Raw genomic sequence first — 230686 nt, forward strand, 5'->3', positions numbered from 1 at the left:
ATCATCAGAAGCTGCCAATAAGATCACTAATTCAATAGTTCATATGGAAGAATTAACGGCAAATGCATCTGATGAATGTAAACAAATGCTGGTAAATTCAAAAAATAACTTAGATATTGCTACTGGATCAAAAAGTGAATTGAATTATTTGATGTCGGAAATCGCTGATACGATAACTACTATTGTAGATATTCAGCAAGAACTTCATTCTTTAGAATCTTACTTACCCGTACAAAAAGAATCCTCAGAACAACTTGTGGCACTATCACAGCAAACATTAGCAAGCACAGAAGAAATGCTTACTAGTAATAAATTACAGAATGAACAAACAAATAGTACACTTAATACAGGAATGAATCTCATACAATTGTCTACATCGTTAACCAAAATAATAAATCAATTTAAATTTGAAAGTGACAATAATAAGTAATCGTTAATATATACCACTAAAAAGTATTATGGAATAGCCTAGTTAGGATATAATAGTAAATGGTATTTTTTAAGAGCATTCTTTGCGAAACCGTTGTATTCTTAACTGTAATCTAATATACTGTATTAGAGACAACACGAAGGAGGAAATTCAGTAACATGAGTACTATATGGGTAGTATTAATTGCAATCGCAGCATTGGTTGCAGGTGTTGCTCTAGGATTTTTTATTGCTAGAAAATATATGATGAGCTATCTTAAAAAGAATCCACCAATTAATGAGCAAATGCTTCGTACTTTAATGATGCAAATGGGTCAAAAGCCATCACAGAAGAAAATCAATCAAATGATGCGTGCCATGAATAACCAATCTGGTAAAGAATAAATTCACTTACCGTGTAAGTGAATGATTACATAGAGTTCATTTGGTAATATGTGATCAAGACTCGCAGAAAGCCACTTTTAATAAGTGGTTTTTTTATTTTGTTTGAGAAAAATGGAAGATATAGCATGTCTTAGTAAAAAATGAATAAAATGTATAGATATTGTCATAATATCTTCTTTTATTTAATAATACATCTGTTAAAATAGAAATTGACTTGTTAGGGGGCAGTTAGCTTATGTCAGAAATTAATATTTTTCTTGCCTTTAGTGCAGGATTTCTATCGTTTATATCGCCTTGTGTGTTACCGCTTTATCCAATTTTTCTTTCATATATCACTGGTATGAGTATGAATGAAATTACAGATGACAATAAACGAATGGATAAAAAAGCAATACTACATACACTTTGTTTTCTAATCGGATTTTCTAGTATTTTCATTATGATTGGTTTTACCACAACGTTTATTTCTGAGTTTTTAATGACCTATCAGGCAACAATCAGACAAGTTGGGGCTATATTAATAATATTTTTTGGCCTTGTCATTGTCGGAGTATTGAATTTTGAATTTCTGATGAAAGATCGAAAAATTCATTTTAAAAATCGTCCCGCAGGATATATTGGATCTCTATTAATAGGGATGGCTTTTTCATTGGGATGGACTCCATGTACTGGACCAATATTAGCAATTGTCTTGTCACTAGCAGCTACACAACCGGATATTGGTATGATTATGATGATAAGTTACATATTAGGTTTTTCTATTCCATTCTTCGTACTCGCATTTTTCATTGGAAAATTAACCTGGTTTAAAAAACATAGTCAGTTGTTAGTAAAAATAGGTGGCTGGGTGATGATTTTGATGGGAATCGCATTATTTTTTGATTGGATGACGAAGCTAACTTCTTATCTAGCATCCTTATTTGGTTTTTCGGGTTTCTAATTATACTATATAATGTATAATAGACTGTAGAATAATTCATAGTAATCATTTTAGTTCAGCTTAGGGAAAGAGTGATACCATGTATTGGGCAATAGCAAGTACTGTCGTATTTGCTTTCATGGCAATTACGATGATTTTCGTAAGAATGCGTGCGTCAAAAAAACCTGCAACAGCAAAAAAAATCATCTTACCTCCGATTTTTATGAGTACTGGGGCCTTAATGTTTGTACTACCCATCTTTCATATTTCTTGGTTGCAGGTGTTAGAAGCACTCGCAGTAGGTATGATATTTTCGATATTTTTAATTAAAACATCACGACTTGAAATAATTGGTGAAGATATTTATGTGAAACCGTCTAAAGTCTTTCCTTTTATTTTAATAGGTTTATTAGTGATAAGACTAACGAGTAAAATTATTATAGGTAGTACGATTTCTGTAGGAGAAACTACAGGGATGTTCTTCTTGTTAGCACTTGGAATGATAGGAACCTGGAGACTTGCAATGCTATATCAATATTTGCAGCTTAATAAAAAACAATGTGCTTAAGTAATACTTCATAGCACATTGTTTTTTATTTTTGGTATTTTTGTTCCCAATCGACTTCATAATTATCTTTTGATTGTTGGAAAAGTGGTTCATATGGAGTAGTGTCAATGTTTTTTTGTTTTAATTTTTTTCTTAAAAATTTATGATCACGTTTTGGTGTTGCAATAATATATCCTTCGATTACAGTAGAACGTTGAATAATATTTTCTTGTTTATTGATTGAAAGTTCCCCTATTTTACTGGCAATTCTTTGTCTAGCTACATCTCTAAAAAGCTCAGGTACTGGAGAAACAAGTTCTTCCAAAAAACTTTTTTCTTCATCATTCCATTTATGTCTTGTCTCTTCTAAATAATGTTCTTCCCAGTCCATAATAGACCTTCCGTCTTCTTTAGGAAGGCGTTTTAAAAACTTGCGGAACATAAAGTAACCACCTATAGCCATTAGGCTAATTAGCAAAAATCCCCATAAAACTAAAATAATAGACATCATAAAAATGCACCCTGTTCTCAAATAAAAAAACTTATGAATATTGTTTAATATTATAATAATTAATTTATTTTTTAATGTTTTTGTAGTAACATAAACTTAATCATTGGATAAAATTGTCTATGGTTTCATTATAATGTCAATTTATCTTAATAACAAGTATCATATTTCAATCGTCATAATCATACATATTATGTAAAAGGTAATTCTGGAAGGAGCACAGTTATGAAAAATAAAAAAGATAACTATGTAACAGAGCGGAACTCGAAAACTCCTGAAAGTCTTAAAAATATACAGCATGCGACAGACTTGCCTGACGAAATTATAAATTGGATAGATAAGAAAAGTGATGGAATCTTTGTTTTATTAGATATAGTAGGAGAAATTTTATATATCACAGAATCTATTAAACGAATTTTAGGTTTTTCTCCATCAAAAGTTGTAGGATTGAATTGGGATGAGATGGTTTCCAGTAAAGATGTAGAACTTGCTAGAAGAAAAGCGGAGCTAACTGATAAAACATTGAGAAAATTCAATCTAAATGTTCTTAATAACGATGGAAATTATGTTCCGTTAACTTGTGAATTCGAATATTATCGAACTGTTGATAAACAAATTTATGTATTAGTTTATTTGAAAGACCTTACAGTAAAAAAGGAATTAGAAGATATGATGGTTCGTTCAGAAAAAATGAATGTAGCAGGCCAATTAGCTGCAGGCATTGCGCATGAAATTAGAAATCCACTAACATCATTAAAGGGTTTTTTACAATTACTTCAAGCAGGGGTCAACCATAAAGAAGAATACTTCAAGATAATGATAGAAGAAATAGAAAAGATAGAATCGATAACCTCGGAATTATTATTTATTTCGAAACCACTAACAGATAACCGCACGGATGAGATTATAAGTGATATGATTAATGACGTTATTATGTTATTAAGTCCACAAGCAAAACAAAAAAACATCAGAATTGTTAAGTTAGGTGTATGTAACCAAACTATTGTTTGCGATCGTTCGCAAATTAAACAAGTACTCATTAATTTAGTAAAAAATGCAATTGAAGCCATGGACAACGGTGGGGAAATAATCATAACCAGTGAAGACGTAGAGGATAATGTTATTGTATCGGTTATTGATGAGGGTATTGGTATTCCTGAAGGGATACTGCACAAACTAGGAGAACCATTTTTCACTACAAAACAAACTGGTACAGGCTTAGGCTTATTAATCACAAAGCAAATCTTAGAAGCACATAACGCTAATTTCGAAGTATCTAATAACCATGATAAAGGAAGTACTTTTAAACTGGTATTCTGATAAATTATGATATTCTTAATTATACTAATATAAGATTTTGTTATAGGGTTACATAACTAATTCGAATATAGTTTTCAAGGTTTTATAATTGTTTTATTGTTAAAATTCCTATATTATAAGTATGTAAGGTTGACTAACTTATAATATGTGTTTGATTAAAAAAAGTAATACCTCATTAAATTTAAATTATTTTTAATGAGGCTGAACAAATGAAAGGGGTAACATATATGACTGACAACAATGCGTTTAACGCAAAGAAGCAGTTCGAATTAAACGGTAAAAAGTATAACTATTATCGTTTAAGAAACTTAGAAGAGGCTGGTAAGGGCAAGTTAGATCGTTTACCATTTTCTGTTCGTGTTCTTTTAGAATCATTGCTTCGTCAACATGATGGGCATCAAATTAAGGACGAACACGTAGAGTCTTTAGCGAACTGGGGAACAAAAAAGGCAAACGGGGCAGATGTTCCTTTTAAACCCTCACGTGTAATATTGCAAGATTTCACAGGTGTTCCAGCAGTGGTAGACCTTGCTTCTTTACGTAAAGCAATGGTAGATCTTGGTGGTGAGCCAAACAAAATCAATCCGGAAGTTCCAGTAGATCTAGTTATTGACCACTCGGTGCAAGTAGACCAATACGGAACTCAAAATGCATTAAAAGCAAATATGGATCTTGAGTTTGAGCGTAATGCAGAGCGTTATGAATTTCTTAACTGGGCACAAAAAGCATTTAATAACTACCGTGCAGTTCCACCTGCAACAGGTATTGTCCACCAGGTTAACTTAGAGTATATCGCTAACGTTGTGCATGCTTTAGAAACGGAAGATGGTACGTATGATGCATTTCCAGATACTTTAGTTGGTACCGATTCGCACACAACAATGATCAATGGTCTTGGTATTCTTGGTTGGGGTGTAGGTGGTATCGAAGCGGAAGCTGGCATGCTAGGGCAACCTTCTTACTTCCCAGCACCAGAGGTTATTGGTGTTAAATTTACAGGGACATTCCCTAACGGTACAACTGCTACAGACCTTGCTTTAAAAGTAACTCAAGTATTACGTGAGCAAAATGTAGTTGGTAAATTTGTGGAATACTTCGGACCTGGGTTAAAGGATATGCCACTTGCAGATCGTGCGACTATTTCTAACATGGCTCCAGAATATGGTGCAACTTGTGGTTTCTTCCCAATCGACCAAGAATCATTAGATTATTTGAAGCTTACTGGCCGTGACGATGAGCTAATCGCACTTGTCGAAAAGTATTGTAAAGAAAATGATTTATGGTATGATGCAGATCAAAAAGACCCTGAGTATACAAAAGTCATTGAAATTGACCTTTCTGATCTTGAACCAAATCTTTCTGGACCAAAACGTCCACAAGATTTGATTGCATTATCTGATATGAAAAAAGAATTTAATAAAGCGATTACTGCTCCAGAAGGTAATCAAGGCTTCGGCATGGAAAAATCTGAGTTCGACAAAGAAGTTACTGTAAATCATCCAAATGGTAAAGAATCTGTAATGAAAACAGGAGCACTTGCTATTGCTGCGATTACTTCTTGTACAAATACTTCTAATCCTTATGTAATGTTAGGTGCGGGATTAGTTGCGAAAAAAGCCGTAGAAAAAGGTCTAGAAGTGCCGGAATATGTAAAAACTTCGTTGGCGCCTGGTTCGAAAGTCGTTACGCGCTATCTTGAAGATGCTGGATTACAAAACTACCTAGACCAACTAGGATTTAACTTAGTAGGTTACGGTTGTACAACTTGTATCGGTAATTCTGGTCCATTACGAGAAGAAATTGAGCAAGCTATTATGGATAGTGATTTAATTGCTTCTTCTGTACTATCTGGTAACCGTAACTTTGAGGGGCGTATTCACCCACTTGTAAAAGCAAACTATTTAGCATCACCACCATTAGTGGTTGCATATGCTCTTGCTGGAACAGTGGATATCGATTTATCGAAAGAACCTCTTGCAAAAGACAAAGATGGTAATGATGTCTACATGAATGATATCTGGCCAACGTTAACTGAAATTAAAGAAGAGGTCCAAAAAGTAGTTACGCCAGAAATTTTCCGTAAAGAATATGAAGATGTATTCACTTCTAACGATAAGTGGAATGAGATTGATACAACGGATGAACCATTATTCGAATGGGATGATGATTCTACGTATATTCAAAATCCTCCATTCTTTGAAGGATTATCTGCGGAAGCTGGTAAAGTGGAGGCTTTAAATAATTTACGTGCTGTTGGATTATTTGGAGATTCTGTAACAACTGACCATATTTCTCCTGCTGGTGCAATTGCAAAAGATATGCCTGCAGGTAAGTTCTTGCAAGATAAAGGTGTATCTCCAAGAAACTTTAACTCCTATGGTTCTCGTCGTGGTAACCATGAGATTATGATGAGAGGTACATTTGCAAATATCCGTATTCGTAACCTTTTAGCTCCTGGTACAGAAGGTGGTTATACTACTTACTGGCCAACTGGAGAGATTATGCCAATTTATGATGCTGCGATGAAGTATCAAGAAGATGGTACAGGACTTGTAGTAATTGGTGGAAAAGACTACGGTATGGGATCATCTCGTGACTGGGCAGCAAAAGGTACAAATCTATTAGGTATTAAAACGGTTATAGCGGAAAGTTTCGAACGTATTCACCGTTCAAATCTAGTAATGATGGGCGTACTACCATTACAATTTGATAAAGGTGATAGTGCGAAGAAATTAGGTCTAACTGGTAAAGAATCATTTGATGTACAAATCGATGAGTCCGTAAAACCAGGTGATCTTGTGGAAGTAACTGCGACAGATGAAGATGGAAAAGTAACGAAATTTAACGCAGTTGCTCGTTTCGATAGTGACGTAGAAATTGATTACTACCGTCACGGTGGTATCTTAAGAATGGTACTTCGTGATAAAGTTCAAGTATAACTGAATAAATACTAAAAAGGAGTCCTAGCATTGATATGCGGGGCTCTTTTTTTATGTCGTAAGGAAGTATGTGGAAACAGTTGTGACCTTTCTAAACAAGGAAGCATTCCCTACATTTTCTAATTGCAAGTTTTTGTTCTATGAATATGTTATTTTTCACTGTATTGTTAATAAAATTTGTCTATTTTTTAAACTGCTATGTAATTGCTTTACAAAGCGTAATAACCAACTTACGATAGAAATAGAAGGAAATTAAGGTGGAGGCGGCAAACTTGTTTAAGAAAATTTTTGGATTTATGCTTCTATTAGTATTAGTAGGGTTATTACTTGGTAATATTATTCAAAGTAATTACGAGGATAACCATTCCGATACCGATTATCATGTAACGGGTGATGATAATATGGAGGGTGGTTCTATTGCACCAGTGGATAGTGTCGGTCTTGAGCCGGGAGATAAAGCTCCTGATTTCGAGTTAGAAACATTAGAAGGGGAATCATTTCGTTTATCAGATTATCAGGGGAAAAAGGTAATCCTTAATTTTTGGTATACATGGTGCCCACCGTGCAAAGAAGAGATGCCAGAAATGCAAGAGTTTTATGATGATTATAAGGAAGAAGTCGAAATAGTAACGGTAAACATGACAGAATATGAAAAAACTCAACAAAACGTTCAAGATTTTATTGATGAGTATGATTTTACTTTTACGGTTCCATTAGATAAGAATTCAGAGGTGTCTGATTTATATACCATATACGCAGCACCGTCTACATACTTTATCGGGACGGATGGTATCGTTCAACAAGAAAGAAAAATTGGACCAATGGATTATGAATTTATGCAAGAAATGGTTGAGGGCATAAATTGACAATATGATTATAATTGTTTGAATAATTGGTAATACTTCACAAAAAGGAGGTATTGCCATGTCTTTAAAGAAGAAACTGAATTTTGAAGAATTGGTAGCAGAAAATAGAAAGCAAATATTAGCTGATCGTTTAATAATGGAGAAAATTGAGCAATCAATGGATCAACGAATGGAGCAATCCATCAAGAAGGTCCAAGATCAATAAAAGGAGGGCTTCCGACATAATTATTGTTGGAGCCTTTTTATTTTTAGATTATACAGATAGACTATCACCGAACAATAATATTTATTTGTAATTAATTATAATTTTTAATAAAAATCGGTAATAGTAACAATGAAATCCTCGAGTATAATTATTTCATCTTCGAAACCCGTTGTGATAGGATAATAACAGAATGAATAGGGGGAAGTGCATTGTTAACAGTAAAAACACCAATAGAAGTACGTTATCAGGAAACCGATCAAATGGGAGTCGTATATCATGCAAACTATTTGGTTTGGTTTGAAATAGGAAGAACCAAGTATATAGAAGCGATAGGGTTAAAATACAATGATATGGAAAAACACGGGGTGGTTTCACCTGTTATTGATGCAAATATATCTTTTAAAAGACCAATTCGCTATGCAGAAGAAACTCATGTTGAAACGTGGTTAGAATCTTATGATGGGATTCGAACAGTTTATGGATATAAAATCATTAATGAACAAGGGAAAGTAGCTGTAGAAGGTACAACTACACATACAATTGTTAATAAAGAAACGTTCCGACCATTATCCGTTCGTAGGACTTTCCCAGAATGGCATAAAGCATATCAAGAACAGTTAGAAGGGGAATAGTTAATGGCATTTGGCTTAAAAAAAGAAGAATTACAAAGTTGGAAAGAAAATGTCCGGTCTGGAAAAATTGATTTTCTAACACATTATTGGTTAGATGATCGTTTCCCCGGATGTAATACCGTGACAAAAGTAGGTTGCAGTGATCTAAACAAGCTAAAAGCATGGGGAAGACAGTATGGTCTACAAGATAACTGGATCGATATGAATGAAGAATATCCTCATTATGACTTGTTTGGAGATTATCAAATTAAAATTCTGAAAGAAGAAGAACAATGGACTCAAATCCAGAGGTTTAAATTAGAAAAGTAGTCGAGTCATATTGAAAGGTTGAGATACAATAAAAAGGAACGATAATTAGAATAAGCGTCAGAAATATTCGGAGACCACTGGGGAGGCTCGCCGCTGGATAAAGCGGAGATATTTCTGACGCGTTTCTAAAAACCAAATCATAGTTATCTTTTTTCACTACTACAATTAGAATCAAGGTGTTCTTATAAATTAGGCTTCTGAATACTCTATTTTCGGTTCTCCGTGTTTAGTATCAAAGGAAACGGATAGATCACTATCTTCAAAATACCATGCATCCGTTTCTTCAACAAAGAATTGAATATCATCCACTGTTGTAGATGCATGTGCATGGATAGGAGATTCTTCTTTAACACCTAATGAGAAACCAGAAATTCGTCCGCCGACACCCCCGTACCTAACAAAAAATCGCAAGGAGGACTCTTTTGTTAAATTTAATTCTTCTTTGTACCAACTTGCTGCTTCTTCCGTTACATTAATCTTCATTTCGAATAACTCCTTTTTCTAGATGTTTTTCATTGTTGATATTTTTTACTTTATCTGGAACAACATCTACGCCACCAGGGTGAAAAGGATGGCATTTGCTAATTCTTTTTATAGTTAATATACCACCTTTGAACGCACCAAAACGTTTAATTGCTTCTAATCCATACTCAGAACAAGTTGGATAAAAACGACAACTAGAAGGAGTGAAGGGGCTAATAGCGCTTCGATAAAATTTTATTAGTCCGATAAAAATAAATTTCATGAAATAATCTCCTTTATTCGGAGCTTTTATCGTATGTTATTGATGCAATTGCGTCATGCATATGAATGGATTCTTCGTTACGACAAGAAACGTGAAATTTACTCACAAATGGCATTTCATATAAATCTGCTGCAATGAGACGAACCATATCTTCAACAAAACGTGGATTTTCATATGCTTGTTCTGTTACCATTTTTTCATCGGTCCTTTTAAGCACAGGATGGAGTCTTGCACTTGCATTACTTTCTGCAGCTTCTAATAATGCCAATTTCCAATCAATTTTAGCTTCGTCAAAATCTTCTACTAAAGTAGCTTCTAGCGTAACATTACCTCTTTGGTTATGCGCGCTATATTCACTAATTTCCTTTGAACATGGACATAATGTTGTAATCCAAGCTGATAAAGAAACGTCTATACTGAATCCAGAATTACTATCATAGGTCACGGATAATTTTGCATCTGCGTGATTCATACCAGCGGATTGGGATTCTGGACCTTTACGTTCAAAAAACCATGGGAAGCTAACTTCTATAGTTGCGTCTTTCTGTTCTAATTTCCCAGAAAGCTCTTTTGTGAATCGTTTTAATTCTGATATAGAAACATTCATCCCACTAGAACTATATTCTTGAAGTAACTCCATGAAACGACTCATATTCGTACCCTTGGACATTGTAGGAATACTAGATGAAAATTCAAATGTACCAATACTTGTTTGTTCTTTTGGTGCTAAATCACTGTGAATAATAACAGGATATTTAACATTTGAAATTCCAACTGCATCTAATTTAAATAAAAAGTCTCTTTTGGTATTTTGTAGATCTGCCATTTTATTTTTTTCAATTGGTTTCGTTCTTTCTTTTGGTGGCACAGAACCGAATAATTTATGTCGTTCTTCCTTAGGCGGAAGTTGTTTTTTCGGCATTGATTTCATTTGTTGCATGGTGAAACACCCTTTCCTAGCAAAGAAGTGCTGTTTTTATCGTATGAAGTCAAACATATTGACTAGGGTTTAGTATACTGAATAGAAAACAATTATTCAATTTATCGGTCTTCTATTGCTTTTTACATCCAGCTAATTTTAGGCTCCGTACCGTTCTTAATTCGCTTAATATTTTCTCGATGTCGGTAACAGACGATAGCTGATAATAGGAATACTACGATAGAAAGTCCTAAATCCTGGTAAAAGATAGTAATAAGTAGAGACACTAGTCCTGTGATAATAGAAGAAAGTGATACATACTTCGATATATATAAGGTTAGTAAAAATGTAGTGACCATAATTACAAATAATAAAGGATACATTCCAAGAATCATTCCTCCAGAAGTAGCTACGGCTTTACCACCTCTAAATTTGGCAAAGATAGGATACATATGCCCAACTACCGCTAATAGACCAATTGCTAATACATATACATTGGCATCAAATAGTTGTGGCAAAACTGTTGCAAGGGTACCTTTTAATATGTCTGCCAATGTAACAATTGACCCGGCCTTTGTCCCTAAAATTCGGAAGGTATTCGTTGCACCTAAATTGCCACTTCCATGTTCGCGAATATCTATGTTATAGCCCACTTTTCCAACAATTAATGCGGATGGAATAGAGCCTAATAAATATGCAACTAGTCCAAAGATAACATAATCCATTCCTTTTCCTACTTTCTTCAATCAAAGTTAATTTGCAAACGCTCTACCGCTATTTTAGCACGAACTACTAAGATTAAGAACAATAAAATTAAAATAAATAGTGGATTACAGTGTTTATATTAATTTTAATGGGGGAATATCTAATCGAAGGAGGAAAGAGATGATTACTTTTAAAGATATAAAGAAAACATATCCAGATGGAACAACTGCTGTACGTAATTTTAATTTAGAGATTAAACAAGGGGAACTTGTTACTTTAATTGGACCAAGTGGTTGCGGTAAAACAACTACCATGAAAATGATTAATCGACTAATCGATCCTACGGAAGGTTACATATACATAAATGATAAGCCAGTGTCGGATTATTCAATTCATGAACTACGTTGGAATATTGGCTATGTATTACAACAAATTGCATTATTCCCACATATGACAGTTCGAGAAAATGTAGCCATAGTACCGGAATTAAGAAAATGGAAAAGTAAGGATATTGATGAACGAATTGATGAATTATTAGCAATGGTAGGTATGGAACCTTCCACATTCAGAGATAGGTATCCAAGTGAACTGTCTGGCGGACAACAACAACGTATTGGTGTTATCAGAGCGCTTGCTGCCGATCCAGAGATTATTCTGATGGACGAGCCATTTAGTGCCCTAGATCCAATTAGTAGAGAACAGTTACAAGAGGATATACTAAAATTACAAAAAGAAATCAAAAAAACGATTGTTTTTGTTACGCATGATATAGATGAAGCTATAAAACTTGCGGATCGTATTTGTTTAATGAAGGACGGAGAAATTGTTCAAGTTGGCACTCCGCAACAATTGATGAATTCACATGAAGATTCGTTTGTTCAGGAATTTATGGGAGATTATCAGTCTCCATGGAAAATAAATGTAAAAGAACTTGTGTCACAAGACTCTAAATACAGAATGATATCCGCTCCAACAAACGACTACTCTGAAGTGTTGGGTTTTAAAGCCCTGATAAATGAAGATTCTATTTTTCAAGGTATTATCCAAAATGGAATGGTACTAGAGGAAACGATTACCATTCCAGAAAATGCGACGATAGAAGAAGCATCTGCATTAATGCAAAGTCAAGATCAAACGAGATTTCCTGTACTTGATGAGAATGAAAAACTAATCGGCACTATTGGTACTCAAGAGATTGTTCACTATTTTTATGAACAAGATAAAGGTCGGGGAGGAATTCCATCATGAATGCGTTTATTGAGGTATTCCAGAATCGACAAGATATGTTTTATCAAGCTGTTTGGCAACATTTACAAATATCCTTATTGTCTTTAGCAATTGCAATTATACTTGCGGTTCCTATAGGAATTATATTAACCAGATATAAACGGTTAGCAGAACCAATTATTGGTGTGTCTGCGATTTTACAAACTATTCCGAGCCTTGCTGTATTAGCGTTTTTAATTCCTTTTTACGGTATTGGTACTACCCCAGCAATTATAGCATTAGTACTTTACGGTCTATTACCGATATTAAGAAATACGTACACGGGAATTGTTGAAGTCGACCCTGCACTACGTGAGGCTGCTAGAGGAATGGGAATGAATACAGTAAAGCGCCTGCTGAAGGTCGAACTACCATTAGCAATGCCAGTAATAATGGCAGGAATACGAACGTCAATGGTATTAATTGTTGGTACAACGACCATTGCAGCTTTAATAGGTGCTGGAGGACTTGGAGATTTAATTTTACTAGGGCTTGATCGAGGTGGAGATATTCCGTTAGTACTATTAGGAGCAATCCCTGCAGCCTTATTAGCAATTATTTTGGATGTCATATTGCGATTGTTTGAGAAACTATCAAAGAAATACGGAATACAGGCATTTTTGGTTATGCTTGCAGGAGTATTAATTATTTCAGTAGCTCCTTTCATCCTACAACAAGAAAGAGAACCTGATATAGTAATAGGCGGAAAGTTAGGTGCGGAGCCGGAAATTCTGATGAATATGTATAAATTACTAATAGAAGAAGAGACAAACCTTCAAGTTGGATTAGAACCGAACTTAGGGAAGACTCCGATGGTATTTAATGCCTTACAAGAGGGTAGTATTGATATATATCCTGAATTTACAGGAACAGTAATTGTTTCTCTATTAGATGAACAAGCGGAATCGAATGATTCCCAAGCAGTATATGAACAAGCAAGAGATAGTATAAAGGAAGAATTCAACCTAGAATTACTAGAACCAATGGAATTTAATAATACGTATGCAGTTGCAGTTACTCAGGAATTAGCTGAACAGTATGATTTACAAACGATTGGCGACTTAGAAGCATATCAAGATAATTTGACAGCAGGCTTTACACTGGAGTTTAATGATCGATATGATGGATATGTAGGTATGCAAGAAGTATACGATATTAACTTCTCTGATGTTAAAACAATGGACCCAGGTTTAAGACAAGGTGCAATAGAAAGTGGAGAAGTAGATGTGATAGATGCTTATGCTACCGATAGTTATATGGTAGAATTAGAATTAGTTACACTAGAAGATCCCGAGAATCTATTTCCGCCGTATCAAGGTGCGCCGCTGATGAGAGAGGATACATTGGAACAATATCCAGAATTAGAAGCTATCTTAAATCAACTAAGTGGAAAAATCACTGATCAAGAGATGAGAGAAATGAATTATTTAGTTGATTACGAAGATGCTGCGGCAGAAGCTGTAGCGAGAGATTATCTAGTAAAAGAAGGCTTATTATCTGAATAGGAGGAGGAATAGTCATGGCTTGGCAAAATCCATCCAATGAAAAATTAAGCAATATTTTACAGACTGCAGAAACGATTGCGGTAGTAGGGTTGTCCAATAATCAAGATAAGACAGCATATCAAATTTCACAGCGAATGCAACAACTAGGGTATAAAATTATTCCAATAAACCCAACTGTTGATGAAGTGTTAGGCGAAAAAGCTTATCCGACTTTAGCTGAAGTTCCAGAGAAAATTGATATTATTAATGTCTTTCGGAGACCGGAACATTTGCCAGATGTAGCTAAGGATGCGGTAAACACAGACTGTCGGATGTTTTGGTCACAACAAGGAATCGTAAATGAAGATGCTTATCATTTTCTGAAAGATCATGGATTCGAGGTTGTGATGGATCTTTGTATAAAGGTTGTCCATTCTGTTTTGGTTAAGTAAAATAATTCGTTAAAAGACTGCTTTCCGTTCTAGTTAAAATTTCTAGTAACGGTGAGCAGTTTTCTGTTCAATGATAATTTTACTTATTGTTTTAAAATGTTATGTGATATGGTTATTCATGCATGAATTTGCCAATTATAGTATACTAAGTAGCATCGTTTACGGTAATATTAATGTAAAAGTAAAATTACATCGAGAGATATTTACAAAAAAGAACAGTTGTTCTATGATGATTGTTAAGGTAAGTTGGGGAAGGAGAAGATGGCACGTGACGAGTGATTATCAATATTCAGACAGCTCCATACAAGTATTAGAGGGGTTAGATGCTGTTCGTAAAAGGCCAGGTATGTATATTGGAAGTACAGATATACGAGGACTTCATCACTTAGTGTATGAGATAGTAGATAATGCAGTAGATGAAGCACTTGCTGGTTATGGTAAAGAAATTCAAGTAACTATACATAAAGATGAAAGTGTATCAGTAAAAGATAGTGGGCGAGGAATGCCTACAGGGATGCACCAAACCGGGAAGCCAACTACGGAAGTAATCTTCACAGTACTGCACGCTGGTGGCAAGTTTGGACAAGGAAGTTATAAAACAAGTGGAGGACTTCATGGTGTTGGTGCTTCTGTCGTAAATGCATTATCTGAGTGGTTAGAAGTTACCACATTTCGTGATGGTTTCCAATATCAACAACGTTTTGAAAATGGTGGGAGACCGGTAACTACATTAGAAAAAAAAGGTCCTACTCGAAAAAAAGGATCAGTTATTCGCTTTAAGCCAGATCCAACTATTTTCTCAACAATTGTTTACAATTATGAAACGATATCTGAACGACTACGTGAATCTGCCTTTTTATTAAAAGGTCTTAAAATAGAATTGATTGATGAAAGACATGATAAGCATGATGTATATGAGTATCCAGAAGGGCTAAAGTCTTTCGTAGATTATCTGAATGAAGAAAAAGATGCTTTACACTCCATTGTCTTTATGGAAGGTGAACAACAAGAAATTGAAGTAGAGTTTGCTTTTCAATTTAATGATGGTTTTGCAGAAAATATGCTGTCATTTGTTAACCATGTGCGTACTCGAGATGGAGGAACGCATGAATCGGGAGCACGTACAGCAATTACTCGTACGGTTAATGATTATGCGAGAAGGCAAGGTCTATTAAAAGAAAAAGAGAAAAATCTAGAAGGTACAGATATACGAGAAGGATTAACAGGAGTTGTATCTGTTCGAGTTCCAGAAGATAAACTTCAATTTGAAGGGCAAACAAAAGGAAAGCTCGGTACAACTGAAGCGAGATCAGCTGTAGATTCTGTCATCTCGGAACATCTAAATTATTTCTTAGAAGAAAATCCCGATATCTCTGGAATGCTAATTAAAAAGTCAATAAAGGCAAAAGAAGCTAGAGAAGCAGCCAGAAAAGCAAGAGAAGAAGCAAGGACAGGAAAAAAACGGAAACGTAAAGATGCTTTACTAAGTGGAAAGCTTACGCCAGCACAATCCAGAAACCCGGAAAAAAATGAATTATACCTAGTGGAGGGGGATTCTGCTGGAGGATCAGCCAAACAAGGAAGAGATCGTAAATTTCAAGCAGTATTACCACTAAGAGGTAAAGTAATCAATACAGAAAAAGCAAAATTACAAGATGTATTTAAGAATGAAGAAATTTCAACAATTATCCATACGATTGGCGCTGGTGTTGGTGGCGATTTTAATCTTGATGATGTTCAATATGACAAAATAATCATCATGACTGATGCTGATACAGATGGGGCGCACATTCAAGTGTTATTACTTACCTTCTTTTATCGTTATATGCGTCCACTAGTAGAAGCAGGAAAAATCTTTATTGCATTACCTCCTTTATTTAAAGTATCAAAAGGAAAAGGCAAGCAAGAAAAGCTTCGTTATGCATGGGATGAACAAGAATTAAAAGTTGCTATTCAAGAATTAAAACAAGGTTATACAATTCAACGTTATAAAGGTCTCGGTGAGATGAATGCGGACCAATTATGGGAAACTACGATGAATCCAAGTTCTAGAACGCTCATTCGTGTATCCATTGATGACATTGCACGTGCAGAACGTAGGGTAACTACTTTAATGGGTGATAAAGTCGAGCCCCGCAGAAAGTGGATCGAAGGACATGTGAAATTTGGCCTTGAAGAGGATGCAACTATACTTGAGAACGAAAATATTCACACAGAAGAGTAAAGTGACTAATAGATGTTGTTCTTTTAGGTCCTTTTGAACACGCAATTATAGGGGGGATTCAATTTGTCACAAACAGAAAAATATCTCGATCTACCTCTAGAAGAAGTAATCGGAGATCGATTTGGTAGATATAGTAAATACATTATTCAAGACCGTGCCCTTCCCGATGCAAGGGATGGCTTGAAACCTGTACAACGACGTATTTTATATGCAATGCACATGGAGAGAAATACTCATGATAAGCACTTTCGTAAATCAGCTAAGACTGTAGGTACCGTAATTGGTAATTATCATCCGCATGGTGATTCTTCCGTTTACGATGCGATGGTTCGATTAAGTCAAGACTGGAAAGTAAGAAATGGACTTATTGAAATGCACGGAAATAATGGGAGTATAGATGGTGACCCACCTGCAGCTATGCGTTACACTGAAGCACGTTTATCCAGTATTTCTGCAGAGCTTTTACGAGATATTGACAAACAAACAGTTGATTATATACCTAACTTTGATGAAACAACAGATGAACCAGTTGTATTACCCGCAAAATTCCCAAATTTACTTGTGAATGGATCTACGGGTATTTCAGCAGGTTATGCTACGGACATCCCACCTCATAATCTTGAGGAAGTGATGGACGCGGTAATTTTGAAAATTGATAAACCAGAAGCTTCGATAGATGATTTAATGAAGTTGATGAAAGGACCAGACTTTCCTACTGGTGGTATAATTCAAGGAGTAGAAGGTATTCGCAAAGCATATGAAACAGGAAGAGGAAAAATTATTGTTCGAGGAAAAGCCGTGGTTGAAACTATGAAAGGCGGCCGAGAGCAAATTGTTGTCACCGAAGTACCTTTTGAAGTAAATAAGGCAACAATGGTTAAGAAAATGGATGAATTACGTATTGATCGTAAAGTAGAAGGAATTGCTGAAGTACGTGATGAGACTGATCGAACTGGGTTAAGAGTGGTAATTGAACTCAAAAAAGATGCCAATAGTGAAGGTGTACTAAACTATTTATATAAAAATACGGATTTGCAAATCACGTATCACTTTAACATGGTCGCGATTCAAGATAAAACACCAAAACTATTATCTTTACCTTCGTTACTTGACGCTTATATTGCACATCAAAAAGAAGTTGTAACAAGGCAGATCACCTATGATCTAAACAAAGCAAATGCACGCGCGCATATCGTAGAAGGGTTAATTAAAGCCATCTCCATACTTGATGAATTGATCGCTACCATTCGTGCATCAAAAGATAAAGGTGATGCGAAAGCACAGATTAAAGCGAAATACGGCTTTACAGAAGAACAAGCAGAAGCAATCGTTATGCTCCAATTATATCGCTTGACGAATACAGATATCGTGGAATTAGAAAAAGAAGCAGCTGAATTAAAAGAAAAAATTAAAGAGTACGAGTCGATTTTAAGCAGTGACAAGAAGCTTTTCCAAACAATCAAAAAAGAGTTACGACAGATTAAAAAGAAATTTGCAGATCCTCGTAGAACAGTCATCGAAGAGAAAATTGAGGAACTAAAAATAAATATTGAAGTAACTGTCGCTAGTGAGGATGTACTTGTTTCAGTCACGCGGGACGGTTATCTAAAAAGGACTAGCTTACGTTCTTATGCTGCTTCAAATGAGGAAGAGTTACCAGTAAAGGACGATGATTACCCTATATCATTACTGGAAGTAAATACAACGGACAATTTATTATTATTTACAAATAAAGGTAAATATATTTTATGTCCTGTTCATGAATTACCAGATATTCGTTGGAAGGATATGGGACAGCATATTTCTAATATCGTTCCGTTGGATAAAGAAGAATACCTCATTCAGTGTATGCCAGTTCGTGATTTTAAATCAGCCGAAGGATATCTGATCTTCTTTACGAAAAACGGTATGGTTAAACGAAGTGAATTCCAGTTATACGATGCCCAGCGGAGGTCAAAAGCATTAATTGCTCTTAATCTCAAAGGGGACGATGAAGTTGTTCATGTTAGCCATACAAATGGAAATATGGATGTTTTTATCGCTACGTATAAAGGGTACGGATTATGGTACCATGAGTCGGAAATCTCTGTGGTCGGTCAACGAGCTGCTGGAGTTAAATCAGTTTCGTTAAAAGACGATGATGAAGTAGTAAATGGACAAGTATTCGACGATCTATCAGAACCATCTTTAGCATTAATTACACAACGCGGATCTTGCAAACGGATGAAATTGAAAGATTTTGAAAAAACTACCCGTGCAAAACGTGGGGTAATAATGCTTCGTGAGTTAAAAAACAAAGCTCATCGTGTAAAAGGCTTTTTCGCTTTACAAGACCATGATGGACAACAAATTTGTTTCCAGACAGCAAATGGAAATACCCATGAAATTGTACCACTAACATTAAAGGCAACAGATCGATATAACAATGGATCATTTGTTATTGACACGGATCATGAAGGTGAAGTCATCCATGTTTGGAAGCAAGCAAATTATGAAAAACCGTTCGATGAATAATTAAATAACTACAAATTTTAGGCAAATGTAGGAAATCTACATTTGCCTATTTCATTCCTTTTGATAAAATAGAAAGTATAATCGAATGTATGATAATTCATAACCATTTGATTTTTATGACTGAGTAACATATGTTGCTTGAAAAAAGGGAGGATGTACATGAACTTTGAGCTTACGAAAGAGCAGATTATGATTCGAAAGATGGTTCGTGATTTTGCAGAAACCGTGATCCAACCAAGAGCTATCGAAATTGATACGAAAGCTGAATTTCCAGAAGATATTTTTAAACAAATGGGAGAGCTAGGATTACTTGGTCTCCCCTTTCCAGAAGAGTACGGTGGATCAGGCGGAGATACAGTATCATATGCACTTGCGGTAGAAGAGATTGGTCGTATTTGTGGAAGCACAGGACTCAGTTATGCTGCAGCAGTATCCTTAGGTGCTAGTCCAATTTATTATTTTGGAACAGAACAACAGAAATTGGATTTTTTGAAACCGCTTGCATCAGGTGAAGGACTTGGAGCGTTTGGATTAACTGAACCAAATGCCGGATCTGACTCTGGTGGTACAAAAACAACAGCTAAAGTGGATGGTGATGACTATATCATCAATGGTGAAAAATGTTTTATTACAAATGCCAGTTATGCAAAATTCATCACTGTTACTGCAGTAACTGAAATAAATAAGGATGGTCGAAATCGAATATCGGCAATCTTGGTACCAACAGATACACCGGGGTTAACTATTACAAGTAATTACGACAAAATGGGGGTTAGAGGATCTGATACAGCAGAAATCGTACTAAATGATGTACGTGTACCACGCAGTAATTTATTGGGTACAGAGCATAAAGGACATCCTCAATTTCTTCAAACGCTAGATGGAGGAAGAATTTCGATAGCAGCATTAGGGGTTGGTATTGCTCAGGCTGCATTAGATAAAGCTTTAGCATATGCAAAAGAGCGTAAGCAATTTGGAAAATCTATATCTAACTTTCAAGCGATTCAGTTTAAATTAGCAGATATGGCTATGGAAGTAGAACTGGCTCGTAATATGGTATTAAAGGCAGCTTGGTTGAAGGATGAAGGAAAGAATTTCTCTAAAGAAGCTGCGTATGCTAAGCTTTTTGCTACAGAAACGGCTACTCGCTCGGCTAATCAAGCAATTCAGATTCATGGTGGTTACGGATATATGCGTGAATATGAAGTAGAAAGATACTTACGTGATGCAAAATTGCTAGAGATTGGCGAAGGAACATCAGAGATTCAAAGGCTTGTAATTGCTAGACAGTTAGGATGTTAATGTGAGGAGGATTCTATGATTAAGAGAATGTTGATTGCTAATCGAGGTGAAATTGCTCGGAGAATCATTCGTACATGTAGACAATTAAATATTGAAACAATTGCCATATACTCAGATGCCGATAAAGATGCTTTATTTGTAAAAGAAGCAGACGAATCTTATTTAGTTGGTGGAAATCGAGTACAGGAAAGTTATTTGAATGTAGATAAAATCTTTGAAATAGCGAAACAGGCAAACATAGATGCTATTCACCCTGGTTATGGATTCCTTAGCGAGAATGCTAGTTTTGCTAATCGTTGCTTGAAAGAAAAGATTACGTTTATAGGACCATCTCCTGAAATAATTGAACTAATGGGGGACAAAATAGCAGCTAGAAGAACGATGAAACAGGCAGGTGTACCCATTGTTCCGGGTACAGAAGAAGCGATTTCTTCGGTTGAAGAAGCTGTGAAGTATGCATCTGAGATTGGTTATCCTATTATGCTTAAAGCAGCTGCTGGAGGCGGCGGTATCGGAATGCAAATTGTTCATAACGATGATGAATTAGTGAAAGCATTTGATAGCAATTCAAAAAGAGCAGCTAATTTTTTTGGTAACGGTTCCATGTTTTTAGAGAAAAAAATAGAAGAAACAAGACATATTGAATTTCAAGTTTTGGCTGACCATCATGGGAATGTTGTTCATTTATTCGAAAGAGAGTGTTCCATTCAGAGAAGGAATCAAAAAGTAATAGAAGAAGCTCCATCTCCATTCGTATCAGATAGATTGCGCAAAGATATGGGAGAAGCATCCATTCGAGCAACAAAACAAATAAACTATACGAATGCTGGAACGATTGAATTTCTTGTTGATAAGGAAGAAAACTACTACTTTTTAGAAATGAATACACGTATACAAGTGGAACACCCCATAACAGAGGAAACCACAGGTATCGATATTGTTGAACATCAAATTAAAATAGCACAAGGGGAATCACTGCAAATAACACAAAATGACATACGACAAACTGGTCATGCTATTGAAGCTAGAATCTATGCAGAAGACCCGATAACATTTTTCCCTTCACCCGGTAAAATTACTCAATTCTCTTTACCAAAAGGAGAGTGTATTCGAAATGAATGTGCAGTTAAAGAAGGAGATCAAGTCACACCATTTTACGATCCAATGATAGCAAAGCTCATTGTTACGGGCGATACAAGGTCTGAAGCGATTGCTAATTTAAAAGTTGCGATGAATCAATTTATAGTAGAAGGAATTAAGACAAATATCACAATGATAAAAGAAATTATCGATTACCCCGCTTATGTGAATGGGGATACGACGACAACATTTATCCAAGATTATTATCAAAAATAAGGAGGAATTATCAATGGAAGTAAAAGCAAGTATGGCAGGAAATGTATGGAAGATTACGGTAGAACAAGGAAATAAAGTAGAGTCTGGACAGGATATCGTTATTCTAGAATCAATGAAAATGGAAATTCCTATTGCTGTTGAATCTGCGGGCACATTGAAGCAATGGAAAGTAAACGAAGGAGATTTTGTAAACGAAGGTGACGTTCTAGCAATCATAGAGTAATCGTTATTAGGAGGATTCGATGGACTATTTAAACTATGAAATAGTGGAGAAGTATACTGGAATCATAACTTTACAGCGTCTTCAAGCGGCAAATGCGTTATCTGAAAGTCTCTTAAATGAATTAAATCAACTACTCGATGAAATCCAACAAAATGACACTATTCGTTGTGTGATTGTAACAGGCGCAGGAACAAAGGCTTTTTGTGCTGGTGCAGACTTAAAAGAGCGAAAAGGTATGAGTGATGATCAAGTGATTCACGCCGTTAAACAAATCGGTGAGACGATTAATCGAATAGAGAAGTTACAAGTACCAGTAATTGCTGCTATAAATGGGGTTGCTCTCGGTGGTGGGTTAGAACTAGCGTTAGCATGCGACATTCGGATAGCCGTGAATAATACTAAGTTAGGATTAACAGAAACATCTTTAGCAATTATACCCGGAGCCGGAGGAACACAACGATTACCAAGGACAATTGGTGTCGGTCATGCTAAAAGACTTATATACTCTGCTGTTCCAGTAAATACCGAAGAAGCTTTACGTCTTCATTTGATTGAGCGATCGGTCAGCCAAGAGGAATTATTAGATGAAGCTGTTCAATTAGCAAAAAGAATTGCATCTAATGGACCGCTTGCTGTGCAGTTAGCAAAGGGTGTTATCAACAATGGATTAGATACAACCTTAGAAAATGGATTAGAAATAGAACATTTATCTTACCAGAAAGTAATACCTACTCATGATAGGCGAGAAGGTCTTCAAGCTTTTGCAGAAAAGAGAAAACCAGATTACCAAGGTAGATAACAGTAAAGGGAGGAGCGAGTCTATGGATTATATTCAGGAATTACAACAACGAATAGAAAAAATAGAAAAAGGCGGAAAGCAAAAGTATCATGACAGTAACACGGATAAAGGTAAACTATTTGCTCGAAAACGAATCGAACTTTTATTCGATCAAGATATTAATGTAGAAGATGCGTTATTTGCCAATCATTCAGCAGAGGATTTACCTGCTGATGGAGTGATTACTGCTATAGGAAAAATTAATGGTCAGACTGTATGTGTGATGGCAAATGACTCGACTGTAAAAGCAGGGTCTTGGGGTAAACGCACAGTGGAAAAAATATTGCGTATTCAGGAAACGGCAGAGAAAATGGAAGTTCCGATCCTTTATCTAGTAGATTCAGCTGGTGCTAGAATTACCGATCAGGTAGAAATGTTCCCAGGCCGAAGAGGAGCAGGGCGTATCTTCTATAATCAAATAAAACTTTCCGGTAGAGTACCACAAATTTGTTTATTGTTTGGTCCTTCTGCTGCAGGAGGGGCATACATTCCTGCTTTTTGTGATATTGTCGTGATGGTAGATGGCAATGCTTCTATGTATTTAGGGTCACCGCGGATGGCGGAAAAAGTAATAGGCGAAAAAGTTACATTGGAAGAAATGGGCGGAGCTAATATGCATTGTTCTGTTTCTGGTGTTGGCGATGTACTAGTCGAATCTGAGGAAGAGGCTATTGCTTTTGCAAGAACGTATTTAGATTATTTTCCTGCAAATTTCCGTCAAAAACCATTGCCGAAAGAAGCAAGATTACCTAAACAGCAAGATAAAACTATTGAAGAAATAATACCAACGAACCAGAATGCTGCATTTGATATGTATGAACTCATTAATCGAACGATTGATGAAGATAGCTTTTGTGAAATCAAGAAAAAGTTTGCACCAGAATTAATAACTGGTCTTGCAAGATTAAATGGAAAGAGTGTAGGTATTATCGCTAATCAACCAAGGGTAAAAGGCGGAGTTCTTTTTACTGATTCAGCGGATAAAGCAGCAAAATTCATTCAACTTTGTGATGCATTTGAAATACCTTTACTATTTTTGACAGATGTTCCAGGATTTATGATTGGTACAGGTGTAGAAAAGCAAGGAATTATTCGGCATGGTGCAAAAATGTTATTTGCAATGAGTGAAGTTACCGTTCCAAAAATATCGGTAATCGTTCGGAAAGCATATGGTGCGGGTCTTTATGCAATGTCGGGACCAGCATTTGAACCAGACTGTTGCCTCGCATTTCCTAACGCACAAATCGCAGTTATGGGGCCTGAAGCTGCAGTTAATGCTGTAGAAGCAAATAAAATTGCTAAATTACCGGAAGAAGAAAGAGCTGCATTTATTAAACAAAAACAAGATGAATATAAGGAAAATATTGATGTGTATCGACTGGCTTCTGAGATGGTAATTGATGATATTATCAATCCAAATGAACTGCGCCAGGAATTAATACAACGCTTCAGTATTTACGAAAATAAAAAAATGACATTCACAGAAAGAAAACATGGTGTTTATCCTGTTTAATCAATATGGTATATACGTATCCCGAATGAAGTAGTTTACATTCGGGATATTTTTTTATAAGGAGATAGAATGTTTGTTGTATTAATTTGCATTACAAACGTAGGCTATGTAGCTAAGTTGAAAAATAATCTTTTCCAACTGCGTCATCGATTGCATTACTATCATATTCTGGTTATTACTAAAACCCAAACAGTAATTTATGGCTAGACCTATAATTAACTATAATATTATTATGTAAACTAATAGCATTTCGATTTTTGGTGGCGTATGTTCTTATAATTACGTATAATAGGGGTAAATTGTGGGCAGGGAAAAGGAAGGGAAGTCAGTCATGGTCGTTCAACATCAACATACGATTAATCAAAATCAAATTATTGCACTATATGAAAAAATGCGTGAATATGGTGATGTTATTCATGCAAATCGAATGCTAGACGTATTAGAAAAATACCAAAACCAAGAGTTAATTATCGCATTAGTGGGGCACTTTTCAGCTGGAAAGTCATCGATGATTAATCATTTAATGGGCTCAGAATTACTAGCGAATAGTCCAATACCAACAAGTGCAAACATAGTTAAAATCACGTCTGGCCAAGGGGTTGCCAACGTTTATTTCCATAATGGTGATAAGAGAGTGTATAGAGAACCATATGATTTACAGGAAATTAAGAAATATTCAACAGACAAACAACAAATTAGTAGGATTGATATCAGTACGAGCACAACCATCTTACCTGAAGGAACAGCGATATTGGATACCCCGGGAATCGATGCTGCAGATGATGCGGATCGGATGCTTACAGAATCTGCATTACACTTAGCGGATTATATGCTGTATATAACGGATTATAACCATGTCCAATCAGAAGTTAATTTACAATTTTTACAAACAATGGAGGATAAACAGCTTCCCTATGTTGTGATTGTTAATCAAATCGACAAACATGACGATGAAGAATTAACATTTGACGAATTCCAACAAAAAATCAAACAAACATTTGATCAATGGAATTTACATCCTTCGAAGGTTTTCTACACATCTCTTAAAGAACCACAAGCAAACTATAACCAATGGAATGAGCTATACTCATTTGTTTATCAGATGCTTACTAATAAAAGTGACTATCTTAATACATCAACTAGCATGATGCATATATTAGAAGATCATAAATCTTATGTACAAACTAACATCGATAAGAAGTTGGATTTATTTGATGCGGATACTGACTGGTCGGAAAAAGAAGAAAAATGGAATGAATTGTCGGATCGTATGCAACAACTTACACATCAAGGAACCGAATTAAAAGAGTCTTTTAAAAGGGAACTTCAACAAACTTTAAAGAATGCTTATTTAATGCCTGCTGAACTTAGAGAAAAAGCAAAATTGTATCTGGAATCGCAGCAAACTGGTTTTAAAGTTGGTGGTATATTTAAATCTCAGAAAAAGACAGAGGAAGCCAAACAAGAACGCAAGCGACAATTCCTAGATGGGATAAACGAAACCATCCAAACAGCTTTAAAATGGAGAATACGTGATAAATGGTATGAAGAGGTAAATAATCAACAATTACCTAGTAGTCTTCGAGAGCAGATTCTTCCTTATTTAGAAATACAATTAGGTGAAGAAGACTTAACTAAATCTATACGCAAAGGTGCAGAAGTAAATGGTGATTTTGTATTAATTTACACGAATGATTTGGTAGAGCAGGTAAAAGGTCAATTTAGGCGTCAAATGAGCGCCATGCTTGATGAGGCATCTAAACAATTACAGGAATTTAATACCCAAGAAATTTCTAACTTGGAAATGGAGTTAAATCAGTTAAATCAGATAAAAGAAACAGCAGAAAATAAAGCATTAATTATCCAAGAGAAAAATGATTATCTTCACCTGTTAGAAGATACGTTAATGGATCCTAATCCTTCTGATGAAACATTGCAAGAAATGCAAAACCAAATTCAAGAGCGTAAACCAAATGGGATGTATAACGAAGAAGACACTCCTGAGCAAATGACGGATAATACATCAGAAATACAAAATATTGATGAGTATGTGGAACAAAATAGTGTTCAGCTTTCTCAAATTAATACACGGACATTACAAAGGTCGATGATTGAAGCAAGTTCAATTTTGGATCTGTCAGGTTTTGAAAGTTACCAACATGATTTAAATAAACGTGAATCTAGCTTAAAAAACCGTTCTTATACGATCGCATTATTCGGTGCGTTTAGTGCGGGAAAATCATCATTTGCAAATGCGTTAATTGGTGAAGAAGTTTTACCTGTGTCACCTAATCCTACTACAGCAGCTGTAAATCGAATTCGTCCTGTACAAGAGCCTTATGAGCATGGTCAAGTAGTTGTATCAGTTAAAAGTGAGGCTGCGATGATAGAAGACATACAGCGAATAACGAAAGCCTACCGTCCTCCAGAAGGGACTCTGGAAGAGCTTATGGAGTGGGTGGACAAAAAAGCAATTACGAAAGACGAAAATCTTCAGCGCATGTATCGTTCTTATTTAGCGGCAATCGAAAGTGGTTACCAGCAAATGAAAGATTATCTTGGTAGTGAGAAGATGATCACTTTACAGGAGTTTTCATCTTTTGTAACAGAGGAATCGAAAGCATGTTTTATTAAAGAAATGGATCTTTATTACGATTGTGGAATTACGCAACAAGGAATAACTTTAGTGGATACTCCTGGTGCCGATTCCATAAATGCTCGCCATACAAATGTATCATTTGAATACATAAAGCATGCAGATGCGATTCTTTATGTTACGTATTATAACCATGCTTTATCGCGAGCAGACAAAGATTTTCTGATGCAGTTAGGTAGGGTGAAGGATGTCTTTGAATTAGATAAGATGTTTTTCATTGTGAATGCTAGTGATCTAGCTGTCGATCAAACAGAACTTGCATTAGTGACGAATTATGTAGAAGAACAACTACTTCAATTAGGAATTCGTCACCCACGTTTATATCCTGTTTCGAGCAAATTGTCATTAAAGGAAAAAAGAGCGAAAGAACCGTTAAATGATGAAATGATGAAGTTAGAGGAGTCGTTTTATAGTTTTATTCATAATGACCTTACTTCATTAACAAAACAGGCTGCTGTGAGAGATTTAGAAAGAGCTTACCATGCTTTAACAGAATATATTCGATCATTACAAATGGATGCGTCTGGTAAAGAGCAGCGTAAAAAAGATATAAATGATATTAAAAATGAAACAATTCAATATGTCTCAACGTTTAAAGATGATTCGTATATTACTCGAATGAAGCAGAAATTAGAAAAACAAACTTTTTATGTCGCCCAACGTTTTGGGATACGATTCCATGATTTATTTAAAGAAATTTATAACCCGACAACCATTACGGAATCCGGTTCTGCAGGGAGGGATCAACTTTTTAGTCAATTTGATGAGTTGTCCATCTATATTGGTCAAGAATTAAAACAAGAATTACAAGCAATCTCCCTACGGCTGGAGCATTTAATTCATGAATGTATGAAGGAGATTCATGATGAAATTACTTCTTTTGCTTTCCGTAATGATGGTATTTTCGAATTAGCTAGCTTAGATCTACCGGAGTTGCGTACACCCGATCATTATCCATCTATAAAGTTAGAAAAGGATGCAAGTTTGAAGAAAGTAATTTCTAACTATAAAGATACGAGGAGCTTCTTTGTTAAAAATCAAAAAGAGACGATAAAAGATCAAATGTATGCTATAATTGAACCTTCTGTAAAAGATTATGTAGATGAAGGAAATAGACTTTTATATAAAGATTACAAAGAGCAATGGACAACAAAATTTAATCAACTGAAAAGTCAGTGGCAATCGGAAATTGAAGAAATTGCAGAACAATATATTAATCGTATGTTTGTTTCAGTTGATATGGAAATGATTATAGAGCGTTCTAAGCAGCTCGAAAAGTTATTGCTTGAATTAAAAGGGAAGGATTGATCGTACATGGCTTCAAATAAAGTGTTGCTTGTAGACGGTATGGCATTATTGTTTAGAGGATTTTTTGCAACGTCATTCCGCGGTAATTTTATGTATACATCAAAAGGAGTTCCTACGAATGGTGTGTATCAGTTCTTACGTTATCTAATGGATTCCGTACAGAAATTTGAGCCAACACATGTAATCTGTTGTTGGGATATGGGGAGCAAAACTTTCCGAACAGAGTTATTTGCAGGCTATAAAGCAAATCGTGATGAACCACCGAAAGAGTTGATACCACAATTTGATTTAGTAAAAGAAGTAGTAGAAGCCTTTAATATGCCGAATATCGGCTTAGAAAACTTTGAAGCAGATGATTGTATTGGAACTTTAGCACATGCGTATAGTTTGGAGAATGAAGTTACTGTACTAACTGGTGATCAAGACCTTTTGCAATTAGTAAAAGAGAATATTCGAATTGCTATTATGCGTAAAGGTCAAGGAAATTACGAGGTGTTCGACCAAGATAACTTTTACGAGAAAAAAGGTTTATCACCAAAACAAATTATAGATTTAAAAGGATTGATGGGAGATTCTTCGGATAACTATCCAGGAGTGAAAGGGATAGGAGAAAAAACAGCAATTAAACTGCTACAAGAATATGAAACCATTGATGACTTGCTAAACAATATAGAAAAATTACCAAAAGGTGTACAAGCTAAAATAAATGCTAATTTAGATATGCTTCATCTTTCTAGATCGTTGGCAGAAATTAAATGTGATGTCCCTATCAGTTGTTCGTTAGATACATCTGAATGGAATGTAAATCTTGAAACTGCAACAAATAAATTGAATGAGTTAGAATTTAAAAATATCGATCGTTGGTTTGCAACTTCTTAACATATTCTAAAACAGATTTACCTTAAAAAGACTGTACCTTTCTACTTGGTGCAGTCTTTTTTTGTTGGGGATCGTGGGGGTATCCTATATACGGTGTAGGGGTATAAACGATACCCCTGATACGCTTTGGATTTTATACAAGAGATTGTAAAGAAACTGTACAATCTCTGTTCTTTATAACGATCTTCAGTGGAGTGAGACTGCGACCACATAATGAAAGTTTTGCTAAAATTGACTATTCAAGTCTATAATAAACTTATTGGATACAAGTAAAGAGGAGGAGCTACATTGTATTTTCGGTCAAAAAGAGATAAATGGTTAACGATTATATTGTGGACAGTGGTATTACTAGGAGTTATTGCTCCTCTATTAAATGGTCAATGGTTCGCTTCTTTGTTAATGATTATAATTGGACTTTTTCTACTGTGGTTTTGGTTCCGTACAGGCTATCGAATTGACAATGATAAAATACTTATTTATTATGGTCCCGTTAAGCAAACTGTAAAAATCAAAGATATAGAAGTTATTTTTAAGACAAAATTTCCGTTGACTTCTCCAGCTCTTTCATTTGATCGAATGCAAATTAAGAGTGGAAAGTATGATATTGTTACGATCTCACCTGAAGAGAAAGAATCATTCTTACAGCAGTTAATGGATATCAATCCTGACATATCTATTGATAAGCGATTATTAGAAAGTATTGAAAGAAAGTAGGGATATCACATGCGTGTAGTCAATGATGTAACTGAATTAATTGGTCAAACACCAATGGTTAAGTTAAATCGTCTCCAACCAGAAAATGCAGCTGACATATATGTAAAGTTAGAGATGTTTAATCCGAGCGGTAGTGTAAAAGACCGAGCTGCATCCCATATGATACGTGTAGCAGAAGAACAAGGGTTAATAAAACAAGGAGCCACTATTATAGAACCTACAAGTGGAAATACAGGCATCGGTTTGGCAATGGCGGCATCTGCTAAAGGATATAAAGCAATTATGATTATGCCGGATAATAGTACGATGGAACGTCGAAATATATTAAAGGCGTATGGAGCAGAAGTCGTACTTACGCCAAGTGAGGAAAAAATGCCTGGATCCATACGTAAAGCGCTAGAACTTCAAAAATCCATTCCTAACAGTTTTATACCTCAACAATTTGAAAATGTAGCTAACCCAGATGTTCATCGTATTAGCACTGCTTTAGAAATCTTGGAACAGATGGATAATCAATTAGATGCGTTTGTCTGTACTGCAGGAACTGGTGGTACGGTAACAGGTACAGGAGAAACATTAAAGGAAAAGTTACCACATGTGCATGTGGCGGTTGTGGAACCAGAAGGATCACCCGTCTTATCAGGAGGAAAGCCGGGACCGCATAAACTCGTTGGCACAAGTCCGGGATTCGTACCTGATATTTTAAATACGGATGTATACGATGAAATCATTCAAATTAAAGATGAACAAGCTGTCACTTTATTAAAAGACCTTGCTCAAAAAGAAGGGATTTTTCTTGGTCCATCTGGAGCAGCTGCTGTATATGCGGCAATGGAAGTAGCGAAGAAGCTTGGCCCAAACAAAAAGCTTGTATGTATAGCACCAGATACAGGAGAACGTTATCTATCCATGGATATGTTTGATGAAAAGTAAAATAAAACTTTTACCGTAATAGTGAGAAAGGTCATGAACAAATGATCTTTCTCACTATTTTTCTATTTGAATGGAGAACGAAGGTTTAGTCGCGAGTGATTATTCTTTCAAAGTCATCCGAAGTGAAATATAGGTGTTAGATTTCATTATTCCGGGTAAAAACTATATTAAACACACCAGTGTAAAACAAAATAGAGGAGAAAAGGATATGCTTGTAAAATTATTACCACCTTCGATCAGTAAGTATTTGCAAATGTCCAAGCCGGAACGACAATATGAACTTCGTTTAACACTATGGCGGACACCGTTGCTTTATATTATTGCAACATTCTTATTTGCAGCTATAACGTTGTATCTTGATGTCGGTATAGGAATAGCCCAATATATGCCTGTTTTTTTTAAGGCGGAATTTGAAACTACGCGTCTACTTATTAGCTCCTTAATTGGAGGCGTCTTAACATTAAGTGCTTTTACATTGAACTCTTTACTAGTTGTCCTTACTACGTTTAGTGGACAATTCTCACCAAGATTATTGCAGAATTTTGTGAAAGACAAACATACACAACATATTCTTGGAGTGTTTAATGGTAGTTTTGTCTATGTTTTAATTATGTTTTTATTTATTAGCAGCAGACCAGTAGATTATTTTAGTGCCGTACCATTTGTAACAGTTGTAATTGCCTTCTTCACAGCCATTGTCTTTATTTATTTTATAAATCATGCAACATCATGGATGCAGGTTCACAATATTACCGATATGATGAAGGATGTTTCTGAAGGAATAATAGACAGTGCTTTTTCGCAAGAACTAGAAGAAATACGAAGAGATCAACCAGGAGATTTATTAGATAAAAATAATACGCAAAATAAAACGGTAATGTCACCAAAGTCTGGTTATATTCAATTAATTTTATTTAAGGAGCTAATTAAAGAGGCAAAAAAAGATAATATAGTTATTGAAATGGAAGTGCGAGTGGGCAGTTTTGTTTTAAATGGAAATAAACTATTTACCTATTGGGGTCCGGGTGCGGATAAAGTGGATGAATCGAAGTATATCCAATTTATCCGAATTGGACATAAGGAAACAGAGATTCAGGATTTAAAATTTGGATTAAATAAACTTGGAGAAATCGCAATAAAAGCGATGGGGAATGATGATCCTAAAACTGCATCCAATACCATTTTTCAAGTGACAGATTTGTTATTGACCTTAGAAGAGAAGATGACGTTTTCTCCCTATTTAGTTGACGAGAATAATCAGGTTCGTCTGATCTTAGAGGTGGATAATTTTGAATATCACTTATATCAAGGTATAGGTGTTATAAGGCACTATGCTCAGAAGAATTATCCAATTATCACTGATATAATTGCTGCACTCACCAGGTTGGCAGGATCAGTTTCTGAAAAACACCATGATGTCATTTGGGAATTTGCTAGTAATACGCTTGATCATATTTACACCGAGTTTATTTTTGATATTGATCGCAAATTATTACTAAGAAACCTGCACAAGCTCGCTGAAATAACAGGCAATATCGAACACTACAAATATATTGAACAACATTTTAAAGGGAATGCACAGTAGAGGTTATGTGTATAAGAATTCATGAGAAAGGAATAGTAATTTTAAGTACAAGCCTACAAAGGAGTGATTAAATTGAGTCAGGAAAATGTAAAACATCAAATCGAGCAAATATTAGAGAATAATTTTGTAGGAACGATGGCAACGGTAAAGAAGCAAATGCCTCATTCAAGGTATATGACTTTCTTTCATGAAAACGTAACACTTTACACACCAACAAATAAAGAAACTGATAAAGCAGAAGACATTGAAGCCAATCCTTATACTCATATTATTTTGGGTTATGATGGTGAAGGGTTTGGTGACAAATATGTAGAATATGAAGGAAAGGTTTCGTTTAATGATTCGCAAGAACTTAAAAATAAACTTTGGAATGATCGCATGAAGTTGTATTTTGACGGACCGAATGACCCGAACCTTACTATTTTAGAAATAAAACCTTTGCATATTCGTTTAATGAATAAAAATGGAGAAAGTCCACAAGAATTAAATTTTAATTAACCAATTGAGGCTGAGACAAAACAAAAATTTTGATCAAAAGACGGATGAAAACTAGAATAAGCGGAAGAAATATACGGAGACTCATGGAAAATTACAAAATTGATTTTCTGCGTGCGATGTAATGCTGTTGAGGTCTTCCTTGTCCAAAGAGGGATCCCGGCCTAGGCGAGACCTCGATGCATAATCATCCAGGAGGCTCACCGGCAACCTATGAAAAGTACAGTATATTTCTGAAGCGGATTTTTGAATTTTTTCTTTTGATTAAATACTTTTGTCTCAGCTTCTTTGAATGGTCAATGTAGTCAGATTTAATCATTTTTCCTACTTATATAATATTAGTAATAATTATACGTAATCTTCGTTCGTTTATCTCTTCCATCCATACCATTTACATGAAGTAGAAATAAGACTAACAATGCTACGAAAAAAGTGAAGCATGCTACAGATAAGAATAATCCCGTTCTAGACCAATCCATTAACCAGCCAAACAATAAAGGTCCAAGGGCAACACCGATATATCTTACAGAACCGTATAGTGAAGTAATAAATCCTCGCTTTTCTTTACCAACTGCACCAGCAATCATTGTATTGACACAAGGCAAGACTAGGCCAGCTCCTATACTGCTAAAGCATAGTGCAAAAATAAACCATACTAAGGGTTCTATCCATATGAGTGATAAATAGGAGAGCGTCATAAGTAAAAAACCAAATACTGCTAATCGTTTCATTTTCACGAAATTCTTACCGATTCTACTACCGGTTCTATACGATGTTGCTACTAAAATAAGGAGTGGAATAGCTAAAATAAGTCCTTTCCATACACCAATAATATGATTTTCCGTTTCTAATTTGTCAGATAAATAAAAAAGAATTCCAAAAATGGTTAATAAACACGTACCACCAGCCAAATAGACAGTGAATAACCATCGTCCTTCTTGTTTAAACACTAAAAACAGTCCTTTAACGTATTGATAAAAGGGAGGTGGAGTTTGTCTATTTCTTCTTTCTTTTATAAAAAAGAAAACTAGTATTGCACAGAGAAAACTAATCACAGGAAATGTAAAAAATACAAAATACCATGTAATAAGTGCAAAGGCAGCACCAATAATAGGTGATAATACCTTTCCAAGTTCATTAGAAGCTTCATAAATTCCTAACATTTTGCTCTGCTCGCTACCTTTAAAAAGATCTCCGATTAGTGCCATAGCAATCGGAAATGTCCCCGCAGCTCCTATACCTTGAATAATTCTACCGATTAATAACCATATAAATGCAGATGAAAAAAACGCAGCTCCAATTCCGGCTAACAATCCACCAGCACCAAAAATAACTAAGGAAGGTACGATAATCGCCTTTCGAGAAAAGCGATCAGATAGATAACCTGCTACAGGAATACAAATAGCGGCTGCTATAGAAAAAAGAGTGATGGTTAAGCTAACTTGGATATTACTTATACCTAATGCTTCTTTCATTTCAGGAAGAATTGGAATTAATGTTGAATTACCGAGAGTGGTAATAAAAGGTATAGAACCAAGTGATAGGATCGCAGTACTTGTATGATTCTTTCCCATGCTATGTGTACCCCTTTATTTTATATTAATTGGTGGTATTGCGAGCCATCCTTTTTGTTTCATTACATGAAGTATTTTTTGTTCATATTCTAACCGTTGATTAATACATTCCATAAATAAATCGCGAATATCTTCTCTCAAAGCAACTGCAATAATATTATTAGCGGCAAGCCTTCCTGACAACAACTCATTTTGAACAAGTAACGCTAGCTCATTGTCATTGAATTTTGCTCCGGCTGGGATATCATGTTGATCTACATTTGGACGATCAGGAGGTGAAGGAGGTAATCGGATACCTGCTTCTTTTAAAATACCTTCGATTTGTTCACTTTCTTGAGTGAAACAACTTTCTAATAAATCTTCTACTAATATCCGGAAGTCATGGTCGACACTATGGTTTATAAAAACTTGCAGTGTCACTAAGGATGTTTTTACTTGATATAAGTAACTCCATAAATGATATACTTCACCTGAATGGAATGGTTCATCTTTTTCTTTAAAACGATGCATAACCATATGAATTCTCCTTTTGACATAATAAGTACAATATAGGTTTTCCTTTTTATACGAACTTATGCTTAATAAATGAAACGATTTCGCACGACTAGTGATTTTTCGCATAAGTTATACTAAAAAGAAATCTAGATAATTTTATGATTTTATTTGAGTATAGTAATGTAGCTTATTTGTCAGGTTATGTCTATGTTTACCTAAATAATAATTGTCCGATGTAATTTTACATTATAAAAAATGTTTGTCTTTCATGATGGTTCCTGCTATAATACACGTACCAAGTGAATCATATTCATAGGTTTTGGATAGAGGTGCGGAGACCATCAGTATATACGCGGAAGGGAAATGAGCCCTAGTGAAGCGTATGGAAAGGGGAATCTGCCGAAGCGAGTGAAATACTCATTCATTAACTCGTTGGTGCTGCTATTGAACAAATAACAGTGCTGTCATATAGGAGACTATATGGAGGGCTATCGAGCTGGGAACTTATATGTTCAGCAGCAACGGGCTTCCGTTGGTGCTTTTTAATTTGGCCCAACCCTCTTAAAGCAAGTTTGTTCAAATTATAAAAAGGGTGTGTTTACATGAATTTTGGAAAAGTATTAACAGCGATGGTGACGCCTTTCGATAAACATGAAGAAATCGATTTTCAAGCATTGGATCATTTAATTGACCATCTAATTAATAATGGGTCAGATGGTTTGGTAGTAGCTGGTACCACAGGTGAATCTCCAACGTTAACACATGAAGAGAGAATAAAATTATTCGAATATGTCGTGAAAAAAGTAAATGGAGCAGTACCCGTAATTGCCGGAACGGGCTCTAATTATACGAAAGCATCGATTGAATTGACAAAAGAAGTAGCAAAAACAGGTGTTGATGGAGTAATGCTTGTTGCACCATATTATAATAAACCGTCACAGGATAGCATGTATGAACATTTTAAGGTAATTGCAGAAAGCACAGAATTACCAGTAATGCTTTATAATGTTCCAGGACGCACAGGTGTTGATATGGATGTATCTACTGTTGTACGTTTATCTCAAATAGATAATATTGTGTCCATCAAAGATGCAAGCGGGAATTTAGAAAAAATGACAAATATTATTCGCCTTACAGATGATAATTTTTCTGTGTATAGTGGGGAAGACAGCTTAACTTTACCAGCACTAGCTATCGGTGCTGATGGCATCGTTTCTGTATCCTCTCATATTATTGGGAATGATATGCAAGAAATGATTCAACGTTTTGAACAAGGTCAAGTAGCAGAAGCAGCTAATATACATCAGCGAGTACTACCTGTCATGCAAGAAATGTTTGCAAATCCAAGTCCTGTTCCAGTTAAAACAGCACTGAATCTTCAATCTGTGCCTGTGGGAAAGGTTCGATTACCATTAATCGAGCTAACCGATGAACAGTTGCAAAATTTACAGTCCGTATTATCGGATTTCGAACATTCTAAAATGATATAATATAAAAATTAAGAAGTCCATGAACATTATATTTTGTGTTTATGGGCTTTTTTTTATTACCTATTGACGGTTTCCGTCACAATAATTTATCCAGAATTGTTTTCCCGGAGAATGCACAGGAAATCCATTCGGATGCGTTTGGTGATAACGCCCTCACTGAATTAGTTTTCGAAGGGGGGCCGACCATATACATAGACATGCATTTAACATTGGTGCAAAGGATATGGCGCATGTGACCTTGAAAGCTGTAGATACCGACAACTTGCGCGGGCTTTTGGGTCACCATGCTTAATACATCGATAGTTACCGAGCTTTATTTGATGAAAACTCTAAATAAGAAGGGTACAATATGCCTTAATGAAACATAAGCTGTTTTATTTTTCACGAAAATGTGGTATGATATATATAGATAATCATATAATAAAAAACGACCACAGTTACCGCTGTGGCCGCTAGATACCCATCCTTATGATAGGGGATTGGCGTTATCTAATTCTGAATAGAAAAAAATAGCCCTTACCCATTTGTCGAATAGGGGGCTATTTTTTTATGTTAAAAATAGCGACAACGACTGCAATTAGCGCTACGACCATCGTAGAAAACGAAATTATAAGCGTAAGTGCTTCGAATGTTGTCATGAAACCACCCCCTCTCGGGGATAACTCCAACCACCCTATCCTTTATCATAGATGATAAATCGAATGAATATCTGTCTCTATTATACCATAAATATCCAACAAATTCCTCCGAGATATTTAAAGAACCCTTATACATCAAGGTTTTCTTTGCTTCAAACCATCACTTTAGAAATACGGTTTATCCCAAATACAAAAAAATTGAATAAATGATTGATGAAAATCCTGTTTTTTTCTCTTTCTTATATAGCAATTCAATAATAAGAAAGGAGTATAAAACGCATGATGAGGAACTTCAAGGTCCACGACCACGCATACACAAATGTGGCGCTCATGAAATTTTCATGAGATGTACGGATGGATTAACGGCGCAGGTGATTTTACGATACGCAATGGTATCGCGGTAAAGCTATTTTGGATAATCCAACTATTTATATTTATCTTTTGCTGGAATCCTATTGTTCCAACCCTTCTTCACAATTCTTTTTTCAAAACCAATGTGTAACTCAAAAAAACAACTGTACAACACAGGGAATGAGAATATAAAGGTATTAAAGAAACTAGTTAATTAGTCATCTTTACTTGAATGATAAGATATACTAGTTTTATAAATACATAACTAGGGGGAGTGTAATGGAAGCAAACGTTATTGTTGTTGGGGCAGGGATTGCAGGTCTAGTTGCAACGGTAGAGATAGCGCAATCTGGAAAGAAAGTGATTCTGATTGATCAGGAGCCAGAATCATCTCTTGGAGGACAAGCCTGGTGGTCATTTGGGGGCTTGTTTTTAGTAGATTCTAAAGAACAACGAAGACTTAACATAAAAGATTCTTATGAACTCGCATGGAATGATTGGAAATCTACTGCAGGCTTTGATCGTAAAGACGATGATTGGGGGAGGAAATGGGCAGAGGCATACGTTCAATTTGCTGCTTCCGAAAAAAGAGAGTGGTTACGTAGTTATGGAATACGTTTCTTTCCTGTTGTCGGTTGGGCAGAAAGAGGTGGTAGTCTAGCTTCTGGACATGGAAATTCAGTACCTCGATTTCATATTGTATGGGGAACAGGTCCAGGTATTGTAACTCCATTCGTAGAACGTATGCAATCTTATGTAAAACAAGGGTTAGTCACTTACCTACCACGTCATCGTGCGGAGCACCTACTCGTTCAAAATGAAACCGTTTACGGTGTTGAGGGCTCCATTTTAAAAGGTTCTACAGCAAAGCGAGGAGAGGCTAGTAACAGAATTGTAGTAGATAGCTTTTCATTCAAAGCAGAAAATGTGGTGGTTACATCTGGAGGAATTGGAGCAAACCATGAACTAATACGAAAAAATTGGCCGGAGCGGCTAGGAAAGCCACCAAAAAATATGTTGAGCGGAGTTCCTGAGCATGTAGATGGAAAAATGTTAGAAGTAGCGGAACATGCTGGAGCGAGAATTGTTCATCGTGATCGTATGTGGCATTATACAGAAGGTATTAAGAATTGGAATTCGGTCTGGGAAAACCATGGAATTCGTATTTTACCAGGTCCATCGTCGATTTGGTTAGATGCAGAAGGAAATCGATTCCATGCACCAAACTATCCAGGATTTGATACATTAAGCACGTTAGAAGCCATACAAAATACAGGATACGATTATTCATGGTTTATATTAACACAAAAGATTATTGAGAAAGAATTTGCCTTGTCTGGCTCAGAGCAAAATCCAGACTTAACCAACAAACGAATAAGTGAAGTTTTAAAAAGAGCACAATCGGGTGCTCCAGAACCAGTTCAAAAATTCTTAAATCATGGAGAAGATTTTGTAACGGCTTCTAATCTAGAAGACCTCGTTGAAAAAATGAATCAACTGACGGAAAGTCCGTTATTAAAAGTAGAGCATGTAACATCTCAAATCGAAGCAAGAGATCTTCAATTAGCTAATAAATTCACCAAAGATTTACAGTTAGCTGCTATGTACAATTCTCGTAAATTCCTAGGTGATAAATTAATCCGTACTGCAAAACCACATCCGATATTAAAAGCTGAAAATGGTCCATTAATTGGTGTAAAACTGCATATACTTAGCCGAAAAACGCTTGGAGGAATACAGACGGATTTATCTGGAAGAGTATTTAATCAACAAAACGTTCTCATCAAAGGATTATATGCTGCAGGTGAAGTTGCGGGTTTTGGTGGTGGTGGAATGCATGGTTATAGGGCATTAGAAGGAACGTTTGTTGGCGGGTGCTTATTTAGTGGAAGAACCGTAGGAAGGTCTATTGCAAGAGGAGAGTGAATAAGAAAAATTCATTTACTTCTATTTGAAAAATGTGTACTATCAGAATAAATCGTCTTTATTTTGACTAGGTCTCGTTCATAAAAAAATCTTCACGTTAGAATGTAAGAATGGATGCTATTGACTAGATTAATATCGCTAACCGTCAGTGGAGTGTATTAATCGAAGTACTAAAAGTGGAAGGTGGCCAACATGGATTGGAAAGCAATCATTAAAAATGTACCATTAGATGCCAAACCTCAATTATTATTAGATCAAAATGCGCTTGAATCAAATATAGCTAACATTGCAAAACAAGCAAACGATAAAAAAATTCGTTTAGCTACCAAGTCAATTCGCTCGATCCCTGTTTTACACAAAATCCTATCATCCAGTTCAACATTTAAAGGACTAATGTGTTTTACCGCTTCAGAAGCTTTATTTTTAGTTAAACAAGGGTTTGATGATATTTTAATCGGATATCCAACATTCGACAAGAAATCTCTCCAAGAAATCGCAACGTTAAATCTTCAAGGGAAAACAATCACATGTATGGTAGATAGTAAAGAACATATTGAATTATTAGCAACAATTCAAAAGGAAAATGACGGTCAATTTTACACTTGTATTGAAATGGATATGAGTAATGATTGGGCGGGATTTCATTTTGGTGTACGACGATCTCCATTAAAGTCATCGAAAGAAGTAGTTCAACTCGCAAAATTTATTGATGCTCAAGATGGTATATTTCTAAAAGGATTAATGGGATATGAGGCACAAATTGCTGGTGTTACAGACAGTAACTCAGAAGAGAAAATGAAAAGTAACGTTGTTAAGCAGTTAAAGAAAAAATCAATTCCTACAATAGCTAAGCGTAGAGAACAGGTGTACAAATTACTGCAGAAAAATAATATACAAATTGAATTTTTTAATGGTGGTGGAACAGGAAGTCTACAAACAACTTCACAGGAAAAAGCTGTAACCGAAGTAACAGTAGGTTCAGGTTTTTATGCACCATTATTATTTGATCACTATCGCGATTTCCAATATGAACCCGCATTATTTTTCTCGCTTCCTGTTGTTAGAAGACCGAAGAAGCATATTTATACATGTTTAGGTGGTGGCTATATAGCATCTGGTAGCATTGGAGAAGATAGGCAACCGCAACCGGTGTATCCATCTGATTCTACATTGATTTCTTTGGAAGGAGCAGGAGAGGTACAAACACCTATCCAAACAAAAGCTAACTTATCAATTGGTAATGCAGTTATTTTTCGAGCTGCAAAGGCAGGGGAAATATGTGAACGTTTTTCTGAAATATTAGTAATTGATAACGGCAAGTGGGTACAGACATACCCAACTTATCGTGGGGGAGGAGAATGTTTTTTATGAAACACTTCCAAAATTTCAAGTGGCATAATTGGTCTTCTACCTCCAACTGCTCACCAGAACGGATGTATTATCCTCGTTCTATCGAAGATGTAATTGAAATTGTAAAAGCAGCAACAGAAAATCAACAGAAAATACGAGTAGTTGGTGCAGGTCATTCTTTTACAAATTTAGTAATGACTGAAGATTGGCTTGTATCTCTAGACTATCTATCTGGTGTTAAGGAAGTCGATCATAAAAATCATACTGTAACTGTCTACGGAGGAACTCGGCTTTATGATTTAAGTAAAGCGCTAGAAAAGCTTGGATACGCCCAGGAAAACTTAGGAGATATCAATGTACAAAGTATCGCAGGAGCAATTTCTACGGGAACGCATGGCACAGGAATTCAGTTCGGGAGCATTTCTACACAGGTGAAGGAAATAACCTTTGTAACAGCTGGTGGTAACCTTCTGAGACTTAATGAGGAGAATAACGTAGAAGAATTCAAAGCAAGTCTAATTTCATTAGGAATGTTCGGTATAATTATTGAAGCGAAAATCCGCGTTGTACCTAGCCCTGTCTATCGTTACATCAGTAACCATGTTTATTACCCGACTCTATTAAACAATTTAGAAACGTATATCCAAGATAACCAGCATTTTGAATTTTTTATGTTTCCTTATGCCGATCAAGTCCAAACAAAAACAATGAATCCTACAAACACATCTCCAAAAAGCATAAAACGACATCAGTGGAATAACCTCATCGTGGAAAATTATATGTATCAAGCAGTATCTCATCTTTGTCTATTATACCCCAGTTTAACTAGGTCAGTAAGTCGTCTCTCTGCAAAACTTGTCAGTAAATCTACTATCGATGCGAAGAGTTATCAATTATTTGCTACTCCTCGTAAAGTTCGGTTCTTAGAAATGGAATATGGAATACCGATAGAGTACTTTCATGATGCTATCCAAGAAATACGAGAGACAATCGTGAAAAATCAGTATAAGGTTCATTTTCCGATAGAGTGTCGTACGGTAAAACAGGATGATATATGGCTAAGTCCATCATACAAGAGAGACTCTGCCTTTATCGCTTTTCATGTATACAAAGGAATGGAATATCAGACTTACTTTCGTGACATGGAAGCAATCATGAAGAAATATAACGGACGGCCCCATTGGGGGAAATTGCATCAACAGAAAGCAAAAGATTTGTGCGAAATGTATCCGAAATGGGATCAATTTATCCAATTAAGGCAGCAACTTGATCCGGAGAGAATGTTCGTTAATCGCTATTTAGATGAGCTCTTCTATACGGAAGAAAAAGTAAAAGTATAAGTAAATAGATGAACAATGGCAAAAGAGATCGGATTTGAGGAGGAATATTAATGCGTTTATTTAAAGGAATTGGCGATGTAGTTTTACATGTAAATGATTTACAGCAATCTGCTGAATGGTATGCGAAGATTTTAGGAAAGCCTAAGCCAAAAGTAAATACTTCTCACCCCGTGCATTGGTTTGAATCTGGAGGTCGAGGGATGTTATTAGATGATAATCGAAATAATCCCGATTATGTAAGACCTTCGTTTATGTTATTGACAGAAGATATTGATAAAGCTTATGGATGGATTAAAGAAAATGATGGTATCATCGAAAGAGAGATTGCTAGAGATGATATGGTTTCCTTTTTTGTCTTCTCTGATATGGATAAAAATATGGTTATGGTCTGTGAACAACACCAATAATTAACGAAAGTAAAGGTGAGAGAAAACGATGGTGAAAACGATTCTATTTGATTTCGATGGAACAATTGCAAATACACTCCCATTGTGTTTTGAGGCATTCAGAACCGTGTTTAAGGAGTTCGATCAGGTTATTTTGACTAACGATGAAATAAAAGAGATGTTTGGTCCATCTGAAACAGAAATAATTCAATTAAATGTTAAGCATCCAGATAAATTGCAAGCGATTGAACGATTTTATGAAGTATATGAAACATTACATCCGTCATACGTAAAACCAATGGAGGATCTTCATAATTTATTAGATGAACTAGATGGAAATGGTATTAATCTTGGTATTGTTACTGGTAAAGCCAAAAGGAGTTTAGACATATCCTTGCAACAATTGAATATACGATCAAATTTTGCTGTAGTCATAACCGGAGATGACGTAACTAATCCAAAACCGCATGGAGAAGGTGTGATTCTAGCAATGCAAGAATTAAGTGTTACCCCAGAAGAAGTGTTATTTGTTGGAGACAGTGAGGCAGATATATTAGCTGGGAAAGAAGCTAATGTAACAACAGTCGGAGTTCATTGGAGTGAAGAAGTTCAATCTGCTGATTTTAATACGAAACCAGATTATTATCTTACAAGCATTGAGCAGTTTTATGTGGAATTATTACCATAATCCACATAATTAGAAGAAAAAAACCTCTATCAACTTATAAAAGTATGTAGAGGTTTTTTTGATTTTTGAAACTTTATTAATAGTGTTACGTATGAAAGATTGTAGGAAATGTTAGGAGGTATCATTTTGACAAAAGCAGCAATGGAACTAAAGAATCTTTCGAAACAAATTAAGAATAAAGAAATTATCAAAGGGTTGAATTTCTCCATTGAAAGAGGAGAGGTCTTTGGATTCGTAGGACCCAACGGAGCGGGTAAAACGACAACCATACGTATGATGGTTGGTTTGATGAGTATTTCAGAAGGAGAAGTATTGATTCAAGGGAAATCCATACAATCGGATTATAAGGAGGCTATAAAAGAAGTTGGCGCAATTGTAGAAAATCCTGAGATGTATCCATTTCTATCTGGATGGAAGAACCTAAAACAATTTGCTCGGATGATGCCAGACGTAACGGATGAGCGAATAAAAGAAGTGATCCAATTAGTAGGTTTAGAAAAGGCAATTCACGAGAAAGCAGGACGTTATTCTTTAGGTATGCGTCAACGCTTAGGCATCGCACAGGCTTTATTGCATCGACCATCTATTTTAATTTTAGATGAACCTACCAATGGATTAGATCCAGCGGGCATTAGAGAAATAAGACAATACATACGTGCACTTGCTGAAAAAGAAAATGTAGCGGTTATTGTATCTAGTCATCTATTAACTGAAATAGAATTAATGTGTGATCGAATTGGTATTATTAAAAATGGAGAACTAATTGCAGTTGAATCTGTACGAAATGAGTCGAATGAAGAAAATAGTAAACAAGTGATACAAATCACTACAGATAGCCCTGATAAAGCGCAAGAAATTCTTTCCGGTAAAGATTCATTATCACTTCATAAAGAAACAGACTCTATTACAGTTAATTGTGAACGGGATGAAATCCCATCTATTTTAAAGGAACTACTTAATCAAGGAGTACTTGTCTATGAAGTACAACAAGTAAAAGGGTCTCTCGAGGATAAATTCTTTGAACTGATTGGAGAGAATGTCATTGAGTAATTTTATTAATCTAGTGAAAAACGAACAAATCAAACTCTATCATTTAAAATCTACATGGGTAATGTATATTCTCCTTACGATATTTGTTGTCGGAGGAGCATTAATTAGTAAAATTTTTGGTCAAGAAGGTGTAGTTAGCTCGGATTATCAACCAACGTTACACGAATATTATATGAATACACTAGGAGAAGTGCCAGCATATGATGCTTGGGCCTATATGTATGAAAATATGTTTCTTATATCCGTTATAAGCTTATTTACAATCATTATTGCGTCGAGTATTATATCGAACGAGTTTAAATGGGGAACGATTAAACTCTTATTAATACGCCCTAGTACACGTGCGAAAATCTTATTATCTAAGTATGTTTCTGTATTCTTATTTGCTATTACGATTATGGCATTTATGATAATTTCTTCATTTATCATAGGTTTAATTTTGTTTGGAATAAATGGGGCAAATCCTGCTTTAATTGTCGAATCTGGGATGAGTTTCACAGAAACTACCTACTTATCCCAAATACAAAAGGAAATGGTATTAGGTAGTGCTTCGTTTATTCTCATAACTACTTTAGCATTTACGATATCTACTTTGTTCCGAAGTAGTGCAATGGCAATCGGGATCTCAATCTTTTTACTTCTTTCGAATCAAATGATCGCATTCTTTTTAAGCCAATATGATTGGGCGAAATATATTCTCTTCTTAAATATGGATTTAGACCAGTATACCGCAAATGGTACTCCGTATATTGAAGGAATGACGTTAGGCTTTTCGATCACGATGTTAATTATTTACTATATTATTTTTATAGCTATTTCATGGTTTTCATTTACGAAAAGAGATGTTGCAGGGAATTAAACGTTTCTTGCCATGTTGATAGAACAATAACATATTTATAGCAACCACAGAATAATAGTTCAACATTCAAGTTCAATATGTTGAACTATTATTTTTACAATAAATAAGGGGTAGATAAAGGATTTTTAAAATAAAATGTGGTTTTAATCAAAATTTGTTCCCCAAACGGGCACTTAGGACATAGGCAGAAACAGTAGTCATTTAAAGAAATATAAATGGTTTCAAGAGTTGTTAAACGATAAAGAGTATAAACAACTGATTGTTCACGACAAAGATGTACGTGAGGCCATTGGAAAGTTTGATAGTAAGAAAATTGATAATAAGCTTTTCCAAAATAGGTACCGAATAAAGCTACAAAATATTTTACAAAAAAAGTCAAATAATCTTGCCTAGTTTGGATGGTATAGTGCAGCAAACGGATGCAATTTTGGAATAAAGAAGGAGCTCAATTTGCCATTTAGAGCCAGATTGTTGAAGAACATGACCTTTTGTTTTGGTAGAACCTTATCCAGAGAAAACCATAGAAAGTAAAAAGGTATTATAAAAAAATCAAGGGGGGCTAAGTTATCGTGAAGGTTTTCCCCCCACATTTACGTCATTTTTTATACTGGAATTGATACTCATAAGTTGTGAAAATGAAAATAATATAGACCAAAATTAAAAAGAAAAATAATAGTTATTCAGTTCAAGATGGAAACAACGAAGTTCCTTTTCTAAACAGATGAAGGGCAACACTTTCAAATCATATTCCTCTTTGATGAGGTACTTAACTATACTAATCGCGCACAAAAAAACAACAAATCTGCAGATAGAGAATGAGATTATTACGACAGTGTAGTGAAACCTTTTATGGAACAAGCACAGCTAAACTTCTTATGTAAAGGTAGTTGAGTTTTATAACAGGATTATGCAATTAACGCTTTAATAAGTCTAAATTATCGGTCAAAGTGACACTAATTGAATCTATTTTATTCAATTAGTGTCATAACTTATGCAATTTCTTTTGGCATATCTCCAAGCAGTTTTGCTTGTATAAGGCGTCTTCTGACAACAATGCCAATCCAACTGGCTAGAAATGCCTTAATGAATCCTACAGCAAGAAACGGGTATACTCCGGCAGCCAAGGAAGCAGTCCATTCAAGATCCAATACAAGTTTCAATTGAATAGTACCAAAAACTAGTGTTACAAACATTCCCATAATATTTGCGATGACAGCCATGGGGATTGTAAACCTTGTTTTTTCCAAAATGAGACCAGTAACGTATGCTGCGGCTATAAACCCAAAAATATACCCACCTGAAGGGCCTACAAGCACCTGTGATCCCCCGCTGAATCCAGCGAATACAGGAAGGCCGACCATTCCAATCGCCATATAGAGCACCATTGCCAATGAACCCTGACGGCTTCCAAGAATAGTTGCTGCAATCCCTACTGCCAGTGTTTGGCCACTGATTGGAATAAGCGGAAGGGGAATTTCCACCTGTGCAAGTATTGCAGTTATTGCGGCAAATATAGAGATTTTAAGCATAATTCTCAATTTATTACTTTGTCGATTCAATGTAAACGTCCCCCTTCGATTAAAAATTATTCTAATCGTAGAGCGAGTAATTGTCAACCATTACAATTATATAGTTTACAATTTCAATTATAATGTTCTACATATCGATCATTAAAAAAAAGTAACACTTATTTCAAAGTAAAGTTTCAATAGGTATTGTTTCTGATAATGAAAATATAGGAGTTGAAGTTGCACCCCCTTGATATGATACTTCATCAAAGTTATTCAACTGTTTCTCTCGTGGTATGTTATTATAAATTTAATTAATGATTTTGCTAGCTTAAGAACCATTTATTTGATTTATGCAGCAACCGGTCGCCATTCCAGAATAAGACTTGGCGATCGTTCCATACATAAGAGTCAGATTGCGAAACATTTATAGTGGCAAATCCGTAATTAAACGAGGGGGTATAATGTGGAACTTTTATTTTACATTTTTATATTCGGTTTAATCGTATTTTTGAATCTGGGTCTTTATTTGCCGTCTTTAATGGCGGTTAATGAGGAGGACATAGGCAGAAACAGTAGTCATTTAAAGAAATATAAATGGTTTCAAGAGTTGTTAAACGATAAAGAGTATAAACAACTGATTGTTCACGACAAAGATGTACGTGAGGCCATTGGAAAGTTTGATAGTAAGAAAATTGATAAGAAGCTTTTCCAGAATAGGTACCGAAAAAAGCTACAAAATATTATACAAAAAAAGTCAAATAATCTTGACTAGATTGGATGGTATAGTGCGGCAATACCAGCTATTAGTTGTCACCATTTTTCGGTATAACAGTTTGTCAAATTAAGTGCAACAGTTCTTCCTGAAAAGCTTCATGTGTAGTTTTCCAGTTTAAGCATTTTCTTGGTCTATTATTAATCAGTGTAAGTGCATTTTCTAGTTCTTGGTCTGAAACTTTAGCCAGATCGGTTTTCTTAGGAAAAAACTCTCGTAATAACCCATTTGCATTCTCATTATTGCCACGTTGCCATGAAGAATAAGGTTCCGCAAAATACACCTCAATGTCGGTTTCTGCCTCAATCGTTTTATAACAAGCAAATTCCTTACCTCTGTCTACCGTGGCGGTTTGAAAAGCTCCTGATGGTAATCGTTCATTTAACGTTCGGATAGCTTGTTCCATAGAGAGGGAAGTTCGATTAGGCATTTTAAATGCTACGTACCACCTTGTTTTTCGCTCTACAAATGTTGCAAAACATCCTTTGCTTTTTCCGCGGCTTGATACGACGCTATCAAGCTCCCAATGACCAAACGTTTCTCGCTTTCTAACCTCTTTGGGGCGTTTCGTAATCGATGTGCCAATATTAAACCGTCCACGTGTTTCTTGTGGTTTCTGACGCTTTCCTTTATGGCGAAGAACCTGTAATTGATGGTTCACTAACAATCCCTTGTAAATCCAACGATAAATGGTTTTAAAGCTGATAGATCCTTGAAATAGACGACCTACAATTTGTTCTGGTGACCACGTGAGTTCTAACTTTTCATTAATGTGATCTACGATGAATATAGTTATCTTGCGCATGTTCAGATGTATACGAATCATCTTGTAGATTGCGATTTATTTCTCTTGAGATAGTAGATGGTGAACGGTCTAGTTTTTCGGGGATGGTACGGATAGATTTTCCTTGATCATATAACGTTTCTATACGTGCTCGTTCAAATGTGGTAAGATGTTTGTAGCTCATAACAGCCCTCCGTGAATTGTTTGTGTAGTTACTGACATTTTACACGAAGCTGTTATGGGTTGTTTTATTTTAACCACATTTTTTTGGTGTTGCACTTAATATTACAATTCGTCGTATATAAAAATCTTTTCCTCTAGATATTAAAGGAGGAAGAGATTTTTTATTTTGTTTATCAAATACCTGAGTGGGGTATATTGGAGAGTGAGGAGGGATAAATTTGAATCATGAACATAACCATAACCACAGTACAGATGACCATCAAAATTATGGATCCCATGGTCATGAAGATCACCATGAACATATGATTTCAGACTTTAAACGACGATTTTTTATTTCTTTCTTTTTAGCCATTCCAGTCATTATTTTATCTGATATGATTCAAATGTTCTTTGGTTATACATTATCTTTTAGTGGAGATCATTGGGTCGAATTCATTCTTGCAACTGTTATCTTTTTCTACGGAGGATGGCCATTTATAACTGGATTATTTGATGAGATAAAACAAAAATCTCCCGGGATGATGACACTTATTGGCTTTGCCATTTTTGTTGCTTATATTTATAGTGCTGCCACTGTATTTGGTATCGATGGTAACGACTTGTTTTGGGAGCTTGCGACGTTGATTGTGATCATGCTTCTTGGCCATTGGATTGAAATGAAATCTATCAATAAAGCTTCAGAATCTCTAGAAGCGCTCGCAGACTTGATGCCACAAGAAGCAGTGAAAATAGATACAGAAGGTAACACCGAAACGATTTCCATATCTCACTTACAAACGGGAGATCATCTATTAATTAAACCAGGTGAGAAAGTTCCAGCAGATGCTGTGATCATTAAAGGAAAGTCTTCCATAGATGAGTCGATGTTAACAGGAGAATCTGTACCTGTTGAGAAATCTGTTAAAGATGAAGTAATCGGAGGGTCCATTAATACATCAGGTTCGTTAACTGTAGAAGTTACAAAAACGAATGAAGAAGGCTATCTGTCTCAAGTCATTCAATTAGTAAAAGAAGCACAAGAAAGCAAATCCAAAACACAAATGCTATCTGATCGTGCGGCAAAATTGCTATTTTATGTAGCTGTTATTGCTGGTATCCTTACATTTATCATTTGGCTCCTATTAGGATATGGACTTGCAGAAGCAACTACGAGAATGGTTACGGTATTAGTCATTTCATGTCCACACGCATTAGGGTTAGCAATTCCATTAGTTGTAGCTCGATCCACTGTTTTATCTGCTAACAAAGGCTTGTTTATTCGAAATAGAATGGGTTTTGAAGATGCTAGGAATGTTGATACAGTTGTTTTCGATAAAACAGGCACATTAACGAAGGGCGCATTTGGGATCACAGATATCATTCCGGAAGGCGAACAATCCGAAGAAGAATTGTTACGAATCGCAGCTTCGGTAGAATCACAGTCTGAACATCCCATTGCAACAGGGATTTTGAATGAAGCGAAAAATAGGAATATTGATATTCAATCGCCTGATGAATTCGATTCTATTACAGGAGCAGGAATAAAAGCGGTATTAAACAATGAATCAATTCTGGCAGTCAGCCCAGGCTATATGGAAAAGGAAAATATCGCTTTTGATAAACATAAATTTCAATCGTTATCGGAAGCGGGGAAAACAGTTATTTTTATAGTAAAACAGGATTCGTTCATCGGTATGATTGCGTTGGCTGATCAGGTGAAAGACTCGTCCAAAGAAGCGATAAATCGTTTACATGAACTTGGTATCCATGCTCAAATGCTTACAGGTGATAACGAGAAAGTAGCGAAAGGTGTAGCAAACCAAATTGGTATCGATGAAGTAATAGCACAGGTGCTACCACATGAAAAAGCAGATAAGATACAACAGCTGCAGCAGGAAAATAAACGAGTCGCAATGACTGGTGATGGGATTAACGATGCTCCTGCATTAGCGAATGCAGATTTAGGTGTAGCAGTTGGAGCAGGTACAGATGTTGCCATGGAAAGTGCTGATATCGTATTGGTCAACAGTGATCCCAAAGATGTTGTTTCTATCATTGAATTATCTCGATTGACTTACCATAAAATGATTCAAAATTTATGGTGGGCAGCAGGATACAATATCATTGCGATTCCATTAGCTGCAGGTATATTAGCCCCATGGGGGATTGTATTAGATCCTGCTGTTGGAGCGGTACTCATGTCACTAAGTACAATTATTGTAGCGATCAATGCTAGAACGTTAAATATGAAATAATACAAATAGAGAGCTATCTCACAATAGGAGATAGCTCTATTTGTATTATGGTGCAACTTCTTCAATAGCTTTATGCTCCATTCCGAGCTCTTTAATGCTCCAGTCCCATAATTTTTTAGCTTCATCTTCATTCACTTTATTATATTTTGTCGGCTGTAATTTTTTCTTATAAAAGTATCTGCCTGAAAGGTGATCAATTTTCGGTTCTGTGGCAAGATATATAGCAGTTTCCGCACCTTCTTCTGATGTAAGGAAGAAGGGACGAAGTAGAAGATGTACTTTTTCACCAAATCCCGTCTGTCTGTCTACACCGAGACTTGTCGATACCGCTCCAGGATGTAGGGCAAACGTTGATACATTGGTACCTTCTAGGTGTTTATTTAATTCAAGTGTGAAGAGTATATTGCATAATTTAGACTGTCCATAACCTTTAATTACATTAAATGAACGATTGTTAAAATGCATATCATTATAATCTAACGTTCCAGCTTTATAGGCCCCAGAAGCTACATTAATAATTCGAGCTTGTTCCGATTTTTTCAACACATCTAAGAGAAGGTGAGTCAGCAAGAAATGACCGAGGTGATTAACACCAGTCATTGATTCAAATCCATCTTCAGTCTTGGTATGTTTAAGTGAAACAACACCCGCATTATTGATTAAACCATCAATCTTGTCAAAGTCTTCTTTTATTTGATCTGCAAATTTAGATATACTTTCCATAGAACCTAAATCACATTGATATAATGAGATATTCGTTGAGTTGCTTTCCTCCATTGCTTTTTCTTTTGCTTCGTTACCGCGTTTAGTATCTCTACATGCCATAATTACATGAATACCTTTTTTAGCAAGTTCTATCGTTGTTGCTAATCCCATTCCAGTGTTTGCGCCGGTTACTATTATCGTTTTATTTTGCATGCAATTCTCCTTTTGTTTAGTATAAAAGTCTATACCCGTATTATTAAAGTTTCAAAAGGGATAAAATAATATTGGTGAACCATGTTATTATTAATTATAATAGATATGTTGGAATAATTAAAAGATTAAGGAAGTTATTTTACGATGAATGTATATATTGAAGAGGTCACAAAAGAAAACTGGAGAGAGATCGCAACGTTAACAGTTGCATCTCACCAACAACATTTAGTGGAGAGTGTATCATATTGTTTAGCGGAAAGTTTTATTGAACAATATACAATTTCTTTAGGATTGTACGATGATGATACACCTATAGGGTATGCAATGGTAGGATTTCATTCCCAGGAAAAACAAAGCGCATGGTTTGATCGGTTTATGATTGCTGCAGAACACCAAGGGAAAGGGTATGCACATCAATATATACCGTTAATCCTGGATTATATAAAAATGAAATATCAAGTAAAATCGATAAAATTAAGTATTATACCTACGAATGATGTTGCAAAACTATTATACGAGAAGTATGGATTTGTGCTAACAGGGGAGACAGATCCAGAGGGAGAATTAATTATGGAATTATTTGTTGAAGATAGCGGTTACTAATGTAAGTGTGTTATTTGGTTATACAAGTAAACTATAAGGAGTAACCAACTATTGAAAAAGAAAATATTTATAACTTTACTTATTGTTAGTCTTTGTATAAACATTTATTTTTTAGGGAAGCAGTTGTTAATAGATCAATGGTATGTAGCAAATGAAGAAGATGAAACTATTCTTGGAGAAATGGTAGTAAAGGCAATTAATTCGAACGAGTATAGAGATATCAGTGAAAATGAACAAATTATTAGTATTAAAACTTCTGTAGACCGGAATAAGGGAGGAGTATTCCCTTATCATTATAATATATTCGTGTTTACGAATAAAAATAAACATTTATTTAGTTGTGAAGATGATCGTTGTACAAAAGTAGAGAAATACAGTGAAATGTATTCGGATTATCGAGATGAACGTCCGAAATTACCATTTATCAATTAATTGATCATAATTATATTATGTAAACTATAATACGGATGGCAAATGGAAGTAAGCGATTTTATAGAATAGAAAACTGATTGCCATAGCATGTATTGTCCGTATGTAAAGGAATAAATTTAAAATATCACGATGGAATTAACACTAAACTGGACACAAAATTATGAGGTGAATTCAAATGTCAGAGAAAACAGAGTTAATAGATGGCAAAGTATTATACTTTCCAAGAGGATGTAATAACGCACCAAGAAAAGAATTACTCGTTCAATTTTATGCCAATATATTAGAAAGTCGATCTAATAATCTTAACCAAGTCGTATCTCCTGCAATAACATGGAAAGAAATTCAAAATACATCCGTAGAAGGAGCGGAGAGCATATTTGTTTGGCTAATAGAACGACATAAAGATATAGAAGAATTAAATATAGAGTCTGTTATCACACATGGAAAAGAAGCGGCAGTTAAAGGAACGTATACATCGAACAATGAGTTAACCTATTTTTGTGATATATTCAAATTTAAAAGCGCAGGAAAACAAGCACCTATTATAGAAGTAACTTCATATAGAATGAGTGACAAAGTATGAGTTAGGATGTATTGGAGTAATGATGAAACAAAGTATAATAAATATTACTGTATTTATCCTTGTTTTAGCGGTTCTTTGGTACATCATTGGTAGAGCATTTTTGTATTTCACTTTAGGAACACTAACTATTACTACATCGGTATTTTTGTTTATCATCCTGCCAATCATCATTAGTACTTTAATTTTCATTGTATCAAAACAGTTGGATTAGACGGAATATTTCAACAAAGTGCCGATTTTTAGGGATGGGAACGTTTGTTCTGTTTTTGTGGTTAGTAAGGAGGAATTGATAGTATGACAAGGAAAATCATTCTTTTAACCGTATTTTTCTGCATAATGCTATTAATCGGATGCTCTAATAATCTAACAGGTTATATTGTTGGGATAGAAGACAATGATATTTATTTTTCTGATGGTATGACGCAGGAAGAGTATGAGGAATCGCAAGATAAATCAATCCAACAGTTAATAGATGAAAATGTATCATTAATTAGCTTAAGGTATGACGGTGACAAAGAGTTCAAACCTGGTGACTATGTAAAAGTGAAATTAGATGGAGATATTTTGGCATCTTACCCGGAACAAGCTATTGCAAAGGAGATAACAAGCATCAAAAAATAGTATAAGAGGGGATATTATCCTGTCTTAAAAAAAGATTTGTTAAGAAATAGCGAGGAACATTTTAAAAAGTTACTTAACATAATTGAGTCAGTACCTTACAGAAAAAGAAAAATTTCAATTGAAACGGAAGAAAGAGATAAGAATTTCCGGTTATTATTACCATGACGTTCCCTTATTGCGGGTGGTGTCAACTCCGCTGGTACTACCCTGTATAAACACAGAATATATTGTTAGATTGTATATTTTCAGACTACTTAATAAATGATATAATTATGGGAACGTATATTCTTGTTATAGTAGTTGGAAGGAGAGGGTATTGTGAGTAAACGGCCTAGGAAAAGACTTTTAGAAACGGAAGAAATAATAAGGTTATATTTAAAGGGAGAGAGTACTACTGAGATTGCAAAAGCAGCTAATGTTTCATCAAGATATATTAGAATGCTTTTAAAAGATAATAATGTTGAAATGAGACCTATAGGAAGTTGGAAAAGAAAATACAGACTTAACGAAGACTATTTTAAGACATGGTCAAATAATATGGCCTATATTTTAGGGTTCTTTATAGCAGATGGAACTGTAGCGAAAGGTGCTCAGTTTGTTAGTTTAGCTCAGAAGGAGAAATATATTTTAGAACAGATAAGAGATGAATTAGCATCCAATCAACCGATTTATAAAAATGAAAATACAGGAGTATATATTTTAAGTATCAACAGTAGAATACTTAAGAAAGATCTAACCGAGATTCATGGTATTTATCCTAATAAATCAAATACTATCCGATTGTTCTCTGAATGGATGTATAAAAATAAAGGTTTATATTTAGAAAGAAAATATGAAGCGTTTCAAAGAGAAACTTTGCCATTGGATCAGTTAAAAGACATAGGAATTAAACTACATAAAAATGCGCTTAAAGAGAGAAGAAGTAAATCATAAATAAAATAATCAATATTTCGTTTTATTTCTTCTAGTAGACATAATATTTATTATAGGAAGTAAATGAAAAACAACAAAATCTTGTCTCATAATCAAAGTAAACTCTGGATAGTGAGACAAGATTAAAAAATTAACTAGTAGAATTAATAATTTTATTTTTACAGACTTTATTATTGTTTAATCATCTAAGGATACTTTTTTCAATGGTTGTTTTGCTGGGCCTTCAATAACTTCTCCTGTGTAATTAAATCTAGACCCATGACACGGACAATCCCAAGTTCGATCTTCTTGATTCCAATTTACTTCACATCCTAGATGTGTACAAGTTGTATCAACGCTATAAATATTATCTTGTTTATCTTTATATACACCAATTCTAGATCCTTTATTGTGCGTAATCGTTGCTTCATCTTGATTTAATTCGTCAACTTTTGTATCACCAGTAAAATTAAACTTTCCTTTTATGAATTCCTTCGCTGTATTTGCATTTACGGTAAATAACTTCTTTACCATTGGATCAGCCTTAAATCTACTTGGTGATAATAATTCACGGTATCGATTATTTTCATGTTTCATTATATAACTTGCTAATACATGTGCGGCTAATGTTCCATTTGTCATGCCCCATTTACGATAACCGGTTGCTATAAGAATACTTGGGTCCCCGTCTGTAATCGGACCAATATAAGGAAGTTTATCTAGAGTAGTAAGGTCCTGTGCAGACCATCGATAAGCTATATGGCTTACATCAAAATATGTTTTTGCAAACGCTTGCAACTCCTCGTAATGCCCTATAGATGATTTTCCTTGTCCAGCACGATGATTTTCACCAGCAATTAATATATAATCCTCGTTATCAATGGTTACCGATCGTACAGATCGTGTAGCAGATTCAACATTAATATACATTCCTTTTACTTTGGTATCAGTTTTCCCAGCAATTACATAGGAACGTTCTGCGTACATTCGTGTGAAATATAATCCTTCACTATCATGAAATGGAAAGTGGCTTGCAGAAACAACGTAATTGCAAGTAATACGATGGTCATCTTTTGTAATAACTGTTGTGTGCTTATTTCTTTCTACTTCCATAGCAACCGTATGTTCATAAACCTCTAGTCCGTTATTAATTGCATCACGAAGTAAGAAATGTAAGTATTTTAATGGATGAAATTGAGCTTGCCCAGGCATTACTAACCCTTTTTTTATGGGAATTTGAATCGGTAAGGTATCAACTAGCTCAGCGTTAATATTCAATTTGTTATATGCGTTGAATTCATTTTCAATTTTATCTACATAATAATAATCATTCGTATACAAATAGGCGTCTTGTTCCTCATAACCGCAAGATATATCTTGTTGTTGTATCGTATTTTTTATGAAATCATTCGCTTCTTTAGCAGCTTGATAATAGTTTAATGCAACTTCTTTCCCCAGGTTTTTAATCAGTTCATCATATACTAATCCGTGTTGTTCTGTGATTTTTGCTGTTGTATGCCCAGTTGTTCCATTTAATATATTATCTGCGTCAATCAGTGTTACTTTAACTCCCTCTTTTGCTAGTAAATAGGCAGTAGTGATTCCGGTTATTCCACCACCAACTATACAAACATCTGTTTTCACAGATTGCTGCAATTTATCAAATTGAGGAAGCTCAATATTTTTTCTCCATAACGGTTCTGCGGATGACAATGATTGTTCTTTCATTATTGGTCTCCTTATTCAAGAATTTATGTAATATCATTCCCTTCTAATTGTTCTTTACTCAAAAAAAACCCTTTTTCACATGGAAAAAAGGTTTTTTAGTAATATTTATCGATTTTCAAAAAATAGACGGTTTAATGAAATATACTCATTTTCTTCTTCTGGTACTTCATCTTCCATATATATTGCTTCTACAGGACATACTGCTTCGCAAGCACCGCAATCAATGCAGATATCCGGTTCAATGTAGAACATATCTTTGCCTTCTTCTATACAATCAACAGGACAAACTTCGACGCATTCTCCTGCTTTTTCAGTTTTACAAGGTGACGTAATAACAAAAGCCACGAATTATTCCTCCTTCTTGCCGATATTGTCAGATATTATCTATTATACCTTATTATGACTAAAAAATAAATGAATCATTCATTATCCAACCGCATCATAACATATATAAAGCCGTATGAAAGGAGTTTACACATGCAAATTACTGTTCGAGCGGGAGACACTAGCTGGTATTATAGTCAATTATTTCAAGTGCCACTAATACTAATCGAAACATCAAACCCTGATATAAACGTTGCATCTTTAACAATTGGTCAATCACTGGAAATTCCGGGATTTATAATAAATGAATATAATGTACAACCTGGTGACAGTTATTGGTCAATTGCTAGTCGGTATCAACTTCCAATAGATAGTATTGAGATTTTAAATCCCAATGTTAATCCACAAAACCTGCAACCTGGTCAAACCTTATTAATTCCAGTAAAAATACAGGATTTACTTGTAAATGATATCGATCAATATACGTATGAAAAATTTATACAAGATTTAATATTGTTACAACAAGTATATCCATTTATTCAACAGAGATATATAGGAAATTCTGTATTAGGAAAAGATATTATAGAATTGCAGATTGGGGCGGGATCGAAACAAGTGCATATGAATGGCTCATTCCATGCCAACGAATGGATTACAACGCCGGTATTAATGAAGTTCATAAATGAATACGTACTTGCATTAACAAACGGTACAGCAATCCGTGGCTTACCAATGTTGCCGTTTTATCAACAAACGCAATTATCGATTGTGCCGATGGTTAATCCTGATGGTGTAGATCTGGTAGTCTTAGGTGCTGATGCTGCAGGAGAATTTCGAGAGTCTGTATTGGAAATTAATAATCAAAACACTGATTTTTCCGATTGGAAAGCAAATATACGAGGCGTAGATTTAAATAATCAATATCCGGCCTTATGGGATGTGGAAGCAGAAAGAAAACCTACTTCGCCACAACCTAGAGATTTTCCAGGCTATGCCCCACTTACAGAGCCAGAAGCTATCGCTATCGCAGAACTAACTAGGGATCGTGATTTTAGTAGAATAAATGCACTTCATACCCAAGGAGAAGTAATTTTCTGGGGATTTGAAGGGTTAGAACCGCCTGAATCTTTAACGATTGTAACAGAATTTGAAAGAGTAAGTGGATATATCCCGATACAGTATGTAGATAGTTATGCTGGATATAAAGATTGGTTTATACAGGAATACAGGCGTCCTGGTTTTACATTAGAATTAGGTCAAGGAACCAACCCACTACCGATTAGTCAATTTGATGAAATCTATGAGGAAACTTTAGGGATACTAATAGCAAACCTTTATTTATAAATAGGTGTTAATTTCATGTTAGTACTAGAATTAATATCTAATGCATATACATCAGGATTTCCAAGTGTTTTCCAATCTTCGAAACCAAAATCACCATTAAATTGATGAAATAAATGAGATAATATATTGCCATGACTGACGATGATAATATTAGTTAATTTAGGATTGTTTATTAAAGGGGTTAAAACTGCGTTTGCTCTTTGTAAAAGTGTAGATGCGGATTCACCGCCTGGCAAATAGAATTCTGGATCTTCAAAAGACTGTTTTAATGCGTCCATCCAATCCTCTGTTGGCTCTGCGCATAAGACCCGTTCTTTTAAACGATCATCAATATTTATTTCCAAATTTAGATAGTTTGAAAACGGTTTTATTGTGTCTATAGCTCGCAAATAAGGACTTGACCATATGCCGCAGAACGATTCATTCGTATTTTGGAGAAATAATGATAATTCATTTGCTTGTTGCAACCCTAGGTTTGTTAAAGGAGCGTCAGGATGTTGTCCTTCTGCAGAACAGTGTCGAATGAAATATATTCTCTTCATAGCATAGCCACCTCATTATTCTAAATATTACGTTACTTCATCAGTATACCATGAAAAACAAAGAAAGTTTACCATTTATGGAACTACTTATAATAAAAAAACAGGGGTTGTCCCCCTGTTTTACAACTCTTTGAAGTATTCTTTATGAAAACCTGCCATGCGGTTGCTATTATCAATTACAAAATAAAACTCTTCTGTTTCATTTTTCACATCATAACGTTTGCCTGGTGTTAATTTATTATTTACAATAAATTTTTTTGCGTCCGCATGCACACATTCAATTTGTTTCATTGTTGGTCTGTCTTCCCAATTTAAGTGAATCATCAAGTTTCGCCCTCTCTAGTTTACATATTATTATTATGGTTAATTAAATAGATACAGATATTTGCTATAGCCCTCTTCTTCCATTTTTTCTTTTGGAATAAAACGCATCGCGGCAGAGTTCATGCAATATCTAAGTCCACCTTTATCTTGTGGCCCATCTTCAAAAACATGTCCTAAGTGTGAATCTGATTGCTTGCTTCGAATTTCTGTACGTACCATTCCATGTGTTTTATCTACCTTATCTTCTATTTGATAAGGGTCAACGGGTTTCGTGAAGCTTGGCCAACCGCATCCAGCATCATACTGTTCTTTAGATGAGAATAAAACATTTCCTTTTATAATATCAACATAAATACCTTCTTGTGTGTTGTTCCAGTATTCATTGTCAAATGGGCGTTCAGTTCCATTTTCCTGAGTAACATGATATTGAATCGGAGTTAGCTTCTCTTTTAATTCATTTTTATCAATTGTATTCTGCCAATTGTTTTTAATAAAATCTTGTCTTCCTGATCCTTTTTTATACATTCTGTAATGAAAGCTCCGTTTTTTATAATAATCTTGGTGACCTTCTTCAGCTTCATAAAAAGGTTTTGCTGGGAGAACCGGAGTCACTATGGGCATCTTAAAACGATTGCTCTCATCTAATGCTTTTTTAGAATCCTCAGCTATCTTTTTCTGTTCTTCTGTATGATAAAAGATAGCTGTTTGGTATGACTCGCCACGGTCATTAAATTGGCCACCAGCATCTGTAGGGTCAATTTGTTGCCAAAATGTCTCTACCAATTCTTTATATGGCATTATTTCAGGATCAAATGTAATTTGTACTGCTTCGACATGACCTGTTGTATTCGTGCACACTTGTTCATAGGTTGGATTTTCTACATGTCCCCCTGTATAACCAGAACGAATATCGATAACACCTGGTCGTTGATCAAATGGCTCTACCATACACCAGAAGCAACCTCCTGCAAATGTAGCTATTTCTGTTTGTTTAGACATGTAATTCCTCCAATCGTATTTAATATATCGATTTATCCCTATTTTTCCCTTTTTGATAAAAAAAATCAAGCACGAAGCATTATATAAATAACTTAGGAGTAGATAAACCTGATTTCTTTCCTTCTTCGGGCTTGGATTGATTGGTATTTGGGTCTTTCTGTTCGTCTTCAAAATGACCTGTACTTTTATCTTCAGTCTTAAGTATGTCCTCTTGTGCATGATGATCTGTATTTTCTAGTGAGTTATTAGAAGTTTCTTCATCTTCATTGGAAAGCTCTTTAAAAGCTTTCATCATTCTATACATACTAGGAAGATTTTTAACCATTGGACCATATTCTTGAATTAATGGTGCTGTGGATTGTAATATTCCTAAAAATTGTTGTACTCCTCCTAAGGTTTTAGATAAAGTTTGTAAACCACCTGAGGAAGCCGCTCCCACTCCACCTACTGATTTTCCTCCACCAAAAGAGGATAATAAACCAGCAATGCCTCTAGAATTATTTCTACCACTCATTTGATTATTGTTTAAAAATGGATTCCTGTTTTGTTGAGGATGCGGATGCATAGGTCCAAAAGGTAGTTGTTGTTGACGTTGTCGTTCTTGTGGTGGAAAAACCATACTTATCCCCCCTTATCATGATGTTCTACCTATAGAATACGCATTTGCACTATATAATGTGTAGGCTTGGATAAGAACATTTCCCGGGAAACCGCATAAAATGGCATAATATACAAAAATTAGCATTTAAAAACAACTTATTTGTCGAAAAAGTGAAAAATTAATCAAACGTTTGTTTGAATTTTGGTCGATGTTATTTAGACAATAAAAAAAGCAGCTATTTAATAAGCTGCTTTTTTCCATTCGTATTCATTCCATAAAGAGTCAAAGGTTACTGTTGCACTTGGAAATGGGCTATTCCATTCTAAATAATTACTAATCTCATCGTAGGTATTGGAATGTTTAGGGAAATTATGATTACGAAATGCCCATTCCGCAAGTTCTGAATTATCATCTTTCTCCAGCTTACCTCGATAGGTCATTAAAAACTGATAGAATGTTTGTTCCATCTATGCTTCCCCCTTATGTTTTAAGATTCATTCATAAAAGCTTCGTGTTTTGCTTGTTTCTTTTTATAAACTATTTTAGATAAATAAATACTAATTTCATAAATCACCATAAGTGGAACGGCAACAACAATTTGTAAAATAAAATCAGGTGGTGTAATTATTACCCCGATTACAATAAGTACAAAATAAGCATATTTACGGTTTTTCGTCATGAAATCTGGTGTTACTATTCCTAAGCTAGTTAAAAACATTGCTATTAATGGTAGTTCAAATAGAAATGCAAAAGGTAAAGTAATTTTCATTAAAAAGGTAAAATATCTGTCCACTGTGAACATGATATTAAACATGTCTTCGTTTAACGATAGTAAGAATGGAAATATTAGATGAATAAAAATGATATATCCAAATACAAGTCCAATAATAAATAATAGGAATAATGCAGGTATATAAGATAACGAAACCTTTTTTTCACGAGAAGTTAAAGCTGGGCTTATAAATGCCCATACTTGATAAGCTAGAATAGGAATAGTACCGATTATGGCAACCAAACCAGCCATTGAAAAATAAACCCAGATAATCTCTGTTGGACTAATTGCTGTTAATTCTAAATCGATGTCATTAACAAAGAACCAGTAGATATCTTTCACATTGAGAAAACCTATTATAAATAGAATGATAAATATTACGGCTGTAACTATTAAACGATTTCGTAATTCGGATAAATGTCCTACGACATTCATTTCTTTTTCTGTACCATCAGTATTACTGGTATATTGATCTTCAGGTGTTGACATGTACAAACACTCCTTATGTACGACATAAAAGAAGATGTAAGGGTATTTCCCCTACACCTCCATTTCGTTGTTATTGTTTCTTTTTATTGTGGTCACTCATAATATCTTGACTCGCATTTTTAAATTCTTTTAGTGTTGTTCCAAAAGCTCGTCCTATTTCAGGTAGCTTGTTTGGTCCGAATACAATTAATGCTACAATTAAAATCAATATTAAGCCTGGAAAGCCGATATTACTAAACATCAAGCATCACTCCACCATCGTAGGTATTTTCATTATTAAATCAGTACTATCTATGCATTATTGAGTAGCTCTTTACTTTATACATATCATAGCACGATTAGAAATAATTAAACAAGTTATTCATAAATCTTCGTTTGTTTATTTTCGATCGTATTGAATGAAGTAATAATCATAAGGGTTTTTTTCATCTTTATCACCTTTAATTTTAGATGATATTATCCAGTCTTCTTGATTAAATTTGGGAAAGAATGTATCTCCGGTAAATGATTCGTCAATCCAAGTTATATACATTCGATCAGCAATATCCATTACTTGTTGAAATAAGTTTGCACCACCGATTACAAAATATTCTTCTTCCGGATTTTCTATATTCCATTGTTTAATCGTGTCTATGTGATGAATTATTTTAGCATTCGGATACTGTACATCGGAACGACTGGTTAAGACAATATTTTTTCGATTTGGTAATGCCCCTCCCATCGATTCAAATGTTTTTCTTCCCATAATAATTGTATTACCTGTTGTCTTTTCTTTAAAAAAACGTAAATCCTTTGGCAAATGCCAAGGCAATTGATTATTAACTCCAATTACATGATTGCGATCCATAGCAAGTAATAACGAAATCATATTATAACCTCAACTTCCTATTTAGATTCGTTGTGTGAGTATCTATTTTGAACTATACAGCAATCGGTGCTTTAATACTTGGATGAGGATTATAATTTTCAATCACTAAATCATCTAAGTCCATTTCAAAAATAGAATTTTTATCTTTGTTTATTATTAGTTGTGGAAAATCGCGGATCTCCCTTTCCAGTTGTGTTTCGACTTGTTCAACATGATTAGAGTAAATATGTGCGTCTCCAAAAGTATGTACGAAATCACCAACTTCTAATCCACACTCATGGGCAATTAAATGCGTGAGTAGGGCATAACTGGCTATATTGAATGGTACCCCTAGGAATACGTCTGCACTTCTTTGGTATAGCTGACAAGAAAGCTTTCCATTTGAAACATAAAATTGGAATAATGTATGACAAGGAGGTAAAGCCATTGTTGGAATATCTTCTGGATTCCACGCAGATACAATATGTCTTCTTGAATTTGGATTCGTTTTAATGGAATGAATCACATCTTTTAATTGATCAATTGTTTCATTCTGAGTAGTCTTCCAATTTCTCCATTGTTTCCCGTATACAGATCCTAAGTCCCCGTATTTGTCAGCAAAAGAATCATCTTCAAGAATTCGCGTTTTAAAGAGCTCCATTTGTTCTTGATATTGTTTATTAAAATTCTCATCTTTTTGACTGCGTAATCCGAAATTCGCCATATCTGGACCTTGATAATCAGCGCTATTTACCCATTTTTCAAATGCCCATTCATTCCAAATATTATTATTATGTTTTAATAAATACCGAATATTGGTATCCCCTTTAATAAACCAAAGTAGTTCACTCGCAACTAGTCGGAATGGAACACGTTTTGTCGTTAGAAGAGGAAATCCTTTATTTAAATCAAAACGAATTTGATGTCCGAATATAGAATGTGTTCCTGTATTGGTTCGATCTCCACGTTGTTCTCCAGTTTTAAATATTTGTTTACACAAATCTAAGTAGGCTTGTTCCCCTAACATATATTAATCTCTCCTGACTATATTTAAAATATAGATTTTGCTTCTCAAATGATTTAATTATAACAGATACTAGTCCTCTTTTGTTACATAATCGTAAAACATAAGCTCACTATTCGAACATAAAACTAGAGTAAAGCTCGGTTTTTCAGAGGAGGTTCACAAATTTGAATACCACGATAGAACAAATAATTAAAAATTCTATTGTATATACATATGTTGCTAGTCAACCATTTGTTGCAATGACTGGATTACCAGTTGATATAGAAGCATCTGAACAAGTAGTACAAAGCGATAATCATATCGAATCTTCAAATGCATTAATAAAAAAGGAAGATGTTTGGTTTGGCGAAAATTGGAATACGGAACAATATAGCATAAGTGAAGAAGAATCAACATTTCAAATAGATGATGAGCAATTTAATGATGCACTTAGTATTTCTCAATTAGAAGAAATAGAAAAAGCCAACTCGATTTCTATAATTGAAGATAAGATCAACTCCATTCATCCAGGAATGAAATCGGATGAAATAAAAGAAGTCCAAAAGGCATTAGTTACTCTGGATTATTATTCAGATGAAATAGATGGTATTTATGGTCCTTTAACCCATGATGCTTTAGTTAGTATAGAGAAAGATTATGACTTATCATTGATAAGTGAGCAACAAGACGAAAGAATTCAAGAGATATATTATGCAGTGGAAGAAGAACCCCAGAATTCAAGTGTAGACACAGTGGAAGGTAATGCATCTTCTACTTCTGAAAATAATGATGATATGAGCGAAGAGCAAAGTAAGGATCCCTACTATTCAAAACAACTCGATGTAAGCGGAAATAAACAGCCTATTATAAAAGCTGCTCGATCATTAGTCGGGACCCCTTATGTGTATGGCGGTGATGGACCAGGAGGTTTTGATTGTAGTGGTTTCATTCAATATGTCTATGAAAGCCATGATATCGTTATCCCTAGAACAGTTAATGAAATATGGAATTTTAGTTCTCCTGTTGATAGTCCTTCGATTGGTGATATCGTATTTTTTTCAACCACACACTCAGGGCCATCCCATGCAGGTATTTATATTGGTAATGGGCAATTTATTCATGCTGGTTCATCTAGTGGTGTCGTTATTACCGAGTTATCCAATCCTTATTGGGAAGAGAGATATTTAGGTGCAAAGCGTATCTAATAGTATAGAGTTATTCCCCTTCCCATTCTTTGTAGAATTGATGTAGAAAGTTTTCGATGTACTGATGACGTTCTGCTGCTATCATTCTACCTGTATTTGTATGCATTGAATCTTGTAATAATAGTAATTTCTCATAAAAATGGTGAATGGTAGAACCGGATGATTTTGTTGGGTCATGAATAGACCGCTGTTTCGAACTCCCATATGCAAATGCTCTAGCTATGCCGATGGCACCAATTGCGTCTAATCGATCAGCATCTTGAACTATTTTTCCTTCTATAGTCGATGGTATAACACCTTTAGAATAAGAAGTAGTATCGATAATCGTTATTATAGCTTCGATTTGAGAATATTGTAATCCTAATGGTTTAAGAAACTGTATAAGCTCATTTTTTTCTTTCTCTGGATTATTAGCTAGTTTATGGTCAGTTATATCATGAAGCCATGCTGCTGCTGTGGTTATAAATAAATCTGCTCCTTCATCTGTAGCTATTTTAATCGCATTTTTCACCACACGCTGCAAATGGTAATAATCATGGCCTGTATAATCATTTGCGAATTTCTGTTGTACATATTCACTAATTTTATCTAATTGGTTGTTTTCTGAATGCATTATTTCCCCCAAGGTTAATAAAATATAGAATTACTTTATCATTCGTTATACTATTTGTAAATTTTAGTTAATTTATCGAAAATTAAAGTTATTTCCTTGACTGATTTGTTTGTATAGGCTAACATTAGTACCAAGCAAAGAAGATGTACGGAATCATTAATTAACGAAGGCAGCTTCTATAGAAGTGGATGATTTATGGTCCGTACTTCTATAGAAGCTGCCCTTTTTTAATATTTCGTTGGTCAACTTTGTAATAACACGCGTTTTACGTGGAAGTATTAGGAGGAAATTTACATGGAAAACGGAGTAGTAAAATGGTTTAATGCTGAAAAAGGTTATGGATTTATCCAACTTGAAGAAGGTAATGATGTATTCGTACACTATTCAGCAATTCAAGAAGAAGGCTTTAAGTCTTTAGAAGAAGGACAAGAAGTTTCCTTTGAAATTGTTGAAGGTGAACGTGGTCCGCAAGCAGCAAACGTTGTAAAAAAATAATATCTTATATATAGAGGCGGAAAGCTTAATTTTAAGCTTTCCGCTTTTTTTGTGTTTTTAATAATGTAGTTATTTATACCGCTCCTCCCTCCTCGTTTTGTCAATAAACTCCCTTATTTGTTCATTAATTGTTCATATACTTTTCTAACTAAAAAGTTAGTAAAATCATTAGAACGCATTGTTTGTGCATAATTGAACAAAGTGTGAAAAGTCTATGGTTTGCACGAATAGGACCTTTGTATTGTGTATGATAAAACTATAGATACAAAAGGGGTGATAATGATGAAAAAACTTTTTCAAAACAAAAATAATGAAACAGAGCCAAACCTTATAGGAACATTTGCTTCAGTTCTACTATTAGGTGGGCTGATCATTATATGCTGGGTATCTGTATTTGCAATTTTTATATCTAGATAGGAAGAAAGGATGAGTGACGTGCATCTGCATAAATTAGAAAAATGGTGGTTAATTCTTGGAGTTAGTGCATTAATAATTTTTTTAATTGTTTTAGGGTTTGGGGCTTTTTATATGGGTACACATCCGCAAAGTCATGGATTAACAATTGATCCAAATAATGTCGAAGCAAATGAAGCTTTTCAACAAGAAAATCTTGGATTAACGAAAGTGGATGAAGATCATTATATTGTTAATGTTGTTGCTAGTGCTTTTAATTATGATCTTGGTGTAGATGAAGACGGAAATTCTGTAAGTCATATTAAGATTCCTAAAGGTGCTTCTGTATTATTTCAAGTAGTCACAACAGACGTCATACATGGATTTAATATTGCTGGAACGAATGTAAATATGATGGTAGAACCAGGCTACGTTAGCAGTATGGAAGTTCAAATGAATAATGTTGGAGAATTTACCTTGTTATGTAATGAGTATTGCGGAGTTGGACATCATATGATGTTTACGACAGTGGAGGTGTATGAATAATGGCACTTGCTAATTTACAAACATTCGAAGATATTTCAACTGAATCTATCGTGATTACAAAAACAGATTCTAAATTATACTTATCATTTATTTATGTAGCAATTATTTCTTTATTCTTAGGTGGACTAATGGGGTTATTGCAAGTATTAGTACGAACAGGTGAATTTACTCTCCCTTTTGGAATTGGTTATTATCAAATTCTTACGTTCCATGGTGTTGTTCTTGCTTTAGTATTAACTACTTTTTTTATTATTGGATTTCAATTTGCTTTAATGGGAAAAACAGTAGGTATTTCTGAAAAACAGCGCAAATTTGCTTGGTTAGCTTTTTGGGTAATGACTATTGGTACATCAATGACTGCTGTTACAATTCTAATAGGGAAAGCAAATGTGCTCTACACCTTTTACGCACCCTTAAAAGCACATCCCCTCTTCTATATTGGATTAGCTCTTGTTGTTGTGGGGACTTGGATTGCAGCAATTGTAAATTGGAGACAACTATTTGTTTGGAAAAAGCAAATTCCAAATCAAAAATCCCCTCTCCTTGCTTTTATGGTTACCATTAATATGATTATGTGGGTTATTGCTTCACTAGGTGTAGCTGTAGCGGTATTAGTTCAATTTATTCCATGGTCATTAGGTTTTGCAGAAACAATCAATGTATTGTTAAGTAGAACGTTATTTTGGTACTTTGGCCATCCTTTAGTTTACTTTTGGTTATTACCTGCTTACATGGCTTGGTATGCCATTATACCGAAGATAATTGGAGGTAAACTATTTAGTGACTCCTTAGCACGATTATCATTTATTTTGTTTTTATTCTTTTCGATTCCAGTTGGTTTTCATCATCAATTAACAGAACCAGGAATAGATCCTACATGGAAGTTTATACAAGTTGTATTAACCTTCATGGTTATTATTCCTAGTTTAATGACAGCATTTTCGATGTTCGCTACGTTTGAAATTACTGGAAGAAAAAAAGGACATAAAGGTTTATTTGGTTGGTTTAAAAACTTACCTTGGCAAGATGTCCGCTTCTTTGCTCCATTTGTAGGTATGCTTGCATTTATACCAGGTGGTATTGGCGGAATCATTAATGCCTCTCATCAAATGAATACAGTAGTCCATAACACAATTTGGGTAACAGGACACTTTCATCTAACTGTTGCGACGACTGTTCTCTTAACGTTTTTTGGGATAGCGTACTGGTTAATTCCTCATTTAACTGGTAGAAAATTAACGAGAAAAATACACCGTTTAGGTATTTATCAAACCGTGGTTTGGGCAATTGGGATGACGATTATGTCTGGCGCTATGCATATCCAAGGTTTGTTAGGTGGTCCGAGAAGATCTTCCTATTCAGAATACGGCGGATCCGAGCAAGCTGTGGACTGGGGTGCATATCAGATGGCTCAAGCGGTTGGTGGTACTATTCTCTTTATTGGGATCATTTTGATGGTATATATTTTTATTTATCTAGTATTTTTTGCACCAGAAGGAAACGAAGAATTCCCTATTGCTGAGGAAGAAAATCATGCACCAGCTACTCCCAAATGGATGGAGAATTGGAAATTATGGATTGGTATAACAATAGCATTAATTTTATTTGCTTATACCATCCCTGTGGTTGATATTATTCAAAACGCACCACCTGGATCACCACCATTTGATGCTATAATCGGTAATTAATTTGTAGAGAATTAGTTGAATCTAACTAGGAAAAGAAGCCCCTCCTTTTCCTAGTGGTTTTCAAGCCCAGATATTCTAAGCAGGAATCGCTGTTCAAAAACCAAGAATTGCATATATATTTTCTTAGATATTCATCTTAATCTACGATATTTTACATAGTGGATTAATCGTTTAAACTAGTGAGCGCTTTTTCTTCAGCTGGAATTCGAATACTCATTAAAATAAGATGAAAAAATGGAAATATAACCGCTGTCCAATATGCTCCAAACATCATTGGGATAACAAATAATTCAATACCAACAATGATATAGTTTGGATGTTTAACATATTTATAAGGACCTCGCTTCACCAATGTACTTCCGGGCAAAATAATTATTTTGGTATTCCAGTACTTTCCTAAGGAAGTAATACTCCATATACGAACGAATTGTGTAGCTATAAACAAACTAAACCATAAGATGAAAAGTTCAGGAATGGAAGCGTTACTTAGAATTAATTCTACTATAATACTTATGAAGAACAATCCATGTACCATGATAAACCACTTATGTTGATGTGGCTCTATTTCAACTCCACCTTTTGCTAGCATCCATTGTTCATTTTTACTAGCGATTATTAGTTCTATAAGTCGTTGCAGGATTATAAATACAAACAATATGGTCAAGAATATTTTCATACATTTTTCCACTCCGCAAACAATAATTCAGAACTAAATCCAGGTCCTAAAGCACTTATTATACTTCGCTCCCCTTCTTCTATTCCTTGCTTCATCCATTCACGAATAACGTAAAATACAGTTACAGATGACATATTACCATGTTTTCTTAACACCTCATAGGAATAATATAGTTTCTCTGAAGTGCATGGAATTACTTCTTCCATCGCCTCCATTACCTTTCTCCCGCCTGGGTGAGCAATAAAGGAATGAATATCTTCACTAGTATATTGAATTGCTTGGAGAAACTCAGCAATATGTCTTTTCCAAAAGGAATGTACTAAGGCAGGTATGCTCTTTTTAAATATGACTTCAAAACCAGTATCTCTTACATTCCAACCCATTATATCTTCACTGTGTTTTTTTAATAAAGAACTCTGTTCGTGCAAATGTAATTTAGTCCCTTTTAACTGATTACAATATGATGAGGTTTCTCCGACCAGAAGTAAAGCACTTGCCCCATCACCGAAAAGAGCGGTACCAACCATATTACTCTTCTTACTATCTTGTTTTTGAAATGTCAGGCTACATAACTCACAGCAAATGATCAAGACGACTTTATCTGGATGAGCTTTTGACCAATTCATTGCATTACTTAACCCTATCGCTCCACCTGCACAACCTAACCCCCATAGAGGCATTCGCTGTACGTTCTCTTTAAACGGACGCTGATTGATACAACTCACATCTAAGGAAGGTGTTGCAATTCCTGTACTGGAAACAAAAACAATCATATCAACCGCTTCATAAGGAATTGGTTGATGTAGGAAATCAGAATCTGTTAAACATGTATCTATTGCATCTAAACAATGTTTGATCGATTCTGTTTGATAAATATGGTTTCTTTCTTCGAAGCTATGATCATCGAAAAACCAAGATGAATCTACCACAAACTGTCTTTCCTCAACTGCTGCATGATCAAAAACAGGAAGCAATCGTTCAATTTGTTTTTCAGAATATGAAAATAACTGCTTAACAATATGTTTTACATCTTGTTGAGGAATTCTATATGATGGTACGCCTATCCCAACGGAACTTATGTATGTCACTATCTTCACCTTGTTTCATAGGAATTTTCTTCAAACAGTATTCCCATTCAAGAATGATTCATACAAACAGTCAAAAGAAAAAACCTCCTTAAGTAGTAATCCCTCAATTGTTAATACTACTGAGAAGGAACACTACCAGGAGGTTTTCGTATATTTATTCTTTTTGTCCAAAATATTGATAATAGTTGGTTTGAATAAATCCATTAAATAGTTTTCTTTTCTTTGTTGCTTTTTTTCCATATGCTTGTTCAAATTTATCAAAAGCGGTAATTGTGTAAACACTCCAAGAAGGATGTTGGTTCATTACCTTACCAAGATCACGATACATTTGCTCTACTTCCTCTTTATCACTAAGTCGCTGTCCATACGGAGGGTTTGTAATAATGTATCCATTTGGTTTTTTAATGGTCATATCCTTTACTTGCATCTGCTTCCAAGTAATTAAATCGCCTAGTCCAGCTTCTAATGCATTAGCTTTAGCTGTTTCAATCATCCGATGGTCAATATCACTTCCAACAATATTTAAAGGTTGGTCGTATTTAGCAAAATCCTCTGCTTCTTGAAAGGCTTGATCCCAATGTTTTTGACGAATCCAATCCCAATCTTCAGCAGCAAACTCACGATTAAAGCCTGGAGCGATGTTCTGTCCAATTAAAGCAGCTTCTATTAATAACGTACCCGATCCACAAAACGGATCGATCAAAGGAAAGTCTGGCTTCCAATTTGTTAGTTGAACAAGTGCAGCAGCTAATGTTTCCTTTAATGGAGCTTCTCCTTGTCCTACTCGATAACCTCTTTTATGTAAACCAGTTCCTGAAGTATCTATTGTTAGTGTTACTTTGTCTTTTAGTATGGATACTTCCGTCTTAAATAAGGCCCCAGTCTCCGTTAATTTATTAATGAGACCATATTTTCGCTTTAGTCGCTCTACAATTGCTTTTTTTACTATTGCTTGACAATCAGAAACACTATATAGCTTTGATTTAACTGATTTTCCGGAAACAGGAACCTGTCCATCTTCTGCTATATAATTTTCCCAAGGTAATGCTTTTGTATTTTCAAATAGCTCATCAAAAGAATATGCTTCAAATTCACCTACAATTATTTTCACTCGATCAGCTGAACGGAGCCATAAATTACAACGAGGAATTGCTTGAATAGGAGCGTCAAAGAGTACTTTTCCATTCTCAACTTGCACATCATATCCTAAATTTCTTACTTCATCTGCAACAATAGATTCTAACCCCATTGCAGTTGTTGCTAATAATCTAACTTGTTTCATACGGGATAAGTCCTTTCCGTTAAAAAAGTAGTATAAGTGTAACATATTTTTAAATGAGGAACCAAGATAACCTATTTCACATAAAAAACCCTTGTATAAATTACTTTCATACAAGGGTGGTTTTCTCATATATACGTGACCATTAATTGCTCGATAAGCCATGTTCTGTACCATTGTACTGCAAACGGTGGTCAACCTTGTACGCCGGTCGTAATCATCTATCTACAGATCATTAATCTGTCCCTTATTCGGTTCTAATTCCCTACTAAAAGGATGCCCCTACCATTAATTTGGGTTGCTCACTCGTGGGGTTTACCGCGTTCCACCTAGAAAGTTTCCGATCTAGCTACGTCACTGTGGCACTTTCAAGAATGAATCCATATTATCTTTAAGATAACTTAGGATATCATATCTGCCGTTAGCATTAAAGCTACCTTGACTTATGACTTCGTCAAGCACGAACACTACGAGCATCGCAGCTCGTGTGAGCATGGACTTTCCTCTACATCCTAAAGGATGCAGCGATTACATGAGCAATTAATTGACTTTAAATATCTTATCACGGCTGTTTCATTAAATCAATATAATATTATTTCCAATTAAGATTCTTCCTGCTCCGTATAACGCTTGCCAAACACAGCTTTTTCCAAATTAGATAGACGCTTTAACACATCATAATTAACTTGAGAAGTTGGTGGTTGTTGAGATCTTGAACGTGATTGTTCTACAGCAGGTGTACTCTTTTTCAGTTTTTCGTTCTCTGCTTTTAAACGGTCAATCTCTTGTTTAAAATTATCATAGTCTTGGATGATAACATCTAAAAATTCGTCTACTTCTTCTTGTGAATATCCTCTAATACCAGTTTTGAAATCTTTTTCTAAAATATCTTTTCCACTTAATTGAATACGATTAACACTCATATAATCACCTCTTAAATCATTACAAACCATTTTTAATTCATAGCTTTCCTTGTCACTATATTTATTGAATATCTATTGAATTAGAACATTTACTTATTATTATAACACAAAAAAAGAAACTGATTGCCAGTCTCCTTCTTAAAATTAAAAATTCATAATAGGATAAATAGAGGAGTTCCCATTAATTATTCTCCAAATCATCTGGTTGGAAAGAAAAAGGTAATAATTCTTCTATTGTCAACGTCTTTACTTCTTTATTTAAATTCGTTAAATGAATCTTCATTGACGAAGTAAAGAATTCACTCATAACTTGTCGACAAGAACCACAAGGAGGAACAGGTCTTTTCGTATTGGCTGCTACTGCCATTTCTGCAAATTGCGTCTCTCCTTCAGAAATTGCTTTAAATATAGCTACTCTTTCTGCACAACATGTAACAGGATATGCTGCGTTTTCTATATTACAACCTGTATAAAGCTTGCCTGATTTAGTTAACAATGCTGCTCCTACCGGAAAAGTCGAATACGGTACATACGCACTATCCATCGCCTTTAGAGAAGCATCTAATAATTGATTCTTGTTCATCCATTTCATCCTTTATTAGTAGTGTTCGTTATTATAGTTTATTTTTAGAAAACTGTAAAGGTCTTACTGTTCTATATCTTCTAATAATAGGTCAAACACGTATAATATCGAACGATATAACTCCATATAACGTTTCTTTCTTGTATCCATATAGAAACTATGCATTAATAGTAGTTCCATATTCTCTCTAGTTGAAACTACTTGGTTGGGATGAACATTGGCTTTTCTTTCCTTTACTATGGAAAGAGCATCCTCTTCCCATTGAGCAATTAATTGGTAAACTGGAGCGGTTTCCTCCTTTACCATTTGGAAATAATCCCTATCCTTTCTGTCTTCTGGTGGTGCAGAAGTTAAAAATCTATATTTTAGTTTTTCCAGATCTTTTTTTAATTGTATAGTTATCTCTTTTACATCCATGATATATCCCCTTAGCTTGTTATCTATTCTTACTCTATCATGAATGAATAATAATCTCATCTCTTACCGTTGTTGCTATAGATGTTTTCAATAAATGCTTTCGTATGTTCGATCTGAGATAGCTCAGATTGAAATTGTAACCATACTTCCCTATCTACCTGGACTTTTAATTTGTGATGCATATACGATAATTGTGCTTGAAGTTCATTCATTTTTGCCTCGGTTTCTTGTTTACTGTACCCTCTATTGGACATGGAATTTATTTTCTTCATAGCATGCATTACCTCAACACCTCTCCTTTTATATTATTAATTCTTTATGACTGGCTCTACTCCCTTCCTTGTCGACAAAACTAGAAGTATTGATACAAAACTAGTGATTATACTCATCAAATGACCAAGATTAGACAAACTAATATAAAGGAGGTGTTTTTCATTGCGTAAATCTAAAAAAGAACAAAAAACCGACAAACATTTGAAAAAAGCTCCACAAACTGGTGATAAAAAGTTAGATGGACCTAATCGTCCATCTACTTGATTCCATTTCACGATTCATACAGTTGGTATAAATTCCGAATGTTGATCGATTTAATTTTCTACAAGCGCTCACTTTTATCTGAACGGCTCTAACTAACTAGGAGATGAGAAGTTTCCTAGTTAGTTTTTTAATTCCATATAGTTGGGATCGCTGTCCTTCAAAGCCACATATTCATTACATAAGCTTAAGATATACTTAAATCTTCTAAGGGATAAATGATTCACCCTGGGTTTATTTATCGTCCAAGTGTAAGCAGGGTACATTCCTTAAGCTTTATTAGATCTGTCATTTTAATCACCACTTTCTTTACATGCCATTTTCTTAAAAGTGAAGTCTCCCATATAGGTATAATAATTTCCGTTTAAAGTTAAACTGGTTTTCAATAGGAGAATATTGGGAAACAGTTAATCGATTTAGCCATTTTTTGTGTACACCCTTCTTTTTTGACCAGTCTCTTCGAATATTATCTTGATGCTGAACAATCGGATAAAGCTGCCTGTATGGTAAACTAATTTCATTTTTAGAATTTATTTTGCGGAATCTTTCATATTCGAATCGAGATCCAGTTGGCTCTACTGTTCGAATAAAATCTATAGTACGATTATAAATTTTGGGATCACTTAATATCGTCGCAATTTGTCTACCTGTTTTAATTCGCCGATTTAAGGAGGTAAAATGATGAATAAATACCCCATATGATGGTTGGTGTATCGCAGGAATCAAAACGGCATTCATCCATAATAAATTGATTATATGATAAGGTAGGCTATGAAATACTTCTTTTTCATATTTTGATTTTGTAATTAATGGGTGTTCGATAACGTTTTGTTCATTGATAATAAGAGCGAGCATTAGTCTTTCTTTATTATTTGTTTTCCAAAAATAATTCCACTCTTTTATCATAAATCTGGAAACTTGAAATTGTACTAATAGATGAAATAAAGGTTTTTGAAGTTCTTTTGATAATTCATATACTAACAATTGAGGATAAGCATCAGAGAATATTGTCCAATTTGCCCGTTCATAAGTTTGGAATAAATACTCTATTTCTTCTCTGCCTAGCATTTTCTTATAGGTGGATAACGTAAGATCTGTCATATTATATCCCGCATTTCGAGATACAACGGTTGCGATTAGCGTCCATACAATTTCTGGATGTTTCTCATAGTAGGCCTGATAAGCTTTTGTTCTAGAAATGTTGTCTATATTATGTGATGATGTTGAATTTGTTATATAATGGATGAGGAAAGATTGTTGTAGTTTACTCATCAATTACCACATACTTTCTAAAAGAGTTATGAATTATCTTTTGCTTCTTTTCTAAATATCATGCAAAAGGAGCGAGGAGGGATTTTATTGAATTATCCGAATGGTCAACAGAAGGTGACAACCAACCATGTTGTACAAAAACAGGATAATCGTATGTTTAGCAATAGAGGAATGTCCTTAGAGGATGACATTAATGCAACAAATGAATTTTATCTGGAAACAAATCAAGCAGTTATACACAAAAAACCAACCCCTGTTCAGATTGTTAATGTACATTATCCGAAAAGAAGCGCAGCAGTAATAACAGAAGCTTATTTCAAACAAGCCTCTACTACTGATTATAACGGCATTTATAAAGGTAAATATATTGACTTCGAGGCAAAGGAAACGAAGAATAAAACATCATTTCCATTAGCTAATATACATGAACATCAAATCAATCATATGCAAAAGGTTATTGATCAACAGGGTATTTGTTTTATGTTAATTCGATTTACAGCTCATGATGAGACATACTTATTGGATGCCAAAGCACTTTTAACATTTTGGAATCTTAAGCAAGATGGAGGGAAGAAATCGATTCCCTATGATATGATAAGAAACCAGAGTCAGCTTATTCCATTTCATTACCAGAAAAGAGTAGATTATTTAGCTGCTGTAGATAAGCTTTATTTTTAATTACGGAGGTAGAAACTAATGGCAGAGAATAAAGGCCAAAGTAGAACAGCAAGAAGACAACAACAGAAGAAATCAAAGAAATCAAGAAAATCGAATAAACCAACTTGGAAAAAGGTTTTAAAAATATTTTTAATCATTATGTTAGCAATGTTAGTCATTGGTATTGGAGTTGGTGCATATTGGATTGCTACTGCCCCAGACATTGACGAAGAAAAACTTACCGTTCCTTTCTCTTCTACATTATTAGATAAGAATGGGGAACAATTTGCAGAACTTAGTGCAGAAGAACGTAGAACGCAAGTGACATATGAGGATCTTCCAGATGTGCTAATCGATGCAGTAACAGCTACGGAAGACGCTAGGTTTTTTGATCATGCTGGTGTCGATCCACGAAGAGTTGGCGGAGCAATACTTGCAAACGTTACGGATGGATTTGGTTCCCAAGGTGCTAGTACAATCACACAACAGGTGGTTGAACGAGCATTCTTAACACCAGATAAGAAAGTAAGTATAAAAGTACAAGAAATGTGGTTAGCTCTTAAGTTAGAGCGCGAATATACAAAAGAAGAAATTATGGAAATGTATTTAAATAGTATTTTCTATGGCTCACAAGCTTATGGTGTTGCAAACGCTGCGGAAACCTATTTTGGTAAAACAGATCTTAATGATTTAACTTTACCTGAAGCCGCAATATTAGCAGGATTGCCGCAACGCCCTTCGGCTTATAATCCGTATGAAAACCCAGAACTCACAAAAGAACGAATGAATACCGTTCTTACACTAATGGTTCGCCACGGTAAAATTACAGAAGAAGAAGCTGAAGAAGCAAGACAAGTAGAAGTAACTTCTCTATTAAATGAATCAAAACCAGACCCTACTCCTTATGAGGCGTTTATACAACAAGTAAGAAAAGAAGTAGAAGCAAAAGTTGAAGATGCAAATATTGATACAGACGGATTGAAAATTCATACAACAATTGATCCAGATGCACAAGAGCATGTAGAGTCTCTCTTAGCAAATGATGGGAATTCGATTAATTATCCAGAAAATACACAAGGTGCTATCGTCGTACTCGATACACAATCTGGTGCGATAGAAGCAATTGGAGGTAGAGTAGATACTGGCGATGTTAGTGGCTTTAACTATGCAACTCAAGGAAAAATGCAAATTGGTTCTGTAGCTAAACCACTTCTAGCTTATGGTCCGGCAATTGAATACAATCAAATGTCTACTTACCACCAAATTAATGATGATGGACCGTTTGAAATAGATGGATCTTCTCCAATTCAAAACTATGGTCAATATCATGGTTGGGTATCTGCAAGGTATGCAGTACAAATGTCTCTAAATGTTCCGGCTGCTAAAACCATAGAATCTGTTGGATATGAAAATGCACAAAAATTTGCGGAGAATTTAGGTCAAACTTTTGATTATAATCTAGATGTAAGAGATGTAATTGGAGGTACACGAAACCATTCCAATCCAATGAAGATGGCTGGTGCATACCGCGCATTTGGTAATGAAGGAATTTACAATGAACCATACGCAGTAACAAAAGTAGAATTTCCAGATGGTCGAACTATTGATTTGACACCTGAAGCTGAACCGGTCATGGAAGATTCTACAGCATATATGGTTACGGATATGATGCGTTCTGTAGTAGAAGATGGTACCGGCTCATCAGTTCAAATCCCTGGCCTTGATATAGCTGGTAAAACAGGAACAACGACATTAGATGGCGCTGAAGGAAGTCCAGATGCTTGGTTTGTTGGTTATACTACAGACTACACGATTGCAGCTTGGACGGGAGGTCAACGTATAAATGAAAATGGAGGTGTTAGTCGAGTAGCTTTAACAGATACTAGCCTTTCTCGGGAAATGTTCCGACAAACAATGGCACATATCTCAGAGGGTAACGATACTGCCAGCTTTGAGAAGCCAGATTCCGTTGCAGAGGTAAAAGTAGAAAAAGGATCTAATCCACCTGCTTTAGCTAGTGATTATACACCTAGTGAACAGACGTTAACAGAACTATTTGTAAAAGGAACAGAACCAACAAGTGTATCAGAGAAGTTCGATCAGCTTGATGCAGTAAGTGGTTTGAATGCTACGTATAATGAAGATTCCAATTCAATTGATGTAAGTTGGGATTACGAGTCTGATGATGATATTAGTTTCGATGTTCGAGCTAGTGTCAATGGTGGCGATATGCAAGATCTTTCTTCTACTGAGGATACTTCGATGGAAATATCTGAAGTGGAAGCCGGAGCGGAATACGTTATAGAAGTAACAGCTTCCAATGGTAACTTAACAAGCGAACCGGCCACAACTTCCGTAACGGTTCCAGGTGAAGATGAAGAACAAGAAGAAATCGATGAACTCCCTTCTGTTAGCGGATTATCTGCTCAGTATGTAGGAGATGGAGTAATTGATGTAAGTTGGTCTTATGATGGACCATCAGCATCATTTGAAGTAAATGTTAATGGCCAGACACAAACAGTTCAATCTCAAGGATTAGAAGTAACGGGTGCGAGTCCTGGTGAATACACGATTGAAGTGACACCGATTAGTAACGATGATAGTGAAATTACCGGCCCTCCTCAATCTACCTCTACTACTGTTCCAGATGAATCTGGCGGTGATGGAGAAGATAGTGGAAATGACGAAGGCAATGGTAATGATGAAGGTAATAGTGATGAGGATAATAGTGGGGATGGAACTCCCGAGGATGAAAATGAAGATTCTGGTGATGGAAATCCCGAAGATGAAACCGGAGATTCTGGTGAAGAAAATTAAAATTAACTAAATATAAAAGACGCAGCACGTGCTGCGTCTTTTTATATTCTTACTTATGCTAGTTTCTTCATTCTTTTCTTTCCTTCTCTACATAATTCGAGAAGCGGGCATTCTGGACATTGCGGATTTCTTGCTTTGCAATGATATCTGCCAAAGAATATCATTCGGTGATGGGTTACACTCCATTCATCACGTGGTACTTTTTTCATTAAGGTATTTTCTACTTCTAGAACGCTATCCTTCCATTTGCATATACCAAGACGTTTGGATACACGTTCTACATGTGTGTCTACTGCTATAGAAGGCTCATTAAATGCAATCGATGCTACGACATTTGCTGTTTTTCTGCCAACACCTGCTAATTTAACTAATTCCTCTTTTGACGAAGGAATTTCCCCATTATATTCATCTAATAACATTTGACAAAGTTTTTGTATATTTTTTGCTTTAGAACGATATAGCCCTATAGAACGAATATCATTTTCTAACTCACTTAATTCGACAGAAAGATAATCTTCAGGTGTCTTATATTTTTGGAAAAGATCTGCAGTTACTTTATTGACTAACTTATCTGTGCATTGGGCAGACAATAGAACAGCAATAACCAGTTCAAAAGCATTAGAGTGTTCCAATTCGCCTTTAGCATCAGGGTACATCTCCGCCATAATATCTAGACATTGTCGTATTTGTTTTTGGTTAAGCACATTTTATTCCCCCTCTAGCCAATTATAGTAGAACGAGGTGTCTCTCTTTTGACTCGTTTTTGGCGATTGTTGATTTTGATGGAATGGTTGACTTGCTTTTCGTGCATCCTGAACAGAATGAATCCCTTTCCTCTTCCACTCTCTTAAGATCCTGTCGATATATTTAAAGTTTAGCTTACCCATTAGTACGGATTCTCTTAATCCAGCTTTTATTAGAGCTGGTTCTATTTCATCCTCATCTATCCAAGTATTAATGGTTTCTATTTCGAAAGGAGATAGTGGTCTACCGAATTCTTGTTCAAATAGAATAAAGATCGTACCAATTGGATCTTCATTTTCATTCTTTTCTTGCTTCTGACTGTATAACTTTTCCCATAAGGGTTCTAGAGAATAAGCTTCACTATAAGGTTCAATTTCTTCATTTTTTTCTATAGTTAATAAGCCTTGTTGAAGTAATTTACGTAAAATTTGGGCACACTGTTTTTCATCAAAACTAACGAAATGTGCCAATTCTGATGGGGTTGGAAAATCATTATTTTTTTCTGAGAATCGTAGTAATTGTAAAATCAACATTACTTCTGCTTCATGTAAACCTAACAGATGATAGTCGGTAAGAAGTTTCGCAGGAATACTAAGTTGATCTTTTACAATCTCATGTAAATGTAAATTTCTCTTTTTCATTGATAAGCACCTCAATAACAGTATAGCATGTACATGTAGTATAGAAAGAAAAATCCCTCGCGTAAAATGCAAGGGATTGATTCCTTCATATTATGGATATAGACGATTTAGCAGACGTGGGAATGGGATTGTCTCACGAACATGCTCCACTCCAGATAACCAAGCTACTGTACGCTCTAATCCTAATCCAAATCCAGAGTGTGGTACACTTCCATACTTACGTAGTTCTAAATACCACTGATAAGCTGGTCCGGTTAATCCATGTTCTTCGTAACGCTGTTCCATAAGTTCTAAATCATCAATTCGTTGGGAACCACCTATAATTTCACCATAACCTTCTGGAGCAATTAGATCAGCACATAAAACAACATCAGATCGATCAGGATGTGGTTTCATATAAAAAGCTTTTATATCTTTCGGGTAATTCGTTATAAAGACTGGCATATCATAGCTTTCCGCGATTGCAGTTTCATGTGGTGCGCCAAAATCTTCTCCCCATTCAATATCATCAAAGCCTTTTTCTTTTAACATATCAATTGCTTCATCATATGAAATTCTCGGAAATGGAGCTTTTATCTTCTCTAATTTAGATAGATCTCTGTCAAGAACAGATAGCTCTAATTTACAATTTGTTAATACAGATTGTACGATATGGCTAACGTAGTTTTCTTGAATTTGTAAGCTTTCTTCGTGTTCAACAAATGCCATCTCTGGTTCAATCATCCAAAATTCGATAAGATGTCTTCTTGTTTTTGATTTTTCCGCTCGGAAAGTTGGACCGAATGAAAATACTTTTCCTAATGCCATTGCTGCTGCTTCCATGTAAAGTTGTCCACTTTGTGAAAGATATGCTTCTTCATCAAAATACTTTGTATGGAATAGCTCTGTAGTTCCTTCTGCAGAAGATCCAGTAAGTATCGGTGGATCTACTTTTACAAATCCCTCTTTATTAAAATACTCATACGTAGAACGGATAATTTCATTTCTGATTTTCATTACTGCATGTTGTTTTTTGGAACGTAACCACAGATGACGATGATCCATTAAAAATTCTGTTCCATGTTCTTTAGGCGTAATTGGATAGTCATTAGCTTCATGAATCACTTCAACATTGCTAACTTGCATTTCGTATCCAAAATCAGATCGTGTATCTTCAACAATTTTGCCAGTTACGTATAGAGATGATTCTTGTGTAATGTTTTTTGATGTTGAAAAAACATCTTCACTTACATCACTTTTGACTACTATCCCTTGCATAAATCCTGTTCCATCACGTAATTGTAAAAAAGCTATTTTACCGCTAGAGCGTTTGTTAGATAACCATGCACCAATGGTTACTTCTTGTTCTATATATTGTGGTGCCTGTGCGATTGTAATTTTCATGGTTTAGTCCTCCATTATTTATGATTTAGAACAAATCGATGAATTCGATTAGCTGCTTCTGTTAGTTCCTCAATTGACAGTGCATAGGATAAACGTACATTATCTGGTGACCCAAATCCAGACCCTGGTACTAATGCAACTTTTTCTTCTTCTAAAAGTGCAGCTACCCATTCATCAACCGTTGCAAAACCATTCATTTCAGCTGCTTTTTTTGCATTAGGAAATAGATAAAATGCGCCTTCTGGTTTAATGCATTCCATTCCTGGGATATCTTGTATCAATTTATAAAAGGCATCTAATCGTTCAGCAAATATTTTCTTATATTCTAATGATATATCACCAGGATCTTTCGTATAAGCTGCTAGTGCTCCATATTGTGCAATTGATGTAGGGTTTGAAGTTGAATGAGAAGCAAGATTGGTCATCGCTTTAATAATTGTCTCATTACCTGCAGCATAACCAATTCTCCAACCAGTCATTGCATGTGATTTAGAGACACCGTTTATTATAATTGTTTGGTTATATAATTCATCAGATATGGAAGCTATAGATACATGTTCTTTTGATGTATAGATTAATTTTTCATAAATTTCGTCAGAAACAATGATGATATTATGTTTAAGGCATACTTCACCGAGCGCTGCTAATTCTTCTTTTGAATACATTAAGCCAGTTGGATTAGAAGGTGAATTAATAATTACTGCTTTTGTTTTTGGAGTAATAGCCTCTTCTAATTGTGTTGGAGTTATTTTAAAATCATTAGTCTCGGCAGCTGGTAATATTATTGGGTTTCCTTCAGCAAGTTTTACTTGTTCAGGATAACTAACCCAATATGGTGATGGGATGATTACTTCGTCTTCCTTATTTAATATTACTTGGAAAAGTGTATATAAAGCATGTTTTGCCCCGTTTGTCACAATAATTTGTTTTTCATTATAGGAAAGACCGTTGTCTTGTTTAAATTTATCAATAATTGCTAGTTTTAACTCGGCAATTCCACCTGCAGGAGTATACTTTGTTAGGCCGTTGTTCATTGCTTGCTTAGCGCCATCCATAATATATTCTGGTGTATTAAAGTCTGGCTCACCTGCTCCTAATCCAATGACATCAAACCCTTGTTTTTTTAAATCTTTTGCCTTAGCAGTTATCGCTAATGTAGATGATGGTGTTAATGTTTGAACTCTTTGTGCTAATTCCATGTTTTTTTCTCCTCTCACTAATAAAACATCTTCGAATATTTATATTGTTCTTGTAAAGATCCATCTGTAATGGAATGATAATTCATCACATAGTTATTATCATTATCATGATATGTGATTTCCCAATAAGCTTCTCCCTCCACTAATGCAGGAGTTACACTTACTAACTCACAAGAATCACATGAAGACTGCCAGCTCTCGATTAATGTATCTTTTGATAGCATATCTTCCTTAGCAAAAACGGTTAATTGTCGTTGTTCCCCTTCTAGCGGATAAAAAATCAGTTTATCTTCCCCTGCTTCATTTGTTGCTTCTAGGACATGATAACTGTACGTTCCATGAAAAGATTCAATGGAATGGATATCTACATAAGAAGTTTGTTCTAATAATTGTGTTTTTGTTGTGTTCATTTCTGATGTTCTACTGTCATTAATGACTTGATATAAGTATATACTATAGGCAAGCAATGAAATTAGGATAATACCTATACCAACAAGTAAAAATAGTAACCCTTTGCGTTTCGTATTCGTCATAAATTTTCATCCGATCCCATTCTAATTGAATTATGATTTTAAAATATACAAAGAGTATATTTCTTTTTTTTACTATACATAGCAAAAAATCATCTGTAAATAATAATAACACGTCAAAATGGTGATTGCTGATTTGATGTAAAAATTTTACCGACCAATTCGATTGTTCTTCAATGTAATGATGCCTTGTTATAAGGCATCATTTTTTTTATACCATTGCTCCGCTTTATCGATTAGTTTATGTGTAGAATCATAATGGATTGGAACTTTGGGAATTGATTCTGTGAAATATTTTCCATATCTTGCATTAACAATTCGAGCATCACATACAAAGACAATCCCTCTATCGTTTGAGGAACGTATTAATCTGCCAAATCCCTGTTTAAATTTAATAACTGCATTAGGCAATGAAAGTTCCATAAACGGATTTTGTTTCTGCTTCTTCAGCATAGCAGATTTCGCTTCAATAACGGGATGATTCGGTGGTTGAAAAGGTAATCTAACAATTACTAAAGATGATAGATCATCGCCTGGTATATCTACACCTTCCCAAAATGAACTTGTCCCTAAAAGTATCGCTTGGTCAAATGATTGGAAATTCTTCTTCAATCTTGCTCTACTACCACTTGTGATTCCCTGTCCAATAAGCATATATTTGTCTTTTTCCATCGCTTCTTTTAATACATAGTAAGCTTTTCTTAACATATCATACGAAGTAAACAATACAAGCATTCTTCCAGATGTTATTTCAGCCAAGGAAATTATTGCTTCTGCAACTGCATATACGAAATCATCTATATTTCCGTACTTGATGTCCGGAAAATCATTGGGAATAAACATTTGAACTTGTTGATCATATGCGAATGGCGATTCAATTTGTTCTGTAATACATGAATGTGAAGATAAGCCTAACCGCTTCTGCATAAAGGAAAATGAATGATTCATCGTTAATGTAGCACTTGTCATTACAACACTTTCTTTTTCATGGAAAAATTCATTTTCTAATAGCTCTGCTACATCTGCTGGTTCACTATATAAAAATACAGAGTGATTCTGACCTTTTTTATCTATTTCTATCCATTTAATTTGTTCTACTTCCCCACCAGAATAAAACATCAGCTCTAATCCATCTATATACCGTTGTAACAACTCGACCATTTGTAATAATTCTTCTCGATGATTTTTTTCAGAGTTATCTTCTTGGTTAATTCTTTGTTCAACCATAAAAAGAATGTGGATAAGATCTCGAAAGTATAAACTAAGTCGAGAAGACATATCTAATATTACTTGCCACGAATCACCAGTTTCCTTCTCCGTATCCATCCGGTACTGTATCCTACCTACATCGCTTAAAGCTTGGTTACTCAAATGCTGTTTGGATACATAATAATATATTGCTTGAAAAAGATCTTCAATCTCTTGCTTTGCACTCTTTAACGTATCATTCCATTCGTATAGAGGTATATCACTATTAGATAATTGATAAGCTTGTACAAAATTACCAAATAGTTTATCTTCCTCTGAAGAACCCAATTGATTACATGTAAATTGCATACTCATATAGTCCATTTTTAAACCATAATGATGTGCTGCTTGTTCTTCAAAATGATGTGCTTCGTCGATAATTACCCGTTGATAGGAAGGGAGAAATGCATAATCATTAAACATATCCGTACATAGTAACGCATGGTTTGTAATTATTATATTTGCCCGTTGTGCTTTTTTTCTCGCTTGCTGATAATACGAATATTGGAACCAAGGTGATTGAGGGTTGACTGCCTTTTCCGTATCGGCGGATATCTTTCTGAAAAATATATATCCACTGGTCGGTAATTGTACCTCTTCGACATCACCGGTATTTGTCTCCGTTATCCATATTAACAACATTGCTTTTGTAAGTGCTATATCATAATTATCTTGACCTTGCTCATAAAGTTCAATAGAGAATTTTTCCAAACTAATGTAATGATTTTTTCCTTTTAACAATGCTGCTTGAAATGGAATATCGCTTATCGCATGTATAAGTGGAATCTCCTCTTCTAACAGCTGAGATTGTAGCTGTGTGGTATGTGTGCTAATAATCACCTTTTGATTTTGCTTTACGGCATAGTATACAGCTGGGAGAAGGTAAGCTAGTGATTTTCCAGTACCAGTACCAGCTTCTATTAGTGCATGATTACTAGAGGTAAAGGCATCATAAATGGTTTCTGACATTTCTTGTTGGCCTGCCCGTTTTTCATACATGGAAAGGTGTTCGGATAGTTTTCCACCGTCTTCATAAATTGTATCTAAGTAATTACCAAAGGATGTATCTACATTATGTACTTGTTTCGCTTCTACATCATTCATATGAAATGCTAAACCTTGAAAGGTATGTATAGCGGAATCCTGATCGATAGAAAAAGCTAATTCATCCAACCTATTCAATAATATTTCTTTGATATCAGAAATGAAAGCACCTTCTAGTTTAAGCCACTGTTCTATGGTTTCATATGGTAATTGATTTATTTTATCCATCAATTTTTGAAATAACTTCGCTGTTACATATGCATCAGATAAAGCTCTATGTGGATCATCATGTTGTAAATTAAAATGATCTGATAATTGACTTAATTTATACCCAGGAGCTGTCGGGAATAAAATCCTTGATAATTCCACAGTATCCAAAACTTGATTATGCAATCGATCTATTCCATTCTCTTTCAGCTCAGCATTTAGAAACCCTAAATCAAAATTAACGTTATGTGCAATGATATAACTATCTTCCAATATAGATTTTATGGACAAAGCTTTTTCTGTAAATAGAGGAGCATCCGCAACATCGTCATCAGAAATTCCTGTTAAATTAGTAATAAAAGGTGGAATTGGTTGACCTGGATTAAAGAAGGTCGTTTTTGTATCAATAATTTCATCACCCTCAATAATTACCATGCCAATTTCAATAATTTTGTCATTTTTTGATGGTGCATGTCCAGTTGTTTCTAGATCAATGACGACAAATCGATTCATATACTGCTCACCTCCCTTTCTACCAAAAATTAAAATGGGAAAACGGATAATAGCTCTTTACAAAACCGTCATCGGAGGTTCTTGTTCTATCATTTGTTTAACACGGTTGGATTCGTCCATAATTGCTACCTTCGGATGAAAACTCTGAAGTTCTTCTTGTGATAAAAGCGCATATGCAATGATAATTACAGTATCTCCTGGTTGTACAAGTCTTGCAGCTGCTCCATTTAAACAGATTGTTCCACTATTTCTTTCTCCGGCGATAACATAGGTCTCTAATCGAGCTCCATTATTATTATTCACAATTTGGACCTTTTCATTAGGTAAGATATCAACTTGATTTAGGATAGCTTCATCTATAGTAATACTGCCTACGTAATTTAAATTTGCCTCTGTTACTACTGCCCGATGAATTTTACTTTTCATCATCGTACGATACATGATTTCATCTCCTGTTCTGAAACAATCAATGTCTTTTCTTTTAACATCCAATCTTTGGACGAAAGATCATCTATATTGGCTTTCACTTAAAACAGTAATAAATAAAACGGATAAATTGTAAGAGTTAAGACTTCTTTTCGAGTACATTTTCCTCTTTTACAATGATAGCAGGATTATTAACACCGTCAACTATGATTTATGTTACTTTTACGATACTTCAACTTCCACAACTGCCAAGCCAAGTTAAGTAGATTAAGTTGAAACAAACGTACTATTTCGGTCGAGAAAACCATTTGATGTCAGCAGAATATATTTTTACAGGGCTTCCATCTGAAGACTCCGCTAATAAAGCACCTTCATCTGAAATTCCAAGAAATTTGCCTACCCATTGTTCATGAAATGTAGTAATTTCGATTTCAGATCCAATCTTAAAAGCATTTGCTTCCCATTGTTGTTTAATAGGTTGAAATCCATGTTCCATATAATTATTATACGTACGTTCAAATTGCAGTAAAATTTGCTGTAAAAGAGTATGTTTTTCAAACGTATGTCCCGTCTCTTGATATAAGGACGTAGCAATATTTTGTAGTTGTTTATCCCATAGTTGATTCGATTGATTTACATTTAATCCAGTTCCAATAAGAATATATTGTACCTGGTCTTGTTCCGCTTGCATTTCTGTTAATATTCCACATAACTTTTTCTCTTTAATTAAAATATCGTTTGGCCATTTTATTAATGGATCAATATTTGTTATTTTTTTTATAGCTTTTGTAATAGCAACAGCAGTAAGTAACGTTAGCTCCGATGCACGATTTGGTGGAATATTTGGACGCAGAATTATTGTCATCCATATTCCATCACCATTAGAGTCCCAATTTTTTTGAACCCTACCTCTTCCGGCAGTTTGTTCATCCGCTATTATAATTGTTCCATGTGCCGCTCCGTTCTGTGCTGCTTCGTGACCGACAAGTTGTGTGGAACCAACAGATGTTTTATGAATGATTTCATTACCCAACCATTCCGTTTCTAGGCCCCATCGTATCGTATTTGTACTAATTTTATTAGGTGATTTAATAATGCGATATCCTTTTCTCGGTTTAGCTTCAATTACATAACCATCTTTTTCTAATTCTTTCATGTGTTTCCACACAGCGTTTCGTGAAATACTTAGTAGTTCAGAAAGGCGTTGTCCGGATGCATAATCTTCATGATTACTAGATAATATTTCTATTAATTTGGATCTGGTTGATTGCATAACACCCATTCCTTTATTATTTTTTTCTCATTAGGTAATTGCTTCGATACTACTAAATATTCAACTTCTTCCAATAAGATTTTTATCCACTTTCCTTTTGGACGATGTGGAAACCAATTCATCAAATCATTTCCGTCAAGATGTAATTGTGATCTTTTATCGATTGGAAGTGTTGCAGTTATTTCTTCTAATTGCTTTCGTTCAATAGTAGTACGATCTATCACGTAGATAAGACGTATAAAGCCATCCCATAGTTTTGTTGGCAGAATATAGAGAAGCCAATTATTTATACCATGAGACTGATAATAATGATAAGCGTTAATAAGTTGGATGGTATCGTTTTTAACATGGTTAGAGCATTTATAATTTTTAATCCAATCGTGAATTTTAATCGTTGGATCTAAAAGATGAAACACTGCAATCACTTCTGAGAATGAATGAAGTGGAGTGATATTTTCTTTCATAGCTTTAAAAATATCACTTTTCCCTGATTGAAATATCGGAAGCTGCTCATCAAGTTGTAAATCAATAATATATTGAATTGCCTTAGAAACATGTTGTCCTTGAAATAGCTTTGTAAGCTCAATGGTTATTCTCTCTACTGCAAGATGTTGAATCTGTTTTCGAATTACAAACATCGCTTCTAAAGTATCTTCTTGTATTGTACAGCCCAGCTGACTCGAAAAACGAACTGCACGAAGAATTCGTAATGCATCTTCTGTAAAACGTTCTTCTGCATTTCCGACAGTACGAATTAATTTCTTTTTCAAGTCGTCTTGACCATGGAATAAATCTGTTATCTGTCCACTTGTATCCATCGCCAATGCATTAATCGTAAAATCACGCCGTCGTAAATCTTCCGCTAAATTTGTAACAAAACGAACATCATTTGGTCGACGATGATCTGTATATTCACCATCTTGTCTATAAGTTGTGACTTCATACGATTCTCCCCCATGTCGAACAATAACGGTTCCATGTTCAATACCCACAGGTATCACCTTTTTAAAAAGGTGCATAACTTCATTAGGAGTAGCAGAAGTGGCAATATCAATATCATGAATATCTTTTTGTAAAAGAAGATCTCGAACACATCCACCTACAAAATACCCTTCATAGCCATTTGAAATTAAAGTCGTTAGTATTGGTGAAGCTTTTAAAAAAGGTTCAGATATCACATTCCCACCTCCAACTTAATTGTTTTCCTGTAAAAGTGTATCATATAAGGCCTCATATTGATTTACAATCGTCTTCGAAGCAAAGTAATCTCTTACATGCTGCAAGGAATTATCGGAAAACATTTGCCACTTTTCATCATCGGTTAATAGATCTATGGCATATTTAGCTGCATTATAACTATCTCCTAAGTTAACGATATATCCAGTTTCTTCATGCTTCAGTACTTCTGGAATGCCACCAATGTTTGTTCCGATACTAGGTACGCCACAAGCCATTCCTTCTAATAATACTAACCCAAAGCTTTCTTTTTCAGACATTAATAACATAAGATCTGCCATGGATAATATATCACTGATATTATTCTGCTTCCCTAGGAATTGTACTTTATCTTGTAATCCAAGTTCATCCACTAAACGAAGCATATCTCCATACTCAGGGCCATCGCCAATGAGTAACAATTGACTCTTAACATCCTTTTGTACTTCTTCGAATGTATAAATGACGTCTTGTACTCGTTTGACCTTTCGAAAATTAGAAATATGAATGAGTACTTTTGTGTCCTCTTCTATTCCAAATTGATACTTCAAATTGTGTATCTTTTTTGGATAATACTGTTGTTCATTTATAAAATTATGGATAACTTCTATTGGTTTTTCTATATCTAACATTTCATTTGTTTGTTGAACTAAGCTATTAGACACTGCAGTAACAGCGTCTGAGTGTTCAATTCCATGACGAATGATAGATGTAAATGCGTTATCAATTGCCAATACAGTTATATCCGTACCATGGAGAGTGGTTACGATTTTTACAGGGTGTTTTGCTATATCTCTAGCTAAGATAGCACAAATAGCATGAGGCATCGCATAATGTACATGCAAAATATCAAGTTTTTCACGGTCGATCACTTCTGCCATTTTAGCAGCAAGTGTTAGATCGTATGGTGGATATTGAAAGACTGGATAATGGCTCATTTCTACTTGATGATAATATACTTTCGGATATACTTTATCTAAGCGAAAAGGAACGCTTGAAGTAATAAAATGTATTTCATGTCCCTTTTCAGCTAATAGTTTACCTAGCTCTGTAGCAATTACACCTGACCCTCCGACAGTCGGATAACAAGTGATGCCTATCTTCTTCACGGTGTCCCTTCTTTCTCTTGTCTCTCTTTGATTATCTCTCTCCATTTCAAATCTCCTCTGCTAAGGCCATGAATAAAGATCTCTGCACCTGCAATATTCGTTACTAATGGTATCTGATGAACATCACATAAACGCATTAATGCACTTACGTCAGGTTCATGAGGTTGAGCAGTTAGTGGATCTCGGAAAAAGATAATCATATCCATCTCTCCGTTCGCAATCATAGCTCCAATTTGTTGATCTCCACCAAGTGGACCGGATTGAAAACGGTGAATTTGTAAGCCTGTAGCATTCGAAATTTTCATGCCGGTAGTACCGGTAGCAAATAATCTATGTTTTGACAACACATGGGTATATGCAGTCGTAAATTGAATCATGTCTTCTTTCTTTTCGTCATGTGCGATTAATGCTATATTCATATCTAAACTCCCATCATTCTTATATTTACAATAGGTTCTCCAAACCATATACAAGTTCTTCTAAATCCATAACTTGATTTACACATTCCCTTATACCATCCATAAAAGAAGCACGATTCATGGAGTCATGACTGATGGTTAATGTTTGACCAGCACCACCGAAAATAACCTCTTGATGTGCTACTAATCCCGGTAAACGCATACTATGAATGCGCATGCCATCCATATCTGCACCTCTAGCACCTGGTAATGTTTCTTCCTCTTTTGGATGTCCTTGTTTTTGGCTTTCACGTACATCTTGAATTAATTCAGCTGTCTTTTTAGCAGTACCTGATGGCGCATCTAATTTTTGATCATGATGTTTTTCTATTATTTCTACATTCGGGAAATACTTTGCTGCCATTTTAGAGAATTTCATCATTAATACAGCACCTATTGCAAAATTCGGAGCAATGATACATCCTCGTTGTTGTTGCTTAGAAAGTTCTTTAAGCTCAGATAGTTGTTCATCCGTAAATCCTGTTGTCCCTACTACTGGTCGCACTTTATATTCTAAAGCTGTTTTGGTATGTTTATAACCCACTTCAGGCGTTGTTAAGTCCACAAAAACATCTGCTTGATGTTGTTTTAAGCATGAATCAATATCCGTGTAAATAGGTACTTGAAGATCATCTGAGAATTGTTCCAGCTCACCTAAATTTAATCCATCATGTTTGTGATCTAAGCAAGCAACCAGACGAAAAGAATCTTCTTTTGTAATCATTTGTACAGCTTCATATCCCATTCTACCTCTAGGTCCAGCTACGATTATATTAATTGCCATGTATTATTCTCCTGTTTCTTTTCTTGTCCAACGATTTTTATCTCTTGTTTCGAATTTTTCTATGGATTGTTGAAATGCATCCGATAATTGAAAATCAAGTGAATTTGCGAAGCAAGCAAGTACGAATAGAATATCCCCGACTTCTTCTTCTACTGTTTTTATATTTTCCGTTTGCTTTTTTGGTTTTTCACCGTAATAATGATTAATTTCTCTAGCAAGTTCTCCCGTTTCTTCACTTAACCTAGCCATTAATGCTAAAGGAGAAAAATATCCTTCTTTAAATTGAGAGATATACTCATCGGTAAGAGTTTGAATATCTTCCACATTATGTACACGATTTGTCATTAAAAACTCGCCTCCAACTTTCATACTACCCTTTTAATGGTAGCTAAAAGACACCGTTTTGACAAATAATAGGTATCTAAGATTGGATTGTTTGTTCATTGGAATTTGTCTATAATAAGAATGGTTTTGTATTTTTCGAAAACTGAAGGAGGATAGGTTTATGTTTGGATTGAAGTTTAAAAATATTGGTTTTATATTACTCGGTTCAGCGATATTTTCATTTGGAGTTGTACATTTCAACATGCAACACAATCTTGGTGAGGGTGGATTTACGGGGATTACGTTGCTTTTATATTTCTTATGGGATATTGATCCAGCTATTAGTAATTTAGTACTTAATGTACCTGTGTTTTTTATAGGTTGGAAATTATTAGGAAGGAATACATTTTTTTATACGATAATTGGTACGTTTGCAGTTTCATTCTTCCTTTGGTTATTTCAATTAAATACTTTTCCAATTCATTTGGAGAATGACATGACATTGGTAGCACTATTTGCTGGGGTGTTTATCGGTATTGGACTTGGAGTTATTTTCAGATACGGTGGTACTACTGGTGGAGTAGATATCATCGCTCGAATCGTGAACAAATATATAGGGTGGAGTATTGGTAAAGCAATGTTCGTCTTTGACTTTATTGTTATTGTTACATCTATTTTTGTTATTCTTGACCTGGCTCAAGGGATGTACACACTTGTAGCTGTATACATCGGAGCAAGAGTAATTGACTTTATACAAGAAGGTGCTTATTCGGCAAGAGGAGCTGTGATTATTTCGAATCATAGTGAAGTTATAGCGAAAGAAATTATGGAGAAAATGGATCGAGGAGTTACAATCTTAAATGGTCAAGGAAGTTATTCGAAAGAAAAAAGAAATGTTTTATATTGTGTTGTAGCACGAAATGAGATAGTTCGCTTAAAATCGATTATTGAACAGACTGATCCCCATGCATTCGTATCATTGACTACAGTACATGATGTAATGGGTGAAGGTTTTACCTTGGATGAGAATAAAAAACCAATTGAAATTTAAATTATTATATTTTGCAGCTAAAAACACCCATATGGAGGTTTAACATTCCAATGGGTGTTTTAATCATTTGCCTACTCACGATTTGCTGCATAGATAAGGATAAATCTTACTAATTCAGCTACCGCCACTAATGCTGCTGCGACATAAGTCATTGCTGCAGCATTCAATACCTTCTTCGTTTCACGTTCTTCATCGTTGCGAATAACGCCAGCCGATATCATCTGGGTCATCGCCCGGTTAGAAGCGTCAAATTCTACAGGTAAGGTTACTAGTTGGAATAATACTGCTGCTGAAAAGAAGATAATACCAAATAGTAATAAATTAGTTGCACTAAAAATGATACCTGCGATAATTAAAAACATCGAAATATTTGATCCAAAGTTTGCAACTGGGACTAATGCACTTCTGAATTTTAAAAATGCATATTCCTGTTGATCTTGAATAGCGTGTCCAACCTCATGTGCTGCTACAGCAGATGCTGCCATTGAACGTCCGTTGTAAATTCCTTCAGATAAATTCACGATTTTCTTACGGGGATCATAATGGTCACTTAATGTACCTTTCACTTTGCCAATTTGTACATCATATAATCCATTATCATCTAAGATTTTACGAGCAACATCTGCTCCGGTCATACCGGAGGATATTGGTTTCTTCGAATATTTTTTATAAGTGCTTTTAACCTTCGCTTGAGCAACCATCGGTACAATCATTAATAAAGCAATGTAAATTAAATAAGCTCCTAACCCCATGTTCCATTCCTCCATTTATTATCTCTTAAGGTCAATTTTAGTCAGGTTCCTTTCGTTAGTCAACTGATTTGTCGTTTGTACGAGCTTTCTTTGTTCCTTTTACTTCTGCTTTATATTTTCTCCAACTTACATAAGATAATGTACCAATAATACATCCCCCTACAATTAATACTCCTAGAGTAAAGGAAGATAGTATAGTCCCATTATAAATTATTGTATTAGTGGATAAACTACTTGCTGCAGTAGAGTGCACGTCAAAAAAGAAAATCCCTATGAACACTGTAGTAATCAATCGGATAAGTCGTAATTTTCTGTCCCCCATAGAGATCACCTCATCCATTTTTCTTGTTATTCAAGTGTATGTTGAGATGATACTCTATATGTCAGTTCCTCTCTCTTTGATGAATCGTTAACCAATAGGAAATTCCAATGGAAAGAATACTTAACCAAAACGTAAAATATCCAATTTCATTTGTATATGAGGATAGACTCCCGTACATTGGCATGTGGCCAAATACATAGTCGATAATATCATTATGCAATACTACAATACTTGCTAAGACGATGTGTTTCAGTTTTATTTTATAAAACGGTGCATATAGTAGTCCTTGAATTGCCATCCCTAAGTGAGACGCCATCAGCATATAACCTGAAGGGTGTAAATATTCATCCACATAAAGGGTAAGGAGATTCATGACTACAGCCCATATACCATATTTAAATAATGATACAATCGCTAACGCTTCTATAAAAGGAATGTTTTTCCTAAATAAGAAGAAAAGTAAAAACACTGTAAAGAACAAACTTGCCGTTGGACTATCAGGTACAAATGGAATAAAAATTGGTGGTGTTATCTCTAGTTGCCATCCATACCAATAATATCCATAAATCGTTCCAACTAAATTAATAATAAACAATATAAGTATAAATCTTTTGTCTTGTAATATGTATCGAATCATAATAATGATGCCTCTCTTTATGTGGAAAAACACCTTTACCTATGGAAGGCAAAGGTGTTTTCTACTCTTTATTCAGTTTCTTCATTTACTGAGATGATAAATTCAGCTAATTGTTCTAATTCCTCTTCAGATCCTTGGAACTGGTCAGCAGGCATGGAACCGATACCATCCGTTGCAATTGTCATTATTTCTTCTTTAGAATAATCAATTCCAACTAGAGTAGGTCCTGCACCACCTTCAAGTTCCCCACCATGACAAGACAAACAGCTATTTTCGTATGCCGCATAGCCTGGATGTTCTGTATCTATGGATACTTCAGATTCTGGAACAGGCTTATTTGCTTCAGCACGCCCTTCCCAATCAACTACTGCAGCTGAAGTATACGTTAACCAAATAACAGAAGCTAGACCAACTAGCATCATACCTACTGCAATAGGTCGTTGACGTGGACGTCTACCTGGTCCTGTATCAAGGAATGGAGCAAGTAATAACGCACCAAACGCGATACCAGGTAAAACAAGAATACCCATTAATGTCCAATCTCCACTAGCAAATTCATATTTCAATAACTCGTACAAGAATAAAAAGTACCAATCTGGTAGAGGTATATACGCAGCGTCAGTTGGGTCAGCCACTCCTTCTAGAGGAGATGGATGCGCTAGTGTTAAACACAAGAAACCAACTAGGAATACTGCTCCAGCCAACCATTCTTTTAATAAAAAGTTGGGCCAAAACGCTTCAGTTCTACCAGGATACTCCGAATAATCTTTCGGTACATTTGGTTTTCTCTCCGCGGAAATACGAGAATCTCCAACGAATTTCATACCTTTACCCTTATGCATTGGTTGCCCTCCTTTTTATAGTGGTCCGGAAATACCTTGTCTACGGATTAGAATAAAGTGAACTGCTAATAGTGCAAATAATGCACCTGGTAAGAAGAATACGTGGATTGCAAAGAACCTAGTTAATGTTTGCGCTCCTACAATCGTTGCATCTCCAGCTAGCAATGTTTTTAATTGTTCTCCAATAAACGGTACTTGTTCTGCAATTTCTAGACCAACCTGAGTTGCGAAGTATGCTTTGTTATCCCATGGTAATAAGTAACCTGTAAAACCTAAGCCTAACATTACAAAGAATATAAGCACTCCGACCATCCAGTTAAGTTCACGTGGCTTCTTGTATGCACCTTGGAAAAACACACGTAAAGTATGTAGTAATAGCATTACGATAACAACACTGGCACCCCAGTGGTGCATCCCACGTACAATTTGTCCATGTGCAACTTCTGTTTGCAAGTAATAAACAGATTTCCATGCATTCTCAATATCTGGAACATAATACATTGTTAAGAACATACCAGATAAAATTTGAATGACTACTACGAAAAATGTTAATCCTCCGAAACAGTAAACAAATGCGGAAAAATGATGTGCAGGATTAACATGTTCCGGCACTTCGTGATCAGCGATATCGCGCCATATCGGCGTAATATCAATGCGATCGTCGATCCAATCATAAATCTTTTGTAACATTGTTTTTACGCCTCCCCGTATGGTTTTGCTTCGCCTAGGAATAGCATGCCATCCCTTACTTCCTGTTCATAAACATCTAATGGTTGTAATGGTGGTGTACCAGGTACGTTCCTACCATCTTTGTAGTAACGACCGTTATGGCAAGGACAGAAAAATTCATTTGGATAACTGTCATTACCTTCCCATGAAACTACACAACCTAAATGCTTACAAACTGGGGAAAAAGCTACAATTTCATCATTATCATTTCGATATACCCATGCTGAGCGATTTACTTCTGATTCATACCAACCATCTACTTGATCAATAGTCCAATCGATACGTTGTGGATCAGATGTGATATCATCGACAGCTAAACCAACATTGGCCATGTCTCCGCCTTCAGTGCTTTTTAAGACTGGATCGATTGCCATTCTTACTGGAGAAATAAGCAAACCTGCTGCCATAAAACCCCCTACACCAGTAAGTGTATAGTTTAGAAACTGTCTTCGGGATACTTGCTGTTTTTCATCACTCATGTTATTCCCCCCTCTTTACAATAATCACGGACATCATTAGATTAATTTAGATTACTAGGACAATACCAATGATAGCGCAATCTTATAATCCGGTCAATATATAATCGATGGCATATCCAACAATTCGTATAATATTATGATATTTTTTGACATCCGTTTACCAGAATGATCTTATCAGTTCTACAGTTTGCCCTACCTGTTCTCGAATTATGCGCTGTATTTCATTTGAATTTGAAGAATCAAGTTGAATAGCAGGTAACCATACTACTTCTCCATCTAAGTTTTGTGATTCCTTTCTCCAGCTTGGGTCAAATGTTATAAATATGACATGTTCGAATGGTAACTCCTTCACGTGGCTCGTCCATTCGTTAATCCGTTGGACTTCAGCTTTTTTATCCGTTGTTTTTAAATAGGTATAATTAGGAGTTAATAATACTCTACCCATCAATTCTTTTTCCAGTTCCTTTACTAATATATTCATCTCTTCAAATTGACTAGAAAGCTTTTTTGAATCTGTTGTGTTTACTAACTGAAATGGGCTTAACGGTATTAGCAACGTATCGACAAATTCTTTCGCTCCATCATATGTACTTATATCATCTCTTGTCCACTTCATATAAATTCCCCTTTCTACTGCTCCCTCGAAGTATTGTATCATTTTTCTGTAGAAATTGTTATAGTAACTTTTTAGTCAAAAAATTACAAAGCCGAACTTGAAAAATAAGTTCGGCTTTCACTCTATGTTTACTTTTGACGATTAGATGACAATTTTTCTAATTTTTCGGAGAGTTTTTGAAACAGTTCTTTATCGCCATTATCTAAAGCTTTATCAATATCAAAAATAATTTTGTTTCTTTTCTGTTCGAATAATAAGTAATCCAGTAAACCATTTGCTGTTTCTTTGTCATCTGTTGTTAAGTAGTAATCCTCTGGTATAAAAGGATTTTCTTCTAAGACAGAAGCATAGTATGAGTGTTGATTTGATTTTCGAAAGTTCAGCTGTACATAAAGTGATTCATTTTGATTTAAACGAATATCATGAAAGGATTTTTCAGCATCTGTTGTGACCAAGTGGTTTTTATAAAACCGAAATGGCACTTCATCAGAACAATGACTGGTCATCATAATCCCTCTCGGACAATATTTTACATCTCTAACAAAATGAACATTCGCCAATAAATCACTATGGTTAACTAAATAATTTAAAATCCATACACTTTCCCGTTTCTTTAACCGGTAATGATTAAGAAACCACTGAATAAAACTCTTCTTATCCTTGGCAGTAACTGGCGACAGCATTCCTTCTCCCCTCTCCACATTAAAATATAAAATAATTGTACGGCTGAGCCAAAACAGTTTACTCAACAAAGAACGATAATTGGATCATGTGTAAGAAAAATACCTAGACTCCTACCAATTGATTCGTATTAATCTTTTTGAATAAATAATTTTGTCTCAGCCTAATTGATGAACTAATCAAGGCTACGTCTCTAATCTCTCACCTTATTATTGCTAGACAATGGACGGCAGGAGTTTTAAGGACAATTACACCATGAAAAAAGCTCATTGTTCCACATCAAGTTTTAGACGTTCTACATAAGAAACAATATCTTCATCCATTGGTTCTTCAGCAATATACTTCTCAAACACTTGGATTGCTTCTTGTATACGCCCTTCTTCTGTTAAGAAATAACCATATTCTTTTAAGAAGTCGCTATCTTGTTGTAAGCTATTATATGCTTCTTGATAGCTGTTTAATGCATCCTCAAACAATTCTAATTCAACATTTGCCTTGGCAAGTTCCCAATCATAGAGTGGGTCATCAGCACCTGCCTGCTTAATAGACGATATTAATTCCACAATATCTTCATTTGAATCTCGTGATTTTAGAAGTTCAATCATAAATAAAATAGCTTCCTTATAATCAGGTTCTAAGGCTATAGCTTGTCGCATATAATTTTCACTCTCATTGTTATAGCCAAGTTGATGAGCAATATCACCTGCTGTAAAGAATAATTCTTTTTGATACTCATCTCTTTCGATACCCTTTTTCACCATTTTATATGCTTCCTCTAACATACCTTCTTCCACATACACTTTAGCGAGTTGTTCATATACAGTATGATAATCACTATCGATCTCTAATACATGCTCCCAAGCCTTTATAGCAATATCATTTCTATCAGCTTGATGTGCTGTAATACCATGTTTAAATAATTTATCAGGATCTGGGTTTTCTTCTTCTTTAAAATAAGTTAAAGCTTTTTCATATTCTCCAACTGCTGCCAGTGCTTCACCTAATCGATCTTCAATATTGACATGTCCAACATTAGTTTGTTTTGGAATTACTTTTTCATAATAGGTAATTGCTTTTAAATATTCTCCTATTGAAAAGAACAACTCTCCTAATGCAAAATCAATAATTACTTCATTCGGGGCTAGCTGTTTTGCTTCGAATAGCTTTTGTTCAGATACTTCAAATAAGCCCTGTGCTTGATATAAATCAGCTAACTGTACTAATGCTTGAATATATCCAGGGTCGTCTTTATCGATTTCATTCAAAATTGTAATTGCCAACTCATCTTCTTGCGATTCAATGAAAATATCTGATAATGATAATTTTAAATCTGTTTCTTCTGGGTATTTTTCTAATAATTTTTCTAGGATAGTTCGAGCTTCTATTAAAAATCCCCACTGTAAATACAATTCTGATATTGTATATAGTTCATCATCACTTGCAATCTTTTCATATTCTTTTAACCTTGCAATTGCTTGTTCGGTTTCATTGTTCTCTGCTAATTTCATTGCCTCTTGGATGGTATTCATTGGAACACCCTTTCTATCTTCATTCATATCTATCAATTTTAATCATACAGAAAACAACTCCATCCTTCAAATAACGCGCTTGTCTTGACCTTAGCGTGGTCAGAAAACTTCTGTGGAAAGAGAAAAACCCAGCGGAAAAGGATAATCATCTCTTTTCATGGCAGGGTTATCAACATAAAGTAAAACTTCATTTAGAAAGGGGTTCTTCCTCATTTCCTATGACATTACTACCAAAAGATATGACCTAAATGCCCTTGAACAGACTTTATAGCATAATCTTATAGTATTGAAGTTTACTTTAATATAGACTGTAGATCATTAACAAAATTAGGGTAAGAAATATTTATACAATCAATATTGTCTACAACTACAGTGTCTTCTGTTACCAATGATGCAATAATCCCCATCATTGCAATTCGATGATCGTCAAAGGATTTGAAGTTTCCACCTTTTAGTTTTGTATTTCCCCTAATGATCATCCCATCTTCTGTAGGAGTTACATCTGCTCCGAGTTGAGTGAGATTTTCAGAAACTGCAAGCAAACGATCTGTTTCTTTGACTTTTAACTCTTCTGCATCTTTAATAATTGTTGTCCCATCAGCTTGGGTTGCTAATAACGCTAGAATTGGTATTTCATCAATCAGACGAGGGATCGCGTCTCCTTCAATAGTAACTCCAGTTAATGGTGAACTGATGATAAGAATATCACCTATTTTTTCTCCACCTACAATACGCTCATTTTGAATTGTCAGTTTCGCGCCCATTTGAAGTACGATGTCGATAATCCCGGTTCTCGTTTCATTGAGTCCAACATCTTTTAATATTACTTCACTTCCTGGTACCATACATGCTGCCACAACGAAAAATGCAGCTGAAGAAATATCACCAGGCACTTCTACATGACAACCTTGGAGATCATCAGTTTTAGAAATTGATGTTGTATGACCATCCGACTTTATATTTGCTCCGAATGCTTGTAGCATTGTTTCCGTATGATTTCGAGTTGGTGATTTTTCTCGAACTATAGTAGTATTTTCTGAATGTAATCCCGCTAAAAGCAAGGCAGACTTTACTTGAGCACTTTTTACCGGTAAATCATAATCAATGGAATTTAATGATGTGCCTGTTATCGTTAAAGGTAAATAATTGCCTTGCTCTTTACCATCGATAGTTGCTCCCATTAAACGCAAGGGATCGACAACCCGGTTCATTGGCCTTTTAGAAAGCGATGCATCACCATATACTGTAGTATTAAATGGGAGTCCAGCAAGTAAACCCAACATTAATCGAGTCGTTGTTCCTGAATTACCAAAGTCTAATTCCTTGTTAGGCTCCATTAATCCACTTAAACCTGTACCTTCGATCGTAACATTTGAACCGTTTTTTTGAATTGGTACTCCCATTTCTTTGAATGCATCGATTGTCCGCATACAATCTTCGCCATCCAGAAAATTAGTAACAGTTGTAGTTCCTTTTGCAATAGAACCAAAAATGATCGAACGATGAGATATTGATTTATCTCCAGGTACTTTTATTGTTCCATGAAGAGATCCGGAAATAGGTTGCAATGCTAGTGGGTTCATCTCTATAACTCCCTTTTTCTTAATTTTGTATCATTGTCTCATATCCTAATGAAGTTAGTTTTTTCGAGCTTCCTATTTGTTCTTTTTGGGTATGGAAGCTCAGCCTTAACACACCGGTTATTCCTTCACGCACTTCTAGGATTTCGATGTTTTTTATACTGAAATTTTCATCCGCTAGTATTTGTACAACTTTAGCTATAGCACCAGATTGGTCGTGAATATCTACATATACATCATAAAAAGACGGAATAGCACCTTGTTCTTTTTCCGACAGACCATCTCGATATTTTTTTGCACTATCTAGATAATCTAGTATTTCATTTTTCTCATTTGTTTCGATTAACAATTTCAAATGGCTCATTTCTTGAATCCATTCTTCTAAAAAATAAGACATTTTTGATTGATTATGATGAAAGATATCCTGCCACATCTGAGGATTACTGGATGCAATTCTAGTTATATCACGAAATCCACCTGCGGCAAGGTTCGGCAAGTACGCATGTGTACCTTCCCACTTCTTTGCTTGGTGAACAAGTGAAGATGCAATTAAATGCGGGAAGTGAGAAATAACACCCGTCATCTCATCATGCTCTTCCGGTTTTAAAACTAAGAATTTACATTTCGTTGTTGCGAGTACTGATTTAACTACATCTATTTGTTCACTCGACACACCCTCTAATGGGGACAAAACATAAATCGCATTTTCAAAAAGATGAGCTTTAGATGCTTCAATACCACGCTTATGTGATCCTGCCATTGGATGCCCGCCAATAAATGTAATATTGGAATTGTTGATTTTTTGTGCCGCTGTTAAAATTGCACCTTTAACAGAAGCAGTATCTGTTACAATTACCTGTTTTGGAAAATCTACTTCATCTAACTCTTCAATCATCTTAATTGTTTCTGTTATTGGTGCAGCTAAAATTATAATATCTGCTCTTTTGGCAATATGTTGCAAGTTAGTATCATAATAAGAAATAATTCCTGTATCTTTGGCATATCTTAAAGATTCTTCATTCACATCAAAACCAATTAATTTATGGTCTGAAAAATTTCGGATTGCTCTTGCTATAGAGCCTCCAATTAAACCTAATCCTGCTATTAATATCGTTTGTTGTTTCATGCATACACCTATCCTAGTTCATGATCAAATTGTTCTAATACTTTTTGTAATTCTTTCATATCTTGTTCTTTACCAATTGTTACTCGAACGGTTTTTGGTATACCTAATAATTCTCCTGGTCGGACGATAAAACCAAATCGGAGCAAATATTCGTAGACGTCCATGCCACTGATCGGTGTCTTAACCAACAGGAAGTTCGCTTCTGAATCGTAGTAACCCCATCCTAACCTTTGAAGAAAGTGTTGGAATTCAGTTAGGTTTTTATAATTTTCTTGATTTGTATGTTGAATGAATTCTTGATCTTTTAGTGCATATGAAGCTGCTTTTTGAGCTACTGAATTCGTGTTAAAAGGTCCACGAACCTTATCCAGTGTCTCGATAATAGTTGAGTTGGCGATACCGTACCCAATACGTAAGCCTGCTAATCCATATGCTTTTGAAAACGTACGAAGCACAATTACATTACTGTAGGTAAAACGCAACTGTAATGCATCTAAATCTTTATCCGAATGTAAATATTCGTAGTATGCTTCATCTAAGACGACTAGGACTTCCTTAGGACAATTATCTAAGAATGTGATAAGCTCCTCTTTTGAGAAAGCAGCACCTGTCGGATTATTAGGTGTACATAGCCAAACAATCGCTGTATGATCATCAATCGAACCTAGCATTTTGTCTAATTGATGATAACCTTCCTTGTCTGTTGGGATTTCTTTTATTTCTGCATTCTCAATAAGCGAGTAATGTTTATACTGTGGAAATGTTGGAGTAGCCATGACAACATTAGATCCAGGGATAATATAAGAGCGACATAATAGTTGAATAATTTCCTCAGAACCGCTCCCAAAAATAATTTCTGATTCATCAATGTTTAATTTTTGTGTTAGGTCAGTACGTAAATCAGAAGTGTAACCATCAGGATAAATATGGAAGTCGAAATTTTCTGTGCTTAACGCTTCATTAACCTGTTTAGAATATCCATATGGATTTTCGTTCGATGCCAATTTTACAATGTAATCTAATTGATAGTCTTTTTGGATATCTTTTATCTGTTTCCCTTGTTTATATGGACTTAACTGTTTTAGAATCTCTTTACCTTGCATATCTACTCGCCATCCTTTTGTAGCAAATCTGGTCTGAGTTTTACTGCATTGTTATGAAATACATGATTAATTTCTTGTTGAGTTTTATCTGTCCGAATTACCATCATCACTCTTATACATTTTGCTAAACTATCAGGAACATCGATCTCCGTCATACACATTACAGGTACATATTTCCAACTATCATCTATTTTTCTTAATGCTTTGGCTGGAAAACCATCTGTTACATCTTTTGTCACAGAAATAAACACATGTGACACATCATCAGATTTAATATTGTTCTGTTCTACCATAGCTTTAACAAGTTCTTCGGTCCGCAAGACGATCTCTTCTGCATTATTTTCTTGAATTGTTGTAGCTCCTCGTACACCTCTGGTCACAGTTTCTCCATCCTTTCTAAATAGGTCGATAGATGTTGTTTCATCATTGAATTATCTAATGAGACAGTTACAGGGTCTTCCACTTCTTTTAAAAGAACCATCTGTATTGTGCCGCCAACTGATTTTTTATCAGTTTTCATAAGCTCTATTAACTGTGTGATTTCTTCTTCGGAAAAAGAGAGAATAGGATATTCGTTATCTTTTAACCACTGATATAATTGATAAAAAGGCAGTTGTATTTCAAATTCATATTCACTGACATGAAGCGCAAATAACAAACCATTTGCAACTGCTTCCCCATGAGTGATATTCCCATAGCCGTGAATCGTTTCTAATGCATGACCTAATGTATGTCCTAGATTGAGAAACTTTCTTATGTTAGCCTCTTTCTCATCTTGTTCTACAATTCTTGATTTTACTTGAATTCCTGCTTTTAAATATATTTCAAGTTGATGAGGTTTTATTGAAGCTAATGAATGATCCAATAATGATAAAAACATTTTTTGATTTGCAATTAAACCCTCTTTGACGATTTCAGCATAACCACTTCTAATCTCATGAGGAGGTAATGTTGACAATGTTTCTATATCGTAAATTACGGCAACGGGTGGGAAAAAACTTCCGATTAAATTTTTTCCCAAATGATGATTAATTGCGACTTTTCCACCTACACTACTATCATGTGCAAGAATTGTAGTTGGAACTTGGATATAATCAATTCCGCGCATAAAAGTAGCAGCAACTAAACCAGCCAAATCACCTACTACCCCTCCGCCTAATGCAATAATTAATGAATGTCGGTCTAAACCATTCTGGAGTGCCTCTGTTTGCAAACGATAAAAGTTATCGATACTCTTTGAACTTTCTCCAGAAGGAATGGTGAAATGACAGATATTTTCCTCAGATGGATAACCATGTAATACATCTTTAAGATAACGACTTCCTACTTGATCATCTGTAATAATAAATAGTTTTGTATATTTTTTTTCAATATAGGAACTTAGTTGATATCGTAAGCCTTGACCAATATAAATTGGGTACGAGCTTTGGTTCGATTGCACTGTCATTTCTTCCATTTTTAGAAGCACCTAATTTCTTCTCTGTAATCATCAATTGCTTTTTTTAATTGTGGCAATTGATCGCTAGAAAATTGTTCGGTAAGGGCTTTTGCTAATTCGAATGCTACTACATGTTCCATAACTACTGATGCTGCAGGAACAGCACATGCATCCGACCGTTCTACTGTAGCTTTAAAAGGTTCTTTTGTTTCGATATCAACACTAGTTAACGGTCTCTTCATGAGTGTTGGGATTGGTTTCATAACCCCTCGAACAATAATAGGCATCCCAGTCGTCATTCCACCTTCAAAACCACCTAATCTATTTGTAGTACGGTAGTAACCATGCGTTTCATCCCATGCTATTTCATCATGCACTTCACTTCCATTACGTTTCGCCGCTTCAAATCCGATTCCGAATTCAACACCCTTAAAGGCATTAATACTTACGACACTGCCTGCTAATCTACTATCTAACTTCCGATCATAGTGTACATAAGATCCAACTCCTGCTGGCATCCCTTCTACATATACTTCACAGACACCACCGATGGAATCTCCTTCTTTTTTAGCTTGATCGATTGCATTTGTCATTTGCTCTTCAACAGTAGCGTCTAGAACCATTACTGGTGATTGGTTTGCCTTATCTGCACGTTCTTGTGCGTTTAATTCTGGTAGATCACTAGCTTCTATCCCAGCAATTTCCTTTACATAACCGCTAACTTCAATTCCTAGTTCTTTTAGTAGTTTTTTAGCAACAGCACCCGCAGCAACACGAGCGGCCGTTTCTCTTGCAGAAGAACGTTCCAATACGTTTCTCATATCTCTATGTCCGTATTTAAGTGCACCGTTTAGATCTGCATGTCCAGGTCTTGGTTTTGTAACTACACGGCGCATTTTTGAAGGATCTTCCATTGGTTCTTCGCCCATAATATCTGTCCAATGTTTAAAATCATCATTGCGGATTACTAATGATAGTGGAGATCCTAATGTATACCCATGACGAACACCACTTACAATATCTACTGTATCTTTCTCTATTTGCATACGCTTCCCTCTACCGTGTCCACCTTGTCTTCGACGTAAAGAAGCGTTAATATCTTCTGCAGTAATTGGTAATTGTGAAGGTAGACCTTCGATTATCGTTGTTAATTGTTTACCATGAGATTCGCCAGATGTTATGTATCGCAATTTACATTCTCCTTCTTAAATAGTTGAAAGTTTTCTAATTACTATATCATAGATAAGTTTATTAGGGGTAGTCTTTCACATGATTTATTTTATTTTCTTATAAAGAAATTGTTTGTTTCTTTTTATAGAAGAATGTCTCTTCTAGTTCAAAATCATACTGTTGAGGAGTGAAAATTTGTTCTGTGCTACCTACAAATAATATTCCATTAGCTGACAAAGAATCACTAAATCCTTGATAGATGCTGTTCTTCGCTTTATCTGTAAAATATATTAATACATTCCTGCAAACAATAAGGTCCATATTTTGAGGGTAAGGATCAGCTAATAAATTATGTCGTTTAAAGGTGATATGTTGTTTTAATTTTGAGTTAATTGAATATAATGTACCTGTTCTTTTAAAGTATTTATTTTTAAGTCGATCTGGTAATTCTTTAAGAGACTGGTTCTGATATATCCCTTGAGTAGCAGTTTTAAGAACATTATCATCAATATCGGTGGCAATTATTTCAAAGTTTTGTTGTGGAAAATGTTCATGCAATAGAATTGCTAAGCTATAAGGTTCTTCCCCTGTAGAGCAAGCAGCACTCCAAATTTTTATTTTTGGCTTTCGTGACACCATTTCAGGAAAGATGTTTTTCTCTAATACTTCCCAACGTTTAGGGTTACGATAAAATTCGGAAACATTAATGGTTAGTCGATCTGTAAATTCTTTTAGTAATATCTCGTCTTTTAACAAAGCTTCTAGATATTGAATATAACTCCTATATCCTCGTTTGTCTCTTAACGTTGTTATTCTTCTTTTCATCTGTGTTTCTTTATATAAAGAAAGATCCAAACCTATAGTTTGGTGAACTTTTTCTAAAAAAGGATTATAATCATCCATTCATATCACTCCGAATCAACAAAAATATATAAAAACCTCCGTTTATTTTAACGGAGGTCATGAGTTAAGTGAAAACAATATATGTTTCCGCTTTCACTTATTAATAAATCCAATTGTTTGCTTGTTTCTCATAGGACACGATCTCATTTTCTGTAAAGAATAGAGTTATTTCTCTCTCAGCACTTTCTGCTGAATCAGAGCCATGAATAATATTCTTTCCAACACTAATCCCAAAATCACCGCGAATTGTACTCGGGTCTGCCTCTAACGGGTTAGTTTTCCCCATCATCTTTCGAGCTGTTGCGATTACATTCTCGCCTTCCCAAACCATAGCAAATACAGGTCCAGAAGTAATAAAATCAACCAGTTCACCGAAGAAAGGACGTTCTTTGTGTTCACTGTAATGTGTTTCAGCTAATTGATTTGACACTTGCATTAATTTCGCCCCAGCAAGCTTGTACCCCTTTGTTTCAAACCTTTTTACGATTTCACCAATTAATTCTCGTTGAACCCCATCAGGTTTTACCATTAAAAATGTTTTCTCCATAAAATCACCCCAACTTATGTATTTAAATAAGTAACCTATAAAATAATATCAAATTTTCTTAAAAATAACAATTACTTAGGATCTTCTTTTTCCGATATATGTTGCAATATCTTGGAGAGTTTTTTTTGCACGAGAAGCCGGTATTTCATCTAATGCAGTTAATGCTTTGGATAAATACATATCACTTACAGCATAACTTCTTTTAATAGCATCTGTTCTTTTTAAGTGTTGTATCAGTGTCTTCATTTCATTGGTTGTGACATGACCATCTTTTGAAAATACATTAAAAAGTGATTGTTTGAAGGTCTTATCTTCCATGGCATATAAAACCGGGAGTGTAATATTTCCTTGTAATAAGTCATTGCCAGCAGGCTTACCGAGTTCTTTGGAAGTAGATGTAAAATCTAAGATATCATCAATAATTTGATAAGACATTCCTATGTAATAACCATATTGGTATAGCTTATTAGTTTGATAATCATTTAAACCTCCAACTATTGCTCCTAGTTTGCAACTACTAGCTATTAACAGCGCAGTTTTTCTTTTTATACGACGCAGATAATCACGGAAGTTTTGTTCCCAGTTAAATTTATATTCAATCTGTTCAATTTCTCCAATCGACACTTCTACTAACGTTTTGGAAAGTAATTGATGTACTCTTGGGTCTGGTATTTCTGTTATTTCTTCTAATGCCCTTGCGAGTATATAATCTCCCGTATACATGGCTACACGATTACCATATATAGAAGCTGTCGTCGGTTTTCCTCTTCTTAGCTCTGCTTCATCGATCACATCGTCGTGAACGAGGGTAGCCATATGTATTAATTCTAATGTTACTGCAACTTTTTTAATCTTAGAAAGATCGTAATTTCCTAATTGAGATGATAGCAAAACAAAAACAGGACGAATTCGCTTTCCCCCTGCATGTAATAATTCAGTTGATGCATCACGTAACACGGGATGATTTGCCTGTATACTATCCTGTAATGCAGATTCTATACTTTCCATATCTTTCTTTAAAAAGCCATAAATTTTTGGTAGTTTCATGTAAGTCACCTTATTTTACCTTTTACAATTCTACGTACTATTGAGATGCTTTAAAGCCCATATGCATTGCAGCAACTCCACCTGTATAACTTTTCATTTCTACTTTATCGAAACCAGCATTTAAAAACATTTCCTTTAATTCTTTTTTCCCCGGGAAATCTTTTGCTGATTCTTGTAACCAAGAATATTCTTTATAGCTCTTGGCGATTAATTTACCTAATATCGGCATTATAAATTTGAAATAAAAGTAATATGCTTGTCGATAGCCAATTAAGGTAGGTTGAGATGTTTCAATACATACCACTTTACCACCAGGCTTCACAACTCGATACATTTCTTCTAAAACCGTCATATAATCCGGCACATTACGTAAACCAAATCCAATGGTAACATAATCAAAACTATTTTCCTCATAAGGTAATTCCATCGCATTACCGTGAACTAGTTCTAGTTGATTTAATTGCAAGTCCTGTTTTTTTTGTTTTGCAATCGAGAGCATGTTTTTACTAAAATCAAGGCCGATTACTTTTCCTGTTTGCCCAACCGCTTCTGAAAGCGAAATTGACCAATCCCCTGTTCCACAACATACATCTAAAGCAGTTTCTCCTGCTTGTACATTCATGCGTTTCATTGTATCTTTACGCCAAGATTTGTGACGTTGAAATGATATAATCGAATTCATGGAATCATATTTGGAATAGATATTTTCAAAAACATGATGCACTCGCTCTTCTTTTGATGATGGTTTCCCCATTAAATACACTTCCTCTAAAGTCTAGTCGAGATTTTAACATTATCGTTTTGTTGATCTTGAATATAATGAGTGATAAATGCAGTTTGATTTGATAATGTTTGAGCAAGATTACTTACATTTTTTTGATAAGCGTTAATCGTTGTCTCACCAATAACTGAATTATTATACTCTCGCTCCAACTCCAATTGTTGTAAAATAAGCCAATCTGTAATTAAATCATTTGCCGTATCATCATATAAAAATTGTGTGACATGAATAATTAACATAGAATTTATCTTTTTAGTCAAATTAATTCTCTCATGAAAGGTAGGAGAATCTTTGTAATATAATGCCATTTTTAATTCGTTAATTTCTCGTATTGCATTTGCTAATGTTTGGATAAATTCTATTTCTCCCACTTCTGACAATAGAAAATAATATAATCCACTATAGTAGTCACCTGAAAGTACTTGTAATTGCTTTGACAGTGTTTCCTGCTCTGTTTCAGCTACTTTTTTAATAGGAACGAGATCATGGGTGTCCAAGGCGATTTGTACGAGCATCGTAGTAATAATATATCTCTCACGTTGCATCGGAGTCAATGATCTATCCTGTTCAACTAGGAACTGGAGTAAACCCCATTTGGCTTCATCAATTAGTGGTTGTTGTATATGTTTGTGAATATATCCATATTTTAATTTTTCATCTAGAAGCTCTCTATAGCTCTGATTTCTTGTAATAAATGTAGTCAAGAATATCACCTGGACCCTTTCAGCCATTCAATTGCTTTAGCTATTATAGCACATTTCTACATTTATAAAAACGATTGAATATATGTAGCTTCTAAATTCCAATAATTAGTATTTATTCATTTGTTATTTCACCATGACTGGTTTGAATTAATGCTTTACCTCTTACTTTAATCGCTGATGTATGTTCCGTAAATTGAGCAATCATAACTTCGCCTTGGTCAAGTTTTTCTGTATGATGAAAACGAGTATCATGTCCTCTTGTTAACCCCATAACATTTACTCCATTCTCAAGAGCTTTTATGATAAAATATTCAGCTTTATCCGTGCGGTCTGTCATTGTAAATCTCCTTTAGCAACTTTTTAAATAAATCATTCATGAATATAAAGAAAAGGGGTACGCTAAAAACGTACCCCTTTGTAGCCGCCCTATGTAAAATAATTATTTTACACTGTCTTTAAGGGCTTTACCTGGTTTGAAAGCTGGAACTTTGCTTGCAGGAATTTCGATTTCTTCTCCTGTTTGCGGGTTACGCCCTTTACGAGCAGAACGTTCGCGTACTTCAAAGTTACCAAAACCAATTAACTGTACTTTTTCACCGTTTTTCAGTGAATCCATGACAGATTCAAATACTGCATCTACAGCTTTTGTTGCGTCTTTTTTAGAAAGCTCACTTTTTTCAGCAACAGCATTCACTAAGTCTGTTTTGTTCATGACATTCACCTCCTCCCAGGATGTTCATTTTGACAAATCGACATATTCATATGTCTGATTCATTGTCTGCTTACTAGTAAGTCATCCCTTACAAGTGATGACAAGGCTTATATTAACTGAGATTGGAATAAAATTCAACAAAAAGTATCGATTTCTTCAATATTTATGGGATTTTTGCCTATTTTTACCTTAATCCGTATAAAAAATAAGCGTTGTTCTGTAAATCCCTCCAACCCAGTATACACAAAGCATTGTCATATTTCATTATACATATACGACAAAAACAAAATATTTCCTGCCGTTATTTTATTTTTTATTAAAAAACCAAAAAAAATATAGCAGCTATGTGTAAGCTGCTATAAAATAATGGCGATTAAACCACCAGAACCTTCGTTAATGATTCTTTCTAACGTATCTTTTAATTTATACCTAGCGTTTTCTGGCATCAGAGAAATTTTGGCTTGTATTCCCTCTCTAACTATTGAACTCAATGACCGACCAAAAATATCGGACTCCCAAATCGACAATGGATCTTCTTCAAAATCCTGCATTAAATACCGTACAAGTTCTTCGCTTTGTTTTTCTGTCCCAATAATTGGTGCGAATTCTGACTCTACTTCAACCCGAATCATATGGATGGATGGAGCCACAGCTTTTAGACGTACTCCAAATCTCGACCCTTGTCTAATGATTTCTGGTTCATCTAATTGCATATCCTCTAATGTTGGAGCTGCTATTCCATATCCGGTTTGCTTCACCATTTGCAATGCTCCTGCTACTTGATCATATTCTCGTTTCGCATAAGCAAAATCTTGCATAAGTTCAAGCAAATGGTCTTTTCCGCGAATCTCTTCCCCAACAATTTCTTTTAATACTTCATCGTATAGATAGTCTGGAGCATGAAGATCAATTTCTGCTATACCTTCACCCATCTCCATTCCTGCTAAGCTTGCCTGTTCTATATAGTCATAATCTGTAAAGTTACCAACGATATGGTCTACATCTCTTAACCGTTTAATATCCTTCACAGTCGTTTGTATAGCATCTTGATAATTTTGTCGTAGCCAGTGACGTTCATTTAATACCATTACCCAACTAGGTAAATTAACATTCACTTCAAGTACTGGGAATTCAAATAGTGCTTCTCTGAGTACATTATAGACGTCATGTTCCGTCATTGATTCAATACTCATTGCCAATACGGGTATATCATGTTTTTCAACTAATTCTTGTCTTAATAACTCTGTTTCCTGGCTTCGAGGTTGAGTAGAGTTTATTACCATGATAAATGGTTTTCCTACCTCTTTTAATTCTTCTACCACTCTAGTTTCAGCATCTTCATAGTCATGTCTTTCAATTTCACCAATTGATCCATCGGTAGTAACAACTACTCCTATAGTCGAGTGTTCTTGAATTACTTTTCGTGTACCGATTTCAGCTGCATCATGAAAAGGAATTGGATCTTCATACCAAGGTGTATGAATCATTCTCGGGCCGTTTTCATCTTCAAAACCTTTTGCACCTTCTACTGCGTATCCTACACAGTCGACAAGTCTTACATTTACGTCCAAACCATCATCTACTTTTACTTGCACTGCTTGGTTTGGTATAAATTTTGGTTCAGTTGTCATAATAGTTTTTCCTGCTGCACTCTGTGGCAGTTCATCATGTGCTCGTGCACGATCACTTTCACTTTCAATATTAGGTAATACTACGAGCTCCATAAACTTTTTAATAAAAGTTGACTTACCTGTACGGACTGCTCCAACTATTCCTAAATAGATATCGCCGTTAGTCCGTTTTGAAATGTCTTTGAAAATATCCGTTTTTTCCAAAAGATCCCCTCCCGATCTCCGTACTTTAATATAAACTACCCGCATTATATTGACATTATGATTCTATGATGTTGTCCTATTAAAATATGCCTTGTTTGCCAATATTTTTAATATATTTTTTCCATACAGGTACATCATCGATATAAATATAAAAAACCCTTGCAACAATATATATTGCTACAAGGGTTTTTTTATTCCATCTCATCTAAAAAAATAGCTTGATTATCTTTTACGGTATATGGAACAGAATATGCAGGAACAAATGGAGAATGGTCGGTTAATAGGTATCGAATATCTTCACCTTCAGAATACTCATGATTATATTCTTGTAAAGCTTTGTTTAAGTCATAGGAATAATCAACAAAAAGATTTCCATCTAAATCCATAATAATTGGCAATTCTTCTTGCGAATAAGGACTAGTAACTGTTGGTGCTTCTTCAAGATCTAATTTATTATAATCAATAGTGTAATACTTGTCCGTTAATTTTTCTCCGAAAGCAGGGTAATAATTTTCCTGTCTATAAAAGTCTAATTGCACATTGACACGGCGAATTTCTTCCGTAATACGTAAATCAATTAACTTAACTGTTGGATCCTCTTCTGGATTCAACAAAGTATATTGATAAACGCCTCCCTTTTCAAAAGAGTTCCCAGGAGGCTCCGATAAATAACCGTTTTCACGAAGTTTACTGAAATCAATTAAATATTTTTCGAATTCTGGAGTATCATTGTCCTTTGTTCGAATTGGAACAAGTCCATTTTCTCCTTCTTTATAACTATTTACCGATTGCTGTACCGTCTGTAGTTGTTCTTCATAAGGTATTTGATTCTCTGATTTCTCACTTTGCGGGTAAAGACATCCAGTAAGTATGAATGTAAGAAATATAATTGGTATTAACAAATATGTACGGTTTTTCATAATATAAGACTCCTTATCATTATCTTGTAGGTCCACTAAATACGACATACAGGATAATAAATCCTCCACTAATTAAACAGAGGTAAGCAAGTAACGATACCACTACCTGTACCCAACCGCGTAGTTTACTTCTGCTCCAAACAATCAGTCCCATTGAGAGGATTAATAAAAACATTCCTGCAAATGAAACATACATCATAAACATTGAAATTGACAACGATTTCACCTCAACTAACTATAAATATCCTCTACATAGGTGTCATTATAACATAATCCTCCAATAGCACGAGTAAATTTTACTAATATTATGTGACGGTTTTTAACATAAGGAATCCCGTGATAAAAGGGGATTCCTCTACCACGGGATGACTAAATAAGTTTCCTTAGCAACTCTATCCTTGAATGCTTGTGCGATTTATCTTATGCATATAAATGTTATTTCGTATACTCAATTGCCTATGCCTTGCTATTTTTTGAAAAGTTTATTTAAACTATTCATATCACTAGGCATATTATTGTTCACAATGGATTGAACAATTTTATCTTCTCTTTCTTTTGAGAGGGGTTTATTTGCCATTTGAGCTAACTGTTTAACTAAATTACGTACGGTTTGTTCATCTTTAAAATTTGCATGCTTTACAGAGTCCGCAACTTTATAAACATCTTCAGGATTGATATTCGCATTCTTCTGTAATTTATCAAATAGGCCTTTTTGAAAATTATTCACATTTTTTCCTCCTTGCGATTTCATTCATCATATTATATGCAAGGAGGTAATTTGCGTGTTATTCTGAATATCTTTCCTTAAGCAGAACTGCTAAATCATCCATTTCATCTCTTTTTCCTCTGTTCATAAGTTGTTCGACTACATCTTTGGGATTTTTATTTTCAAATAGAATTTGAAATATTCCGCTTGTTATCGGCATATCAACATTTTGATCCTTAGCAAATTGATGGGCAGCTTTAACGGTGCGTACACCTTCAACTACCATTCCCATCTGCTCAAGTACATCCTCAAGCTGGTTACCTTTACCCAATAGATTTCCTGCACGCCAATTTCGGCTATGAACACTTGTACAAGTAACAATTAAATCTCCAACTCCCGATAATCCAAGAAAACTTAACGGGTTTGCCCCTAAAGACGTTCCTAATCGAGCAATTTCTGCCAATCCTCTTGTAATTAAAGCAGCTTTCGCGTTATCACCAAAACCTAAACCATCAGAAATTCCTGCTCCCAATGCAATAATGTTTTTAAGTGCCCCACCTAATTCTATTCCTAGAATATCATCGCTTGTATACACACGGAATGAATCACTTGAGAAAAGATCTTGTGCATGTTTTGCTTTTTCTAGATTAATAGATGAAGTTGTAACTGTAGTCGGATGTCTTAAAGCAACTTCTTCTGCATGACTTGGACCAGATAGCACGACAATATCTTCGTACTTTATATCCATCTCTTCTTCAATCATCTCAGAGACCCGTTTTAAGCTAACAGGTTCAATGCCTTTTGTCGCGTGGATAACAGTTGTTTTTGAATCCATCCATTTATTCAGTTCACTACACACTTCTCGAATTGCTTTCGTTGGTACTACAATAACAACTGCATCTACCCCAGAGACTGTTTGATGCATATCACTATAAGCGGTAATCTCATTTGGAATATCGACATCTAAATATTTATGATTTCGGTGAGTTTCATTAATTGTTTCTGCATGTTCCTTCCTATGTGACCATAATCGAACTTCATGACCATTGTCAGCTAATACAATTGCAAGAGCTGTTCCCCAACTACCGGCTCCTAGTACAGCAACTTTTTCCATGTGATCATCTCTCCCTAATTTATTGGCGTCTTCTAGCGAATAATTTTATAGGTGTGCCCACAAATCCAAATGCATCACGGATTTTATTCTCTAAAAATCTCTCGTATGAAAAGTGCATCAACTCTGGATCATTTACAAAAACAACGAAGCTTGGCGGTTGGACAGCAACTTGTGTTGCATAGAGCACTTTCAAGCGTTTTCCTTTTAATGTAGGTGTTGGATTCATAGCAATAGCATCCATTATTACATCATTTAATACATTAGTTGGAATACGTTTTGTATGGCTTTCACTAGCTAATTTTATTGCTGGCACTAAGGTATGCATGCGTTTTTTCGTTTTCGCTGATAGAAATACAACTGGAGCATAATCTAGATACTGAAAATGTGCTCGAATATTTTTTTCGAATTCTTTCATTGCTTTTTCATTTGAGTCGACAGTGTCCCATTTATTAACAACGATAACTATTGCTCTACCTGCATCATGGGCATATCCAGCTATACGTTTATCTTGTTCACGAATACCTGTCTCAGCATCTATTAATACTAAAACAACGTCAGAACGTTCTATCGCTCGCAACGCACGGAGTACACTGTATTTTTCTGTGGATTCATATACTTTTCCTCGTTTGCGCATACCAGCTGTATCAATTATTACAAAGTCTTGGTCATCACGATGTAATTTCGTATCTATAGCGTCCCGAGTGGTTCCTTCTATTTCACTAACAATCACTCTATCTTCATTCAATAATGCATTTACAAGAGAAGACTTTCCTACATTCGGTCGACCGATTAAACTAAAGTATATCGTATCTTCATCTTTTTCTTCTTCCGATTCATTAGGAAAGTGACCTACGACTTCATCTAGTAAGTCACCCAATCCAAGGCCATGTGTGCCTGAGATGGGAAATGGTTGTCCAAATCCTAATGAATAATATTCATAAATTGTTTCATGCATTTGGGGATTATCCATTTTGTTTACGCCTACTACAACAGGTTTATTCGACTTGAATAATAATTTAGCTACTTCGTCATCTGCTGAAGTAATGCCTTCTTTTCCATTCAGTAAAAATACAATTACATCTGCTTCATCAATTGCAATTTCAGCTTGCTGTCTCATTTGCACGAGCAATGGTTCATCACCCAGTTCAATACCACCCGTATCAATGATATTAAAAGTATGGTTAAGCCATTCTGCATTTGCATATATTCGATCCCTTGTTACACCAGGGATATCTTCTACAATTGAAATTCTTTCTCCTACTAAGCGATTAAATATGGTTGACTTTCCTACGTTTGGTCTACCAACAATCGCTACTACAGATTTCCTCATTTTTAAGGAACATCCTCTCTCTTTTGTCTATTTGCCTTTATACATTCTAGCAAAATAAGGTAAGATAAACAATTAAATTCTATATTTAGTGTTTTACAATAATGTAGACTTCATCACTTAATCGGTGTGCTATACCATCAATAATCGCTTCAAGATTAGCCGCAAATAATTCTAGTTCAGTCCCTTTTTCACAAATGAAAATGGGTGCTCCACCTGTTACTTTAGATTGATTAGATGTAATTATCGCTAAAATAGTTTTATCTAATTCCATATTCACGATTTATTCCTCCTTATTGCTTTTGATTCAGATGGCATACGAACTGCACTTTCTAACACAGGTACCGCACCTATTACTTTTTTTGCTTTTTCTGCATCTTTTATAAGTGGGAGAATGAATACTCCTAATCGTCCGTCATCTAGATCGCGTTTTATTAGAGGAGTTAAAGCAGGTGTACCGGAATCCCGAAACACACCTAAAGAGACAGATACATCATGTAATATTGCTTGACGTTGACCAAGATTAGCAATAGTGGTAACAATATTGATGTTTTTTGGTTTTAATATAAAACCCATTCCGTGTTGTAAGATTTCTTCTTGTCTTTCTGGAAGCCCAATATTCATAATATATATATTATCTACGTATAATCCTGCTCCATCAAAAGTTATCTCCGATTGCTCAATATCCACTATATCCTTCAAAGTAGATCCGCTCATAAGACTCAAACCAACAATAAATGATAATACTGCCACCACGGATGCAGGGAACCATCCCCACGCAATAAATGCAAGGGTAGTAAAGAAAGCAGTAAACATAACTAGATAATTCCTGCTTTCAAATGAAATTGCTATCCCTTCAATATATGTATTGCCTCTTGATACTAACTCAAACCCATCTAATTCAGTAAGTGTAGTTCTTTCCATGTTACGGACATCTCTAAATTGAGTTGCTGCAACAGTCAAAAACGTGACAGCAGTAAATTGCATTTCCAGTAAAGCAGGAATTGCTAGGGCTCCTAAGGAAGCAGCTATAAATCCCAGTGATAAATGTATAATTCGTCCATGTAAGTATGTTGGATATTGACGGTAATCTGATCGTAAAGTCAGTAATCTTGCAACTGTGCCAGTTACGACTCCGAAAAGTATAGCATTTAAATATGCATCGATTTCCATGTAAGCCACCCCATCTTTAAAAACTGTATCTGTTAGTATGGCTCACTTTGGAAATCTTAGTACAGATAAACCAAAGAGCAAGCGGCCGTTTATCACCGTTTTTCCTGGATGGAACCGTATGAGATATAGGAAATACGATAAGCGGATGCGATTCGATGTTGACTTTCACCAGATGCAAAATTCTATAATTTTATAGCTCATAAAAAAATGCCAAGGAAAGTAAATTCTTCCTTGGCATTTTATAATAAGGTTATTTATATTTATCGAGTTTGTCGCCAATAAAATCGCCTAGTTGAAATCCAGATTGATCGTCATCTTTTTCATATTGTTTATATTCTTTAGCTTCTTGTTCTTCTTCCAGTTCTTTTATACTTAAGCTAATTCGTTGATCTTGTTCACTAACGTCTAATACTTTTACTTGGACAGTTTGTCCTATCTCAAGAACTTCTTGTGGTGTGCCAATATGACGGTTAGCGATTTGAGAAATGTGCACTAATCCTTCTACGCCAGGAAGTAACTCGACAAACGCCCCAAAACTAACTAAGCGTTTTACTGTACCTTCAATTGTAGAGCCAACTTTTACTTGTTCCTCTACATTTGCCCATGGTCCTGGCAATGTGTTCTTATGAGATAAAGAAATTCTTTCATTATCTAAATCAACAGACAAGACTTCTACTTTTATTTTGTCACCTTCAGATACAACATCAGAAGTCTTTTCTACATGTTCATGTGCAAGTTGAGATATATGCACTAAGCCGTCTACCCCACCAAGGTCAACAAAAGCACCAAAGTTTGTAATACGTTGTACCGTACCTTCGATTACTTGTCCAGGTTCAAGTGATTGAAGTACATCGTTCTTTCTATTTTTTTCTTCATCTTCCACAATAGCACGATGGGATAAAATTACACGGTTTTGTGAACGATCTAAATCTGCTATTTTTACTTTTAGAGTCTTATTAAGGTAGTCGCTAAAGTCTTCGACGTAATAGGTTTCTACTAAAGAAGCAGGTATAAATCCACGAACACCCACGTCTACAACTAATCCACCTTTTACAACTTCTTTTACAGTTGTATCGAACGCTTCACCTGAGTTGTATTTTTGTTCTAATTCTTCCCAAGCTGTTTCAGAATCGATTGCTCTTTTTGATAGAATGATCTCATCATCATCTATCTTTTTCACTTTTAATGTAACAGTGTCACCCTCTGTTAGTACATCTGTTGTTGCTTCAACATGCAGACTAGACAGTTCGCCAATCGGCAAAATACCTTCTGTTTTATAACCGATATCTACAAGAACTTGCTTATCTTCTAATTTTACGACAGTTCCTGTGACGGTAGTACCAACTTCCATTGTTTGTAGATCTTTACTTTCTTCACTCATTTCCATAGCCTCCTAGGTACACTTCAACTATTCATTTAAAAGGGAATAGTAAGAAAGATAAATTCTAGTTTCTAATTATAACTTCTAATAATTATAATTATTTGTCAAGTAAAGACAATTAATTTTTGTGAATATCATACAAATTTCTGATTTCTTCCATAATTGCCTCTGACATGTCTTTTGCAGAAGCTTTATTTTCACGGTAGGTATTTACATTCATTGGTTTTCCATATGCTACCGTTGTTTTAGAAAATGGCTTGTATTCACCAATTATCACACAAGGAACAACCACAGCCTTCGAACGTAGGGCAAAAAATCCAACACCAGATAGCGGTTTCCCTAACTCTCCGGTTTTACTTCTTGTACCTTCTGGAAATAGACCAAGTGTATGTCCTTCTTCAAGAATTTTAAGTCCATTGCGTAATGCATTACGATCTGCAAGTCCTCGACGAACCGGAAAAGCTTTTATACCTATTAACAATCTTCCTAATAAAGGTTTTTCGAAAAGCTCACCTTTTGCCATAAATGAAATATCACGGTTGGAGGTAATACCTACAACAGGTGGGTCAAAATTAGATATGTGATTTGAACAAATAATCACAGGGCCTGATTCAGGTATGTTCTCTTTGCCAATCACTTTGATACGATATAGCGGGTAAAAAATGATTGCTATAACAAATCTAGCAAATTTATAAAGCATCCTTTCTCCCCCTCTATACACCCTTATTATTTTGGGTATTGTATTTAAAGATTTCATTTAAGATTTGATCTTTTACTTCTGCAATTGAAAGTGATGTAGTATCAACTTCTATTGCGTCTTCTGCTTTGATTAATGGAGATACCTCTCGATTCGAATCGATTTCATCTCGATCACTAATTTCTTTTTTTAATAACTTTATATCTGAAGGTATACCCTTTTTAATATTCTCTTCATGACGTCTTTTTGCTCTTTCTTCCACTGAGGCAATTAAAAAGATTTTTACCTCCGCATCTGGTAATACATGCGTACCAATATCTCTTCCATCCATTACCACACTGCGGTTATTTGCAAGTTTTTGCTGTCGAGATACCATCTCTTTACGTATAGAAGGATGTTCTGCTACAAAAGATACTTTTGATGTTACGTCTGGATAACGAATTTCTTCGGAGACATCTTTGTTGTTTACAAAGACTCGTTGTCCATTTTCAGCCTGACGTAATTCTATATTGGAATTCATTAATATAGTTAGAACGCTATCTTCATTTTTTGGGTCTATACCTTCTTGTAAAGCCTGATAAGTTAAAGCACGATACATTGCACCCGTGTCCACATAAATAAATCCTAATTGATTTGCGATCATTTTAGCTACAGTACTTTTACCTGCTGCTGCTGGTCCGTCAATTGCTACTGTGATTCTTTGTTCCATTCATGTTCATCTCCTACAATAAAAAACTTGGCTATTACCAAGCTATCTTTCTACATGATAATCATAACATATTCTATTTTTTATGGTCGAATTAATTTCTCTCTTTTAACCTTTTTTCACGTTCTTTATCAAAACAATAACGTATAATTTCTTGTCGATCTTTTTGGGTAATGGAATGAAATTGAAGCGAAACTACATTCTTTCTGATATTAAGTTCTCGAATAGTAACAATTTCTGCTTGGGCGTATGCATGATGGATCTTGTTTTGATATTTTATTTCAAGAGGCAACCATATATCAACCAATGTATGAAGCACAAGTTCTACTTCCTTTGGAGTGATGATAGCAACACCACCACCACTAATATCTAGTGTAGTTGTAGTAAAAGGATCAAATTGATGTAAAACACTATGAACCGCAACATCAATGGAAGCATCCACACGCACATACTCCCGTCGTTGAATTCGCTTCCATTGCTCAACCTCAGGTTTTGTAATATATAGAGATGGTATTTTCGCTTTTTTTCTAGATGTGATTTTTGTTGGAAAGCGATAGATTGCGTCATCTTCACCTACATAAACAGCAGAAAAGTAAGTTCCAATATTAAAAAATGTAGTTTTCAATGTTTCTTTATGTACAGGATAATTAATAATATAGTTATCTTCTGTTTCATCAATGATTGTACACAAATAGATATCTGTTTTACTGTTATCACTATTTTTCATTTCTAATTGAATTTTCATACCTATTTCTAGCATAAAGTACCCCCATCATCATATTAAAATAATACTTTATACTTATTATGACAAAATAGGACCAAAGGAGCAAGCACCCTTTTAGAGGTGATGATCCGATGTTGACTTTCATTTGAAAACTATAAGTACGTCTATGTATTATAATATTTCAGCACTCTACTTCGTGATTTGTGTATTCGCCAAGTTACTAGGCGATGAAGCAGGAAGTAGATATTTTCAGTAATTCCGTTTTCCAATGGAAGATATTTTTATAAATGATAAATAATAGAGTAGAAGGGAGCGACTAACCCCCGTCCTCTCACACCACCGTACGTACCGTTCGGTATACGGCGGTTCAATTAAGTATTACGAATAAATTCATACCTTTGATACAGACTTTTGAGCCCTAGTCTACTCCAATAGGAGTTGCCTAGGGTTCTGCTTAAGATTGGACTCTTGGAGATACGCCAATAATTCTTTCTGGTGTTTCCCCATTCGTATGCTTTGTGGTCAGGAACACCCAAGCTAATCAGCTTTCGGACTTTTGTCCGTGGAAGCTTCCATTGTTTCCACATACACATGCGCAATCTTCTTCTTATCCACTTATCGAACTCCTCAAACTTTGAAGGTGTCTCCGCTAAAGCGTAATACCCGCACCAACCCATCAGGTATTTGTTTAATTTCTCAATTCTTACTTCCATAGGAAATGGCTTGGAACGTGAAGTTATTTCCCTGATTTTCTGTTTTAGACGCATAATACTTTCTTTTGCGATTCTAATTTTTGAATTCTTTCCATTGGTGAAACTAAAACCAAGAAACTTACGTTTCCAAGGCCGGTCCACTGCTGATTTCTCTTTATTTACTTTCAAGTGAAGTTTCTCTTCGATAAATGTAGTAATGGAATTCATTACACGATTCCCAGCTTTCTTTGTTCTCACATAGATGTTGCAGTCATCCGCATAACGAACGAAACGTAGCCCACGCTCCTCCAGCTCCTTATCTAAATCATCTAATATAATGTTAGAAAGAAGAGGGCTCAACGGCCCGCCTTGCGGAGTGCCTTCTTCGGAGCTAACTACTATCCCATTTATCATGACGCCAGATTGTAGGTATTTCCGAATAAGCCGAAGCAGTTCCTTATCCTTGATGCGCTTCGCTAAAACACCCATGAGCTTATCATGGTTCACCTTATCAAAGAATTTCTCTAGGTCCATATCAATTACCCATCTGTATCCTTCTTTAATAAACCCCCTTGCCTTCCTCACAGCGTCATGTCCTTGACGGTTGGGCCTGAATCCATAGCTATGTTCTGAGAAGGTGGGGTCAAAAATTGTATGAAGCACTTGGGCAATAGCCTGTTGAATGAAACGATCCGTCACGGTTGGAATACCTAACATCCGAACTCCTCCGCTTGGTTTCGGGATTTCGACACGGCGGACAGGAGAAGGTGTATAGGTTCCTTTCCTCAAGTTCTCCCGAAGGGAATCCCAGTTATCATAGAGATGTCTTCGTAGGAATTTTACGGACATTTCATCTATGCCATGACTTCCTTTATTTCGTTCGACTCGCTTTAGTGCGAGAATGAGATTGTCCCGTGACAGAATTTGGTTCATCAACATACTTGGGTTTCCTTTCTTCGTGAATGTGACGTTCTATTTGTGCAAGTTCCACTCCACCCTTCCAAAGTCCCCTGTAGATTCACTACGTCCTCCTTTGGATAAGCCCTTCCGGGTTGTCTGTGTCTGCATGAAATCTTAACGCCTAGTGTCACATTTCTCCTTAATTGTTCCGTCCTTCCCCTTACATTCTCGAGTATGCAGGGTACTATGACTTCTGCTGACTTCTGACCGTTCAGCCATCCATTGCTGAATGGGTTACCAAGAGTGCTTGGCGTTTCGATCAGACCTCCCCGGGTAAGAATGCAGTCTTTCCCTTCATCAATCTGCTTCATTTACTCTGTACCAACTTTGGCAGAAAGGACTTTGTTTTGTTATGCAAACTCATCCATTGATACCTAGCCTCATATGAAGTTCGTGTTCCTCAGACCGAAGGTTTGCCGTCCGCTTCCTTCAGATTCCATGTCGCCACGGACACCCTTGCGTTAGGCTAACTGTTACTTCTGCCTTCACAGTTCGGGACTCTCACCCTATAGACTGCACCCATGCCGGGCACACATAAAAAAAGGGAAGGTTTTTTAACCTTCCCTTCCCTTATAGAACTGAGTTATAATTTACTTCCTTACCATCTAATTTCTCTACCAGTTCTTCTTGACCATTTTCTGCATTTATGAAAATTCGGTAAGTCTCATCATCCATTATACCGAGAAATTCATAGGTTAATACCTCTTCACCAGCATTATTATCAATAATAGCTAAGTGACTTTCTTGAATATCGACCGTACTATTCACATTATCTCTTGCTTCATCTTCTGAAATTTTCGGTTCTGGTATTTCTCTATCTGTGTGATTCATAAAGTAACTATTAGTAGTTAGGCCTAGCAGATCTCCATTATCTAAACCAACTTTAACCTCTACAGCATCAGAGTATACTCGCACACCATTATCGTTATATAAGTAAGAATATACACCTATATGGTCATATTCACTGCTTTGGAATAAAGTCATGTCTTCAAGTCCGAACGAAGCTAAATAGTCTTTTGCTTTTTCAGAGCCCTCATTTAAGCTGACTTTTTTTTCTTTCATTTCACGACTAACTAGTAAATTTAAAGGGTGTCCCCCTTTAATCGCCATATCCATATATCCGTGTTCTTCATCCTTATTATAGGAAATACTGTATAAAGGTGTATCAGCACCTTCACCGCTTTTAGAAATCGAAAGTAAATCTTTATCTTTAATTTCAAATATCTCCATCGCTCTCTGTAAAGCTTCATTTTCTGTTACTTCAGACCCAGTCAAGTTTTTATATGAATGATCTTGCGTATTCGTACTTATAGTTGAATTTTCGGGGTCTGCTTGACCAAATCCTTCCACCGACTTTTCAACAGTTTGGAAGCCATTCACTATTGTATTGTCTTGTTGTGCATTCTCGTCAGACAGTGCAAGTTCAACATCCATCCAATTTAACCCTTCTTCTAAAGCAACATGTTGCACTTGTCTTAACTCGTCTTTAATTTGACCAGACTGATCGTAATAGTCTTTTAACTTCTGGGTTTCTTCTTCCGTTAATGGATTATCATCTAAGTTTCGAACTGCAGTTTGATATGTGAATTCCCCGATATCTGATAAAAACTGTTCCGTTTTATGAAAAGGTAATAACCCTAAAGGTAATTGACCTACATTTGAATGTGCTTGTGAGGTTAGTCTCCAAATATCTACGAACTGAGGTGATAAGCGTTCTTTCGAATTCATCGCTAATGCAGTTCCAATCTCATCATTTAATAAATCCATGTAATAGGTTAATTCGTGAAATGAGCGTTGGTATTCATTTTCAGCCTGTATTTTTATTTCGTTCTTTTCACTATATTCATTATAACCCCATACCGCTGTTCCAATTACAGCTACACTAAGTACACCTATTGCGATCCAGCGAAACATAATTCTCACACCTTCCTATTTACAAAATATATGTTTACCAATTTGTTTAATTTGTGGTCTCGTCCAAATCCAGCCAGAAGTTGCAGTATCAGGATTAAAATAGTAAAGGGCATTTCCTGAAGGATCCCAACCATTAATTGCATCTAAAACTGCTTCTCTAGCTTTGTCATTTGGTTCTAACCAGATTTGGCCATCAGCTACTGCAGTAAATGCACGTGGTTCAAAAATGACACCTGATACTGTATCCGGGAACAATGCACTATTTAAACGGTTAAGTATAACGGCCGCAACAGCAACCTGACCTTCGTATGGTTCACCTCTTGCCTCTCCATATACTGCATTTGCCATTAATTGAATATCATTTTGAGAATAACCTTGTGGAACATTTACTGAAGGAGTACCACCAGTGTCTTCACCACTATTGCCACTGCCACCACCTGAATTACTTTGACCATCTGTGTTCCTATCTCCGCCACCATAGTGCGTAAACTGATTTCCTTTGTTTATTTGCTCTGTAACATATTCTTTATCGTAATTACTTGCTTGAACTAATTTATCTTTTGTTGTTTGACCTGCCAATCCATCTATTTCCATGCCAAATTCATACTGGAAATTGCGTAATGCCCAATAGGTACCCCAACCAAAGACTCCATCAATTTTGCCGTTGTAAAAACCTAAATACTGTAATCTAGCTTGTAGCTCAATAACATCTTCTCCAACCGCACCTTGTTGGATGACTTGATCACTAAATGCATATGTTTTTGTGTTGTCTGTCTGTGTAAAATACATAGTTAGACTACTACAAACAACAAGTATTATCATGAATGCCTTATACGATTGATGCATTTTTATTTCCTCCGTTCCTTGTAATAGGATGCACCACTATTTTTTGTGTTATTTTCCTTTTTATTCATTCAGATAAGAAATAAAAAAACTATCAAACAGTCAACGAGCTGACATGCTAGATAGTTCCTTAATTGATTATTGTATTTTCATTCGCTCTTTTTAATCTGTACAACGCAATTATCCATAATAAAACCATAAAAGGAGTCAGAATTAATGTAAAACTGCTAAAACCTTTTAAAATAAAATTATATATTCCGTGGAGAAGAAATGGTAATAAGAATGCGAGAGTGAGATTTTTTTTCTTATAATTAGTATGAGTTTTGGCTTTTCCTAAATAATATCCCATAATAATTCCAAATAACGCGTGAGAAGATACTGGAAAAACGGCTCGAAGAAATGCATACTCTATTCCATTGGTAATTAAATAAAGGATATTCTCAATAGAAGCAAATCCTAAACTAAGTGAACTAGCATAAACAATACCATCATAATGATTATCAAATTCTTCATGTTGGTATATAACAAACATAAATACAAACCACTTAAAAAACTCTTCAAGTAACGCGATTTGGAAAAAAGCCTCGATGAAAATGGAATCGTAATTAAATTCACTAGATATTGCATATTGGATAAACATTATAGGTAGTACGAGTAAAGCACCTAAGATAAACATTCGTATAATTAACCAAATAGGTTCCGTTATTTTATCCTTTAAATATATATACGATAGCAAAGCTAAAGCAGGTGCTATACCAGCTGATAATATAGACAACATAAAATATACCTCTTCTCTACTCCCAATTCGTTCTCCTTAGCATATAGTAATTTCATTTTACATTCATCAGCCAGTTTCCATTAAGAAATCGAGTTTAATAATTAAATACAATATACTAAAAACTAATTTAAATATTAATGTTTAATAGTAAAGGAACATAGCAACCCTTGAAAAAACATTTGACAATGCACTCCGAATCATTTCCGAGTAGTTGATACCGTTCCTGTGGAATTTGTCCCCATCTGTCATTTAATTCAAACCCAGAATTTGAACATTAATTTTATTTTGAAATTAATTCACTTAGCCAAAAAAGCATCTAAATTAGAATGGATGAAAAAGTGTCTGTAGAGGTATTTCACTAGCAAGCCCTACCATGAGCTTGATTCTCGCTTTTTTACTATCATAATCTTTTCCAAGAATTACACCGTTCTGTAATAAATCATATGTACTTCCTTGATAATCGTAAGTTGGATACACTTCTCCCTCTACAGCTGATGTTGTAATAACCACTGCAATACCCTCTTCGATACATTGTTTAATTTCTTGCATCATCGTTGGGGATACTTGTCCTCTTCCAACCCCTTCAATTACAATTCCATCAACCTGATTATCTCTCGCTGCTTTAATATACTTACCATCAGTATTCATATACACTTTAATAATATCTACTTCAGGCAATTTCTTTTGTAATTTATAATAATCCTTATACGTAGGCTTTTGGAAAACACGCACTTGATTATTATCGATAATCCCTAAATATCCATATCCAAACGCATTGAATCCCTGAATATTTGAAGCGTGTTCTTTTCGAACATAACGTGAATGAAAAATACGCTCATTAAATACAACTGTCACACCCACTTCATTTAGTTCTTCACTACAAGCCGTTAGAACTGCATTTTTTATATTAATAAAAGAATCCGTTCCAACTTCTAAAGGAGAACGCTGAGAACCTGTAAAAACAATGGGAATATGGTAATCAGTAATAAGATTCATAAAGTATGAAGATTCTTCTAATGTGTCGGTACCTTGAGTAATGACTATTCCATCAAAACTACTATTAAGTAAAAGTTCATCAATTTTCGATTTTAATACCAGTAAATCTTGAAATGTTAAGTGGATGCTTGCTTTTTGAAATATAGAATGAACCTCTACTTCAATTCCACTAGGAATATCACATTGTTTAAGTAATTCTTCTCCAGTCAAGACTCCAGATTCTAATCTATCACTGTTTGGTTTCTTCTCACTTGCTATGGTACCACCAGTAGCTAATAATAATATTTTTTTAGTCATAGCAAACCCTTCTTTTTATGTAATTATATCTTCCTATATTATCCTTTTCCAAAGAAAATCTTTCAAGTATATCTTACTTAAAATATACAATCTCTATTTAAAATATATTAAAAAATAAAACATAGGGAATAAAAATCCACAAAGTACCTAACTTCGTGGATATATGGTTATATATTCTTTTGTTTACGCAATATTGATTCTGCTATTGGTTTTCCATGAAAACGACCATTTTCAATAAATACTTTATTATTATCGTATCCTGCAGCAATTACTCCAGCAATATATAAATCGTCTACATTTGTCTCCAGAGTTTCTTTATCAAATTGAGGTTTTCCGGTTTCCTTAATTATTTCCACGCCTGCTTGTCTTAATAAGGAATAATTAGGCTGATAGCCCGTCATCGCAAATACAAAATCATTATCTATTGTATACGATTCACCTTGAGATTCATACGTTAATGAGTGGTCATTAATTTCTTTAACTGTGGATTCAAATACCATATTTACTTTTCCATTACGAACTAATGACTCAAACTCAGGAAGAATCCAAGGTTTAATACTTTTAGAATAATTACTACCTCGATATAAGACAGTTACATGAGCACCAGCTTTATGTAATTCAATTGTAGCATCTACGGAGGAATTTTTACCTCCTATAACAACAACATTTTGATTAAAGTATGGATGAGCTTCTTTAAAATAATGCGTTACTTTTGGTTTTGATTCACCGGGAACCTCTAGATAATTAGGTTGATCATAATAACCCGTCGCTAATATAACATAAGCCGCATAATATACATTTTGTTCTTTATGTATATTTGATGTAGTAATTGTATAGCCTTTACCATTTTTATTTTTTACTAGTCCTATTACTTCTTCATAGGGACGTATACGTAGTTCTTTTCTTTGTGCAACTTCTCTATAATAAACCATCGCTTGATTTCTTACCGGTTTCTTATTTTCAGTAATAAAAGGAACATCGCCAATCTCAAGTTTGTCACTTGAACTAAAAAAAGTCTGATGTGTAGGGTAATTACTTATCGTCTGAGCAACGTTCCCTTTTTCTATTAGTAATGGTTCTATGCCGTTTTTTTGCAGTTCAAGAGCAGTAGCCATACCACATGGACCTGCACCAATTATAATAACATCTTCTTGTTGCATGAAATTGTCCTTCTTTCCTTGCAAGATTAAAAATAGCGCTGATACAAATGAAATTATTCTAAAGAAAAATTCAACCGTCGTATGGGAATATACTTTGTTTAACAAGCTGGAGGGGAACTCCTCGTACAATTTTACTTACGTTGAGATTTCGCCTTTGCTTTTTCCTAAGAAGGTTGTATATTCCAAAGCTTTACGTACTTGAATTGTTCAATTTTTGAATTATCCCTATTTGCTATGTCCAGCGCCACTCTAAGTTACCTATTTATCAATTTTAAACAACAGACCTATACCCAACCACGGAAACGAGATGCTTCTGCCATCTTTCTAACACCAACCATATATGCAGCTAATCTCATATCAATTCTCCGTGTTTTCGACATATTATAGATGTTGTTAAATGATTTAATCATTATTTCGTGTAATTTATTATCTATTTCTTCTTCTGACCAATAGAACCCTTGATTGTTTTGCACCCATTCAAAGTAAGATACAGTAACTCCTCCAGCAGAAGCTAAAACATCTGGTACAATTAATATGTCACGTTCTGTTAGTATTTTTGTTGCTTCCATCGTTGTAGGTCCGTTAGCTGCTTCAACTACAATAGATGCTTTTATATTATGAGCATTTTCACGAGTTATCTGATTCTCAACAGCAGCTGGTACAATAATATCGCAGTCTAATTCAAATAATGCATCATTGGAAATTGTATTATTAAATAATTTCGTTACCGTACCAAAACTGTCACGGCGATCCAATAAATAATCAATATCCAAGCCTTCTGGATCATACAAGGCACCGTACGCATCAGATATTGCGACAACTTTCGCCCCGGCATCATGTAAAAACTTAGCTAAAAAGCTTCCAGCATTTCCAAACCCTTGTATAACAACACGGGCTCCTTTTATATCTATGCCTTTCTTTTTAGCTGCTTCATTTAAAACGATTGTTACACCTTTTGCAGTAGCAGATTCTCTCCCATGCGATCCACCAAGGACAATTGGTTTACCAGTTATAAACCCAGGATTGTTAAATTCATCAATCTTACTATATTCATCCATCATCCACGCCATAATTTGAGAATTAGTAAATACATCAGGTGCAGGTATATCTTTTGTCGGACCTACTATTTGGCTAACCGCACGTACATAACCGCGACTTAATGCTTCTAATTCACGGAAAGACATTTCACGAGGATCGCAAATAATTCCTCCTTTAGCTCCACCATAAGGAAGATCAACAATCCCCGATTTCAAACTCATCCAAATAGAAAGCGCCTTTACTTCTGTTTCAGTAACATTAGGATGAAAGCGTATTCCACCTTTGGTAGGACCCACTGCATCATTGTGCTGAGCACGATAACCTGTAAACACTTTTACATTACCGTCATCCATTCTTACAGGTATACGGACCGTTAGAATCCGCATCGGTTCTTTTAATAATTCAAATACCTCTTCTGGGTAACCAAGTTTATCCAATGCACTTTTAATAATAGTTTGTGTTGTATTTAAAACATCCATATTTTCTTGATTCACATTTGAAGAATCTGCTGCTTTATCGGCTACCATGAATTAACCTCCTACAATATAAATCCTTGTTTTGTCTACTCAAAAATTAGTATACACTTTCAAACAGAATATGCAATAACATAAATCAAATCTTACGCCTATTATCAGATGTTCTTATAATGGAATTATTCAAAATAATCTCGTTTATTTAATAATCAATGTTATAAACACCATCAACTTAGTAAAAGAATCGCTTGATTTGCTGAACTGTATTCTCTTCCATAATCAGTTTCCCATATTCTTCAATTCGATGAGAAGTGACAATACTAGGATTAGCGTATTCAGACATAACTCCAATTATATCCTCTTTATCGACTCTCGATAACTCAATATGATCTAAAATCATATAATATCTATCTTCCATATAATAAAGTCGTATGTTTTCCAATCCCATTGGATCTAAATAAGATGTAACAGAGATTATATCTTCAAAGTCCATAAAGGAAAAAATTAGTTCTTTACTCTCATCCAAAGTAACCTTCATCTCGATGTAATCTTCATCCTCACTATTATCCTCGTATTGTTGTGTTACAAATATATGCATTCCTTGAGCTTGCATTAAATGAACTTGGACTAATAACATTCCTTCTAATTCAATACCTAGTTCACTACTTGCTTCATACATCATATCACTGAATAAGCTTCGAACATTTGATGCATCATGCCATAAATCTTCTCTTGTAAAACCACGCTCAATAAGATCATCAAACGTTAAAAAAATTTTAAATTGATCTGTAGAAACACGCTCTATTCGCATCCTGCATCCTCCCCCTTATCGAAGTGCTCATTCTACATTACACTGCACAATTTATAGTGATGTTTAGAAGCACTTTATATACTATATGCATTTTATCCTAGTGATGAACAGTTCAAACTTGTTTCATTTATTCCGTCAAAAAATATTAGAATCAACTATCCACAAGATACCTGAAACCAACAGGGATAATATAATAATCACCATGATAAGACGTAACAAAGAAAAATTTAATTTTATTCGCATGCGCTTAGAATTATCGTGTACGTCTTTTCTTGGTGGTAAGTTTAATATATCCATTTCCATCTCTTTCTGCTTGGATGTTTGTATAGAATCACTGTTAAATTCTTGATTTGAACTATCTTTTAGTTCATCTACTGCTTTTCTTAAGTCATCAGCCTGATCTTTCTTTGCCTCTTCCGTAATGTTCGACATACTAAGCACCTCATTTCTTGAAACGAATAATTAAACCTAATACTAAATCAATAATAAAATGAGCGGTTATGGTAATAAGTAAATTTTCCGTACGTTCAAATATCCAACCAATAAAAAAGCTTGCTAAAACTACGGATAAAAATAATACTGGTTTTTTTAAATAACGGATATGTACGAAAGCAAATAATAAACTTGCAAATACATAACCGAAAGTAGTTTGAATTGTTCCACGAAAGAATAATTCTTCACTTATTGCTACTAATAACGTAAAACCAACAATGAACGATATAGGCTGATTTTCAAAAATTCTCTTATTAATTCCACCATCATCCAATGATTCTTTTGGAAAAACTTTCATCAGTATAAAATCAAATAATATCACAACGAATGCCGTTCCGCTGCCGATTAATACTATTTCATTAAAATTAAAATCAAAGTAATTCAACCATGCTTCCCAAGAAGGAAACAAAATAAAACTTAATAAAATACTTCCAGCTAAAAATAAAATTTGAGAAAAAACTAATTGAAATCTTAATTCTTTATCGGATAATTGCTTTATGATTTCATCTTGTCTCATGTTCTACCCCGGTTATATGAAAAATAGATTGTAATTTACTTTCCCACGATAAAGATTCACGAGATTTAATAATGATTGTTTCCGGCTGCCAATTACTCCACTGAAAACCACAATTACTACAACATTGTCCTATACTTGGACGATAGCTGTTTTGAAATGGCATGTAGAGTTTTTCACGGTAGCATTGATCACTATTTACCCAGTGGATCATCTCTTTGAGTTTTTTCTCTTTGTAGGTTAGTCGGTCTTCTATATGATTCGTGATTTTAGCCTTTATATTTTCTATATTAACATCTTCTGTAATCAGTTGATTTTCCACTATCATATCATGTTTTTCTAGCTGTGACCGTATGAACCTCCACTGAACTTCGCTAATCTGTAGATTGGCAATTACTTCTTCATCAATTAGGGTGCTTTGATCTTGATTTGATAATCCCTTTAGCCAATCAATCATCCGGTAAATATCTTCTTTCATTGGAAGTTCTTGTTGAATAATTTGTTTAGGTAATATCCAGTCACCAGTAGCATATAAGATCACCGCCACACTCTCTTCCCCATCTCTTCCTGCTCTTCCAACTTCTTGAATATAGGATTCTATTTGCGATGGTAGATGATAATGTATAACAAGTCTTATATCGGATTTATTGATTCCCATACCAAAAGCACTTGTACAACAAATTACATCTAGCTGGTTATTCATAAATTGTTGTTGAATATGAACTCGATCGGTCGCTTCCATCCCACCATGATAATAAGCAATATTTCTGTCTGGCACGATGGAGGATAACCACCTAGAAGTTTCCTCTGCTAAATATCGACTTGTAAAATAAATAAGAGTTGGTACATGATATTGTTGAATTAATTCCTGAATTCGCTCCTTCTTTTCGTTTATACTATCCATCGTCTCTATACAAAAAGCGATATTATCTCTATCCATTGGAAAGATATGTTTTGTTATATGAGATCTATTTAAACTATGAATGATATCTTCTTGTACATCCGGAGTTGCGGTCGCACTCAATGCTAAGATAGTAGGATTTTCTAGTTTAGCAATGATGTCATGAAGTTTCAGGTAATCTGGCCGAAACTCATGTCCCCATTGCGATATACAATGAGCTTCGTCAATTACGAATAATGTAACATTAATTTGTTTCAATTTATGAACAAAGGAAGCATTCTGAAGCCATTCAGGCGAGACATATATCAGACGATAATCCCCTAGATTAGTTAGAACATTATACCTTTCTTCTCTAGATAGAAAACTGTTCAAAGCGATAACCTTTTTAATTCCCTTTGCTTTTAATTCCTTTACTTGATCGATCATTAATGAAATTAATGGAGATACAACAATTGTCACTCCATCTTGTAAAATTGCTGGAAGCTGATAGCAAATTGACTTTCCAGAACCTGTTGGCAGCACTCCCAGAACATCATTACCATTCATTACGTCGGTAATAATTTCTTCCTGTCCTTGGCGGAAACTATCATATTGGAAATAATATTTAAGAGTTTGCTGTAAGTTAACGTTGGGTTGTACCATTGGTTTCCTCCCTATTCGTACCTAGTAACGTTAAAGTAAGTCTAATTTCAAAATAACTAATATTCGTATCGACGGATTGTTTAATTTCTCGAAGACGAAAGGTGTTTGACTTTTTCATTGCTGTAAAGATAGTTTTTACCGTTTCTCTATTTACGAAATCATAAATAGGAAATTGGTGATCTCGTATTGCTATTTCTACAATATGATCTTGAATTGTATTTACCTTTAAATTTCTAATTCGAACGATATCTTCAATTTGATAACCTTTTTTTAATAAAGTATACGTTTTAGTTGCACTACCACTTAATGTTGTGTGGTTCACTTGTAAATCTTCGCTAATTGCCTGCATTACCTTATACTTATCAAGTTTTGTATGTATATTGTGCAAGAATTGCATCGTTATTTTAGAAAGCAATAACTCAACATCATGATGCTCAAGTTCATATTTTTGGGATAATTGTTCGATACTTGCTCCAAAGTATTTGTAACCAGATAATCGATCTACAAAAATAGAAGCTTCGGTTTCATTAAGTAGCAGAAGTTGTTGATGTAGCTCTTGGTATAATTGAGTTTGAATGTTGTCTAGATTATCTTTATATAATTGGAAATTGCGTTTTACAAAACGTTCAGCAAACCAATTATCTGTAGTTGGTATAAAACTATAATTTCGTAAATACGTATTTGATAGCGTTTGAATTAAAAGTAGTAGACGATCCATAAATGGGTGTGCTAGATGATGATACTTTATTCCGTGAAAGCCTTCTAATTGGTACTTTTGTGTATTGACAAATTCTTTACCTTTATATGTTATTTCATAATAGTTTTCTTTAATCTGCGTTAAGTACTGATAATGTTGTAATTGAGCAACTTTTTTATTATATGCTTCTTTTGATAACGATGGTAAGATGCCATAAAAAGTATCAATTCTGTATAAATAAGCATCTTGTACAGTTTGAATTGATTTTTTAGCAGTTAACAAATGATAGATACTTGATGCAGAACGTTCAACTTGAATATTCTCAAAACAAAATAATATAATCCGTTCAAGATACATAATTACCTCCTTGTACAAAGGGATAGTACAATTCTTATAGACTTTTGATTTTCACAGATAGTATATAACTAATTATAACGACTGATCATCCATTTGAAAATTAATTGAAAAATAGATATTCCTAATATTATGCCACCAAAAATAAAATCCCCGATAGAGAACCTCTCTACCGGGGATTACTACATGCTCTATTATTTTGGACGTCCTTGTGTTACTCCAATTCTAGAGTGGAAGAATAAACTTAATAAAATCACTCTTTTGGATTTGATGAAAAACGGTTGATCCTATAATTTTTTAATAATTGTTTTACTATCGGATACAGAAGTAATAAAAACACTCCATTTCCTATAGCATGAGCTGTATCAAAAGGTAATCCGGCTAAATAATATGGAATAAAATGACCGGTTACCTGATAAGTTGTTAATGAGATAACAATTCCAAATAAATAACCAGAAACAATCCCAAATATGACAATAAACCACAATGGTGTTTTTGATACATACTTTCCAATGAGACCGCTTAATAAGCCAATAAGGCACCAAGAAATCATTTGCCAGATTGTCCATATCCCCATGCCTAATAACATATTGGACAAAAAAGTAGTAAGTAATCCAACGATGATAGCAGACAATGGACCTAATAAAATGCCACAAATAATAATGATAGCTGTAACTGGTTGAACATTGGGAAGAAACTGAAATGCGTATCTGCCACCAACTGCAAGCGCACTTAGTATCGCTAATAGCGTAAGCTTATACGTATTCATAACCTATTCCCAAGATTGTAAATCAAAAACAACTTCATCTCCCGGTGATAATTCATAATCACCAGCACCTACTGTAGCCATTTCACCATTCACCGTATACATCCAGGCTGTCTTTTCTTCGTCACTTGCTTCTACACGTTCAATGGAAGTAATAAAATCACTGTCATCGGATTCTATAAAAAAGTTTTCTTCTAATACGTTTAATAGAATATCTCCTTCTTCAATAGAGATTGATTTTTCATTAACATGTTCCGTTCCGTGATCAATTGAAATTGTTATACGGACTTCATCTTCAGCCAATTCTTGAGAAGATTCGTTTGTGCTGACCCTTGTATTACTATTGTTTTGTTCGGAGCTATCAGTTGAACAACCTAAAAGTAATCCAATAGATAAAAACAGTACCCCTACATATGAAATCCATTTTTTCAATAAAACCATCTCCTTCTTCACATTGCAGCTTGAAAGCCAATGCTTGCATAACGTCGCCGTTTGATTTGGATACCAAACAAAATAACACGGTCTAGACTGTTATAATATTTCACCATAATTTTCTAATTAATTTTGTTTAATGGGAATTTCAAAACTAAATGTGGTACCCGCATCTAGTTTACTTTTTACATAAATTGATCCATGATGAGCATCAATGATATTTTTAGCAATTGCCAGTCCTAAACCTGTTCCTTGTTTTTCTTTTTTGACTCGTGATTTGTCCGCTTTGTAGAATCGTTCAAATATAAACGGTAAGTCTTCTTCAGGAATACCACTACCGCTATCTTTTACTTCTACATATAACTTATCTTGATTACTTACAGCAAGAACTTTTACAAATCCATTGTTAGAGGTATGACGAATTGCATTATCAATTAAATTTGTTAATACTTGTTCGATTCGATCTGGATCCATCTCTCCAATTTGGTGTTCGATGTCTACTGTAAGTTCTAATTCGACCATTTCTTCACGGGAAATACCTTGGAATTTGTGAACAATTCTTTCAATAAATGGCTGAATTGCTACAGAATCCAATCGTAATTGAATTTGACCTGCCTCCATTCGGGCTAAATCGAGCAATTCATTTACTAATCTGCCCATTCTTAGTGATTCTTCATATATAATCTGCGCTAACTCATTTTTCTCTTCTTTTGAACTAGCAACATCATCTACAATGGCCTCACTATATCCTTGCAGCATTGAAATTGGAGTACGAAGTTCATGGGACACATTAGCAATAAAGTCTTTTCTTAACTTATCTAACCTTCTTTCCTCCGTCATATCTCGTATTACTGCAACACATCCACGTACATGGGATTCATCATATAAAGGAGTTACAAGCATTACATAACTGCGACCTTGTACTGCAGATTCTTTCAGAACGGCATATTCTTTTGTGATAACTTCTAGTAATGCTTCTTTTACTTCTGTCGGTAGATGGTTCTGTCCCTCTGATTCATCGGGATTTTCATAAAACCATTCATCCATATATTTCTTTGCAGGTGGGTTAATAACAAGGACTTCCCCTTCACGATTTAATGTAAATACACCATCTGCCATAGAACTTACAATGCTAGATAGTTGCTCTTTTTCCTGACGTAACGCATTAATATGATAATTCAATTGCCGTCCCATACGATTAAATTCAATTGCGAGTTCACCAATTTCATCACGTGTAAGAACAGGTACTTTTGTGTTAAATTCGCCTCTTGTCAAGTTATGAGCTGCTTCTTTCATCTTTATTAAAGGCGAAGTAATTCGTGTTGATAAAAAAACAGCAAAGAACGTAGTTAAAAGTATTGCAATGCCCGCACTCAACAAAATAAGCTTGGTCGTTTGATCTTTTGTTTGATTAATCATATCTAGTGATTTATAAACAAATACTGCTCCGCCGTCATCTATTGGTGCACCAACTAGAATTACTTCTGTATTATTAGCTGTATGAAATTGATTACTAATTTGTTGCTTATCTTCAATTACAGTGTTAATTTCTTCTTGTCCCTCTATCCAGTCAACGTCAAATTCTTGAAGATTCTCATCATTGCTATCTGATATCCAGTTTTCTTGTTCAGAGTACATAATAGCAATTCGACTAGAGGGATCTTTCAACATTTCTGTAACTTCTTCAATGAAAGGCTGTTCATGATCGGTTTCCACTAGGGAAGATATTTTTGTTGCCATTTGCTCCATTTCATTCTCAGCTTCTTGTATATGATAATTATCAAAGAACTGCATAAGGAAAAAAGTGAGCACACATAAAACAAATGATACTAACAGTAAAATGGTTAATGACAGCTTACCAACTACACTTTTCCAAAACATTAGTTTTCTTCTACCTCAAATTTGTATCCTACACCCCAAACCGTCACGATCATTTTGGCAGCTTCTTTAGAAACTGTATTTAATTTTTCTCTAAGTCTCTTGACATGTGTATCTACAGTTCGCAAATCACCAAAGAATTCATATTGCCAAACTTCTTTTAATAACTGCTCTCTATTAAATACTTTATCTGGTGCGTTTGCTAAGAAGCATAACAGTTCATACTCTTTTGGAGTTAAACTTACTTCTTGATTATCCGCTGCGACTCGGTGTGCATCATGATCGATCGTCAGATGTGGGAATACAAGCATATTTTTAGATGATGTATCTACTTCTTGATAGGTTTTCGTTGACACTCTTCGAAGTAATGCTTTCACTCGAAGTACTGCCTCTCTTGGACTAAATGGCTTTACTATATAGTCATCAGCTCCAACCTCAAACCCTTGTACACGGTTCGATTCTTCGCCTTTAGCAGTTAGCATAATCACAGGTGTATCCTTTTCCTTACGTAATTCTTTACAAACTTCAATACCATCTTTTTCAGGCATCATAATATCTAAAATAATTACATCATAATCATTCGCTAACGCTTTTTCCAAAGCAACATCGCCATCAGCTGCTTCATCTATTTCAAAATCCTCTTTTTCTAAGTACATTTTTATTAAACGACGAATTCTATCTTCATCGTCAACTACTAGTATTTTATGTGTTATATCCATTGCCAATCCTCCTCAAGTCAATCTATATAAATTATAAACGAATCTATATTAAAAGTTAAGAAATCAAGTGTTCATAATATGTTCACATCATCGCATAATTAAAATACTGTATAACAATTATACGAAAATCCGAACTATCAAACGCGTAAACTTGAGCGATGTATAGTTCGGATACAATTTGAAAACTTATTCCGTCAATTAAGCATAAGAATGTAATCCTGCTAGCACTAAATTGACAACAATTAAGTTAAACATGATAATAGCAAAACCTACTACTGCTAGCCATGCAGATTTCTCACCATGCCAACCTCTTGACAATCGTAAATGTAGGAACGCTGCATAGAAGAACCAAGTAATGAGTGCCCAAACTTCTTTTGGATCCCATCCCCAAAATCTTCCCCAAGCTAGTTGCGCCCAGATTGCTGCAAAGATTAGTCCTCCAAGTGTGAATACTGGAAAACCAATTGCTACTGAACGATACATGATTTCATCAAGCATATCAGGTTTTACACCTTTTAATACTGGTTGTAGCTTTGCTCCAATTCGTTTTCTCGTAAACAACAACGTCAATAGGTATATAGCTGTTCCTGTAATGAATGACCAAATAACTGTATTGAATTTTCTACCAGCATCAGCACCCTGCATCCACTTTGGAGCTTCAATTATAGGTGACATTGCATTTTCCGTTAATAACTCACCACTATTAGGTGCTGCAATTGCCGGAAGATGGTATTCGGTCGTTGTCGTTGCACCGTTTTCTGTATATTCAAAAGTAGCTTGATAGGATGCCATGTTAAATACTGAAGTAATGACAATAAAACCAATAAATAAAAATATACAATATAAAACGAATTCTAATGAAAAATTTCGTAAAGAAATTTTTGATTGATCAATTTGACGAATTAAATACATTAGTCCAGCAACAAAACTGATAAATAATATCCCTTGTCCAAGTGCTACAGTAGTTACATGTATACTTAACCAGTGACTTTGCAGCGATGGTACTAGAGGGGATACTTCTGTTGAAAACATACTAGCATAGGCAATAATTATCATGGTAATTGGTAATGCAAATAATCCAAGAAATGCAGTTTTATAATAAATATATATTATAATAAATGCCAGTATCATCGACATACCTAAAAATGTTGTAAACTCAAATAAGTTACTTACAGGTGCATGTCCCGTTATAGACCACCGTGTAAAGAAATATACGAGCTGTGAAACAAATCCCACAATGGTAATATATAAGCCAATTGAGCCTGATATCGTTTTTTGATGTCGTTCTTTCTTATTCTGACGGATAGCCCCACCAAAAAAGAATGTCGCGATCAAGTATAAAATAAAGGCTATAAATAACGATCCATTACTAATACTTAATAAATCCATTGTTTATCCTCCTAATCTTGGATTAGTTGCATAAGAAAGCAACTAATCCTCCAGTTCTTGTTGATCATTAACCATTTTAATTGAAGTACCTTCTAGTGATTTCTCGATATCTTTCTTAATACCGAACCAATTTTTATTGGTATGTCCGGCCAAGAATACACCATTTTCTGTTGGATGGATCCAGACACGTCGATGTTGCCAGTACATACCTTGGATAACTCCAATCATAAAGATCGCGGCACCTACGATAAAGAACGGCAACGTCCTATCAGCATTTAAGGTCAAACCACTTGCATCTCTTAGCTCAAAATCTTCCATGCTAATCTTATAATCATTTTCTCCAGTAGCGTCGATGTTTTTACCTATTCCTAAAAAGCTCACTTCGCCCGTTTCGGACTCTGGTGGAAACAAGGTTAATACAAACGCTGGATTTCTCGGATTATTTGTTTGTGAGACAGGAGTTCCCTCTTCAGTCATTACATAATCCGGAAAATAATTTGTGACCTCTACTCTAAATCCATTATCTAGTTCATAGGAAGATTGTGGTTCTGATAAATCTATTGAAAATGTTGCTAAAGATGTCTCATTTTCATCATTTGTCTCATGAATCTTAAATGTAAATGAATCAAATTCATTTACTTGGTAACCGGATTGATATAGCGTATAACTACCAAACTTTGCCGGTTCATTCATGCGTATCGATTGGCTTGAATGCTCCTCTAATTCCGGTTCTGCACCTGGAATATCTGCATTTTTAGCTTCGTAAATAATTACATCTGATTGGAAATTACTAGGTATTTCCCCTTCTTTTAAAATTGCTTCCTGAAATCTCTCATCTTCAGGGTCGTGAGTTTCCATTACAAATTGTTCGTTCTTTATGTAGTACTGTCCATCAGTTCCTGGTATTACCATCTGCTCGCCTTCTCTAATCCAAATATATTCCTCAGAAAACATAAGGGGAGTTGTACGCAATAGCGCCGCCAAAAGAATTATAATTAATCCAATATGATTGACGTAAGGACCCCAGCGAGAGAATCTACCCTTTTCAGCTAATATATGTCCATTATCATATGTAAGCTTGTAATTAGATTTCTTTAAATTCGATGCAAATTGATCAATTTCTTCTTTGTCTACTTGATCAGTTTCACTATATAAACGTTGTCTTGACAAAAACTTAACATGTTTTTTTGCACTTTGATTTCGTAACGCTCGGAATAGTGGTACAAATCGATCTAAACTACAAATTACTAGCGATATACCGATCAGTGCAATAAGGACCATATACCACCACGAGCTATATAAGTTATGAAACCCGAGCTGATAATATATTAATCCTAAAATACCATAACGGTCTTCATAAAAGATAGCTGGATCCCGAGATACCGCATTTTGTGGAATAAATTCTTCCTGTGGAAAAATAGTTCCAAAAATGGATGCTACTAAAGCGATAACAATCAACCAAACGCCAACTTTTACAGATGAAAAGAAGCTCCAGATTTTATCTACAATTGACTTCTTATACGTTTGTGAACGACGAGCTGATCCATCATATCTCATATTTAACAGTTTTGAATCTTGGTTACCATCAATATGTTGGTTTCCTTCCACTGGTTTTCCACAAGATTCACATAATACTGTTCCTTCGGGATTAACATGACCACACTCACATTTTATCTTATTCATACTATCCCTCCATCCCAAGGCCTTTCTTAATTCTGTTGTGGAGCAATATCATTTAAATAGCCTTCTAATCTATCTAAAGTTAGTGCCCCTTGAACAATCTCTTCTATTTCCCCATTTGGTTTAATAAAATAAGTTGTAGGCATCGGACCAATTTTATAAAGATCTTTTACCTCTCCATTTTTATCATGAGGAACCGGAAATGTTAAGTCATATTCATCAATAAATTGATCTACAACCAATTCTGTCCCATCTAAACTTACTGCAACAATTTCAACACCTTTTTCTTTATATTCCGCATATAAGTCTTGCATATAAGGCATTTCTGCTTTACAAGGGTCACACCATGTAGCCCAAAAGTTTAGCATGACACCTTTCCCCTCTAAATCACTTAACTGAACAGTTGATTGGTCAACCTCTTCGCTAATCTGTTTCAGTTGAAAATCGGGGGCAGCATCACCAACACGATATATTTTATTATCATCTTTCATATTAGAAACAATAGCGAATACTACTGCTGCTACTAAAATAAGTAATATGGATGACCTGAAAATGAAGCGATTTCTTTTTTTCTTCTGTTTATTTGTCTTATTTTGTTGAATATCCAATGTAACACTCCCTCCCAGGTCATTATATCATTTAAGACTATTTATAAATTTGACCATTATCTTACAATTTTTGAGCTTGTGCACGTAATTGGTTGACTTCTTTAGGAGTTAATGATCGATATTCCCCTGCATTTAAGCCTTCTAACCCAATAAAGTCATAGCGTTCACGTTTTAATTTCATGACTGGATAGCCCAATTCTTCTAACATACGACGGACTTGTCGATTCTTTCCTTCATGTAAGGTTAGTTCTATAATGGAAGTCTTTTTCTGGTGGTCCGTAGATAGTAACTTCACTTGAACTGCTTTAAGTACATCTTTATCTGAACGTATTCCTTTTTGCAGTAAAGCTAATTCCTTCTTATTCGGTATACCTCTTACCTTCGCAATATATACCTTGTCTATTTCATGACGAGGGTGCATGAGTAAGTTAGCAAAATCCCCATCGTTGGTTAATAGTAAAACTCCTGAAGTATCATAATCCAATCTTCCAATTGGAAAGATTCGTTGTTCTACAGCCTCGAAATAATCGGTAACCACTTTCCTGCCTTTATCATCTTTCACACTGGAAATTACTCCTCTTGGCTTGTATAAAAGAAAATAAACAGGTGTTTCCTTTTCAAGTGGAACACCGTCTACAACAATCTCATCGTTTGCTGTAACCTTAACTCCCATCTCCTGAACGGTCTCTCCATTTACCTTAACTTTTCCATCAAGAATCATTTGTTCTGCTTTTCTTCGTGATGTAACCCCGCTCTGCGCAATCACTTTTTGAAGTCTTTCACCATTGTTCGTCATTCTAATCACCATTCTTTTTGTATTTAACCATAATAATAGCGTTAATATTATATTAACGCTATCAAGTGTATTATCCAAACATTATTTTAACAAGAACTATTGTAGAAAGTATAGCAATTAGATCTGCAAGTAATCCAACTTTTAAAGCATATCGTATCTTTTTGATACCTATAGCTCCAAAATAGACAGTAATAATATATAAAGTCGTATCAGTACTTCCTTGCATAACAGAAGCAATTCTTCCTATGAATGAATCAGGACCGTAAGTAGAAATTAATTCCGTAGTCATACCTAAAGCTGCAGTTCCTGATATCGGCCTTATTAACGCTAATGGCAATACTTCAGATGGAATTCCAAACACAGATAAGATTGGTGAAATTAATTGCACAAAAGCTTCCATTGCACCCGAACTCCTAAGAATCGATATCGCAACAATCATTCCAACTAAAAAAGGAAGCAAAGAAAATGCCGTTTTGACACCCTCTTTCCCTCCTTCTACAAATAAATCATAGGCAGGTATTTTTCGGACCGCTGCCATTACTAGAATAACCAATATAAAACTAGGAATAATCCAAATACTAATAGATGTGATAATCTCCATTAATTTTTCCCCCAAGTACTTTTATAATGATAAAAACGATCTATCATCAGCCCTGCAGTTGTCGCAATGATAGTAGCCATTATAGTTGCAGAGACAATTTCTGTTGGAGATGCAGATTCATATTGCATTCGAATTCCAATTACAGTCGTAGGCACGATGGTAAGTCCCGTTGTATTCAATGTGAGAAAGGTAATCATCGATCGAGAGGCGGTGTCACTATCTTTATTTAATTTTTTCATTTCTTCCATTGCTTTAATACCAATCGGGGTAGCAGCATTTCCTAGTCCAAACATATTTGCCGTCATATTTGAAAGAATATAGCCAATCGCGGGATGGTCTTTCGGTATATCAGGGAATATCCGTACGACAATTGGGCGAAAAACTTTTGCTAATAAATCTAGTAATCCTGCTTCCTTAGCAATTCTCATCATACCTAACCAAAAAACCAGTATACTAATAAGTCCAATAGATAATGTAACAGCATCACCAGCACTTTCAAAGATTGCTTGATTTACCTCTTCCATATTTCCGCTAAACATAGCATAAACGATCCCAATTACTGCCATGGAGATCCAAATCCAATTGATCATATTGATTCTCTTCCAATGATGGATTCAAATACGGTTTTTAGGTTATCAAAGATAGAGTTATTCGGTTGTTCTCCTGGATAAATATACGATTCATACACTTCTTGATTGTTGATATAATAAACAGATTTCCCAATCGCTTGTTTTGAATCACTACGTACATCGGATAAAAAATAATTCTTCACATCTACATTGTCATTACCGTCCTTTAATAATGGGAGGTTTACAGCTTTATTATAATTCCCATATACTTTACTTGTCTTAGGTTCTATATGATAAAGTGCCGTACCTTCTTCTTGAACTGTTTTCATTTCGAATTGTTCAAATCCCCACTCAAACATACCAATATGATCTTGCCAATCATCTGGAGCATCTAAAGTAACTGCAATTAAATCCATTCCATTTTTATGAGCTGAAGTGACTAATGTTCGTCCAGTAGCCTTCGTATAACCAGTCTTACCGCCTGTACAATATTCATATAAACGAGTCAACAGTTTATTTTTGTTTTGCCAATGATAGGTTCTGTTATTCGAAAGATATGAATCGGATTGACTAACCTCTCTAAACATCGGATTATCCATTGCATATTTCATAAGAATTGCCATATCATATGCACTAGAGTAATGTGTGTCTGAATCCAAACCATGAGGATTATCAAAATGCGTGTTTTCCATTCCTAACCACTTGGCTTTTTCGTTCATCAAGTAAACAAATCCTTCTTCACTACCTCCAACATGTTCAGCTATTGCTACCGCTGCATCATTTCCTGATCGAAGCATTAATCCATAAACTAAATCTTTTAGAGGAATTTCTTCTCCTTGTTCTAGATATATAGAGGATCCTTCAGTATAAATTGCTTTTCTCGAAGTAGTTACTTGTTCATCTAACATCCCAGATTCTATAGCAATAATTGCTGTCATGATTTTTGTAATGCTTGCTATGGAAGCTTCTTCGTTTGCATTTTTCTCAAATAACACTCTGCCTGTTGATTGTTCAATTAATACTGCGTTATTTGCTGATACAGACGGCAATGCTTGTCCATACGAAGGAAAACTCATGAATAATATTAATGATGTTAATAATCCTATGAATACACGCATCAATTCTTGTCCTCCTAAAATTCTTTTCTATAATTATCTTATGCAAGTCAGAAATGGTTATGTCATTCTTTATTTAAGAGATTTGATAATTCTGCAAGAAGATTTTAGGAATTAAAAAAATCCCTTAAAGGGATTTAGTAGATTCAATATCATTTATACTTCATCTTGAAATCGTTCAAAAAATAAATCTGCCTCTCGTTCTTCTTTATCAGGGTCAATATTTTCTGGGAGAGGTGGTAAATCATCCAGCGTTGCCAATCCAAAGAAAGTAAGAAATTCTTTACTTGTTTGAAATAGTACTGGTCTGCCAACTGTGTCTTTTCTCCCTGTTTCTTCGATCAAATTTCGTGTGATTAATGTTTGAACAGGTCGTTCACTACGAACACCTCTTATCTCATCAATCTCTGCTCTTGTTATCGGTTGACGGTAAGCTATTATAGCAAGAGTTTCTAAAGCTGCTTGTGACATCTTGCTTGTACGAGGAGAATCAATTAAACGTTTAAAATAAGAGCTGTGTTCTGGTTTTGTGGCTAAATGAAATATATTATTGGATTGAATTATCATTAATCCACGGTCTTCTCGCTCATATTCAAACCGTAATTCCTCTAATATATGTTCTACTGTATCAAGCCCTATATCTAATATTTTGCTTAATTGCTTTGCCGTAACACCTTCATCGCCACTAGCAAATAGTAATCCTTCTATAACGCCTTTAAATTCATTCATATTCACGTAGATTCCTCCATGCTATATAAATACAGTTCTTCAAAATGTCGTTCCTGTACAGCATAAATTTGCTTATCCTTCATTAATTCAAGAACTGCTACAAATGTAACGACAATATAATTTTTAGTCGGTGAAGGAAATAATTTATCAAACACCAATCCATCTGAGTTGGACTGCACCTGCTGCAGAACTTCTTTCATGCGTGTCTCAATTGGAATATCCATTCGTTGCACTGTTGTATCATGTGGTTCAGTCCATTCTTTTCTTTTTAACATATTTTTCAATGCACCAACCATATCGAATATTGAAATATCGGTTTGGTTGGTTGTAATCTTTTCCGGTATGTCTTTGAATTCAAAAACAACTGGTGGACGAGTGTATAATTGGTTGTCTTCACTTTCCTTTTCTTTTAAGCGCTCTGCTATTTCTTTATATTTTCGGTACTCAATCAGTCGTTGCATCAATTCTTCCCTTGGGTCTTCCATATACTCTTCATCAAGATCATCTTCTAACTCTTGCTTTGGCAAAAGCATTTGGCTTTTTATCGCTAATAATGTGGAGGCCATTACTAAGTATTCACTAGCTATATTTAATTCCAAATGCTGCATAGTATGTATATACTCCATATATTGTTGTGTAATTTGAGCTACAGGAATATCATATATGTCGATTTCAAATTGATTAATTAAATGTAATAATAAATCTAATGGACCCTCAAATGTATCCAGTTTTACTTTATATCCTTCGTGCATAGTATGGTTTCCTTTCAAAAAATAATTAGATATGTGAGTTGCGCCCATACACAGTATACATATCTTACATAAGCTATAGCGTAGTATAAATGTTATCACAAAACATTTATGTAATGAACACAAAGGAGGCAGTTAAACATGAGTGGTGGATATGGTTATGCAGGTGGATTCGCGTTAATCGTTGTTCTGTTTATCTTATTAGTTATTGTCGGTGCTGCTTGGTTCTAAAAGGCAGAGCTTAAATAAAGCATTATACTTTTTCAAGCAGTTGCTGCAGCTGACGAAAAAAACCAGCCCTTAGTCAATGGGCTGGTTTTTTTTACCAAATATTCCTTGCTATCGACCTTTTTAACTACCTATACACTTTTCAAAGAAATTTTGTATTTCCTCAGTCGGTGTAACTTCATACTTATTACCATAAATACGATTGATTTCTTGAATCATCTTTTGACCAATCCCATTATTACGGTGAGATGGATTCACGGAAATATGCTGAATTACTAATGATGTTTCATCCATTACTTGTACACCAATGGCACCTAATACATCATCATCTTCTTTCCACAAATGTAAATGCCAGTGATCAAGTTGTTCATAATCTTTAATTGTTTGCTGTAATTTTTTTACGTCTTTTTTTTCTTCAGGCATAAAAGATAATAAACCCATTGCAATTTTTTCAAGATTTTTTTTATAACGAATTAACATGATTACCCCTCATTAATTGCTGTAATGGTAATTCTTTATTAGAGTCAGGCAATTGTATTATACCAACTGACTATATTCTATTTATGTCATGCTAAATATTATTTGTCAACTTTTGTTCATTTTAGAATTAGTATAAATATCTCTGATAGCAAGCCATATTGCTAAGCCGTCAGATGATTTTTCCTTCCATTTAAAAGGAATTAAATTAACAATTGCTAACCATAAATTAAACCAAATAGCTAAACTTATCAACAAATTCTCACTATCTATTCCAAACTGAAATAATAGCAGTAAAAATACGATGATATTAAATAAAGGACCTAAAAAAGCAATAATTGCTCGTTGATAAGGCAACAAATCATAATTAAAATGATAAAAACTTCCCCCACCTAATATGTAAAAAGAATTTATGTTGAATTGAAGTTTTCTTATATTCTTTTTCATTATAGGTTTGCCAAATCCAATATGTATAAAAATATGTGTTGCTTTATAAACAAAGGACCCTGAAACATGACCAATTTCATGAATCAGGGTAATAATCGGAGCAATAATAAACAAAAAGACAACGATATCTATTAGGTTCATTATTAAAGCCGATTAAGAATTGATACGAATTTCTTTCATTGTATCGCCATTACGCATTGCTTTTGCATGTTCAATTCCTGATGTAACTTTACCAAATACGGTATGAACACCATCAAGATGAGGTTGAGGCTCATGAACAATGAAAAATTGACTGCTTCCAGTATCTTTACCAGCGTGTGCCATCGATAAAGAACCCTCTTCATGTTTATGTGGATTACCTTCCGTTTCACACTTTATCGTATATCCAGCAGAACCAGTACCGTTTCCTACAGGACAACCTCCTTGACTTACAAACCCTGGAATCACTCGGTGAAAAGTAAGACCATCGTAGAATTGATCAGAAGCAAGTTTTTCAAAATTAGCAACAGTGCTAGGTGCCTCTTCTGGATAAAGTTCGAATTCAATTTTATTTCCATTTTCCATTAAAACATATCCTGTTTTCATAGTTATTAACTCCTTATATCATAGATTCTCACCTATTTTATCACTTCTTGTCAAATATATAAATAAAGAACTTCTTATTCATAGGATAAATCATTACGAACTACATCTTGATATGTTTCTCGCCTAACGACTAATTGATCTCTTCCATTTTCCACAAATACTACAGCTGCATTTGGAAGACGGTTATAATGGCTTGCCATAGAATAGCTATAAGCACCTGTTGAAAATACGGCTAGTACATCACCACTATTAATTTCTGGTACAGGTAAATCCCAAATAAGCATGTCACCAGATTCACAACATTTACCGGCAATTGATACTTCTTTTTCTATGGGATTCTTTGGATGATTTGCAATAACCGCTTCATATGCTGCATTATACAGAGCGGGTCTAATATTATCTGTCATACCACCATCAATTGAATAATATTCTCTTATACCTGGTATTTGTTTATTTGATCCAATGGTATATAAGGTAATACCAGCATTTCCTACAATCGATCTGCCAGGCTCAATCCAAATCTCTGGCATTTCCATCGAAAGCTGTTTGACATGTGTTTGTACAGCATCTGCCATACTCTTTATATATTTATCTAACGGTAGTGGTTGGTCGTCTTTTGTATAGCGAATTCCAAAACCTCCGCCTAAATTAAGAACATTGGGCTGATAGTCGTATTTATTATTCCATTTTTCAAGTTCTGAAAATAATAAATCTGTAGCTACTTGAAATCCACTTGTTTCGAATATTTGAGATCCTATATGACAGTGCAACCCTTGAAAACGAATTTGCTGATGATTATGTAAACGTTTAAATGCTTGTTCAGCTTGTCCATTCTGCAAATCAAATCCAAACTTAGAGTCTTCATTGCCTGTCATAATATATTGATGTGTTTTCGATTCAACACCAGGAGTTACACGAATTAAAACATCCATTTGTTTTTGTTTTTCTTCTAAAACTTTTTCCAACAGATCGATATCATGAAAGTTATCAATAACTATACAACCAATTTCATAATCGACTGCCATTCTAATTTCTTCGATACTTTTATTATTCCCATGCATATGTATTCGTTCAGTTGGGAACTCAGCTTGTAAAGCTGTATATAATTCTCCTTCTGATATAACATCAAGACATAATCCTTCTTGTTTAGCCACCTGAAGCATAGCTATAGAAGAAAAAGCTTTACTAGCATAAGCGACCTTTCCTTTAACACCTTTTTCTGTAAATGCTTGAACAAACGCCCGTGCATTATTTCTGATAAGTGCAACGTCATACACATACAAAGGAGTGCCGTATTTCTTTGCTAAATCAAGTGTATCCAAACCGCCTATTTCCAAATGTCCTTTTTCATTAACTGTGAAAGGGTGAGTATCTATTATCATAATTCTAATTTCCCCCGTAATTTCAAATAATAAAAACACTTTATCACAACACTGTAAAAAACAAAAGTGTGAGTTGAAATCAAGATGCTTAAAAAGTAAGAGCTTGTTCGAAAAAGCATTTGAACAAGCTCCTACTAAGTTATGGTTGACGGTAATTATTTTTAGGATGGACAATACTTGGTCTACTCTTCGTATAAGGAACTGGAACACGAATAAGAATTTGAACCATTGCTTTCGAATTAAATGGAATTAACGGCCATAAATATGGTGTTTTCAATGACTTTATTTGAATCAGGAAAAGGATATACAAAGTAATGGATATCATATAACCTGGGAGGCCAAATAATCCAACAATAATCACAAGAGTCATACTAACAACTTTATTTGCTACACTTATTTCATAACTTGGCGTGACATAATTACCTATCGAAGCTGTAGATACATAGAGTATAACTTCAGGTGAAAATAACCCTACTTCAATCGCTATCTCTCCAATTAAGACTGCTGCAATTAATCCCATTGACGTTGATAGTGGTGTAGGGGTGTGAATGGCCGCCATCCGTAAAAATTCAATACCTATCATTGCTAAGAGTGCTTGTATAACAATAGGTACATTTCCTTCATCGTTAGGACCAATAAAGCTTAAGCTTTCTGGTAATAAGGACGGTTCGTTAGCAAACAATACCCATGTTGGCAACAAAAATAACGCTGCTAATACTGCCATAAATCGAATTATTCTTATAAACGTACCAATAGAAGGTACTTGTCGATATTCTTCAGCGTGTTGAAGATGGTGAAAGTAAGTGGTAGGCAGTATAATTGCACTAGGTGATGTATCTACAAAAATCAGTACATGTCCTTCTAATAGATGACTTGCAGCTACATCTGGACGTTCTGTATAACGAACCATCGGGTATATATTCCATCTTCGTAAAATTAAAAACTCTTCTAATGTTTTTTCTGCCATGGATATCCCATCAAGTTTAATTTGACTAATATGGTTTTTAATAAGTTTAATTAGCCCATCATCAGCTACATCTTGTAGATAAGTGATACAGACATCTGTTTTCGACCTCTCTCCGACTTTTACCATTTCATTTCTTAAATTTTCATCCCGTAGCCTTCTCCGGGTAAGTGCTGTATTTTCAATGATATTTTCAGTATAACCGTCCCTTGATCCTCGAATAACTTTTTCTGTATCAGGTTCTTCTGGAGATCTGCCTGGATAATTACGTACATCAACTATTTGAGCATATCGCTCTCCGTCTATAAATACGGCAACAAGACCACTTAGAACTTGATCAACTGCTTCATCCATTGTTTTAACGGACTCAACTTGTTGATGCACAAGTCTATTTTCAATTATTTCTGGAAGCATTCTTTTATTTGTTTCTACATCATTAATTTCTACTAGTTTTTTTAACATTTCTTGAATAACTGATGTATCACAAAGTCCAGTTACATAATAAATATGAATACGTTGCTTCAGAATAATAAGTTCTCGATAACCTATATCAAAGGAAGTTTTAATTCCAAGTTTTGTCTTCAAATAATTGAAATTCTCTTCAATTTTCGGTGAAATCATACGCTTTTGCTCTGATTTTAGTCTATTCATAAAATCGATAACCTGCCTTTTTGTTTATCGTACAAATATGGTCCATTGAAATAAGGATCCGAACACTTTACCTAGTAATAGTGCCATCATAAAAATTAATACAAATGCGTCCATTCCTATTCTTCGGGATAATATAGGAAAGACATTTACTACTTCTGTTAAAGCCGCTGCTAACATTCCATTAAATATTCCATGTAATAATCCCCAAAATATAACTATGATAGTAGTCTGATTAAGTGTTATTGGCGCAAAAGAAAAATAAGTTCCTATTAACAACCCAAATATAACTGCCCCCCCGTATGCTTTTGTAAATGCTTCTGACTTACTTAACTGTACTAGGCGCGGGATAATACCCAGCACTGTTATAAAAGCTACAAAACCTGCCCCAACAGCTAAACCACCACTAAAGCCAATAAAAATTTGGAGGAATTTAAGAAGAATTTCTTGGATCATTTAAGTCATTTTCCATGTAAGTAATATATTGATTAATATCTTGTTGATAATTAAATATTTCTATCTCTAAGGGGCTTGGTTCTTCATTAAATCGTTTATTAAACCAGTGATTGAAAAATAATAAGGTTCCTACTCCTAAACCCAAGGAGTATGGAATCTGAATCCAAAGAGGAAACTCATTTCCCACCCCAGTTAAGAGTAAATAAATTTTTTGATGTACTTGCTGCATACTTACGTCATAATGAAAATTCATGATAGTCATAGCAGTACCAACAAACAGTAATAACCATACGAAAGAAACAATCCATAGGTTGGTCTGCTTTTTTCTATTCTGAATATGGATAATTGTTTGTTCATAACCCAATAATTGAATTTCAATATTAGGGAATATAGAAATTAAATGATCTACAATTAAGAAGCTATCGATTATTAATATGTTTTTATCTTTTTCAGTAATGCGATAAATAGGCGTCAACTCAAGTTTTTTTTTATAGGAAACATTAGAGGAAATATGAGCAATATCCTCTAAATACAATTGCTTTTTATGGGCAATATTAACTTTTTTATGCATACGTAAGTAGACAATATCAGCCATAATTCAGCCTTCTTTCCTGTAATGTAGATTGAGTATAGTATTAGTCAATTCAAAGGTTTTTATTATAAATCGTGCAAATTTCAATTCAAGTTGTTTTCTAGCTTACTTACTACTATTTTCTTAATGGAACTTAGCAATTATGTTTTTGTAGAAGAATATTACACTAAAAATAGAGCCTCCCAAAAAGGAGGCTATCAGCTTGTAGAGAAAGTATGGTATTTTCTCTGCAAGCTTTTTTATATGGTTAAAATAATCAAGAGAAAAATAAGATATATCATGAAAATAAACTCCCATCTACCTATCCTTGCTTGGATAGGTAGATGGCAATCTTCTTCATGTTCTGGCAGGCTGCGGTGAGTAATACTTGCTCTCCCGCATTCTGCAATCCCCTCAACCTGCAGTAGCGAAGTCCATGCAGCTCTTTAGAGTCTGCAAAACTTCGCTCTACTTTTTCTTTTCTAAATTTGTATAGCTTTTTTCCGGAAACGGATAACCGGTTTAATCGCACGTGTTCTTTATGTTCTTCCCAAACATGACGGGTGACTACTTTCTGATGATTATTCGAGCGGGTACACTGTTTCAAAAGCGGACAGGATATACACTTTTTTGGGTCTGATTTAAATTCTCTGTAACCTTCTCGTGTCGTTGTTTTATATGGCAATTCTTCTCCATTCGGACAAGTATAACTATCTCGGTCTTCATCATAACGGAATTTCCACTTCGGAAATAACCCTTTCGTTGGATGATAGCGACGGTGAGCGATGACGCCGAATATATTCCGATCAGCTAATCCCTTACAGATTGGATTCGTTAAATAACCGGAGTCTAAAGCCACTGCTTCCACGATAAAATCAAACCGTTTGATTTGCCGGTCTAACCGTTTCAGATAAGGGACCGAATCATGTACATTTCCCGGAGTGACGTACGCGTCTGTAATAATATTATATTTCATATCTGTGGTTCGATGATCTAAGTAACAGAACATTTCTTGTTTGTGGTCCCGAGACATAAAACCACTTTCCGGATCTGTTTTACTTTTCCGAATGGTTTTGACTTGTTTCACTTCCTCTCTATCTCTTAGGACCTTTTTTTCCATTCTGTTTACGATCCTCTTGAATGGCTTGGTTTAGTTCTTCTACGTAGTCTCGTGTTTCCACTTCGACTTCTTCCCGACTAAATTTATGTTTATTGGCATTCGCTTTCAAATGAGTGGAATCCGTAAAAAGAACTCTTCCTCCAACCATACGGTGATTCATAGCTTGGAGAACAATTTCATCAAAAATTTCTTGGAAAATCTCCGTATCTTTAAAACGGGTTCGACGGTTCCAACTGATGGTAGAATGGTGAGGAACTGGATCTGTCAGTTTTAAACCTAGAAACCAGCGGTAAGCATTATTTGTTTGAATTTCCTTTTCAAGTTGGCGTTCCGAACGAATGCCAAAAAAATACCCAACAAACATCATTTTGAATAAAATAAGGGGGTCTAGAGAGGGACGACCATTATCTTCACAATAATAAGGTTTTACTTTTTCAATAATAAAAGAGAAATCAATGTATTTATCTATTTTCCGTAGTAAATGGTCTTGGGGGACTAAATCTTCTAAACAAACAAATTCCATTTCATTTTGCATGTGTTTTCTCGTGTGAAACAAGCTCATCACCGCCTTTGTTTGGTACTTCTATTATACCAAATAATTACGGTCAATTGGGGCTGTTTCCCACATAAAAATAGACTGCCGAGGGTTTCTCGACAGCCTGAGAGCCTCCCAAAAAGGAGGCTCTTTACGTGCTAACTTGTATCCATATTTTTTTTCATATCCTCTAAAATCTTTTTCTCTAGTCGTGATACTTGTACCTGTGAAATTCCTAATCTTTCTGCTACCTCTGTTTGTGTTTTATCCTTATAATAACGAAGATATATGATTAGACGCTCTCTTTCCGTCAAACTTCGAATTGCTTCTTGTAATGATAGTTTTTCAAACCACTTTGAATCTTGATCTGCGATCTGATCTAACAATGTTATTGGATCACCATCATTTTCAAACACGGTCTCATAGATCGATTGTGGTGACTTTGCTGCTTCTTGCGCATGAACAACTTCTTCCGGCTGTAATTCAAGCGCTTCTGCTAATTCGTTCACAGTTGGCGAACGCCCATATTGTTTCGTCATTTCATCTTTTTTTCTTCTTATTTTATTTCCTATTTCTTTCAAAGATCTACTTACTTTAATACTGCCATCATCACGAATAAAACGCTGAATCTCTCCGATAATCATCGGTACAGCATAGGTGGAAAATTTAACATCATAACTTAAATCAAATTTATCAATTGATTTTATTAAACCAATACTTCCAATTTGAAATAAATCATCCGGATCGTACCCCCGATTAATAAATCGTTGAACTACTGACCATACAAGTCGTATATTTTTCTCTACTAAACGGTCTCTTGCTGATTGGTCCCCTTGCTGGCTCAAACGTATAAGTTCTTTTACCTGCTCATCGGAAAGCTGCTCCCGCTCCCGTGTTTTATTCACATTCATGATTAGACCTTAATTATAAACAGTTTTTGATTTCGAAAGTTGTTTGGTCATATATACGGAAGTACCTTTTTCGGGAGCAGAAATAACTTCCACAGAATCCATAAAGTTTTCAATAATTGTAAATCCCATTCCAGATCGTTCTAGTTCTGGCTTCGAAGTATACAAAGGTTCTCTTGCTTCATCAATATCCTTTATACCAACTCCTTCATCACGAATGGTTATTTCAATTTCATCATCCTGAAGCACGCATTCAATGTAAACTTTATGGTGAGGTTCATTATGATATCCATGAATGATTGAATTGGTTACTGCTTCAGATACAACGGTCTTAATTTCCGTCAACTCATCCATAGTCGGATCTAACTGTGTTATAAAAGAAGCTACTGCTACACGAGCAAATGCTTCATTTTCACTGACACTTGCAAATGCGAGGGACATTTCATTTTTCATGATGCCACCCCCAATGCCTCTAATGCATAACGTTCATTTTCCGCTTTACGAACTATTTTAAATAGCCCTGACATTTCAAATAACCGTTGTATTGGAGGAGAGACGGAACACACCATCATTTCTCCCCCTAATTGTATTACCTCTTTATACCTTCCTAGTACTACTCCCAAACCAGAAGAATCCATAAAACTTACTTGTTCTAAATTTAATATAACGTGTTTAATCGGATTGTTATATATCATATCCTTCCATATATCTCTTAAAGCCTCCGTCTCATGATGGTCCAATTCCCCAGAAAGTCTGACGATGAGGACATCCCCTACAACATCAAAGTCAGAATGAAGTGCCATGTTTCACGATTCCTCCCTTTAAAATATTTCTTAGATAGCTAATTTCTTCAAGACTTAAGCGAATTCCTGCCTGTCGACAAAAGAAGTGAAAAAGTTACTTTATTATTAATGTTTCACCAATTCTTGTAAGGATCTTTTCATTAGATCACTAAATGATGCTTTTTCTATATTTTTACTAACCGTTAATGGTACTTCAGATATAATTGTATCTCCATCTTTAATGATTAATTTACCTACTTCATCCCCTTTTTGAATGGGGAATGTCCAAGATTCTTGTAATTTTACTTCTGTAGAAATATTCTTCTTCTCGTCACCTTTTTTGTGAATCGTACTTACAGAATGATCCGTAACGATATCTACCTTCGATTGATCAGCCTTTAATAAATCTACTTCCGTTACCTTGTCGCCTTTTGAGAATAAAGGATTTGTTTCATAGCTGTGGAATGCATAATCAAGCAATTCTGTTACCATACTGTTTCTTTCTTTTGGTGACTTTGCTCCCATCACTACGGCAACAACACGCATATTATCTCGTTTTGCAGTAGCTGTTAAGCAATATTTCGCTTCACTCGTATAACCAGTCTTTAACCCATCCGCGCCTTTGTAAAATCGAACTAATTTATTTGTATTAACAAGCCAAAATTCATTGTCTTGTCCTTGGCGAAGATAATCCTCATAGATTGATGTGTATTCTGTAATTGACTCGTGCTTTAAAAGTTCGTTTGCCATAATTGCCATATCATAAGCACTACTATAATGATTTTCCTCAGGCAATCCGGTAGTATTTTGGAATAATGTATTTTTTAAATTCAATTCTTTTGCTTTTTCATTCATCTTATTAACAAACGCTTCTTCACTACCAGCTATTTTTTCTGCTAAAGCAACACTTGCATCATTACCTGATGCTACTGCAACTCCTTTTAATAAATCATTTACTGTCATTTCTTCTCCAGCTTCCAAAAATATCTGAGAACCTCCCATGGAAGCGGCTTTATCACTTACAATAACAACATCATCCTTTGCTATATCTCCTTTTTCTAAGGATTCCATTATTAATAGCAAAGTCATAATCTTTGTCATACTTGCTGGGGGAAGTTGTTCGTGTGCATTTTTATCATATAGAATTGTCCCAGTATCTTGTTCCATAAGTATTCCAGAAGTAGCATCTTCAATTAAATTAACCTCCTGGTTACTTTCTTCTGCTGATACGGTATGACCAAAAAATAATACACCTAGTAACCCAATTATCATTATGTTTCGTATCTTTCTCATAGCCTTACCTCCAACTTCAATATATAGCAATAGTTTTTCCTTCAATTAGTGTTTTCATACCTCTGATGAAATTATCTTACTTCCTAAAACGATGAACTTTTATTTTGATAGCTAGCTAATTATTCCGTATAATTTGTACATAAATAAAGAAATTAGGAGGGAAATCCATTTGGGACAATCTATTAAAGGAAAGATAGCGTATATAACGGGTGCGAGTAGTGGGATTGGAAAAGCAACGGCTATTGAGTTAGCTAAACAAGGAGTGAATATCGGTTTATTAGCTCGCTCTGAACAAAAATTAAAAGATGTATCAGAAAGGATTCAAAATTTAGGAGTAAGTTCTCAATATCAAGTAGTAGATATTAGTGATGAAACTCAAGTAGATAATGCTATTACACAACTTGAAGGTCTTCTCGGAAAAGCAGATATTCTCATAAATAATGCAGGAATATCAACTTATGGCAATGTAGATGAAGTAACCTCTGCGGAGTGGAAACAAATATTCCATGTAAATGTCTTTGGAACCTATCATGTGACACGTCGGGTGTTACCACATATGAAAGAGAAAAACCAAGGAGATATTATCATGATTTCTTCCAGTAATGGTTTAAAAGGTACAGCTGGTTCTACTGCTTATAGCGGTTCAAAATTTGCAATCCAAGGTATGGCAGAAGCATTAATGCAAGAAGTCCGACCAAATAATATACGTGTATTTACGATGAACCCAAGTTTAGTTGCTACAGAATTAGTATTTGGCAATGATTTATCTGAAAAGAACGAAGATAAGTTTATGCAACCAGAAGATCTAGCTGAGTATATTGTATCTCAATTAAAGTTACATCCTCGTATATTTATAAAACAATCTCTACAATGGGCCACAAACCCGTTCTAGGTTTTTTGAGATGAAAAAAAGGGAGCTTATTTAACATTAATAAGTTTCCTTACTCTCGTCTCAATGGATCATTATTACATAATCCCTTTGCAAAAACATACTTTATTATAATAGCCTCAATCATTATTTTATAAGACAAACATACATTATTAACAGAAGTATATCCTCATTTATTAATAACGTATTACATTGAAATCAATATAATAAAAACCTAAAATTCCTCTTATAAAAACATAAGGTTTAGAAGAATTTAGGTTCTTATTTTTTCTTATCTTAATATGGTTAGGACAAAATTATGTTCTAATTTACTTGATAATTTTAATTACGCTATTCTTCGATTCTACAGCTTCTGTAGTATATGTCATTGCTTTTTTAATCTTTTGAATAACTTCATCATTGTTTTGTTTATTTGAATGGATGGTTGCAATTTTATCTCCTTTTTTAATTGCATCTCCTAATTTAACATGGAATGTTATTCCTACTTGATGATCAATCTGATCTTCTTTCGTCTCTCTTCCAGCTCCAAGTAGCATAGCAGCCTCACCAATTGATTGTGTGTTCACAGATGCGTAGTACCCTTCCTCATCACTTAATACATCAATAGATTGATTAGCTTTTATTTCATTCACACTTTCTATATTTCCATCTTGTGCTTCAACAAATTCAACTAATTTACTATACGCCTTACCATTTGTAATTACATCAGAAACCAAGCTTTTTGCTTCTTCAATTGTTGAAGCTTTTTTCGCAAGCAATACCATTTGTGAAGCAATCTCTACAGATACATCATAAATATCTTTGCTATAATCATTATCCCGTAGTAATTTTATAGCTTCAATAACTTCATTCGCATTGCCAATTTCATCTCCTAAAGGCTGGTCCATTCTTGTAAGTACAGCAACTGTTTCACGATCTAATTTTTTACCAATTTCAACCATAGCAGTAGCTAGTTTTTCAGCTTCTTCTACCGTTTTCATAAAAGCACCATTACCAACTTTTATATCTAATACAATCGAATCTGCTCCTGAAGCAATTTTTTTGCTCATAATAGAGCTAGCAATTAAAGGAATCGAATCCACTGTACCTGTTACATCACGTAATGCATATAATTTTTTATCTGCAGGTACTAAGTTTCCGGATTGTCCAACTAATGCGATACCTTGCTCTTTCACTTGTTCTTTAAATTTATCTAATGGTAATTCTGTGTGAAATCCTTCAATAGATTCTAACTTGTCTACTGTACCTCCCGTATGTCCTAGACCTCTTCCACTCATCTTTGCAAATGGAATACCTAATGAAGCGATAATTGGTGCCACAATTAGACTGACTTTATCTCCTACACCACCTGTAGAATGCTTATCTACCACAATTGTATTTAAGAATGACATATCTATCTGATCTCCGGAATTCACCATAATTTCAGTCAAGTCAGATGTTTCCTGATTCGTTAATCCATTAAAATAAATTGCCATTAATAGAGAAGATACTTGATAATCGGGAATACTTCCTTCTACATATCCAGTAATTACATGCTGTAATTCTTCGTAAGTTAACACTTCTCCATATTTTTTCTTATTAATAATTTCTACCGTATTCATAATTTCTCCACCCTCTCCAAACTTGTACCATTACATTGATTGAATGATATTTCGAACAAATTGTAAAAAGCTCTCTCTCACTTTATCTGTTGTTTCGATCACTTCATCATGTGTTAAAGGTTGATCTAATATACCTGCTGCCATATTTGAAATACATGAAATTCCAAGTACCTTAATACCTGCATGGTTAGCTACAGTTACCTCAGGAACAGTTGACATTCCTACTGCATCTCCACCTAGAATACGTATCATCCTAACCTCAGCCGGTGTTTCATAAACGGGTCCACTATTACCAACGTACACACCTTGTTGTACAGCTAAATCTAATTTTCCAGCAATATTTTTTGCTAGTTTTAATAAGTCTTTATCGTACGCAGTAGACATATCAGGAAAACGAGGCCCATGTCTATTATCATTTGGACCTATTAATGGATTGTCTCCCATTTGATTAATATGATCTGTAATTAACATTAAGTCACCAGCAGAGAAAGATTCATTTACTCCTCCAGCTGCATTTGTAACAATTAATTGTTCTATATTTAATTCTTTCATTACTCGTACTGGAAATGTTACTTGTTGCATGGTATACCCTTCGTAGTAATGAAAACGACCTTGCATTGCAATAACTTGCTTTCCTTCCATTGCACCAATTACTAGTTGACCTTTATGACCAGAAACCGTTGACGTAGGAAAATGAGGGATATCTTTATATTCAATATGGATTGCATCCTCAATTTCATCTGCCAATACACCTAGACCAGATCCTAAGATTAAACCTATTGATGGTTCTCTGTTCATTTTTTCTTTTATAAAACTTGCTGCTTCTTGAATAAATTGATTATCCATTCTATCTTCCCCCATTACTACTTAATATCGTTCAAAAAGCTTTCTCCGTGTTCAGGCAGCTTAATTCCAAAGTTATCTGCAATAGTTGCTCCTATATCCGCAAATGTTTTTCTAATCGGTAATTCTTTTGCTTGTTTAATTTGATTATGATAAACGACTAATGGTACGTATTCTCTTGTATGGTCAGTACCATGATGAATAGGGTCATTTCCATGATCAGCAGTAATTATCAGTAGATCATCATCGTGTAGTTGCTCTATAATCTCTGGTAATTGTTCATCAAACTCTTCTAAAGCTTTTCCATATCCCACTGGATCTCTTCGGTGACCATATTTCGCATCAAAATCAACGAGGTTTAAGAAGTTCAATCCAGTAAACGATTTATCCATTGACTTTCGTAATTGTACCATACCATCGTTGTTATCCTTTGTTCGGATTGATTCTGTGACTCCTTCTCCATCATAAATATCCGATATTTTCCCTAATGCTAGGACGTCATAATTATTATCTTTTAATTCATTCATAACTGTTCTGCCGAATGGCTTCAATGCATAGTCATGTCGATTAGATGTACGTTCAAATGCACCTGGTTCACCAATAAATGGACGTGCGATTACTCTTCCAACCATGTATTTTTCATCTAAAGTTAGTTCTCTAGCAATTTCACAAATTCTATATTGCTCATCTATTGGAATGATCTCTTCATGAGCAGCAATTTGTAATACTGAATCAGCTGATGTATAAACGATTAGTGAGCCAGTATCCATATGTTGCTGTCCAAGCTCATCAAGTATCTCTGTACCAGAGGCAGGTTTATTTCCAATCACCTTACGTCCGGTTTTTTGTTCTAATTCTTCGATCAATTCATCTGGAAACCCATCTGGAAATGTACGAAACGGTTTTTCTATATGCAACCCCATAATTTCCCAATGTCCTGTCATTGTATCTTTACCATTAGATGCTTCTTGCATTTTAGTATAATGCGCTCTCGGTTGAGCTGATGCCTCGATACCTTCAATCTTTCGAATATTGCTTAATCCAAGACTTGCCATTGTAGGCATATTTAACCCATTCATATTCTCTGCAATATGCCCTAATGTATTTGCTCCTACATCATTAAAATCTCTCGCATCGGGGGCTTCTCCAATTCCTACTGAATCCATTACTATTAAAAACACCCGTTTAAAATTATTCATTGTTTGTCATACCTCCTGTTATGTATATTCCCAAAACATGCTTTTACTATGTTTCTTCTCACTGATGTTAGATGTCAGACGACATAGTTGAAAAAAATTAGGCTCTAGGATGATAAGATTGATACATATCTTTTAAGCGAGCCTTTGTGACATGTGTATACACTTGAGTTGTTGATATATCTGCATGACCTAACATCTCTTGCACTAAACGCAAATCTGCCCCATTCTCTAATAAATGTGTAGCAAAAGAGTGGCGTAGTGTATGAGGTGTAATTGTTTTTAAAATTCCAGCTTCTAATGTAAGCCCTTTTAAGATTTTCCAAAAACCTTGTCTAGTAAGTCTTCTCCCATGTTGATTAACAAATAAGGCATCTTCACGATTATTCTTTTTAATCAAACTATCTCGAGCCTCAGAAATATACTTTTCTAGATAATGTTTAGCCGTATCACCAAGTGGAACAATTCTTTCTTTAGATCCTTTTCCAAAACATTGCACAAATCCCATCATTAGGTGTAAATCACTCACGTTTAAAGAGATTAACTCGGATACCCGTAGACCAGTAGCGTATAATAATTCTAACATCGCTTTATTTCGAACGGAAAGTTTCGTATTCATCTTAATTTCTAATAATCGATCTACCTCATCCTGAGATAAAATATCCGGAAGTTTACGATCTTTTTTAGGTGTTTCAATGTGTAAACTAGGATCATTTGATGTGATTTGTTCACGAATTAAAAATTGATGAAAAGAACGAATAGAAGAAATATGTCTAGAAATGGTTGCTGTTGATTTCCCTTGATCTTTTAGCATGTAAAGAAATCCCATAATATCAGTTCTAGAAATCTTATCCCACGTTGCAGTTTTATCATGGTCTTTCATATATTGCAAGTAATTTGTTAAATCCCTTTTATAGGAACTTAGTGTATTGTCAGATAAACCACGTTCAATACGTAGAAAATGGAAAAAGTCTTCAATCGCATATTCTAACATCGCTTTACTCATCTCCTAACAAATAAAAAGGTAGCAGATCAAATAGTCCATTATTTTTTTGAAAGACTTTAACTGCTGGGCCTTGCGGTGGATCAAACCGGTGTATGTCTAAGTATTCTTTATGCATAAGCTGTAATGCGTAATAAAAGATACAAGCACTAATCATAAATAACAAGAATATTTTTATCATATCGATTAATAGTCTACTCATCACATATCTCCCAATAAATTATTCTATTGAAAGAATATGCTTGTCCTAACCCTAAATATTACATACATTTATGATACAAAAAATATTGCCTCTTTCCTATTGGAAAAAGGCAGTTTAAGTTGCTTTAACAATAACTTCTTGACACTGTTTACATATACCGTGAAAAGTAAGCCGATGGTCTTTCACTTCAAATCCCCAGTCTGTTTGCACGATACGTTCTACATCTTCTAATAAATCATTCTCAATTTCTTCAACAGATCCACATTCAATACATACTAAATGGTGATGAAAATGTTTTGCGCCTTCTTTTCGTAAATCGTAACGAGAAACGCCATCTCCAAAGTTAATTTTATCTACAATTTTTAGCTCCGAAAGCAATTCTAATGTACGATATACTGTAGCCAACCCTATTTCTGGTGATTTCTCTTTTACGAGTAAATAAACATCTTCAGCACTTAGATGATCTTCTTCTCGTTCAAGAAGCACACGTACCGTTGCTTCCCTTTGGGGAGTTAATTTATAGCTATGCGAGTGTAGCTGTTTTTTTATTTGGTCAATCCGATGTTCCATGGATAGTCGCCTCCCTCTTTACCCAACTATATTATAATCTTCCAATTACAACGTGTCAAAGTGTATTATCACTTTTAAATTATAATAATTATAATATAATATCGACTATAAGTAAACTCTTTGTATCCACTCTACCATCATCGTGTTTGAAATGTATGCTTCTAAGATAGCTGCAAGCCCCGTACAAACAATTAAAATAACAAACGAAGTAGTTAACTTAATAAATGGTTGGGATAAGGAGGTGTTATTTCTTTTAGCAACTAATTTACTCAATAATCCTAATGAGAATATCATACATATACTTCCAGCGATAATATAAATAGGAATAATGACAATATTTTGAGGAGCAATTGAAATAGCGGACAATATTAATCCGTCCATACCTAACCAATTCACCATAAAGCCAACTGAAAAGCCTACAACCATACCTTTAATAAATATTAATATCCATACAATTGGAAGTCCGATAACACTTAATGCAAAAATAAACATTAACCCTAAATATTTTATATGGTAAAAGAAACTTTGCCATAAAATATCGTTATTGTTTAATGTCGATCCTTCTTCTGTAGTTTGAATAAAAAATCGTTCTAAATAGAAGAATAAATCTTGTTTTTGTACAACATCCATACTATTTACTATAACTGCTCCAAAAACGATACCTGTTAAAAATAATATAGTCGTAAATATATAAATAGTTGCATGATGTTTAAAGTGGTTGAAGACTACATAGCTCTTATGCATCGAAATCCTCCTAAATTGATTATCTATAATCTAATCTATGAGTATTTCAACATAAAAATAACTTATTTTATATATTTAATAGATTACATATAAGTTAGCCTTTTCTTAGAGTATGTAGATATAATATAGCATAGTTTGTTTTTGCATCATGTATCTCTTGATTTAATACCATCTGCTTTGCTTGATCTAAGGTAACCTCCCTTATTTCCACAAACTCGTCATCATCTCCTTGAGGAGGTTGTTCTAATTGTATTAAATCATCTGTTATATAGATATAAATTAGTTCATTTGCAAAACCTGGCGAGGTGTAAAAAGATGTTACAAACGAAAGGTTAGTAGTTGTAAATCCAGTTTCTTCTTCTAATTCTCTCACAGCTGCTGTTAAAGGATTTTCGCGTTCTTCTAACTTTCCAGCAGGAATTTCACACAGTGCTTTTTCTAAAGGTTTGCGGTACTGTTCTACAAGGATAATATTTCCTTCCTTTGTAATTGGTATTATACCAACTGCTCCTGGATGAGCAACGATTTCTCGCTTTGAAGTTTTTCCATTTGGTAATTCTACTTCATCTACTTTCAAATCTATTACATTACCTTTAAATATCTGTTCTGATGAAATGGTCTTTTCTTCAAATTTATGCATGTGATTTTCTTCCTTTCTTAATTCCTATGTGTGTATAAGTTGTATTCTTTTATTACTAATTCTACAATAATCATATAATCCATATGATAAGGAGGCAAATAATGCGTCATAATTTACTAGGTAAATCTAACATAAGTATATCTGAATTAACATTAGGATGCATGTCGCTTGGATCTGACTATCAACATGCAAGTGAAATAATTGATACTGCTATAGAGAATGGAATTAATCACCTAGACACAGCCGATTTATATGATTTTGGTTTAAATGAACAGATTGTTGGAAAAGCAATAAAACATCGCCGGGATCAAGTAGTCATTACTTCAAAAGTAGGGAATCATTTCCAAGCAGATTCAAAGGAATGGTATTGGGATCCTTCGAAAAAATATATTCATCAAGCTGTTCGGAACAGCTTGAGTCGACTGCAATTAGATTATTTGGATGTATGTATGCTACACGGTGGAACCATTGACGATCCAATTGATGAGACCATTGAAGCATTTGAAGAACTAAAAAAAGATGGTTTGATACGCACGTATGGTATTTCATCTATCAGAACAAATGTTATAAGAGAATATGCTAAACGTTCCTCTATTGATGTTTTAATGACTCAATATAGTCTATTAGATCGTAGACCAGAGGAAGAAATACTACCTTTATCACTAGAAAATAACATTAGTGTAGTATGTAGAGGGCCTCTTGCAAAAGGATTGGTAAGCAATCAAATGAAAGATATCATTGAGAAAAAAGGAGAAAACGGGTATTTAAATTATAGTTATGAGGAATTAGTAAAATTGAATGAAAGACTAAATGAAATTCGTTCCGATTATTCTATACAAGAATTAGCTATGCATTACGTTGGAGATCACCCAGCTGTTACTTCAACCGTTTTTGGAGCTAGTTCATTAAATCAATTAGAAGAAAATATTCGTGAATATGATAAAACAGACCATATAGATGAAACTCTTTATCGTCAGTTACAAGAGCTTACAAAAGAAGCAACTTACGATAATCATCGATGAATATATAAATTCAAGAGGCAAGAAAGTGTGATATTGGGACAAAAGCATTATCTTAAAAAATATAAATCGAATTGATGGCTTTTGAAAACCCGCTGCAGAAATACATTCTTCTTATCCTAATGTGCCTGATGAGCCTCCGATTGTTCATGTATCGGAGGTTCGCCCAGGTCTTGTCTTTTTATATTTTTCATGCTTATTCTATCTATCATCCGTCCTTCATCCTAACCCCTAAATAACAGAGTTTGTATTTACTAAACGGTACCTGCATCCTTATTCTTCAGTACTTATCGTTATAGAAGGGTTTAATATAGCTTCTTTACTATATAATCGAAATAGACTTCCTCGTACATCAAGTTTTAACTCATTATAAAAGAACACTTTTTGTTCAGAATTAATATAAGTTGGAAATACATCTGTTTCCATAACTTCTGCATTCTTAGGTAAGCTTGTAACCCAACGTACTGTAGGGATACCATTCACTCCACATAAACCTTCCGTATCATAAAATAAATATAATTTCTTCCCTTGTTCATATTGTTGTTGTAATAATTCTCTCGCCTGATTCGTAAATTCTAATTTCATTTTGCACCTCTACTACTTTTTATCAAATTGATTTCTTAAAAGTGACTCCATTGTTCCTGGCATAATTCGATATACGATACTACCTATTTCCATCCACCAAGGCATGTTTATCTCACGTTTTCTCGTAAATAAATGTGTAACGATTTTATCTGCCACTCGTTCTGGGTCTAACATGTATTTCTCTACATTTTGTTTATACGTTCCATCTTTATCTGCCCGTTCAAAAAAATTCGTTCTTACTGGACCTAGATTTACTGCCATTACATGAATCGATGACATCCTACACTCCATTCTTAGTACGTTTGTAAAACCTAGCATTGCTTGCTTTGATGATGCATAACTCGCAGATTTTGGCGTGGATATTTTGGCAGCCTGAGATATAACATTTACAATTTGAGTGTTTGCATTCGTTTTTCTAAGATACGGTATTATACTTTGTGATAATTGGATTCCAGCGAATACGTTTAATTGGAACGTTTCTAATAAGTCATCATAATTCATATCTTCTATAGAGTCAAAAACTCCTAGACCTGCATTATTAATTAATGCATCTATTTGTTTATTATCATTGATAATGGCTGGTATTAAGTTGTCTATATTATCTTTGTCAGTTAAGTCAATTGGGTAGATAGCACTTCTTTGATTATATAATTGATCAATTTCTTTTTGAATAGTTATGAGCTTATCACGAGAGCGCGCAACCAAAATAGGAAACCCTCCTTGGCTTGCTACCTTTTTAGCTAACATCTCTCCTATCCCACTAGAAGCGCCAGTAATAATTATTTTTTTATTCACTATGCGTTGGTTATTCTTCATTGTAAAAACCTCTTATAGAATGTCTTTGTATATCATGTATTGTACCGTGAAATCCATAGTGTGTACATTCTTGTTAATTGACTTCTTCCCAAAAATCAAACACAATAATATGAAGGGGTGAAAGAATGACGAAGATTATTGCACATCGAGGAGCAAGTAAATACGCACCTGAGAATACAAGAGCTTCGTTTGAGCTTGCTCATCAAATGAATGCGGATGGTATAGAAACAGATGTTCAATTATCAAAAGATGGAATACCTATACTGTTTCATGATGAAAAAATAAAACGAATTATGAGAAGAAAAGGCTTTCTTCAGGATTATACATACAACGAGTTAAAATCAATGGATATAGGTAGCTGGTTTGGAAGTAATTTTATCGGGGAAACAATTATGTCATTAGAGGAATTTCTTATATGGATACAGGATAAACCTTTACAATTACATTTGGAATTAAAAAATAATGTAATTGATTACCTTCACTTAGAAGTATTAACTTACAATCTTGTTGAACGTTATGGACTTCTGGATCGAACGTTTTTTTCTACCTTTTCAACCAGAAGTGTTCAACGATTATATAAAATTAATAGAGATACAAATATTGGTTGGCTTACAAGTAAGTCTAGGCAACAACTTCCCTTATTTTCTCGATCTTTAGGCGCAACCGCTATTCATATAAAACACCGACTCTTGCAACCAAAACTTGTACAACAAGCAAAAACAGAGAATATGCCTCTAAGGGTGTATACAGTAAATAAGCCAAAACAACTCGAACTTTGTTTTAAATATAATTGTGATAGTGTTTTCACAGATGTTCCAGATATTGCAAAAACTGCCTATCAAACCTATTTATAAAATAGAAAGTTGGTGAAAATATGGAGCTCGTCTTCCTTGGAACTGGTGCAGGACTTCCATCAAAAACTAGAAACGTTTCTGCTGTTGCTTTAAATATGACTCAAGAAATTAATGAAGTTTGGTTATTTGATTGTGGAGAAGCTACACAACATCAAATATTACATACCAACTTAAAACCAAGAAAAATTACGAAGATATTTATTACACACCTGCACGGAGATCATATTTATGGATTACCTGGATTCTTAAGTAGTCGTTCCTTTCAGTCAGGTGAAAATCAACCACTTTGTATTTATGGTCCTATAGGAATTAAAGAATTTGTAGAATCCACGTTACGCTTAAGCCAAACAAATCTTACATATCCAATAACCATCAAAGAAATAACAGAAGACGGGAATTTATTTGAGACAAATGAAATGATGGTTGAAACAAAAAAATTGCAGCATGGTATTGATAGTTATGGATATCGGATAAAAGAAAAGGATAAACCAGGAGAACTTTTAGTAGATAAATTAAAGCAAATTGGCATTGCGCCTGGTCCAATTTATCAGCAAATAAAAGAAAATGAAATCACTACATTAGATAATGGGTCTATTATTTATCGGAATGATGTACTTGGACCAGCAAAAAAAGGAAAAGTGATATCAATTCTAGGGGATACCCGTTATTCAATTGACCATATTCCATTTATCAAGTTCAGTGATATACTTGTACATGAATCAACATTTACGCAAGATAAAGAATTATTAGCATTTGAATATAATCATTCGACTAATGTACAAGCGGCTAAATTAGCCAAAGAAGCAAACATAAATAAATTATATTTAACTCATGTATCTTCTCGTTACCAAGCAGAGGATATAGATTCCATCATTGAAGAAGCAAGAAAAATTTTTCCTAGTACTTGGTTAGCAAATGATTTTAGTGTTTATGAAATTTAGATTTTTATAGAAAGAGGAGAGACAAACGTAATGGAATTATTAGAAAGGTATCAATCAATAGTCGAAAATCAACGAGCCTATTTTAATCATGGCAATACGGTTGATTACTCTTTTCGGAAACAACAATTGGAAAAAATGAAAGTTATGCTTAAGGAATATGAAAGTCATATTTTTCAAGCGTTAAAACATGATTTAAATAAATCGAAACATGAAGTAATTACCTCAGAATTAGCTATTCTATATTCAGAGATTGACAGTATGTTAAAAAACCTACGTCAATGGATGCAACCAGATAAAGTCACTAACCCGATTACTCATAAGGGATCAAAAAGTTATATTATGAAAGAACCTTTAGGAGTTATCCTCGTTATAGCTCCTTGGAATTATCCATTACAGCTATCTTTAGCACCAGTTATCGGTGCTATAGCAGCTGGCAATACCGTAATCATAAAGCCGTCTGAGCATGCTCCTCATACTTCAGAATTAGTAGCTGAAATGATTCAAAATACATTCGATAGTTCATTCGTAACGGTGGTTCAAGGAGCTAAAGTAGAAACAGAAGCATTATTAAAACAACGATTTGATCATATATTTTTCACTGGGGGTGCAGCAATCGGGAAGATTGTAATGCGTGCAGCGAGTGAATTTCTGACACCAGTAACTCTTGAATTAGGAGGTAAAAGTCCTGCTATAGTTGACGAAGATGCAAACATACAAGTTGCTGCCAAACGGATTGTATGGGGAAAATATACAAACGCGGGTCAAACATGTGTAGCTCCTGACTATATACTTGTACATGAAAAAGCTAAATTTAAGCTATTAAAAGCGATGAAAAAATACATTAAATCCATGTATGGGAAAGATCCCCTTCAAAATGATGCATACACGAGGATTATTCATGAAGGTCATTTTGATCGATTAACTAATTTTCTTTCAAACGGTACGATCGTTCATGGTGGAGAATATAATCGAGATACATTATCCATAGAGCCGACTATATTAGATAAAATCACATGGGATGAAGCAATTATGCAAGAAGAAATTTTTGGCCCCATCCTTCCTGTATTAACTTATACAAATATAGAAGATGCATTATATCAAATTAAACTAAGAGAAAAGCCTTTAGCGCTATATTACTTTGGAGAAAATGAAAAAATGCAACAACAAGTTATGGAATATGTCTCTTTTGGTGGCGGAGCCATTAACGATACCATCTATCACCTGGCTAACCCTCATCTCCCCTTCGGAGGAGTAGGTACTAGCGGTATGGGTAATTATCATGGAAAAGCGAGCTTTGATACTTTTTCACATCAAAAGAGCATCATGAAACAGACAACCAAATTTGATATTCCATTTCGATATCCTGGCGGTAAAATAACTTCGAATATTGTCAAAAAGTTTTTAACATAACATGAATCAAATACGTTCATATAGGTAAGCATTACTTACTACCATACTAAAAAGCCATATTTCCATTCTTCATATAGAATTGGATTTATGGCTTTTTATAATCATCTAGAAAATCTTTTTGAAAACTTGTACGTGGTTGCTGATTTTCTTGACTCTCATTTTTATTTTTTTGTGAAGTAATAATATTCGAACCATATTTTTTTGTTAATTTATCAACTGTTACTTTAAGCTTTTCTTTCTTCTCAATTGCTTCGTAAGTGAATAAATCTAACTGTTCTCCTATATTTCTTTTTGTTTCCATATCCTGTAATGAAACACCTAATAAACGGACAGGCGCTTCATTCCAATGTTGTTCAAAAAGCTCTTTTGCCACAAATAATATCTCTCTGTGATTATCAATATAGTTATATAACTTTTTACTCCTCGTAATCGTCTTTCTATCATGATATCGAATTGTTATTTGTACCGTTTTACCGGCAGCTTCTTTCCGTTTCACTCGACGCTCTACATTGTCTACTAGTTCATGGATTAACTGCATTAATTCTGTCACATCTGTAGAGTCGTGTGGCAAAGTTTGGGAACTGCCAATGCTTTTAAAGTCGTGAACGGCTTCAGGATCTACTAAACGATTATCTATTCCATTGGCACGGTTTTGCAATCGTTCTCCGTTTACACCTAACAGTTGTTTTAATTCATATACATTCTTTTTAGCGAGATCTCCAATTGTTTTAATTTCTATACTATTTAACTTCTGTGCTGTTTTTTCTCCGATTCCGTACATCTCTTCCACCGACATTGGCCATAATAATTTCTCTACTTCTCTCTTGCGAAGCACTGTTATACCGAGCGGCTTCTTCATGTCCGATGCCATTTTAGCAAGAAATTTATTTGGTGCTATCCCAATACTACATGGAATATCAAGTCCGCTCAAAATTCGCTGTTGTAATTGATTCGCTGTAACCAATGGGTCTTTCGCATAAATCGTATCAGTAATATCCATATATCCTTCATCTATGGATACCGGCTGTACATATGGCGTAATCTCTGCTAGCATTTTAAAAATTTCACGTGATGCTGCTCGATAACGGTCAAAATTTGGACGCATAAGGATCAAATCTGGGCAAAGCTTTTTCGCTTGCCATATCGGCATCGTAGTTTTTACACCTTTTCCTCTCGCTTCATAACTACTCGTTACAATAATTCCCTTTCTTTCTTCAGGGTTTCCTGCAATAGCAAGTGGTTTTCCTTTTAATGATGGATTATGCGCCATTTCTACAGAAGCATAAAAACAATTCATATCAATATGAAAGATAATACGATGTTTGTTTACTTTAGATGGTTGCATAAATAACCTTCCTTTATGAGGAAAAGCACCCTTTCACTACGAATAGGGTGCCAAAATCCTCCACTTCATTTTACTGATTTGAAGCTTCCTTAACAATTTCTGTAATTAATTGGGTAACTTTCACTAAATCTTCTACTTTAATGTGTTCATCTGTAGTATGAATTTGTTCATAACCCACAGCTAAATTAACTGTAGGAATTCCAAATCCTGCGATAATATTCGCATCACTACCGCCGCCACTTTTTTCTAATTTGCTGTCGCGACCTATTGCTTTTGCTGCTTTACGAGCAACTTCAACAACTTGCTCTCCTTCTTTATGGTTAAATCCAGGATATGCAACTACAGTGGTTACTTCAGCAGATCCACCATAGCTTTTGGCTGTTTCTTCAAAGGCTTTTTTCATTTTTTCGACTTGTGCTTCCATTTTCTCCGGCACTAACGAACGAGCTTCTGCTAATATCTCTACATGATCCACTACGATATTTGTTTGCTTTCCACCTTCGAATCGACCGATATTTGCTGTTGTTTCATCATCAATTCGACCCAATGGCATATTTGATATAGCTTTTGCTGCTAAAGTAATTGCTGATATACCTTTTTCTGGTTCTAGGCCAGCATGGGCTGTTTTCCCTTTAATTATTGCGTGTACCTTTGCTTGAGTAGGAGCGGCTACTATTATGTCTCCTACTTCGCCATTACTGTCTAGAGCGTAGCCATACGATGCATCCACTTTTGCACTGTCCAGTGCTTTTGCTCCAACTAATCCAGACTCTTCACCTACTGTAATAATAAATTGGATCTGTCCATGTGGAATATTATTTTCATTTACCACACGAATCATCTCTAGCATAGATGCTAAACCAGCTTTATCATCAGCACCTAGAATCGTTGAGCCATCCGTTGATATTACACCATCTTTAATTAGCGGTTTAATTCCTTTACCTGGAACTACTGTGTCCATATGAGAAGTAAAATAAATGGAATCAGCTCCCTCTACATTTCCTTCCCATGTACAAATTAAATTACCTGCACCATGACCAGTTTGCTCCTTCGTATCGTCCTCTTCAACTTTCACTCCAAGGTCTGAAAATTTCTTTACCAATAATTTAGCGATTTCTGTTTCAAATCCTGTTTCAGAATCTACTTGTACTAATTCTAGAAATTCATCTACTAATCGTTGTTCATTTACTAGCATAATTGAAAACCTCCCTATTATAGGCTACTACAAAATAATCTTTTTTTACAGTGGAATGTTTCCATGTTTCCGGATAGGAGCTGTTTCATTTTTTTGTTCTAGCATAATAAAAGATTGTATTAATTTGATTCTTGTTTCCCTTGGATCAATAATGTCATCAACCATCCCTTTTGCAGCAGCATAATATGGACTTGTTGAATTATTTGGTAGATTAGTTCGTGTTTCATTATCTTTTTTGTCTGTTTTAAAAACACTAGAAGCGCCTTCTGGACCCATAACTGCTATTTCTGCACTTGGCCATGCATATAGCAGGTCCGCTCCGAGAGCTTTACTATTCATCGCCACAAATGCACCACCATAAGCTTTACGTAGTATTACAGTAATTTTAGGTACTGTTGCTTCAGCAAAAGCATAAACTAATTTCGCACCATGACGTATTATTCCTTCTTTCTCATAACGTATTCCAGGATAAAATCCAGTCACATCCTCTAGCGTTATAATTGGAATGTTGAAACAATCACAGAATCTTATAAATCGTGCTGCTTTATCACTTGCATTGGAATCAATTCCTCCAGCCATATGTTTCGGTTGGTTGGATACAATACCTATCGTTTTACCTAATAGTGATGCAAAACCAACTACAATATTTTTGGCAAAATATTTATGTACTTCTAAAAAACTTCCGTCATCAACAATTGTTTCTATAATTGGTATAACATCGTAGGTTTTACCTGATTCACTCGGTACCAGCTCATGTAAACTATTACAATAATCTCTAGCAGTTAACTCATTTGACATAGTAGTTGTATTAATAAATGTGAGAAGTTTTGCTGTGATTTGAAAAGCTTCTTGTTCATTTGTTGCTAGAAAATGACAATTACCATTCACCACAGCGTGCATATATGTTCCGCCTAAATCCTCTGCAGATACTGTTTCTTTCGTAATCGCTTCAATAACTTTAGGACCAGTAATATACATTTGCGATATGTCCTTCACCATTATAATAAAATCAGTGAGTGCAGGAGAGTATACTGCTCCACCGGCATTAGGACCTAAAATAATAGATATTTGTGGTATCACTCCAGAATACTTAACATTACGATAAAATATTTGTCCATAACCATCTAACGCAGTGACACCTTCTTGAATACGAGCACCAGCCGATTCATTTAATCCAACAATTGGTACCTTTGTCTTTGCTGCTAGATCCATCATGGATGCTATTTTTTTTCCTTGCAATTCACCTAATGAACCTCCACGCACTGTAAAATCATGAGCAAACACATATATTGGTTTTTTACTTATAGTTGCATATCCTACCACTACCCCTTCCCCTGGTGGATCATTACTATCTTCTGACTTTTTCATAAATGGATAAAGCTCTATAAATGAACCTTCATCTACTAATGTATCAATTCTTTCTCTTGCAGTTAATTTTCCTTTACGATGTTGCTCCGCATGCTTCTCGCTTCCTCCCCCTCTAAATACTATTTTTCTTCTTTGCTGAAGTTCTTCTAATTTTTTATAGATATCTATGACTGCTTCCTCCTTTTACAAATCGCAAATTTCAACTAAAACACCGTGCAAAGTACGCGGGTGTAAGAACGTGACTCGCCGTTGATCGGCTCCAACTCTTATATTAGGCATAATTGTCTTTAAAGAACTATTTGATACGGATAGTACATAAGTAAGATAGTTTTCGACTTTCAACGCCAAATGATGAATACCTTCACCACGTGAACTTAAAAAATTAGATATTGAGGAATGATCATTTATAGGTTCCATTAACTCAATACAAACATCTCCATTCATTAATTTTGCTATACGAATTCCTTCTTCAGAAATAACCTCTTCGCTCACAAGGCGAAACCCCAAGTCCGTCGTAAATGTAGAAATGGCGGGACGTAATTGATATACGGCAATTCCTATATGATCAAATTGCATAAAACCCCTCCTGCCTATCCATGGATGAAGTCATTATATTAGTAAATAAGATTTTCAATACAAACATAGTCATATTTTTATACTTTAGATAAAAAATAAGTTTTTAGTAATAGCCATCGGCGTTCTCAGAGAGCTAGATTCCAAACCTTTTATTAACTATAATGCCAAGTTGGTGTTAAATTTTGATCTTATTTTGCTACTTACATTGGTGCACGTATTTCATGATATAAAAGTTTTTTTGTATTTATTCTTGAATTTATACAAAAAACATAAATGTAGCTTGTTCTAAATGGTATTTCACGATAGAATATAGATTAAAGAACTTTGAATATCGGTGAATTAAAGGAGGAGCCATTGTGACTTCTAATGGGAATCAATCATTGAAGAAAAAACGTTCAAAGCGTGAGCGCAGAACTAAATTTATTATTTATATTATGATTTTTCTTATGTTAATCTCATCAATAACAGCTGGATTAGCATTTATTATTTAAAAATCGAGAAAATAGCCGTCATTATGACCAGCTATTTTCTCGATTTTTTTCTTTACGTAATTTTCGCGGAGGAATATCCGTTTTCTTAAATTTATTTTTGATTATGAGGTACTCTTCTATTTCATGAAGTAATTGAAATAAGTTTGATCTGGTTTCAAATTCCTCTCGATTCGTCGGTAGGTCCTCTTCATGAAAATCTCTTCTAAGTTGTCTTAATTCCTCTAAAAACAGTATGGCAGTATTACCTGGGTGTACAGATGTAGATAATTTTTCAAAGAAGTCTGCAATACGATTGGATATATAATCGGTGTTCGGGAGATGTGTAACTAATGGTAACATCTTCTTTAATAATTCAAACTGTCTTTTCCTCATTTGAAAATAATCATAATAGGTATGATCACTTCGTAATAAATGGTTTTCTCTATCTCGTTGAACTAAGGTATTCGCCTTTGCTAGTATATCTTCCGTATTGGTGATTTCCTCACCTTTCCAACTAGAATCCTTATCCCGAATATATAAAGAATACTCATAAAGTATCCGGCTAAAATTTTCTTCCAATTTTTCTTGATTGGATTTCAACATCTTATCAAGACTCGGCATATACAAGTTTAATAAAAGACCTGTTCCTATTCCAATCGTAATTAACAGTAACTGATCAGCTAACAATGGCCCAGTAATTGATGATGAGCTATACAAATTTAGAGTAACAACAGAGCTGGAAGCTACTCCCGGGGTAACTTTAAAAAATACGGTTACTGGAATAAATAGTAATATCATAATAAAAATGGAAAACGGTGTATACCCAATCACCTCAAAAAAAACAAAAGAAAAGATCATCGCTAGTACACATGCAAGAAAGCGTTGCCATGCGCTCATCAATGATCTTTTCCTAGATGGCTGTATGCATAAAATGGTTAATATTCCAGCTGACACAAAGTTGGTTAAACCAAAAAATTGTGCAAGTGTTATGGAAACTGGTGTCCCTATTGCAGTTTTTATCGTACGGTAACCAATTTTCAACTTTCATTTCTCCCTCAAAATTTCTCAATTACAGACTTATGTGCTTAAAAGATATTTACAGCTAAAATGTGAGTCGCTCCCACCGCATCTCATCCAGTTAACATTGCACATGGTAATTTGGGAGAGTGGTGGAATTGTTCGTGTCACTCACATTTTACAGCTGCATAAAAGGCAATTCAATATCCCTTTATTCTTTTAGCATTTATATTTCTTCACAATGTTGGTCAAATAATGTTTGAAGTTTTTCAGTAACTTCCATAGCGCTAAATCCTTCAATATCATGTCTTTCAATCATTGTTAAGATTTTCCCATCTTTTAGTAATGCAAATGAAGGTGATGAAGGTGGAAATCCTTCAAAATAAGTTCGAGCTTTGTCTGTTGCTTCGCGGTCTTGACCAGCAAAAACGGTAACTAAATGATCTGGTCGTTTATCAAAATGAATAGAGTTAGTTGCTGCTGGACGAGCAACACCGCCTGCACAGCCACAAGTAGAATTTACCATCACTAAAGTAGTACCTTCACGATTTAACGCTTGGTCAACATCTTCCTCGGTTTTTAATTCTTGATACCCTGCTTCTGTTATATCTTTACGTGCAGCATCTACAACATCCTGCATAAATAAGTTGAAATCCATGATAACCCATCCTTTTAATATGAAATGTATTTAGGTCTAGCTTATCAGCATCACCCAAAAATTTCAATTTATTAATTTCTTATTCAATATCTTAATAAAGTGAGACCGTATCTACATTCATACCTTCTAGAATTTCTTTGACTCTCGCAAGGAATCTGCCACATACTAATCCATCTAAAATGCGGTGATCTAAAGATAAAGAAAGATTAGCCATGTCCCTTGCAGCAAACATGTCATCTATAATAACTGGTTTGCGTACAATCGATTCTACTTGTAATATGGCTGCTTGTGGATGATTAATTACTCCCATAGAAGAAACCGATCCAAACGTGCCAGTATTATTTACCGTAAATGTTCCACCTTGCATATCTTCAGATGATAATTTTCCATTTCTTGCTTTGTTTGCAAGTTCATATATATCACGAGCAACAGCTTTTATTGTTTTTTCATCTGCATGCCTTATTACTGGTACAAATAATTCATTTTCTTTTGCTACAGCTATAGATAAATGAATATCTTTTTTCTGAATTATTTTATCTCCTGCCCAAGCACTGTTTAACTCCGGATATTCTCTTAAAGCTTGGGAAACAGCTTTTATAAAGAAAGCAAATGGCGTCAAACTATATCCTTCATCAGACTTAAATTTGTCCTTGATAGAATTACGATACTTCATCATGTTGGTTACATCTACTTCTACTTGCATCCATGCATGAGGTATTTCTTGTTTTGAACGAACCATATTATCTGCAATCGCTTTTCGAACCCCTTTTACAGGTATCTCTTTATCTCCCTTTTCACTTGCAATAGAATTAGAACGCACAGACGGTGTTCCGCTCTGATTCACTTTAGGTATTGTTTGATGAGAAGGTTCTTTTTGCTCTTCTTTAGGATCATTTTTTGTACCTTCTTTCATAAATTTCTCTACATCTTTTCTTGTAATCCTTCCAGCACGACCGGAACCATCTATCATTGTTAAATCAATATCATTTTCCTGAGCTAATCGAAGTACTGCTGGTGAGTACCTTTTTTTCATTGATTTGTTGACGTCTTCTTTCGAATTAGTATCGTTTTCTATGTTATCGTTCGTTTTCGTGCTATCTTCAGAACTTTTCGGTTTACTTGCTGAACTTGATTCTTCCGTATCGATGTAGCACATTAACTGACCGACTTCTACGGTTTCTCCTTCTTCGGCAATCAATTCCTTAATCACACCAGAAAACGATGAAGGCACTTCTGCATTCACTTTATCCGTCATCACTTCAGCTATGGGATCATATTTATTTACTTTATCACCTACCGCTACGAGCCAAGTGTTTATCGTACCTTCTGTAACACTTTCTCCTAACTGAGGCATGTTAATTTTTTCTACTGACATCTATATACCTCCAATTAGTATTCTGCGAGTTCTCGCATTGCTTTTTCTACTTTATCTGGATTAACCATAAAGTACTTCTCCATTGTTGGCGCATAAGGCATAGCAGGTATATCTGGACCAGCTAATCGTTGAATTGGTGCATCTAAATCAAACAAACAGGATTCTGAAATTATCGCTGCAACTTCACCAATAATGCTACCTTCTTTATTATCCTCTGTAATTAGAAGTACTTTACCAGTTTTGCTTGCAGCTTCACGAATTGCCTCTTTGTCTAACGGATACACTGTTCTTAGATCTAAAATATGCACATCAATACCTTCTTCAGCTAACTTTTCAGCTGCTTGAAGTGCAAAGTGAACACATAAGCCATACGTAATAACGGTAATATCTTCGCCTTCGCGTTTAACGTCTGCTTTTCCAATAGGTAGTACATAATCGTCTTCAGGTACTTCTTCTTTCAACAAACGATAAGCACGTTTATGCTCAAAAAATAGCACCGGATCATTATCACGAATAGCTGCTTTTAACAGTCCTTTAGCATCATAGGGAGTTGAAGGCATAACAATTTTTAGACCAGGCTGATTAGCGAAAACTGCTTCTACAGACTGCGAATGATATAATGCTCCATGTACACCTCCACCATATGGCGCTCTTACCGTTAAAGGTGCACTCCAATCATTATTTGAACGATATCGTATTTTAGCTGCTTCTGAAATAATCTGATTTACAGCTGGCATAATAAAATCAGCAAACTGCATTTCCGCAATTGGCCTCTTGCCATACATAGCTGCACCAATTGCGACTCCCGCTATCGCAGATTCTGCTAAAGGTGTATCTAATACCCGATCTTCGCCAAATTCTTCATATAAGCCATCTGTAGCTTTAAAGACCCCACCTTTTTTTCCGACATCTTCTCCTAAAACAAATACATCTTTGTCTCTACGCATTTCTTCTTTCATTGCAGTAGTAATTGCTTGAATATAAGACATTACTGGCATAACTCTTCCTCCTCTCTATTCTTCCTCATACACATATCGCAAAGCATCTTCTGGTTCTGCATAGGAAGCATTTTCCGCATAATCCGTTGCTTCATTTACAAGTTCATCAATACGAGACATAATTTCTTGTTCTTTTTCATCTTTAAGTACTCCAGCTTCTTTTAAAGTTGTCGCAAATGTAATAATTGAATCTTTCTTCTTCGCTTCTTCAACTTCATTTTTTTCACGGTATGCCCGATCATCATCATCACTTGAATGTGCTGTCAGGCGATACGTAATTGCTTCAATTAATGTTGGCCCTTCTCCTCTTACAGCCCTGTCTCTTGCTTCTGAAACAGCTTGATACACAGCCACCGGATCATTTCCGTCCACTGTTACTCCAGGCATTCCATAGGAGTTCGCTCTTTCAGAAATAGTTTCACTTGCCACTTGGCGGTCATAAGGTACGGAAATAGCATACTTGTTATTTTCAACCATTGTAATTACAGGAAGTTTATGAACCCCTGCAAAGTTAAGTCCTTCATGAAAATCACCCTGATTTGATGATCCTTCTCCTAAGGTCACAAAAGATACCAGAGGTTCTTTGTCCATTTTTGCCGCTAATGCAACACCAACCGCATGTGGTAATTGGGTTGTTACAGGTGAAGAACCAGTTAAAATTCTATTTTTCTTTTGTCCAAAGTGTCCAGGCATTTGTCTTCCACCAGAATTCGGATCTTCTGCTTTTGCAAAAGCAGATAACATAACATCTTGTGCACTCATACCAAAAGCTAATACAACTCCTAAATCACGATAATAAGGAGCAATATAATCCGTAGTACGATTTAATGCAAAGGCAGCTCCGACTTGTGCAGCTTCTTGACCTTGACAGGAAATAACAAAAGGAATTTTCCCGGCACGATTTAATAGCCACATTCTCTCATCTAATTTTCTTGCCAATAACATCATTTCATACATTCCTAAGGCAATATCATTACTTATTCCTAGTTGAGACTCAGTCATTGATTGTCCCTCCTTAAATTAACCATGAATTTGATTTCCTTCTACTGCTAATGCAGCTTCACCGATCACTTCTGATAATGTTGGATGTGGATGAATACTTTCACTAATTTCCCACGGAGTAGCATCTAAAAATTTAGCAAGACTCGCTTCAGCAATCATATCTGTCACATGTGGACCAATCATATGAACTCCTAATAGATCATTGGTATTTTTATCAGAGACTATTTTTACAAAGCCTTCACTTTCCCCGTAAACTAAAGCCTTACCGACTGCTTTAAAAGGAAATTTACCTACTTTTACTTCATAATCTTTTTCTTTTGCTTGCGCCTCCGTCAAACCAATACTTGCTGCTTCAGGACTAGAATAAATACAAGAAGGGATCGCATTAGCTTTTATTTTTTCAACGGTATGCCCTGCCATATGTTCTACAGCTTTTATTCCTTCATGTGATGCAACATGAGCTAATTGAAGACCGCCAATTACATCACCAATAGCATAGATGTGTGATTCCTTCGTTTGATAAAACTCATTTGTCATAATTAAATTTCTATCTGTTACGATATCTGTATTCTCCAGTCCAATATTTTCAATATTCCCTTTTCTTCCTACAGACATAAGAACTTTCTCTGCTTGATGAGTTTGTATTTCTCCATCAACATCTACTTGTAAAGAAACACCTTGATCTTTCTTTACAGAATCAGCTTTTACATTTGCGTTGGTAATGATGTTAATGCCTTTTTGGGATAATAATTTACTCATTTCCTTTGAAATTTCAGCATCTTCTGTTGAAAGGATTCGGTCTTGATTTTCGAGAATAGTGACATCTACTTCAAAGTCATTTAACATAGATGCCCACTCAATACCAATAACGCCACCACCAATAATTACTATAGAATCAGGAAGTGTTTCTAATGCCAACGCATCATCTGAACTTAAAATATAATTGTGATCAAATTCAAAACCCGGTAATTGGTTAGGTCTTGATCCCGTTGCAATCAAAACATTTTTTGGTAAGAGCATATCGTTTTCTTTTCCATCACTATACTCGACCGATATCGTTCCAGGCATTGGTGAAAATATACTTGGCCCTAGTATTCTCCCAAAGCCTTGATAAACATCAATTTTCCCTTTTTTCATCAACCCTTGTACTCCTTGATGCAGCTGGTCAATTATCTTTTGTTTTCGTTGTTGTACTTTTGAAAAATCAAGAACAGGCTTTGCTACTTGAATCCCAAATTCATCTGCCCGAGTCGTTTGTTGATATACTTCCGCACTCCGAAGTAATGCTTTGGATGGAATACAACCACGATGAAGACATGTGCCTCCTAACTCAGCTTTTTCAACAATCGCAACTTTCATTTTTAATTGTGAAGCACGAATGGCGGCAACATAACCACCAGTTCCTCCTCCAAGTATGACTAAATCGTATTCCGTTGCCATTAATGTCCCTCCTTTTTACGGATAGACTTTCACGGGGATTTCTCCTCGAATCACTTGAAGAACGCCTTCATTCATAGCTTCAAGCTCATTATTACCTGGAAAAACCATCACATCTGCAATCCAATTTATTCTTGTGATTACTTCCTTCATTACAAAATCATCATCTTCTACGTTCCCCGTGAAAACTATACCATCTACTTCTCCATGTAAAACTGTACTCATTGACCCAATTTCTTTCGCAATTTGATATGCTAATGCTTGCATGATTTCCATTGTCCAAGGGTCTTTTTTTAATAAATTCAATTGAATAACCTTTGGATCTTCAGTGTGAAGATATCCTTTTAAGCCAGATTGTTTTATTAATTTCTGTTCCCAATCCTCGATCTGATCAAATTTATCTATCCCATATCTTAGAAACCTAGCAATTGGAATGCCACCAGAACGATCTATAGTGAAAGGACCTTCCCCTTCTAACCCATTAGTAACATCAATTATTTTCCCTTTATTATGTGCGCCAATAGTTATACCTCGTGCGATATGAATTACAATAAGATTCAGCTCATTGTAATTTTTTCCTAAACGCTTGGAAGCTAGTCTTCCTGCTTGTCTATGGTTCAAAGCATGAAATATACTCTTTCTTTCAATTTCGGGAATTCCCGATATCCGCGCTATTGACTGCATTTCATCAACTACTGGCGGATCAACAATATATGCAGGAATGTTTAATCCCTTAGCAATGCTATCAGCTATAACCGCCCCTAAATTAGATACATGTTCTCCATAGGAAGCTGTTTTCAAATCATAAAGCATTTTATCATTTACAGCATAAGTTCCACCAGTAATAGGTTGAAGTAATCCACCTCTTCCGCATACAGCACTAAATTTTGAAATATTTATACCATCAAGATCTAATTGATGCAGAAGGGTTTGTTTTCGATAAGCAACTTGGTCCATGATTCGAGTGAATTTACTTAACTCTTCTTCATTATGTTGAATCGTTTGTTTATACAGAAACCTTTCATTTTCAAACACGCCAATAGTTGTTGCGTATAATTCTGGTTGAACCACTAGTATCCTTCCATTTGTTTGCACAAGACAACCTCCAACGACTTGGCTTTCTTAATTAAAATTTAGTATGTGTTTTTCATTTCGTAGAAACTGGCTTCTAGAATTACGTACGGATTGAATTCGTTCCTCCGCCATTCTATCTGCTGCAACATGTGTAGGAATATTATCTCTTTTTGAAATCTCGAACACTTTCTCTACATTGTCATAAACCATTTCTACTTTTTTCATTGCTCTTTCTCTGTTATAACCAACTAACTCATCTGCAACATTAATAACTCCACCTGCATTAATAACATAATCTGGTGCGTAAACAATTCCCCGTTCATGCAATATATCACCATGTTTTGTTGACATTAATTGGTTGTTAGCAGATCCTGCGACAGCTTTTGCTTTCAATTTATCTAACGTTTCATCGTTAATTGTAGCTCCTAGTGCACACGGAGCATAAATATCGCACTCCACTCCATAAATCTCATCTGGGTCTACTGCTTTTGCCCCAAAATCTTCTACTGCACGCTTTACAGACTCTTTATTAATATCAGTAACGATTAAATTTGCTCCTTCTTTATGTAAAAATTCACATAGATGATATGCAACATTCCCAACACCTTGAACTGCTACGGTTTTTCCTTCCAGCGACTCTGTTCCGAAAGCTTCTTTGGCCGTTGCTTTCATACCATGATATAATCCTAACGCTGTAATAGGAGATGGATTACCGGATGCACCTGAATAAGAAGAGGTTCCTGTAACATAATCTGTTTCTAAATGTATTAAGTCCATATCCATTTCAGTTGTTCCAACATCTTCTGCAGTAATATACCGCCCGTTTAAACCTTGGATGTATCTTCCAAACGCACGAAACATTTCGGGATTTTTATCTTTTTTTGGATCACCGATAATTACTGTTTTCCCTCCACCAAGATTTAATCCAGCAGCTGCATTTTTATATGTCATTCCTTTTGCCAACCGTAGGGCGTCAACTATTGCATCATCTTCTGTCTTATATGTCCACATTCTCGTTCCGCCTAGTGCGGGTCCTAATGTAGTATCATGTATAGCAATAATCGCTTTTAATCCTGAATTTTTATCTTGGCAAAAAAGTAATTGTTCATAATCATATTTTTGTAAGCTTGTAAAGATTTCCATTATTATTCCTCCTAAGAATGAATTCACAGAACCACTAAACGGTGCACTTAATCCACACCACTCCTTTCAATAGTAACTTGCAAATTGTATGCCAACTAATAATACCAAGCAGACATTGATATACAGCCTTTGAAAGCACGCAATAACTTTCATTCCTGCAATATTTTGCAGGAAAAATTATTCAAGGTTGTATTTATCTAACTTATAGTATAAGTTACGTACAGAAATTTGTAGTTCTTTTGCTGTCTTCGTTTTATTTTTATTACATCGTTCAAATACCATATTAATATACTGTTTTTCATAGACATCCAAAGCATCTTGCAATTTGGTGATTTCACCGTCTGAGTTTAGCTTTACGTAAGTATCTTCATGTTTTCTAGCAATGATGTTAGGTAAATGCTTAACATCAAGTACTTCTTCTGTATTATCCATAAATATCATCGCTCTACTTACGACATTTTCTAATTCTCGTACATTGCCAGGCCAATGATATTTCATTAATTGATCAACAGCCTTCGTAGATATTCTAACAACATTTCTCCCATATTCATTGTTCATTTTATGAATGATATGTTGTATAAGCTCTGGTAAATCAGAAATTCGTTCTTTTATTGCAGGAACTGTAATTGGAAGCTTATTTATCCGATAATATAAATCTTCTCTAAATGTACGGTTCATTATCGCTTTTTCAAGATTTACATTCGTTGCTGCAATCACGCGTATATCTATAGAAATAGGGGTGGACCCACCGACACGTACTACTTCCTTTTCTTGAAGTACTCGAAGTAATTTCGCTTGCATGGTTAGTGACAATTCACCTATTTCATCTAAAAAGATACTTCCTCCATTCGCTTCCTCGAAGAAGCCTTTTTTACCACCAGTTTTTGCACCAGTAAAAGCTCCTTCTTCATACCCAAATAGCTCACTTTCTAATAGCGATTCTGAAAGCGCAGCACAATTCACTCGAATAAACTTATGGTGCTTGCGATCACTTTCGTTATGAATTGCATGAGCAAACAGTTCTTTTCCTGTGCCTGACTCTCCACGTAGCAACACAATTGCCGGAGTCTTTGCACCTACTTTTGCTTGTTCAAGCGCTAACTTCATTTCTGGAGAACTTCCAATTATATCGTCAAATGTATACCGAGCTTCTAAGTTACGGATAATTTGCCTTGCTCGTTTTAATTCTTTCGTCAATAACTGAATTTCTGAAACATCATGTAAAACCCCAACACTACCCTTAATTTTTCCTTGTACAATGACAGGGGCAACATTAACAATCACTTCTTTGTTATGAGGGCCTACTTTCATATGTACGCCTCTAACCACCCGACGCGTTTCTAGAACTTTGAGGTGCATACTTTCTCCCTCTGAGATGTCTACAGTCGCTGGTCTTCCAATTACATCTTCTTCCGTTAGCCCGGTAATTCGAGTATACGCAGGATTAATGATGAGACCATTTCCTTTTTCATCTACTACACTTATCGCCTCATCTGATGAATTTATAATCGCTTCTAACATCGTTTTTATTTCATTTAAATCCGTATTTTCTTCAGCAAGCTTGACAACCTCTGTAATATCTTTAAATACAGCAAAAGCACCAACTAAATCACCGGTTTTACTAATAATTGGGATTCGGGTAGAAATTACTTTCTTACCATTATCTAAAATTGTTTTTTGGTTTAATTCTCTTCTTTGGGATTTTAAAACATTCGGTAACCTACTCGAAGGTAACAAATCATAGATGTGTTTCCCTTTATACTCAAACTCTTTTTTATTTAAAATATTTTCTGCCCGATTATTTAAAAGCTCTACCTTTTCATTTTTATCAATAACAATCATTCCGTCATGAATATGATTGAGGATAAGTTCCAATCTGTTTGCTTGTGATTTTACTTTTTCAACAAGGTATTCTTTTTCATATAGCAATTCAGAGATTATATTAGCAACTGAACCTGGAACTACTACTGTTTTTCGAGGCCGTACTTCTATAATTTCTTCTAATACTGATTCCACACCTGTTGCCTCTAAAACAATATCCACTTCTTCAAAAATCCAATCTTTCCAATTAGTACTCACTGGAATACCTGCATTTTTCGCCAGTTGTATAGCGGGCGCAGTTAAATTTAGATCAACAACTGCCTTTATGTTCATCCGACTAGTTGCCTGTAATAAATGAAATAATGCAGTTCCGCCTTTACCGCCACCAACAATTAATACTTGTTTCATCATCTCTCCACCTTGCATTATTTTGCATATCTACATCTTATGATATTCTGCATTTATTAGCAAACTATATTTTTTTCTATTTTCTATAGAATTTGATATACTTACGGTGAATATGTATTTACATAAAGGGGTTAACAGATGCAACGCTTATTAGCAGTTATTGTTATATTTATTCCTGGAATCATCGCAGCACTTGGCATAAAACTCATGCGCGATACGTTGTTCGATGAATTTTATGCAATATTTTTCTATGGTAGTATTCAGTTTATAGTAGGACTTGTCTTGTTTATTTTAGGAGTAGCATTCTTGGGTGGTTTTATTATTTACCGAGATAAGAAAAAGCAAAAAGAACTTTTTGACAAAAAGAAAGACGGATAATTTTCCGTCTTTTTTCAATAAAATTACTTTAATCTTCTATAAAATATGTTATATTAATAAAATAAATTCGATAATGGGGGATCATTACAAATGAAAGTAGCAAAATTTGGAGGAAGCTCAGTTGCAAATGCAGAACAAATTCAGAAAGTAGCAAATATTATCAAGGCGGATCCCTCCAGAAAAGTTGTTGTTGTATCCGCACCCGGTAAAAGATTTAAAGACGATGTCAAAATCACTGATCTATTAATTGAATTTGCTGGCAGTCATCAGCGAAAACAATTCGAACAAAGTGAGAAAACATTAACTATTATAATGGACCGTTTCAAGGAAATTGTCGACAATTTAAATTTGCATACCAGTATAATTGATGATATTAAACAAACAATTGAAGAAGATTTAAATAAGGATCTATCACCAAACCAACTTTTAGATGCAATTAAAGCAATTGGTGAAGATAGCTCGGCAAAAATAGTTAGTGCATACCTTCAACATATAGGTATAGATGCTACATATATGAACCCGAAGGATGCAGGTATATATGTTAGTAATGAACCAGGACATGCACAATTATTACCTGAAAGTTTTCCGATTATTAAAAAGCTACGTGATATTGATAAAGTCGTAGTCATCCCAGGATTCTTTGGATATGCCGAGAATGGAGAACTTGTTACATTCTCTAGAGGCGGTTCCGATATTACTGGTTCGATCTTAGCTGCAGGGACAAAGGCAGAATTATATGAGAATTTCACTGATGTAGATTCGGTATATGCTGTTAACCCAACAATTGTTAATAATCCGAAAGAAATAAATGTATTGACGTATAAAGAAATGCGAGAATTATCATACGCTGGTTTCTCTGTTTTTCATGATGAAGCATTAATTCCTGCTTTTCGTGAACAAATTCCCGTATGTATTAAGAACACCAATAATCCAGATTCTCCGGGAACAATGATTGTATCAGAACGTGATGCGAGAGACAATTGTGTTGTTGGAATTGCAAGTGATGTTGGATTTTGCAGTCTTTATGTAAGTAAATTTCTAATGAACAGAGAAGTTGGATTCGGACGCAAACTTCTCAATATTTTTGAAGATGAAGATATTTCTTTTGAACACGCTCCTTCAGGAATAGATGACATGTCCGTTATATTTAGAGATCACAAGTTTACTCCAGAAAAAGAACGTATCGTAATAGACCGTATTAAAAACGAATTACATGTGGACACAGTTAGTATTCATCGTGATCTAGCTGTCATTATGGTAGTTGGTGAAGGTCTTGTAAATACAATTGGAGTTGCTGCCAGAGCTACTTCTTCATTCTCTAAAGCAAGAGTAAATATTGAAATGATTAACCAAGGTTCCTCAGAAGTATCCATGATGTTTGGTATACACGCAGAAGATATTGATAAAGCCATTCAATCTCTATACCATGAATTTTTTGAAGTGAGCCAAAAAGTTGAAGAAGCTGAGACAAAAATATTAACGTAAAAAGACGTCTCTTTATATTTTTGCGTAGTCGGTAATCTTGAAAATTATTTATGTTATTTCCGTACCCTTTAACTAATTCATTAGAGAAAATTTATAACAAAACCGTCCTTCTTGATTTAAATCATGTAATCAAGAAGGACGGTTTATTTTGTACATCAATTAACGCCCTACTGTGCGTATGTACCATATAAACGATTTAGCTGACTTTATGCTCCAACCTTAACCGGTCAGCTACCATAGCAATAAATTCAGAGTTTGTTGGCTTAGCTTTCGAAATATTTATGGTGTAACCAAACAAGGCAGAGATAGAATCAATATTGCCCCGGCTCCATGCAACTTCAATCGCATGACGTATTGCTCTTTCTACTCGTGAGGCAGTGGTATTAAATTTCTTCGCTATATCAGGATATAGTACCTTTGTGATTGAACCTAGCAATTCAATGTCATTATATACCATTGTAATCGCTTCTCTTAAATACATATACCCTTTAATATGTGCAGGAACTCCAATCTCATGAATAATATTCGTTATATTTGCCTCAAGATCCTGTTTCTTCTTTTCTACTTTAGCTGTTTTTGATACTGTAGGACTAGAAGTAACGGTAGTGCCTTGAACCTGTCGAATTTGATCTGCTAAATTAGATAAATCGAATGGTTTTAGAATAAAATAAGAGGCTCCTAAATCAACTGCCTTTTTCATTACTTCTTCTTGGCCAAATGCTGTCAACATAATAACATTTGGTTTAGGTGTTAAATTCATGGATTTAATACTATTTAATACAGCTAACCCATCGATATGGGGCATTATGATATCTAATATTAATACATCTGGATTTTTTTCCTCCAGCATACTAATACAATCTCTCCCATTAAAAGCAGTTCCAATAACTTCAATATCATGTTGTTCGCTAAAATAGTCCTCCATCATCTCAATAAGTTCTTTGTTATCATCAACTAAACAAACAGAAATTTTCTCCACCAGTTATTTCCTCCCTTTATCTTTTGGTCCACAATTTACATATTCTACAAAAGTATAAAATATCCTCTTTTTAATTAAAAAACTTTAAATTTTTTTAAATATATTCACTTATACTTCGTTTTTCTTATGTTTTCGATATGATTCGATATAAAAATAAGAATAGTGTCGAAAAATATTTACTTATCTGGAGAAGTCAATTTACATAAATTCATCAAGTTTGATCTTTTTGACATGTGTGGGGGTTTGGTATTGATAACTGGCATGAAATATGGCATGAAATATTTTCAAATTGCAGTGCTTTTATCTAAAAAAAACGCAAATTAAAATGCTTGTAATGGCTTAACCACTACAAGCATTTATTAAGCTGCTGTTTGTTTCTCCTCGCGGTGCGGAATAATATCTGCATCTTGCAACATCCATTCAATATGAACACCGTAACCAGAAGTTGGATCATTTACAAAAACATGTGTTACCGCTCCAATTACCTTTCCATTTTGAATGATTGGACTTCCACTCATGCCTTGAACAATTCCACCTGTTTCTTTTAATAATTTTGGATCTGTAATTTGAATTACCATTCCTTTAGTAGATGGGTTATTTTGTGGTACACTACTCACAATTTCAATATCAAATTCTTCAATTTCTTCTCCATTTATAACAGTTAAAATTTTTGCTGGTCCTTCTTCTACTTCATGTGATAAAGCTACAGGGAAAGGTTTGTTGTATTTCTCGTGATCAATTTCCTTCTCTAACACTCCAAATATTCCATAATCTGTATTTCTTTTTATGGAACCAATTCGATGGTTGCCTTCTTCAAATCTTGCCTGTTTTTCGCCAGGTATACCATTATCTCCTTTTTCAATGGAAGTCACTGAAGAATGAACAATCGATCCATCTTCTATTTCAATAGGTTTCTTTGTATCCATATCAGAGATCACATGACCCAATGCTCCATACTTACCGCTTACGGGGTCATAAAAAGTCATAGTGCCTATACCGGCTGCTGAATCTCTAATATACAGTCCTATTTTGAATTGTTTTTCTTTCTCATCTAATACAGGTTCAAGCTTAGTGTCAATTGTACTTTTGCCCCTTTTTACGGTAACATCCATCATTTTCTTATTCTTACCAGCTTCTTCTACATAGGATTTAATGTCGCTCATTTCTTTAATTTTTTCCCCATTGATTTTAACGATCACATCGCCTACATTAATTTTTGCTTTTTCTCCTGGAGAAATATCCCCTTTATTTCCATTTACTAAATGGTGTCCAACTACCAGAACTCCTTTTGTTTCCAGTTGAACTCCTATTGATTGTCCCCCAGGGATTACTTTCACATCTTGCAAATTTCGTGGTGGTTCATCCCCTGTATTCTTTTTAGGAGCTGGAGCAGCATCTGGAAAGACTTTTTGAATTTCTTTAGTAGTACTAGTCGATTGAACTAATTCAGAATCTATATGATCAGCTATGGTCATTTTTGGATAAACAAACATAGAAGATACTACAAAGGTAATTACTAAAAATAGTACGAACCGTTTTATGAAGTTTTTTGTTCTATTCTGCACGTCATCACTCTCCTCTTCCAACCATCGATTTGTTCTTTTTTATGTACTTATAATTTCTGCATTTGACAAATCTTTAAACTGGAACAACCTATGTGAAATGTGTATCTTTTCCTGTAAAAGAGATAGTATAAATTACATAACACGATGAATCAGCTATATGCATGTAAGGAGTTTAGTTATATTTGTTAATCGAGGTAAAATAAAAAAACCGGTAAGTATATTTTCCGGTTTTTAAATAATTTTATCCTATTTATTTTAATTTTTTACTTTAAAGTTTGATGCAAGCTCTAGCATTTCTCTTGCATGACTTTTTGCAGTGTCGGTAAGTTTCGTACCTGTAATCATGCGACTTAATTCATCAATCTGTTCTTCCTCATTTAATTCTTGAACGCTTGTGTATGTGCGATTTGACTTCTCATTTTTCCGAATAAACTTATGAGTATCTGCCATTGCTGCTACTTGGGGAAGGTGAGTAATACAAAGTACTTGAGAATCTGTAGAGACTTGATGCATTTTTTCAGCAATAGCTTGTGCGACACGTCCACTCACTCCAGTATCCACTTCGTCGAAAATCACACTGGTAATACCCTGATGTTTGGAAAATATTTTTTTAAGTGCAAGCATAAATCTTGATAATTCTCCACCTGATGCTACTTTTGATAAATCTTTCAATGGTTCGCCAACATTCGTTGAAATCAAAAAACGAACTTTATCATATCCATTTTTTGTTAACTTTGGTGGTGTTGCATCTTCAAAGTCAATAGCAAATGATGCATTTTCTAAGTATAAATCTTTGAGCTCTTGATGTATTTCATTCACCAAGTTTTCTGCTGCAAGAGCGCGTAAATGATGGAGTTGTTCTGCTTCTAACATAGCATCTTTTTCGAGTTCTTCTATTTCCGCAACTAATGCATTAACATGTGTATCACGATTCGTTATTTGCTCTATTTCTTCATCAATTTTAGCTAAATAAGATAACATTTCTTCCACTGTGGTACCATATTTTCGTTTTAACTTATTTAATTCATCTTTTCTTTGCTCTAATTCATTTAATCGTTCAGGGTTATATTGTAGGCCATCTAAATGGTTCCGTAATGAGTATGCCAACTCTTCTAAAGCATAAAAATGGTTTGCGATTTCTTCATTTTTTTCAGTAATAAACGGATCAACATCTTGATTAGTTTCCAATGCTAGTTGCGCTTGTTTCACAAAATCAAGGCCCCGTTGTTCCCCATAAAGAGCGTAATAAGCATCATTTAATGCTCGATGTAATTTTTCATAATTAGCAAGCTGATGAATTTCTTCATCTATTTCAATGTCTTCTTCAGGCTGTAATTGCGCTTGTTCCAATTCCTGCTGTTGAAATTGTAACAAATCAAGTCGTTGTGCCATCTCTTGCTCATTATCATTTAACTTACGATACTTACGTTTTACTGTTTCAAGTGCATCATATATTTTTCTGTATTCAGACTTTGTTTCTTCGATCGCCTTGTAGTCATACATATCAAGAAAGTCAATATGATGGTCAACATCCATTAATGACTGTGTTTCGTGTTGACTATGAATATCAATTAATGTTTTACCAAATTCACGTAATATAGCTAAAGTAACTAATTTACCATTAACGCGGCAAATACTTTTACCAGAAGAAGTAATGATCCGTTGTAATACAACTTGTTCGTCTTGTATCTCTATTCCAAATTCATTACCTGTATGATATATAGGATGATTGTTGTTCGAAATAAAAAACAATCCTTCAATTGTTGCTTTTTTTGTACCATGTCTGACATAGTCTACAGAACCTCTTCCACCTGCTAATAATTGAATTGCATCAATTATAATGGATTTTCCAGCTCCCGTTTCACCTGTTAAAACCGTTAGTCCGTCATTAAAAGTAATAGATATGTCATCGATAATAGCAAAATCTTGAATTGATAATTCGGTTAACACTTTTCTACCCACCCCATTGTTTCCAACTTATAACATTTCAATAAAGCGATTTTTAATCATTTCTGCTTGTTCTGGAGTTCTGCAAATGATTAAACATGTATCATCCCCACAAATGGTTCCCATAATCTCTTCCCAATCAAGATTATCAATTAAAACACCAACCGCATGTGCATTTCCTGGCAATGTGTGAAGAATAATAAAATGACTAGCATGTTCAATTTTTACAAACGTATCAACAATCAGTCGTTTTAACTTTTGCAATGGATTAAATCGTTGGTCCGCTGGTAAACTATATTTATATTGTCCCGTTGTGGTAGGTACTTTTACCAATTGCAGTTCTTTTATATCACGAGAAACGGTTGCTTGAGTAACATTAAAATCTAAAGCTTTTAAGGAGTCGACTAATTCATCTTGTGTCTCAATTATATTTTCGGTTATTAGCTCTCTAATTTTAATATGCCGTTGTAATTTACTCATGGTTATACCTCCTCAGTTCCTTAACTCAAATTCATATGTGCTTCTTCTATAACTCGATCATAGGATATGAACGCTTCCGTATTACTTTCTTTTTCCCAACCCAAATGTACTAGAAACTCAATATTTCCTTCCGTACCTGTAATAGGTGAGTAAGTTAAGTTTAGTAAGGAGAAACCGCTCTCCCTTGCATACATCATCACTTTATCTAAGACCTCGTGATGGACTGCTGGATCACGAATAATTCCTTTTTCCCCTACTTGTTCACGTTTTGCCTCGAATTGTGGTTTTATTAGAGCAATTATATCACTATTAGGTTGCAGAATCTTGTTAAGAACTGGGAAGATATGTTTTAAAGAAATAAAAGATACATCTATAGATACAAAATTAGGAAGACCATGGTTTAATAATTCAGGTGTAACATCCTTGAAGTTTGTCCGTTCCATGACAATAACACGATGGTCATTCCGAAGCTTCCAGTCTAATTGATTGTACCCGACATCAATTGCATAGCTTTTAATTGCACCATGCTGTAACGCGCAATCAGTAAAACCTCCAGTTGATGAACCAACATCCATAAACAATTTATCACTTACATCTACATCAAATTCTTGTAATGCCTTTTCTAGCTTTTTTCCGCCTCTACCTACATAAGGATTATCTTTTTGTTTTACACGTAACGGCGTTTCAACAGAAATAATGGTTCCTGGTTTATCTATTCGATCATTTTCTGTAAAAACGATCCCGGCCATTATAGACCTTCTGGCTTTATCAATATTCTCAACCAATTCTCGCTCTACAAGTAACTCATCAGCTCTTTTTTTCTTTTTCATTTCTAATGATCACGCTCACTGAAATACTTTGTCAATTCAGCGAGCAGAGAATCTTCTGCTCCAGCCAAATGTAGACTTTTGTAGGCTTTTTCAACATAGAGATTTTTCTGATCGATAGCACCTTGCAATCCTAATAATTTCGGATACGTGCTTTTTTCATTCAGTTCATCGCTACCCACTGGTTTCCCAATCTTCGACGCATCTCCAGTTATGTCTAAGATATCGTCCTGCACTTGAAAAATTAAGCCTAAATAATAAGCATAATCAGTAAGGTGTTTTAACTGATTGTCTGTTGCTCCACCAAGATATGCTCCAGCAATAATTGCAAACCGAATTAACTCTCCAGTTTTTAATGCGTGAATTTCTTCCATTTCTTCAAGTGTAACAGCTTGTTTTTCAGCTTCCATATCCAATATTTGACCAGCGACCATCCCAGCTGGTCCACTCGCTTCAGATAATATTCGTATTAACTCCACTTTTTCATCAGAAGTTAGTAGGTCATCTGAACTAATTAATTGAAAACTATACGTTAGTAATGCATCTCCAGCCAATATTGCTGTTGCTTCATTGAATTGTTTGTGATTTGTTAACTTGCCTCGACGATAATCATCATCATCCATGGCAGGCAAATCATCATGAATAAGTGAATACGTATGAATCATTTCTATTGCAACTGCTGAGGACATCACTTTATCTAATGTTTTTCCGTATACCTCATAGCTAGCCAATATTAATATTGGCCTTAATCGCTTCCCGCCTGCATTTAATGAATATAGCATGGATTCTTTTAAATTATTCGGGATATCTAAATGTGAAAAATAAGTATTATATGTTGCTTCCAATTTCTCACGATATATCTCTAAATATCTTTGTAAGTTTTCATTCACGATGATGAATCCTCCTGTATATCAAAAGGTTCTAATTCTCCTTGTTCATTCATTATCTGAACCATTTTATCTTGCACATGATTTAATTTCTCACTACAAAGCTTAGAAAGATTCATTCCTTCTTGATAATATTCGATCGCTTTTTCAAGTGGAACGTCTCCTTCTTCTAATTTAGAAACGATTCCTTCTAATTTCTCCATGGCTTGTTCAAACGTTAGATCCTTCGTTGCCATTTTCATTCGCCTCCTTAATTGCTGTTACTTTTCCAGTTACTTCCCCATCTGCAATTCTTAATTGAATCGTATCATTTATGTGTAAATGCTTAACTGATTTAATTAACGCTCCATCTTCATTATACGGAAGAGCATATCCTCTTTTCATAATTTCCAAAGGATTAACCAAACTTAACTTATCTATCTGCGAATATAACCGTTGAGATTGTTGTTCAAGGTAGTTATTCATCATCTTATTTTGAAGGGAATGTAGTTGACGTAATTTATCAATTGCTAATCTCAGTTCCCTTTGTGGATGTTGACTGGATAATCTTTTTATTAAATGATTATGTGTTAATTTGTCATCAGAAACCTTTGATTTCATTCTTCGTTGAAGGTTATCCATTGTTGAATCCAATTCTTGTTCTTTTTGCTTTACTAATTGGTGCGGATATTTAAATGCATAGGTTTGTCTTAGTTGATGAAGTATTGTTTCGTGCTGACTAATATATTGTTTTAACAGACGTGCTAACTGTCTTTTTTGAATCTCTATTTTATCCAAAAGTTCAACCTGGGAAGGTACTGCTAATTCTCCAGCTGCGGTTGGTGTAGGTGCACGTAAATCAGCTACAAAGTCACTTATTGTGGTATCTGTTTCATGTCCAACAGCAGATATAATTGGTGTTTTCGATTCAAAAATTGCTCTTGCAACTTCTTCTTCATTAAAGCTCCACAATTCTTCAATCGATCCCCCGCCTCTCCCAACAATAATCACATCATACGATAGGGAATCTGCTTGCTGTATAGATCGAGCAATGGATGCTTTAGCTTGATTTCCTTGAACAAGTACTGGAAAAACCGTTATTTTCACAGAAGGATAACGTCGTTTCATCGTTGTTAGTATGTCCCTAATTGCTGCACCTGTTGGAGAAGTAATCACGGCGATATTTTTTGGATAACGAGGAATTGGTTTTTTATATTCGTCTGCAAAATAACCTTGTTTATGTAATCTTTCTTTTAATTGTTCAAATGCTTGATACAAAGACCCAATACCGTCAGGCTCCATTTCATGAATATACAACTGATACTGACCATAAGCTTCAAATACACTTATTTCCCCACGAATAAGAACGTTCATTCCATTTTCAGGATGAAAAAGTAACTTACGATTGCTTGAAGCAAACATTACCGCCTGAATACGTGCAGAATCATCTTTAATTGTCAGATACATATGGCCACGACTATGGTGTTTAAAGTTTGATATTTCCCCACGTAACCAAATATCCCGCAAATGTGGATCAGAATCCATTTTCCTTTTAACATATTTTGTTAAAGCTGTTACCGTCAAATATTTATCTTTCAACGTCATTCAATCCTTTTGCAGCTTTAATTGTATTTTTTAGCAGCATCGTTATCGTCATGGGACCTACCCCACGTGGAACCGGTGTAATGTAAGATGCTTTTTGTTCTGCACTTTCAAAGTCCACATCTCCAGTAAGTTTTCCATCATCCTTACGATTAATGCCTACATCAATTACTACGGCATCTTCCTTAATATAATCCGCATTAATTGCATGAGCTCTTCCTATCGCTACAATTAGTATATCTGCCTGCTTCGTTATTTCTTGCAAATTCTTTGTACGAGAGTGCGTATACGTTACTGTTGCATTTTCTTGTAGTAAAAGCAATCCAATCGGTTTACCGACAATATTACTTCTTCCTATAATTACAGCATGTTTCCCTTCAAGAGAGATATCTTTTGATCGCAACATTGTTAAAATACCATATGGAGTACAAGGAATAAACGTATCTTCTCCTGTCATCATTTTTCCGACATTAATCGGATGAAATCCATCTACATCTTTTGCAGGAGAAATAGCGTGTATAATCTTCTGTTCATCCATTTGATCTGGTAACGGTAATTGTACTAATATGCCATGAACACTGTCGTCATTATTTTGTTCGTCAATAATTTGAAGCAGTTCGTCTTGGCTAATATTCTCAGGCAGTTCAATTAAATTAGAAGAAATCCCTGTAACTGCACAGGCTTTTTCTTTTCCTTTTACATAGGATTTGGAAGCAGGGTTATCTCCGACCAATATTACTGTTAAATGTGGAGTCAGACCTTTTTCTTTTAATTCATCTACTTCTATTTTCATTTTTTGCTTTAACTCTTCAGATAATTCTTTGCCATTTAACAATGTAGCCATTGGTTAATTCTCTCTCCCTTATGCAATAATTTTTGATAAAACACCATTTACAAATTTTCCTGATTGTTCATCCCCAAATGTATGTGCCAGTTCGATTGCTTCATTAATAGAAACATTTTGCGGAATATCATCGATATACATTATTTCTAAAATGGCCATTCGGAGAATCGTTCTTTCTACAGAAGCTATCCGATCTATTGTCCATTTCTCTAGATGTGTAGAGATCTTTTCATCAATTACACTCTTGTGTTGAATAACTCCTTCAACTAACGATCTCAAGAACACATCGTATCTTTCCTTTTCTTTTAGTGTTTCCATTACTTCTTCTAATTCCGTCTCATTAATGTCTAGCTGAAATAAGACCTGAAAAGCTTTTTCTCTTGCTTTGTGTCGATTCATTCTATTTTGACTCCTTCTAATTCCTTCATTTACTGTTAAAATAATAACACGTTTCTCTTTTACTTGGCTAGGATTCAACCATATCATATAAACGATTTTAGCATATCCGGTCCACTTTTAGTGAACAAAAAGAAAAGCCCCCAAGCAAAAAAGATATTTTACTCAGACGGCTCTTATTGTACCCTTTTGAAGGCTATAATATTGGATTGTCCTTTTTCAACTTTTTCCTCTAGTAAATGTATATAAGCTAAATCATGTATGTTTGTGAATACAACAGGAGTAACTGTTGAAAATCCTTGTTTTTCTAAATAGTCTAGATCTACTTTTAATAATGCTTGCCCAGCTTTAACAAATTGATTTTCATCAACAAAAATATTAAATCCTTTTCCATTTAAGTTAACTGTATCCAATCCAGCATGTATTAATATTTCTGTCCCTTCCTCTGATTGGACTCCAATTGCATGATTGGTCGGAAAAATATGAATGATTTCCCCATCCACAGGAGAAACAATCGTTCCATCTTCCGGAATGATGGCAAAACCTTCTCCCATCAATTTACCAGAAAATACTGGGTCAGACACATCTGTTATCGGTATCATTTGTCCAGTTAATGGTGATACGATTATTTCATCATTAACGGATATAGGCTCCTCTACAACAGGATATTCAAACTCTTGTCCTAGTCGAGGTACCTTACCTAAAATAATATCCTGTATTTGTCCTTTTATCGTCTCGGAGCGAGGTCCAAATATTGCTTGAACGTTATTTCCCACCACTAAGACTCCTGATGCTCCTATTTTTTTTAATCTAACCTTATTTACTTTTTGAATAGAATCGACAGATACCCGCAATCTTGTAATACAAGCATCCAAATGAGTAATATTTTGTAATCCACCTATCGCTTCTACTACGTCAAACGCTAAGTCGCTTTTTTCAGAACTAGGACTATATTTATGATCATCTGATTCTTCTCTACCTGGCGTTAGTAAATTAAACTTTTTAATGAAGTAACGGAATAGAAAATAATATATTATCGCAAAAAATAACCCAAGTATAATCGTTATCCACCACGGTTCTTGTCCTGGCAGAATACCAAAAAGCACAAAGTCAATAGCTCCTCCTGAGAAAGTAAATCCTATATTCACATGAAAATATGTCATCAAAACAAAAGATAAACCATCTAAAAGTGCATGGATCAAAAATAAAATTGGTGATAAAAACATAAAAGAAAACTCAAGAGGTTCTGTAATTCCTGTTAAGAAAGATGTTAGTGCTCCTGATACAAGTAAACCTGCAACTAATTTCTTTTTTTCTGGCTTAGCAGCATGGTACATTGCTAGAGCTGCGGCAGGTAAACCAAACATCATGATTGGGAATTCCCCAGCCATAAAGTGACCAGCTGTGAATTCTACTCCATCTTTTAATTGAGCAAAAAAAATCGCCATATCCCCTCTTACAATATTACCAGCTTCAGTCTCGAATGATCCAAATTCATACCAAAAAGGTGCGTGAAAAATATGATGAAGTCCGAACGGAATTAATAATCGTTTAATAAATCCAAATAAGAAGACTGCTACATATGTACCTTCTTCAATTAACCAATATGATGCACTATTCATCGCATCTTGTACCGGCGGCCAAATAAACATGAGCAATATACCTATTACAAATGAACACCCAGCAGTAGCTATAGGAACAAATCGCTTTCCAGCAAAAAAACCTAAGAAAGAAGGCATTTCAATATCATGAAATCGGTTATAACAAAAGGCAGCAATTAGTCCGACAATAATTCCTCCGAATACACCTGTTTGTAAAGTTGGGATACCTAAAACAGATGCAAAACTAGGGTCAGATTCAATCATTTTAGAAGTTACACCAATCCAAGATCCCATAACTTGATTTAAGACTAAATATCCGACTAATGCAGCTAGCCCCGCAGCTCCATCACTTGCAAGCCCTATCGATACACCAATAGCAAATATCAATGGTAAATTATCAAAAATAATACCACCAGCATCTTCCATAACTGTAGCAATTAACTGAATCCACTCCATATGTAAGAATGGAAGATACTCTAACACTGTATTCTGCTGTACTGCGTTACCAAGACCTAGCAACAACCCAGCGACTGGTAATAATGCAACTGGCAACATAAGTGCTTTACCTATCTTCTGTAATAGACCAAATGCCTTCTTAAACATATTTATCCCCCCTTCATTAAAAATTGATTACGAACATAAAAAAACATGAGTTTTTTTGCAAACAACCGTTAAATAGTTAGCTTAACGACTGAGCATTTATCTACCCATGCCTAATTGTATCAGCAGTACATAATCTATTCATATTTTTGATAAAGACGTTGTAAATGCATTGTCAAATAAACAGCTTCGGCTTCATACACTGGTTTTTTTAAGGTTTGCTGTATAATTTTCATCAGTTTCCAACTCAAATTATAGCAAATTGGATATTCTGTTTTCAGTAATTCCGCTATTTTTTTAGGTTCTTGTACAACTTCTCCTTCTACCAATCGATCAATAGTATATCTGATATGACGTACCAAACGAATGTACTCAATACCTGCTCTATCAATCTTTATACTCAATTTAGTTTCAATTATATTAATTAATTGGGTAATTAATTGAGAGTATCGATTAATATCAGATATTTTTCTGTTGTATATAGCACTATGAACATGTAATGCAATAAAACCAATTTCACCATCGGGTAAATTAATATCTAATTGTTGGTTTAAAAAATCAACTATATCAGCTGCAATTTCATATTCTAAAGGATATAGAATCTTTGTTTCAGATAAGAATGGATTTATGATAGCCATTCCTTTTTCTAAACGATTAATCGCAAATAATAAGTGATCCGTTAAAGCAACGTGAACTTTTTCATTTAATATTTCACTAGACCTTTTTTGAATCATATTAATGGAATCAATGATTTTTTGAAGTAAATATTCATCAATCTGAGGTACTATTTTTTTATATTGATCTTGTTGTTCTTGATCACGTAAGACAAATAATTTCTCCACGAATTCTTCCTCAACAGAATCGTTCTCTTTAAAATTAAAGCCTATTCCACTCCCTATTAATACCACTTCATTCTGATAATTATCTTGTGCTATTAATACGTTATTGTTCAATGGTTTCTTCACTATAAAATCGGACATATTACCTTTCTCCTATAACAATCTTTAAGTAAATATAATTGTAACACAAATGCAAGAAATTTATAAAAATTAATGGACTTGAATAAGAGTCAATTAATAAATTCATTTTAAATAACAAACCGTATACTCTTTTAAAAATACACTCGCTTTCCAAAGCGAAGCTTGCGCCTTTGGTATTCAGAAAAACCTTTATCTTATGTTTTATAAGTGTACGAAGTCGACATCATCCAATATGGTTACTTTAAATCTTAACATTCTTATCTTACCAAAAAACGCAGGTCATACGTAATGACCTGCGTTTTATAAACTATTTACTCTGTATCTTCTACATCATCTTCCATGTGGATACCAACAACATGGACATTAATTTCCTGTAAATCAATTGCTGTCATAGAAAAAATGGTTTGACGAATATTAGTTTGTAAGCCTTGAGCTACTTTTGGAATAGGTTGCCCATATTTCAAAATCACATAAATATCAATGGAAACTCCATCATCTTTTAATTCAACTTTTACACCTTTACTGTGTGATTTTTTTCCGAAACGTTCAGCAACACCTGAAGCAAAGTTACCTCTCATTGCATATACCCCAGGTATTTCCGTAGCTGCTATTCCAGCAATTACTTCTAATACTTCAGGTGCAATCTTAACCTTACCTAGTTCGTTCTGATCACTCACTTCTAATAATGGTTGTTCACTCATTGCATTCACTCCTTATTCGGAATCATCTGTGTCCTGCAAAATCGGATATTCAGTAAGGAAATTAGTATTAAAATCACCTTCTTGAAATACTTGGTGATTCATAATTTGGTAGTGAAAAGGAATTGTTGTAAAGACTCCTTCAACAACAAACTCATCTAATGCTCGCTTCATCTTGCTAATTGCTTCTTCTCTCGTTGGAGCATATGTTATTAGCTTAGCAATCATCGAATCATAATATGGTGGAATTCGATATCCAGTATATGCACCAGAATCAATACGAACTCCTAATCCACCAGGTGGTAAATACATTTCAATCTCACCCGCAGATGGCATAAAATTTTGGTATGGATTTTCGGCATTAATCCGACATTCAATTGCCCACCCGTCCATCGTTATATCTGACTGATTAACTGATAGCTTTTCGCCATTTGCAACATTAATTTGTTCTTTAATTAAATCTACACCAGTTACCATTTCTGTTACAGGGTGCTCTACTTGTATTCTAGTATTCATTTCCATGAAATAGAACTCATTCGTTTTTCGATCGAAAATATACTCAATGGTACCAGCACCAACATATTCTACGGCTTTAGCCGCTTTTACAGAGGCTTCTCCCATTTTAGCACGAATGGATTCATTAAGTGCAGGAGAAGGTGATTCTTCAATCAATTTCTGTAGTCTACGCTGAATCGAGCAATCTCTCTCTCCAAGATGGATTACATTCCCGTGAGTGTCAGCAAGTATTTGAATTTCAACATGACGAAAATCCTCAATGAATTTCTCTAGGTATACACCTGGATTTCCAAAAGCTGTTTCTGCTTCTTTTTGAGTTATTTCCATTCCTTTAATAAGCTCTTCTTCGCTGCGAGCAACGCGAATACCTTTCCCGCCGCCACCAGCAGTAGCTTTGATGATAACAGGATAACCGATACTATTAGCTACTTCGATAGCATCTTCAGTTGTATCGACAATACCTTCAGAACCTGGAACAACAGGTACATTAGCATTTTTCATTGTTTCTTTTGCAACATCTTTTATTCCCATTTGTTGAATTGCTTTTGGAGTAGGGCCAACGAAGGTGATATTACAAGCTCTGCATATCTCAGCAAAATCAGCATTCTCAGCTAAAAAACCATACCCTGGATGGATAGCATCAACTTCGGTTAGTGTGGCAAGACTCATTATATTCGTTATGTTTAAGTAGCTGTCTTTACTTAATTTGGGCCCAATACAGTATGCTTCATCGGCTAATTGTACATGAAGGGATTCGCTATCGGCTTCTGAGTAAATGGCAACCGTTTCGATATTCATTTCTTTACAAGCACGAATAATACGAACCGCAATTTCCCCTCTATTAGCTATTAATAGCTTCTTAATCAATTATTCCATCCCCTTACTTCTTTACTCTGAATAATGGTTGTCCATACTCAACAAGCTCACCATTCTCAACCAATATTTCTACGATTTCTCCTGATACTTCTGCTTCAATTTCGTTAAATAGTTTCATTGCTTCAACTATACATACAACACTGCTAGAATCTACTTTCGTCCCCTTACTCACAAAAGGTTCTTTCTCCGGTGATGAAGCAGTATAAAATGTACCAACCATTGGTGAAGTAATTTCATAATCATAATCTACAGAAGAACTTGATTTAGTTACTTCCTCTGTTTCTTCCGTTCTTACTTGTTGTTCTCTTTCCACTGTTGGTTGACTAGTAAATTCTGTTACAGTAGGGTTTGATTGTATAACTTGTTGTTGACCACTATACTTTTTCATCGATATATTTGTACCATTTGTTTCATAAGAAAATTCTGTTATAGATGATTCATCGACCATTCTAATTATTTCCCTTAATTCTTCAACATTTAACATAACCGGCACTCCTCGCTTGTATTTTATCTACTTTTTTTGATCAAGCATTTACGATTAGGTACTAATATTACCTCTTAATATATTACGATACAATCAGGGTAAACATCAAGTAAATCTATATTTTCTAACAATTCTCCTTAATTATATCAGTAATGAAAATGCTTTTCTATGAAGGAATCAACTTATCTTTTATGTAGATAAATAATTTGTAAAGTCGAGTCTGTTTCACAGGTGCTAAGCCAAGATTCATGTAAAGAATGATTCCGTCATAAAAAAACGACGGAAGAAAGCATCCGTCGTTAAGGTTTAGTCTATTATATTATAATTATTCTCCTGCAGTAGGTTGGAAATTAACCTCAGTCGTAATGTCCCTACCAAATTCATCACGAACCATTTGCATAATATTTACTGCTTCTTCGTCTGATAATTCATCTACTTTTACATGTACATGTACCTTATCACCATCTGTTCGAACAAGGACATCTTCATAACCAGTTGCACCTAGTATTTGTTCTTGTAATATTTTCTCTTTTGAAGATAACTCTTCTAATTGATCAATTTCTTTTAAAGCTTCATCTTTCTCTTCCGCACTTGCTGATCCAGAAGCCACTACATCTGTTAACCGACTCTTCTGTTTACTTCGCTCATCTTGTACTTCCATTCGAATTGTTGTAAATACTTCATCACTACCCACATTAGTTGTACTTTCTATATCAGCACCTTCTTCTCCATCTGCAGGGGCTGTTGTTTCTTCAGAACTATCTTGTCCATCATCAATAAAAGCTAAATCGTCACCACTTGGAGAGAAGATGTAGAATACACTAAGGACAACCATTAGACTAAGCATTGTTAATAACCATACTGTTTGCTTTTTTAACATATAAATTCCTCCTTAATTTTTTGGCATTACTGAAATTTTATGCGTAGGGACATCAAGTACTCGTGAAACTGCTTCTATTACTTGATTTTTTAAAGATGGTGTTTCCGCCCCTTTAGCTACAACAAAAACTCCTCTTACCTCTGGTTGCTTTGTTTGTACAAGTAGAGGTATTTCTTGGTCACCATTACGAAAGAGAACAACTTGACTCTCTTCGGTTTGATCTTCCACTACTCTACTGCCTCCATTTCTATCCGTCTCATCTGTTGTCTGTTGCCCTTTTGTTTGATTTTTTTCGTATACTTGTTCACTTGTTGCATCGAGATTTACCATTACTTCTGCATCATTTACTCCTTGAATCTTATTGAGCATCGTAGCCAACTGCCCCGACATCTCTTCTTCCAATTGTGAAATATCATTTCCAGATACTTCTCCTTCTCCACCGCTTGGTTCCGTTGGTTCGTTTTGTGGTTCCTGAATCAATTCTGGCTCTTCACTAGACGAGAACATATTACTTATAAAAAGCAGCAATAATCCTGTTAAGCCTAATATTATTAAATAACCAATTTTCCTAGATGGCTTCTTGTCCTTTTTTTCCTTATCATTTTGTTCATTGTTCGGCCTGAAAAAAGAATCTAATTTATTTTTCAAGATGTCCCCCCCTCCCAATAAACGGTTACTTTTTTATCCGTAATTTCCCATAATTCCATAAGAAGCATCTCCATTTCTGAAAAATCCACCTTCGGACGAGATTTCTCCGAATTGGAATCAATTACCACATCTTCAACTGTATCCACCGCTCCCTCCCCTTGTTCAGCTTCTTTAATAAATACAATGACTTCTGTAAGATCCTCAAAGGTAACTTCACTCTTTTCTGCAAAGTGGAATTCGATGTCTTCTATCATCATGTTATATTCCTCCTTTAAGGGGTCCTCGGCAACATTTTCCAGTTGGACAGCCATTTGTTCTAAAATATATGCATCTTGACTCGCTTGTATTTCATTTTTTTGAAATTCTATTTGATTTTCTAAAGAATCGGTTGAATTATATTGTTGTTCAATTTCATTCATAGAGCTTGATATGACAGTATCTATATCCGTATCGAACAAATGAAAAACTGGTTGTAAAATAATTAAAATTAATACCAATCCTGTGACTAACCGGACATATTTTTTAAGATCATTTGCAGGAATAAGTAAATCAATGATAGATGCAATTATGATAAAAATGATGATTTGAGTTACCCAATCGATTAGTATATTCATTGATTCTATCTCCCTATCGTAAGAGTATGGTAAGGTTACTTGCCGCAACAATAATTACAATTGCCAAGAGAAACATAAGTGATACGGCTAATAAACAGGCAAGAATGTACAGGATATACGTACTGATTGTATTCAATGCTTGTACAATTGGACCTCCGCCGATTGGTTGTAATACTGCAGCTGCAATCTTATATATTAACGCTATAGCCGCAACTTTTATTGCGGGGAATGCAACAATAAATAAAATAACTACCAGCCCAGCGATCCCTAATGCATTTTTTAAAATTAACGATGCACTCAAAATTGTATCCGCTGCGTCGGTAAATGTCCGACCAACAACGGGTATAAAATTACCGGTAACAAATTTTGCAGTTTTCATTGCAACGCCATCCTGAATTGCTGATGCAGTTCCTTGAACGGATATAACCCCTAAAAATATAGTGAGAAACACCCCAAGTGTACCTAGCGCTACAGATTTAAACAGGTTTGCTAAATGCGTTACTTTGTAATTTTCATTTAAACCACTAATAATAACTAGCATTGCTGACAAGAATAATAGCGGCAAAACAAATACCGAAATAAACACGCCACTAAAATTAATTAGAAAAATAATGATAGGGTGAAAGAAAGATATGGAAACCACATTTCCAAAACTAGCCATCATTCCTAAAACAAGTGGTAGTAAGGCAATCATAAATCCTTTCATGGTGTCTATTGCCTCTTTTGTATAGGAGGTCGCTAAATAAAAACTATTCAAAACAAGAAAGATTAATACTAAAAATATTACAAAATAGGCCACTCGACTAACAGTCGTCTTTTCAAAAGCAGATTGCATCGATTGCAATACAACTGCAAATAAAGTGAGCATGAGCAAACTTCCTAATAATTTTCCATTTAGAATTAACTCATGAAATAGGTAATGCAGAAATTGACTAAGGATATCTTTAATAGAGAATGAATTTATATTTTTTATAAAATCATAAAAGCTTGTCTTTTCTAAATCTGGTATTGCCTGTCCATATTCATCGACAATTTCCTCCCAATAAGTTTGAACCCCCTCTATTGATATTTCATCTAGTAGTGCATCCTTTAATTCGATAGTTGGGATTGGTTCAGCAAATGTAGGTGCTTGTCCAATAAACGTAAACAATATAGTAAAGAGAATTACTCGAATTACTGTTGAACACTTCATTCACTTCAATTGCTCCCTTCAGGATTGATGTTTTTAGACGTTCGGTAAAAAGCCAACTATTGCTTCAATAACTGTAGTTATGATTGGAACTGCTAATAACAAAATAAATATCTTTCCTGCTAGTTCAATATACTTTGAGACTGAATCTAGTCCTGCATCTTTTGTTAGATGTGATCCTATTTCAGCAATATATGAAATGCCAATTATTTTTAAAATCGTATTTAGGTAAAGCGTTTGAATATTCGCCTGATTTCCTAAGGTGCGAATTGTTTCGAAAATAAGTTGAATTTGTTGAATTACTGAAAAAAATATAATGATACCTGTAATTAAAATTAAGAAGAAAGCAAGTGATTTATTGACCTCTTTTAATAAGATATAAAGAATTGCTGCCACGACACCTAATAATACAATTTGAAGAATATCCATGAGAGAGCTCCTTAGAATAAAAATACCGATTTAATTTGTTGGAATAAATCTGATAATCCATTTACGACAATAACAAGAACAATAATAAACCCAATTAGTGTCGCAAACTGAGCAATTTCTTCTTTCCCCATTTGTTTCAAGATTGTATGAATGAGTGCTACTATTATTCCAATTCCTGCAATTTGGAATAGTATCGTTGCGTCTAAAAACATGCATTTACCCCTTTCTTCCCACCCATCGAGATATATTCAACACTTAAATAAATAGCAACACTAAAAATAGTCCACATAGAACCCCTAGTGTTTTAGATAACTTTCCATAATGTTGATAGGCATCTTGTGCTTCAGTCAGCTGATTTTCTAAATATACTTTTGTCAGATGGATATGCTTTTGTTGTTGTTCAATATCGTGTTGACCTAACGATTTTCCAAATTGAAGTAAGATTTCTTCCTCACTGGATTGTAATGCAGAATTTATCAGTAATTGACTTACTTGTTCCTGCCATATTTGATCAAAATCAAATGGTATTCTATCCATCTGTTCAGCCATACCTTGAAAAAACAATCGTATTGGGTCAGGACTTTTTTGGGCAATAATTAAAAAAGCTGCTTGTAACGAAACTTGGCTATATACCATTTCTGCTTCCAATACTTGTAAAGCATTAATTACCTGTCGTATATGTTTCGGTCGTTGCTTTAGACGATTACTCCATTCAAACCCGATGGTGGTTGCTGTCCCGATTAAAAGCAGTGCTCCAATCCACTTCATGTATAGGACTCCTCTTTGACAATTTAATTTCATCACCAGCTGAATCATAGACTTTTTGTATCTTACCTATGTCTGGTCCTTTTCCTAATAAAACATATCGTTCAAATACCTGTTGTTCGATCAACCTTTTCATGGACGGTCTCTTGTTTAAATCATCCCATTGATTGGCATGGGCGGTGCAAATAATGGTTACACCAGTATGAATCGCTTCTAATAATGCCTCCACATCATGATCGGTTCCAATTTCATCGACAACAATTATATCTGGTGACATCGAACGGACAAGCATCATCATTCCTTCAGCTTTTGGACAAGCATCCATAATATCCGTGCGCGTTCCAACATCATGTTGAGGAATCCCCTGTAACGAGGCAGCTATCTCAGACCTCTCATCCACTATTCCTACCTTTTTTGACCTATTCATCGGTTGATCTATCGTTGCAATCATCCTTGTTAAGTCACGAATAATCGTTGTTTTTCCAGATTGAGGTGGACCAATAACCATGGTATTAAAGTAGTAATTATTGTAGTTTATATAAGCGAACACATCTATTGCTGCATTCCGTTTTTCCTTTGCTATACGAATATTAAAACAAGATATATGTTGTAATGCTTTGACATCTTTTCCAGAAGTGTTTACCCTCCCTGCAATTCCAACCCGATGTCCACCTTCAATGGTGATATATCCTGACCGCAGTTCATCTTCCATACGATAAAGAGAGTATTCACTTATTTGATTTAATAAATAATTCCCATCATTTTTTTGAGGTATTGTATCTTTAAGCCATATTGCTTCTTTATCAAATATTAATTCGATAGGTCTGCCTATTCGAATTCTAATCTCTTGAAGTTTTTCTTCATTATGGATAATTTTTTCTTTAATACGTTGTTGTAAATGTATTGGGAAGAGTCGTAAGATCTTGTCCATAATATTTCCTCATCTCTACATAATCTTTATACTAAATGTATGTGATAGAAGAGATATTATGACCATTAGGAGAGAACCTTGTTATTTCCTAGAAAATAAAAAAGCCTTAAAAAGTCTAAGTGACTTTTTAAGGCTTTTGGATGAAGTATATTAAGTGCTACGTTGTTACGCTCTAGATACGTATTTACCGTCGGATGTATTAATAACTAATACATCACCCTCGTTAATAAAGAATGGAACTTGAACAATCAATCCTGTTTCAAGCGTCGCTGGTTTAGATCCGCCGCTCGCCGTATCACCTTTAATGCCAGGTTCTGTTTCCGTTACAGTAAGTTCAACATTATTCGGTAAGTCTACTCCTAAAATCTCATTCTCATAGCTGACGATAGATACTTCCATATTCTCTTTAATAAATTTTAATTGTTCTTGGATTTGTTTGCCTTGTATTTCTATTTGATCATACGTATTCGTATCCATAAATGCATGTGCATCCCCAGAAGCATATAAGTATTGCATTTTGCGATTTTCAATATGTGCTTTGGAAACTTTTTCACCTGCACGGAACGTTTTTTCTTGAATATTGCCACTTCGTAAATTACGTAATTTAGATCTTACAAAAGCAGCACCCTTACCTGGCTTTACGTGTTGAAATTCAATTACTTGCCAGATATCATTGTCTACTTCAACTGTAAGCCCTGTTTTAAAATCATTTACTGAAATCATTTTTGTTCCTCCCTATGTATGGGTTTTAAAGCTGAATCAATTCTTTTGGAGCAAAAGTTAATCGCTCGTTTCCTGTATCAGTGATCACGATATCATCCTCGATACGACAACCTCCAAGTCCTTGTACATATATTCCTGGTTCTACGGTTACTACCATTCCAGGTTTCAAAATTATATCAGAACGAAAAGATAATCCAGGACCTTCATGAACCTCTAATCCAAGTCCATGTCCTGTAGAATGTCCAAACTGTTCACCATAACCTTTCTCCGTAATATAATCTCTTGTGAGACTGTCAGCTTCTATACCAGAGATTCCTGGTTTCGTACCTTTTACTCCACGAAGGTTCGCCTCTAATACTATATCATATATTTGCTTAAGTTCGACAGAAATTTCACCTACTGCAACCGTTCGGGTAATGTCGGAACAATACCCATTATATAGAGCACCATAATCTAAAGTAACAAGCTCACCAGATTGGATTTTTTTATCAGACGCAACACCATGTGGTAAAGCAGATCTGTGCCCGGATGCTACGATAGTATCGAAACTTGAGGAAGTTGCTCCTTTACGACGCATAAAGAATTCTAATTCATTGGAAATCTCAATTTCAGGTACTCCAGGTTTAATATAATTCTGAATATGGGCAAACGCATCATCGGCAATTTCTGCTGCTTTTTTCATCACTTCTAATTCTTCTGGTGTTTTAATCATGCGTAATTCTTCAATCCATCCATTAAAGGGAACTAATTCAGCAGAAAAAGATTCTTGATAAGATAAATATTCTGCGTATGTTGTATAATCCTTTTCAAACCCTAATCTGGTTATATTATTTTCACTAATTAATTTACTAACTTCCTTTGCTATGCCACCTTTATGTTCTACAATATCAAAATCTGAGGCTTGAGCAGAAGCTTGTTCGGTATATCTAAAATCAGTAATAAATACTGCTTTATCCCCAGTTATCAAAGCAGCACCGGCGCTCCCAGTAAAACCTGTAATATAGCGTCTATTATACGGACTACTAATTATAATAGCATCAACATTATGTTCTTCCATACGACTACGTAATTGTTGTATTTTAGTCAAATCTCTCATCCTCCCATATAGTCAGAAAACTATCTATTTTTGTATTTTAGTTTAACACAAAATCAATAGTTTGAATAATTATTGGGAGCTTTCTGATTGGGGTTGATTCGCTTTTTGCCAGTCTTCATAATTATAAGATATAGAATAACCCACAAAAGTGCCATATAAAATAAACACACATATTGTAGTAACCCATGTATTTAATGATAATTCAGTTATGTGCGGTACATTTGGAAAAAGTGGTTGAAATACAAAGAAAACGATTGCCCATACAGCAATTCCAAATAGGATACTCACCCATAATGAAAAGACTTTCTTTAACAAAACATAGTAAAGAAATGCAAAAACTACAGATACTATACCAGCTATAATAACTGTAAAAAAATTTCCCAACCATTTATCTGTCCAACCCGCGTTGACCCAAGAAGTTAATAAAAATGATTTAGGTGATACCTCCATGAAATTAAAAAAGTAAAATAGACTAGCTACAAAGCTCCAGAGAATACCACCGACAAATCCAGTTGTTAGCGATCTAGTTAGTATTGTGACCCGGTCCACACTTTGATTGGACTGATTTTGTTTTTGTTTTGTAGAACTCATCTAGTTACACCTCCATCGATTAGTATTGCCAATAGATGATGAACTATCACATATTATATAAATATTCTTAACTACAAACCCAATTTATAATTGCATAAATATTGATATAAAGGGAAGAATATAATAAAAATACAGTTGAGATGGATAATACAAATCATGTTCAAATATTGGAAATTGGTATATCATTAAGGTAGGTAATCTTTTAAATAATCTCCATTAAGATGAGGGATGTAAAGGATAGATTTTGCCCAACTTGATAAATATCCTACAAATATAAATTGATGAGGAGGGGTATATATGAAAAATAAATCTATGGCAATATTGGTGTATATTATAATTGGATTAGCTGCTGTTGGTCTTTTTTCGCAACTATTTGGAAATACAATTTCATTTCTTTCTAGAATATTCGTCACCTTTTTAATTGGGGCTGCCATTTTTGGATTACTCTATTACTTTTTTGTCAAACGTCAATCCCCAACAAATACAGAAGATCGAAAAAAATATAAACAAGCTGTAAAACAATCAAAGACAAAATATAATTCTACCTCTTCTATACCCAAAAAGCCTACGAACAAGAAGAAACGAACAAAAAAATCAAGTCATCTACGTGTAATCGAAGGCAATAAAGCTAAGAAAAAGAACCGCGCATCTTACTGAGCGGTTCTTTTTCTTAGCTTTACCCTTGCCATTTTTTCAAAAATTTTTCTGTACTATCTTTTCCTGATAAAATTAACCTATCCCTCGCCTCTTCTGATAATGAGAAATTCATAGTGGCTGTACCTTCAATAGGTACAAAGATAATATTTTTCTTATCGTTTGTAGATATATATCTAGAATCATGCGCTTGTTTCATTGTTGAAAAGAGTGCTTGAAACATGTCTATCGCATTATCAATCCTTCTCGGTCCAATTTCTTGGGTTATTTCCGTTAATTTTACCCCTATTAATGGCCGAAGAGGTTTAAAAGAAGGTTGATCAAAAATCCAAAGTGGAAAGTTACTAAGTAACCCACCATCGACAACAATACTTTTTTGCTTATACCTTCCCGGTACTTTTTTAGGCATAAAGAAATACGGAAAACCCGCACTCATACGGACAGCTTTTGAGACTGGGAAATATTCTGGTTTTATTCCATATACTCGTTCTAAATCATCAGGAATCACTACTAATTTCCCTAAAGATAAATCACTTACAACAACTTTTAAATAGCCTTCCTTAATATCAGAGAAGGTTTTAATATGTTTACGTTCTAAAATTTCTATCAACCATTCTTCAAGTTTATCTCCTTTATTAATTCCAAGCTGGAAATAAAGGAATAGCCATTTCGACAATGGAAAAAACTTTGTAAGCAAAGGAGGATCTGCAAGTGCTGAAAGATCCAATTCGCTTACAAGCTCTTTAATTTCTTCACTGGAATACTTTGCTGCAATCATTGCAGCGATAATCGCACCAGCAGATGTACCTGCAACTCGTTCTAATTCAATATGATGTTCCTTAAAGGTTTCTAAGACACCTACATACGCAAAAGCCTTTACTCCTCCTCCAGAAAAAACACCATCAATAATCATAACATCTCTCCATACTGTTGTTATTTCATATATAAGCACAAACAGTAAGAGTTATTCCAAAACACAATTTAAAGTATAATATTTTTGAAAGTGATTTTAAAAACTTGCTGTATCATTAATAACTTTCACCTTAGTACGAGTAACATTCTTAATTCACAAAATATTGCATCGCACAAGATATCTACAGATCTTTGTTATCCAGATGAAACAGATTTAATTTCTCTTACACAACAAAAAAACCGAACTATCCACTAAAAGTTCGGCTCTCGCTTTTATTTTTCTGCTGTCTCGTTTACTTGCTGATCACTTTCTTTAATAACTTTTTTTAAATCCTTTACTCGCGAATCATCGTCTTTAAAATAATTTACAAGATCTCCAATTCGATCAATTGAATTCCAACTCAAATGATGTTCAATCCCTTCAACATCGTCATATATATTTTCGTCATTCACACCGATTATTTCTAGAAATTCTTCTAGTAATTCGTGACGAAATACTAAACGTTCTCCAATTTTTTTACCTTTTGAAGTTAATACAAAACCACGATACTTTTCATAATCAAGGTATTGATCTTTATCTAGTTTTTGTACCATCTTTGTTACAGATGAAGGATGAACATCCAACGCCTCTGCAATTGCTGATACACGAGCATATCCTTTTGATTCAATTAAATTATATATTATTTCAATGTAATCTTCCATACTAGGTGTAGGCATAAAACGCGCTCCTTAAATAGATATAAATAATTTTTATCACAGGCAACATTTTTTCTAATCTATACTATGAGCATACATGATTGTTCGTTCAGACTCAAGTTTTTATTCGAGAAACTGTAGTGCAATTATAGCGAATGCGCACCAATTTTTGCTCCTGTGATGTCGGTTAATACCATGAGGCTTTTCTCTAAAAACAAATAAACGATAGGATAAACGTAAGAAAAATATGGAAAATTCTACACGAAAAAGATTTGTAGAGACTTCGTGTATAAGTATCTATCAGGATGCCCTTTAGCTCCTGTAAACCTCCAACAAAACTAGTCTTGTCTGTATAAGAACAACATATAGTCAAAATTCTTTGCTTTCAAATAAAAACTTTGAAAAATAGGCGCTCTACCCATATAATGATAATGTAGACTTAGAATTACGGGGGACCTAGAATGGAAATTATAATTATTGCATTAGTCGTTTTACTAGCGGTGAGTCTATTCCGATATTATAGACAAAAGAATTATTTAAAAGTATTAACCGAAGATCAATTTCGCGAAGGGTATCGAAAAGCACAATTAATTGATGTTAGAGAGCCTCAAGAATTTGATAAAGGTCATATTTTAGGAGCAAGAAATATTCCCATGACTCAGATGAAACAACGACTTATAGAAATGCGTAAAGATAAACCAATTTATCTATATTGCCAAGGTAGCTCACGTTCAGCAAGAGCTGCTCAATTGCTCCATAAGAAAGGCTATAAAGAAATCTACCAGCTTAAAGGTGGATTTAAAAAATGGACAGGCAAAATTAAAACAAAAAAATAACATAAAAAGATAAAAACCGAACCATCATGTGATGTTGTTCGGTTTTTGTCTTTTCTATTCGAACCTAAATTTTATTTTACTAATAGTATAGATTGCTTATGGATGATATCTAAGAACGGGTTTTCTAGCAGCCCTTGTTTCATCCATACGCTTTACAATTGTCTGATGAGGAGCTTCCTGAACTATTTCAGGGTTTTCTTCAACTTCTTTTGCTATTGTGCGCATCGTATCAATAAATCCATCTAATGTTTCTTTAGATTCTGTTTCAGTTGGTTCTACCATCAATCCTTCTTCTACATTCAACGGGAAGTAGATTGTAGGTGGATGATAACCAAAGTCTAATAATCGTTTTGCCATATCTAATGTTCTAACTCCAAGTTTCTTTTGCTTACTACCTGATAATACAAATTCATGTTTGCAATGTTGTGGGTAAGGAAGTTCAAATACATCTTCCAACTGTCGCATCATGTAATTTGCATTTAACACAGCATATTCACTGACCTTTTTAAGACCTTCTGCTCCCATCGTCCGAATATACGTATACGCACGTAAGTTTATGCCAAAATTCCCATAGAATGGTTTAACTCTTCCAATAGATTGAGGTCTATTTTCATCAAAATCATAACCATCATTCTTTTTCACAATCAATGGTTTCGGTAAAAATGCAGCAAGTTCTTCGCTAACACCAACTGGACCTGATCCAGGCCCTCCACCACCATGCGGGCCGGTAAATGTCTTATGAAGGTTTAAGTGAACTGCATCAAAACCCATGTCTCCTGGACGAACATATCCCATGATTGCATTCAGATTAGCTCCATCATAATATAACTTACCGCCTGCTTCATGGACTATTTCAGCCATCGTCAAGATATCTTTTTCAAACAATCCTAATGTATTAGGGTTTGTTAACATTAAGGCAGCTGTATCTTCTCCTACTACCTGTCTCAAATCATCTAAATCTACTAAACCTTCTTGATTAGATTTAACCGTAACAGCTTCAAATCCAGCAACTGCTGCAGAAGCTGGATTTGTTCCATGAGCAGAATCTGGAACAATAACCTTCGTTCGTCCATAGTCTCCTCTAGACTCATGAAATGCTCGAATCATCATTAGTGCAGTCCATTCCCCTTGTGCTCCAGCAGCAGACTGCAGGGAGACTTCGTGCATGCCAGTTATTTCTTTTAGAGATTCTTGAAGATCAAACATCATTGCCATTGCACCTTGTACAGTGCTGACATCTTGATACGGATGGATATGACTAAATCCATCTAATCTAGCGATATCTTCATTTATCTTCGGATTATATTTCATCGTACATGAACCTAGTGGATAGAATCCGGAATCAACGCCATAGTTACGATTTGATAGCCCTGTGTAATGACGTATTATATCAAGTTCACTTACTTCTGGAAGTTCTGGAGGAGTCTGTCTCACATATTCCGAACCTAATTCCGCTTCTAAATCAAATGACTCCACATCTAACTCTGGTAAACTATAACTGGTTCTACCTTCTTTACTTCTTTCAAATATTAAAGGAAAATTTTTATTAGACATGAATATCCCCCAATTCTTTCACAAATTGATCGATTTCTTGCTTTGTTCGTACCTCTGTTACTGCAATTAACATATAACCCTCTAGTGACTTATCGTCTTTTGCTAGATCATAACCAGCAATAATACCTTTATCTAATAATTGCTTATTTATTTTTGAGACAGAACCTGGAACTTTTATTACAAACTCATTAAAGAATGATCCGTCAAATGCAAGCTCAACGCCAGCTTCAAGCAGTTTTTTTCTAGCATATCTTGCTTTTTGCATATTTACACTGGCTAATTTACGTAATCCATGCTTACCAATCGAACTCATTGCAACCGAACTAGCTAATGCATTCAGAGCTTGATTTGAACAAATATTAGATGTTGCTTTATCTCTTCGTATATGTTGTTCTCGAGCTTGTAAAGTTAATACATAACCTCTTGTTCCCTCTTCATCAACTGTCTCTCCTACAAGTCTCCCTGGAACTTTACGCATTAGTTTTTTTGAAGTTGCAAAATATCCACAGTGAGGACCACCAAATTGTGCCGGGATACCGAATACTTGTGTATCACCTGTCACAATATCTGCCCCAAATTCTCCAGGAGGGGTTAAATATCCAAGAGCTAAGGGATTACTAGAGACAATTAACATGGTTTTCTGGTGATTTTCAAGTAATTGTTCGATTTTTTTCATTGGCTCTAATTGTCCAAAAAAGTTAGGATATTGAACAACTACACCAGCAATCGTCTCATCGATTGCTTGATCTAATTGAGCTAAATCAGTGACTCCATTTACAGTATCGATTTCCACTATATCAATGGATTGGCCTCTTGTGTAAGAATCAATTACAGCACGATATTCTGGATGAACCGCTTTTGATACGAGTACTTTTTTTCTTTTTGTATGAGCAGCACTAAGATTGACTGCTTCTGCTAAAGCTGTTCCTCCATCGTACATAGAAGAGTTTGCAACCGGTAATCCTGTTAATTCGGATATCATTGTTTGGAATTCAAAGATTGCCTGTAATTCCCCTTGTGATATTTCTGGTTGATATGGGGTATAAGCCGTATAAAATTCTGAGCGAGAAATTACATGATCAACTACAGAAGGTATGTAATGATCGTAAACACCTGCTCCTAAAAAAGATGTATATTCTTTTGTATGAATATTGCGACTAGCAAGCTCTGTTAACTCTTTTGTTAGTTCATACTCACTTATCGGTGCTTTTAGATTCATCTCACCCTTAAATCGTACATGCTCTGGAATGTCAGAAAAAAGTTCTTCTGTGGATTTAATTCCAATTGCATCAAGCATTTCCTGCTTATCTTGATTAGTCATTGGTAGGTAACGAAATTCCATTGGTTCTCCCCCTTATCTTCCCCGTTTATAAAACGGTGTCGGAACTATTTTAGCCTTCAATATACGTTTTCGAACTTTCACATCAACTTCAGTGCCTATTTCTGTATACGAAATATTAATTAAAGCTAACCCAACATTCTTGTTTAGAGTCGGAGATTGGGTTCCAGAAGTTATAAATCCAATTTCTTTATTATCTTTTAATACCTCATATTCATGACGTGGAATACCTTTATCAATCATTTCAATTCCTACTAACTTACGATCAGTCCCATTTTCCACTTGGTTCTTTAATACTTCTTTCCCGATAAAATCCGGTCCTTTATTAACTTTTACTGCGAAGCCTAATCCAGCTTCTATTGGGGAAATATCTTTTGATAATTCCTGACCATATAATGCTAAATTAGCTTCAAATCGTAAAGTATCTCGAGCCCCTAATCCTATTGGCTCAAGTCCATTTGCTTCTCCTTTTTCTAAAAGCAATTTCCACAATGCTACTCCTGAGGAAGCGTCGATATATATTTCGAAACCATCTTCACCGGTATATCCAGTGCGTGAAATAAGTGCCTTAGCTTCTATTCCTTTTAAAGCTACATTGTTCTTAAATCTAAAAAATTTAATTTCTTGTACATTTTCATCTGTACATTTCTGTAAAATCTCTACAGCTTTAGGTCCTTGTATTGCAAGCTGAACATACTGATTAGATACATCTTCAATAACAATCTCATCGTTTGAATACGTATTTTTCTGTTTTATCCAATTTGCATCTTTTTCCGTGTTTGCAGCATTTACTACTAACAAATAATCTTCATCGTCTAATTTGTAAACAATTAAATCATCTACAGTACCACCATCTTCATAACACATAATCGTATATTGTGCTTTACCTGGTTCCAATTTAGAAATGTCATTTGTTAATACGTATTGCAAAAAAGATTCACTTTTTGGCCCTTTCACTGAAATTTCTCCCATATGAGATACGTCAAAAAGACCTGCTTTGGTTCTTGTTACTTCATGTTCATGTTTAATACTAGAGAATTGTACAGGTAAATCCCATCCTCCAAAATCAATCGTTTTCGCACCATGAGATGCATACTCTGTGAAAATTGGTGTACGTTTTTGTTCACTCATTCCATCCACTCCTAATTTTAGTTTGATGAAAGAAAAGCGCATAAAAATAGAGACTCCTCCATAGTGAAGAAATCTCTGTCCTTATACCAGAAAGTTGCATATTCATTCTTCAAAAAAGAACAAATATTTGCTTCGTGGGTGGTTTACCTTCGTAAACACTCTCCAGAGTTGCGTCATACAAGAGTCTTTTTGGCCTGAGAGATTCGCTCTTCACTTGCTCCTTCGGCGTTACTATTCGTTGTAAACTCTCCCCTTGTAATCTTCCGCTGATGAAATATGTATATTTTGGTTATACTAAGTACCAAAATAAAGGAAAATCTATTTTCACTTGGATTATAACACAAATACTGCAGATTTTATAGAAAAAACCAAATTTTATTACCAAGAAAAGGGGAAAACATATGGATTCTATCCAAGTCAACAAAGACGAACAATTTATCATCGACCTGGATGAAGCGATGCAACGAGAGGAAAATCTAACAAGCTGGAAACTCTTCTCTATGGCGTATGAAGCAGAAAAACAAACGATGAGTCCTTCATTTAAAGGACTTCGATCTGTAAATCATTTATCGCATCTTCAAATATTGGATCACCAACGAGAAGCTGCTGAACAAGTTATCGAAGAAATGGATGGTAGAGCTATCCTTGCTGATGAAGTGGGATTAGGCAAGACAATTGAAGCTGGTCTAATTTTAAAAGAATATATGGTAAGAGGACTAGTATCAAAAGTATTAATTCTTGTACCTGCTTCTTTAGTAAACCAATGGGAAAAAGAATTAAATGACAAATTTTTTATCCCGGCTATAGCACATCGTAAAAACTATAGCTGGGTAGATAATCATGTAATTATTTCCTCTATTGATACCGCAAAACGATCTCCAAACAGTGAGGAAATCCTAGATATTGATTATGATTTAATCATCATAGATGAAGCACATAAGTTAAAAAATGAAAAAACAAAAAACTATCAATTCGTTCGAGAACTAAAGAAGAAATATTGTCTATTACTTACTGCTACACCAGTTCAAAATAAATTACTCGAGTTATTTAATTTAATCAGTATACTAAAGCCAGGACATTTAGGAAACTATCAAACGTTTACTGAAAAATACGGGAAAGACAGAAAAAGAATGGAACAAGATCCTTACTTAAAACAACTTGTTCAAAAAGTGATGATACGAAATACGCGAAAAGAGACAGCTTTACAGCCTTCTAAAAGAAAAATAGAGACCGTGTGGATGGACTTTACAAAGGAATTCCAACAAATATACGATCAGTTAGTTCAACTCTCATTTGGAATGTCCTCATTTTCAAAGATTACCTACTTACGTGAATTTTGTTCTTCTCGTGAAGCATGCTATATGTCGTTAGTAAAATTCGTAAAAGATATAGAAGATGAAGAACATCCATTAAAACAAATAATATCTGATTTAGAATCATTAGAACAACATATAAAAGCGGAACAAATGGTCAAGTTAATTCAATCTTTAGGTGATGAAAAAGTTATCGTGTTTACCGAATACAGAGCTACTCAATATTATTTACAGTGGTTTTTACAACAACACGGGATTACTTCCGTTCCATTCCGAGGTGGATTTAAACGCGGAAAAAAAGATTGGATGAAACAGTTGTTTCGAGATCATGCGCAGGTACTAATAGCTACGGAAGCTGGAGGAGAAGGGATTAATCTTCAATTTTGTCATAATATGATTAATTATGATTTACCCTGGAATCCAATGCGTCTAGAGCAAAGAATAGGAAGGATTCATCGATTTGGCCAAGAAAAAGACGTACAAATTTATAATTTAGTTATTAAAAATACGATAGAAGAACATATGCTTTCTTTATTGTATGAAAAGATTGATTTATTCCAGAATGTAATTGGTAATTTAGATGCTATATTAGCTGAATTAAATGTAAAAAGTTTAGAATCTGAAATGGAATCTATTTATAATGAGTCAAGTTCTAGTGGAGAAGTTCGAATTAAATTAGACAATTTAACCTCTATCATAGAACAAGCGAATCCATCAGATAACCAAATGGAAAAGGAGCAAAAGTATGGCAATCCATGATTTAAATACTTTTCTAAGTGATTATTTTGAAACAAAGAACTGTTCAATTGAGGAAAATTCAGATGGCAAAATGGTCATTCAGTTAACCGAAGAAATGGATCGAGAACTCATGAACCGACCATTTTATTGGCATTATATAAAAAAGATAGGTCGTCAAGGTGAGCCTATGAAGTTGTCAATGATAACTAATCTTGATAGGAAAGACGAACAAGGCGAATGGATTCATTTCGGCAGCCCTCGCCTACATCAAATATTGAATAAATTAAAACAAGGTGAACGTCTGACAAAATTATTCGAGGTAATACATACAACGGAAAAAACTCCTTTATATCCGTGGTTAATTACCAATATCAAAGTTAGTTATAGCGGAAGATACAATAAAGATGAGATATTATCGATGGGGTTACAATTAGTAAATGGCCGGATGATTGTAGACGCAATGGATAAACTTCAGAAAATACCATTAGAAAAATCGATTTCCGACTATTGTTTTACAATGTCACCCATAATTAAACTGCAGAGTGGTTTTAAACGTATTCAAGATACAGTAGCCACATATATTGAAAATCAAGATCATGATTGGGCAAAAGATTCTTTCGAAGTTTGGAAAGAAGAAAAAAAGACGCTTACACATTTTTATGAAGACGATCTAGAACATAAACGTTACAAGCAAGAATTAGAAGATTTAAAAAAACGATATCAACCAACGATTCAGATTACGGTTATTAACGGCGGTATCTTTTATTTAAATAATACCTCCATACAATAAAAAAAGAAATGGGTCATTTTCCATTTCTTTTTTTATACCATAATTTAAATGTAAATGGCAAAACACCAAACCATCGACTTTGATATACTTTATTTGTTCTTTTATACCTCTTCTTTCTTTTCCGCTTTTCTTCTTTAGGTAAATCTAAATAAGTTACTACTTGTTCGGTCATGTACCGTAAATAATCATTCCCTTTCATAAATACACCGCCTTTATTTACTAAATAGTTTTAGCAAAAACATAAACCATTATTCAAAATATTTTCAAATTCAGGCAGGATATTCACGCGATATGTAGAAGTATATTATAGTCAGAAATTCTCAGAAAGGAGGTAGATGAATGAATGAAGTAAAAAAACTTTCTGACTCCCTCATCCATTCTGCAGTCTCATTACAATCTTCAGACATACACTTTTATCCTTATCCAACACAAACGGAAATCTATTTTCGTATTCACGGAAGACGTACCCTTCATCGAAAGATTTCTTCAAATCAATATCGATTATTAATTACTTATTATAAGTTTATTTCTGGTATGGATATCGGCGAGTCCAGAATTCCCCAGCATGGTACAATAATCTGGACAGAAAAATCGAACACTTATTCTTTACGTATCTCTACCCTCCCCCATCATTTACTAGAAAGTATTGCTATTCGAATCCATCCACAACAATCTCATCAAATAGAGAAGAAATTATTTCTTTTTCCAAATCAAATCCGTCACATAAAAAAAGAATGGTTATCAAATCAAGCAGGTATCATTTTACTAACAGGACCAACTGGAAGTGGAAAATCAACCACTTTATACGCTCTATTAGAGTCCATGCTTGCCGAAAATTCATGTCAAACTATCACACTAGAAGATCCAATTGAAAAAAAGATGGACAATGTATTACAAATTCAAATTAATGAGAAAGCTGGCATTTCCTACCACACAGGACTAAAAGCAGCCCTTCGACATGATCCCGATATAATAATGGTGGGAGAAATTCGTGATCGTAAAACAGCACAATTTGCCCTTGAAGCTGCTTTAACAGGACACCTCGTTTTCAGTACTTTACATGCAAAAAATGCTATAGGAACTATTTTTCGCCTAAAAGAAATGGGCTTGAAAGATATTGATCTAGAGCAAAGTCTATTAGCAATTGGAGCAATCCAGCTACTACCAATTCAATGTAGAGGCAAACAAAGAAGAGCTGCAATTATGGAATTATTAGAAGGAGAACAGTTAACAGAGGTAATATACAATCAACGGAAACAACTTGAATACCGTTTTACATTTGAATATCTAAGAAAGAAGGCTTTTGCATATGGCTTTATCTCTAAAGATGATTATCCGACCACATAAGCTATCTTCTAGTAACCAACTTCGTTTTTTACAAATTTTAAGCAGAATGTTATCGAAAGGATTAACCATTTCTGAATCACTCGATACCCTTTCTTTCTATGCTGAATATAAACATATCGCTGATAGGATAAAACATGACCTTAAGAATGGGTTACATTTAGATGAATCTCTTGAAAAGGTTCACTTTCACGATTCTATTGTTACACATCTTTATGTGGTAAGGAATAATGGTAATTTAGAGAATCGAATCAAGCAAAGTGTACATCTATATCAAAATCGAATAAACTACCAGAAACGTTTTCAACAAGTAATACGATATCCACTTATTCTGATTATTACTTTCACTATTATATTATATTTTGTATATAATCAAGTACTTCCATCCTTTCAATTTCTTTTTGTGAGCGACCTTTCACCTGCAATTCAATTGACATTTTTCGTATTACAATGGTTTAGTTATTTTATTCTCATTGTGATAATTCTTATCTTATTATTATTTATATTTTGGTCGGTATACAAAAAACGAATATCTACTGACCTGAAAATAAAATTTCTTTCTAGAATCCCCATACTCTCTAGTTACTATAGAAAACAAACATCCTTTCATTTTGCTACCCAGTTAAGCTCGCTTCTTCAAACTGGTATGTCATTTAATACATTACTATCCTACATGGCTAATCAAGATAAACTACCGATTGTTATTTATTATTCAAAACAGATGCATTTACAATTAGCAAGGGGGAAATCATTAGAGAGTCTTTTTACCTCTTTTGTTTTTATCGAAAAACAATTAAAAGCAATAATGTCAAATAGAGTTGATGCAAATACACTTGCGAAGGATTTACACGTGTTTGCAGAATTATCTATAGAAGATTTGTACCACCAGTTAAATAAGGTGATAACGTATATCCAACCCATTTTTTTTATTATCGTGGGAGCTTTTATTATATTCATTTATATTAGTGTGCTCTCTCCAATGTTTGACATAATGAATTCAATTTAAGGAGTAGATTATATGTTTAAAAAAGAGTCTGGTTTTACACTCATTGAAATGCTAATTGTGCTTATGGTCATTTCTGTATTGATGATTCTGATTATCCCGAACATAGGTGAAAAAAGTGAGGATGTTCATTCGAAAGGTTGTGAAGCTCTGGTCAGCGTTGTACAAGCTCAAGTGGATGCATTTTTACTAGAGAACGGACAATACCCTAGTTCATTAGAGGAATTAATAGAAATGGATTTTATTACCGAAGATCAATTAACTTGTCCAAATAATAATGTATTAACTTACGCAAACGGTAGAGTAGATGCCTCCTAGTAAAAATGGATTTACCCTTATCGAAGTATTATTTTCTCTAACCATACTACTGATTATTTTATCCCTTTTTTCGCCTTCACAAATAAAACATCTACATCAATTTAAAGAAAAACAATTTCTTGAGTTACTCGAATATGATGTCTTGTATATTCAATTACGAGCAAGAATGTATGAAAATGAACGTATTCTGATCCGATTCTATGAAGATGAATATCGAATAATTAGAGGAATGAATACGAATCAAATTCGTCCATATCCTAAGGGATTATCTGTTACTACATTTGGAAGAAGTGAAATTTATTTCAATTCAAACGGTACATTTATTCAGCCACGGACCATAAGAATCTATGGAGCCAGTAACTCCTATCGATTAACTTTTCCACTTGGGAAAGGACGTTTCTATATTGAAGAGATCTAATGGCTTTAGTTTTTTTGAAATAATAATGGCAGCTTTACTCTTTTTCTCAATGATTATTTTGTTCCTACCTCTTTTCTCACTTTTAATGAAGGAGCAAGTCGTGCTTCAAGAAAGACGAACGATTGCTTATACATTACACGATAAACTTCAATCCAGTCTTTGGAGCAATCGTCCCCTAGAAATTTCTACGTTTAATTTGGAAAATACTCAGACAGAAGTGACCATCACCTTTGAAACAAATGAAAGTACTCTTATAGGATGTGCGCAATGGAAAAATATAAATTATCGAGACGAGGAGTATTGTTTGCATGGTAAATATCAAAGATAATCATGGCTTCTCTTTCATAAGCCATTTATTGATGCTGGCAATTATTTTAATTACAATTCCATTTATTAGTTTTATGTTACAATCCATTGAAGTTCCATCTACCAAGGAAGAGCTTTCTGTTTATCAATTTTTTCAATTTATTAGAGATGATGTTATACGTTCTATTAATGCAGTAACTACAAATGACAAACTGGCATTAACTATTCCAAGCAAAATAAATGAACAAACGATTATATATGAGCAATATGGGAATTTAATTAGACGTACAGTTGATGGACAAGGTTTTGAAGTTTATATAAGAAACATAACAGAATTAGACTTTCATCCTTTGGAATTTGGATTTCAGATTACTTTAACTACTACTTCAGGGGATCAATATGAAAAAACTTTCAGTATTTATTAAAACAGAACAAGGATTTTTATTCATTTACGTTATTTGGATTATTAGCTTCTTATTTGTCAGTTTATCATTATTGACTATTTATTATCATCATGATCAACAGATAACACATTTTCATCTAAAACAACTACAGTCAGAAACTTTATTTCAAATGAGCAGAATAGACGTTGAAGAAGATATAGACGAATTAATTGATACAAAATCACCTAAATATTATTCTTACCCTGATGGGGGAGTAGAAATTCGGATAAATAAAATAGAGGAACATATTGTAACATTAACCTTTATCATATTTTTAGACCAAGAACCCTTTTATTCCTATGAACATTTTTACAAAGTTAATGAATAAAAATCTTTGATTAGGTTATTCTATACACAACTTGAAATACAAATGTTTTATAGAAACGTTTACAATCTTATCCAGCTCGTATATAATAACTATGAAAAGGTTACCTACAAAGGAGGGGGAAGACATGGATCGCATGTTTCGTGTTCTTGCCTTTTGGACAGGTATTTTTACAGTAATGTTTTATGTCGGCGACATGATGAATACTGCACTTTTATTCCTGGCTCAAACGGCATTTTTCCTTACATTAGGCTATTTAAAACTATCCGAACGTATGTACATGTATTTATTTGGTGCATATTGTACTGTATTTCTAATTGGATATACTTGGTATTCCGAATTTATACTTGTACCAGGGTTTGGACATTAAAACGAAGAAAAACCACATATATATGTGGTTTTTTCTTTGTATCTTTTTTAGGCTTGGAAAAAAGGATTTTCATTTTTTTCTTCCTTTATGGTAGTAATTCCACCGTGACCGGAAAGAACTTGATATTCTCCTGGTAATTGATATAGTTTCTCTCGAATCGAATGCTCTAATATTGCTAAATCTCCGCCAGGCAAATCTGTTCTACCAATTCCTCTTTGAAATAATACATCTCCACTGATAACAATTTTCTGATCAGGGAATATATAACTTACACTACCTGGAGAGTGTCCCGGTGTATGATATACTTGCATTGAAAACTCTCCGATAGTTAACCCTCCTTCATCTACACTAAAATCAGCTGGAGTTGCTAAAATGGATTCTCCGATTAACTTATGAGAACCATTTAAATTCGGATCACTTAACCATTCATGTTCAGCTTGATGCAAGTACACGGGTGCATTTGTTTTCTGACGAATTTTTTCTAAAGCCCCGATATGATCAAAATGTGCATGAGTTAATAAGATAGCATTAATATCTAAATGATGCTCTTTAATGATAGATAGAATTAACTCTGCATCTCCACCTGGATCAACAATAATACCATTCGTACCTTTTTTTAAAATATAACAGTTCGCCTGTACAATTCCTACTGGTCTAGCAATAATTTCCATGAAATTCTCTCCTTATTTTTTATAATAACTCGACAAAAATGGTGGAATACTATAAAATAATAATTGATCACCGTTAGTTACATAATAATACAGATATTCCTTTCGACTCAACAGAAAAATGACAAGCAGTCGGAATGAGGAGGTTAATAAAAGATGGAAGCGTATTATCACATTATCCTTGGAGTATTACTTTTAGGAGTTACTCTATTAGCTGTTATGTCCGTAATTCGTCAGCTAAAGTATAAAAACATGTTTGCATTATTATTTTCAGCTATTACTGCTGTAGCCTTCGGATTCTTTTCAATCGCTACAATTATTACAGAAATTATTGGTTAATAACCACGGTAAAAACAACAATTTTGCATTTGTAAAATTGTTGTTTTTTTATGCCGTAGAAATGAATAAGTTTTTCACCGAAATATACTTCTCTTATTTAGTAAACATGCTGAATAATCAGCTTAGCGTCAGTCAGATGTCCTAGTTCATTCCACAATACATAAATTTTATATGTACGTCTTCAATATAAAAAACCTAACAACAATTGAATTGTTGTTAGGTTTTTATCAGTTTAATTATTCTTCTTTAGTTTGATCTTTACCGAAATCTACAAAGCGGAATAAATCACCATATACGATTGAATCAGAGTAAGCTAATTCTTGATCCACTTTTTCTTGAATAGAGTCACATGCGCTCCCTACTTGTTCTTTTTGTGCTTCGGCTTCTTGTTCAGAAGATGTTTCCTCATCAATAACATCATCAACAGGTTCACCTGTTTCTCTGTCGTAACAAACACCCATAGTCTTTACATAGTCTTCACTAATAAAATCACCATTACGAAGTGCTATATAATCTTTACGATCTTCACTAAACATGTCGTTACCAAAATAAATATCTTTTTCTTCTTCGATACCCAACATATTAAGCATTGTTGGCTTAAGATCAATTTGGCCAGTTACTTCATCCATAACTTTACCTTCCCCATTACCAGGAATATGAACAAATAAAGGAACTCGTTGTAACTGAACTTGATCGTAAGGAGTAATCTCCTCTTTATCTAAATACTGTGCCATTGCGCGATTATGATTAGCACTAATTCCAATATGGTCACCCATAATTACTATTACGGAATCTTCATATAACCCACTATCTTTTAGATCCTGGAAGAACTGTTCAATAGCTTCATCCATGTATCTAACCGCTGGAAAATAATTATTGAGTGTATTTGAGTTTGAATCAAATTTATCAATAGACGTATCTTCCTCATGCATTTCAAATGGGAAATGGTTTGTTAAAGTTATAAACTTACTGTAAAAAGGCTGTTCCATTGACTCTAAATACTTAATTGATTGTTCAAAGAAAGGTTTATCTTTTAAACCCCAGCCAATTGAATCCTCTGCTGAAACCTCATAAGCCTCTTCACCATAAAAATTATCAATCTCTAAGCTGTCATACATTCCGTCACGATTCCAGAAGCTTTTGTTATTAGCATGTAATACAGAAGAAGTATATCCTTCTTCTTTAATAAGTTCCGGAAATGCATTGTATTCATTCGCGCCATGCGTAAAGAAAACTGCACCACGAGATAATGGATATAAAGAGTTTTCAACTAAAAACTCAGAATCAGAAGTATTTCCTTGACCAGTCTGTTCATAAAAGTTTTCAAAGTAATACGTATCTTCATCTTCAGCTAAACTATTTAAGAAAGGAGTAATTTCTTCTCCATTCACTTCATTATTAATAACAAATTGTTGTAGTGACTCAGCATTAATAAAAATTACATTTTTATCCTCTGCAACACCAAACATTTCTTTACTACGTTCATGATCGATATTCGTTTCAATAAATTCCTCAATTTCAGGAATTTCATTTCCATCTGCAAATACACGTTGTGACTCGGTTTTTGAGTGAACAACAATATCATAGATATGATAATTAAATAAACCAATATTTTTAACTAAATACTCTCTGTCAAACGCACGAGTAAATAATTGTGGACGCTCCATCTCTGCTAAGAAAAAGTTCCCTGCAAGCAGTACTAGAGAAAATGCAACTGCTCCAACTTTACCACTTTTTGGATATTGTACAGATAAAGTACCTTCGTATTTCTTACTTAATACCCAAATAATAACAGCATCAGCAAAGAATAACACATCATATGGTTTGATTAAGGTTAGAATACTTGAACCTAAATCTCCCATATTGCTTCCCATAAATAATTGTGGGATGGTGATGAAATCTGTAAACTGACGATAGAATACGAGATTCGCCCAAATAATTAAGGAAGCAAATAGCGCCATATAGCGAATATATTTCATCTGCCTTGAAGTCTTATTAAACCATACTGCAATCGTAAATAGTAAGAAAGCAGATACGAATGGATTAATAAATAAAATTAACTCTTGCATAGAGTTGTCTATTCCAATGTTGAACATAAATCGATATACAATATACGTTTTCAGACCAAATAGTAACGCTGCAATTACATACAACGGCACTGTTGGTTTTTTGAAGAATTTCATAGTTCTCCTCCTAGTTTCCTAACTCATTCATCTATATTTCATAGTACAATTACTCATTATGAGATACATTCCACCTTTTTAGCAATTGTAAACTACAATTAATAAAATACTTATTAATATAGACGAATATCATGCCATTAAAGTTTCACTTTTTTAAGATTTTTTACACTGTACTCATAACTTACTATTTTAGTAGAAAATCAAAAAAAATCAAGTGAAAAATGTGCTATTTTTTGAAGAATATACCAAGTAAGCTGCTCCAATAATGCCTGCATCATTTCCTAATTGAGCAGTTTTAATTGAACAAGCCTCTGCAACTCTTGGTAATGCATGTTTTTCAAAAGCAAATTGGATAGCATCAATTAACTGATCTCCAGCTTTAGAAACTCCACCGCCAATTAACACTTTAGATGGATTTATAATCACACCCATGTTTGCTAAGACTTTCCCTAAGACATCAGCAGTATGATCAACAATCGATTTTGCTGCGACATCGCCTTCCTTTGCAAGGTCAAAAATCTCTTTTGAAGTAATTTCACCATTTTTATTATATACTTCTGCTAATGTTGAATTAGGTATTTCAATTACTTTTTCTAATGCTTGTCTCACAATACCCGTAGCAGAAGTTATCGTTTCTAAACAACCTTGATTACCACAATTACAACGTGCGCCATCCTCTTCCACAATCATATGTCCTAATTCTCCTGCCATTCCATTAGCTCCATTTAAAATTCGACCATTGGCGATGATTCCTCCACCAACACCGGTTCCAAGTGTAATCGCAATTAAATTGTCTGCTTGATTCCCTGCACCAACCCAATTTTCTCCAAGCACAGCAGTATTGGCATCATTTTCAACGTATACAGGGATACTCACATAAGCTTTAAAAGCTTCAGCTAAAGCAAAATTTTTCCAACCAATATTAACAGCTTCATGAACAAATCCCTTTTCTGCATCAATAAATCCTGGCGCTCCTACACCAATTCCAACTATCGAAGACAAAGAATAACTTAGCTGCTTTATTTTAGACTCCACAGAAGACCAGATTTCGGGTACAATATATTTTCCACCATCAAGTAGATTTGTAGATATTTCCCACTTGTCTAGTACCTTCCCTTTTTCCGATATAAAGCCTATTTTAACTGTAGTACCCCCAATATCAACACCCACTAATAAATGTTTGTCCACTATCCATTCCCCTTTAATTGATTTTTTTCTTTTTCAACGCAAAGTTTTGCCATGAGAAATTCATGTTGAGTAATAAATCCATATTGATACAAATCATTTAATTCAAATTCTATTAATTCCAAATCCCCAAGTCTATCCCCAGTATAAATAAACGCACCGAAGCGTTTTAATAAATTTC

General features: G+C 34.7%; 246 protein-coding genes, 1 other RNA gene, 1 pseudogene and 2 riboswitches (2 of these 250 cut by a window edge). Of the genes and pseudogenes, 73 read left to right on the forward strand and 175 right to left on the reverse strand.

The genetic code is table 11. The annotated features are described in order from the left end of the window. From OB_RS08655 to OB_RS08670, 4 genes are all read left to right on the forward strand, one after another. A protein-coding gene (locus tag OB_RS08655; RefSeq protein ID WP_231847008.1) for a methyl-accepting chemotaxis protein crosses the window boundary here: on the forward strand, positions 1 to 430 show its 3' end. The gene continues 1175 nt to the left of window position 1, outside the view; the window shows 430 of its 1605 coding nt (coding positions 1176-1605); the start codon falls outside the window, past its left edge; it ends in the stop codon at positions 428 to 430. A 158-nt stretch (positions 431 to 588) separates the two neighbouring features. After that, the gene (locus tag OB_RS08660; RefSeq protein ID WP_011066077.1) at positions 589 to 813 is read left to right on the forward strand and encodes a YneF family protein; all 225 of its coding nucleotides are present in this window, start codon (positions 589 to 591) and stop codon (positions 811 to 813) included. Between the two features lie 235 nt (positions 814 to 1048). Beyond that, the gene (locus OB_RS08665; RefSeq protein WP_011066078.1) at positions 1049 to 1753 is read left to right on the forward strand and encodes a cytochrome c biogenesis CcdA family protein; all 705 of its coding nucleotides are present in this window, start codon (positions 1049 to 1051) and stop codon (positions 1751 to 1753) included. 79 nt (positions 1754 to 1832) lie between these two features. Further along, positions 1833 to 2300 carry a CcdC family protein gene (locus OB_RS08670; protein ID WP_011066079.1) on the forward strand — a complete coding sequence of 156 codons (468 nt, stop codon included), beginning with the start codon at positions 1833 to 1835 and terminating at the stop codon, positions 2298 to 2300. Between the two features lie 25 nt (positions 2301 to 2325). Here OB_RS08670 and OB_RS08675 read toward each other — a convergent pair whose 3' ends face one another. Continuing rightward, positions 2326 to 2787, reverse strand: coding sequence for a DUF2621 domain-containing protein (locus OB_RS08675; RefSeq protein WP_011066080.1), 462 nt, complete (start codon positions 2785 to 2787; stop codon positions 2326 to 2328). 225 nt (positions 2788 to 3012) lie between these two features. Here OB_RS08675 and OB_RS08680 point away from each other — a divergent pair, with 225 nt between their 5' ends. The 6 genes from OB_RS08680 to OB_RS08700 all read left to right on the forward strand — a co-directional run bounded on the left by OB_RS08680 (position 3013) and on the right by OB_RS08700 (position 9058). Then, entirely contained in the window at positions 3013 to 4107 is a 1095-nt protein-coding gene (locus OB_RS08680) for an ATP-binding protein (protein ID WP_011066081.1), read from the forward strand. A gap of 227 nt (positions 4108 to 4334) precedes the next feature. Continuing rightward, entirely contained in the window at positions 4335 to 7046 is a 2712-nt protein-coding gene (gene acnA / locus OB_RS08685) for an aconitate hydratase AcnA (RefSeq protein WP_011066082.1), read from the forward strand. A 272-nt stretch (positions 7047 to 7318) separates the two neighbouring features. Next, positions 7319 to 7912 (forward strand): redoxin domain-containing protein, encoded by a 594-nt coding sequence (locus tag OB_RS08690; protein ID WP_041544141.1) that lies wholly within the window; start codon positions 7319 to 7321, stop codon positions 7910 to 7912. A gap of 58 nt (positions 7913 to 7970) precedes the next feature. Beyond that, positions 7971 to 8117, forward strand: a complete 147-nt coding sequence (locus OB_RS18175; protein WP_011066084.1) for an FbpB family small basic protein — start codon at positions 7971 to 7973, stop codon at positions 8115 to 8117. A 209-nt stretch (positions 8118 to 8326) separates the two neighbouring features. After that, positions 8327 to 8749, forward strand: a complete 423-nt coding sequence (locus OB_RS08695) for an acyl-CoA thioesterase (protein WP_011066085.1) — start codon at positions 8327 to 8329, stop codon at positions 8747 to 8749. Between the two features lie 3 nt (positions 8750 to 8752). Then, positions 8753 to 9058, forward strand: a complete 306-nt coding sequence (locus tag OB_RS08700; protein WP_011066086.1) for a hypothetical protein — start codon at positions 8753 to 8755, stop codon at positions 9056 to 9058. A 189-nt stretch (positions 9059 to 9247) separates the two neighbouring features. Here OB_RS08700 and OB_RS08705 read toward each other — a convergent pair whose 3' ends face one another. The 4 genes from OB_RS08705 to plsY form a co-directional block, all read right to left on the reverse strand. Continuing rightward, entirely contained in the window at positions 9248 to 9541 is a 294-nt protein-coding gene (locus OB_RS08705) for a HesB/YadR/YfhF family protein (RefSeq protein WP_011066087.1), read from the reverse strand. Further along, on the reverse strand, positions 9531 to 9803 hold the full coding sequence (gene yidD, locus OB_RS08710; RefSeq protein WP_011066088.1) for a membrane protein insertion efficiency factor YidD: 273 nt from the start codon (positions 9801 to 9803) through the stop codon (positions 9531 to 9533). Before yidD ends, OB_RS08705 begins: the two co-directional genes overlap by 11 nt. A 13-nt stretch (positions 9804 to 9816) precedes the next feature. Continuing rightward, on the reverse strand, positions 9817 to 10743 hold the full coding sequence (gene folE2, locus OB_RS08715) for a GTP cyclohydrolase FolE2 (protein ID WP_011066089.1): 927 nt from the start codon (positions 10741 to 10743) through the stop codon (positions 9817 to 9819). 122 nt (positions 10744 to 10865) lie between these two features. Beyond that, entirely contained in the window at positions 10866 to 11447 is a 582-nt protein-coding gene (gene plsY / locus OB_RS08720) for a glycerol-3-phosphate 1-O-acyltransferase PlsY (RefSeq protein ID WP_011066090.1), read from the reverse strand. A 160-nt stretch (positions 11448 to 11607) separates the two neighbouring features. Here plsY and OB_RS08725 point away from each other — a divergent pair, with 160 nt between their 5' ends. The 16 genes from OB_RS08725 to OB_RS08800 all read left to right on the forward strand — a co-directional run bounded on the left by OB_RS08725 (position 11608) and on the right by OB_RS08800 (position 33172). Further along, complete coding sequence (locus OB_RS08725; protein ID WP_011066091.1) at positions 11608 to 12675, forward strand: ABC transporter ATP-binding protein; 1068 nt, start codon at positions 11608 to 11610, stop codon at positions 12673 to 12675. Beyond that, entirely contained in the window at positions 12672 to 14198 is a 1527-nt protein-coding gene (locus tag OB_RS08730; RefSeq protein WP_011066092.1) for an ABC transporter permease/substrate-binding protein, read from the forward strand. The genes OB_RS08725 and OB_RS08730 overlap by 4 nt, the downstream gene beginning before the upstream one ends. A gap of 14 nt (positions 14199 to 14212) precedes the next feature. Further along, positions 14213 to 14629 (forward strand): CoA-binding protein, encoded by a 417-nt coding sequence (locus tag OB_RS08735; protein ID WP_011066093.1) that lies wholly within the window; start codon positions 14213 to 14215, stop codon positions 14627 to 14629. A 226-nt stretch (positions 14630 to 14855) separates the two neighbouring features. After that, positions 14856 to 16853, forward strand: a complete 1998-nt coding sequence (gene parE, locus OB_RS08740; RefSeq protein WP_231847009.1) for a DNA topoisomerase IV subunit B — start codon at positions 14856 to 14858, stop codon at positions 16851 to 16853. 63 nt (positions 16854 to 16916) lie between these two features. Next, entirely contained in the window at positions 16917 to 19367 is a 2451-nt protein-coding gene (gene parC, locus OB_RS08745; protein WP_011066095.1) for a DNA topoisomerase IV subunit A, read from the forward strand. Between the two features lie 159 nt (positions 19368 to 19526). Next, positions 19527 to 20669, forward strand: a complete 1143-nt coding sequence (locus OB_RS08750) for an acyl-CoA dehydrogenase family protein (RefSeq protein ID WP_011066096.1) — start codon at positions 19527 to 19529, stop codon at positions 20667 to 20669. A gap of 15 nt (positions 20670 to 20684) precedes the next feature. Further along, positions 20685 to 22025 carry an acetyl-CoA carboxylase biotin carboxylase subunit gene (locus tag OB_RS08755; RefSeq protein WP_011066097.1) on the forward strand — a complete coding sequence of 447 codons (1341 nt, stop codon included), beginning with the start codon at positions 20685 to 20687 and terminating at the stop codon, positions 22023 to 22025. 13 nt (positions 22026 to 22038) lie between these two features. Next, complete coding sequence (locus tag OB_RS08760; protein ID WP_011066098.1) at positions 22039 to 22248, forward strand: acetyl-CoA carboxylase biotin carboxyl carrier protein subunit; 210 nt, start codon at positions 22039 to 22041, stop codon at positions 22246 to 22248. A 19-nt stretch (positions 22249 to 22267) separates the two neighbouring features. After that, the gene (locus OB_RS08765) at positions 22268 to 23047 is read left to right on the forward strand and encodes an enoyl-CoA hydratase (RefSeq protein WP_011066099.1); all 780 of its coding nucleotides are present in this window, start codon (positions 22268 to 22270) and stop codon (positions 23045 to 23047) included. Between the two features lie 22 nt (positions 23048 to 23069). Continuing rightward, complete coding sequence (locus OB_RS08770) at positions 23070 to 24599, forward strand: acyl-CoA carboxylase subunit beta (protein ID WP_011066100.1); 1530 nt, start codon at positions 23070 to 23072, stop codon at positions 24597 to 24599. A gap of 301 nt (positions 24600 to 24900) precedes the next feature. After that, complete coding sequence (locus tag OB_RS08775) at positions 24901 to 28563, forward strand: dynamin family protein (protein ID WP_231847010.1); 3663 nt, start codon at positions 24901 to 24903, stop codon at positions 28561 to 28563. A 6-nt stretch (positions 28564 to 28569) separates the two neighbouring features. Further along, positions 28570 to 29442: a 5'-3' exonuclease gene (locus OB_RS08780; RefSeq protein ID WP_011066102.1), complete on the forward strand. Its 873-nt coding sequence runs from the start codon at positions 28570 to 28572 to the stop codon at positions 29440 to 29442. A gap of 288 nt (positions 29443 to 29730) precedes the next feature. Next, a complete protein-coding gene (locus OB_RS08785; RefSeq protein ID WP_011066103.1) occupies positions 29731 to 30156 on the forward strand; it encodes a PH domain-containing protein in 426 nt (141 codons plus the stop codon). Between the two features lie 9 nt (positions 30157 to 30165). Further along, a complete protein-coding gene (gene cysK / locus OB_RS08790; RefSeq protein WP_011066104.1) occupies positions 30166 to 31089 on the forward strand; it encodes a cysteine synthase A in 924 nt (307 codons plus the stop codon). Positions 31090 to 31297: 208 nt separating this feature from the next. Further along, positions 31298 to 32674: a DUF2254 domain-containing protein gene (locus OB_RS08795; protein WP_011066105.1), complete on the forward strand. Its 1377-nt coding sequence runs from the start codon at positions 31298 to 31300 to the stop codon at positions 32672 to 32674. 72 nt (positions 32675 to 32746) lie between these two features. Beyond that, positions 32747 to 33172, forward strand: a complete 426-nt coding sequence (locus tag OB_RS08800) for a pyridoxamine 5'-phosphate oxidase family protein (protein ID WP_011066106.1) — start codon at positions 32747 to 32749, stop codon at positions 33170 to 33172. 335 nt (positions 33173 to 33507) lie between these two features. Here the strand turns inward: OB_RS08800 and OB_RS08805 are convergent, their stop codons facing one another. Both OB_RS08805 and OB_RS08810 read right to left on the reverse strand, forming a co-directional pair. Further along, positions 33508 to 34743 carry an MFS transporter gene (locus OB_RS08805; RefSeq protein ID WP_011066107.1) on the reverse strand — a complete coding sequence of 412 codons (1236 nt, stop codon included), beginning with the start codon at positions 34741 to 34743 and terminating at the stop codon, positions 33508 to 33510. A gap of 15 nt (positions 34744 to 34758) precedes the next feature. Beyond that, the gene (locus OB_RS08810; RefSeq protein WP_041544143.1) at positions 34759 to 35259 is read right to left on the reverse strand and encodes a DUF3231 family protein; all 501 of its coding nucleotides are present in this window, start codon (positions 35257 to 35259) and stop codon (positions 34759 to 34761) included. Positions 35260 to 35554: 295 nt separating this feature from the next. Next, positions 35555 to 35737, forward strand: a riboswitch (Lysine riboswitch). Between the two features lie 103 nt (positions 35738 to 35840). Between OB_RS08810 and dapA the strand changes: the two genes are divergently transcribed. Further along, positions 35841 to 36728 (forward strand): 4-hydroxy-tetrahydrodipicolinate synthase, encoded by an 888-nt coding sequence (gene dapA / locus OB_RS08815; RefSeq protein WP_011066109.1) that lies wholly within the window; start codon positions 35841 to 35843, stop codon positions 36726 to 36728. Between the two features lie 539 nt (positions 36729 to 37267). Here the strand turns inward: dapA and OB_RS18650 are convergent. Further along, positions 37268 to 37366, reverse strand: a complete 99-nt coding sequence (locus tag OB_RS18650) for a putative holin-like toxin (protein WP_231847011.1) — start codon at positions 37364 to 37366, stop codon at positions 37268 to 37270. 630 nt (positions 37367 to 37996) lie between these two features. Here OB_RS18650 and OB_RS08820 point away from each other — a divergent pair. The 7 genes from OB_RS08820 to OB_RS08850 all read left to right on the forward strand — a co-directional run bounded on the left by OB_RS08820 (position 37997) and on the right by OB_RS08850 (position 45316). After that, entirely contained in the window at positions 37997 to 39643 is a 1647-nt protein-coding gene (locus OB_RS08820) for an FAD-binding dehydrogenase (protein WP_011066110.1), read from the forward strand. Between the two features lie 192 nt (positions 39644 to 39835). Then, complete coding sequence (locus tag OB_RS08825) at positions 39836 to 41014, forward strand: amino acid deaminase/aldolase (protein WP_011066111.1); 1179 nt, start codon at positions 39836 to 39838, stop codon at positions 41012 to 41014. Next, entirely contained in the window at positions 41011 to 42333 is a 1323-nt protein-coding gene (locus OB_RS08830) for a D-arabinono-1,4-lactone oxidase (protein WP_011066112.1), read from the forward strand. Before OB_RS08825 ends, OB_RS08830 begins: the two co-directional genes overlap by 4 nt. A gap of 50 nt (positions 42334 to 42383) precedes the next feature. Continuing rightward, positions 42384 to 42740 carry a VOC family protein gene (locus OB_RS08835; protein ID WP_011066113.1) on the forward strand — a complete coding sequence of 119 codons (357 nt, stop codon included), beginning with the start codon at positions 42384 to 42386 and terminating at the stop codon, positions 42738 to 42740. A 28-nt stretch (positions 42741 to 42768) separates the two neighbouring features. Next, complete coding sequence (locus tag OB_RS08840; protein ID WP_011066114.1) at positions 42769 to 43407, forward strand: HAD family hydrolase; 639 nt, start codon at positions 42769 to 42771, stop codon at positions 43405 to 43407. Positions 43408 to 43533: 126 nt separating this feature from the next. Continuing rightward, on the forward strand, positions 43534 to 44457 hold the full coding sequence (locus OB_RS08845) for an ABC transporter ATP-binding protein (protein WP_011066115.1): 924 nt from the start codon (positions 43534 to 43536) through the stop codon (positions 44455 to 44457). Further along, the gene (locus OB_RS08850) at positions 44444 to 45316 is read left to right on the forward strand and encodes a DUF2705 family protein (protein ID WP_231847012.1); all 873 of its coding nucleotides are present in this window, start codon (positions 44444 to 44446) and stop codon (positions 45314 to 45316) included. Before OB_RS08845 ends, OB_RS08850 begins: the two co-directional genes overlap by 14 nt. 989 nt (positions 45317 to 46305) lie before the next feature. Here the strand turns inward: OB_RS08850 and OB_RS08855 are convergent. Continuing rightward, entirely contained in the window at positions 46306 to 46875 is a 570-nt protein-coding gene (locus tag OB_RS08855; protein WP_011066119.1) for a biotin transporter BioY, read from the reverse strand. 415 nt (positions 46876 to 47290) lie between these two features. Here OB_RS08855 and OB_RS08860 point away from each other — a divergent pair, with 415 nt between their 5' ends. Beyond that, positions 47291 to 47599 carry a hypothetical protein gene (locus tag OB_RS08860; protein ID WP_011066120.1) on the forward strand — a complete coding sequence of 103 codons (309 nt, stop codon included), beginning with the start codon at positions 47291 to 47293 and terminating at the stop codon, positions 47597 to 47599. 64 nt (positions 47600 to 47663) lie between these two features. On the opposite strand, the pseudogene OB_RS08865 reads toward OB_RS08860, so the two are convergent. Further along, positions 47664 to 48567: pseudogene (locus OB_RS08865) on the reverse strand (IS30 family transposase). A 217-nt stretch (positions 48568 to 48784) separates the two neighbouring features. On the opposite strand from OB_RS08865, the gene OB_RS08875 reads away from it, so the two are divergent. After that, positions 48785 to 50800, forward strand: a complete 2016-nt coding sequence (locus tag OB_RS08875) for a copper-translocating P-type ATPase (protein WP_011066121.1) — start codon at positions 48785 to 48787, stop codon at positions 50798 to 50800. 45 nt (positions 50801 to 50845) lie between these two features. Here OB_RS08875 and OB_RS08880 read toward each other — a convergent pair whose 3' ends face one another. Continuing rightward, positions 50846 to 51718: an SDR family oxidoreductase gene (locus tag OB_RS08880; RefSeq protein ID WP_011066122.1), complete on the reverse strand. Its 873-nt coding sequence runs from the start codon at positions 51716 to 51718 to the stop codon at positions 50846 to 50848. 144 nt (positions 51719 to 51862) lie between these two features. Here OB_RS08880 and OB_RS08885 point away from each other — a divergent pair, with 144 nt between their 5' ends. From OB_RS08885 to OB_RS08910, 6 genes are all read left to right on the forward strand, one after another. After that, on the forward strand, positions 51863 to 52321 hold the full coding sequence (locus OB_RS08885) for a GNAT family N-acetyltransferase (RefSeq protein WP_011066123.1): 459 nt from the start codon (positions 51863 to 51865) through the stop codon (positions 52319 to 52321). A gap of 51 nt (positions 52322 to 52372) precedes the next feature. Beyond that, positions 52373 to 52753 carry a hypothetical protein gene (locus OB_RS08890; RefSeq protein ID WP_011066124.1) on the forward strand — a complete coding sequence of 127 codons (381 nt, stop codon included), beginning with the start codon at positions 52373 to 52375 and terminating at the stop codon, positions 52751 to 52753. Between the two features lie 175 nt (positions 52754 to 52928). Next, positions 52929 to 53336, forward strand: a complete 408-nt coding sequence (locus tag OB_RS08895; RefSeq protein ID WP_011066125.1) for a hypothetical protein — start codon at positions 52929 to 52931, stop codon at positions 53334 to 53336. Between the two features lie 19 nt (positions 53337 to 53355). Continuing rightward, positions 53356 to 53547 carry a hypothetical protein gene (locus OB_RS08900; RefSeq protein ID WP_011066126.1) on the forward strand — a complete coding sequence of 64 codons (192 nt, stop codon included), beginning with the start codon at positions 53356 to 53358 and terminating at the stop codon, positions 53545 to 53547. An 83-nt stretch (positions 53548 to 53630) separates the two neighbouring features. After that, positions 53631 to 53957 (forward strand): DUF3221 domain-containing protein, encoded by a 327-nt coding sequence (locus OB_RS08905; protein ID WP_011066127.1) that lies wholly within the window; start codon positions 53631 to 53633, stop codon positions 53955 to 53957. 315 nt (positions 53958 to 54272) lie between these two features. Next, complete coding sequence (locus OB_RS08910) at positions 54273 to 54890, forward strand: LAGLIDADG family homing endonuclease (RefSeq protein ID WP_231847030.1); 618 nt, start codon at positions 54273 to 54275, stop codon at positions 54888 to 54890. A gap of 177 nt (positions 54891 to 55067) precedes the next feature. Here OB_RS08910 and OB_RS08915 read toward each other — a convergent pair whose 3' ends face one another. Further along, positions 55068 to 56597, reverse strand: a complete 1530-nt coding sequence (locus OB_RS08915) for an FAD-dependent oxidoreductase (RefSeq protein WP_011066129.1) — start codon at positions 56595 to 56597, stop codon at positions 55068 to 55070. Positions 56598 to 56702: 105 nt separating this feature from the next. Beyond that, the gene (locus OB_RS08920; protein ID WP_011066130.1) at positions 56703 to 56942 is read right to left on the reverse strand and encodes a 4Fe-4S dicluster domain-containing protein; all 240 of its coding nucleotides are present in this window, start codon (positions 56940 to 56942) and stop codon (positions 56703 to 56705) included. Positions 56943 to 57074: 132 nt separating this feature from the next. Between OB_RS08920 and OB_RS08925 the strand changes: the two genes are divergently transcribed. After that, entirely contained in the window at positions 57075 to 58265 is a 1191-nt protein-coding gene (locus OB_RS08925) for a M14 family metallopeptidase (RefSeq protein WP_011066131.1), read from the forward strand. On the opposite strand, the gene OB_RS08930 is transcribed toward OB_RS08925, so the two are convergent. From OB_RS08930 to OB_RS08970, 9 genes are all read right to left on the reverse strand, one after another. Continuing rightward, complete coding sequence (locus OB_RS08930) at positions 58256 to 58807, reverse strand: histidine phosphatase family protein (RefSeq protein WP_011066132.1); 552 nt, start codon at positions 58805 to 58807, stop codon at positions 58256 to 58258. The two genes, OB_RS08925 and OB_RS08930, sit on opposite strands and share 10 nt — an antisense overlap. A 120-nt stretch (positions 58808 to 58927) precedes the next feature. Beyond that, entirely contained in the window at positions 58928 to 59131 is a 204-nt protein-coding gene (locus OB_RS08935; protein ID WP_011066133.1) for a DUF6501 family protein, read from the reverse strand. 39 nt (positions 59132 to 59170) lie between these two features. Beyond that, positions 59171 to 60130 carry a peptide-methionine (S)-S-oxide reductase MsrA gene (gene msrA / locus OB_RS08940; RefSeq protein ID WP_011066134.1) on the reverse strand — a complete coding sequence of 320 codons (960 nt, stop codon included), beginning with the start codon at positions 60128 to 60130 and terminating at the stop codon, positions 59171 to 59173. Between the two features lie 79 nt (positions 60131 to 60209). Further along, positions 60210 to 60749, reverse strand: a complete 540-nt coding sequence (vrrA, locus tag OB_RS08945; protein ID WP_011066135.1) for a VrrA/YqfQ family protein — start codon at positions 60747 to 60749, stop codon at positions 60210 to 60212. A gap of 221 nt (positions 60750 to 60970) precedes the next feature. Beyond that, a complete protein-coding gene (locus OB_RS08950; RefSeq protein ID WP_011066136.1) occupies positions 60971 to 61198 on the reverse strand; it encodes a YozE family protein in 228 nt (75 codons plus the stop codon). Between the two features lie 20 nt (positions 61199 to 61218). Beyond that, on the reverse strand, positions 61219 to 61992 hold the full coding sequence (tatC, locus tag OB_RS08955) for a twin-arginine translocase subunit TatC (protein WP_011066137.1): 774 nt from the start codon (positions 61990 to 61992) through the stop codon (positions 61219 to 61221). 70 nt (positions 61993 to 62062) lie between these two features. Then, positions 62063 to 62233, reverse strand: a complete 171-nt coding sequence (locus tag OB_RS08960) for a twin-arginine translocase TatA/TatE family subunit (protein WP_011066138.1) — start codon at positions 62231 to 62233, stop codon at positions 62063 to 62065. A gap of 138 nt (positions 62234 to 62371) precedes the next feature. Further along, positions 62372 to 62860 (reverse strand): dihydrofolate reductase, encoded by a 489-nt coding sequence (locus OB_RS08965; protein WP_011066139.1) that lies wholly within the window; start codon positions 62858 to 62860, stop codon positions 62372 to 62374. A gap of 52 nt (positions 62861 to 62912) precedes the next feature. Further along, on the reverse strand, positions 62913 to 63866 hold the full coding sequence (locus OB_RS08970; RefSeq protein ID WP_011066140.1) for a thymidylate synthase: 954 nt from the start codon (positions 63864 to 63866) through the stop codon (positions 62913 to 62915). Between the two features lie 164 nt (positions 63867 to 64030). Between OB_RS08970 and OB_RS08975 the strand changes: the two genes are divergently transcribed. Further along, positions 64031 to 65050 (forward strand): NlpC/P60 family protein, encoded by a 1020-nt coding sequence (locus OB_RS08975; protein ID WP_011066141.1) that lies wholly within the window; start codon positions 64031 to 64033, stop codon positions 65048 to 65050. A gap of 10 nt (positions 65051 to 65060) precedes the next feature. On the opposite strand, the gene OB_RS08980 is transcribed toward OB_RS08975, so the two are convergent. Continuing rightward, positions 65061 to 65663 (reverse strand): HD domain-containing protein, encoded by a 603-nt coding sequence (locus OB_RS08980; RefSeq protein ID WP_011066142.1) that lies wholly within the window; start codon positions 65661 to 65663, stop codon positions 65061 to 65063. A gap of 294 nt (positions 65664 to 65957) precedes the next feature. On the opposite strand from OB_RS08980, the gene OB_RS08985 reads away from it, so the two are divergent. The 4 genes from OB_RS08985 to OB_RS08995 all read left to right on the forward strand — a co-directional run bounded on the left by OB_RS08985 (position 65958) and on the right by OB_RS08995 (position 68785). Continuing rightward, on the forward strand, positions 65958 to 66158 hold the full coding sequence (locus OB_RS08985) for a cold-shock protein (RefSeq protein WP_011066143.1): 201 nt from the start codon (positions 65958 to 65960) through the stop codon (positions 66156 to 66158). 282 nt (positions 66159 to 66440) lie between these two features. Continuing rightward, positions 66441 to 66575, forward strand: a complete 135-nt coding sequence (locus OB_RS18315; protein WP_152023701.1) for a cytochrome c oxidase subunit 2A — start codon at positions 66441 to 66443, stop codon at positions 66573 to 66575. Positions 66576 to 66593: 18 nt separating this feature from the next. Continuing rightward, a complete protein-coding gene (locus tag OB_RS08990) occupies positions 66594 to 67097 on the forward strand; it encodes a cytochrome c oxidase subunit II (RefSeq protein WP_011066144.1) in 504 nt (167 codons plus the stop codon). Beyond that, positions 67097 to 68785, forward strand: a complete 1689-nt coding sequence (locus OB_RS08995) for a b(o/a)3-type cytochrome-c oxidase subunit 1 (RefSeq protein ID WP_011066145.1) — start codon at positions 67097 to 67099, stop codon at positions 68783 to 68785. The genes OB_RS08990 and OB_RS08995 overlap by 1 nt, the downstream gene beginning before the upstream one ends. A 163-nt stretch (positions 68786 to 68948) precedes the next feature. Here the strand turns inward: OB_RS08995 and OB_RS09000 are convergent, their stop codons facing one another. From OB_RS09000 to OB_RS09035, 9 genes are all read right to left on the reverse strand, one after another. Beyond that, complete coding sequence (locus tag OB_RS09000; protein WP_011066146.1) at positions 68949 to 69461, reverse strand: isoprenylcysteine carboxyl methyltransferase family protein; 513 nt, start codon at positions 69459 to 69461, stop codon at positions 68949 to 68951. Beyond that, positions 69458 to 70549 carry a type III polyketide synthase gene (locus OB_RS09005; protein ID WP_011066147.1) on the reverse strand — a complete coding sequence of 364 codons (1092 nt, stop codon included), beginning with the start codon at positions 70547 to 70549 and terminating at the stop codon, positions 69458 to 69460. The genes OB_RS09000 and OB_RS09005 overlap by 4 nt, the downstream gene beginning before the upstream one ends. A gap of 154 nt (positions 70550 to 70703) precedes the next feature. Then, positions 70704 to 71831 carry a THUMP domain-containing class I SAM-dependent RNA methyltransferase gene (locus tag OB_RS09010; RefSeq protein WP_011066148.1) on the reverse strand — a complete coding sequence of 376 codons (1128 nt, stop codon included), beginning with the start codon at positions 71829 to 71831 and terminating at the stop codon, positions 70704 to 70706. Positions 71832 to 71980: 149 nt separating this feature from the next. After that, positions 71981 to 72368, reverse strand: an RNA gene (rnpB, locus tag OB_RS17945) — RNase P RNA component class B. 62 nt (positions 72369 to 72430) lie between these two features. Continuing rightward, on the reverse strand, positions 72431 to 72751 hold the full coding sequence (gpsB, locus tag OB_RS09015) for a cell division regulator GpsB (protein WP_011066149.1): 321 nt from the start codon (positions 72749 to 72751) through the stop codon (positions 72431 to 72433). A gap of 181 nt (positions 72752 to 72932) precedes the next feature. Further along, on the reverse strand, positions 72933 to 73334 hold the full coding sequence (locus OB_RS09020) for a cytidine deaminase (protein ID WP_011066150.1): 402 nt from the start codon (positions 73332 to 73334) through the stop codon (positions 72933 to 72935). 63 nt (positions 73335 to 73397) lie between these two features. After that, complete coding sequence (locus OB_RS09025; protein ID WP_011066151.1) at positions 73398 to 73751, reverse strand: YppE family protein; 354 nt, start codon at positions 73749 to 73751, stop codon at positions 73398 to 73400. A 56-nt stretch (positions 73752 to 73807) separates the two neighbouring features. After that, a complete protein-coding gene (locus OB_RS09030; protein WP_011066152.1) occupies positions 73808 to 74032 on the reverse strand; it encodes a hypothetical protein in 225 nt (74 codons plus the stop codon). A 577-nt stretch (positions 74033 to 74609) separates the two neighbouring features. Next, positions 74610 to 75557: a DUF2515 domain-containing protein gene (locus OB_RS09035; protein ID WP_011066153.1), complete on the reverse strand. Its 948-nt coding sequence runs from the start codon at positions 75555 to 75557 to the stop codon at positions 74610 to 74612. Positions 75558 to 75644: 87 nt separating this feature from the next. Here OB_RS09035 and recU point away from each other — a divergent pair, with 87 nt between their 5' ends. Beyond that, the gene (gene recU, locus OB_RS09040; RefSeq protein WP_011066154.1) at positions 75645 to 76235 is read left to right on the forward strand and encodes a Holliday junction resolvase RecU; all 591 of its coding nucleotides are present in this window, start codon (positions 75645 to 75647) and stop codon (positions 76233 to 76235) included. Positions 76236 to 76253: 18 nt separating this feature from the next. Further along, positions 76254 to 79031: a PBP1A family penicillin-binding protein gene (locus OB_RS09045; RefSeq protein WP_011066155.1), complete on the forward strand. Its 2778-nt coding sequence runs from the start codon at positions 76254 to 76256 to the stop codon at positions 79029 to 79031. Positions 79032 to 79084: 53 nt separating this feature from the next. Here OB_RS09045 and nth read toward each other — a convergent pair whose 3' ends face one another. The 13 genes from nth to OB_RS09110 all read right to left on the reverse strand — a co-directional run bounded on the left by nth (position 79085) and on the right by OB_RS09110 (position 92150). Further along, positions 79085 to 79735, reverse strand: coding sequence for an endonuclease III (gene nth / locus OB_RS09050; protein WP_011066156.1), 651 nt, complete (start codon positions 79733 to 79735; stop codon positions 79085 to 79087). Positions 79736 to 79738: 3 nt separating this feature from the next. Continuing rightward, positions 79739 to 80416: a DnaD domain-containing protein gene (locus OB_RS09055; RefSeq protein WP_011066157.1), complete on the reverse strand. Its 678-nt coding sequence runs from the start codon at positions 80414 to 80416 to the stop codon at positions 79739 to 79741. A gap of 90 nt (positions 80417 to 80506) precedes the next feature. Further along, positions 80507 to 81799, reverse strand: coding sequence for an asparagine--tRNA ligase (gene asnS / locus OB_RS09060; RefSeq protein WP_011066158.1), 1293 nt, complete (start codon positions 81797 to 81799; stop codon positions 80507 to 80509). A gap of 14 nt (positions 81800 to 81813) precedes the next feature. Continuing rightward, positions 81814 to 82998, reverse strand: a complete 1185-nt coding sequence (locus tag OB_RS09065; RefSeq protein ID WP_011066159.1) for a pyridoxal phosphate-dependent aminotransferase — start codon at positions 82996 to 82998, stop codon at positions 81814 to 81816. 17 nt (positions 82999 to 83015) lie between these two features. After that, a complete protein-coding gene (locus tag OB_RS09070; RefSeq protein ID WP_011066160.1) occupies positions 83016 to 83531 on the reverse strand; it encodes a hypothetical protein in 516 nt (171 codons plus the stop codon). Positions 83532 to 83720: 189 nt separating this feature from the next. Further along, on the reverse strand, positions 83721 to 86540 hold the full coding sequence (gene dinG, locus OB_RS09075; protein ID WP_011066161.1) for an ATP-dependent DNA helicase DinG: 2820 nt from the start codon (positions 86538 to 86540) through the stop codon (positions 83721 to 83723). 57 nt (positions 86541 to 86597) lie between these two features. After that, positions 86598 to 86981 (reverse strand): aspartate 1-decarboxylase, encoded by a 384-nt coding sequence (panD, locus tag OB_RS09080; RefSeq protein WP_011066162.1) that lies wholly within the window; start codon positions 86979 to 86981, stop codon positions 86598 to 86600. Positions 86982 to 87252: 271 nt separating this feature from the next. Beyond that, positions 87253 to 88239, reverse strand: a complete 987-nt coding sequence (locus OB_RS09085) for a biotin--[acetyl-CoA-carboxylase] ligase (RefSeq protein ID WP_011066163.1) — start codon at positions 88237 to 88239, stop codon at positions 87253 to 87255. After that, a complete protein-coding gene (locus OB_RS09090) occupies positions 88215 to 89417 on the reverse strand; it encodes a CCA tRNA nucleotidyltransferase (RefSeq protein ID WP_011066164.1) in 1203 nt (400 codons plus the stop codon). Before OB_RS09090 ends, OB_RS09085 begins: the two co-directional genes overlap by 25 nt. A 15-nt stretch (positions 89418 to 89432) precedes the next feature. Continuing rightward, positions 89433 to 90563: an N-acetyl-alpha-D-glucosaminyl L-malate synthase BshA gene (gene bshA, locus OB_RS09095; RefSeq protein ID WP_011066165.1), complete on the reverse strand. Its 1131-nt coding sequence runs from the start codon at positions 90561 to 90563 to the stop codon at positions 89433 to 89435. Next, positions 90560 to 90982: a methylglyoxal synthase gene (gene mgsA, locus OB_RS09100; RefSeq protein ID WP_011066166.1), complete on the reverse strand. Its 423-nt coding sequence runs from the start codon at positions 90980 to 90982 to the stop codon at positions 90560 to 90562. The genes bshA and mgsA overlap by 4 nt, the downstream gene beginning before the upstream one ends. Positions 90983 to 91007: 25 nt before the next feature. After that, positions 91008 to 91805, reverse strand: coding sequence for a 4-hydroxy-tetrahydrodipicolinate reductase (dapB, locus tag OB_RS09105; RefSeq protein ID WP_011066167.1), 798 nt, complete (start codon positions 91803 to 91805; stop codon positions 91008 to 91010). A 3-nt stretch (positions 91806 to 91808) separates the two neighbouring features. After that, a complete protein-coding gene (locus tag OB_RS09110; RefSeq protein WP_011066168.1) occupies positions 91809 to 92150 on the reverse strand; it encodes a nucleotide pyrophosphohydrolase in 342 nt (113 codons plus the stop codon). 160 nt (positions 92151 to 92310) lie between these two features. Between OB_RS09110 and OB_RS09115 the strand changes: the two genes are divergently transcribed. Beyond that, positions 92311 to 93180: a YitT family protein gene (locus OB_RS09115; RefSeq protein ID WP_011066169.1), complete on the forward strand. Its 870-nt coding sequence runs from the start codon at positions 92311 to 92313 to the stop codon at positions 93178 to 93180. Between the two features lie 71 nt (positions 93181 to 93251). On the opposite strand, the gene OB_RS09120 is transcribed toward OB_RS09115, so the two are convergent. The 59 genes from OB_RS09120 to OB_RS09410 all read right to left on the reverse strand — a co-directional run bounded on the left by OB_RS09120 (position 93252) and on the right by OB_RS09410 (position 147057). Further along, complete coding sequence (locus tag OB_RS09120; RefSeq protein WP_011066170.1) at positions 93252 to 93932, reverse strand: zinc metallopeptidase; 681 nt, start codon at positions 93930 to 93932, stop codon at positions 93252 to 93254. 55 nt (positions 93933 to 93987) lie between these two features. Further along, positions 93988 to 94254: a sporulation protein YpjB gene (locus tag OB_RS09125; protein ID WP_011066171.1), complete on the reverse strand. Its 267-nt coding sequence runs from the start codon at positions 94252 to 94254 to the stop codon at positions 93988 to 93990. Between the two features lie 61 nt (positions 94255 to 94315). After that, positions 94316 to 94891, reverse strand: coding sequence for a DUF1405 domain-containing protein (locus OB_RS09130; RefSeq protein WP_011066172.1), 576 nt, complete (start codon positions 94889 to 94891; stop codon positions 94316 to 94318). A gap of 68 nt (positions 94892 to 94959) precedes the next feature. Then, entirely contained in the window at positions 94960 to 95733 is a 774-nt protein-coding gene (locus tag OB_RS09135; protein WP_011066173.1) for a menaquinol-cytochrome c reductase cytochrome b/c subunit, read from the reverse strand. Positions 95734 to 95748: 15 nt separating this feature from the next. After that, positions 95749 to 96423, reverse strand: a complete 675-nt coding sequence (qcrB, locus tag OB_RS09140) for a menaquinol-cytochrome c reductase cytochrome b subunit (protein WP_011066174.1) — start codon at positions 96421 to 96423, stop codon at positions 95749 to 95751. A gap of 5 nt (positions 96424 to 96428) precedes the next feature. Next, the gene (locus OB_RS09145) at positions 96429 to 96941 is read right to left on the reverse strand and encodes a ubiquinol-cytochrome c reductase iron-sulfur subunit (RefSeq protein ID WP_011066175.1); all 513 of its coding nucleotides are present in this window, start codon (positions 96939 to 96941) and stop codon (positions 96429 to 96431) included. A 157-nt stretch (positions 96942 to 97098) separates the two neighbouring features. Next, positions 97099 to 97557: a YpiF family protein gene (locus tag OB_RS09150; RefSeq protein ID WP_011066176.1), complete on the reverse strand. Its 459-nt coding sequence runs from the start codon at positions 97555 to 97557 to the stop codon at positions 97099 to 97101. Positions 97558 to 97685: 128 nt separating this feature from the next. Next, complete coding sequence (locus OB_RS09155; protein ID WP_011066177.1) at positions 97686 to 98240, reverse strand: ReoY family proteolytic degradation factor; 555 nt, start codon at positions 98238 to 98240, stop codon at positions 97686 to 97688. A 264-nt stretch (positions 98241 to 98504) separates the two neighbouring features. Then, positions 98505 to 99794 carry a tetratricopeptide repeat protein gene (locus OB_RS09160; RefSeq protein WP_152023749.1) on the reverse strand — a complete coding sequence of 430 codons (1290 nt, stop codon included), beginning with the start codon at positions 99792 to 99794 and terminating at the stop codon, positions 98505 to 98507. 266 nt (positions 99795 to 100060) lie between these two features. Further along, complete coding sequence (gene aroA, locus OB_RS09165) at positions 100061 to 101350, reverse strand: 3-phosphoshikimate 1-carboxyvinyltransferase (RefSeq protein WP_011066179.1); 1290 nt, start codon at positions 101348 to 101350, stop codon at positions 100061 to 100063. A gap of 19 nt (positions 101351 to 101369) precedes the next feature. Next, positions 101370 to 102473 carry a prephenate dehydrogenase gene (locus OB_RS09170; protein ID WP_011066180.1) on the reverse strand — a complete coding sequence of 368 codons (1104 nt, stop codon included), beginning with the start codon at positions 102471 to 102473 and terminating at the stop codon, positions 101370 to 101372. An 8-nt stretch (positions 102474 to 102481) separates the two neighbouring features. Then, the gene (gene hisC / locus OB_RS09175) at positions 102482 to 103576 is read right to left on the reverse strand and encodes a histidinol-phosphate transaminase (protein WP_011066181.1); all 1095 of its coding nucleotides are present in this window, start codon (positions 103574 to 103576) and stop codon (positions 102482 to 102484) included. A 2-nt stretch (positions 103577 to 103578) separates the two neighbouring features. Next, positions 103579 to 103956 (reverse strand): chorismate mutase, encoded by a 378-nt coding sequence (gene aroH / locus OB_RS09180; protein ID WP_011066182.1) that lies wholly within the window; start codon positions 103954 to 103956, stop codon positions 103579 to 103581. Then, on the reverse strand, positions 103953 to 105032 hold the full coding sequence (aroB, locus tag OB_RS09185; protein WP_011066183.1) for a 3-dehydroquinate synthase: 1080 nt from the start codon (positions 105030 to 105032) through the stop codon (positions 103953 to 103955). The genes aroH and aroB overlap by 4 nt, the downstream gene beginning before the upstream one ends. Positions 105033 to 105034: 2 nt before the next feature. After that, positions 105035 to 106204 carry a chorismate synthase gene (aroC, locus tag OB_RS09190; RefSeq protein WP_011066184.1) on the reverse strand — a complete coding sequence of 390 codons (1170 nt, stop codon included), beginning with the start codon at positions 106202 to 106204 and terminating at the stop codon, positions 105035 to 105037. Positions 106205 to 106301: 97 nt separating this feature from the next. After that, positions 106302 to 107087, reverse strand: a complete 786-nt coding sequence (locus OB_RS09195; RefSeq protein WP_011066185.1) for a CheR family methyltransferase — start codon at positions 107085 to 107087, stop codon at positions 106302 to 106304. A 100-nt stretch (positions 107088 to 107187) separates the two neighbouring features. Further along, on the reverse strand, positions 107188 to 107634 hold the full coding sequence (gene ndk / locus OB_RS09200; protein ID WP_011066186.1) for a nucleoside-diphosphate kinase: 447 nt from the start codon (positions 107632 to 107634) through the stop codon (positions 107188 to 107190). A 75-nt stretch (positions 107635 to 107709) separates the two neighbouring features. Further along, on the reverse strand, positions 107710 to 108681 hold the full coding sequence (hepT, locus tag OB_RS09205; protein WP_011066187.1) for a heptaprenyl diphosphate synthase component II: 972 nt from the start codon (positions 108679 to 108681) through the stop codon (positions 107710 to 107712). A gap of 37 nt (positions 108682 to 108718) precedes the next feature. Then, a complete protein-coding gene (gene menG, locus OB_RS09210) occupies positions 108719 to 109435 on the reverse strand; it encodes a demethylmenaquinone methyltransferase (protein ID WP_011066188.1) in 717 nt (238 codons plus the stop codon). A 14-nt stretch (positions 109436 to 109449) separates the two neighbouring features. Continuing rightward, a complete protein-coding gene (locus OB_RS17875; RefSeq protein ID WP_011066189.1) occupies positions 109450 to 110166 on the reverse strand; it encodes a heptaprenyl diphosphate synthase component 1 in 717 nt (238 codons plus the stop codon). A 112-nt stretch (positions 110167 to 110278) separates the two neighbouring features. After that, on the reverse strand, positions 110279 to 110503 hold the full coding sequence (gene mtrB / locus OB_RS09220; RefSeq protein WP_011066190.1) for a trp RNA-binding attenuation protein MtrB: 225 nt from the start codon (positions 110501 to 110503) through the stop codon (positions 110279 to 110281). 102 nt (positions 110504 to 110605) lie between these two features. Next, entirely contained in the window at positions 110606 to 110878 is a 273-nt protein-coding gene (locus tag OB_RS09225) for an HU family DNA-binding protein (protein ID WP_010650679.1), read from the reverse strand. 356 nt (positions 110879 to 111234) lie between these two features. Then, the gene (gene spoIVA / locus OB_RS09230; protein ID WP_011066191.1) at positions 111235 to 112713 is read right to left on the reverse strand and encodes a stage IV sporulation protein A; all 1479 of its coding nucleotides are present in this window, start codon (positions 112711 to 112713) and stop codon (positions 111235 to 111237) included. A 191-nt stretch (positions 112714 to 112904) separates the two neighbouring features. After that, a complete protein-coding gene (locus tag OB_RS09235; protein WP_041544158.1) occupies positions 112905 to 113633 on the reverse strand; it encodes a hypothetical protein in 729 nt (242 codons plus the stop codon). Positions 113634 to 113652: 19 nt separating this feature from the next. Beyond that, the gene (locus OB_RS18180; protein ID WP_331436986.1) at positions 113653 to 113832 is read right to left on the reverse strand and encodes a DUF2768 domain-containing protein; all 180 of its coding nucleotides are present in this window, start codon (positions 113830 to 113832) and stop codon (positions 113653 to 113655) included. 267 nt (positions 113833 to 114099) lie between these two features. Further along, on the reverse strand, positions 114100 to 114360 hold the full coding sequence (locus OB_RS09240; protein WP_011066193.1) for a stage VI sporulation protein F: 261 nt from the start codon (positions 114358 to 114360) through the stop codon (positions 114100 to 114102). A gap of 58 nt (positions 114361 to 114418) precedes the next feature. Next, entirely contained in the window at positions 114419 to 115453 is a 1035-nt protein-coding gene (locus OB_RS09245; protein WP_011066194.1) for an NAD(P)H-dependent glycerol-3-phosphate dehydrogenase, read from the reverse strand. Between the two features lie 19 nt (positions 115454 to 115472). Next, positions 115473 to 116783 carry a ribosome biogenesis GTPase Der gene (gene der / locus OB_RS09250; RefSeq protein WP_011066195.1) on the reverse strand — a complete coding sequence of 437 codons (1311 nt, stop codon included), beginning with the start codon at positions 116781 to 116783 and terminating at the stop codon, positions 115473 to 115475. 85 nt (positions 116784 to 116868) lie between these two features. Next, positions 116869 to 117054, reverse strand: coding sequence for a capping complex subunit for YIEGIA (locus tag OB_RS09255; protein ID WP_011066196.1), 186 nt, complete (start codon positions 117052 to 117054; stop codon positions 116869 to 116871). Between the two features lie 2 nt (positions 117055 to 117056). Further along, entirely contained in the window at positions 117057 to 117953 is an 897-nt protein-coding gene (locus OB_RS09260; protein WP_011066197.1) for a YIEGIA family protein, read from the reverse strand. Positions 117954 to 118203: 250 nt separating this feature from the next. Next, positions 118204 to 119334 carry a 30S ribosomal protein S1 gene (gene rpsA / locus OB_RS09265; RefSeq protein WP_011066198.1) on the reverse strand — a complete coding sequence of 377 codons (1131 nt, stop codon included), beginning with the start codon at positions 119332 to 119334 and terminating at the stop codon, positions 118204 to 118206. A 118-nt stretch (positions 119335 to 119452) separates the two neighbouring features. Next, positions 119453 to 120034, reverse strand: a complete 582-nt coding sequence (locus OB_RS09270; RefSeq protein ID WP_011066199.1) for a lysophospholipid acyltransferase family protein — start codon at positions 120032 to 120034, stop codon at positions 119453 to 119455. A gap of 13 nt (positions 120035 to 120047) precedes the next feature. Further along, a complete protein-coding gene (gene cmk, locus OB_RS09275) occupies positions 120048 to 120740 on the reverse strand; it encodes a (d)CMP kinase (RefSeq protein ID WP_011066200.1) in 693 nt (230 codons plus the stop codon). A gap of 91 nt (positions 120741 to 120831) precedes the next feature. Beyond that, positions 120832 to 121497 (reverse strand): flagellar brake protein, encoded by a 666-nt coding sequence (locus OB_RS09280; protein WP_011066201.1) that lies wholly within the window; start codon positions 121495 to 121497, stop codon positions 120832 to 120834. A 335-nt stretch (positions 121498 to 121832) separates the two neighbouring features. Further along, a complete protein-coding gene (gene ltrA, locus OB_RS09285; RefSeq protein WP_041544159.1) occupies positions 121833 to 123092 on the reverse strand; it encodes a group II intron reverse transcriptase/maturase in 1260 nt (419 codons plus the stop codon). A gap of 591 nt (positions 123093 to 123683) precedes the next feature. After that, positions 123684 to 125027 (reverse strand): germination protein YpeB, encoded by a 1344-nt coding sequence (ypeB, locus tag OB_RS09295; protein ID WP_011066203.1) that lies wholly within the window; start codon positions 125025 to 125027, stop codon positions 123684 to 123686. Between the two features lie 15 nt (positions 125028 to 125042). Continuing rightward, complete coding sequence (gene sleB / locus OB_RS09300; RefSeq protein WP_407938095.1) at positions 125043 to 125816, reverse strand: spore cortex-lytic enzyme; 774 nt, start codon at positions 125814 to 125816, stop codon at positions 125043 to 125045. A 184-nt stretch (positions 125817 to 126000) separates the two neighbouring features. Beyond that, entirely contained in the window at positions 126001 to 126648 is a 648-nt protein-coding gene (gene prsW / locus OB_RS09305; protein ID WP_011066205.1) for a glutamic-type intramembrane protease PrsW, read from the reverse strand. A 321-nt stretch (positions 126649 to 126969) separates the two neighbouring features. Next, the gene (locus tag OB_RS09310; RefSeq protein ID WP_011066206.1) at positions 126970 to 127941 is read right to left on the reverse strand and encodes an asparaginase; all 972 of its coding nucleotides are present in this window, start codon (positions 127939 to 127941) and stop codon (positions 126970 to 126972) included. Between the two features lie 167 nt (positions 127942 to 128108). Next, positions 128109 to 129101: a YpdA family putative bacillithiol disulfide reductase gene (locus OB_RS09315; RefSeq protein ID WP_011066207.1), complete on the reverse strand. Its 993-nt coding sequence runs from the start codon at positions 129099 to 129101 to the stop codon at positions 128109 to 128111. Between the two features lie 284 nt (positions 129102 to 129385). After that, positions 129386 to 130666, reverse strand: a complete 1281-nt coding sequence (locus OB_RS09320; RefSeq protein WP_011066208.1) for a Glu/Leu/Phe/Val family dehydrogenase — start codon at positions 130664 to 130666, stop codon at positions 129386 to 129388. Positions 130667 to 130844: 178 nt separating this feature from the next. Then, on the reverse strand, positions 130845 to 131423 hold the full coding sequence (locus OB_RS09325) for a genetic competence negative regulator (protein WP_011066209.1): 579 nt from the start codon (positions 131421 to 131423) through the stop codon (positions 130845 to 130847). 135 nt (positions 131424 to 131558) lie between these two features. Further along, positions 131559 to 131855 carry a hypothetical protein gene (locus OB_RS09330; RefSeq protein ID WP_011066210.1) on the reverse strand — a complete coding sequence of 99 codons (297 nt, stop codon included), beginning with the start codon at positions 131853 to 131855 and terminating at the stop codon, positions 131559 to 131561. A gap of 10 nt (positions 131856 to 131865) precedes the next feature. Beyond that, positions 131866 to 132432 carry a CPBP family intramembrane glutamic endopeptidase gene (locus OB_RS09335; protein WP_011066211.1) on the reverse strand — a complete coding sequence of 189 codons (567 nt, stop codon included), beginning with the start codon at positions 132430 to 132432 and terminating at the stop codon, positions 131866 to 131868. Then, complete coding sequence (locus tag OB_RS09340) at positions 132419 to 133972, reverse strand: RecQ family ATP-dependent DNA helicase (protein WP_011066212.1); 1554 nt, start codon at positions 133970 to 133972, stop codon at positions 132419 to 132421. The genes OB_RS09335 and OB_RS09340 overlap by 14 nt, the downstream gene beginning before the upstream one ends. After that, positions 133953 to 135026 (reverse strand): helix-turn-helix domain-containing protein, encoded by a 1074-nt coding sequence (locus OB_RS09345; protein WP_011066213.1) that lies wholly within the window; start codon positions 135024 to 135026, stop codon positions 133953 to 133955. Before OB_RS09345 ends, OB_RS09340 begins: the two co-directional genes overlap by 20 nt. A 250-nt stretch (positions 135027 to 135276) precedes the next feature. Beyond that, entirely contained in the window at positions 135277 to 135792 is a 516-nt protein-coding gene (locus OB_RS09350) for an ECF transporter S component (protein ID WP_011066214.1), read from the reverse strand. A gap of 3 nt (positions 135793 to 135795) precedes the next feature. Beyond that, positions 135796 to 136221 (reverse strand): DUF4430 domain-containing protein, encoded by a 426-nt coding sequence (locus tag OB_RS09355; RefSeq protein ID WP_011066215.1) that lies wholly within the window; start codon positions 136219 to 136221, stop codon positions 135796 to 135798. A 126-nt stretch (positions 136222 to 136347) separates the two neighbouring features. Further along, complete coding sequence (locus OB_RS09360; RefSeq protein ID WP_011066216.1) at positions 136348 to 138102, reverse strand: ATP-binding protein; 1755 nt, start codon at positions 138100 to 138102, stop codon at positions 136348 to 136350. Beyond that, complete coding sequence (locus OB_RS09365; RefSeq protein ID WP_011066217.1) at positions 138102 to 138818, reverse strand: response regulator transcription factor; 717 nt, start codon at positions 138816 to 138818, stop codon at positions 138102 to 138104. The genes OB_RS09360 and OB_RS09365 overlap by 1 nt, the downstream gene beginning before the upstream one ends. A 198-nt stretch (positions 138819 to 139016) precedes the next feature. Continuing rightward, on the reverse strand, positions 139017 to 140207 hold the full coding sequence (ccsB, locus tag OB_RS09370) for a c-type cytochrome biogenesis protein CcsB (protein ID WP_011066218.1): 1191 nt from the start codon (positions 140205 to 140207) through the stop codon (positions 139017 to 139019). Between the two features lie 42 nt (positions 140208 to 140249). Then, on the reverse strand, positions 140250 to 141890 hold the full coding sequence (locus tag OB_RS09375) for a cytochrome c biogenesis protein ResB (protein WP_011066219.1): 1641 nt from the start codon (positions 141888 to 141890) through the stop codon (positions 140250 to 140252). Positions 141891 to 141916: 26 nt separating this feature from the next. Continuing rightward, positions 141917 to 142495 carry a thiol-disulfide oxidoreductase ResA gene (resA, locus tag OB_RS09380; protein ID WP_011066220.1) on the reverse strand — a complete coding sequence of 193 codons (579 nt, stop codon included), beginning with the start codon at positions 142493 to 142495 and terminating at the stop codon, positions 141917 to 141919. Positions 142496 to 142556: 61 nt separating this feature from the next. After that, positions 142557 to 143291 (reverse strand): pseudouridine synthase, encoded by a 735-nt coding sequence (locus tag OB_RS09385; RefSeq protein ID WP_011066221.1) that lies wholly within the window; start codon positions 143289 to 143291, stop codon positions 142557 to 142559. 70 nt (positions 143292 to 143361) lie between these two features. Continuing rightward, positions 143362 to 143892 carry a spore maturation protein gene (locus OB_RS09390; protein WP_011066222.1) on the reverse strand — a complete coding sequence of 177 codons (531 nt, stop codon included), beginning with the start codon at positions 143890 to 143892 and terminating at the stop codon, positions 143362 to 143364. Continuing rightward, the gene (locus OB_RS09395; protein ID WP_011066223.1) at positions 143892 to 144482 is read right to left on the reverse strand and encodes a nucleoside recognition domain-containing protein; all 591 of its coding nucleotides are present in this window, start codon (positions 144480 to 144482) and stop codon (positions 143892 to 143894) included. The genes OB_RS09390 and OB_RS09395 overlap by 1 nt, the downstream gene beginning before the upstream one ends. After that, positions 144479 to 145579, reverse strand: a complete 1101-nt coding sequence (locus tag OB_RS09400; RefSeq protein WP_041544165.1) for a D-alanyl-D-alanine carboxypeptidase family protein — start codon at positions 145577 to 145579, stop codon at positions 144479 to 144481. Before OB_RS09400 ends, OB_RS09395 begins: the two co-directional genes overlap by 4 nt. Positions 145580 to 145732: 153 nt before the next feature. Next, a complete protein-coding gene (gene scpB, locus OB_RS09405; protein ID WP_011066225.1) occupies positions 145733 to 146311 on the reverse strand; it encodes an SMC-Scp complex subunit ScpB in 579 nt (192 codons plus the stop codon). Next, positions 146308 to 147057, reverse strand: coding sequence for a segregation/condensation protein A (locus OB_RS09410; RefSeq protein WP_011066226.1), 750 nt, complete (start codon positions 147055 to 147057; stop codon positions 146308 to 146310). The genes scpB and OB_RS09410 overlap by 4 nt, the downstream gene beginning before the upstream one ends. A 138-nt stretch (positions 147058 to 147195) precedes the next feature. Between OB_RS09410 and OB_RS09415 the strand changes: the two genes are divergently transcribed. Continuing rightward, positions 147196 to 147285, forward strand: coding sequence for a YjcZ family sporulation protein (locus tag OB_RS09415; protein WP_011066227.1), 90 nt, complete (start codon positions 147196 to 147198; stop codon positions 147283 to 147285). Between the two features lie 120 nt (positions 147286 to 147405). Here the strand turns inward: OB_RS09415 and OB_RS09420 are convergent, their stop codons facing one another. The 12 genes from OB_RS09420 to OB_RS09475 form a co-directional block, all read right to left on the reverse strand. Further along, positions 147406 to 147762, reverse strand: coding sequence for a GNAT family N-acetyltransferase (locus tag OB_RS09420; RefSeq protein ID WP_011066228.1), 357 nt, complete (start codon positions 147760 to 147762; stop codon positions 147406 to 147408). A gap of 105 nt (positions 147763 to 147867) precedes the next feature. Next, a complete protein-coding gene (locus OB_RS09425) occupies positions 147868 to 148347 on the reverse strand; it encodes a site-2 protease family protein (RefSeq protein ID WP_041544168.1) in 480 nt (159 codons plus the stop codon). Between the two features lie 12 nt (positions 148348 to 148359). After that, a complete protein-coding gene (locus tag OB_RS09430) occupies positions 148360 to 148791 on the reverse strand; it encodes a peptidylprolyl isomerase (protein WP_011066230.1) in 432 nt (143 codons plus the stop codon). A gap of 74 nt (positions 148792 to 148865) precedes the next feature. Then, the gene (gene lysA, locus OB_RS09435; RefSeq protein ID WP_011066231.1) at positions 148866 to 150173 is read right to left on the reverse strand and encodes a diaminopimelate decarboxylase; all 1308 of its coding nucleotides are present in this window, start codon (positions 150171 to 150173) and stop codon (positions 148866 to 148868) included. A 139-nt stretch (positions 150174 to 150312) separates the two neighbouring features. Continuing rightward, positions 150313 to 151788 carry a spore germination protein gene (locus OB_RS09440; RefSeq protein WP_011066232.1) on the reverse strand — a complete coding sequence of 492 codons (1476 nt, stop codon included), beginning with the start codon at positions 151786 to 151788 and terminating at the stop codon, positions 150313 to 150315. A 24-nt stretch (positions 151789 to 151812) separates the two neighbouring features. Next, positions 151813 to 152241 (reverse strand): stage V sporulation protein AB, encoded by a 429-nt coding sequence (locus OB_RS09445; RefSeq protein ID WP_011066233.1) that lies wholly within the window; start codon positions 152239 to 152241, stop codon positions 151813 to 151815. Further along, the gene (locus tag OB_RS09450; protein WP_011066234.1) at positions 152219 to 152836 is read right to left on the reverse strand and encodes a stage V sporulation protein AA; all 618 of its coding nucleotides are present in this window, start codon (positions 152834 to 152836) and stop codon (positions 152219 to 152221) included. The genes OB_RS09445 and OB_RS09450 overlap by 23 nt, the downstream gene beginning before the upstream one ends. Before the next feature lie 298 nt (positions 152837 to 153134). After that, a protein-coding gene (locus OB_RS09455) for an IS1182-like element ISOih1 family transposase (RefSeq protein ID WP_076611967.1) occupies positions 153135 to 154494 on the reverse strand; the annotation gives its coding sequence in 2 pieces (ribosomal slippage) (positions 153135 to 153926 and positions 153928 to 154494; 1359 coding nt in all). A gap of 131 nt (positions 154495 to 154625) precedes the next feature. Beyond that, a complete protein-coding gene (gene sigF, locus OB_RS09460; protein ID WP_011066235.1) occupies positions 154626 to 155378 on the reverse strand; it encodes an RNA polymerase sporulation sigma factor SigF in 753 nt (250 codons plus the stop codon). A gap of 9 nt (positions 155379 to 155387) precedes the next feature. Continuing rightward, entirely contained in the window at positions 155388 to 155828 is a 441-nt protein-coding gene (spoIIAB, locus tag OB_RS09465) for an anti-sigma F factor (RefSeq protein WP_011066236.1), read from the reverse strand. Then, positions 155825 to 156178, reverse strand: a complete 354-nt coding sequence (spoIIAA, locus tag OB_RS09470; RefSeq protein ID WP_011066237.1) for an anti-sigma F factor antagonist — start codon at positions 156176 to 156178, stop codon at positions 155825 to 155827. The genes spoIIAB and spoIIAA overlap by 4 nt, the downstream gene beginning before the upstream one ends. Positions 156179 to 156283: 105 nt before the next feature. Beyond that, positions 156284 to 157450, reverse strand: a complete 1167-nt coding sequence (locus OB_RS09475; RefSeq protein WP_011066238.1) for a D-alanyl-D-alanine carboxypeptidase family protein — start codon at positions 157448 to 157450, stop codon at positions 156284 to 156286. 169 nt (positions 157451 to 157619) lie between these two features. On the opposite strand from OB_RS09475, the gene OB_RS09480 reads away from it, so the two are divergent. Then, positions 157620 to 158342, forward strand: coding sequence for a 3-ketoacyl-ACP reductase (locus OB_RS09480; protein ID WP_011066239.1), 723 nt, complete (start codon positions 157620 to 157622; stop codon positions 158340 to 158342). Between the two features lie 305 nt (positions 158343 to 158647). On the opposite strand, the gene OB_RS09485 is transcribed toward OB_RS09480, so the two are convergent. The 8 genes from OB_RS09485 to OB_RS09520 all read right to left on the reverse strand — a co-directional run bounded on the left by OB_RS09485 (position 158648) and on the right by OB_RS09520 (position 165138). Next, positions 158648 to 159940 carry a pyrimidine-nucleoside phosphorylase gene (locus tag OB_RS09485; protein WP_011066240.1) on the reverse strand — a complete coding sequence of 431 codons (1293 nt, stop codon included), beginning with the start codon at positions 159938 to 159940 and terminating at the stop codon, positions 158648 to 158650. Positions 159941 to 159970: 30 nt separating this feature from the next. After that, positions 159971 to 160786 (reverse strand): purine-nucleoside phosphorylase, encoded by an 816-nt coding sequence (locus tag OB_RS09490; protein WP_011066241.1) that lies wholly within the window; start codon positions 160784 to 160786, stop codon positions 159971 to 159973. A 17-nt stretch (positions 160787 to 160803) separates the two neighbouring features. Next, positions 160804 to 161982, reverse strand: a complete 1179-nt coding sequence (deoB, locus tag OB_RS09495) for a phosphopentomutase (RefSeq protein WP_011066242.1) — start codon at positions 161980 to 161982, stop codon at positions 160804 to 160806. A 97-nt stretch (positions 161983 to 162079) separates the two neighbouring features. Continuing rightward, positions 162080 to 162973 carry a site-specific tyrosine recombinase XerD gene (xerD, locus tag OB_RS09500; RefSeq protein ID WP_011066243.1) on the reverse strand — a complete coding sequence of 298 codons (894 nt, stop codon included), beginning with the start codon at positions 162971 to 162973 and terminating at the stop codon, positions 162080 to 162082. A 4-nt stretch (positions 162974 to 162977) separates the two neighbouring features. Next, positions 162978 to 163184, reverse strand: coding sequence for a YqzK family protein (locus OB_RS09505; RefSeq protein ID WP_011066244.1), 207 nt, complete (start codon positions 163182 to 163184; stop codon positions 162978 to 162980). 114 nt (positions 163185 to 163298) lie between these two features. Next, on the reverse strand, positions 163299 to 163754 hold the full coding sequence (locus OB_RS09510) for a Fur family transcriptional regulator (RefSeq protein WP_011066245.1): 456 nt from the start codon (positions 163752 to 163754) through the stop codon (positions 163299 to 163301). Positions 163755 to 163859: 105 nt separating this feature from the next. Next, on the reverse strand, positions 163860 to 164498 hold the full coding sequence (gene spoIIM, locus OB_RS09515; RefSeq protein WP_011066246.1) for a stage II sporulation protein M: 639 nt from the start codon (positions 164496 to 164498) through the stop codon (positions 163860 to 163862). A gap of 94 nt (positions 164499 to 164592) precedes the next feature. Beyond that, positions 164593 to 165138, reverse strand: coding sequence for an NUDIX hydrolase (locus OB_RS09520; RefSeq protein WP_011066247.1), 546 nt, complete (start codon positions 165136 to 165138; stop codon positions 164593 to 164595). Positions 165139 to 165239: 101 nt separating this feature from the next. Between OB_RS09520 and OB_RS09525 the strand changes: the two genes are divergently transcribed. After that, a complete protein-coding gene (locus OB_RS09525) occupies positions 165240 to 166160 on the forward strand; it encodes an aldo/keto reductase (protein ID WP_011066248.1) in 921 nt (306 codons plus the stop codon). A gap of 270 nt (positions 166161 to 166430) precedes the next feature. Here OB_RS09525 and OB_RS09530 read toward each other — a convergent pair whose 3' ends face one another. Further along, entirely contained in the window at positions 166431 to 166742 is a 312-nt protein-coding gene (locus tag OB_RS09530) for an iron-sulfur cluster biosynthesis family protein (protein WP_011066249.1), read from the reverse strand. Between the two features lie 12 nt (positions 166743 to 166754). Next, entirely contained in the window at positions 166755 to 167558 is an 804-nt protein-coding gene (locus OB_RS09535) for an SDR family NAD(P)-dependent oxidoreductase (protein WP_011066250.1), read from the reverse strand. 125 nt (positions 167559 to 167683) lie between these two features. Here OB_RS09535 and OB_RS09540 point away from each other — a divergent pair, with 125 nt between their 5' ends. Genes OB_RS09540 through OB_RS09550 form a run of 3 tightly spaced genes read left to right on the forward strand, consistent with a single transcriptional unit; the run spans position 167684 to position 170763 of the window. Further along, complete coding sequence (locus OB_RS09540; RefSeq protein ID WP_011066251.1) at positions 167684 to 168412, forward strand: glycerophosphodiester phosphodiesterase family protein; 729 nt, start codon at positions 167684 to 167686, stop codon at positions 168410 to 168412. Between the two features lie 20 nt (positions 168413 to 168432). Then, the gene (gene rnz, locus OB_RS09545; protein ID WP_011066252.1) at positions 168433 to 169353 is read left to right on the forward strand and encodes a ribonuclease Z; all 921 of its coding nucleotides are present in this window, start codon (positions 168433 to 168435) and stop codon (positions 169351 to 169353) included. A gap of 30 nt (positions 169354 to 169383) precedes the next feature. Next, positions 169384 to 170763, forward strand: coding sequence for an aldehyde dehydrogenase (locus tag OB_RS09550; protein WP_011066253.1), 1380 nt, complete (start codon positions 169384 to 169386; stop codon positions 170761 to 170763). Between the two features lie 85 nt (positions 170764 to 170848). Here OB_RS09550 and OB_RS09555 read toward each other — a convergent pair whose 3' ends face one another. The 4 genes from OB_RS09555 to OB_RS09570 form a co-directional block, all read right to left on the reverse strand. Then, positions 170849 to 172108 carry a DNA polymerase IV gene (locus OB_RS09555; RefSeq protein WP_011066254.1) on the reverse strand — a complete coding sequence of 420 codons (1260 nt, stop codon included), beginning with the start codon at positions 172106 to 172108 and terminating at the stop codon, positions 170849 to 170851. 70 nt (positions 172109 to 172178) lie between these two features. Beyond that, a complete protein-coding gene (locus OB_RS09560; RefSeq protein ID WP_011066255.1) occupies positions 172179 to 173303 on the reverse strand; it encodes a M20/M25/M40 family metallo-hydrolase in 1125 nt (374 codons plus the stop codon). Between the two features lie 45 nt (positions 173304 to 173348). After that, positions 173349 to 174839: an acyl-CoA carboxylase subunit beta gene (locus OB_RS09565; protein ID WP_173338134.1), complete on the reverse strand. Its 1491-nt coding sequence runs from the start codon at positions 174837 to 174839 to the stop codon at positions 173349 to 173351. A gap of 15 nt (positions 174840 to 174854) precedes the next feature. Next, the gene (locus OB_RS09570) at positions 174855 to 175247 is read right to left on the reverse strand and encodes a VOC family protein (protein ID WP_011066257.1); all 393 of its coding nucleotides are present in this window, start codon (positions 175245 to 175247) and stop codon (positions 174855 to 174857) included. Between the two features lie 356 nt (positions 175248 to 175603). On the opposite strand from OB_RS09570, the gene prli42 reads away from it, so the two are divergent. Then, on the forward strand, positions 175604 to 175738 hold the full coding sequence (gene prli42, locus OB_RS18320; protein ID WP_152023702.1) for a stressosome-associated protein Prli42: 135 nt from the start codon (positions 175604 to 175606) through the stop codon (positions 175736 to 175738). A 21-nt stretch (positions 175739 to 175759) separates the two neighbouring features. Here the strand turns inward: prli42 and OB_RS09575 are convergent, their stop codons facing one another. The 9 genes from OB_RS09575 to OB_RS09615 all read right to left on the reverse strand — a co-directional run bounded on the left by OB_RS09575 (position 175760) and on the right by OB_RS09615 (position 186650). Beyond that, positions 175760 to 176758 (reverse strand): aromatic acid exporter family protein, encoded by a 999-nt coding sequence (locus tag OB_RS09575; protein WP_011066258.1) that lies wholly within the window; start codon positions 176756 to 176758, stop codon positions 175760 to 175762. 202 nt (positions 176759 to 176960) lie between these two features. Further along, positions 176961 to 177392 carry a BrxA/BrxB family bacilliredoxin gene (locus tag OB_RS09580; RefSeq protein WP_011066259.1) on the reverse strand — a complete coding sequence of 144 codons (432 nt, stop codon included), beginning with the start codon at positions 177390 to 177392 and terminating at the stop codon, positions 176961 to 176963. A gap of 91 nt (positions 177393 to 177483) precedes the next feature. Beyond that, positions 177484 to 178767 (reverse strand): dihydrolipoamide acetyltransferase family protein, encoded by a 1284-nt coding sequence (locus OB_RS09585; protein WP_011066260.1) that lies wholly within the window; start codon positions 178765 to 178767, stop codon positions 177484 to 177486. A 14-nt stretch (positions 178768 to 178781) separates the two neighbouring features. Further along, a complete protein-coding gene (locus OB_RS09590; protein ID WP_011066261.1) occupies positions 178782 to 179765 on the reverse strand; it encodes an alpha-ketoacid dehydrogenase subunit beta in 984 nt (327 codons plus the stop codon). A 15-nt stretch (positions 179766 to 179780) separates the two neighbouring features. Next, the gene (locus OB_RS09595) at positions 179781 to 180767 is read right to left on the reverse strand and encodes a thiamine pyrophosphate-dependent dehydrogenase E1 component subunit alpha (RefSeq protein ID WP_011066262.1); all 987 of its coding nucleotides are present in this window, start codon (positions 180765 to 180767) and stop codon (positions 179781 to 179783) included. An 18-nt stretch (positions 180768 to 180785) separates the two neighbouring features. Then, on the reverse strand, positions 180786 to 182207 hold the full coding sequence (lpdA, locus tag OB_RS09600; protein ID WP_011066263.1) for a dihydrolipoyl dehydrogenase: 1422 nt from the start codon (positions 182205 to 182207) through the stop codon (positions 180786 to 180788). Positions 182208 to 182222: 15 nt separating this feature from the next. Continuing rightward, entirely contained in the window at positions 182223 to 183299 is a 1077-nt protein-coding gene (gene buk, locus OB_RS09605; RefSeq protein WP_011066264.1) for a butyrate kinase, read from the reverse strand. Positions 183300 to 183326: 27 nt separating this feature from the next. Beyond that, the gene (locus OB_RS09610; protein WP_011066265.1) at positions 183327 to 184421 is read right to left on the reverse strand and encodes a Leu/Phe/Val dehydrogenase; all 1095 of its coding nucleotides are present in this window, start codon (positions 184419 to 184421) and stop codon (positions 183327 to 183329) included. A gap of 177 nt (positions 184422 to 184598) precedes the next feature. After that, the gene (locus tag OB_RS09615; RefSeq protein ID WP_011066266.1) at positions 184599 to 186650 is read right to left on the reverse strand and encodes a sigma-54-dependent Fis family transcriptional regulator; all 2052 of its coding nucleotides are present in this window, start codon (positions 186648 to 186650) and stop codon (positions 184599 to 184601) included. 138 nt (positions 186651 to 186788) lie between these two features. Between OB_RS09615 and OB_RS09620 the strand changes: the two genes are divergently transcribed. Together OB_RS09620 and OB_RS09625 are read left to right on the forward strand one after the other, a co-directional pair. Further along, positions 186789 to 187028 carry a DUF2627 domain-containing protein gene (locus tag OB_RS09620; protein ID WP_011066267.1) on the forward strand — a complete coding sequence of 80 codons (240 nt, stop codon included), beginning with the start codon at positions 186789 to 186791 and terminating at the stop codon, positions 187026 to 187028. A 90-nt stretch (positions 187029 to 187118) separates the two neighbouring features. After that, positions 187119 to 188513 (forward strand): aspartate kinase, encoded by a 1395-nt coding sequence (locus OB_RS09625; RefSeq protein ID WP_011066268.1) that lies wholly within the window; start codon positions 187119 to 187121, stop codon positions 188511 to 188513. A 196-nt stretch (positions 188514 to 188709) separates the two neighbouring features. Here the strand turns inward: OB_RS09625 and spo0A are convergent, their stop codons facing one another. From spo0A to OB_RS09755, 26 genes are all read right to left on the reverse strand, one after another. Continuing rightward, positions 188710 to 189492, reverse strand: a complete 783-nt coding sequence (gene spo0A / locus OB_RS09630; protein WP_011066269.1) for a sporulation transcription factor Spo0A — start codon at positions 189490 to 189492, stop codon at positions 188710 to 188712. 359 nt (positions 189493 to 189851) lie between these two features. Then, a complete protein-coding gene (gene spoIVB / locus OB_RS09635) occupies positions 189852 to 191057 on the reverse strand; it encodes a SpoIVB peptidase (RefSeq protein ID WP_011066270.1) in 1206 nt (401 codons plus the stop codon). A gap of 255 nt (positions 191058 to 191312) precedes the next feature. Continuing rightward, the gene (recN, locus tag OB_RS09640) at positions 191313 to 193007 is read right to left on the reverse strand and encodes a DNA repair protein RecN (protein WP_011066271.1); all 1695 of its coding nucleotides are present in this window, start codon (positions 193005 to 193007) and stop codon (positions 191313 to 191315) included. 27 nt (positions 193008 to 193034) lie between these two features. Further along, positions 193035 to 193484 carry a transcriptional regulator AhrC/ArgR gene (ahrC, locus tag OB_RS09645; RefSeq protein ID WP_011066272.1) on the reverse strand — a complete coding sequence of 150 codons (450 nt, stop codon included), beginning with the start codon at positions 193482 to 193484 and terminating at the stop codon, positions 193035 to 193037. Between the two features lie 20 nt (positions 193485 to 193504). Then, a complete protein-coding gene (locus OB_RS09650) occupies positions 193505 to 194314 on the reverse strand; it encodes a TlyA family RNA methyltransferase (protein ID WP_011066273.1) in 810 nt (269 codons plus the stop codon). 2 nt (positions 194315 to 194316) lie between these two features. Then, positions 194317 to 195201 (reverse strand): polyprenyl synthetase family protein, encoded by an 885-nt coding sequence (locus OB_RS09655; RefSeq protein WP_011066274.1) that lies wholly within the window; start codon positions 195199 to 195201, stop codon positions 194317 to 194319. Next, on the reverse strand, positions 195198 to 195434 hold the full coding sequence (locus OB_RS09660; RefSeq protein WP_011066275.1) for an exodeoxyribonuclease VII small subunit: 237 nt from the start codon (positions 195432 to 195434) through the stop codon (positions 195198 to 195200). Before OB_RS09660 ends, OB_RS09655 begins: the two co-directional genes overlap by 4 nt. After that, the gene (xseA, locus tag OB_RS09665; RefSeq protein ID WP_011066276.1) at positions 195409 to 196776 is read right to left on the reverse strand and encodes an exodeoxyribonuclease VII large subunit; all 1368 of its coding nucleotides are present in this window, start codon (positions 196774 to 196776) and stop codon (positions 195409 to 195411) included. Before xseA ends, OB_RS09660 begins: the two co-directional genes overlap by 26 nt. After that, entirely contained in the window at positions 196766 to 197623 is an 858-nt protein-coding gene (gene folD / locus OB_RS09670; protein WP_011066277.1) for a bifunctional methylenetetrahydrofolate dehydrogenase/methenyltetrahydrofolate cyclohydrolase FolD, read from the reverse strand. The genes xseA and folD overlap by 11 nt, the downstream gene beginning before the upstream one ends. A gap of 18 nt (positions 197624 to 197641) precedes the next feature. Then, positions 197642 to 198022: a transcription antitermination factor NusB gene (nusB, locus tag OB_RS09675; protein ID WP_011066278.1), complete on the reverse strand. Its 381-nt coding sequence runs from the start codon at positions 198020 to 198022 to the stop codon at positions 197642 to 197644. Positions 198023 to 198195: 173 nt separating this feature from the next. Beyond that, positions 198196 to 200223: a glucose-specific PTS transporter subunit IIBC gene (gene ptsG / locus OB_RS09680; RefSeq protein ID WP_011066279.1), complete on the reverse strand. Its 2028-nt coding sequence runs from the start codon at positions 200221 to 200223 to the stop codon at positions 198196 to 198198. A gap of 134 nt (positions 200224 to 200357) precedes the next feature. After that, positions 200358 to 201200 (reverse strand): glucose PTS transporter transcription antiterminator GlcT, encoded by an 843-nt coding sequence (gene glcT / locus OB_RS09685; protein WP_011066280.1) that lies wholly within the window; start codon positions 201198 to 201200, stop codon positions 200358 to 200360. 311 nt (positions 201201 to 201511) lie between these two features. Then, entirely contained in the window at positions 201512 to 201901 is a 390-nt protein-coding gene (locus OB_RS09690) for an Asp23/Gls24 family envelope stress response protein (RefSeq protein ID WP_011066281.1), read from the reverse strand. A 12-nt stretch (positions 201902 to 201913) separates the two neighbouring features. After that, positions 201914 to 203281 (reverse strand): acetyl-CoA carboxylase biotin carboxylase subunit, encoded by a 1368-nt coding sequence (gene accC / locus OB_RS09695; RefSeq protein WP_011066282.1) that lies wholly within the window; start codon positions 203279 to 203281, stop codon positions 201914 to 201916. A gap of 13 nt (positions 203282 to 203294) precedes the next feature. After that, positions 203295 to 203774: an acetyl-CoA carboxylase biotin carboxyl carrier protein gene (accB, locus tag OB_RS09700; RefSeq protein WP_011066283.1), complete on the reverse strand. Its 480-nt coding sequence runs from the start codon at positions 203772 to 203774 to the stop codon at positions 203295 to 203297. Between the two features lie 325 nt (positions 203775 to 204099). Next, the gene (locus tag OB_RS09705; protein WP_011066284.1) at positions 204100 to 204654 is read right to left on the reverse strand and encodes a SpoIIIAH-like family protein; all 555 of its coding nucleotides are present in this window, start codon (positions 204652 to 204654) and stop codon (positions 204100 to 204102) included. 12 nt (positions 204655 to 204666) lie between these two features. Continuing rightward, positions 204667 to 205302, reverse strand: a complete 636-nt coding sequence (gene spoIIIAG / locus OB_RS09710) for a stage III sporulation protein AG (protein ID WP_011066285.1) — start codon at positions 205300 to 205302, stop codon at positions 204667 to 204669. Beyond that, positions 205299 to 205916 carry a stage III sporulation protein AF gene (gene spoIIIAF / locus OB_RS09715; RefSeq protein ID WP_011066286.1) on the reverse strand — a complete coding sequence of 206 codons (618 nt, stop codon included), beginning with the start codon at positions 205914 to 205916 and terminating at the stop codon, positions 205299 to 205301. Before spoIIIAF ends, spoIIIAG begins: the two co-directional genes overlap by 4 nt. A 13-nt stretch (positions 205917 to 205929) precedes the next feature. After that, on the reverse strand, positions 205930 to 207108 hold the full coding sequence (spoIIIAE, locus tag OB_RS09720; protein ID WP_011066287.1) for a stage III sporulation protein AE: 1179 nt from the start codon (positions 207106 to 207108) through the stop codon (positions 205930 to 205932). 33 nt (positions 207109 to 207141) lie between these two features. Further along, complete coding sequence (gene spoIIIAD / locus OB_RS09725) at positions 207142 to 207534, reverse strand: stage III sporulation protein AD (RefSeq protein ID WP_011066288.1); 393 nt, start codon at positions 207532 to 207534, stop codon at positions 207142 to 207144. A gap of 11 nt (positions 207535 to 207545) precedes the next feature. Beyond that, positions 207546 to 207746: a stage III sporulation protein AC gene (gene spoIIIAC / locus OB_RS09730; RefSeq protein ID WP_011066289.1), complete on the reverse strand. Its 201-nt coding sequence runs from the start codon at positions 207744 to 207746 to the stop codon at positions 207546 to 207548. Between the two features lie 43 nt (positions 207747 to 207789). Beyond that, positions 207790 to 208302, reverse strand: coding sequence for a stage III sporulation protein SpoIIIAB (gene spoIIIAB / locus OB_RS09735; protein WP_011066290.1), 513 nt, complete (start codon positions 208300 to 208302; stop codon positions 207790 to 207792). Beyond that, on the reverse strand, positions 208247 to 209230 hold the full coding sequence (gene spoIIIAA, locus OB_RS09740) for a stage III sporulation protein AA (protein ID WP_011066291.1): 984 nt from the start codon (positions 209228 to 209230) through the stop codon (positions 208247 to 208249). Before spoIIIAA ends, spoIIIAB begins: the two co-directional genes overlap by 56 nt. A 165-nt stretch (positions 209231 to 209395) precedes the next feature. Beyond that, positions 209396 to 209953 carry an elongation factor P gene (efp, locus tag OB_RS09745; protein WP_011066292.1) on the reverse strand — a complete coding sequence of 186 codons (558 nt, stop codon included), beginning with the start codon at positions 209951 to 209953 and terminating at the stop codon, positions 209396 to 209398. A 25-nt stretch (positions 209954 to 209978) separates the two neighbouring features. Then, positions 209979 to 211040: a M24 family metallopeptidase gene (locus OB_RS09750; protein ID WP_011066293.1), complete on the reverse strand. Its 1062-nt coding sequence runs from the start codon at positions 211038 to 211040 to the stop codon at positions 209979 to 209981. 78 nt (positions 211041 to 211118) lie between these two features. Then, a complete protein-coding gene (locus OB_RS09755) occupies positions 211119 to 211640 on the reverse strand; it encodes a YqhR family membrane protein (RefSeq protein WP_011066294.1) in 522 nt (173 codons plus the stop codon). Positions 211641 to 211937: 297 nt separating this feature from the next. Here OB_RS09755 and OB_RS09760 point away from each other — a divergent pair, with 297 nt between their 5' ends. Next, complete coding sequence (locus OB_RS09760) at positions 211938 to 212297, forward strand: SA1362 family protein (protein ID WP_011066295.1); 360 nt, start codon at positions 211938 to 211940, stop codon at positions 212295 to 212297. 19 nt (positions 212298 to 212316) lie between these two features. Here the strand turns inward: OB_RS09760 and OB_RS09765 are convergent, their stop codons facing one another. Then, on the reverse strand, positions 212317 to 213207 hold the full coding sequence (locus OB_RS09765) for a patatin-like phospholipase family protein (protein WP_011066296.1): 891 nt from the start codon (positions 213205 to 213207) through the stop codon (positions 212317 to 212319). A gap of 272 nt (positions 213208 to 213479) precedes the next feature. Continuing rightward, complete coding sequence (gene mntR / locus OB_RS09770; protein WP_011066297.1) at positions 213480 to 213923, reverse strand: transcriptional regulator MntR; 444 nt, start codon at positions 213921 to 213923, stop codon at positions 213480 to 213482. A 440-nt stretch (positions 213924 to 214363) separates the two neighbouring features. On the opposite strand from mntR, the gene OB_RS09775 reads away from it, so the two are divergent. Beyond that, positions 214364 to 214738 carry a rhodanese-like domain-containing protein gene (locus OB_RS09775; protein ID WP_011066298.1) on the forward strand — a complete coding sequence of 125 codons (375 nt, stop codon included), beginning with the start codon at positions 214364 to 214366 and terminating at the stop codon, positions 214736 to 214738. A gap of 96 nt (positions 214739 to 214834) precedes the next feature. Here OB_RS09775 and gcvPB read toward each other — a convergent pair whose 3' ends face one another. Genes gcvPB through gcvT form a run of 3 tightly spaced genes read right to left on the reverse strand, consistent with a single transcriptional unit; the run spans position 214835 to position 218762 of the window. After that, positions 214835 to 216292, reverse strand: a complete 1458-nt coding sequence (gene gcvPB / locus OB_RS09780; protein ID WP_011066299.1) for an aminomethyl-transferring glycine dehydrogenase subunit GcvPB — start codon at positions 216290 to 216292, stop codon at positions 214835 to 214837. Continuing rightward, a complete protein-coding gene (gcvPA, locus tag OB_RS09785) occupies positions 216285 to 217634 on the reverse strand; it encodes an aminomethyl-transferring glycine dehydrogenase subunit GcvPA (RefSeq protein ID WP_011066300.1) in 1350 nt (449 codons plus the stop codon). The genes gcvPB and gcvPA overlap by 8 nt, the downstream gene beginning before the upstream one ends. A 12-nt stretch (positions 217635 to 217646) precedes the next feature. Beyond that, positions 217647 to 218762: a glycine cleavage system aminomethyltransferase GcvT gene (gene gcvT, locus OB_RS09790; protein WP_173338115.1), complete on the reverse strand. Its 1116-nt coding sequence runs from the start codon at positions 218760 to 218762 to the stop codon at positions 217647 to 217649. Between the two features lie 171 nt (positions 218763 to 218933). Then, positions 218934 to 219025, reverse strand: a riboswitch (glycine riboswitch). A 138-nt stretch (positions 219026 to 219163) separates the two neighbouring features. Between gcvT and OB_RS09795 the strand changes: the two genes are divergently transcribed. Together OB_RS09795 and OB_RS09800 are read left to right on the forward strand one after the other, a co-directional pair. Then, positions 219164 to 220834 carry a DEAD/DEAH box helicase gene (locus tag OB_RS09795; RefSeq protein ID WP_011066302.1) on the forward strand — a complete coding sequence of 557 codons (1671 nt, stop codon included), beginning with the start codon at positions 219164 to 219166 and terminating at the stop codon, positions 220832 to 220834. Then, positions 220821 to 221603, forward strand: a complete 783-nt coding sequence (locus OB_RS09800; RefSeq protein WP_011066303.1) for a YqhG family protein — start codon at positions 220821 to 220823, stop codon at positions 221601 to 221603. The genes OB_RS09795 and OB_RS09800 overlap by 14 nt, the downstream gene beginning before the upstream one ends. Positions 221604 to 221616: 13 nt before the next feature. Here OB_RS09800 and OB_RS09805 read toward each other — a convergent pair whose 3' ends face one another. Continuing rightward, positions 221617 to 221802 carry a YqzE family protein gene (locus OB_RS09805; RefSeq protein ID WP_011066304.1) on the reverse strand — a complete coding sequence of 62 codons (186 nt, stop codon included), beginning with the start codon at positions 221800 to 221802 and terminating at the stop codon, positions 221617 to 221619. Positions 221803 to 221942: 140 nt separating this feature from the next. On the opposite strand from OB_RS09805, the gene comGA reads away from it, so the two are divergent. From comGA to OB_RS09845, 8 genes are all read left to right on the forward strand, one after another. Then, positions 221943 to 222950 carry a competence type IV pilus ATPase ComGA gene (comGA, locus tag OB_RS09810; RefSeq protein ID WP_011066305.1) on the forward strand — a complete coding sequence of 336 codons (1008 nt, stop codon included), beginning with the start codon at positions 221943 to 221945 and terminating at the stop codon, positions 222948 to 222950. Continuing rightward, positions 222913 to 223953 (forward strand): competence type IV pilus assembly protein ComGB, encoded by a 1041-nt coding sequence (comGB, locus tag OB_RS09815; protein ID WP_011066306.1) that lies wholly within the window; start codon positions 222913 to 222915, stop codon positions 223951 to 223953. Before comGA ends, comGB begins: the two co-directional genes overlap by 38 nt. 12 nt (positions 223954 to 223965) lie before the next feature. Further along, the gene (comGC, locus tag OB_RS09820; RefSeq protein ID WP_011066307.1) at positions 223966 to 224268 is read left to right on the forward strand and encodes a competence type IV pilus major pilin ComGC; all 303 of its coding nucleotides are present in this window, start codon (positions 223966 to 223968) and stop codon (positions 224266 to 224268) included. Beyond that, complete coding sequence (gene comGD / locus OB_RS09825) at positions 224258 to 224686, forward strand: competence type IV pilus minor pilin ComGD (RefSeq protein ID WP_011066308.1); 429 nt, start codon at positions 224258 to 224260, stop codon at positions 224684 to 224686. The genes comGC and comGD overlap by 11 nt, the downstream gene beginning before the upstream one ends. Before the next feature lie 85 nt (positions 224687 to 224771). After that, entirely contained in the window at positions 224772 to 225014 is a 243-nt protein-coding gene (locus OB_RS09830) for a hypothetical protein (RefSeq protein ID WP_231846936.1), read from the forward strand. Next, on the forward strand, positions 224995 to 225417 hold the full coding sequence (locus OB_RS09835; RefSeq protein WP_011066310.1) for a ComGF family competence protein: 423 nt from the start codon (positions 224995 to 224997) through the stop codon (positions 225415 to 225417). The genes OB_RS09830 and OB_RS09835 overlap by 20 nt, the downstream gene beginning before the upstream one ends. Further along, positions 225392 to 225763, forward strand: coding sequence for a hypothetical protein (locus tag OB_RS09840; protein ID WP_011066311.1), 372 nt, complete (start codon positions 225392 to 225394; stop codon positions 225761 to 225763). The genes OB_RS09835 and OB_RS09840 overlap by 26 nt, the downstream gene beginning before the upstream one ends. A 124-nt stretch (positions 225764 to 225887) precedes the next feature. Next, entirely contained in the window at positions 225888 to 226130 is a 243-nt protein-coding gene (locus tag OB_RS09845) for a DUF2626 domain-containing protein (RefSeq protein ID WP_011066312.1), read from the forward strand. Between the two features lie 47 nt (positions 226131 to 226177). Here OB_RS09845 and OB_RS09850 read toward each other — a convergent pair whose 3' ends face one another. Beyond that, on the reverse strand, positions 226178 to 226801 hold the full coding sequence (locus OB_RS09850) for an MBL fold metallo-hydrolase (RefSeq protein ID WP_011066313.1): 624 nt from the start codon (positions 226799 to 226801) through the stop codon (positions 226178 to 226180). A 153-nt stretch (positions 226802 to 226954) separates the two neighbouring features. Here OB_RS09850 and OB_RS09855 point away from each other — a divergent pair, with 153 nt between their 5' ends. Beyond that, positions 226955 to 227137 (forward strand): DUF2759 family protein, encoded by a 183-nt coding sequence (locus OB_RS09855; protein ID WP_011066314.1) that lies wholly within the window; start codon positions 226955 to 226957, stop codon positions 227135 to 227137. A 236-nt stretch (positions 227138 to 227373) separates the two neighbouring features. Here OB_RS09855 and OB_RS09860 read toward each other — a convergent pair whose 3' ends face one another. The 3 genes from OB_RS09860 to OB_RS09870 form a co-directional block, all read right to left on the reverse strand. Next, the gene (locus tag OB_RS09860; protein ID WP_011066315.1) at positions 227374 to 229320 is read right to left on the reverse strand and encodes an LTA synthase family protein; all 1947 of its coding nucleotides are present in this window, start codon (positions 229318 to 229320) and stop codon (positions 227374 to 227376) included. A 210-nt stretch (positions 229321 to 229530) separates the two neighbouring features. Further along, positions 229531 to 230508, reverse strand: coding sequence for an ROK family glucokinase (locus tag OB_RS09865; protein WP_011066316.1), 978 nt, complete (start codon positions 230506 to 230508; stop codon positions 229531 to 229533). Next, a protein-coding gene (locus OB_RS09870; protein WP_231847031.1) for a YqgQ family protein crosses the window boundary here: on the reverse strand, positions 230508 to 230686 show its 3' portion. It continues 13 nt past the right edge of the window; only the last 179 of its 192 coding nucleotides appear in the window; the start codon falls outside the window, past its right edge; its stop codon occupies positions 230508 to 230510. Before OB_RS09870 ends, OB_RS09865 begins: the two co-directional genes overlap by 1 nt.

Origin of the sequence: Oceanobacillus iheyensis HTE831, from assembly GCF_000011245.1 — a bacterium.
GTDB classification, from domain to species: Bacteria; Bacillota; Bacilli; order Bacillales; family Amphibacillaceae; genus Oceanobacillus; species Oceanobacillus iheyensis.

Coding starts and splice junctions, on each gene's coding strand:
- OB_RS09595 (WP_011066262.1), bottom strand. CDS start 180,767: ATGACTGAGTCTCAACTAGGAATAAGTAATGATATTGCCTTAGGAATG.
- OB_RS08810 (WP_041544143.1), bottom strand. CDS start 35,259: ATGGTTATGCATCGTTTTAAAGAAAAAGATGAACCATTCCATTCAGGT.
- OB_RS08915 (WP_011066129.1), bottom strand. CDS start 56,597: ATGAAAGAACAATCATTGTCATCCGCAGAACCGTTATGGAGAAAAAAT.
- OB_RS08905 (WP_011066127.1), top strand. CDS start 53,631: ATGACAAGGAAAATCATTCTTTTAACCGTATTTTTCTGCATAATGCTA.
- ltrA (WP_041544159.1), bottom strand. CDS start 123,092: ATGTTGATGAACCAAATTCTGTCACGGGACAATCTCATTCTCGCACTA.
- hisC (WP_011066181.1), bottom strand. CDS start 103,576: ATGCAAGGTAAAGAGATTCTAAAACAGTTAAGTCCATATAAACAAGGG.
- OB_RS09650 (WP_011066273.1), bottom strand. CDS start 194,314: ATGAAAAAGAAAAAAAGAGCTGATGAGTTACTTGTAGAGCGAGAATTG.
- OB_RS18180 (WP_331436986.1), bottom strand. CDS start 113,832: ATGATGTATGTTTCATTTGCAGGAATGTTTTTATTAATCCTCTCAATG.
- OB_RS09030 (WP_011066152.1), bottom strand. CDS start 74,032: ATGCATGCTATGAAGAAAATAAATTCCATGTCCAATAGAGGGTACAGT.
- OB_RS08925 (WP_011066131.1), top strand. CDS start 57,075: ATGCAAATTACTGTTCGAGCGGGAGACACTAGCTGGTATTATAGTCAA.
- OB_RS08735 (WP_011066093.1), top strand. CDS start 14,213: ATGGCTTGGCAAAATCCATCCAATGAAAAATTAAGCAATATTTTACAG.
- OB_RS08705 (WP_011066087.1), bottom strand. CDS start 9,541: ATGAAGATTAATGTAACGGAAGAAGCAGCAAGTTGGTACAAAGAAGAA.
- panD (WP_011066162.1), bottom strand. CDS start 86,981: ATGTATCGTACGATGATGAAAAGTAAAATTCATCGGGCAGTAGTAACA.
- OB_RS09085 (WP_011066163.1), bottom strand. CDS start 88,239: ATGCAATCAACCAGATCCAAATTAATAGAAATATTATCTAGTAATCAT.
- OB_RS09170 (WP_011066180.1), bottom strand. CDS start 102,473: ATGAAACAACAAACGATATTAATAGCAGGATTAGGTTTAATTGGAGGC.
- OB_RS08885 (WP_011066123.1), top strand. CDS start 51,863: ATGAATGTATATATTGAAGAGGTCACAAAAGAAAACTGGAGAGAGATC.
- vrrA (WP_011066135.1), bottom strand. CDS start 60,749: ATGGTTTTTCCACCACAAGAACGACAACGTCAACAACAACTACCTTTT.
- OB_RS09485 (WP_011066240.1), bottom strand. CDS start 159,940: ATGAATACGGTAGAAATTATTAATAAGAAAAAATATGGAGAAGTGTTA.
- OB_RS09475 (WP_011066238.1), bottom strand. CDS start 157,450: ATGAGAAAGATACGAAACATAATGATAATTGGGTTACTAGGTGTATTA.
- acnA (WP_011066082.1), top strand. CDS start 4,335: ATGACTGACAACAATGCGTTTAACGCAAAGAAGCAGTTCGAATTAAAC.
- spoIIAA (WP_011066237.1), bottom strand. CDS start 156,178: ATGGCACTTCATTCTGACTTTGATGTTGTAGGGGATGTCCTCATCGTC.
- comGA (WP_011066305.1), top strand. CDS start 221,943: ATGAATGAAGTAAAAAAACTTTCTGACTCCCTCATCCATTCTGCAGTC.
- OB_RS09845 (WP_011066312.1), top strand. CDS start 225,888: ATGGATCGCATGTTTCGTGTTCTTGCCTTTTGGACAGGTATTTTTACA.
- OB_RS08755 (WP_011066097.1), top strand. CDS start 20,685: ATGATTAAGAGAATGTTGATTGCTAATCGAGGTGAAATTGCTCGGAGA.
- OB_RS08820 (WP_011066110.1), top strand. CDS start 37,997: ATGGAAGCAAACGTTATTGTTGTTGGGGCAGGGATTGCAGGTCTAGTT.
- ypeB (WP_011066203.1), bottom strand. CDS start 125,027: ATGTTTCGCTGGATCGCAATAGGTGTACTTAGTGTAGCTGTAATTGGA.
- OB_RS09345 (WP_011066213.1), bottom strand. CDS start 135,026: ATGTATCTTGAACGGATTATATTATTTTGTTTTGAGAATATTCAAGTT.
- OB_RS09765 (WP_011066296.1), bottom strand. CDS start 213,207: ATGATTATTGATGGTGTTTTTTCTGGAGGAGGAGTAAAGGCTTTTGCG.
- OB_RS09150 (WP_011066176.1), bottom strand. CDS start 97,557: ATGAAGTGGACAAGAGATGATATAAGTACATATGATGGAGCGAAAGAA.
- OB_RS09020 (WP_011066150.1), bottom strand. CDS start 73,334: ATGAACAAGAATCAATTATTAGATGCTTCTCTAAAGGCGATGGATAGT.
- OB_RS09315 (WP_011066207.1), bottom strand. CDS start 129,101: ATGCAACAAGAAGATGTTATTATAATTGGTGCAGGTCCATGTGGTATG.
- OB_RS08765 (WP_011066099.1), top strand. CDS start 22,268: ATGGACTATTTAAACTATGAAATAGTGGAGAAGTATACTGGAATCATA.
- OB_RS08995 (WP_011066145.1), top strand. CDS start 67,097: ATGGCACTTGCTAATTTACAAACATTCGAAGATATTTCAACTGAATCT.
- nusB (WP_011066278.1), bottom strand. CDS start 198,022: ATGAATCGACACAAAGCAAGAGAAAAAGCTTTTCAGGTCTTATTTCAG.
- spoIIIAD (WP_011066288.1), bottom strand. CDS start 207,534: ATGGATATTCTTCAAATTGTATTATTAGGTGTCGTGGCAGCAATTCTT.
- OB_RS08835 (WP_011066113.1), top strand. CDS start 42,384: ATGCGTTTATTTAAAGGAATTGGCGATGTAGTTTTACATGTAAATGAT.
- OB_RS09580 (WP_011066259.1), bottom strand. CDS start 177,392: ATGGATTTCAACTTATTTATGCAGGATGTTGTAGATGCTGCACGTAAA.
- OB_RS08680 (WP_011066081.1), top strand. CDS start 3,013: ATGAAAAATAAAAAAGATAACTATGTAACAGAGCGGAACTCGAAAACT.
- gcvPB (WP_011066299.1), bottom strand. CDS start 216,292: ATGTCTAATAAAAATTTTCCTTTAATATTTGAAAGAAGTAAAGAAGGT.
- OB_RS08900 (WP_011066126.1), top strand. CDS start 53,356: ATGATGAAACAAAGTATAATAAATATTACTGTATTTATCCTTGTTTTA.
- OB_RS09550 (WP_011066253.1), top strand. CDS start 169,384: ATGGAATTATTAGAAAGGTATCAATCAATAGTCGAAAATCAACGAGCC.
- OB_RS09505 (WP_011066244.1), bottom strand. CDS start 163,184: ATGAGTAGACTATTAATCGATATGATAAAAATATTCTTGTTATTTATG.
- OB_RS09590 (WP_011066261.1), bottom strand. CDS start 179,765: ATGCCAGTAATGTCTTATATTCAAGCAATTACTACTGCAATGAAAGAA.
- OB_RS09365 (WP_011066217.1), bottom strand. CDS start 138,818: ATGGATATAACACATAAAATACTAGTAGTTGACGATGAAGATAGAATT.
- OB_RS08670 (WP_011066079.1), top strand. CDS start 1,833: ATGTATTGGGCAATAGCAAGTACTGTCGTATTTGCTTTCATGGCAATT.
- OB_RS08780 (WP_011066102.1), top strand. CDS start 28,570: ATGGCTTCAAATAAAGTGTTGCTTGTAGACGGTATGGCATTATTGTTT.
- OB_RS09245 (WP_011066194.1), bottom strand. CDS start 115,453: ATGGAAAAAGTTGCTGTACTAGGAGCCGGTAGTTGGGGAACAGCTCTT.
- OB_RS08850 (WP_231847012.1), top strand. CDS start 44,444: ATGTCATTGAGTAATTTTATTAATCTAGTGAAAAACGAACAAATCAAA.
- OB_RS09840 (WP_011066311.1), top strand. CDS start 225,392: ATGAAAAAACTTTCAGTATTTATTAAAACAGAACAAGGATTTTTATTC.
- OB_RS09010 (WP_011066148.1), bottom strand. CDS start 71,831: ATGAAACAAGTTAGATTATTAGCAACAACTGCAATGGGGTTAGAATCT.
- OB_RS09425 (WP_041544168.1), bottom strand. CDS start 148,347: ATGAACCTAATAGATATCGTTGTCTTTTTGTTTATTATTGCTCCGATT.
- lysA (WP_011066231.1), bottom strand. CDS start 150,173: ATGATAATAGATACTCACCCTTTCACAGTTAATGAAAAAGGACATTTG.
- OB_RS18315 (WP_152023701.1), top strand. CDS start 66,441: ATGAAAAAACTTTTTCAAAACAAAAATAATGAAACAGAGCCAAACCTT.
- comGC (WP_011066307.1), top strand. CDS start 223,966: ATGTTTAAAAAAGAGTCTGGTTTTACACTCATTGAAATGCTAATTGTG.
- spoIIM (WP_011066246.1), bottom strand. CDS start 164,498: ATGCATAAGAGCTATGTAGTCTTCAACCACTTTAAACATCATGCAACT.
- OB_RS08950 (WP_011066136.1), bottom strand. CDS start 61,198: ATGGAACAAACATTCTATCAGTTTTTAATGACCTATCGAGGTAAGCTG.
- OB_RS09310 (WP_011066206.1), bottom strand. CDS start 127,941: ATGACTAAAAAAATATTATTATTAGCTACTGGTGGTACCATAGCAAGT.
- ahrC (WP_011066272.1), bottom strand. CDS start 193,484: ATGAGTAAATTACAACGGCATATTAAAATTAGAGAGCTAATAACCGAA.
- OB_RS09755 (WP_011066294.1), bottom strand. CDS start 211,640: ATGAGTTCTACAAAACAAAAACAAAATCAGTCCAATCAAAGTGTGGAC.
- OB_RS08980 (WP_011066142.1), bottom strand. CDS start 65,663: ATGCATTCAGAAAACAACCAATTAGATAAAATTAGTGAATATGTACAA.
- OB_RS09145 (WP_011066175.1), bottom strand. CDS start 96,941: ATGAGTGATGAAAAACAGCAAGTATCCCGAAGACAGTTTCTAAACTAT.
- xerD (WP_011066243.1), bottom strand. CDS start 162,973: ATGTTAGAATATGCGATTGAAGACTTTTTCCATTTTCTACGTATTGAA.
- deoB (WP_011066242.1), bottom strand. CDS start 161,982: ATGAATAATTTTAAACGGGTGTTTTTAATAGTAATGGATTCAGTAGGA.
- yidD (WP_011066088.1), bottom strand. CDS start 9,803: ATGAAATTTATTTTTATCGGACTAATAAAATTTTATCGAAGCGCTATT.
- OB_RS09325 (WP_011066209.1), bottom strand. CDS start 131,423: ATGCGAATAGAGCGTGTTTCTACAGATCAATTTAAAATTTTTTTAACG.
- OB_RS09525 (WP_011066248.1), top strand. CDS start 165,240: ATGCGTCATAATTTACTAGGTAAATCTAACATAAGTATATCTGAATTA.
- OB_RS08970 (WP_011066140.1), bottom strand. CDS start 63,866: ATGTTAGGGGAACAAGCCTACTTAGATTTGTGTAAACAAATATTTAAA.
- mntR (WP_011066297.1), bottom strand. CDS start 213,923: ATGCCTACACCTAGTATGGAAGATTACATTGAAATAATATATAATTTA.
- dapA (WP_011066109.1), top strand. CDS start 35,841: ATGAATTTTGGAAAAGTATTAACAGCGATGGTGACGCCTTTCGATAAA.
- OB_RS09860 (WP_011066315.1), bottom strand. CDS start 229,320: ATGAAATTCTTCAAAAAACCAACAGTGCCGTTGTATGTAATTGCAGCG.
- folE2 (WP_011066089.1), bottom strand. CDS start 10,743: ATGCAACAAATGAAATCAATGCCGAAAAAACAACTTCCGCCTAAGGAA.
- OB_RS09430 (WP_011066230.1), bottom strand. CDS start 148,791: ATGAAAACAGGATATGTTTTAATGGAAAATGGAAATAAAATTGAATTC.
- OB_RS09530 (WP_011066249.1), bottom strand. CDS start 166,742: ATGAAATTAGAATTTACGAATCAGGCGAGAGAATTATTACAACAACAA.
- comGD (WP_011066308.1), top strand. CDS start 224,258: ATGCCTCCTAGTAAAAATGGATTTACCCTTATCGAAGTATTATTTTCT.
- spoIIIAC (WP_011066289.1), bottom strand. CDS start 207,746: ATGTTTTTAGACGCAACGATACTATTCCAAATTGCAGGAATTGGAATA.
- OB_RS08985 (WP_011066143.1), top strand. CDS start 65,958: ATGGAAAACGGAGTAGTAAAATGGTTTAATGCTGAAAAAGGTTATGGA.
- OB_RS08895 (WP_011066125.1), top strand. CDS start 52,929: ATGTCAGAGAAAACAGAGTTAATAGATGGCAAAGTATTATACTTTCCA.
- der (WP_011066195.1), bottom strand. CDS start 116,783: ATGAGGAAATCTGTAGTAGCGATTGTTGGTAGACCAAACGTAGGAAAG.
- hepT (WP_011066187.1), bottom strand. CDS start 108,681: ATGAAACTACCAAAAATTTATGGCTTTTTAAAGAAAGATATGGAAAGT.
- OB_RS09195 (WP_011066185.1), bottom strand. CDS start 107,087: ATGGATGATTATAATCCTTTTTTAGAAAAAGTTCACCAAACTATAGGT.
- ccsB (WP_011066218.1), bottom strand. CDS start 140,207: ATGGATTTATTAAGTATTAGTAATGGATCGTTATTTATAGCCTTTATT.
- OB_RS09340 (WP_011066212.1), bottom strand. CDS start 133,972: ATGGTACAACCCAACGTTAACTTACAGCAAACTCTTAAATATTATTTC.
- OB_RS09420 (WP_011066228.1), bottom strand. CDS start 147,762: ATGTTAATTCGTTATAAAAAAAATCTTGAAAAAATTGCAATGGGTTTA.
- OB_RS09850 (WP_011066313.1), bottom strand. CDS start 226,801: ATGGAAATTATTGCTAGACCAGTAGGAATTGTACAGGCGAACTGTTAT.
- OB_RS08750 (WP_011066096.1), top strand. CDS start 19,527: ATGAACTTTGAGCTTACGAAAGAGCAGATTATGATTCGAAAGATGGTT.
- OB_RS09620 (WP_011066267.1), top strand. CDS start 186,789: ATGCAACGCTTATTAGCAGTTATTGTTATATTTATTCCTGGAATCATC.
- cysK (WP_011066104.1), top strand. CDS start 30,166: ATGCGTGTAGTCAATGATGTAACTGAATTAATTGGTCAAACACCAATG.
- spoIIIAB (WP_011066290.1), bottom strand. CDS start 208,302: ATGAAGTGGATTGGAGCACTGCTTTTAATCGGGACAGCAACCACCATC.
- prsW (WP_011066205.1), bottom strand. CDS start 126,648: ATGTTGTCTATATTATCAGCTGGTATAGCACCTGCTTTAGCTTTGCTA.
- OB_RS09045 (WP_011066155.1), top strand. CDS start 76,254: ATGGCAGAGAATAAAGGCCAAAGTAGAACAGCAAGAAGACAACAACAG.
- parE (WP_231847009.1), top strand. CDS start 14,856: ATGATGATTGTTAAGGTAAGTTGGGGAAGGAGAAGATGGCACGTGACG.
- OB_RS09535 (WP_011066250.1), bottom strand. CDS start 167,558: ATGAAGAATAACCAACGCATAGTGAATAAAAAAATAATTATTACTGGC.
- OB_RS09280 (WP_011066201.1), bottom strand. CDS start 121,497: ATGCTAGAAATAGGTATGAAAATTCAATTAGAAATGAAAAATAGTGAT.
- OB_RS09255 (WP_011066196.1), bottom strand. CDS start 117,054: ATGGAATTAGATAAAACTATTTTAGCGATAATTACATCTAATCAATCT.
- OB_RS09570 (WP_011066257.1), bottom strand. CDS start 175,247: ATGCAATTTGATCATATAGGAATTGCCGTATATCAATTACGTCCCGCC.
- asnS (WP_011066158.1), bottom strand. CDS start 81,799: ATGAAAATTACAATCGCACAGGCACCACAATATATAGAACAAGAAGTA.
- efp (WP_011066292.1), bottom strand. CDS start 209,953: ATGATTTCAGTAAATGATTTTAAAACAGGGCTTACAGTTGAAGTAGAC.
- OB_RS08665 (WP_011066078.1), top strand. CDS start 1,049: ATGTCAGAAATTAATATTTTTCTTGCCTTTAGTGCAGGATTTCTATCG.
- OB_RS09540 (WP_011066251.1), top strand. CDS start 167,684: ATGACGAAGATTATTGCACATCGAGGAGCAAGTAAATACGCACCTGAG.
- OB_RS09035 (WP_011066153.1), bottom strand. CDS start 75,557: ATGAGTAAACTACAACAATCTTTCCTCATCCATTATATAACAAATTCA.
- OB_RS08965 (WP_011066139.1), bottom strand. CDS start 62,860: ATGATTTCGTTATTACTTGCTATGGATCGCAATCATGTAATTGGAGTT.
- lpdA (WP_011066263.1), bottom strand. CDS start 182,207: ATGGCAACGGAATACGATTTAGTCATACTTGGAGGAGGAACTGGTGGT.
- aroB (WP_011066183.1), bottom strand. CDS start 105,032: ATGGAAGAAATGACAGTGCAATCGAACCAAAGCTCGTACCCAATTTAT.
- OB_RS08660 (WP_011066077.1), top strand. CDS start 589: ATGAGTACTATATGGGTAGTATTAATTGCAATCGCAGCATTGGTTGCA.
- OB_RS08805 (WP_011066107.1), bottom strand. CDS start 34,743: ATGGGAAAGAATCATACAAGTACTGCGATCCTATCACTTGGTTCTATA.
- OB_RS08830 (WP_011066112.1), top strand. CDS start 41,011: ATGAAACACTTCCAAAATTTCAAGTGGCATAATTGGTCTTCTACCTCC.
- OB_RS09260 (WP_011066197.1), bottom strand. CDS start 117,953: ATGGAAATCGATGCATATTTAAATGCTATACTTTTCGGAGTCGTAACT.
- ndk (WP_011066186.1), bottom strand. CDS start 107,634: ATGGAGAAAACATTTTTAATGGTAAAACCTGATGGGGTTCAACGAGAA.
- dapB (WP_011066167.1), bottom strand. CDS start 91,805: ATGGCAATTAATATAATCGTAGCTGGACCTAGAGGTAGAATGGGATAT.
- OB_RS09410 (WP_011066226.1), bottom strand. CDS start 147,057: ATGCACGAAGGATATAAAGTAAAACTGGATACATTTGAGGGTCCATTA.
- accB (WP_011066283.1), bottom strand. CDS start 203,774: ATGTTAAATGTTGAAGAATTAAGGGAAATAATTAGAATGGTCGATGAA.
- OB_RS08935 (WP_011066133.1), bottom strand. CDS start 59,131: ATGATTCACTTAAATTGGGAAGACAGACCAACAATGAAACAAATTGAA.
- qcrB (WP_011066174.1), bottom strand. CDS start 96,423: ATGTTACAAAAGATTTATGATTGGATCGACGATCGCATTGATATTACG.
- OB_RS09795 (WP_011066302.1), top strand. CDS start 219,164: ATGGATTCTATCCAAGTCAACAAAGACGAACAATTTATCATCGACCTG.
- OB_RS09120 (WP_011066170.1), bottom strand. CDS start 93,932: ATGGGGTTAGGAGCTTATTTAATTTACATTGCTTTATTAATGATTGTA.
- cmk (WP_011066200.1), bottom strand. CDS start 120,740: ATGGAACAAAGAATCACAGTAGCAATTGACGGACCAGCAGCAGCAGGT.
- OB_RS09375 (WP_011066219.1), bottom strand. CDS start 141,890: ATGAATAAGATAAAATGTGAGTGTGGTCATGTTAATCCCGAAGGAACA.
- plsY (WP_011066090.1), bottom strand. CDS start 11,447: ATGGATTATGTTATCTTTGGACTAGTTGCATATTTATTAGGCTCTATT.
- OB_RS09270 (WP_011066199.1), bottom strand. CDS start 120,034: ATGCTTTATAAATTTGCTAGATTTGTTATAGCAATCATTTTTTACCCG.
- OB_RS08725 (WP_011066091.1), top strand. CDS start 11,608: ATGATTACTTTTAAAGATATAAAGAAAACATATCCAGATGGAACAACT.
- OB_RS09000 (WP_011066146.1), bottom strand. CDS start 69,461: ATGAAAATATTCTTGACCATATTGTTTGTATTTATAATCCTGCAACGA.
- sigF (WP_011066235.1), bottom strand. CDS start 155,378: ATGAATGTGAATAAAACACGGGAGCGGGAGCAGCTTTCCGATGAGCAG.
- OB_RS09110 (WP_011066168.1), bottom strand. CDS start 92,150: ATGACAAATCGTGTACATAATGTGGAAGATATTCAAACTCTTACCGAT.
- OB_RS08930 (WP_011066132.1), bottom strand. CDS start 58,807: ATGAAGAGAATATATTTCATTCGACACTGTTCTGCAGAAGGACAACAT.
- tatC (WP_011066137.1), bottom strand. CDS start 61,992: ATGTCAACACCTGAAGATCAATATACCAGTAATACTGATGGTACAGAA.
- OB_RS09160 (WP_152023749.1), bottom strand. CDS start 99,794: ATGAATGAAGATAGAAAGGGTGTTCCAATGAATACCATCCAAGAGGCA.
- gpsB (WP_011066149.1), bottom strand. CDS start 72,751: ATGAGTGTTAATCGTATTCAATTAAGTGGAAAAGATATTTTAGAAAAA.
- spoIIAB (WP_011066236.1), bottom strand. CDS start 155,828: ATGAAAAATGAAATGTCCCTCGCATTTGCAAGTGTCAGTGAAAATGAA.
- comGB (WP_011066306.1), top strand. CDS start 222,913: ATGGCTTTATCTCTAAAGATGATTATCCGACCACATAAGCTATCTTCT.
- glcT (WP_011066280.1), bottom strand. CDS start 201,200: ATGTCCGATTTTATAGTGAAGAAACCATTGAACAATAACGTATTAATA.
- OB_RS18175 (WP_011066084.1), top strand. CDS start 7,971: ATGTCTTTAAAGAAGAAACTGAATTTTGAAGAATTGGTAGCAGAAAAT.
- OB_RS09400 (WP_041544165.1), bottom strand. CDS start 145,579: ATGCGTGTATTCATAGGATTATTAACATCATTAATATTATTCATGAGT.
- OB_RS09690 (WP_011066281.1), bottom strand. CDS start 201,901: ATGAGTGAACAACCATTATTAGAAGTGAGTGATCAGAACGAACTAGGT.
- OB_RS08960 (WP_011066138.1), bottom strand. CDS start 62,233: ATGTTTAGTAATATCGGCTTTCCAGGCTTAATATTGATTTTAATTGTA.
- OB_RS09065 (WP_011066159.1), bottom strand. CDS start 82,998: ATGGAATTAGCACAAAGAGTTCAAACATTAACACCATCATCTACATTA.
- dinG (WP_011066161.1), bottom strand. CDS start 86,540: ATGAATCGATTTGTCGTCATTGATCTAGAAACAACTGGACATGCACCA.
- OB_RS09415 (WP_011066227.1), top strand. CDS start 147,196: ATGAGTGGTGGATATGGTTATGCAGGTGGATTCGCGTTAATCGTTGTT.
- OB_RS08770 (WP_011066100.1), top strand. CDS start 23,070: ATGGATTATATTCAGGAATTACAACAACGAATAGAAAAAATAGAAAAA.
- mgsA (WP_011066166.1), bottom strand. CDS start 90,982: ATGAATATAGCATTAATCGCACATGACGAAAAGAAAGAAGACATGATT.
- OB_RS09125 (WP_011066171.1), bottom strand. CDS start 94,254: ATGGGGGACAGAAAATTACGACTTATCCGATTGATTACTACAGTGTTC.
- OB_RS09760 (WP_011066295.1), top strand. CDS start 211,938: ATGAAAAATAAATCTATGGCAATATTGGTGTATATTATAATTGGATTA.
- OB_RS09610 (WP_011066265.1), bottom strand. CDS start 184,421: ATGGAAATCTTTACAAGCTTACAAAAATATGATTATGAACAATTACTT.
- OB_RS18650 (WP_231847011.1), bottom strand. CDS start 37,366: ATGACAACATTCGAAGCACTTACGCTTATAATTTCGTTTTCTACGATG.
- OB_RS08675 (WP_011066080.1), bottom strand. CDS start 2,787: ATGTCTATTATTTTAGTTTTATGGGGATTTTTGCTAATTAGCCTAATG.
- gcvPA (WP_011066300.1), bottom strand. CDS start 217,634: ATGGAATTTCGTTACCTACCAATGACTAATCAAGATAAGCAGGAAATG.
- OB_RS09805 (WP_011066304.1), bottom strand. CDS start 221,802: ATGAAAGGGAATGATTATTTACGGTACATGACCGAACAAGTAGTAACT.
- mtrB (WP_011066190.1), bottom strand. CDS start 110,503: ATGACAGACCGCACGGATAAAGCTGAATATTTTATCATAAAAGCTCTT.
- OB_RS09360 (WP_011066216.1), bottom strand. CDS start 138,102: ATGTTTTGGAAAAGTGTAGTTGGTAAGCTGTCATTAACCATTTTACTG.
- OB_RS09115 (WP_011066169.1), top strand. CDS start 92,311: ATGTTTGGATTGAAGTTTAAAAATATTGGTTTTATATTACTCGGTTCA.
- OB_RS09070 (WP_011066160.1), bottom strand. CDS start 83,531: ATGACGAATACGAAACGCAAAGGGTTACTATTTTTACTTGTTGGTATA.
- OB_RS09625 (WP_011066268.1), top strand. CDS start 187,119: ATGAAAGTAGCAAAATTTGGAGGAAGCTCAGTTGCAAATGCAGAACAA.
- OB_RS08880 (WP_011066122.1), bottom strand. CDS start 51,718: ATGCAAAATAAAACGATAATAGTAACCGGCGCAAACACTGGAATGGGA.
- OB_RS08795 (WP_011066105.1), top strand. CDS start 31,298: ATGCTTGTAAAATTATTACCACCTTCGATCAGTAAGTATTTGCAAATG.
- OB_RS09335 (WP_011066211.1), bottom strand. CDS start 132,432: ATGAGACAAGATGAAATCATAAAGCAATTATCCGATAAAGAATTAAGA.
- ptsG (WP_011066279.1), bottom strand. CDS start 200,223: ATGTTTAAGAAGGCATTTGGTCTATTACAGAAGATAGGTAAAGCACTT.
- OB_RS09800 (WP_011066303.1), top strand. CDS start 220,821: ATGGCAATCCATGATTTAAATACTTTTCTAAGTGATTATTTTGAAACA.
- OB_RS09555 (WP_011066254.1), bottom strand. CDS start 172,108: ATGCAACCATCTAAAGTAAACAAACATCGTATTATCTTTCATATTGAT.
- OB_RS09320 (WP_011066208.1), bottom strand. CDS start 130,666: ATGGTAGCCGATAAAGCAGCAGATTCTTCAAATGTGAATCAAGAAAAT.
- OB_RS08760 (WP_011066098.1), top strand. CDS start 22,039: ATGGAAGTAAAAGCAAGTATGGCAGGAAATGTATGGAAGATTACGGTA.
- OB_RS09660 (WP_011066275.1), bottom strand. CDS start 195,434: ATGGCAACGAAGGATCTAACGTTTGAACAAGCCATGGAGAAATTAGAA.
- spoIIIAF (WP_011066286.1), bottom strand. CDS start 205,916: ATGAATATACTAATCGATTGGGTAACTCAAATCATCATTTTTATCATA.
- OB_RS09835 (WP_011066310.1), top strand. CDS start 224,995: ATGGTAAATATCAAAGATAATCATGGCTTCTCTTTCATAAGCCATTTA.
- OB_RS08700 (WP_011066086.1), top strand. CDS start 8,753: ATGGCATTTGGCTTAAAAAAAGAAGAATTACAAAGTTGGAAAGAAAAT.
- msrA (WP_011066134.1), bottom strand. CDS start 60,130: ATGTCTAAACAAACAGAAATAGCTACATTTGCAGGAGGTTGCTTCTGG.
- spoIIIAE (WP_011066287.1), bottom strand. CDS start 207,108: ATGAAGTGTTCAACAGTAATTCGAGTAATTCTCTTTACTATATTGTTT.
- aroA (WP_011066179.1), bottom strand. CDS start 101,350: ATGAACCCACTAGCATTGCAACCTATTTCCGGATCTCTTCATGGAACA.
- OB_RS09395 (WP_011066223.1), bottom strand. CDS start 144,482: ATGATCAATTGGATTTGGATCTCCATGGCAGTAATTGGGATCGTTTAT.
- OB_RS08730 (WP_011066092.1), top strand. CDS start 12,672: ATGAATGCGTTTATTGAGGTATTCCAGAATCGACAAGATATGTTTTAT.
- OB_RS09350 (WP_011066214.1), bottom strand. CDS start 135,792: ATGAATACGTATAAGCTTACGCTATTAGCGATACTAAGTGCGCTTGCA.
- OB_RS09855 (WP_011066314.1), top strand. CDS start 226,955: ATGGAAGCGTATTATCACATTATCCTTGGAGTATTACTTTTAGGAGTT.
- OB_RS09440 (WP_011066232.1), bottom strand. CDS start 151,788: ATGAATAGACTAAAATCAGAGCAAAAGCGTATGATTTCACCGAAAATT.
- OB_RS08825 (WP_011066111.1), top strand. CDS start 39,836: ATGGATTGGAAAGCAATCATTAAAAATGTACCATTAGATGCCAAACCT.
- OB_RS09830 (WP_231846936.1), top strand. CDS start 224,772: ATGAAGGAGCAAGTCGTGCTTCAAGAAAGACGAACGATTGCTTATACA.
- OB_RS09775 (WP_011066298.1), top strand. CDS start 214,364: ATGGAAATTATAATTATTGCATTAGTCGTTTTACTAGCGGTGAGTCTA.
- OB_RS09330 (WP_011066210.1), bottom strand. CDS start 131,855: ATGTCGAACATTACGGAAGAGGCAAAGAAAGATCAGGCTGATGACTTA.
- OB_RS09445 (WP_011066233.1), bottom strand. CDS start 152,241: ATGATCCAAGAAATTCTTCTTAAATTCCTCCAAATTTTTATTGGCTTT.
- OB_RS09585 (WP_011066260.1), bottom strand. CDS start 178,767: ATGTCAGTAGAAAAAATTAACATGCCTCAGTTAGGAGAAAGTGTTACA.
- OB_RS08840 (WP_011066114.1), top strand. CDS start 42,769: ATGGTGAAAACGATTCTATTTGATTTCGATGGAACAATTGCAAATACA.
- OB_RS09615 (WP_011066266.1), bottom strand. CDS start 186,650: ATGAAACAAGTATTAATTGTTGGTGGCGGTAAAGGCGGAACTGCATTA.
- OB_RS09025 (WP_011066151.1), bottom strand. CDS start 73,751: ATGGATGTAAAAGAGATAACTATACAATTAAAAAAAGATCTGGAAAAA.
- OB_RS09450 (WP_011066234.1), bottom strand. CDS start 152,836: ATGGCTGATATTGTCTACTTACGTATGCATAAAAAAGTTAATATTGCC.
- menG (WP_011066188.1), bottom strand. CDS start 109,435: ATGGGGAAACCATCATCAAAAGAAGAGCGAGTGCATCATGTTTTTGAA.
- OB_RS09135 (WP_011066173.1), bottom strand. CDS start 95,733: ATGCATAAGGGTAAAGGTATGAAATTCGTTGGAGATTCTCGTATTTCC.
- folD (WP_011066277.1), bottom strand. CDS start 197,623: ATGGCTACATTGTTAAATGGCAAAGAATTATCTGAAGAGTTAAAGCAA.
- sleB (WP_407938095.1), bottom strand. CDS start 125,816: ATGTATTTTACACAGACAGACAACACAAAAACATATGCATTTAGTGAT.
- OB_RS09705 (WP_011066284.1), bottom strand. CDS start 204,654: ATGTTAAAAAAGCAAACAGTATGGTTATTAACAATGCTTAGTCTAATG.
- OB_RS09130 (WP_011066172.1), bottom strand. CDS start 94,891: ATGATTCGATACATATTACAAGACAAAAGATTTATACTTATATTGTTT.
- OB_RS09510 (WP_011066245.1), bottom strand. CDS start 163,754: ATGGAACATCGGATTGACCAAATAAAAAAACAGCTACACTCGCATAGC.
- gcvT (WP_173338115.1), bottom strand. CDS start 218,762: ATGAGTGAACAAAAACGTACACCAATTTTCACAGAGTATGCATCTCAT.
- rnz (WP_011066252.1), top strand. CDS start 168,433: ATGGAGCTCGTCTTCCTTGGAACTGGTGCAGGACTTCCATCAAAAACT.
- spoIIIAA (WP_011066291.1), bottom strand. CDS start 209,230: ATGGACAAGATCTTACGACTCTTCCCAATACATTTACAACAACGTATT.
- OB_RS09055 (WP_011066157.1), bottom strand. CDS start 80,416: ATGAAAAAGAGAAATTTACATTTACATGAGATTGTAAAAGATCAACTT.
- OB_RS09155 (WP_011066177.1), bottom strand. CDS start 98,240: ATGCTGTCGCCAGTTACTGCCAAGGATAAGAAGAGTTTTATTCAGTGG.
- OB_RS09385 (WP_011066221.1), bottom strand. CDS start 143,291: ATGACGAACAATGGTGAAAGACTTCAAAAAGTGATTGCGCAGAGCGGG.
- OB_RS09520 (WP_011066247.1), bottom strand. CDS start 165,138: ATGCATAAATTTGAAGAAAAGACCATTTCATCAGAACAGATATTTAAA.
- OB_RS09490 (WP_011066241.1), bottom strand. CDS start 160,786: ATGGATAATCAATTTATTCAAGAAGCAGCAAGTTTTATAAAAGAAAAA.
- rpsA (WP_011066198.1), bottom strand. CDS start 119,334: ATGAGTGAAGAAAGTAAAGATCTACAAACAATGGAAGTTGGTACTACC.
- OB_RS09225 (WP_010650679.1), bottom strand. CDS start 110,878: ATGAACAAAACAGACTTAGTGAATGCTGTTGCTGAAAAAAGTGAGCTT.
- OB_RS09390 (WP_011066222.1), bottom strand. CDS start 143,892: ATGGAGATTATCACATCTATTAGTATTTGGATTATTCCTAGTTTTATA.
- OB_RS09560 (WP_011066255.1), bottom strand. CDS start 173,303: ATGCTAGTAAATGAACAACGATTAGTAGATGAATTTCTAGAATTAGTA.
- OB_RS09235 (WP_041544158.1), bottom strand. CDS start 113,633: ATGAAAAACCGTACATATTTGTTAATACCAATTATATTTCTTACATTC.